Consider the following 223,350-nt stretch of genomic DNA (forward strand, 5'->3'; position numbering starts at 1 on the left):
CCTTCGCGAGGCAGGAGCCGCCATAGCCCACGCCGGCCTGCAGGAAGTCGGGCCCGATGCGCCGGTCGGCACCGATGCCGCGCCGAACCGCCTCGATGTCGGCGCCCGCCTGCTCGGCCACGCGCGCCATCTCGTTCATGAAGCTGATGCGGGTGGCGAGCATCGCGTTGGCCGCGTACTTGGCGAGCTCGGCCGAGCGGCGGTCCATCACGAGCAACTGCCTTTGCGGGTCTTGAATGAAAGGCGCGTAGAGCCTGGTCAGCAGCCCGATGGCCCATGGATCTTCGCTGCCGATCACCACGCGGTCGGGCTGCCGGCAATCGCGCACGGCCGAGCCTTCGCGCAGGAACTCGGGGTTCACCGCCACCGCGATGCGGTGCCGCGCGCCGCGCTGCGCGAGTTCGCCGCCCAGCACGGCCTCGACCTGCGCGGCCGTGCCCACGGGCGCGGTCGACTTGCAGACCACCAGCGCGTCGCGGTCGCGGTGCCGCCCGATGGCGGCGGCCACCGCGATGACGTGCCGCAGGTCGACCCGCCCCTGCGCATCGGCCGGCGTGTTCACCACGATGAAGAGCAGGTCGCCATGCTCGCAGGCCGCGCACTCGTCGGCGGTGAAGCGCAGCGTGCCCGCCGCGACGCCCGAGGCCACCAGCGCTTCCAGGCCGGGCTCGTGCAGCGGCATCCGGCCGCCCTGCAGGCCCTCGATGCGCGCCGGGTCGGCGTCCGCGCAGAGCACCTCATGGCCCGCCTCGGCCAGGCAGGCGGCGAAGCTCAGGCCCACGTAGCCCGCGCCGAAGATGGTCACCTTCATGGACGGCCCCATGGCGTGCGGCACTGGTGGCGGGCGCGGTTGTGCGATAAAAGCAGGATGCAAGCCTTCAAAACGATGTCCGGACAGGAAAATTCGATGATGCCCGATCAAGTTGCCGCGCGTTGCGCGCTGGTCCTGGAGACCAACAACCTGCGCGGCGGCGCCGATGCAGAGGCCAGGGCGGGCGAAAGCCTGCAGCGCCTCGTCGCCCTGCTGGCGAAACAGAAGCTGCCGCTGAGCGCGCTCGCGCAGGTGGTCATCACGCACGACGGATTGAGCCCTGCCACCTGTGAGGCCGTGAGCGCGCTCGCCGGCCGCCCCATCGACTTCGTGCGCATCGACACGAGCACCGGCTATTACGACGCCAAGAACGCCGGCTTCGCGGCCACCGATGCGCAGCGCTGCACGCACGTGGTGTTCGCCGATGCCGACTGCCTGCCCGACGACGACTGGCTGCTGCAGATGCTGCTGCCGTTCACCAAGGGTGCCGATGCCCCCGCCGTGGTGGCCGGCCGCACCAGCTATGCGGCCAATGTGGTGGGCACGGCCCTCACCACCATCGACTTCATGTACTTCCCCAACGCCGACCATGCGGGGGCCACGAGCAACTTCTACGCGAACAACGTGGCCTTTCGCCGCGACGTGTTCGAGCAGCACAGCTACCAGGCGCTCGACGGCGTCTACCGCGCGCACTGCCAAGTGCTCGGCATGCGGCTGAAGGCGGCGGGCGTGCCCATCCACTACGCGGCCGCGGCCCACACCGAGCACCGCCTGCCCGACACACGCGCCGAGGCGCTGAAACTGCGCTGGATGCGCGGGCAGGACACCTATTCGCTCACGCCGCACCTGCTGCGCAGCTATGTGTCGCCGCGCTGGCAATGGCTCGCGAAGAGCGGCCCGATCGGGCCACTGGCGGTGCTCTTCACGCGGCTGGGCTTCAGCATGAAGGCACTGAACCATCAGGACCTGCCGCCGCTGCGCGGGCTGCGCTGGCTCGCGGGCCTGGCGCTCATCCTCGGTTTCTCGGCCGTCGACATGCTGGGCGCGTTCGCGCGCGGCATCGGCTGGCACACGACCGGGCGCACCAATGCCGATGCGCAGGCGCTGTCTTATCACCGGCCCTGATCGAGCCCCGCCTTTTTTCCTTTCCGCAGCAGAAGAACAACCAAAGACCATGCGCAACTTCTCTTCACTTTCCGTCCGCCGCACGGCACTGGGCCTCGCGCTCGCAGGCGCGTTCACGCTGGCTGGTGCCGCCGACTTCGCGGGCCGCGGCGTCTTCAACTTCAAGTCCGACGCCGGCTGCCCCTTCGCGGCGCTCGCGGGTGGCGGCAGCGAGTGCAACCGCCTCGCGCTGGACGACGCCGACACCCACGCCGCGCTCGACGCCGCGGCGCACACCATCCGCTTCGCCAGCACCCGCAGCTATCCCGAGAAAACCATCGTCGGCGACGTGCTGCTGCAGGGCTCGGGCCGCGCGCGCGACGGCCAGCGCGTGCCGCTGACCTTCCATGCGCTGCTGAGCCGTTCGGGCACCGAGTGGTCGGTGAGCAGCCATGCGCACTCGCCCGTAAGCGGCGAGTTCGACGACATCCGCATCGATCCGTACAAGGTGACGGTGAACGAGCCCGGCACCGAACGCGTGATGCTCACCCCCGAGCAGATCGTCGAGGCGCTGGCCAGGCCATCGCTGGCCGCGCGGCTGGCCAACGTCTTCGTGCAGGTGGACGACAACCGCGCCGACGGCGCCAGGGACGCCGACATCACCATCGGCCTGGGCCTGAGCCGCGCCTCGAAGTCGGTGGCGCGCGCGCGTTTCCGCGCGCCAGGCGCCAAGGGCCGCGACCTGGCGGAGGCCATGCAGCAGGGCAACTGGACGCTGGAGCTGCAGGCACTGAGCGGCCAGATCCCACGCCAGGTGGTGCAGCGCGACCTGTTCCTGTACGGGCTCGAATCGCAGTCGCTGCTGCAGCCCCTGCTGCAGCGCGGCTTCCGCAAGAACGAGAAGCTGCTTCTAGGCGCCGCCAACGGCAAGGGCTACATCCGCTACGACGGCCAGCAGCGCGAGTTCGCGGGTGCCGACGCGGCCGCGCGCGCCTTCCTGCAGGACAGCTTCATCGGGCTGGTGCTGGGCTGGCAGCAGCAACAGCCGCAGACGGCGAAGACAAAGGCCGATGGCCGCTGAACCCGCATCCGGCACCACGCCCGGCTTCGACTGCCTCTCGCCGCCGCGGCTGCGCGGCTGGCCCGCGCTGCAAGCCTGGCTGGTGCATCACGTCAAGCGCGCCGCGCTGCGCCAGCTGCATGCGAGCAACGAGGGCGAGATGCTGCTGCTGCGCTTCTACCTGGTGGGCGAGGAATCGTCCGAGCAGGCGCTGCAGCGCGAACTGCGCATCGCGCCGCCCGAGTGGCTGGCGCGCCAGCTCGACCAGCACCTGGCCGACGAGCAGCTGCACGCGCGCCTCTTCGCGCAGGCCATCGTCGAGCGCGGCGGCAATGCGCAGGCCGCTGCGTCGCCGGAAGAAGCGCCACAGCCCGACTGGTTCAGCCGCCGCAAGCTCGCGCGCTGGCAGGCGCTGATCCGCCGCCACGCGCCGCACTTTGCACACGGTGGCCTGGTGCCGGCCTACGCCATCGGCCTCGCGGCCGAGCAGATGGCCTCGCGCATCCTGCAGCGCCACTGCGCGCTGATCGGCCCGCAGCACGCGCTGCATCCGCTGCTCGCGCGCGTGATGGCCGACGAGGACCGCCACATCCGCCTGTGCAGCCACACGCTGCAGCGATGCGTGGCGCCGCACGAGCAGCGGCGGCTCGCGCGGGTGATGCGCGAGGTGCGCGACACCGAGCGCGGCTTCGGCGTGACCGGCGCGCTCGGCATGTGGCTGGCCGGCGTGGCGCTGCGCCTGCGCCCCGGCTCGGCACCGCCGGTGCGGCACCACGCCTGAGCGATGCCGCCGCGCATCCTCTACCTCGCGACCGCGGACGCGCGCGGCCACCTCATGCGCGCGCAGCTGCTCACGCATGCGTTGCGCGAGGCCGGCGCGCAGGTGCGCGTGCTCACCACCTCCGACGAAGGCGCGCGCTTCCTCGCCGGCTTCGGCATCGACGCGCCGGTGCTCTCGCGCCACTACGCGGTGCAGTTCGACACGCAGCAGAACATGCTGCGCCACGAGACCGACCGCAACGTGGCGCTGTACATGTTCAGGCCCGAACGCATGCTGCGCGACATGTGGAAGCTGCGCGCACACTTGCGCGATGCCGACCTGGTGGTGAACGACTCCTTCCACCCCGCGCTGCTGCTGATGGGCTGGCTGCCCTTGTGGCGGCGCAAGGTGGTGCACGTGTACGGCGCGAGCCTGCGGCATGCGCTGGAGACCAACTTCAGCGGACGCATGCCGGGCTTGGTCGCCCGGGTGTTCGGCCGCATCGTGGCCTGGCAGATCGACCGCAGCCTCGCGCGCATCGAGCACGACTTCGCCTACGGCGAACCGCAGCACGACGGCCACGGCCGCCACCGGCTGGCCACGCCGGTGGCGGTGGTCGATGCGGTGGACAGGGGCGATGCAACGCGGCAGCGCGTGGCGGCCGTCTACCTCAACCCGCACTTCCAGGAACCGGCGCTGGCCGACGGGCTCGAGCAAGGCCTCGCCGACGCCGGCGTGCCCGCGCACCTCGTCGGCGAGGGCTATGCGCATCGCCCGCACTGGCATGCGCGCGACGAGCACTGGATCGAGGCCGCCGCGCACAGCGCCTTCATCGTCTCGGCGCCGGGCATGGCGGCGCTGTCGATCGCGGCGGTCTACCGCAAGCCGATCCTGCTGCTGCTCACCGACCAGCCCGAACAGGCGATCAACGCGGGCCGCGCGGCACAGCTGGGGCTGGCGCACCGGGTGGTGGTGTGGCGCGGCGATGCGCGGAAGTTCGCGCGGGCCGTGGCGACCGCGGCCGATGAGCTGCTTGTCATCGCGGCCGAGTCTGGGGACGCCACCGAAGGCCGCCAGGCCGCCCTCGACCGGCTCGGGCACTGGACCGCGCTGCTGGCGACTCTTGCTGTGAAGGCCCCGGCTAGCCGCTGATCAACCCGCGCGCCGAATCGACCAGCGCGCGGAACACCCGCGTCATGGCGCGCACCGGCGAGATCTCGGACCAGCGCGCCGCTACGTTGGCCTTCGGCGGCGCCGAGATCACGCCCCGGCTCATGCGCAGCGACACCTGCAGCTTCTTCAGCGTGAAGCCCGGGCGCACCGCGCGCCTACGCATCACCGCGCCACGCCCGGTATCGGCCACCACGAACTGCAGCACCAGGCACTTGCGCCCCGCCGCCGGCTCGACCTCAAACACCAGGCTGCGCCGCCGCGCACCGGTCACGCGCTGGCCGGGCAGCACCATGCCGTCGAACATCGCATGGACGCTCGTGGACTTGGCGTTGCTCCGGTAATCGACGCGTACCTCCACGCGATACGGCTGCTGGTGCGACAGCGACTGCGCGTAGGCCTGCGATGGCGCCGACAGCGTGGGCAGCGGCACCACGAGGCAGGCCAGTTCGCCCTCGCTACGCGCGCCCTCGCCGTCGCAGCCCGACCAGCCGTGGCTCAGCCAGCCCGTCGCGGGGCTGCCGGGGTGGAACAGGTAGGGGCGGCCCAGCTGCAGCTCGGCCACCTCGGGCAGGCCGGCGGTCCGGTCGTCGAGGCCCCAGCGCGTGAGAAAGGCTCGGTCGATGGCCGTGGCTGGCCAGGCCGCAAAGCTGTGCGCGGCATCGGCGACAGCGCTTTCGTCCTCCATGCCGCAGACAGCGGCCATGAAGTCCTTCGACCCCAGTTCCGCACCCACCGGTATCCAGCCCGAGCAGGTGGAAGGCAGCAGCTCGCCCGCGTTGCGGTCGGCGCGGATCAGCGCGTGGGCGGGCTTGCGAAAGTAGCGCGCCTCGGTCAGCACGCTGGACGACAGGCTGGCCGCGAAATGCACGTTGCCGGCCGACAGCAGCGCGTAGGTGTTCTCGCGCGTCCACGCCACGTTGGGAATGGCACGCGCGATGGGCGCTAGGTCGTGCAGCGCAGGCTCGTAGGGATGCGGCTTGACGACCAGCAGGTCGACGCTCTTGGCCAGCTCGCGCAGCGGTGCGATCACGCTGGCCGGGTGCATGGTGCGGCCGCCGCTGATGAGCGACAGGTCCACCAGGCTCTGGCCGAAGAAGAGGCCTACGCGCAGCCTCGGGTCGAACAGCGAGCCCGTGCCATGCCGCGCGAAGCGGCCCTTGAGGGCGCTCGCGTGGTTCCAGAACAGCTCCTCGTCCACGCGGTGCGCCAGCAGGGCGGCCTCGATGGCGGGGTCGTTGGTGCGCGCGCAGAAATGCAGGTGCTCGGTGAAGCGGCGCGGGTCGATCTCGATGTCGAGGTAGCTGGCGCCGCAGCGGTCGATGCACTGCTGCTGCGCGGGCGTGAGGCCCCAGCCGATCACAAGGCAGCCGGGACCGAAGGCCGGCATGCCGTCGCGCCCGGCCAGCGGCGAGAGGTCGGCGATGCAGGCGCGCGCCCAGCCAGCGGGCGTGCAGGGCAGCTCCAGCCGGTCCATGAGGCGGGCGACGTCGATGCGGCCGCCCTCGGACATCGGCGCGACCTCGCTCACCGGAAGACCCAGGCGCCCGAGCGCGGAATCGAAGAAGCCCCGGAGGAATCGCCGGTTGGCGACGTGGTACTGAAGCCCGTTGGCGGGAGATCGGAAGAAATCGTCGGCGAAGACGACGTAATGGAACCGGCGGGTGGTCATGGGCACCGCCAATCTAGGCAGAGCGTCTTAGGCCGGCGTGAGCAAGGGGGTGGCGCTTCGGCAAAGTTGCCGTAAAGGATGGGCTCCGGTTGTCGGTCTTGTCGAGGGCCTGCCCCTCTTCCTCTCGGGCCTTCGCCTGCAGGTCCGCCAGCTGGCGCTTCGCGTCCGCGGCTCTACGTGTCGCGCTGCTGGCGTGCCTGGTCCGGGTGGCTGAAGTCGATGGTGTGCTTGCCGTCCCTCGCCAGGACCACGGTGTTGTCCGCGGTCTGCTGGTCTTCCGGGATAGGTTGGGCGCCATCGGCCTTGCCCTTCGTCTCGTCGGTTTGCTCGTTGCCCTTCGTAGGCTCAGCCGCACCGGGCTTGTCGTCGGTTGCAGTGGTGGTCGCGGGCGCGCCACCGTCGTCCGGCTTGCCACCGATATCGCCCTTCTCTTCCAAGCTCAATGCCTGGAGAGCCTGCTCCGGCGTCAGTGCGCCGTTGATGCTGTCAAAGAAGTTGTCGGTTGTTGCCGTCATGCTCGTCCGCCACATGTCGCCGTGGCCGCTAGGGACATCCGCATTCGGAGCACCGGGCGGGGCCGAAGCCCCACCCCGTACACCTCCAGCTGGGGGAGTTACCTCGCGCTCTTTCGAGGGAGGTGCCGGCTCTCACGAGCGGGCTGCTTCACGCATAGCTTTTTACGTCGCGCTTGGACGAACTTTGCCGCTGGCACCTTCTCAACGGAAACCCTACAGGGGGTGCCACTTTCGAGGCACGAAAATCGGGGCATGGACAAAAACCAACTCAATCAGTTCCTGCTGAAGGCCCAGCAGGACCCCGAAACTGCAAAGCAGCTCGCGGAGATCATGAAGCGAGTTGTGGAGGCGTACGACAGGGCGCGACCCGCTGTTCAGCTTGTGGCCGAACGCTTTGCGGCGATGCTCGAAAAGATTCGGCCTGCTTTGCAGGAGCTGCAAAAATGGTGGATCGAGTTTCATCCAAACCTTGTGCGGCTTGTCGAGGCCGCCAAGGCGATGCCGCCCGCATATCGAAAGGCCTTGATGGAACTGGGGCAGCGAGGCTGGTATCTCGATGGAGAGATGGCCTTGTCCACTCCGTTCGAGTTCGCGCGCGCGATTTCTGAAGGACGGATCGAAGAGACTGAGGTCGCGCTGGAGGATCATTTCACGACGCGCCTTGACGCTATCGAGTCAGAAATTGCGACCGCTTTTCCCAGTCGGGCACGAATTTTGGCAGCGGCGTTTCGCGCCCACAAAGACGGTCTTTACGCCTGCTCCATCCCGGTTTTTCTTACGCAGATGGACGGAATCTGCATGGAAGTGGGCAACAAGTACTTCTTCATCAAGGAGAACAAGCGACCTGGCATCGCCGGGCATGTTGACCAGCTTTCCGACAACCCCCTGACTGCTGCAATGCTTGCTCCGCTGACGGAGATCCTCCCCATCAGCGCAGGACCTGAAGCACGCGGGCCCGGCTTTTGGCAGTTGAACCGACACACGGTGATCCATGGAGAGTCGGTCGACTACGACACCAGGCGAAATAGCCTTAGAGCTATCTCCCTGATCAACTACGTCTCGCAGATGCTGTCGCAGCCCAAACTCGCATTGATTCAAGCGCCGCCAAGCAGCCCGTAACAGTCCGCGCGGGCCTTCGGACCTATACCAGCGGCAGAATGCGCCCAACTCTCAATCCCAACTCCGCCATGTACCCCATCGTCGAAGTCCAAAGCAATGCGCCTGCTGGCCATTTCATCGAGTCGTTCGAAGCGAAGGTCGCAAGGGTGTGCAGGGAACATCTCGCCACCGGCCGAGCCAAAGCGTTCGCGTTTGTATTCTCGGACTTCACAGACGGCATAACCCAAAGCATCCTCACCGACCACGCATGCAACCGAGATCTGCACCGACTGTCAGGGTCTGAGCTCACCATATTTTTTCTGTGGTCCAAAATGTACCGGGCCACGGCCGACAACTTCAACGAAGTGATGATGGGCAAGCTCGGACTTCCTGTCGACCAGAAGCTCCCTTGCATCGTTTTCTTTCGAGTCGAAGACGGCAAGGCGTGCAGCATCGAGGCTGTCTCACTGGTCGAGGACTGGCTGCGCGGCTACCAGGTACTGCGGCAGACCGTCGAGCGCTTCCTGGCCGGAGAGCAACAGGCTGCCTACCTGGAAGCTGTTGAGTTCACGGATATTCCCGTGAAGGATCTGACGCAAAAGCTGCTCGAGACCTTCTCGGCAGCCCGTTAGAGGGCGCAGCTCAGGCCGGCAGGTTGTCGATAGCTTGCGCCGGCCCGTTTGATAGGCTCCGCCACATGACCGACGCCAACAACACTAGCGCCTTCGAAATGAACGCAGACCTGAAGTACGCGCGCCTCGTGGCGCTCTTCGGGGGCCCGGAAGGACTGGTGCACCACATGCAGCAGCGGCACAAAGATTTCTCGGCCATCTGGGAACAAGACTCAGCCGAGCTCGGCCAAGTGCTACACGCGCATCTCGTCGTGGAGTTCTTTCTTACCGAATACCTCAAGCACCTTTTCCCATCCATTGGCTTGGACAAGTTGGGCTTGCGGTACGCCCAAAAAGTCCGCATGTTGCCGGCAAACGGGCCGTCCTTGACATCACTCGTGCCCGGCCTCAACGCCCTGGGGGCTGTTCGAAACAAGGTCGCGCACGTGAGACGAGCGCAGATTTCGAAGGACGACGTGCAGCCGATGCTCAACGTGGCGACATACCGGATGCTCGTCGGCGTCACCGGCACCATCGACTTCTCCACGGCTACCCCTCTGGAAATCGTGCTCAGCTTCGCCCAGTTCACCGCGGGCACGTTGCATTCCGCTTCCGACAAATCACACGAGAAATGGGCCATCGCGCTCGACCCAACAAAGCCCGTCCCCGGCTTTGAGCACTTTCTACCTGACGGACCGAAAGACGGTGTGCCGGGTGTTGGCCGGCGCCACGGGATGTTCGGCTGACAGTTCAGGCTGGCACGTTGTAGGTAGTGCGGGCCGTCTCGATGCCGTCCATGCCGGTCGCCCCTTCTGCCGCGCGGGCTGGGAACGTCGGGCTGGTGTTCTCGCGCACTGGCGCTGCAGCTGCAGCCTCCCCTTCTGCCGCCAGCGCGGCCGGGGCCTGTCCCTGGATGTAGGGGTCTTTGATGTTCATGGCGGCTGTCTGCGCGGGCGTCGGGAAGTTCGGGTCGTCGCCGCCCGGCGTGGGCCGCTGGTAGCCCGCGCCCTGCGTGATGGCGTCGGCAATGGGCGCGATCATCGGCATCTGCGCCACCTGTGCGCCGCCCTGCATCGCCGCGAAGGCTGCCTGCACGCCGGTCTGCACCGCCTGGGCCATGATCTGCTTGATCTGAGCCTCGGTCAGCCGCTCCTTCATGTCGAGCTCGCGGGCCTTGAGGTCGTTGCCGGCCTTCGCCAGCGCGTCCTGCACCGCCTCCTGGATGCGCTTCTCCACCTGCTCGGGCGTCTCCTGCGCCGAAGCTGCGCGCAGAGCGTCCACGAGCGCCCGCTTGAACGGTACGTCCCATGAGGCTGGCGAGGAACGGCATGGCGGCGGCCTGGTACTGCGCCGGCAGGCTCTTGATCGCTTCGGACAGCGCGTTGAGCTGCTGCCCGCGGTAGGTCGGCAGCTGGGCACATCTTCCAACCCGACCTGCAGCATGGTGCGCTGCAGATCGTTGGAGAGGTGGGGAACGCCGGTGAGCGGGTCCGCCTCAGGCTTGTTGAGCACCACGGTGCGCGCTGGCGTCACATCGTCGCCCTCGATGACGACAGCATACTGACTTGAGCCGATGTCCTGCACGATCATCGCCACCAGCATCTCGTCCACCTGCGTGCGCGCCCGTTTCTGGTTGCCCATCATGTGCGCGAGCGACTGGTTGGCCTCGGCGAACACGATGTTCCAGGCTTCCACCACCACGCGATCAGCCTCGATGTGCGTGCGCGCCTGCTGGGCCTTTCGAGCTTCAGCGATGGCAATTTGGATGTACGGTTTTGACAGGTTCTCCGATGCCATCTGCCGGGCGGTGTCCAGGCTGTATCCGGCGCGGATGGCAGCCTGCGTGCCGTTCAGGTCCACGAGGTACTCGTCGACGAAGCGCTGCTGCAGGTCGGTCAGGCCGAGCTGTGCGGGTTCAGCGGCTGGTGCTGGTGCAGCTGGCCGGGCCGGTCGGGCTGGTTTCTTCGGTTCTGCCGGCGGTGCGGCCTTTTTGCGCGCAGGTGCGCTCGCGGCCTTCTTGGGAGCTGCGGGCTTGGTGGTGGTCTTCTTCGGTGCTGGTGCCTGCTTCTTGGCGGACTTGCGTGTTGCCATGCGCGCGAGTCTTCCCGCCCTTGCGCCGCGGGTCGAACCCCATAGGGGGCCGTAATGTCAGAATCCGCTCCCATGAAAGCGCCCTGGAAACAACGCCTCGTTGAAACGCAAGCAAAGCGGTCATCCGTGGCGAAGGAACTGCTGGATCACTCCCGCATTTTTCTAAAACTCGATCTCGCGTACTTAGTTGCTGCGGGAGCAATCTTTACGGGGCTGAAGCTCGAGATCGACGACGTACTGATCAACTTCGGAACCTACTGGTTTGTCCCTTGGTTTTTCGTAGCACTGGTCAGCGTCGATGCCCTCGCCTATCAAGGGCTCTACAACGCTTGGACACGCCATCTCGCGCCAACACCGGCAGCACAGCCAGGGGGACGAGCACTCTTCGTGCTCACGCAAATGCAGGTGCCTTTGCACCTGTTTTTTTTCACAACCCTAGTTGTCTATCTCACTGGGTTTGCGCAAGGCTCGTTCGATGCCATGAGGGAATATGAAGCGAAGGCTAGGATACAGCGGTCGATTGATCTCTCAATCGCAGAGACTGGGAAGGTTCCCGAAGACATCGCAGCGTTGGCACAAACCTCATACCTTAGGAAAGCGTTGGAAAAGATCCGGCGGGGAGATGTTCGAATCAAGGCGACAGGCGGTACTTCATACACGCTGACCTTTGCCGGGAAAGATCATGAGTTCGGTACCCCCGACGATGATGAGTATTCCAACCAAATCTCGGCAGCAAAAATCTACGACCAGCTCTACGGTGACAAGAAACACTCGAAAGACGCATCGAAAGACGGACGCTGAAGTCGCGCTACCCAGAAAAACCTATCGGGGCAAACAGGTGGGAGGATCACCCGCAAGATAGCAAGCGAGGAGACAACTTGCCGGCGAAAGCGCCGGGTTCGGTCCATCCGACTGCGCACGCAATATGCGCTGGACCGCGCGGCTCTCATCTCGCCCTTAAGCCCCGGGGAAGCGCAAGTGATAACCACAGAGTGGCTTGCCCTCGCGCCAGTGCCAACTCAGCCCACCAAGCCGAGTTCCCGAAGCCGAATCGCCATCGCCTTAGGCGAGACACTGAACAAATTTGCCAGTGATTTGAAGTACTGCCCGTTGAAAGATTCAGCGCCCGCAACCGCAACTGCGAACTCCAACGACCCTGCAGGCAATCCTTCCAGATACTGTGCATTTCGCATCGAAAGATTGAAGCAGACGGCCCCTGTGTTGGTGATCGGCTCCCGCACAGGAAAGCGTGCGGCAAATGCGAGGCGAACCAGCTTGGGAGGGGCCAAGAAACAGGCGGCAAAAAAGTCTGCCTCTTGCTCCACTCTTGGACGACCCGGCCCACCATGGCTGGTCAGCGCTCGATCGCGGAACAAGTTCCCTTGACCGGGATGCAGTAACCAGTGTCCGATCTCGTGCGCAGCAGTGAACCGCTGCGATTCAAAGCTTTGTTTTGAGGAAATTAGCACCGCGCGGTTGTCGCAGTCGAGCATCCCAGCTGTTGCAGTACCACCGTAGATGCCCAGGTGGCTATCTGGAAGGTATTGCAACCCCAGATAGCGACACGCTGCCTGGGGATCACACATGAAATGGCGTGCCGGGCGAGTGTTAGGCCAAATGCGCGACGCATCCTGCTCCATCGCAGCGAGGAGCTTGCGCGCTTCCAATTCGATTTCGTCAAACGACATCATGGGCACCTCAGGCAAACTGGGCGCAAACACTATATCTAGTGCCAGCCTATTGGTCAACCCACTACCTATAGCGCCTATAACATCCTTTCACTACGCCCCGCGGCCACAGGCTCCCATGCGAGGAAATCTATCAAACGGCAAGGGAACTACGCGCTAGTCAAGACTACCTTGCGCAGCCATATGGTGGCAGTAGCATCGTGCAGATCATCACTGGAGGCTTCAATGATCCTGACCCTCGACATCCAAAAGGAAGTGCCCGGCATCTACACCGCTCGGCTGTTGAACGCCGGTGCGCTGGTCACCGAGCCGCGCGAGTACAACTCAATCGGGGCGGCCATCGCTGGAGAGGCAAGTGATGTACCCGACGGCTTCGCGCACTTCTTGGAGGTTCGCTACTACGGGTTCTCTAGCGGGACGGAGCTGATCGAGACGGTTGCAGGCAAAGCCACCTCGATTGCAGATCGCTTGGTTGCGTTGGTTGCTGAGGGACATCGCCTGGGGCTGCAATAGCTCCTGGGATCGCAGTGCCTGTTTGAAAGACCGAGCCAGTGGCGGTCAGGAGTGCGTTGGTGCGGCTGTCTTGCTGGTCTTTTCGTCGCGGGTCCTGGCTTCTTGGCCGGCTTGCGAGTTGCCATGCGCACGAGTCTTTCTCAGTCACATTCCAGGGGCGAACCCTATAGGGGAAGCAGGCACGCATGGCGAATGCGCTCTCAAGGACACGTGTCAATGGGTGAAGGCCCGTTCCGATAGAAACCGGGGGTACCGCAAGATAGGAGAATCCGCGCGGCCCCTATTTCGCTGAAAACTTCTCGCCACTCGAAGCCGACAGATGGATTACTTTCCGGTCTTGCGTGGAAATAACGTCCGTTGTTTCGGTCGACCTGTCGTATTGGAGTGCCATGGACCTGCTACTGGGTTTTGTTTTTGGGATTGTTTCCGGCCTTGTTGCCAACTTTTTTTCGCCTGCATTTTCAGAATGGGTTGTTCGCAGCATGAGCCGACTTCTCCATTGGGCGGACAAGGAGCGCTTTGATCTGACGGGCATTTGGGAGCAGACGTGTTTGGAGCCCACCCCTGGCGAACCTACCGTGCTGCGAGAGGTCAAGGAGCGCGTCGAGCTGCGGCAGCTGGGCGTGACTGTGAAGGGTGAAGGCGCGACCACCATCGATCCAAGAAATTTCACGTACACCATGCGTGTGACTCGGTCGATGGTCTTTGGCTCCTACAACAAGCGAGGGCAACGCGGCAATATCACTGGCTCCGGGATGATCCAATTGATATTGAACGGAGGGTCCACGCAAATGGATGGATACGCAACATGGTTCGACTCCGACACGGACAAAATTGAGTCCTCGAAAGTGACTTGGCGGCGCTTGTAAGTTCAGGAGATCCGGGGCCTGTCCACACTTCTGTCATCCAATTGGCTTCCGGCGCGTGTCAGAAATAAAGCCCGCCAGAGTGTCCTGGCGGGCGAACGTTCGGCCGAGGCCGCACCATGAAAGCAATCAGGGGGATTGGCTTTCCCAACAAACACATGCGATCTCAAAAAATTCAACTCGGCCTCGCATGCATGCTGGTGGTTTGCGCTGCACCGGCGATGGCCTGCTCTCCTTCCAGCGATCCAACCGAACGCTCAAAGTACGAGGAATACCTCAAGGGCAAGTACCGGTTTTGGGGTGTAGTAGTCGCACAGGAACCTGTGCCGATCCCGCCCGCTCCGCTGCGGGGCGCCTCGACGGTTAAAGGGCTTCGCATTCGAATCGTAGAGAGTCCATATCCGGAGCTGCCGGTGTCGAAAGAGTTTCGGTTTGTGCAAGCGTCGACTGGAGGAGCATGCCAAACCGAGTATCAAGACCTGTCTATTGCTGAATATCCAGTCGGAACAGAGTTGCTGCTGGGTTCCGATGACCTGCTGGGCATCAGGGTTCGGGGCTTCTCCCGATCTGCCGCGCACCAGTGCCCCGATGCAGTTCCGGCGGGAGAACCGAAGCCGACCTCGCTGGGCGAGATTGAAACGCTGAATATCCCAAGCGTGGTACCCACCGGCTACAGCGGCTGTCACTACCATTGGTATCGCTACGTCAGCAGCCGTGAACATATGACGTTGGTCGCCACGAGCTTCTTCGAAGATGGACATATGCGCTGGCATAGCACCAGGGAGCACTTTTGCGCCTACGAAAGCGGCACCCTTACAAAAGGGCAATTAGTCGCACATCGCTGTCCAGAATCAGAGGCGGAGCTCCGTAAACGCTGGTCTCTAAACTGACAGAGAAAGATCACGCTATGTGATCCTGAGGGGAACAAACGCGTGGCATCCAGTCAATTCCCGCTACGCACGCGGTGTGCGCTGGCTCGTGCGGTTCTCGTCCACCCCTGTGGTCCGCTTTGGACAAGCAAGGAGCCTAGCTAGTCCAACGACAGATTCAGATCGCGGATCAGCGGATGCCACCGCGCCGATTCGCCCTGCAGCAGCGCCGCGAAGCGCGAGGGCGTGTCGCCCGCGGGCTCCACGCCGAACTCGGCCAGCCTGCGCAGCACTGCGGGGTTGTGGATGGCGCTGGCCACCGACTGCTGCAGCCGCGAGACGATCTCGCCCGGCGTGTTGGCTGGCACCACCAGGCCCAGGAGCGCGGCGGCCTCCACGCGCGGCAGGCCGATCTCGGCGAAGGTGGGCACGCGCGGCAGCTGCGCCAGGCGCACGGGGTTCGCCACCGCCAGCGGGCGCAGCCTGCCGCCGGGGATGAAGCGGCGCGAGGCGGCCAGGTCGCACATGATCACCGGCAGCTGGCCGCCGGCCACGTCGGCCACCGCGGCTGCGGCGCTGCGATACGGCACGTGCACCATTTCCAGGCCAGCCTCTCGTTCGAGCAGCTCCATCGACAGGTGCTGCGGGCTGCCGGTGCCGGCCGAGGCGTAGCTGACCTTGCCGGGGAAGGCGCGCGCGTCGTCGATGAAGGCCCGCGCATCCTTCACGCCGCTGGCCGGCCCCACCAGCAGCACCATCGGCAACCGCCCGAGCAGGGTGACGGGCGCGAAGTCGCGCGACGGGTTGTAGCTGAGGTTTCGGTACAGCGCCGGGTTGAACACCAGCGTGCCGCTGTCGGCCGACAGCAGCGTGTAGCCGTCGGCCGGGGCGCGCGCCGCCTCGATGGCGCCGAGCGCGGTGTTGCCACCGCCGCGGTTCTCGATGGTCACCGACTGGCCCGAGTCGATGGCCAGCTGGGCGCCGATGGTGCGCGCGACGATGTCGGTGCCCGCGCCGGCCTGGTAGGGCACGATCCAGCGGATGGGCTTGGAGGGGTAGGCGAACTGCGCCTTCGCCGCTCGCGGCAGCCACGGCGCGGCCGCGAGCGTGGTCGTGGCCAGCAGTTGCTGCAGAAGCGGTCGGCGGCGTGTCATGGGGCGGAGGAAGGGTCCTGCGCCATGGTAGTGGCATCGCCCGATGCCGGGCGGCTCGGGGCGCACGAGGCCACAAGGGCCGAGCGGGATCAGGAAGAGATCAGGGCGCGACCGGATTGCCAGGCGTGCCGGCCTCCCGGGCCGATGCCGCGGCGGCGGCCACGGCCGGCGTGCGGTAAGTGACGTTCACGGCGGGCGCCGCTGCGGCGACGGGCGCCACGGGAGTGATGGGCTCGGGCGGCGGGCGCGTGATCTTGACCAGCGGCGCCCTCCTGACTGGCGCAGGCGCCGCGGCCACCGGAGCCGGCGGAACGACAGGCGCCACGGGCGTGAACGGCGCCTCTGGCGTCGAGTAGTACTGCACGGGGGTGCCGGGCGCAGCGGCGGCCACCCCGCTGGTCGCCGCGGCTGGCGCAACGGGTGCGCCAGGTGCGGCGGGTGCGCCAGGTGCGGCGGGCGCCGCCACCGGCTGGCCCTTCGGGTCGTAGAGCATCGCGCTCTTGCTCACGCCGGTGCGCACCGGCCCCACGCCGACGCCCACGCCGGCCGACCCCGACACCTGCCCGCCGTTGTTCACCGCCACGCCCGCGCCGAGCGGGCCGAAGCCGGTGTTCAGTCCGACGGAGAAATTGCCGTCCTTCGTGGCGCCGAGCCCCAGCGAGAGCCCGGGCACCAGTGGAATGCCGACGTGGTAGTGGGAACAGCCGCCCGCCAGGAGCAGCAGCGCCGCCGCCGGAACGGCGGCCGCTGCCCGGATGACGCGCGGCCGGCCGTTCACACCAGCAGCGCGTTGACGCGCCTCACGTAGGCCGCCGGGTCCGCCGGCAGGCCGCCTTCGGCCAGCAGGGCCTGGTCGAACAGGATGTTGGCCAGGTCGTCGAAGTGCGAGGAGCCCTCGAGCTTCTTCACCAGCGGATGCTCGGCGTTGACCTCGAGCACCGGCTTGAGCTCGGGCGCGGGCTGGCCGGCCTGCTTGAGCATGCGCGCGAGCTGCGTGCTCATACCGCCGTCCTGCACCACCAGGCAGGCGGGCGAGTCGACCAGGCGCGTGGTCACGCGCACGTCTTCCGCCTTGTCCTTCAGCGCCTCCTTGAGCTTCTCGAGCATGGGCTTGAACGACTCGGCGGCTTCCTCGGCGGCCTTCTTCTCGGCCTCGTCCTGCAGCTTGCCGAGGTCGACCGCGCCCTTGGCGACGCTCTGCAGCGGCGTGCCGTCGAACTCGTTGAGGTAGTTCAGCGCCCACTCGTCGACACGGTCGGTCATGAGCAGCACCTCGATGCCCTTCTTCTTGAAGACTTCGAGCTGCGGACTGTTCTTCGCGGCTGCGAGCGTGTCGGCCGTGATGTAGTAGATGGCGTCCTGGCCTTCCTTCATGCGGGCCTTGTAGTCCGCGAAGCTCACGCTCACCGAGTCGGTGGTGGTGGAGGCATAGCGCAGCAGCTTGGCGATGCGATCGCGGTTGGCGAAGTCCTCGCCCAGGCCTTCCTTGAGCACCGCGCCGAACTCGGCGTAGAACCTGGCGTACTTGCCCGATTCGTCGGCTGCGGCTGCGGCGGTTTCAGCGGCGGTGGGGGCGTTCTTGTCGACAACATCGGTCACGCCTTCGGTGGGGTCCGGTGCCGGCACCGACTCGCCCGAGCCCACGTCGATCTTGCCCTCGCCGCTCTCGGGCGCGGTCTTCTGCTTCTTCGCCAGGTCTTCCAGCATGCCGAGCACGCGCTTGGTGCTGCCCTCGCGGATCGCCTTCACGTCGCGGCTTTCCTGCAGCAGCTCGCGGCTCACGTTCAGCGGCAGGTCGGCCGAGTCGATCACGCCCTTGACGAAGCGCAGGTAGCTGGGCATCAGCGCCTCGGCGTCGTCCATGATGAAGACGCGCTTCACGTAGAGCTTCACGCCCGCGCTCTTGTCGCGATTCCAGAGGTCGAAGGGGGCCTTGGCCGGGATGTACAGCAGTTGCGTGTACTCGGTGCTGCCTTCCACTCGGTTGTGGCTCCAGGCGAGCGGGGCCTCGTAGTCGTGGCTGATGCTCTTGTAGAACTCCTCGTACTGCTCGGGGGTGATGTCCTTCTTGGGGCGGCTCCACAGGGCGTTGGCCTTGTTGACGGTTTCCCACTCGCCGGTCTTCACCATGTCGCCGGGCTGGTCGTTCTCGCCGTCCTTCCACTCTTCCTTCTCCATGAGGATGGGCAGGGAGATGTGGTCGGAGTACTTGCCGACGATCTGCTTGAGCTTCCAGGCGTTGAGGTATTCGTCTGCATCTTCGCGCAGGTGCAGCGTGATGCTGGTGCCGCGCTCGGCACGCGTGATGTCGGCCACCTCGAAGTCGCCGGCGCCGCCGCTCGCCCAGCGCACGCCCTGGTCGGCCGGAAGGCCCGCGCGGCGCGACTCGACCGTGATCCTGTCGGCCACGATGAAGCCCGAGTAGAAGCCCACGCCGAACTGGCCGATGAGCTGCGCGTCGGCCTTCTGGTCGCCGCTGAGCTTGCTCATGAAGTCCTTGGTGCCGCTCTTGGCGATGGTGCCGAGGTTGTCGATCGCCTCCTGGCGCGACAGGCCGATGCCCTTGTCGGTGATGGTGATGGTGCGCGCGGCCTTGTCGAAGCTCAGGCGCACGTCGAGGTCGGACTGGCCTTCGTAGAGCTCGGGATGGTCGAGGGCCTCGAAGCGCAGCTTGTCGCAGGCGTCCGATGCATTCGAGATCAGTTCGCGCAGGAAGATTTCCTTGTTGGAGTACAGCGCATGCGTGACGAGGTGCAGCAGTTGCGCGACTTCAGCCTGGAACGGGAGTTTGGTTTTGGAGGAATCAGCCATGGAAATTGAAATGTCGAAACCGGAAAAATTCTAAGTCGGGCGCGGCGCTGCAGGGCGCCGCCGCGCCAACGTCTTCAATTGGGCCGTCTTTTGTTCTCATCAAGAGCAAATGAAATCCAACGTTCCATTTTTGGCCTTCCTGAAGGCCCGAGGCCCGCGTCCTCCTCTGGGGAAAACCCTCCGCCCCCCGAAAAATTGACTCTTGTTAATAGTTCTGAAATATCCTGACGACTGCCAAGAAGTGACACGAACAGGGGTGCAGCCCCGGGGAACGAGACAAGGGATGACTTCTGATGACTTGCACGTCGCCAGGGGCCGTTTCCGGCCCGCCCGGAGCCGCGAGGCGCCCGGTGGCCGCCCTTGCATGGCTCGAGTGCACGACCGCCCTCGCCTGGCTGTCCTGTGCGCAGGCACAGGCGGAACCCCAGCAGCAGCCGCAGGCGAGCGCCCCGGCCGCCCATGCCGTGGCTGACGCGCGCATCGAAACCCTCGACCGTGCGCAGGCGGAGCAGGCGCGGTTGAAGGCGCTCATGGAATCCGCGCCCAAGGCCTACGAAGACCGCTTCATGACGCCCGACACCGCCCCGCCGGACCGGGCTTCGGCCGAGCAAGAACCCGAAGCCGCGCAGCCCGAGGGCTACCGCGCCTGGCTGGTGGAAAGCCGCATCGGCTTCGGCGAGGCCACCACCACCGGCTACGGCCGCCAGCGCGCGACCGAACTGGGCCAGCGCTTCGAGTACCGCCGCGAGACCCTCAACTACGGCGAATTCGTGCTGCAGGCCGACGGCCGCCACCTCGGCGGCGACAACACCACGGGCAGCGGCTTCGGCATCGGCTCGCTGGGCTATGCACGCGAGAACACCAGCGGCCGCTTCACGCTGCGCAACCTCGGCTTTCCGCTGACCACCCGGACCTTCGCCGACACCACCGTGGGCGACACCTACAGCGAGCTCACCGACGGCCTCTCGCGCAACTACCGCCTTTCGCTGGGCTCGACCACCGTGCGCGGCGCCTCCGCCCGCGTCTTCAACAGCGGCCTCGACCTGCGCGCCGGCTTCGGCCAGCGCGGCAACCTCACGGGCGGGCCCTATCCGGGCTTCGAGAAGAGCCAGGGCACACTGGGCTGGCTCGGCGCCACGCTGCGGCTGGACGACAAGTGGTTCACCGCGTTCCAGCTCGACCAGGCGCGCAATGTGCCCGCTTACTACTACGACCCGCTGACGGCCCAGGGCTTCGGCCGCAAGGACGTCACCAGCTGGGCCACCTCGCTGGGCTACGGCCGCGAGGTGCTGCGCGACGGCGACCTCAAGGCGCGCGCCACGCTGGTGGGCAGCCGCGTGAGCTCGCCCACGCCAGGCGTGGCCACCGGCGATTCGCACGGCCTCTTCGTCGAGGCGAGCGCGCGCACCGGCCTTTACCGCCACGAGTTCGGCGCCTATGCCGCGCGGCCCAACCTGTACTTCGGCGACTACGCGCTGGCCACCGGCACACGCGGCGCCTATTGGCGGGTGGATCGCAACACCAGCCGCATGAGCTGGGGCGCCGGGCTGGACTACGAGCGCGCGGCGACCGACGCGAGCTTCCGCCTCTCGGGCTACCGGCGCGCGGGCGCGAACGGCAACTTCCAGTACCTCTTCGACCGCTACAACTCCATCGGCGGCAGCGTGAGCGCCTACCGCACGCGCTACGAAGCGAGCCCCGCCGGCAGCCTGCCGGGCACGTCCACCGGCGCCGGCGACGGCCGCAGCCTCTACGCGAGCGCTTTCTACCAGACCCGCTTCTTCGACTGGCCACGCAGCCGCTTCACGCTGACGGTGCGACGCAACGAACTGATCGTGCTGGGCGACACCGCCGCCACGGGCCAGGAAGTGCAGTGGGAGCAGGACTGGATCGGCGGGCGCTACGAGACCATGCGCCCCGAGCTCACCACCACCATCGGCCACGCGCGCGACCGCAGCGGCGGCACCGCCCGCAGCTATCCGACGGCGGGCCTGCAGTTCCGCTACTGGTTCGACGGCGGCTTCAACGTGGGCGGCAACCTGCGCTACACCTCGCAAAGCGGCGGCCTCTACACCAGCCGGGGCCTGTCGGGCTCGCTCACGGCCGAGAAGGACCTGGGCTCGGGCTGGCGGCTGGGCTTCATGACCAACTTCAACCAGGCGCGGGCCTCGCTGCTGCCGACATCGTGGTCGGGCCCCAGCCTCTACCGCAGCAATGAGAAGACGGCCTATGTCTACCTGCGCTGGGAGGGCAGCGCCGGCACCGGCTACCGGGCCGCCGGCATGCGCACCGAGGGGCCGGGCGGCGGCAGCGTGTCGGGCCGCGTGTTCTACGACGTCAACCGCGACGGCGAGGAGCAATCGGGCGAGGGCGGCGTCTCGGGCGTCGAGGTGCTGCTCGACGGCCGCTACCGCGCCGTCACCGACCGCGACGGTCGCTTCGAATTTCCGATGGTGACCACCGGCCGCCACCAGCTGACGCTCCGGCTCGAGAGCGTGCCGCTGCCATGGGGCGCGGCCGGCGAGAACGGGGTGAGCGTGAACGTTCCGCTGCGCGGCCATGCCGGCGCGGCGATCCCCGTCGTGAAGGTGGGCGAGTGAACGAACGAACCGAGCTGCCTGCCGCCTCTTTCCCCCTCATGCATTCAACCCAAGGAGAGTCCATGACCAGAGCACCCATCTCCCGCAATCTGCAGGCGCTGTGCCTCGCGGGCCTCGCGCTCGCCGGCGCCAATGCCATGGCCGAGAGCCAGTACGGCTCCGGCACGGGCACGATCACGGCGCAGGCCAGGGTGAACCTGAGCGTGACGGTGCCCAAGCTGATCCTGCTGCGCGTGGGCTCGACCGACACCACCATAGACACGGTGACCTGGGCCTCCACCCTCAGCATCCCGCCGGTGCCGACCACGCCGGTCACGGGCAACAACACCAGCGTCGACTGGAACGGCGCGGCGCCCACCGTCGCGCCCGCGTCGACCACGAACACGCTCAACGTGTACGCCTGGACCAACGCGGGCGCAGGCACCATCAATTGCGCCATGGGCACCTGGGCGCCCGCGGCCGGCGGTCCGGCGAACGCGGACTTCACCGTCGCGACCACGGGCACGCTGCCACACCCCGGAGCCAACCTCGGCGCCTGCGCCTCGACCTCGTTCCCCTCGAACGCGGTGGCATCCGGCACCTGGGCCTACACGCTGGGCGGCACGCCTGCCGGCTGGGTCGCGGGCACCTACACGAACACCATCACGTACACCGCCCAGGGCATCTGATGCCCGCGCGTGCGGCAACGGCAACGGCAATGGCGACGGCGCTTACGGCTGCGGCCATGCTTGCCGCAATGCCCGCGCGCGCCGTCATCACCACGGTCACCGACACCGGAAGCACCTACAGCCTGACGCTGCGCGTGGGCTCGGCCGGCGCGACCGTCGACACGGTGGCCTTCAGCGTGACCGGCGCCAACGCGGGGCTGACACCCACGGCCGTGACCGGCACGCCGGCCATCAGCGTCTGGGTGATGCCGGTGCGGCCGGTGGCCAACACCACCGTGGCGCGGCCGGTGACGCTGCGCGTCGATTCATCCGCTGCTCTGACCTGCCAGTCGGGCGGCTGCGGCAGCACTGCCATTCCGTTCAGCAGCATCAGCTGGGTGGCCACGAACAACAGCAGCGCGGCCTCGGGCGACATCCAGAGCGGCCGCTTCACCGCCACGGCCAACCAGACGATCGCAAGCTACAACGCCAACGCCACCTTCTGCGTCGGCCCGCTCGGCCTGCCCTGCGTGCTGGGCGTCGGCACCTGGACCTACCTGTCGAACAACATCACGGCCACGCAGCTGCAGTTCTCCTACGACAACAACGTCGTGTATCCGGGCGGCAGCTACAAGGGAACCGTGCGCTTCACGGCGTCGATGGAATGAAGCGCCCGCGTCTCCGCACGGTCCTCGCGGCAGGAGCGGCTGCTGCGCCACTGCTGTGCGTGCCGGCGCGGGCGGCGATCGAGCGGCTGGACGACTCGGCCTCGCCGCGCGCACAGGTGCGCAGCGACTTCGCCAACGCCCAGGGCATGGACGGCCCCATGCTGGTGCTGCCGCTCGGGCGGGTCGAGTACCGGCTGGCCACCGCGCCGCACGTGGGCCGCCGCGCGCGCATCTTCTACGTGATCCCGGCGATGGTGGCGGGCCTGCGCTCTCCCGCCGGCATGCTGGTGCAGTGGCGCGGCAACGGCGCCTTCGCCGGCGGCAGCGGCCGCCCCGGCGACCGGGTGCAGGTGTGGAACGGCGTGGTCCAGTCGCCATGGATGAACGAGACCTTCGAGCTGACGCTGCGCGTCGATCCGCGCGAACTGCGCATGCCGTCGGGCTCGGCGCTGAGCTTCGAGTCGTTCTTCGAAATCGAGACACTGCCATGAACGCACCAGCCTTTCTCGCACCCCTCTTCCTCGTGCTGCTCGCCGCTGCCGGGACGGCGACGGCCGCGCCCTTCGAGCTGGCCGTCACCCCGTCGCGCTTCGAGCTCGCGGGCAAGGCCGGCGCGCGGCTCGGCCAGTCGCTGGACATCCACAACCTGGCCTCGACCGCCTCCGAGGTGACGATGCGCACCATCGACTGGAGCTATTCGCCCGAAGGCAACATCGGCTATCACGACGAGCTGCTGCCCGGCAGCTGCAGGCCGTGGGTGGTGCTGGAGCGGCGCAACGTGACGGTGCCCGCGCGCGGCAAGCGCTCGTTCCGCTTCCAGGTCGAACCGCCGGCCGATGCGCCGCGCGGCGAGTGCCGATTCATGATCGCCATCGAGGGCACGGAGCCGGCGCAGCAGACCGTCATCCGCGGCGGCGGCGCCAGCCTGAGCCTGCCGGTCACCGGCCGCATCGCGGTGGCGGTGTACGTCATGCTCGACGGCGCGGAGCCCAGGCTGGAGATCAGGCAGATCGCCAGCGGAGAAGCCGGCGGCGCGCGGCGCGCAGTCGTGACGGTGGCCAACACAGGCGACGCCCACGGCCGGCTCGAAGGCAGCCTGGACGCCACCGACAGCAAGGGCCTCGCGTTCGAGCTGGTGCCCGAGGGCACGCCGATCCTGCCGGGCCAGACGCGCACGCTGGCGCTGGTGCCCAAGGGCGAGGGCGGGCAGCCCCCGCCGCAGCCCGTCTATCCGGTGAAGGCCAGCGGCAGGCTGGACTGGGAGAAGGGCAGCTTCAAGGTCGACGTGGAGCTGAAATGACGCTTCGCGCGACGCACGCCGGACTGCTGGCCCTTGCGCTGGGCACGGGCCTGGTGACCGCCGCGCGGGCCGCCTCCAGCACCGCCGGCCCCAGCGCGACCGTGCCGCTGAGCACGGGCGTGAACCTGGATTTCACCATCGCCATCGACAAGTTCATCTTCTTCCGCATCGGCGACGGTGCCTGGCCCACGCCGGGCGGCACCGTGAGCACGGTGAGCTTCGCGCTCACGCCGTCGATCCCGGCCGTGCCCACCACGCCGGTCGCGGGCAACAACACACCGGTGAACTGGAGCGGCGCGGCGCCCGGATTCGGCGTCACGCCCTCGGGCAACGCGTTGCCGGTGGAAGTGCGCAGCAACGCGGGGCAGGTCACGCTGCGGGCCACCTCGACGACGCCGCTGGCCAGCGGCGCCAACACGATCCCGCTGTCGGAGATCACCATCGCCAGCAGCGACGCCAACCTGCCCGCGCCGCAGATTCCGAACACGGGCACCGGTGCCGCCGTGAATGTGGTCGGCACGGCCTTCGCCAACCTCGTCACCCAGCGCACCGCGACCTGGACCTTTTCCTACGCCAACCTCGCCAGCCGCACCGCCGGCACCTATACCGGCCAGGTCACCTTCACCGCCAGTTCGCCCTGAAGCGGCGCGGTGAATCGTTCACGGTGCCGGGGCGAGCCCTATCTAGGCAACGACTCCACCTCGCGCGTCCAGCGGTCGATGAGGCGCTTGCGCTCGGCCGCCTTGCCGTACTTCTCGAAGTCGTACCTGATGAGCTTCACGTCGGCCATCGACGGGATGCGCGGATCGGGCTTGAAGGTCTTGTTGGCCGGCGACTGCAGGCTGCCCGCCTTGCCGCCGATGGCCTGCCCCGCGGGGCTCATCAGCCAGTCGTAGTAGCGCCTGGCGTTCTCCTTGTTGCGCGCGCCCTTCACGAGGGCGATGCCGCCGATCTCGTAGCCGGTGCCCTCGCAGGGCGCGGCGGTCTTCACCGGAAATTTGTCATACCGCCAGCGCTCGAAGCCGAAGATGAAGCTCACGCCGATGGCCACCTCGCCCTTGGCCACGTTGGGCGCCTGCGCCTGGCCGCTGCGGGTGTAGCTGGTCACGTTCCTGTGCAGCTTCTTCAGGTAGTCGAAGGCCTCCTCCTCGCCCATCTGCTGCACCAGCCCCGCGATGATGGTGTAGGCCGTGCCACTGGTGGCGGGGTGCGAGATCTCGATCTCGCCCTTGTATTCGGGCTTGATCAGGTCGGCCCAGCACCTGGGCTCGTGCAGCTTTTTCTTCTTGAGCACGTCGGTGTTGAAACCGAAGCCGATGGCGCTGGTGTAGAAGCCGCCCACCATGTTCTGCGACAGCGCGTACTGCCGCACCGCCCAGTCGTGCAGGTCGTTGATGTAGGCCGGGCGGTAGGGTTCCAGCAGGCCCTGCTCGGCCGCCTGCAGGAACGGATCGCCGGTGCCGCCCCACCAGATGTCCGTCTTGGGATTGGCGGCCTCGGCGCGCAGCTGGGCGCCGATCTCGCCGGTGCCCTTGTGGGCCTGCTGCACCTTGATGCCGGTCTCGCGCGTGAAGGCCGTGGCGGCCGCCTCGCACCAGCCGGCATCGGTGCTGCACAGCGCGTTGACCGTGCCCTGCGCGGCGGCGTTCGACGCTCCAAGAAGGGCTGCCGTGGCGAAGCCTGCGGCGACGGCGATGTGACGGATGGCGGCTGGGCGCATGCGCGGATCTCCTCGTTGTCTTTGTTGGAAGGCGCAGGATAGCGCCCAACAGGCGTTCAGCGCGCGGCCAGCAACGGCGGCAGGTGCTCGGCCAGCCAGTCGGTCACCACGCGCGTCTTCAGCGGCAGGTAGCGGCTGCGCGAGCGGATCACGTTCAGCGCGAAGCCGAAGGGCCGGGGCTCGTCGAACACGCGCACCAGCGCACCCGCCGCGAGTGCGTCGGCCGCGAGCCATGCCGGCAGCCGCGCGAGGCCCATGCCGCCGACGGCCGCCTCCAGCAGCACCTCGGCGCTGTCGCAGCGCAGCCGCGAGGGCGGCGTCACTTCGACGAGGCGCCCCTCGGCGTCATGGAAGCGCCAGGACGAGACCTGCCCGTCGCGCGCGTAGAGCACGGCCCCGTGCCCTTTCAGCTCGTCGATGCCGGCGGGATGCCCATGCGCAGCCAGGTAGGCGGGCGAGGCGCACAGCACCATCCACTGCATGCCGACCGGCCGCGCGACCAGCTCCGCGCTGTCGGCGAGCTCGCCGCTGCGGATGGCGAGATCGAGTCCCTCCTCGACAAGGTCGACGCGCCGGTCGTTGAACGAGAGCTCCAGCGACAGCTGCGGATGGTGCCGCGCCAGCGCCAGCAGCAGCGGCCCGACCTTCAGCCGGCCCAGCATCGCCGGCATGCTCAGTCGCACGAGGCCCGAGGCGGTGCTGCGCGCCACGTCGGCGATGGCCTCGGCCGCATCGAGCTCGGCGAGCGCGCGGCGGCAGCGCTCGTAGTAGCCGTGGCCCTCCTGCGTGAGGCTCTGGCTGCGCGTGGTGCGCAGGAAGAGCCGCGTGTCCAGCCGCGATTCGAGCCGCGCGATGCTCTTGGCGACTGCCGAGCGCGTGACGTGCAGGCGCTGCGCGGCCAGCGCGAAGCTGCCCGCCTCCACCGCCGCGACGAACTCTTCTATGCCTTGCAGACGCTGGCTCATTGGATACTTTCAGGCGCCATTGATCGGAAAATTATCCACCACCGGATATCTTTGATCGTCAATAGCATGAAGGCTTCTTGTCTTTCTTCCCCTGGAGCCCCTTCATGCAAGAACCCCGAACGCTGCGCCGCTGGCAGCTTCCCGAATTCGGCCGCGCCCATCTCGAACAGGGCGAGGCGCCGCTGCCCACGCCGAGTGCGAACCAGATCCTCGTGAAGGTAGGCGCGGTATCCCTCAACTACCGCGACCTGCTGATGATCCGCGACGGCATGGGCATGGCGATCGGCATGCCCTTCGTGCCCGGCTCCGACATGGCCGGCACCGTGGTGGCCATCGGTGCTGGCGTGACGCGCTTCGCGGTTGGCGACCGCGTCGTCAACACCTTCTGGGGCGGCTGGATCGACAGCCACTGGCATGCCGACACCACGCTGCTCGGCGGGCCCGGCCCCGGCATGCTGGCCTCGCACGTGTTGTTCGATGCCGCATGGGCGGTGGCCGCGCCCGGGACGCTGAGCCTGGCCGAAGCCAGCACACTGCCCTGCGCGGGCCTCACCGCATGGTTCGCGCTGGCCGAGACCGGTGCGCTGCGTGCGGGCGAGACGGTGCTGATCCACGGCACCGGCGGCGTTGCGCTCTTCGGCCTGCAGATCGCGCGGCTGCACGGTGCGCGGGCCATCGTGGTGACGGGCGGCGACGAAGCCAAGCACGCGCAGGCCCTCGCGCTCGGCGCCACGCACGTGCTCGCGCGCGACGGCGACTGGCCCGCAGAAGTGCGCCGCCTCACGCAGGGGCGCGGCGCCGACCACGTGCTCGAACTCGCGAGCGGCCCGAACCTCGACCGCTCGCTGCAGGCCGTGAAGCAGGGTGGGCGCGTGTCGATCATCGGCATGCTCGGCGGCGAGACGCTCAGCGCATCGTTCTACGCGATGGTGCTGGGCCGCGTGACGGTGCAGGGCATCGGCGTGGGCCATCGCCGCGCGCTCGAGGACCTGGTGCGCGCCGTCGATGCGAACGCGCTCAAGCCGGTGATCGCGGCGAGCTACGGCTTCGACGCATTGCCCGAAGCGCTCGACCATCTGGAGCGCGGCGCCTTCGGAAAGATCGTCGTGACGCTGTAAAAGATCACGAAACCCATTAGTGCCGCAGATGCAACGAAGTTGCGGCAATGCACAAAGCCGCGGCATCCGTGAACAGGTTCCGTTAGCGCCAACGACTTGCTCGACGCTCCCTGTTTGCGTTCCTAGAATCCGCCCGCGCATCGCCCCGGCGGCATGCGCGCCTTCTCAACTTCAGGATGGAGCGGTATGGAACACAGTACCTATAAAAAATGGTCTGCCGAGTTCATTGGTACTTTCTGGCTCACGCTCGGAGGCTGCGGAAGCGCAGTTCTGGCGGCTGCCTTTCCAAACGTCGGCATCGGCCTGCTTGGCGTCTCGCTGGCCTTCGGCCTCACGGTGGTGACGGGGGCCTACGCACTGGGCCCGATCTCGGGCGGGCACTTCAATCCGGCGGTGTCCATCGGCCTCGCCGCCGCGGGCCGCTTCAAGGCCTCGCAGCTCGCGGGCTACATCGTGGCGCAGGTGCTCGGCGCCATCGCGGCGGCGGGCATTCTCTATCTCATCGCCACCGGCAAGCCTGGCGCGGACATCGGCGGCTTCGCCACCAACGGCTATGGCGAACACTCGCCCGGCAAGTACGGCATGACGGCCGCATTGCTGTGCGAAGTGGTGATGACGGCCGTGTTCCTGATCGTGATCCTCGGTGCCACTGCCAGGCGCGCGGCCGGCGGCTTCGCGGGGCTGGCCATCGGCCTGTGCCTCACGCTCATCCACCTGATCTCGATTCCCGTGACCAACACCTCGGCCAACCCGGCGCGCAGCACGGGCCCGGCCCTCTTCGGGCCGTCCTATGCGGTGTCGGAACTGTGGCTCTTCTGGGCAGCGCCCATCGCGGGCGCCATCATCGGCGCGGTGATCTACCGCGCACTGCTCAGCAACGGCAACGACGACTGATCGCCGTCGTCACCGGCGGCGGCTGGCCTTCCGGATCAGCTGCCGCTGCCCGACTTCACCATCGGCAGTGAAGTCGATTGCCCGATCGGCTCGGTGCCCGTCGGGTGCGATGCGGCATAGGCGCCGGCCTGGATGTCGGCCACCGGCATCGTCGAACTCATCGCGGGTGCGCTGGTCGACTGGCCGATGGGCTCGGTACCGGTCGGACGCGCGGCGGCCATGGCGCCGGCCTGGACCTCGGGCTTCTCGGGCGAATTCATCTGCAGCGGATGGAAGTCCGAACCGTCGGTGGTTTCGGCCGATGCGTTGATGGTGCCCACCGCTGCCAGCGCAGCAAGGGAACCGATGGCGAGAAGCTTGAAGGAAGTGCGCATGGTGTGTTCTCCTGATTGATTGAAGCAGGTTGTCTCCGGTCACATGCCATCGCGCGAACTGCGCGTGGCAGGACCTGAACGCACTCTAGGCACGCCGACTGAGTTGGATGTGAGCGAAGAGTTAGGCGCGCGTGAGCGCCGCTCTTTTTTCTAAAGCTTTGGACCGCACCGTCTGCCAGTGCGCAGCAGTACTCAAGGCAGATGCACCCGCGCCATCAGCCCCGGCCCATCGGTGCGGTTGCGCAGTTCGATGCGCAGTCCATGGCGCTCCGCCGCCGTGCGGGCAATCGCCAGCCCCAATCCGCTGCCGCCCGCCGCCGCACCCGGCACGCGGAAGAAGCGGTCGAACACGCGCCCCATGGCGGCCTGCGGAATGCCGGGGCCGTTGTCGAGCACGTCGACCACCGCGTGGCCTTCGACCTGGTGCAGCTTCACGTCGACCACGCCGCCTTCGGGCGCGTAGCGCAGCGCGTTGTCGATCAGGTTGTCGAACACGCTGCGCAGTTCGGCCACCGGCGCGACCACCACGGCGGCGATGCCTCCCTCGAAGCCGATGTCCACGCGCCGCGCGTCGGCCAGCACCATCAGCTGGCTCACGCTGTCGCGCAGCAGCACCTCGATGTCGACGCGCTCGTTCGCTCCGCCCACGCGCGGCGCGTCCTGCCGCGAGAGATGCAGCAGCTGCTCGATCAGATGCTGCGCGCGCGTGACGCCCGCCTCCAGCTGATTGAAGCGCTCGGTGGCCTCGCCGGCCGGCACGTGCGCGCGCAGGTTCTCGATCTGCAGGCCGATGGCGGCCATCGGCGTGCGCAGCTCGTGCGCCGCGTCCTGCACGAAGCGCCGCTGCGTGGCGAAGGCACTGCGCACGCGCGACAGCAGGTTGTTGAAGGCGCTCACCAGCGGCGCGATCTCGTCGGGCACGCGCGCGAGCGACAGCTCGGTGGGGCTGCGCTCGTCCTGCGAGGCGACGTCGCGCGCCACCGCGCGCAGCGAACGCGACGCGGCCGACACGATGATCCAGAGGATCAGCAGCGCCAGCGGCAGCAGCAGCGTGATCGGCAGGCCTTCCAGCAGCGCGCGGCGCAATGCGCGGCGGCGGCGGTAGTCCTCGTTCTGAAGCACCTGCACGCGCGGCTGGTCGGCGCGCGAGCCGGGCTCGGCGGTGAACACGCGCCATGCGGAGCCCGAGTGCGTGCCGGTGTTCACGTCGCTGAAGCCGGGGCGCGCCTGCAGCGGCACCGTGAGCACCGGCCACGAGGTGGCGCGCAGCGTGCTGCCATCGGCGCTCCAGATCTGCACGATGAACGCGCCGCGCGAGAAGGCGGCCTCGCCGTCCATCGGGCGCGGCAGCTTCTGCGGGTCGCTGCCCGCGTACGACTCGGCCACGAGGCGCATCTGGTCGTCCAGCGCGTTGTGCACGAGGTTGCCGTAGGCCACGAAGGAGAACCACGCCGTGAGCACGGCCGCGCCCAGGTGCAGCGTGATGAGCCACAGCAGCAGTTGCGTGCGCAGCGATCGCGGCCGCCACCAGCGGCCCGGGCCGCGCGAGGTTGCGCTCATCGGCAGGCCAGCCCGGCAGCCCGGCCCCGAAGTGCGTGGAGCCTGCGGGCGAGCATCATCATGCGGCCACGCGCCAGCCCAGTCCGCGCACGTTGCGGATCGCATCGGCGCCGAGCTTGCGGCGCATGCCATGGATCAGCACGTCGATCGCGTTGCTGGTCACTTCTTCGCCCCAGCCGTAGATGCGGTTCTCCAGCTGCTCGCGCGAAAGAATGGCGCCGGGCCGCTCCAGCAGTGCATGCAGCAGCGCGAACTCGCGCGCGGTGAGCGCCTCTCGTGCACCGTTGACCACGACTTCACGCGTGGTGAGGTCCAGCTGCAGCGCGCCGCTGCCTACCAGCGAATGCGCGGCCCCGTCGCGGCGGCGCACCACGGCGCGCATGCGCGCGAGCAGTTCGCGGAATTCGAAGGGCTTGAGCAGGTAGTCGTCGGCGCCGAGGTCGAGGCTGTGGATGCGGTCGTCCAGGCCGTCGCGCGCGGTGAGCACCAGCACCGGCGTGGCGTCGCCGCGTTCACGGGCGCGGCGCAGCACCTCGGTGCCGTCCTGCCTGGGCAGGCCCAGGTCGAGCAGCACGCAGGTGTAGCCGCCGTCGCCCAGCGCGCTCTGCGCCAGCTCGCCGTCGCGCACCCAGTCCGCGGACCAGCCCGCGCCCTCGAGCGCCTGCTTCAGGCTGCGCCCGATCATTTCATCGTCTTCCACCAACAGCACGCGCATCGCGGCGACTCCTTCGGCCGCAAGGTAGCACGCGACCGGGATGATCGGAAGAGCCTGCGCCGTGGCGCAGAGTAGGCACGAATACTTAGAGCACGCTTAGGCGGCGGGCGCGGCGCGGGGGCAATGGCCGGGACCACGGCCGGGTCAGGCCAGGCGCACGGCGTGGCGCTCGCCCTCGCCGTCCGAGGCGAAGGCCAGCAGGTCGAGAGCTTCCTTCTCCACCCCGGCGCGGTCGGCCTTCGACCAGCGGCCGAAGGGCTCCAGCAGCACGGTGGCGGTGTTCCCGTCCTTCAGCTTCCCTCGCTCGATCTTCCAGGTGCCCGCCACAAAGCCGTCGAGCAGCACCGTGCCGCGCACGATGCCATTGAGTGTGAACACGCGGGCGCGATGCGCCTTGCTGAGGATGCGGCTGCGGTCGGCATGCGAGAGCAGCAGGTTGTCCCACTCGGCCACCAGGCGCGGCGGCGCGGGCGTGTCGGGGTCGGGGCGCGGCGCGCGGGGCAGGTCGAAGAGCTCCTGGCCGTCTTCGCCCGCGAACACGCGCAACTGCGGCCGCAGGCGTTCGGCAACCGCCTTCCATCCCGTGAGGCCCGACCATGCGCCGGCATCGGCCAGCGTGGCGGGGCCTAAGGCGGCGAGGTAGCGCAGCAGCATGTCGTCCTGCGTGGCAGGGGCGGCTTCCACAGCCTCTCCGAGCCAGTCGCCCAGGGGCTGCAGCACCGCGTTCTGGTGCGAGTTCCAGGTGCCGGCCGGGGGCAGGTGCACGAGCGGCAGGTTGTTGCGGATCAGCGCGGCGAGCGAAGCGGCTTCGCGGCCGGTCCACCGAAGGCCCAGCGCCTGGCCGAGCTCGGCGCCGGTGCGCGGCTGTTCGCCGAGCAGTGCGCGCCCCGCCGCGATCACCGCCGCGCGATCGAGCCCTTCGAGTTCCTTCTTGTGCGTGCTGCCCAGCAGGCCACGCTGGTGCACGGGCTCCAGCAGCGGACGCCATGCCAGCGCGTCCTGCGCGGTCATCAGGTGCAGCGTCGCGCGCAAGGTCGACATGCGAACGATGCGGCGCTTGCGCAGCGCCTCGGTGAGCTGGTCGCGCCGGAAGCCTTCGATGCGGCTCCAGAGGCCGATATAGGGCGGATTCGGTGCCTGCGCCTGCAGCCCGGCCAGCCGCTCGATGGCCTGAGGCACCGACAGCTTGCGCCGCTCCAGCAGCACCTGCCGCGCCAGCGTGGAGCGGTTCAGCGCGCGCAGGCTCAGAACTTCTCGTGCGGCGCGAGGTATCGCCATTGCCCCAGCGGCAGGTTGCCGAGCATCACCCGGCCGATGCGCACGCGCTTCAGGCCGACCACCTTCAGGCCGACCAGCTCGCACATGCGGCGGATCTGCCGCTTCTTGCCTTCGGTGAGCACGAAGCGCAGCTGCTCGGGGTTCTGCCAGTCGACTCGCGCGGGCTTCAGGGCCTGGCCGTCGAGGCTCAGGCCGTGGCGCAGCTTCGCGAGCATGGCCTTCGGAAAGACCGCCTGCACGTTGGTGGTGACAGGGTCGTCGTCGTCCAGCCGCACCAACTGGCCGGTGGGCGCGGGCTGGCCCAGGCCGTGGTAGGCCACGCGCACGAGGTACTCCTTTTCCATCGTCGAGTCCTCGCCGATGAGCTGGCGCGCGATGCGGCCGTCCTGCGTCATCACCAGCAGGCCAGTGGAATCGATGTCGAGCCGGCCGCAGGGCGCGAGGCCGCGCAGCTGCTTGGGGCTGAAGAAGAAGCGCGCGTTGTCGTCGGCCCAGCGGTTCTGCGGCGTGAAGAGCTTGACCGCAGGGTCGTGCCCGTCCTCGGCCTGCCCGCTCACGTAGCCGATGGGCTTGTTGATGAGGATGGTGACCTGGTTCGCCTGCTGCCCCTTGGCAGCCTTGTCGACCTCGATGCGGTCGGCCGGCGTGACCTTCACGCCCATCTCGGCCGGCCTGCCGTTGACCTTCACCCAGCCGTTGGCGATCCATTCGTCGGCTTCGCGGCGCGAGCACAGCTTGAGATCGGCCATGCGCTTGTTCAGGCGCACGGCATCGGCGGGAGAAGTGGAAGGCTCGGTCATCTCAGGCTTGATCAATGGGCGGCACCGATGCTATCCTGAACCCGGACGCGAGTTGATCGCGTCATTTTTGGGGGATTCCCAAGTGAGCACACGCAAGTACCAATACGCCATCGTCATCGGGCGTTTCCAGCCCGTTCATTTCGGACATCAACGACTCATCGAGGAAGGCCTTCGCGCCGCCGAGCGGGTCATCGTGGTGGTCGGCTCCGACCGGCAGCCGCGCAGCGTCAAGAACCCCTTCACCTTCGACGAACGCGAACGCATGGTGCGCGCCTGCCTTCGCGGCACCGAGCAGATGCGCGTGAGCGTGGTCGGCGTGGGCGACTCGCCCTACAACGACCAGCTCTGGATCGCGTCGATCCAGTCGGCTGTCGAGCGGCTCATCGCGCAGGACGGCCATGCGCCCGCGAAGGCCAAGGTGGCGCTGGTGGGGCACCTGAAGGACGCGTCGAGCTACTATCTCAAGCTCTTCCCGCACTGGGAATTCGTCGGCCAGAACAGCGTGGAGAGCCTCAACGCCACCGACGTGCGCAGCCTCTACTTCGACCCCGAGAACCGCGGCCAGCTCGCCCGTGCCGACCTGCCCGACGGCACCGCGGCCTTTCTCGACCAGTTCACCCGCACGGTCGACTACGCAGAGCTCTGCGAGGAGCGCGCCTTCCTCGCCGACTACCGCGACAAGTACCGCTATGCGGGCAGCGAATTCCCGCCGATCTACACCACGGTCGATGCGGTGGTGGTCGAGGCCGGCCACATCCTGCTGGTGCAGCGCAAGTTCCATCCCGGCAAGGGCACCTGGGCGCTGCCCGGCGGCTTCGTCGGCCAGCACGAGCGGCTGCAGGACGCCGCCATCCGCGAGCTGAAGGAGGAAACGCGCCTGAAGGTGCCGGTGCCCGTGCTCAACGGCAGCATGAAGGCCAGCCATGTGTTCGACGCGCCCGACCGCTCGCAGCGCGGCCGAACCATCACGCACGGCTTCTTCTTCGAGCTGGCGCACAACCAGTGGACGGGCCTTTCGGAAGTGCGCGCCGACGACGACGCGGCCGAGGTGCGCTGGGTGCCCATCGCCGAGTTCCTCGACATGCAGGAGCGCATCTACGAAGACCACTTCTTCATCGCGAATCATTTTTTGGGTGGGCTGGGCAAGAACTGAATGCCCCGGCCTTGTCAGCAAGAACGGCCCCGGTTGACGGGGCCAGCGTGAAAGGAGCTTTCACATGAACCGCAATCTCAATTCCACGCCCCTGGGCAACAACCTGCTGCTGCGCACCGACTCGTACAAGGTCTCGCACTGGATGCAGTACCCGCCCGGCACGCAGACCGTGTACAGCTACATCGAGTCTCGCGGCGGCATCTTCAGCCACTCGCTGTTCTTCGGGCTGCAGGCCTACCTGCGCGAATACCTGCAGACGCCGGTGACGCGCGACGACGTCGAGGAAGCCGCAGCGCTCATGGCCGTGCACGGCGAGCCCTTCAACCGCGAGGGCTGGCTGCGGCTGATCGAGAAGCACGGCGGACTGATGCCGGTGCGCATCCGCGCCGTGCCCGAAGGCAGCGTGATGCCGGTGCACAACGTGCTCGCCACCATCGAGAACACCGACCCCGAGTTCTTCTGGGTCACGAGCTTCCTCGAGACCGAGCTGCTTCGCGCCATCTGGTACCCCACCACGGTCGCCACGCTCTCGGCCGCCGCGCGCACCACGCTGCTGCGCTACCTGGAAGCGACCTGCGACGACCCGCAGGGGCAGATCGCCTTCAGGCTGCACGACTTCGGCGCGCGCGGCGTGTCGAGCCTCGAATCGGCCGCGCTCGGCGGCATGGCGCACCTGGTGAACTTCATGGGCACCGACACGCTGGCCGCGCTGGTCGCCGCGCGCCGCTACTACGACTGCGACGTGGCGGGCTTCTCGATTCCCGCAGCCGAGCACAGCACCATCACCGGCTGGGGCCGGGAGCATGAATCGGACGCGTACAGCAACATGGTCGATCAGTTCGGCAAGCCCGGTGCGACCTTCGCGGTGGTGAGCGACAGCTACGACATCTTCAACGCCTGCGCCCGCATCTGGGGCGAGGAGCTGAAGGCGAAGGTGGTGACCTCGGGCGCGACGCTGGTGGTGCGGCCCGACTCGGGCGACCCGGCCGAGACCACGTTGCAGGTTGCGCGCATCCTGGCCGACCGCTTCGGCACCACGACCAACGCCAAGGGCTTTCGCGTGCTGAACAACGTGCGCATCATCCAGGGCGACGGCGTGACGCTCGACTCGCTACGGCTGTGCCTGTCGAACTTCTATCACAACGGTTTCTCGGCGGAGAACATCGCCTTCGGCATGGGCGGCGGGCTGCTGCAGCAGGTCAACCGCGACACCATGCAGTGGGCGATGAAGTGCTCGGCGATGCAGGTGAACGGCGAGTGGCGCGACGTGTACAAGTCGCCTGTTGGAGACGTGGGCAAGGCTTCGAAGAAGGGGCGGCTTGCGCTGGTGCGCGGCGAAGGTGGCGAGGTGCGTACCCTGCGCGAGGAAACGCTCGGACCTGACCAGGCCGATCTGCTGCAGACCGTGTTCGAGAACGGGCGCATCGTGGAGAGCACCAGCTTCGAGGCTGTGCGTGAGCGGGCTGCTGCCGGCGTCGGCCAGCTGATCACCTCGCGCGCGCCGCTTTGAGCCTGCGGGGTCGTGCCCCGGGAGTGCGCGGAATCGGCTGCCACACGGCATCGCCATAATCCGCGCAACTCCCGGATTCCATGACCAAACTCCTGATCCTCAGCGTGAGTGCCGGCAACGGCCACGTGCGTGCAGCACAGGCGCTCGCCGCCACCGCGCAGTCCCTCGCTCCGCCCTGCACGGCGGTCCACATCGACGCGATGGCCCACGTGGCCGCGGGGTTCCGCAAGGTCTACACCGACTGGTACATCCAGCTCGTGAATCGCGCGCCCGAGCTGTGGTCGTACCTGCACCAGCGCACCGACGTCACGCCGCACCATGCGCCCTCGCAGCGCCTGCGCCGAGGCATCGAGCGGCTGAGCACCGGCGCGCTGGTACGCGAGATCCGCCGCGAGAAGCCTGACGCGGTGATCTGCACGCACTTCCTGCCCGCCGAGCTGCTGATGCGCGAGCGCAACCGGGGTCGCATCGACTACCCCGTGTGGCTTCAGATCACCGACTACGACCTGCACAACATGTGGCTGGTACCGGGCATGACGGGCTACCTGGCCGCGACGGAGGAAGTGGCTTTCCGCCTGCGAGCGCGCGGCATTCCGGCCGAGCGCATCCACGTCACGGGCATTCCGGTGATGCCCGCCTTCTCCGAACCCGATGCGCCCGCGCTGGCGCGTGACGCCTGCGTGGCCGGACTTGGCCTCGACCCTTCGCGGCCGGTGCTGCTCATGGTGTCGGGCGGCGCCGGCGTCGGCGACCTGCCGAGCATGGTCGAGCGCGTGCTCGGCATGGGCGGGCCCGACGGGAAGCCGAACGACTTCCAGGTGATCGCCGTGGCGGGCCGCAACGCGGAGGCGCACGGCAGGCTCGAAGCGCTGGCCAGGCGCCACCCGGGCCGCGTGGCGGCCATCGGCTTCACCAACGAGATGCACAGGATGATGGCAGCGTCCGACCTGGTGGTGACAAAGCCCGGCGGCCTCACGGTGTCGGAATGCCTGGCGCTGGGCAAGCCGATGCTGCTGATCTCGCCGATTCCGGGGCAGGAAGAACACAACGCCGGCTTCCTCATGGAGGAAGGCGCCGCATGGCTCGCCTACGACGCCATCGGCCTCGACTACAAGGTGGCGCGCCTCATGGCTGATGCCGCCAAGCTCGCGAGCATGGCGACTCGCAGCCGAGCGCTGGGCAAGCCGCAGGCCGCGCGATCGGTGCTGCATCACGTTCTCGGGACGCCCGCATGAGCCCCGCCACCGAAAAGACGAGCGTGGCCCGCACGCTCGGCTACCTCGTCTGGGTCATCGTCATGGCCTTCTTCTTCGCCAATGCCGAGATCCAGATCGAAGGCGGCGCCGGCTGGGCCACCTCGCTTCCCACATGGCGCATCGAGAACAGCATCTGGCTCGACATCTTCTGGGGCGGCCGCGCGATGACGGGCTACCACGCCTGGGTCTTCACCTTCATGGCGCTGGTGTTCTTCTCGCCGCTGGCCTTCAACGGCCGATGGACCTGGCGCGACGTGGGGTTGGCGGTGGCGGGCCTGATCGTGTTCTGGGTCTGCGAGGACTTCACCTGGTTCCTCATCAACCCGGCCTTCGGCTGGGAGCGCTTCAACCCGGTGGACGCTTTCTGGCACAAGCACTGGCTGTGGGGCGCGCCCGTGGACTACTGGGGCGGGCTCGCGGTGGCGGCGATCATCCTGGCGACGCGGCACTGGCCGCGCAAGGGCAGCCGATGAGCAGCAGCAGAAGAAAACGCAGGGAACGCGGGCAGGAGCCCATCGCCGAGGCGCCGCGCCCCGGCCATTGGGCCGATCCGCTGGACGCGCTGGGCGTGGAGAACCTGCACCGCATCACGCCCACGCTGTACCGCAGCGCGCAGCCGAAGCGCTCGAATCTCGCCGCGCTGCAGTCGCTGGGCATCCGCACCGTAGTGAGCCTGCGTTCATTCAACGACGACCGCAAGGTGTTCGCCGGCAGCGGCATCCGGCTGGTGCGCGTGCCGATCAACACCTGGTCCATCGACGACGCCAAGGTTCTGCGCGCGCTGCAGGCCATCCGCGCGGCCGAGAAGCAGGGCCCGGTGCTCATCCACTGCATGCACGGCGCCGACCGCACCGGCGTGGTCGCGGCGGTCTACCGCATGGCGCTGCAGGACTGGGACAAGGACAGCGCCCGCCACGAGATGCTGCGCGGCGGCTACGGCTACCACACGCTGTGGCGCAACATCCCGCGCTACATCGAGCGGCTCGATCCGGCCGCCATGCGCGACGCGCTGGCCCAGGCGCCTGCGATTGCGGTGGTGTCCTGAAGGCGCCAGCAGGCCGCGGAACCCGCTCCTATACTGGCCGCCCCGTGGCCGAAGGCCATCCGCGAACCTGACCAGAAGGGACCTCCCATGGCACTGCAAATCCGCTCCCTCATTCGTTCCAGCGGCGAACTCGAACTCTCGCTGCACGACGACCCCATCCCCGAGCCGCAGGCCCACGAAGTGGTGATCCGCGTCGAGGCATCGCCGCTCAATCCGTCCGACCTGGGCCTGCTTTTCGGCGCGGCCGACATGAGCACCGCCAAGGCCTCCGGCACCGCCGATCGCCCCGTCGTCACCGCCACCGTGCCCGAGCGCGTGCTGCCCGCCATGAAGGCGCGGCTCGACGAATCGATGCCCGTCGGCAACGAAGGCGCGGGCGTGGTGGTGAAGGCAGGCTCCTCGCCGCAGGCGCAGGCGCTGCTCGGCAAGACGGTGGCCGCCATCGGCGGCGCGATGTATTCGCAGTACCGCTGCCTAGCCGCCGCCCAGTGCATGGAGCTGCCGGCGGGCACCACGCCGGCCGAAGGCGCCTCGTGCTTCGTCAACCCCCTCACCTCGCTGAGCATGGTCGAAACCATGCGCATGGAAGGCCACAAGGCGCTGGTGCACACCGCCGCCGCGTCCAACCTGGGCCAGATGCTCAACAAGATCTGCCAGAAGGACGGCATCGCGCTCGTCAACATCGTGCGCAAGCAGGACCAGGAAGACCTGCTGCGCAGCCTCGGCGCCAAGTACGTGTGCAATTCGAGCTCGCCCACCTTCATCGAGGACCTGACCCAGGCCCTCGCCGAGACCGGCGCCACCCTGGCCTTCGACGCCATCGGCGGCGGCAAGCTCGCCGGCCAGATCCTCGGCTGCATGGAAGCCGCCATCAACCGCACCGCCAAGGAATACAGCCGCTACGGCTCCAACACCCACAAGCAGGTCTACATCTACGGCGGCCTCGACCGCAGCCCGACCGAGGTCGTGCGCAACTTCGGCATGACCTGGGGCATGGGCGGCTGGCTGCTGTTCCCCTTCCTGCAGCGCCTTGGCGACGCCGGCACGCAGCGCCTGAAGGCCCGCGTGGTTGCCGAACTGAAGACCACGTTCGCGAGCCACTACACGCGCGAGGTGTCGCTGGTGGAGATGCTGCAGCTCGATGCCATCGGCGTGTATGGCAAGCAGGCTACGGGGGAGAAGTTCCTGCTGAATCCGAACAAGGGCATCACGGTCTGACGGTCTCGTCCTGAAGAAAAAAAGGGCGGTCCCGAGGGACCGCCCTTCCAGGGCCATCAGCTCTTCACGAGCGTGGCCATCTCGTTCGCAGGCGCCACTGCGTAGTGGTCGAACTGCATCGTGTACTGCGCACGGCCCGAAGACAGCGCGCGCAGGTTGCCGATGTAGCCGAACATCTCCTTCAGCGGCACATGTGCCTCGACGACGGCGGCGTTGCCGCGCATAGCCTGGCCGCGAACCATGCCGCGCCGACGGGTCAGATCGCCGATGCAGTCGCCCAGGTAGTCGGCTGGCGTGATGACTTCCACCGACATCACCGGCTCCAGCACCAGCGGCTCGGCTTGCGCGGCCGCTTCGCGGAACGCGGCGCCTGCGGCCAGTTCGAACGCCATCGCCGACGAATCGCGCTCATGGTGGCTGCCGTCCACCAGCGTGGCAATGAAGTCCACGCAAGGGAAGCCGGCCACCACGCCCGATTGCGCGGCGCGGCGGATGCCGGCCTCGACCGCGGGAATGAACTCGCGCGGAATGACGCCGCCCACCACCTGGCTATCGAACACGATGCCTTCGCCTCGCGCCAGCGGCGCAATGCGCAGCCTCAGCTCGGCGAACTGACCGGGGCCGCCGGTCTGCTTCTTGTGCACATGGTGCACCTCCGTTTCTCTAACTATCGTTTCCCGATAGGCGACCTGGGGCCGTCCCACCGACACTTCGACGCCGTACTTCGCGCGCAGTTTCTCGATGGACACATCGAGCTGCAGCTCGCCCATGCCCGACAGGATCGTCTGGCCCGATTCGGCGTCCTGCCTCAGCTGCAGGCTGGGGTCTTCCCGCAGCATGGCCTGCAGCGCCTTCGACAGCGACTGCTGGTCGGCCTGCGCCTTCGGCTCGATCGCGACGTGGATCACGGGCTCGGGCACGGTGATCTCCTCCAGATGCACCGGATGATTCCGGTCACACAACGTGTGACCGGTCAGCGTGTCCTTCAGCCCGACGATGGCGGCGATGTCGCCGGCCACGAGCTCGTCGCGTTCGATGCGGTCGTCCGCATGCACTTCGTACAGCCGCGCCGCGCGTTCCATGCGGCCCGTCGCGGCATTCAGCACCGTGTCGCCACGCCTGAGCCTGCCGCTGTAGACACGCACGAACGTCATCGCGCCGTGGTCGTCGCTGGCGATCTTGAACGCGAGCGCCGCGAACGGCGCCTGCGAATCGCTGGCCGAGCCCACTTCACCCGGCTTCGGCAGCCAGTCGACGACAGCATCGAGCAGCGGTTCGACGCCGCGATTGCGATACGCCGAACCCGCAAGCACCGGCACGAAGGCACCGGCCAGCACGCCCTTTCGGATGCATGCGCGCAGCACCTCGGCCGATGGCTCTTCGCCGTACAGGTAGGCGACCATCGCCGCTTCATCCTGCTCGACGGCGAGCTCCACGAGCGCCGCGCGGTGGCGCTGCGCCGCAGCCAGCATTTCGGCAGGCACGTCGGCCACGCTATACGGCTGGCTCGCATCGTCCTTGTCCCACACGAGCGCGCGCATGCCGACGACGTCGACCACGCCACGGAAGTCGCCTTCTGCGCCTATGGGCAGCTGCACCGCCAAGGCCTTCACGCCCAGGCGCTCTTCCATCATCGCGACGACGCGCAGGAAGTCGGCACCGAGGCGGTCGAGCTTGTTGACGAAGGCGATGCGCGGCACGCGGTACCTGTCCGCGAGGCGCCAGTTCGTCTCGGACTGGGGCTCCACGCCCGCCACGCCGTCGAACACCACGACGGCACCGTCGAGCACGCGCAGCGAACGGTTCACTTCGATGTTGAAGTCGATGTGGCCGGGCGTGTCGATCAGGTTGATCTGCGCCCCGTTCCAGTGCACCGTGATGGCCGCGCTGCTGATGGTGATGCCGCGTGTCTGTTCCTGCGGCTCGAAGTCCATGCGCGCGGTGCCGCGGCTCACGTCGCCGATGCGATGGCTCTCGCCCGCATGGAACAGGATGCGCTCGGTGGTCGTGGTCTTGCCCGCGTCGACGTGGGCAATGATGCCGATGTTGCGGAGGTTTCTGGGTTTCGGGTTCATGACGAATCTTTCTTTTCATTGATTCGAAGCACGCGTCGAGCCGCCTTGCTTCGAAAGCCTGGTTGGCACGCGCCGGCCCCAGGCATGAAAAATTCGCCTGAAGGGCTAGCGACGAACGGCGTCGTGCTGGTTAGCGATGCGGCGGCCGGAGCCCGGGCGCACGGTGTCCACGCTCCGGCGGAGGCGAATCGTGGCGATCAGCTTGTCGTAGGTACGCATGGCGTTGTGAGGATGAGGATCAGAAAAAACAAAACCCCGGAAGGACGAACCTGCCGGGGTCTTTCAATACCGGAAGGCGCGCAACGCCTTCAGGACGCGATCGAAGGCGATGTCAGGTGGCGATGAACGCCTCGATGGCTTGAGTGAATTTCATGGTGGACGGGATTGTGGAGATGTCGGTTAACAAACGCAAGCACCGCGATGCGCAGTGTTGGCCCGAAGTCACGGGGGCGGCCCCTAGACTACCAGCCGATACCCCACCGCCGTCTCCGTCAGCAGATGCTTCGGCTGCGCCGGATCGGCCTCCAGCTTCTGCCGCAGGTGCCCCATGTAGATCCGCAGGTAGTGGCTCTGGTCGGTGTACGACGGGCCCCACACTTCGCGCAGCAGCTGGCGCTGCGTCAGCACGCGTCCCGCGTTCGCGACGAGCACCGACAGCAGGCGGTATTCAGTCGGCGTGAGGTGCACTTCGGCGCCGGCGCGGCGCACGAGGCGCGCGGAGCGGTCGAGTTCGATCTCGCCGAAGCGGAACAGCGCCTCGGGTGCCGCTTCTTCCGTGCTGCTGGCGGCACGCGGGCGGCGCAGGTTGGCGCGCACGCGGGCCAGGAGCTCGCCGGTGCCGAAGGGCTTGGTGAGATAGTCGTCGGCGCCGGCGTCGAGGGCGGCGATCTTGTCGGCTTCGTCGGTGCGTGCCGACAGCACGATGATCGGCACGGCCGACCAGCCGCGCACGTCGCGGATCAGCGAGACGCCGTCGCCGTCGGGCAGGCCGAGGTCGAGCACGAGCAGGTCGGGCTGGCGCGTGCCTGCCGCGGCGAGGCCGTCGCGCAGGGTGCCGGCCTCGTGCACCACCCAGCCTTCGGCTTCCAGGGCGCCGCGCACGAACCGGCGGATCTGCGGCTCGTCTTCGATAACGATGGCGGTGGGAGAAGGCATGGGTTCAGAGTTGGGCTTCGGCAGGCTCGGGTGGCTCACGCCGTGGGATCGTGACGGTGAATTCTGCACCGCCATCGCGCGCATTCTCGGCGGCGATCTCGCCCCCATGCGCGCTCACCACCGCCTTGCAGATCGCCAGGCCCAGGCCCACGCCCGGCGTGGCGGATTCGGCCTCGCCGCGCGTGAACTTGTCGAAGAGCTTCTGTTCATGGCCCAGCAGCGCGGCCGGCAGGCCGGGGCCGTGGTCGCGCACGGTCAGCACCAGCGCGCCGGGCTCGGCACGCGCGCCGACCACGATGGGCGGCGCGCCGTACTTGGTGGCGTTCTCCAGCAGGTTGACCAGCACGCGCTCGATGAGCACCGCGTCGAACTCGACCAGCGGCAGCCCGGGGTCGAGCGCGGTCTGCACCACGATGCCGCCCAGCGAGGTGCGGGCCGCACGGATGGCCGAGCCCACCACCTCCTCCACCGACTGCCAGTCGCGCCGCAGGTTCACCGCTCCGCCGGCGATGCCGCTTTCGAGCCGCGCCATGTCGAGCAGGTTGCTCACCAGCGCATGCAGCTCATGCGCCTGCGCGACGATGGCGCGCGCGGCGTTGGCGTGCTCCTCGGGCGGCAATGTCTGCAGGGACTCGGCCAGCGCGATGAGCGCGGTGAGCGGCGTGCGCACGTCGTGCGAGATGGCGCCCAGCAGCGCGTTGCGTAGCCGCTCCGACTCCATTTCGACCACGGCCTGCTGCGCCACCTCGACGTAGTGCACGCGTTCCAGCGCGATGGCGATCTGCCGCGCCAGCGTGTCGAGCTGCTGCGCCTGTTCGGGAATGAGCAGCCAGCGCGGCTGCGCGGGCGAGAGCGCGAGCACGCCGCGAACGCGCATCGGCGCGCGCAGCGGCACGTAGTGCCAGGGCTGGGCCGCGAGGGTGGCGGTGGCGAGGCCCGCGCTCTGGCCATGGCGGAAGGCCCAGTCGGCCACCTGCGCATCGAAGCCGTCGGGCGCGTCGGCGGGCATCACGAGCTGGTCGGCCGCGTCGGTCACCAGCACCAGCGCATCGCCGCCGAAATGGCCCCGCACGGCGGCCGTGCCGAGCGCGACCACCTGCGAGCTCTCCAGCGCCGCCGAGAGCTCGCGCGTGAGCTCGAACAGCGATCGCGCGCGCCGCTCGCGGCTGGTCGACACGCCCGCCGCGAAACGCAGCCCGGCCGTGAGCTGCCCCACCAGCAGGCCCACGCCGAGCATGATCGCGAAGGTCAGCACGTACTGCACGTCGCTCACCGCGAACGACAGGCGCGGCGGCACGAAGAAGTAGTCGAAGGCCGCGACGTTGAGCAATGCCGCCAGCGCCGACGGCCCGCGCCCGAAGCGCATCGCCACGCCCACCACGCCGAGCAGGAACAGCATGACGATGTTCGACAGCTCCAGCACGTTGGCCAGCGGCGTGCAGACCAGCGTGAGCGCGACGCTTGTGGCCGTCGCCCATGCATAGCCGGGCCAGTGGATGGGCGCCTTCTCGTGGTCGTCGCTGTCGATGCTCGCGCCCTGCAGCGGCGCGCGAGAGAGCCGGCGCGAGCTTTCGGCGGGCGCGACTTCCATGATGTCGAGCGCCGGTGCGCGCTGCGCCAGCGTGCGCGCGAGCGGCACCGTCTTCCCGGGCCGCCAGCGCCGCCAGCCGGCCTCGGGCTGCGGGCGGCCCAGCACCAGCGTGGCGCAGTTCAGGCGCCTCGCCTGTTCGGCCAGCTGCTCGGCCACGTCGGAGCCGGTGAGCACCGCCGTGGCCGCGCCCAGTTCTTCGGCGAGCTTGAGCACCGCAAGGATGCGGTCGCGCTCGGTGGCGGCCAGCCGCTGCAATCGAGGTGTCTCGACATACGCCGCATGCCAGCGCACGTTGAGCTGCCCCGCGAGCCGCGCCGCCGTGCGCACCGTCTGCGCCGCGCCTTCGTGCGGGCCGACGCACGCGAGGATCGCACCCGATGTGTTCCAGGCCTGCAGGTCGCGCCCGCTTCCGACCGCCCCCGATTGCTCCACACGCCAGCCGCGCACGTCGTCTTCCACGTGTTCGGCGGTGCGCCGCAGCGCGATCTCGCGCAGGGCGATGAGGTTGCCCTTGCGGAAGAAGTTCTGCGCCGCACGCTCGGCCTGCTGCGGCAGGTAGACCTTGCCGGCCGCGAGCCGCGCGGTGAGCTCGTCGGGCGTGACGTCGACCAGCACCACCTCGTCGGCCTCGTCGAGCACGGTGTCGGGCACGGTCTCGTGCACGCGCACGCCGGTGATGGCGCCGACCGTGCCGTTGAGGCTCTCGAGGTGCTGCACGTTCAGCGCCGACCACACTTCGATGCCGGCGGACAGCAGCTCCTGCACGTCCTGCCAGCGCTTGGCGTGGCGCGAGCCGGGGGCGTTGGTGTGGGCCAGCTCGTCGACCAGCAGCACGGCGGGCTTGCGCGCGAGCGCTGCATCGAGGTCGAACTCGGCGAGCGTGCGCCCGCGGTAGTCCAGCTCGCGCAGCGGCAGCGCCTCCAACCCCGAGAGCAGCGCGGCGGTCTCGCTGCGGCCATGGGTCTCGACCACGCCGATCAGCACATCGCGCCCCGCAGCCCGCTCGCGCTGCGCCGCGCTGAGCATGGCCCATGTCTTGCCGACGCCCGCGCTGGCGCCGAAGTAGATGCGCAGCTTGCCGCGCTGGGCGCGCGCCTCGTCGCTGCGCAGCTGCGCGAGCAGCGCGTCGGGGTCGGGGCGGAGCACGTCGTTCATCGGCGGCACAGGTTAGCGCATCGGGCCGTCCTTGCGGCGCGAACGCTGGTGGCGCCGCGCGGTGCGCGACAACACCCACCACGCGAAGCCCAGCGGCACGAAGAGCGCCGCCATGGCCAGCAGCGCCATCAGGAGGTCAGTGACCATGACGCAGGCCGCAGCGCGCGAGGTGCTCGCGCCAGCTCACGAGCCGGCCGATCTCGCCCGAGGGGACGCATTCGATCAGCCGGTGCAGCACGTCGGCATAGCGGGCGAGCGGCAGGCGGATCATCAGGCGCACGCAGGGCGCATCGCTTTCCTGCGAGCTGCAGGCATGCAGCAGCGGCTCGCAGCGCACCACGCCCGCCTCGGGGCAGCCGGCGATGCTGCGGCGCACGCGCAGGGCGTCGGCGCAGCAGACCGTGACGTCGAGCACGTAGAACGGGCTGCCGTTGCCCTTGTCGGTGTTCATGGAAGCGCGCGTTCTCGGCGCACCGGGATGTTCTCGATAGGCGGCATAGGCCATGGCTTGTTTCTCCTCAACGCGGTGTCGAAGGACTGAATGAACCGGAGGCGGCGTCCAGCGCGATGTTCAGCGCCAGCACGTTGACGCGCGGCTCGCCCAGGAAGCCCAGCAGGGGCTGCTGCGTGTTCCTGTCGATCAGCGACTGCACCTGCGCGAGCGGCATGCCGCGCACGCGCGCCAGGCGCGCCGCCTGGTACTGCGCGGCGGCGGGGCTGATGTCGGGATCGAGCCCGCTGGCCGAGGCCGTGACGAGGTCGACCGGCACCGGCGCAACGTTGTCCGGATCGGCTGCGCGCAGCGCTTCCACGCGCGCCTTCACCGCATCGGTCAGCGCGGGGTTGAGCGGACCCTGGTTGGATCCGCCCGAGGCGCTCGCGTTGTAGGGCTGCGGCGCGGTGGCCGACGGCCGGCCCCAGAAATGCTTCGGATCGCTGAAGTTCTGGCCGATGAGCTTCGAGCCGACGGTGGTGCCGTCGAGCACGATCAGGCTGCCCGCCGCCTGATCGGGAAACGCCGCCTTCGCGACGCCGGTGACGGCCATCGGGTAGATCAGGCCGGTGAGCGCGCTCAGCAGCACGAAGAGCACGAGCGCGGGGCGGACGATGCCGCCCTCGCAGCCATTGCCGTTGATGGTGTTGTTGTTCATCACGGAATACTCCTCAGACGAGATGGACGGCCACGAGCAGCCAGTCGATCAGCTTGATGCCGATGAAGGGCACGAGCAGGCCGCCCAGGCCGTAGATGGCCAGGTTGCGGCGCAGCAGCGCAGCGGCACCCACCGGCCGGTAGCGCACGCCCTTGAGCGCCAGCGGGATCAGGAACACGATCACCAGCGCGTTGAAGATCACCGCGCTCAGGATGGCCGACGACGGGCTCGCGAGCCGCATCACGTTGAGCGCGCCCAGCTGCGGGTAGGTCGAGATGAAGATCGCCGGGATGATGGCGAAGTACTTCGCCACGTCGTTCGCGATCGAGAAGGTGGTGAGCGAGCCGCGTGTCATCAGGAGCGCCTTGCCGGTCTCCACCACTTCCAGCAGCTTGGTCGGGTTGGAGTCGAGGTCGACCATGTTGCCGGCCTCCTTGGCGGCCTGCGTGCCGCTGCCCATGGCCACGGCCACGTCGGCCTGCGCGAGCGCGGGGGCGTCGTTGGTGCCGTCGCCGGTCATGGCCACGAGGCGGCCTTCGGACTGGTACTGGCGGATCAGCGCGAGCTTGTCCTCGGGCGTGGCTTCGGCCAGGAAGTCGTCCACGCCGGCCTCGGCGGCGATGGCCGCGGCCGTGAGCTTGTTGTCGCCGGTGATCATCACCGTCTTGATGCCCATGCGGCGCAGCTCGGCGAAGCGCTCCTTGATGTCGGTCTTGACGATGTCCTTGAGCTCGACGATGCCGAGCACGCGGTTGCCCTCGGCCACCGCCAGCGGCGTGCTGCCACGGCGCGCAGCTTCCTCGGCTGCGCGCAGCACCTCGGGCGCGGCCGTGCCGCCGATGGCCTCGACGTGGCGGCGCACCGCGTCGACCGCGCCCTTGCGCAGCAGCACGGGGTCGGTGTCCAGGCTGTTGGGGGCGGCCGGCAGGTCGGCGCCGCTCATGCGCGTCTGCGCGGTGAAGGCGACGAAGCGGGCGCCCTCCACCGGCGTCGGCTCCAGGCCTTCGCGGCGCGCGAGCTCGACGATGCTGCGGCCCTCGGGGGTCTCGTCGGCCAGCGAGGCGATCATCGCGGCGCGAGCGAGCCGCGCCTTGGTCACGCCCGGCGCAGGCAGGAAGGCGCTGGCCTGGCGGTTGCCGTGCGTGATGGTGCCGGTCTTGTCGAGCAGCAGCACGTCGACGTCGCCGGCGGCTTCCACCGCGCGGCCCGAAGTGGCGATCACGTTGGCCTGCATCATGCGGCTCATGCCGGCCACGCCCACGGCCGACAACAGGCCGCCGATGGTGGTCGGGATCAGGCACACCAGCAGCGCGACCAGCGCGGTGAGCGACACCACCGTGCCCGCACCCGCGGCCTCCACGCTGAAGATGGAGAAAGGCAGCAGCGTGACCGTGACCACCAGGAACACGATGGTCAGCGCCACCAGCAGGATGGTCAGCGCGATCTCGTTCGGCGTCTTCTGGCGCTTGGCGGCCTCGACCATGCCGATCATGCGATCGAGGAACGACTCGCCCGGGTTCACCGAGATGCGCACCACCAGCCAGTCGGACAGCACGCGGGTGCCGCCGGTCACGGCCGAGAAGTCGCCGCCCGATTCGCGCACCACGGGTGCCGATTCGCCGGTGATGGCGCTCTCGTCGACCGAGGCCACGCCTTCGATCACTTCGCCGTCGAGCGGAATCACGTCGCCGGTCTCGACCAGCACCACGTCGCCCTTGCGCAGGTTGGGCGCCTGTTCGGGTAGCCACTGCGCGCCATGGTGCGGCTCCTGCAGCTTCTTGGCCCAGGTGTCCTTGCGCAGGCCGCGCAGCGATGCGGCCTGCGCCTTGCTGCGGCCTTCGGCCAGCGCCTCGGCGAAGTTGGCGAACAGCACGGTGAACCACAGCCAGATGGTCACGGCCAGCACGAAGGCGGGCTTCATGCCGGTGTCGCCCGGGAAGCTCAGCGCATGCACCCAGAGCACCGTCGTGAGGATGCTCCCGATGTAGACGATGAACATCACCGGGTTGCGCCACTGCGTGCGCGGGTTGAGCTTGGCGAAGGCAGCCCACAGCGCGGGCCTGACCAGCGCCGCGTCGAAGAGCGAGAGAGAGGTTTTTGTATTGGCGGTCATGGCGGGCTCCTTACTTCCAGAGCACCAGGTGCTCGACGATGGGCCCCAGGGCCAATGCCGGCACATAGTTGAGCAGGCCGACCAGCAGCACCGTGCCGATCAGCAGCGAGACGAACAGCGGGCCGTGCGTGGGCAGCGTGCCGCTGGTGACGGGCAGGCGCTTCTTGGCGGCCAGCGCGCCCGCCACGGCGAGCACCGGCACGATCATCGCGAAGCGGCCGAGCCACATGGCCAGCGCGAGCAGGCCGTTGTAGAAGGGCGTGTTGGCCGACAGGCCCGCGAAGGCGCTGCCGTTGTTGTTGGCGGCGGAAGTCAGTGCGTACAGGATTTCGGAGAAACCATGCGCGCCGGGGTTCGCGATGCCGGCCTTGCCAGCGCCCGCGATCACCGCCACCGCGGTGCCGGCCAGCACCAGGATCGGCGTGACCAGGATGGCGATGGAGATCAGCTTCATCTCGCGCACCTCGATCTTCTTGCCGAGGTACTCGGGCGTGCGGCCGATCATCAGGCCGGCGATGAAGACAGCGAGCATCGCGAAGATCAGCATGCCGTACAGGCCCGAGCCCACGCCGCCGAAGACCACTTCGCCGAGCTGCATCAGCACCAGCGGCACCATGCCGCCCATCGGGGTGAGCGAGTCGTGCATGCCGTTCACCGCGCCGCAGGAAGCAGCCGTGGTGATGGCCGCGAAGAGCGAGGAGGCGTCGATGCCGAAGCGCACTTCCTTGCCTTCCATGTTGCCGCCGGCCTGCAGCGCGCCGTGCATCTGGTCGACGCCCAGCGGGGTCAGCAGCGGGTTGCCGGCCTGCTCGGCGGGCGTGATGACGATGACGGCGACGACGAACATCACCGTCATTGCCGCGAGCACCGCCCAGCCCTGGCGCATGTCGCCCACCACGTGGCCGAAGGTGAAGCACAGCGCCGCCGGAATCAGGAAGATCGCGATCATCTGCAGCAGGTTCACCAGCGCCGTCGGGTTCTCGTAGGGATGTGCCGAGTTGGCGTTGAAGAAGCCGCCGCCGTTGGTGCCCAGCATCTTGATCGCCTCCTGCGAGGCGACCGGGCCCATGGCGAGCGTCTGCGTCTTGGTGGTGGCGTCTTCCATCACCGGCTGGCCCTTGTCATCCTTCAGCGGCTGGCCGTCGGCGCCGTTCTTCGGCTGCTGGAAGGCGGTGGTCTCGAGCGTGCTCACTTCCTTGTAGGCGTCGAAGTTCTGGATCACGCCCTGGCCCGCGAAGACCACGGCGAGCACGAAGGAGATCGGCACCAGCACCCACAGTGTGACGCGCGTGATGTCGGCCCAGAAGTTGCCCACCAGCCCCTTGCCGTCGCCCCGGCGCGCGAAGCCGCGCACCAGCGCGAAGGCCACCGCGATGCCGGTGGCGGCGGAGAAGAAGTTCTGCACCGCGAGCCCGAGCATCTGCGTGAGATAGCTCATGGTCGACTCGCCGGCATAGCCTTGCCAGTTGGTGTTGGCCACGAAGCTCACCGCGGTGTTGAAGGCCGAGTCGGGCGACACGGCCGCCATGCCCGCGGGGTTGAGCGGCAGCCATGCCTGCAGGCGCTGCAGTGCATAGACGAAGATCGCGCCGATGGCATTGAAGGCCAGCAGCGCGAAGGCATAGCGCAGCCAGTGCATCGACTGCTCGGGCTTCGTGCCCGCGAGCTTGTAGAGCGGCGCCTCGATGCGCTGCATCCAGCGCGGCACGCGCTCGTTGCACAGCGCGGCAAGGAACTTGCCGACCGGCCATGCGAGCACGCCCAGCAGGACGAGGAAAAGGGCCAGCAGGCCCCAGGCGGAGGAGGTCATTTCAGAATTCCTCCGCGCAGATCAGCGCGAACACCAGGTACGCGAAAAGAACCACGGCGATCAGCGCGCCGAAGCCGTAAAGAACTTCGAGGCTGATCACGATGAGGCTCCATCGGCGGCGTTCGACGCCTTGTTCGACGGGTTCTTCGGCGCATCGAGCCTTTTCAGCCCGACCACCATGGCCCCCACCATGGCCCACAGCGCCAGCAAGGCGCCCATCCAGACGATGTCCATGCATCACTCCTGCATACGAGAAAAGATGGGAGTCAGTCTCGGCAGTCGGGCGTCAAAACGGGGGAAAGAGTGATGGGGTGGGCGTAAAGAAAGCGTAAAAACGCGGCCGCCGCGCTCGTGAGGCGGGGCTGGGAACAGCCCGAGCGCCTTTGCCGGGCTGTACTCCCGGCAGGGGCACGACGCACAAGACGATCAGTACTTGAAGCCAGGTATCGGGACCAGACTGCAGTCCGGCGCATTCACCGGGTTCAGCTGGACAACGGCATAGTTTCCGTTTGATCGGATGAGGTCCGGCGGATAGACATTCGCGCTGGAATGGATGGGCAAGCCCCCCAGCAGGTTTTTCAAAGCGCTGGCCGCTGCATCGGCTCGGCGCCTTGCGAGTTCCTTTCGGTCCTTCTTGGCCTCATTGCCAGCGGCCACGCCCTCGACATCGGCATCGCCGTACTGGAACAAGCCACGAACTTCAACCAGCCAGCTAGCCAACCGCACAATCTGCTTCGATTCGAGTTGCGCAGAGTCTTCCTGAAAATCCAGTGTGATCTGGATCACCCGTGAACATCCCTGCGCGTTGGCGGAGGCCAACGTCAGCGCCAGGACCAGAGACATCAACCTAGTCGACATAGAGCACGTAGCCAGTGATGCTGTCCGCGTTGAAACGCGCTTCCTCGGGGTTCGAGGCCAGAGGGAGGCTTTTCCGCATAGTTCCGACGGTGTCCTTCGAGGAAAAGGTGTCATCGAAGTGAGTCACCTCGTGGATGAGCGTGCTGAGCCGTGAGTCGATCGAAAAGGCGGCATCAGGAATGCTGCAGAACCCCGGGGGCGATGCCGATGGTATGCGTCCTGGTGGATCACCCACCACGATCACCTTTCGCATCATTGCAATGAATCTCCGAGTTGAGGACGTCGACTTGTAGAGAGACCGGGCGGCATCGCTCGCCAAGCACCGCAGACAAAGCTCTGCGCCGCGACTTACTTCACGCGACGCATTCGGCCTGACAGAAGAGCCCGACTGTCACAACAAGCCCGGCCGGCACGTCTCAGGTCTGCGGCATTTCCCGCTCGACTCCCGGAGACCAGACATGCACTGCCTTGCGCGAATAGCCCCGGCCTATGACGGCCATTGCGATGCCTTCATCGACAGGCAAACGACATCAACAAATAATCAAAGTACTTTCTTTGATTAATAATGGACGTCGTATGAACAAGCAATCAAGGGCCTGGCTGGGTGCCGGCCTTGCGACACTGGTATTGGGAGGCGCCGGCTTCGGGCTCGCCACCAAGCTGCGGCCCGCGCATGCGGAGGGTGGAGGCGGCATGCCGCCGGCCAAGGTGGCAGTCGCCGCTGCGCAGAAGACGGAAGTGGCGCGCTTCCTCGGCGGCATCGGCACGCTGGAGGCCAACCGGCAGGTGGAGGTGCCGGCCGAGGTGGAGGGGCGCATCGCGAAGATCCTCTTCACGCCCGGCGCCGAGGTGCGCGCGGGGCAGGTGCTGGTGCAGCTCAACGACGCGCCCGAGCAGGGCGACCTGGAGCGGCTGAAGGCCCAGCGCGCCAATGCGAGGGCGCTGCTGGAGCGCACGCGCCGGCTGGTGCCGCAGCAGGCGGCGACGCAGGAGCAGCTCGAACAGGCGCAGGCCGCCTTCGACCAGGCCAGCGGCGAGCTGCGGCGCGTGCAGGCGCTGCTGGAGCAGAAGCGCATCAAGGCGCCGTTCGACGGCGTGCTCGGCATCCGCCGCGTCAACCTCGGGCAGTTCGTGCGCGCGGGCGATGCGCTGGTGTCGCTCACCGACAGCCGCACGCTCTTCGCCAACATCACGCTGCCCGAGACCGCCCTGCCCGCGCTCAAGCGCAACCAGCAGGTGGCGCTGTCGGTCGACGCGTATCCGGGACGCGTGTTCCAGGGCAGGCTCAGCACCATCGAGCCACAGATCGGCAGCGACACGCGCACGGTGCGCCTGCAGGCCACGGTCGACAACGCCGACGGCGCGCTCGCGCCGGGCATGTTCGTCAACGGCCGGGTCGCGCTGCCGGCACGCACCGACGCCATCACCGTGCCCGAGACGGCCATCACCTACAGCACGCACGGCGACTCGGTGTTCATCGTGGTTCCCGCTGAAAAAGGCGGCGGCTTCTCCGCGCAGCAGGTCTTCGTGAAGGCCGGCGAGCGGCAGGACGGGCTGGTGGTGATCGAGAAGGGCCTCTCGCCCGGCGACAAGGTCGTCACCTCGGGCCAGTTGCGCCTTTACACCGGCGCGGCCGTCGCGCTCGGCGACAAGGACACGCTGTCGCTCACGCAGGAATCGAAGTCATGAAGTTCACCGACCTCTTCGTGCGCCGGCCCGTGCTGGCGCTGGTGGTGAGCACCCTCATCCTGCTGCTGGGCGCGCGCGCCCTGGGCGACCTGCCGGTGCGGCAGTACCCGCTGACCGAGAGCACCACGCTCACCATCACCACGCAGTACCCCGGCGCCTCGCCGGAGCTGATGCAGGGCTTCGTCACGCAGCCGATCGCACAGGCGGTGGCGACCATCGAGAACGTCGACTACCTTTCCTCCTCGTCCACGCTGGGCCGCAGCGTGATCAGCGTGCGCATGAAGCTCAACGCCGACGCCAACCAGGCGCTCACGCAGGCGATGGCGCAGGTCAGCCAGGTGAAATACCGGCTGCCGGCCGAGGCCTTCGACCCTGTGATCCTGAAGTCGTCGGGCGAGGCCACCGCCGTGGCGTACGTGGGCTTCTCCAGCAAGACGATGCCGATGCCCGCGCTCACCGACTACCTCTCGCGCGTGGTGCAGCCGCAGTTCGCCTCCATCACCGGCGTCTCGGGCGTGGAGGTGTCGGGCGGGCAGACGCTGGCGATGCGCGTATGGCTCGACCCCAACCGCATGGCGGCGCGCGGCATCTCGGCCGGCGAGCTGGCCGACGCCCTGCGCCAGAACAACGTGCAGGCCGCGCCGGGGCAAGTGAAGGGCCTGTACGTGGTGTCGAACATCCGCGTGAACACCGACCTGGTGAACGTGGCCGAGTTCCGCGACATGGTCGTCAAGCGCGAGGGCGATGCCATCGTGCGACTGGGCGACGTGGCCACCGTGGAGCTGGGCGCGGCCAGCGCTGACAGCAGCGCGACCATGGACGGCGTGCCCGCCATATACCTCGGCCTGCAGGCCGCGCCCAACGGCAATCCGCTGGTGATCGTCAAGCGCATCCGCGAGCTGCTGCCCGGCATCAAGCAGAACCTGCCACCAGGCGTGGAGGTGCAGCTGCCCTTCGAGCTGGCGCGCTTCATCGAGGCGTCCATCGACGAGGTGCGCCACACGCTGCTGGAGGCCATCGCCATCGTGGTGATCGTGATCTTCCTGTGCCTGGGCTCGGTGCGCGCGGTGCTGATTCCGGTGGTGACCATTCCGCTGTCGATGCTGGGCGCGGCCGCGCTGATGCTGCTGTTCGGCTTCAGCATCAACCTGCTGACCTTGCTGGCGATGGTGCTGGCCATCGGGCTGGTGGTGGACGACGCCATCGTGGTGGTGGAGAACGTGCACCGGCACATCGAGGAAGGCAAGTCGCGGGTGCAGGCCGCATTGATCGGCGCACGCGAAGTGGCCGGCCCGGTGATTGCCATGACGCTCACGCTGGCAGCGGTGTACGCGCCCATCGGCCTCATGGGCGGTCTCACCGGCTCGCTCTTCAAGGAATTCGCCTTCACGCTGGCGGGCGCGGTGGTGGTGTCGGGCGTGATCGCGCTCACGCTGTCGCCGGTGATGAGCTCCTTCCTGCTTCCGCAGGACGCCACCGGCAGCCGCATGGCGCGCGCGGCCGAGAGCTTCTTCCACCGGCTCGCCACGGGCTACGGCAGGCTGCTCGACGTGTCGCTGCACCATCGCTGGGCCACCGGCATCTTCGCGGCGCTGGTGCTGGCGAGCCTGCCCTTCCTCTACAACGCGGCGCAGCGCGAGCTCGCACCCGGTGAAGACCAGGCCATGGTGCTGACGGCCATCAAGTCGCCGCAGCACGCCAACATCGACTACGTCGAGAAGTTCGGCAAGAAGTGGGACGACGTGTTCGCCTCGCTGCCCGAGAACACCGGCCGCTGGCTCATCAACGGCTCGGACGGCGTCTCCAACAGCATCGGCGGCGTGCAGCTTTCCGACTGGAAGGACCGCAAGCGCAACGCCGACCAGATCCAGGGAGACACGCAGGGCCGCATGAACGAGGTGGAAGGCAGCAGCGTCTTCGCTTTCCAGCTGCCCTCGCTGCCGGGCTCCACCGGCGGGCTGCCGGTGCAGATGGTGATCCGCAGCGCGGGCGACCACCGCACCGTGTTCGAGGCGATGGAGGCGCTGAAGAAGTCGGCGCGCGACAGCGGCAAATTCATCGTGGTCGACAGCGACCTGGAGTTCAACAACCCCACGGTCGAGATCCGCGTGGACCGCGCCAAGGCCAACAGCATGGGCGTGACGATGAAGTCCATCGGCGACACGCTCGCGGTGCTGGTGGGCGAGAACTACGTCAACCGCTTCGGCATGGACGGCCGCTCGTACGACGTGATTCCGCAGTCGCCGCGCGAGCAGCGGCTGACGGCCGAGGCACTCTCTCGCTACTTCGTGAAGAGCGCGAGCGGCCAGCCGGTGCCACTGGCCAACCTGGTGCAGCTGTCGACCAGCGTGGGGCCGAACAAGCTCACGCAGTTCAACCAGCTCAACGCCGCCACCTTCCAGGCCATTCCGGCACCGGGCGTGACCATGGGCGACGCGGTGGCCTTCCTGAGCGAGGAGGCGAAGAAGCTGCCGGCCGGCTTCAGCTACGACTGGCAGTCGGACGCGCGGCAGTTCACGCAGGAAGGCTCGGCGCTGGTGATGGCCTTCGTGTTCGCCATCGTCGTGATCTACCTGGTGCTGGCGGCGCAGTACGAGAGCCTGCGCGACCCATTGATCATCCTGATCAGCGTGCCGATGTCGATCTGCGGCGCGCTGGTGCCGCTGGCGCTGGGCTTCGGCACCATCAACATCTACACGCAGATCGGGCTGGTGACGCTGATCGGGCTCATCAGCAAGCACGGCATCCTGATGGTGGAGTTCGCCAACGAGATTCAGATGCACAAGGGCCTGGACCGGCGCTCGTCCATCGAAGAGGCCGCGCGCATCCGGCTGCGCCCCATCCTGATGACCACCGCCGCGATGGTGGTGGGCCTGGTGCCGCTGCTCTTCGCGAGCGGGGCCGGCGCCAACAGCCGCTTCAGCATCGGGCTGGTGATCGTGGTCGGCATGCTGGTGGGAACACTCTTCACGCTCTTCGTGCTGCCCACCATGTACACGCTGCTGGCGCGCGACCACCGCGCCGAAGGCCGCTCGCAGCGCGCGGCCGAACTCGAAGCGCTGGCCGAAGGAGCATGACCATGAACCGACTCTTTTCCTACGCGGCTCCCTTCGCGCTGGGCATGCTGGTACTCGCCGGCTGCGCCGTCGGGCCCGACTACAGGGCTCCGGCGGATGCGCCGGTGGTCATCCGCGCACCGGAGAGTTCGCTCTTCGCCAACGACGCGGTGCAGCGCGACTGGTGGAGCCAGCTCGACGATCCGCAGTTCGACGCGCTCGTCGACCGTGCGCTGGCCGAGAACCACGACATCCGCATCGCGCAGGCCCGCCTGCTCGAAGCCCGAGCGGTGCAGACCGGGGCGGAGCTAGACCGGCTGCCGGTGGTGACCGCCAGCGCGAGCAAGACGCGCGGCATCGCCCAGGGCAACAACGGCGCGCAGCCCGATGTGCGCTCGCTGGCACAGAGCAGCCGCGCGGGTTTCGACGCCTCGTGGGAGATCGACCTGTTCGGCCGCCTGAAGCGCCTGGACGAGGCCGCGACCGCGCGCGCCGAGGCCAGCGCGGCCGACCTGGAGCAGGTGCGCATCGTCGCGGTGGCCGAGCTGGCGCGCAACTACTACGAGATGCGCGGCGCCGAGCAGCGAATCGCGGTGACGCGCCGTACGCTGGACAGCCTTCGCCAGAGCCTGCGCGTGACCGAGGCGCAAGTGCAGACCGGCCGCGCCCTCGAAGGCGACCTGGCGAGCGCGCAGGCCAACCTCGCGACCACCGAGAGCCAGCTGCCCGCGCTGGAAACCACGCGCCGCCAGTCGGCCTACCGCGTCGCGGTGCTGGCCGGCCTGCGCCCGGGCGAGCTGGAGCCGATGCTGCAGCCGCGCCAGCTGCGCGCGATCGACAAGCGCCTGCCCGTGGGCGACCTGAGCGATCTGCTGCGCCGCCGGCCCGACGTGCTGCGCGCCGAGCGCGGGCTTGCCGCGAGCACGGCCGACGTGGGCGCGGTCACGGCCGAGCTGTATCCGCGCTTCGAAATCGGCGGCTTCCTCGGCTTCATCGCGTTGCGGGGTTCGGACCTCGGCAGCTCGTCGAGCCGGGCCTTCAGCGTGACGCCGGGCGCGAGCTGGCCTGCCCTGCGGCTGGGCTCGGTGAAGGCCCGCGTGCGCGGCGCCGAAGCCCGCGCCGAGGGCGACCGCGCACTCTACGAGCAGACGGTGCTGCGCGCCATCGAGGACGTGGAAGGCGCGCTCACCGGCTATGGCCAGAACCAGCTGCGCCTGCAGCGGCTGGTGGAAGCATCGGCCCGCAGCAGCCGCGCCGCCGAACTGGCCGAGGTGCGCTACCGCGAAGGCGCCGCGCCCTACCTGAGCGTGCTCGATGCCCAGCGCAGCCTGCTGCGCGCGCAGGACGCCGTGGCCGAGGCCGAAACCGCCTCCTACACCAGCCTCGTCGCGCTCTACAAGGCGCTGGGCGGTGGCTGGCAAGCACCCGCGGTGGCGAAGGGAGCGCCAACCACCTGACAATGGTGCTGTTTTCCATGCCAGAAGCCGCCGCCATGTCCGCCCCCGATCCAAAGCCAACCTGGATGCCGCACCAGCCGGCAGACCGCATCCTCTCGACGCTCAAGACCCGCGGCGCGCTCGGCATACCCGACATCGCCAAGGTTCTCAACGTCACGGTGGAGGCGGTGCGCCAGCAGATGTCCAAGCTGGAGGCCGAGGGACTGGTCGACTCCGAGAGCCGCTCCAGCGGCCGGGGCAGGCCCACGCAGATCTGGCGGCTCACCGGGGAAGGCCACAAGCGCTTTCCCGACACGCACGCCGAGATGACGGTGCAGATGATCAGCGCCGTCATCAGCGTGTTCGGGCAGAAGGGCATGGACCAGCTCATCAACGCGCGCGAAGCCACGATGCGCACCAACTACGCCGAGGCCATGCGCGGCGCGCGCAGCCTGAAGACGCGGCTGGAGCGGCTGGCCGAGATCCGCAGCCGCGAGGGCTACATGGCCGAGTTCCGGCCCGACGAGGAGGGCCGGGGCGACGGCTTTCTCTTCATCGAGAACCACTGCCCCATCTGTACCGCGGCGCAGGCCTGCACGGGCTTCTGCCGCAGCGAACTGCAGCTCTTCAACGAGGTGCTGGGCCCCAACGTGAACGTCAGCCGCGTCGAGCACGTGCTGGCGGGCGCGCGGCGCTGCGCCTACCGGGTCGAGCCCAAGGCGGCCGCCTGAAATTTCTTTCTCCCTGCTCTTTCACCAACCCAAAGGAACCACGATGGAACACAAGCTCCCACCCCTGCCCTACGCGCTGGACGCACTGGCGCCCGAGTACTCGCAGGAAACCCTCGAGTACCACTACGGCAAGCACCACAACGCCTACGTGGTGAACCTCAACAACCTGCAGAAGGGCACCGAATTCGAGTCGATGACGCTCGAGGAGATCGTCAAGAAGTCCAGCGGCGGCATCTACAACAACGCCGCCCAGATCTGGAACCACACCTTCTTCTGGAACTGCATGAAGCCGCAAGGCGGCGGTGCTCCCACCGGCGCGCTGGCCAAGGCCATCGAAGCCAAGTGGGGCAGCTACGACGCCTTCAAGGAAGCCTTCGTGAAGTCGGCCGTGGGCAACTTCGGCTCGGGCTGGACCTGGCTGGTGAAGAAGGCCGACGGCTCGGTCGACATCGTGAACACGGGCGCAGCCGGTACGCCGCTGACCACCGCCGACACCGCGCTGCTGACGGTGGACGTCTGGGAGCACGCCTACTACATCGATTACCGCAACCTGCGCCCGAAGTTCGTCGAGACCTTCCTGGCCAAGCTGGTCAACTGGGACTTCGCAGCCAGGAACTTCGGCTGATCGATCGTTCGATCAGTCGTTGATCAGGTTCAGGATGTTCCCGTCCGGGTCCTTGAACCACGCGACCTTCATGTCGCCCATGACATGGAGGTCGCCGATCAGCTGCGTGTCGGGCATGTCGTAGTGCTCGAAGCGCACGCCCCGCGACTTCAGCGCGTCCACGACGCGTTCGATGTCGCCGTCGACCGACCACGTCACGGCCGTCGCCTGGTTGGTGCCCGCGAATTGCGAGCGGTACACATTGATGCGCGTGTTGCCGCTGCGATAGACGATGACCTCGTCCCCTTCCGCATCGACCTGGTTCAGGCCCAGCGTGTCTTCGTAGAAGCGACGGGCCACGGCGAGATCCTTCACCGCGAGATTGGCCACTGCGTTGATGTTTCCGAGCATGCGAGTCTCCTTCCAGGCCCCGCGCGCCATCGAAAATGAAGGGCGCCGAGCTTGCCAAAATTACTCAACCATGCGGTGCAGTATTTGCGTCGGACAGGGCCCTGTCAAGGCATCGGAAAATGGGGCCCCGCAAGTCGATACGTGCCCCATCGCGAATGAAGAAATCCTTCTTACGCGGCTTCCGGCACACTGCACCCCCGGTGCAGTGACCGCAGGCGACGGCTGCAACCCCCGATCCATTCCGACGAAGAGACAACCCATGATCCGCAGACATCTCGGCAAGCTGGCCACCTCGCTGGCGTTCTCGCTGGCACTCCCGCTGGCCCTTACCGCCACCGCCCACGCACAGGCCACCGCCTACCCCGCCAAGCCCGTGCGCCTGATCGTGCCCTTCCCGCCCGGCGGCGGCACCGACATCCTGGCCCGCCTGGTGGCCCAGAAGCTCACCGAGGCCAAGCACTGGACCATGGTGCCCGACAACCGCGCGGGCGCCGGCGGCACCATCGGCATCGCCGAGGCCGCGCGCGCGGCGCCCACGGGCTACGACATCGTGATGGGCCAGAAGGACAACATGGTCGTGGCGCCCTGGCTCTACAAGAACCTGAGCTACAACCCGGTGAAGGACCTGACCGCGGTAGCCCATGTGGCCTACACGCCGGTGGTGATCGTCACGCAGGCCAACTCCAAGTTCAAGACGCTCGACGACGTGGTGAAGGCCGCGCGCGCCGCGCCCGACACCGTCACCTACGGCTCGCCCGGCAACGGCACCACCATCCATCTGGCCGGCGAGATCTTCAACGGCGCCGCCAGGATCAAGATGCGCCACGTGCCCTACAAGGGCTCCAACGCGGCCATGATGGACGTGCTCGCGGGCAACGTCGACCTGATGGTGTCGTCGGTGCCCTCGGCCATGGCGCAGATCAAGGCCGGCAAGCTGCGTCCGCTGGCCGTCACCTCGGCCAAGCGCAGCACCTCGCTGCCCGAGACGCCCACCGTGGCCGAGCTCGGCTACAAGGACTTCGACGTGAGCACCTGGTACGGCATCTTCGTGCCGGCCGGCACGCCCAAGGACGTGGTGACCACGCTCAATGCCGAGATCAACAAGCTGCTGGCCACGCCCGACATGAAGGCGGCCATCATCGCGCAGGGCGCCGAGCCGCAAAGCATGACGCCCGAGCAGTTCGGTGCGCTGCTGAAGACCGACTACGAGAAGTGGAAGGGCATCGTGCAAGCCTCGGGCGCGACAATCGAATAAGACTTCGCGTCGCAGAATGGTGTCTCCAGAACAGGCCGCAACGACGGCATGGAGACACCGATGGTTCCTTCGCTTCCATTGAAGACGGCTGCCCTCGCGGCGGCCGTCGTCCTTTTCCAGGGCTGCGCGCAGACACCCGCCGCGCAGAAGCCTTCAGACGCCACCGTCGCCGCCCACGTCGCGGCAGCCACGAAGGCCGCGGGCACCGACCTCGGGCCGCTGCTGTCGCTGTGCAAGCCCGCCCCCGCCACGCGCCCGCCGCAGGAAGAGCTCGACAAGGGCCTGCCGCTGCTCATCAACAAGCCGGCACCGCCGCCCGCCAAGGCCTTCGACAACCTCTACTTCGTGGGCGCCGACTGGGTCAGCGCCTGGGCCATCAAGACCTCGGACGGCATCATCCTCATCGACGCGCTCAACAACCAGGTGGAAGCCGCAGCGCTGATCGAGGGCGGCATGCGCAAGCTGGGCCTGGACCCGGCGCAGATCAAGTACGTGATCGTCACGCACGGACACGGCGACCACTACGGCGGCGCGCCGTATCTCGCGCAGAAGTACCGCGCGCGCGTGGTGATGAGCGAGCCCGACTGGACGATGACCGAAACCAAGCTCGAATTCGCCACGCCGATCTGGGGCGCGCCTCCGAAGCGGGACATCTCGGTGAAGGACGGTGACCGCGTCACGCTGGGCGACACCACCGTCACGCTCTACCTCACCCCGGGCCACACCATGGGCACGCTCTCGCCGGTGTTCGACGTCAGCGAGAACGGCAGGAAGCACCGCGCCATGCTCTGGGGCGGCACGGGCTTCAACTTCGGCAAGGACATTCCGCGGCTGGACAACTACATCGCCTCCACGAAGCGCATGGATTCGATCGTGAAGGCGCAGAACATCGACGTGATGCTGTCGAACCACTCGAACGTCGACAGTTCGCAGGCCAAGATGGCCGCGCTGCGCCAGCAGCCTGCGGGTGCGGCGAACCCGTTCGTGATGGGCACGCCGACGGTGGAGCGTGCGCTGAACGTGATGGGCGAATGCGCGCAGGCGCAGCGCGACAGGTTCGCGATGCAGTAGCAAACAGCAGCGCCTCCCCGATGGTTTCACTCCCTCTCCCCTCGGGGAGAGGGCTGGGGTGAGGGGGTAACGGCGGTAGCGAAGGTCCCGCATCTTCCTGAGCCGCGGCCCTCACCCTAACCCTCTCCCCAAGGGGAGAGGGAACAACGCCCGAACTCAGTCAGGCACGAACTTCCTGTTGAAGACGTCCACATCCGCCGCGTCCTCGAACGTCGCCACCTGCCCCATCTTCCCGTCGCTCATGCGGCAGGCCGAGAACAGGCTGTAGCGCCCCTTGAAGCCGAATTCGTTCATCACGATCAGCGCATAGGGGTGCGGCACGAACACCTGGTGCTCGAACACGATGCGGTGCACGTTGCGCGGCGAGGGAAAGAGCTTGTACTCGCCGGTGTCGATGGCCTGGGCCGTTGCCATGGGGTCGCTCGCCTTCCGCTCAGTCGGGGTCGCGCACGTCGGCCACGGGCTTGGCGCCGAAGTCCGCGCGCGAGAGGTACTTCAGCACCTTGGCCGCGGCCGTGGCGGGGCTGTCGAGCATGCCTTCGTTCTTCATCTTCTCGAAGCGCGTGCGGTCCGGAAACTTCTCGGCCGAGGCGCCGCGCAGCTGCACCTGCATGTCGGTGTCGATCACGCCCGGCGCCAGCGAGACGATGCGCGCGCCGTTCGGCGCATTCGCCTCCTCCAGCGCCACGGCGCGCGAGAAGTGGTCCATGCCGGCCTTCGCAGCGCAGTACGGCGCCTGGCTGCCCATGGCGTTGCGGCCCAGACCCGAGGAAATGTTGAGCACCTTGCGCACGCCCCGCCATTCGCGCGTGGCACCGAGGAAGGCCGCCGTCAGCAGCATCGGCGCTTCGAGGCCGATGCGCAGGGCCAGCGACAGTTCCGACTCCACGGCGCGCGACAGCGGCGCGGGGTTACCCACGGTGCCGGCATTGTTGATGAGCGTGACGCTGTCGAAGCGCTGCGCGTCGACGGTCCTGAGCCAGGCCGAGAGGCGCTCGGCCGCGGCCACCGGGTCGGACAGGTCCTGCTCCCATTGCGTGAGCTCGGCACCGCCAGCCTTGGCCGCCTCGGCCAGCGCGGACGACTGCTTGCGCGAAATGCCGACGACCGTGTGGCCGGCCTGCAGCAGCTGCTCGGCCATGGCCTGGCCCAGGCCGCGCGAGGCGCCGGTGATGAGAGTGAGGTGGGAAGCGGTCATCTGTATGAGAACTCTTGGTTTGTGGAACGAAAGGAAAGCGCGAAGGTTAAAGGGAATCGCTTGTCCCTACTTGAACTGCTTTCTCAGGAAGTTGCGATGGCGGGCGATGTGCTGCATCTGTGCCGGCGCAACGGTGCCGCCCAGATCGACCTCGTCCGCGCCGTTGAGCACAGCATTGGCATTGGCCATGGCGCGCGCCACGACTTCTTCCTCGCTCACGCCGAGCTGCGCCGCGAGGTCGAGGGCAACGCGGCGCATGGCGCGCTGCGAGAGCATCCACATCGCGCCGAAGCGATCCCAGGCGAGCGCGGCTTCCTCGGCCTTCTCGCGGTCGGCCAGGATCTCGGCGAGCGGCTTGGCCAGCACCGCGTCGAGCGCTTCTACCTTTTCGGTGAGCGCCTCGTTGCGCTCGATGACTTCTTCCAGCGAGGGGCCGGCGCTTTCGGGCTTGGCCTTGGGTGGTTCCGGAGGCGGGATGAATGCGGCCTCGGCATTCGCGGGCACGATCTGGAGCTTGTCGGAGAGATTGGTCATGATTTTTCCGCCTGGGTTGGCGCCGGCTGGTTCTTCTTGTTCGACATCGCGGTCGCGCGCAGGCCCGGCAGGTCGAGCACGCGCAGGCCGCCGTACTCCACGCGGATCAGCCCCTGCGCCGAGAGCGCGTTCAAGGCTTCGTTCACGCGCTGGCGCGAGAGGCCGACGAGGTAGGCCAGTTCCTGCTGGGTGATTCGCAGGACTTCGCCCACGCCCGGATACAGCACCGGATTGAACAGCGACACGAGGTTGCGCGCCACGCGCGCGTCGGGGTTGTTGAGCCGGTCGATCTCGAGCGCAGCGATGAACTGGCCCAGCCGCTCGTTGAGCTGGTTCATCACGAAGCGGTTGAAGCCGATGGAATGGTCGAGCAGCCAGTGGAAGCTGTCGGTGGGCAGGCCGGCGATGAGGCTGCGCCGCAGCGCCTGGATGTTGTAGCGGTAGGGCTCGCGCTTCATCACCGTGCCTTCGCCGAACCAGCCGCCGGGCGGCACGCCGGTGTAGGTGACGGAGCCGCCGTCGGCGTTGTCGTTGCTCATCTTCAGGAGCCCCTCGACCACGCCGAACCAGTAGGTGGGCGAGCGCCCGACGCGGCAGACGAGGTCGCCGGGCTCGGCCTCGCCGACCACCAGCGCGGCCTCGGCGCGGCGCCGCTCGGCGGGCGTGAGCGTGGGCAGCCACGGAATACTTTCCAGTTCCTGCGCATTGGCTGCGCGCACCCGGTCCCTGATGGTCGAACCGCCGAGCGCGCTGTGGGTGGGATGGCCGTGAGGCATCGGGAAACTCCGGGGAGTAGTGTCCCTAGGATTGTCGTTGGAACGACAAGCGGGCGTCAAAGTGAGTCCTACGATCCGGCCACTGTGCAAACACCCGCCCCCACCTTTCCCCGTCTGCTGCTCGCGCACGCCGAGGCCCAGCCCGAAGCCCCCGCCATGCGCGAGAAGGACCTCGGCATCTGGCAAACCTGGAGCTGGAGCGCCGTGGCGCAGGAAGTGCGCGAGACCGCCTGCGGCCTCGCGAGCCTGGGCTTCAGGCCCTTCGACAACCTGGCCATCGTCGGCGCCAACCGGCCCCACCTGTACATGGCGGCGGTCGCGGCGCAGAGCCTGCGCGGCGTGCCGGTGCCGCTGTACCAGGACGCGGTAGCCGGCGAGATGGTCTTCATGCTGCAGGACGCCGGCATCGAGTTCGTGATCGTCGAAGACCAGGAGCAGGTCGACAAGCTGCTCGAATGCCGCGAGATGCAGCAGGGCAAGCAGCCCGGCATCCGCTACATCGTCTACGACGACCCCAAGGGCCTGCGCCACTACGACCAGCCCGGGCTCATGAGCCACGAGCAGCTGCGCGCGCTGGGCCGCGAGTTCGACAAGGCCAACGTCGGCTACTACGACCGCGCGGTGGCCAGCGGCGAAGCGACGGACGTGGGCGTGATCCTCTACACCTCCGGCACCACCGGCCGCCCCAAGGGCGTGTGCCAGACGCACGCGAGCTTCATCGCGGCGGGCCGTGGCGGCGTGGAAACCGACAGGCTCGGCCCCGGCGACAACATCATGAGCTACCTGCCGATGGCGTGGGTGGGCGACCACCTGTTCTCGGTGGCGCAGTGGCTGGTGGGCGGCTTCACGCTCAACTGCCCCGAGTCGTCGGAAACGGTGATGAACGACATGCGCGAGATCGGCCCGAGCTACTACTTCGGTCCGCCGCGCACCTTCGAGGGGCTGCTGACAGCCGTGTCGATCCGCATGGAAGACGCGGCGGCTCCGAAGCGCTGGCTGTACGCGAAGTTCATGGCGCTGGCGCAGCGCGTGGGCGCCGACATTCTCAACGGCGCGCCGGTGAGCATGGGCGACCGCCTGATGTACCGCCTGGGCGACCTGCTGATCTACGGCCCGCTGCGCAACGTGCTGGGCATGAGCCGCATCCGCGTGGCATACACCGCGGGCGCGGCCATCGGGCCCGACCTGTTCCGCTTCTACCGCTCCATCGGCGTCAACCTGAAGCAGTTCTACGGCCAGACCGAGACCTGCGCCTACGTGTGCCTGCAGCAGGACGGCAAGGTCAAGCTGCAGACCGTGGGCACGGCCGCGCCCGGCATCGAGCTGAAGATCGCCGAAGACGGCGAGGTGCTGGTGCGCGGCGTGTCGGTGCTCAAGGAGTACTACAAGCGCCCCGACGCCACCGCCGAGGTGCTGGACGCGAACGGCTACTTCCACACCGGCGACGCTGGCGTGCTCGACAGCGAGGGCCACCTGCGCATCATCGACCGCGCCAAGGACGTGGGCCGCCTCGTGGGCGGCGCGATGTTCGCGCCCAACTACATCGAGAACAAGCTCAAGTTCTTCCCGCAGATCAAGGAAGCCGTGTGCTTCGGCAACGGCCGCGACGAGGTCTGCGCCGCCATCAACATCGACTACGAGGCCGTGGGCAACTGGGCCGAGCGCCGAGGCCTGGCCTACGGTGGCTACGTCGACCTGGCCGGCAAGCCCGACGTGCTCGCGCTGGTGGCCGAGTGCATCGCCAAGGTGAACGCCGACCTCGCCGCCGAGGACGGCATGGGCGAGACGCAGATCGCGCGCTTCCTCGTGCTGCACAAGGAACTCGACCCCGACGACGACGAGCTCACCCGCACGCGCAAGGTGCGCCGGGGCTTCATCGCCGACAAGTACGCGGTGCTGGTCGACGCGCTCTACGGCGGCAGGAAGGAGCAGTTCATCGAGACCCAGGTCAAGTTCGAGGACGGACGCACGGGCGTGGTGAGCGCGACGCTGAAGATCGTCGAGGCGAAGCGGTTCGCGCCGTTGGGAAAGGCGGCGTGAGATGAATGCACTCGAATTCGGACAGCCGAACGCAGAAGAAATACAAAAACTACGCAGAAGTCGCAGAGGGAATCGGATGAACTTTTCATGGTCTTCTTTCGCGACTTCTGCGAAACCTTCGCGACTTCTGCGTTCGGCTGTCCGCGTCCAGGAGCCCGTCCATGGCTAGAAAAACCGGCGACGTCATCCTGGACGTGCAGAACATCTCGCTGAGCTTCGGCGGCGTGAAGGCGCTCACCGACATCAGCTTCAACGTGCGCGAGCACGAGGTGCGGGCCATCATCGGGCCGAACGGCGCGGGCAAGAGCTCGATGCTGAACTGCATCAACGGCGTGTACTGGCCGCAGCAGGGCTCCATCACCTTCCGGGGCCAGACCTTCAAGCACATGAACTCGCGCCAGGTGGCCGAGATGGGCGTGGCGCGCACCTTCCAGAACCTGGCCCTCTTCAAGGGCATGAGCGTGCTCGACAACATCATGACGGGCCGCAACCTCAAGATGAAGAGCGGCCTGTTCGCGCAGGCGCTGCGCTGGGGACCGGCCGAGCGCGAGGAGCTCGCGCACCGCGAGTTCGTCGAGCACATCATCGACTTCCTCGAAATCCAGGCGCACCGCAAGACGCCGGTGGGCCGCCTGCCCTACGGCCTGCAGAAGCGCGTGGACCTGGGCCGCGCGCTCGCGATGGAGCCGCAGGTGCTGCTGCTGGACGAGCCCATGGCCGGCATGAACGTGGAGGAGAAGCAGGACATGAGCCGCTTCATCCTCGACGTGAACGACGAGTTCGGAGCCACCATCGTGCTGATCGAGCACGACATGGGCGTGGTGATGGATATCTCCGACCGCGTGGTGGTGCTGGACTACGGCAAGAAGATCGGCGACGGCACGCCGGATGAAGTCCGGAACAACGAAGACGTGATCCGGGCCTATCTGGGTGTGGAGCACTGATGGCCGCGCACGACCGCTTCCTGTCTTGCCCCCTCTCCCGCCTGCGGGAGAGGGTTGGGGTGAGGGTCGACGGCCTCATCACAAACGGCAGCATCTCCAACGCCGCTTGCCCTCACCCCTGCCCTCTCCCGCAAGCGGGAGAGGGAGAAAGAAACTGACCATGGGCTTTTTCCTCGAAACCCTCTTCGGCGGCCTCATGGTCGGCATGCTCTATTCGCTGATCGCCATCGGCTTCGTGCTGATCTACAAGGCCTCGGGCGTCTTCAACTTCGCGCAGGGCGCGATGGTGCTGTTCGCGGCGCTGGCAATGGCGCGCTTCGCCGAGTGGTTCCCGCAGTGGTTCGGCTTCGAAAGCCAGATCCTCGCGAACATCCTGGCCTTCGTGGCGGCCATGGCGGTGATGGTTCTCGTGGCCTGGCTCATCGAGCGGCTCGCACTGAGCAAGCTGGTGAACCAGGAAGGCATCACGCTGCTGATGGCCACGCTGGGTATCGCCTACTTCCTCGACGGCGTGGGCCAGACCATCTTCGGCAACGACATCTACAAGATCGACGTGGGCATGCCCAAGGAACCGCTGATGGTGCTGGAGAACACCTTCCAGGGCGGCCTGCTGCTGAGCCAGGAAGACCTGATCGCCGCACTCGTGGCCGCGGGCCTGGTGGTGGTGCTGGCCATCTTCTTCCAGAAGACCGCCACCGGCCGCGCCCTTCGCGCGGTGGCCGACGACCACCAGGCCGCGCAGTCCATCGGCATTCCGCTCAAGCGCATCTGGGTGATCGTGTGGTCGGTGGCCGGCTTCTCGGCGCTGGTGGCCGGGATCATCTGGGGATCGAAGCTGGGCGTGCAGTTCTCGCTCTCGCTGGTGGCGCTGAAGGCGCTGCCGGTGGTGATCCTGGGCGGGCTCACTTCCATTCCGGGCGCCATCATCGGCGGCCTCTTGATCGGCGTGGGCGAGAAGCTCTCCGAGATCTATCTGGGCCCGATGTTCGGCGGCGGCATCGAGATCTGGTTCGCCTATGTGCTGGCGCTGGTGTTCCTGCTGGTGCGTCCACAGGGCCTCTTCGGCGAAAAGATCATCGATCGGGTGTGAGATGAAGAACTTCGAATACGGACAACCGAACGCGGAAGAAATACAAAAGTTGCGCAGAGGTCGCAGAAGAAAACCTCAAGATTTTCTGCATTCCTTCCGCGACCTCTGCGAGACCTTCGCGACCTCTGCGTTCGGCTGTCCGATCCCGCTTTCGACCTACTGACATGTTCTACAGAGAAAACGGCCAATTCAAGTCGAGCTACCGCGCCGACCAGCAGATCTTCCCGATCGCGCAGGACCGCCTGGCCATCCTCGTTCTGCTGCTCGTGGCCTTCGTGGTGGTGCCGCTGGGCGTGTCGGACTACTGGATGCGCGCCATCCTCACGCCCTTCCTCATTCTTTCGCTCGCCGCACTGGGGCTGAACATCCTCGTGGGCTACTGCGGCCAGATTTCGCTGGGCACCGGCGCCTTCATGGCGGTGGGCGCATACGCGGCCTACAACTTCCAGGTGCGCATCGACGGCATGCCGCTCATCGCATCGCTGCTGCTGGGCGGACTGTGCGCCACGGTGATCGGCGTGCTCTTCGGCATTCCGAGCCTGCGCATCAAGGGGCTGTACCTGGCCGTGGCCACGCTGGCGGCGCAGTTCTTCACCGACTGGGCCTTCCTGCGCATCCAGTGGTTCACCAACAATTCTTCCTCCGGCTCGGTGAGCGTGGCGGGGCTCAACGTGTTCGGCGTGCCCATCGAGTCGCCGGCGCAGAAGTATCTTTTCTGCCTGATCTTCGTCTCGGTGTTCGCGCTGCTGGCCAAGAACCTGGTGCGCAGCGCCATCGGCCGCGAATGGATGGCGATGCGCGACATGGACGTGGCCGCCGCGGTGATCGGCATCCGCCCCGTCTACGCCAAGCTCACGGCCTTCGCGGTGAGCAGCTTCATCGTCGGCGTGGCCGGCGCGCTGTGGGGCTTCGTGCACCTGGGCGCGTGGGAGCCGGCGGCCTTCAGCATCGACCGCTCGTTCCAGCTGCTGTTCATGGTGATCATCGGCGGGCTGGGCTCGATCATGGGCAGCTTCTTCGGCGCCGCCTTCATCGTGCTGCTGCCGCTCCTGCTCAACCAGCTGCCGGGCTGGCTGGGCTTCTCGATTTCCACCGCGCTGGCCTCGCACCTGGAGACCATGATCTTCGGCGCGCTGATCGTGTTCTTCCTGATCGTCGAGCCGCACGGCCTCGCGCGGCTGTGGTCCACGGCCAAGGAGAAGCTGCGGCTGTGGCCCTTCCCGCATTGACATCCAAAGGTTCCCGTTAGTCAAAACCCGGCACCGAGGTGCCCACAAAGGAGACAGGCATGAAACTGAAATCGCTCGCTCTGACCGCCGCCCTGGTGGCCGGCACCCTCGGCGCCGCGCTTGCGCCATCGATGGTCAACGCGCAGGCCAAGGAGCAGTTCTTCCCGCTGCTGGTGTACCGCACCGGCCCCTACGCACCCAACGGCACGCCCTGGGCCAACGGCAAGCAGGACTACATCAAGCTGGTCAACGCCACCGGCGGCATCAACGGCGTGAAGATCGCTTACGAGGAGTGCGAGACCGGCTACGCCACCGACAAGGGCGTGGAGTGCTACGAGCGCCTGAAGGGCCGCCCCGGTGTCGCGCTCTTCGACCCGCAGGCCACCGGCATCACCTTCGCGCTGACCGACAAGGTGCCCACCGACAAGATCCCGCTGATCACGCTGGGCTACGGCCTGGCCGCCTCGCAGGACGGCGGCGTCTTCAAGTGGAACTTCCCGCTGATGGGCTCCTACTGGACCGCGGCCGACATCCTGATCCAGCACATCGGGAAGAAGGAAGGCGGCATGGACAAGCTCAAGGGCAAGAAGATCGCCCTCGTGTATCACGACTCGCCCTTCGGCAAGGAGCCGATCCCGCTGCTGCAGGAGCGCGCCAAGCAGAACGGCTTCGAGCTCTCGCTGATTCCGGTGACCGCGCCCGGCGTGGAGCAGAAGTCGGCCTGGCTGCAGGTCCGCCAGCAGCGCCCCGACTTCGTGCTGCTGTGGGGCTGGGGCGTGATGAACTCCACCGCCCTGAAGGAGGCCGTGGCCACCGGCTACCCGCGCGAGAAGATGTACGGCGTGTGGTGGGCCGGCGCCGAGCCCGACGTGAAGGACGTGGGCGCCAACGCCAAGGGCTACCATGCGCTGGCGCTGAACACCTCGGGCACGCAACCCAAGGTGATCCAGGACATCCTCAAGCAGGTGCACGACAAGGGCCAGGGCACAGGTCCGAAGGACGAAGTGGGCTCGGTGCTCTACACGCGCGGCGTGATCATCCAGATGCTGACCATCGAGGCCGTGAAGCGCGCGCAGGAGCGCTTCGGCAAGGGCAAGGTCATGACCGGCGAGCAGGTTCGCTGGGGCATGGAAAACCTCGCGCTCGACCAGAAGAAGCTGGACGCGCTGGGCTTCTCGGGCGTGATGCGCCCGGTGAGCACCTCGTGCCAGGACCACATGGGCTCGACCTGGGCGCGCGTGCACACCTGGGACGGCGCGAAGTGGGGCGACATGTCCGACTGGTACCAGGCCGACGAGCAGATCATCAAGCCGATGGTGAAGGCCGCGGCCGACAAGTACGCGGGCGAGAAGAAGCTGACGCGCCGCGAAGCAGCCGACTGTCAGTCCTGATGCGCTGAGCGAGCGTTCCGTGGCGGCTCGCGAGAGCCGCCATTCGCAAGAGCGGCGGGCGCCACGCGCGCCGCTCTTGCGAATGCTTCGGACCACACCATGAGCGAATCAAACATCCTCCTCAACGTCAACGGCATCGAGGTCATCTACAACCACGTGATCCTGGTGCTCAAGGGCGTGTCGCTCACCGTGCCCGAAGGCGGCATCGTGGCGCTGCTCGGCGGCAACGGCGCGGGCAAGACGACCACGCTGCGCGCGGTGAGCAACCTGCTCGCGGGCGAGCGCGGCGCGGTCACCAAGGGCACCATCGAGCTGCGCGGCGAGCGCATCGAGGCGCTGTCGCCGGCCGAGCTGGTCAAGCGCGGCCTGATCCAGGTGATGGAAGGCCGCCACTGCTTCGCGCACCTGACCATCGAGGAGAACCTGATGACCGGCGCCTACACGCGCACCGACGGCAAGGCCGCGGTGCAGCAGACGCTGGAGAAGGTCTACGCATACTTCCCGCGCCTGAAGACGCGCCGCACCTCGCAGGCGGCCTACACCTCCGGCGGCGAGCAGCAGATGTGCGCCATCGGCCGCGCGCTGATGGCCAACCCGACCATGGTGCTGCTCGACGAGCCCTCGATGGGCCTCGCGCCGCAGATCGTGGAGGAAGTGTTCGAGATCGTGAAGGACCTCAACGCCAAGGAGCGCGTGACCTTCCTGCTGGCCGAGCAGAACACCAACATGGCGCTGCGCTACGCCGACTATGGCTACATCCTGGAGAACGGCCGCATCGTGATGGACGGCGAGGCCAAGAGCCTGCGCGAGAACGAGGACGTGAAGGAGTTCTACCTCGGCGTCGGCGGCGCGGACCGCAAGAGCTTCCGCGACGTCAAGAGCTACAAGCGGCGCAAGAGGTGGCTGGCCTGACTCTCCCCCAGTCTTCGCGCACTTCGTGTCGCTTCGCCAACCCCCTCGCCGGGGGCAATACCAGCGGCCCGGCAAAGCCGGTTCCGCGGTATTCCTGAAAGAGCATGTTGAGCGCCTTGAACCGAACTGAAAAATGAAGGGTACGGACATGACCGACCACTACGACAAACTCGAGATCCGAGACCCCGCCGAACGCGAGCGCGACCTGCTGGCCGCGCTGCCGAAGCAGATCGCGCAGGCGCAAACAGCCGCGCCCGCCTTCGCGAAGATCCTCGACGGCGTGAAGCCCACCGACATCACCACGCGCGAGGCGCTCGCGAAACTACCGGTCACGCGCAAATCGGAATTGCTCGAATTGCAGAAGGCACGGCGCGCGGACGACCCCTTCGGCGGTTTCTCGACGATCGTGCGCGGCCCGCGCATGCCGCGCGTGTTCGCGAGCCCCGGCACCATCTACGAGCCCGAGGGCGAGGCGCGCGACTACTGGCGCACCGCGCGCGCATTGCATGCGGCGGGTTTTCGCGGCGGCGAGCTCATCCACAACAGCTTCAGCTATCACATGACGCCCGCGGGCTCGATCATGGAAAGCGGCGCGCGCGCCATGGGCTGCACCGTTTTCGCGGGCGGCACCGGCCAGACCGAGCAGCAGCTCGAGGCCATGGTCGACCTCAAGCCCGAGGGCTACGCGGGCACGCCCAGCTTCCTGAAGATATTGCTGGAGAAGGCCGAGGAGAAGAGCGTCAAGCTGCCATCGCTCACCAAGGCGCTGGTGTCTGGCGAGGCCTTCCCACCGAGCCTGCACGACTGGATCGCCGCGCGCGGCGTGAAGGGTACGCAGTGCTACGCCACCGCCGACCTGGGCCTCATCGCGTACGAGACCAGCGCGCGCGAAGGGCTGGTGCTCGACGAGGGCGTGCTGGTGGAGATCGTGCGCCCCGGCACCGGCGACCCGGTGCCCGACGGCGAAGTCGGCGAGATCGTCGTCACCACCTTCAACTCCGACTACCCGCTGGTGCGCTTCGGCACCGGCGACCTCTCGGCGGTGCTCGCGGGCACCTGCCCCACGGGCCGCACCAACAAGCGCATCAAGGGCTGGATGGGCCGCGCCGACCAGACCACCAAGGTGCGCGGCATGTTCGTGCACCCGTCGCAGGTGGCCGAGATCGCGCGGCGCTTTCCCGAAGTGCAGCGCGCGCGCCTCGTCGTCTCGGGCGAGATGGGCGACGACAGGATGACGCTGCAGCTCGAATGCGCGGGCGCCGCGCCCGAGGGGCTGGAAGCGCGCGTGAGCGCGGTGATCCGCGAGGTGACCAAGCTGCGCGGCGAGGTCGTCGTCGTGGGCGCGGGCTCGCTGCCCAACGACGGCAAGGTGATCGAGGACGCGCGCAGCTACAAGTAGCGGCGGTAGAAGCCGCGCGTCGCGGCGCGCGTGAGCAGCACCGCGAGCAGCGTGTAGACCAGCACGAGCGCCAGCGCGAAGCCGACGAGGCTGCCCGCGCTGTTGAAGCCGTGCAGCCAGACCGCCAGCGCCAGCCAGGCCAGCGCAATGGCGATGCAGCCGATCTGCACCAGGGCGAAAGCCAGCACCGACGCCGCCACGGCCCTGAAGGGCCGCACCCTCGAAAGGCCCGCCGTCGCGCCCAGCCAGCCGCCCCAGAAAGCCAGCGCGAAGGCGGCCAGCGGCGGCACTACCCATGCCACCAGCAGCCCGGCGCCGTCCAGGCCTTGCGACACGGAACTCCAGCGGCTCAGCGCCGCGCCGCTCCACATCTGCAGCGACGCGAACACCGACGCCCCCACCAGCGCCACCGCGCGGCGCGGCGAAGAGGCCGCGGGTACGTCATCGCTCCGCATACCCGAGGCATCGGCACGGCCGGCCCTCAGCGCGAACCATGCCGCGCCCCACACGCCGAGCACCAGCACGATCAGCTGGGCCACGGACTGCAGGAACATGAACACCGGCATCGCCGCGCGCATCGAGGTGTCGCCCAGCGATTCGTGCAAGCGCCCGCCCGGCATGAAAAGCAGCTGCAGGTCGTAGAGCAGCGGGCTCAGCGCGTAGAAGTTCAGCAGCAGCACCACGACGTATGCCGCGCCGTAGCGCACGCGCGGCTGGGGCAGCCGTGCCACGCTGTCCACGCCGCGCTTTTCGAGCGCATTGCGCCCGTGGCTCCAGGCCAGCGCGGCCGCCAGCACCCAGGCCATGCCGATGCTGAACACCATCGGGACCCACACGCCCGGCAGCGCATAGGCGCTGCGCAGCTGCTCGGCGTTGGGCGAGTCGGGCCAGAGCTGCAGGGTCATGTTGACCAGCACCATCACGGCGTCGATGGCCACGGTGATGAGCGCGAAGTCGCACGGCAGGCGCAGTGCCTGCCGTGCTTGCGGATGGGAAGAAGTCGCCGTCATGGAAGAGATACTTTCGCCTTTCACGACGCATGGCGCGGCCGGCGCGGCCGCGTCATGCGGAAAAGGCGAGCGTATCGGATGACGGCGGGTGCGCCCTGTAGGCTCAGTGCGCGAGTGCGGCCTCGCCCGATTCCTCCGGTGCAGGCCCGACGTAGACCGACTGCGGACGGATCAGCCGCCCCTTCTTCACCTGCTCGCGCGCATGCGCCACCCAGCCGCTCACTCGGCCCGCCGCGAACACGCAGGTGAAGCTCTCGCGGCCGAAGCCCAGCGCTTCGAGCAGCAGCGCGGTGTAGAACTCCACGTTGGTCTCCAGCGCACGGCCCGGCTTCTTCTCGCGCAGGATGGCGAGCGCGGCCTGCTCGGCGGCTTCGGCCAGCGCGAAGCGCGCGGCGTTCACGCTGCCTTCCTCGCCGAGCCTGCCGAGCGCGCCCTTGAGCGCATCGGCGCGCGGATCGCGCACGCGGTAGATGCGATGGCCGAAGCCCATCAGCCGCTGGCCGTCGGCCACGGCCTGCTCCAGCCATGCGCGCGCGTTGGCGGCAGTGCCGATGGCATCGAGCGCATCCAGCACCGGGCCGGGCGCGCCGCCGTGCAACGGCCCTTTGAGCGCGCTGACGCCCGCGAGCACCGCCGATGCGAGACCCGCGCCTGTCGATGCGACCACGCGCGCCGCGAAGGTCGATGCGTTGAGGCCGTGGTCGCACACGGTGACGAGGTAGGTGTCGAGCGCGGCGCTTTGCGCGGGCGTGGGCGCACGGCCATGCAGCATGCGCAGCATGTCGGCGGCGTGCGGCAGCGCCTCGTCCGGCGCGAGCGCCGGCACGCCCAGGCGCCAGCGCATCACGGCGGCGGTGTAGACGGCCGGCGCGGCCACCAGGCGCAGCGCGGTCGGCAGGTCGTCGCCATCGGGAAGCCGAGCCATCAGCGCGCGCACGGCCTCGATGGGCGGCATGCGGCGCAGCTGCGCATCGTCGTTCGGCTGCAGCAGCTCGAAGGCCTCGCGGCGCGCGCGGCCGAGGGCGCGGCGCAGGGCCGAGGCGACGGGCAGCGTGTCGAAGAAGCCTTCGAACAGCAGGCCCACCACGTCTTCATAGCGCCAGCGCTGCGCGATCTCGTCGAGCTCGTGGCCACGGATCACCAGCCGGCCGGCCTCGCCGTCCACCTCGGACAGCACGGTATGCGCTGCCACCACGCCTTCGAGGCTGCCGTCATCGTTGTTCATCGCTCTTTGCTCCTGGGTTGTCACGATGACGTCGATTCTGGTCCGATGGATATTGACGTCAATCTTGATCTATTCTGTCAACATGACCATGAAGAGAAGCACGCCCCTGTGGCTGCCGGCCACCGAGGCGCTGGAGCTGATGCAGGTGCGTCCGCAGACGCTCTACGCGAGCGTGAGCCGCGGCCGCATCCGCGCCAAGCCCGATGCGGCGGATCCGCGCCGCAGCCTCTATCACCGCGACGACGTGCAGCGCATCGCGGCGCGCGCGAGGGGCCGGCGCAGTGTCGAGACGGTGGCGACCGAGGCGATCCAGTGGGGCGAGCCGGTGCTGGCCTCTGCCGTATCGACGGTGGCCGAAGGGCGGCTGCTGTATCGCGGGCAAGATGCCTGCGTGCTGGCGGAGCAGGCCGCGCTGGAGGATGTGGCAGGGCTGCTGTGGGAAAGCACGCCACCGCGCTTTCCTGCTTCGGCCGCATCCGCTGCTTCAGGCAACGCACCGCTGCAGGCCGGCCTGCTCGCGCTCGCGGCGCGCGCCGCCACAGACCTGCCATCGCGCGGCCGCTCGCGCAGCGTGCTGCAGGCCGAGGCGGCGGGCGCGATCGGCGCGCTGGCCGATGCGATGCTGGGCACCACGCCTGCCGCGCGCGAGATGCCGCTGCACATGCGGCTCGCCACGGCGTGGCGCCGGCCGCGCGCCGCCGACGACCTGCGCCGCGCCCTGGTGCTGCTGGCCGACCACGAACTCAACGCTTCGACCTTTGCCGCGCGCGTGACGGCATCGACCGGCGCGTCGATGGCGGCCTGCCTGCTCACCGGCCTCTCGACGCTGACCGGGCCGCTGCATGGCGGCGCCTCGGCAGCGGTGCAGGCGCTGATGCACCGTGCGTCGGACATCGGCGCCGAGGCCGCGGTGCGCGAGTGGCTCGCGCACGACCGGCCGCTGGCGGCCTTCGGCCATCCGCTCTACCCGGGCGGCGACGTGCGCTGCGGCGCCCTGCTCGCGAACATCGAGCTGCCGCCCGCCTTCGAGGAATTGCGTGGCATCGGCGAGAGACTGCTGGGCGAGGCCGCGAACATCGATTTCGCGCTGGCCGCCCTCGCTGCCGTGCACAGGCTGCCGCCGGGCGCGGCGCTCACGCTCTTCGCGCTCTCGCGTACCGTCGGCTGGACCGCGCACGTGCTGGAGCAGCAGGCCACGGGGCAGCTGATCCGTCCGCGAGCCCGCTACACGGGGCCGATGCCCGGCGCGGCCGAAGAGATCAGTGAGCCGCGGTTTCCCGCGCGAGCGCGAAGGCCTTCGTCATCTCGCGGTTGAAGGCGGGGAGGTCGTCCGGCTTGCGGCTGGTGACGAGGCTGCGGTCGACCACGACTTCCTCGTCGGTCCACTTCGCGCCGGCGTTCTTCAGATCGGCATGCAGCGAGGGCCACGAAGTCATCTTGCGGCCCTTGACGCCGCCGGCATCGATCAGCGTCCAGGGTCCGTGGCAGATCGCCGCGATGGGCTTGCCGGCCTCGACGAAGGCACGCACGAAAGCGACGGCCTTCTCGTCGATGCGCAGCGCGTCCGGGTTCACGACGCCGCCGGGCAGCAGCAGTGCGTCGAAGTCGTCGGGCCTCGCATTCTTCAGCGGCACGTCGACGGGGAAGCTGTCCGCCGGGTCGTGATGGTTCCAGCCGCGCACGCGCCCGACGGGCGAGACGATCCGCGTCTGCGCGCCGGCGAGATCGAGCGCCTTGCGCGGCTCGGTCATCTCGACCTGCTCGAAGCCGTCGGACACGAGGATGGCAACCTTCATTCCGTCCAGCGAGGATGACGATGTGGTGGTGTTGGGCATGGGTTGAATCTCCTTCAAAAGCCCTTCACCCTAGGTCCGGCATGCGCCGGCCGCATCGTCCGGCGCCGGCTCCGCCTGTCGGACAGTTCGACGGCCGGCAAACTTCCTTTACGAAGAATGTGCAGCCGCTTGCTGCTACTTGTCGATCCCCGCGAGGCAGACGTACTTCACCTCGAGGAAATCGTCGAGCCCGTACTTCGAGCCCTCGCGGCCGAGCCCCGACTGCTTCACGCCGCCGAAGGGCGCTTCGGCCGTGGACACGAGCCCCGTGTTCACGCCCACGATGCCCGACTCCAGTGCCTCGGCCACGCGCATGATGCGGCCGATGTCGCGCGCGTAGAAATACGAGGCCAGGCCGAACTCGGTGTCGTTCGCGGCGGCGATGGCTTCCTCCTCGGTGTCGAAGGCGAAGATCGGTGCGAGCGGCCCGAAGGTTTCTTCGCGCGCGAACAGCATGCCGGCGGTGGCGCCGCCAATCACCGTGGGCTCGTAGAAGAGGCCGCCCAGCGCGTGGCGCTTGCCGCCGGTGAGCACCTTGCCGCCCTTGGCCACGGCGTCGGCCACGTGCTCCTCGATCTTCTCGACGGCCTTGGCGTCGATCAGCGGCCCCTGCGTGACGCCGGGCGCGGTGCCGTCGCCCACCTTCATCGCCTCGACCTTCGCCACCAGCTTGCGCGTGAAGTCGTCGAGCACGCCGCGCTGCACGTAGATGCGGTTGGCGCACACGCAGGTCTGGCCGGTGTTGCGGTACTTGGAGACCATCGCGCCCTCGACGGCCGCATCCACATCCGCATCGTCGAACACGATGAAGGGCGCGTTGCCGCCCAACTCGAGCGAGAGCTTCTTGATGGTGTCGGCCGACTGCTTCATCAGCGTGCGGCCCACCTCGGTCGAGCCCGTGAAGGTGAGCTTGCGCACGACGGGGTTGCGCGTCATCTCGCCGCCGATCTTGCTGGCCGAGCCGGTGAGCACCGACAGCAGCCCCTTGGGCACGCCCGCGCGCTCGGCCAGTTCGGCGAAGGCCAGCGCGGAGAACGGCGTCTGCGTGGCGGGCTTCACCACCATCGCGCAGCCGGCAGCGAGCGCGGGGCCGGCCTTGCGCGTGAGCATGGCGGCGGGAAAGTTCCACGGCGTGATGGCGGCCGTCACGCCCACGGGCTGCTTGAGCGCGAGGATGCGGCGGTCGGCCTGCGGCGCGGGAATGGTGTCTCCGTACACGCGGCGCGCCTCCTCGGCGAACCATTCGATGAACGAGGCTGCGTAGGCGATCTCGCCGCGGCTCTCGGCCATGGGCTTGCCCTGCTCGGTGGTCATGACGAGCGCGAGGTCGTCCACATTGGCCAGCATCAGGTCGTTGAGCCTGCGCAGCACGGCGCAGCGCTCCTTGGCCGGCACCTTCGCCCACGCACGCTGGGCAATCTCGGCGGCGGCGATGGCGCGCGCGGTCTCTTCGGCGCCGCACATCGGCACGGTGCCGATCTGCTGGCCGTTGGCCGGGTTGGTGACGGCCACGGTCTCGCCGCCGTCGGCGTCGGCCCATGCGCCTGCGATGTAGGCCTGCTGGCGCAGCAGGGTCGGGTCTTTGAGCTGGATGGTCTGCATCGGTGGTGGTCTCCTGGTGTCGGGATGGATGAGGGGGCCTGCAGGACGAGAGGACCACGCCGGCGGCACCGCCGCAAGCGGCCCACCGCAAAACCCGTTCGCGAGGCCCGGGTTTGCGAGCCCCGCCATGCGCCCCGCCGAGGTGCGCAAGACGGCCTTTGGCTAAGGGCTATTCGCTATAGGTCAGGCCCTGGTCAGCCCTTAAGATCGCGGCGTTTTTATTCCCCCCTTTCGGAGACGACATGAAGAAACTGTTCGCCCTCGCGGCGATTGCCGCCGCGGCCGTCGGTGCACACGCCCAGGACTTCCCCGCGGGCAAGACCGTGACGCTGGTGGTGCCTTTCGCCGCCGGCGGCCCGACCGACCGTGTCGCGCGCGATCTGGCCGAAGCCATGCAGAAGACGCTGGGCACCACCATCGTGGTGGACAACACCGCCGGCGCTGGCAGTTCCATCGGCACCGCCAAGGTGGCGCGCGCCAACCCCGACGGCTATACCCTGCTGCTGAACCACATCGGCATGTCGACGATGCCGGCGCTCTACCGCAAGCTGCCCTTCAACGTCGAGAACGACTTCGAGTACCTGGGCATGGTCAACGAAGTACCGATGACGCTGATCGGCAAGCCCGGCCTGCCGGCCAACAACTACAAGGAGCTGACGAGCTGGATCGCGGCCAACAAGGGCAAGATCAACCTCGGCAACGCCGGCCTGGGCGCCGCCTCGCACCTGTGCGGCCTGCTGTTCCAGAGCGCACTGAAGGTCGAGATGACGCCGGTTCCCTACAAGGGCACCGCACCGGCCATCGCCGACCTGCTGGGCGGCCAGATCGACCTGCTGTGCGACCAGACCACCAACACCACGTCGCAGATCGAGGCCAAGAAGGTCAAGGCCTACGCCGTGACCACCAGCAAGCGCCTGACCACCCCCGCGCTGAAGGACCTGCCGACGCTGGACGAGTCGGGCCTCAAGGGCTTCGAAGTGACGATCTGGCACGGCGTGTACGCGCCCAAGGGCACGCCCGCGCCGGTGCTGAAGAAGCTCAACGAAGCCATCAAGGCCGCGATGAAGGACCCCGGCTTCATCAAGCGTGAAGAGGCGCTGGGCGCGGTGATCACCACCGACAAGCGCACCGAGCCGGCGGAACACAAGAAGTTCGTCTCGGCCGAGATCGCGAAGTGGGGGCCGATCATCAAGGCCGCCGGCGTCTACGCCGATTGACCTGGTTCGCCCCCAGGCTGCGCGCACTTCGTGTCGCTACGCCAACCCCCTTCCGGGGGCAACACCTGAGGCCCGGCGAAGCCGGTTCCTCGGTGTTCCTGGAATTGACAGATTGAAGCCGCTGTCCTTTGGGACGGCGGCTTTCTTTTTTGTTGGTGCTGCTGCGTCCTCTACTTCGGGCGGATGGCGTCGGCGGTTCCCTGGATGAAGGCCTTGATGCTCTCGATGTCGTCGTTCGAGAGCTTGCCCGTGAAGTCGGGCATGCCGCGCGACATGGCCGGGCCCTTGAGCACGAACTTGTCGAGGTTCTCGATGTAGGCCGCGTCCATGTAGCCGAGGTTGGGGATGTTGCCGCCGCGGTCCACGCCCGGCACGCCGTGGCAGAACACGCAGTTGCTCACGTAGAGCATGGTGCCGGCCTGGACCTTGGCGGGGTCGTACTTCACGCCCTGCACCAGCTTGTCCATGCGGTACTGCACGAACTCGGGCATCTTGGCGGTACCGCCCACCGCGAAGGTGTAGACCGTGCCCGGCCCCTGCCGCTCGGTGGCGCGCTGCGCGAGGCCGTAGACGCCGCCCCAGCCCACCGCGACCGACACGTACTGCTTGCCGTCGACCATGTAGGTCGATGGCGCGGCAACCACACCGGTGCCGGTGGGCGTTTCCCAGAGCTTCTCGCCGGTCTTCGCGTTGTAGGCCAGCAAGCGGCCATCGGCCGTGCCCTGGAACACGAGATTGCCGGCGGTGGTGAGGGTGCCGCCGTTCCAGGGCGATGCGTAGTCCACGCCCCAGGCTTCCTTCTGCGCCACCGGGTCCCAGGCCACGAGGCGGCCGAAGGGCTTGCTCTTGGGAGGCTCGGCGTTGGCGAACTTGCCCAGGTTCCAGCCCAGGCCCGAATGCGGACGGCCGGGCACGTTCTCGTCGAACTTCCAGTCCTTGTCGTCCATGAGGTTGATCGGCACATGCTGCGCGGGCAGGTAGGCGAAGCCGGTCTGCGGGTTGAACGACATCGGATGCCAGTTGTGCGCGCCGAAGGGCCCGGGGATGCTGTCGCCGGGCTTGGTGGCGTCGCGCGCGGCGGCGATCTCGATGGGGCGGCCGTTCCTGTCGTAGCCGGTGGCCCAGTTGACCTCGACGAAGTTCTTCGCCGAAATGAACTTGCCGTTGGTGCGGTCGATGACGAAGAAGAAGCCGTTCTTCGGCGCATGCAGCAGCACCTTGCGCTGCTTGCCGCCGATCTTCACGTTGGCGAGGATCATCGACTGCGTGGAGGTGTAGTCCCAGTTGTCGCCGGGCGTCTCCTGGTAGTGCCACTTGTACTTGCCGGTGTCGGGGTCGAGCGCCACCACCGAGCCCAGGTAGAGGTTGTCGCCGCCCTTGGGGCTGCGCGCCTTGTGCGACCAGGGCGAGCCGTTGCCGGTGCCCACGTACATCAGGTTGAGCTCGGGGTCGAAGGCGAAGCTGTCCCAGGCGGTGCCGCCGCCGCCGGCCTCCCAGTACTTGCCACTGGGGTCCCAGGTCTTGGCGGCGCGCGCCATCGACTCGTCCTCGAAGGGCTTGCCCGGGTCGCCCGGCACCACGAACCAGCGCCACTTCTGGTCGCCCGTCTTCGCGTCGTAGGCGGTGACGAAGCCGCGCACGCCGTATTCGGCCCCGCCGTTGCCGATGATGACCTTGCCCTTGAACACGCGCGGCGCGCCGGTGATGGTGTAGCTGCCCTTCTGGCCCTCGATGGTGTTCTTCTCCCAGACCTTCTGGCCGGTGGCGGCATCGAGCGCGATCAGGCGCCCGTCGTAGGCCGCCACGTAGACCTTGCCCTCGTAGATCGCGACGCCTCTGTTCACCACGTCGCAGCAGCCCCTGAAGCCCTTGGACCTGTCGACCTGCGGATCGAAGGTCCACAGCCGCTGGCCGGTGCGCGTGTCGATGGCGTGCACCACGCTCCAGGAGGCGGTGATGTACATGATGCCGTCCACCACCAGCGGCGTGGCTTCGACGCCGCGCGTGGACTCGAGGTTGTACGACCAGACCAGCCCCAGGTCCTTCACGTTGCCGGCGTTCACCTGGTCGAGCTGGCTGAACCGCGATTCCGAATAGTCCAGGCCCACGCTGGGCCAGTCCGGCGTCTTCTTCTGCGCGGCGTTGGCGCGGATGAAGCCGCCGTCGACGCGTTTCGTGGCGGCTGCCGCGCGGTCCTGTGCGTTCTGGGCCGTGGCTGCGGTGGTGGCGCCCAGGCACAGCAATGCGCCGGCGAGCACGAGCAGCCCGGAGTGTGTTTTTTTCATCGCAGGTCTCCTTTGTGCGCCAAGAATCGTCGGGACGGGCCGCGCGTTCATCTTCGGGATTTCCCCAGTCCGGCGCTGTTCCATTGCGGAACACATTCGACGCTGGTCCTGAACCGGGAGGCAGCTCACCCATGGCCCTCGACAGAAGCCTTGTCGGAAGAATCGGTACACCCGATGCCCCGCGCCAGCTCTTCGCCAGCACGCCCGCGCAGCGCGTGGCGCTCGCGCGGCGGCAGTTCTTCGAGGAAGGCGTGCGCCCCTCGGGGCTGGTGGGCGAGGCGGTGATCCAGTCGTGGATGCGCTGCAGCCGCACCCACGCCGACCGCCAGCGCATCGTGCCCTTCGACCCGGTCACGCCCAGCCGGCTGCACGCCACGCTCGCGCGCAACCGCCAGCTGCTCGAAGCGGCGCGGCAGGAGCTGGTGCAGATGGAGCACGCGCTCGCGGGCACCGACTGCCGCGTGATCCTCACCGACCGCGAGGGCGTGGTGGTGCACGTCACGCAGCATCCCGCCGCCGCGCACCAGCCGGTGCTGCGCAAGACCGCGCGCGTGGGCGTGAACATTGCCGAGCACATCGTCGGCACCACCGCGCCGGGCATCGTGGCGAGCACCGGGCAGGCCTGCACCGTCGACGGCGCCGAGCACTACTTCGACCTGCTGTGCCACATGCAGTGCGCGGCCGCGCCGATACGCGATGTGACAGGGCAGCTCGCCGGCGTGCTCGACCTCACGGTGGAGGCGCGGCGTTTCGGCTTCGACGCGGCGTCGATGGTGTCGCTGTACGCCACCACCATCGAGAACCGGCTGCTGCAGGCGCAGTCGCGCGACCACCTGATCCTGCGCTTCCAGGCCAGCCCCACGCTGCTGGGCACGCCGCTCGAAGCGCTGGCCGGCATCGCGCCCGACGGCACCATCGCCTGGCTCAACAACGCGGGCGCGCGGCTGCTGGGTCGGCTGCCCGAGGCGGCGGACGAGCGCGACGTGGAGTTCCTGCTCGGGCACGATCTTGCGAGCCTGCTGCGCTTGGGCCGACGCGAGGCTGCGCAGCCGTTGCGGCTGGCAAGCGGCCTTGGCGTGTGGATGCAGGCACAGTTGAAGGGCGGCGCGGATGGCGCGGACTTCCGGCACGCAGTGGCGATGCCGGGCGAGGCTGCCCCACTGGCCATCGAGCGGCACGATGCGATGCCGGCCGCACAGGCCAGCGAGCACGCAGATGGTGACGAGGCAGCGCCCCACGAGCAGACCACGCTGCGCGAGCACAGCCGCAAGCTGATCGAGGAGACGCTCGCCGCGCATGGCGGCAACGTGTCGCAGGCGGCGCGGCAGCTGCGCGTGTCGCGCGGCACGCTCTACCGGCGGCTGCGGGGCTGGCGCGACGAAGCCGCGGCCGTGGCCGACGCACGCGACTGAAGGCCGTTCAGCGCCTGGGCAGCGCGTAGGCGATCACATGGTCGCCGGTGCGCGTACCGAGCGAGCCGTGGCCGCCGGCCACCACCAGCAGGTACTGGCGCCCGTCGGCGCCGCGGTAGGTCATTGGCGTGGCCTGTCCGCCGGCCGGCAGGCGGCTGCGCCAGAGCTCCCTGCCGTCGTTGACGTCGTAGCCGCGCACGAACTGGTCGAGCGTCCCCGAGAGAAAGGCCACGCCCCCTGCCGTCATGATGGGCCCGCCGAGATTGGGCACGCCCATCGCAAAGGGCAGCGGCAGCGGCGAGCTGTCGCGCACCGTACCGTTCTTGTGCATCCAGGCGACCCGGCCGGTGCGCAGGTCGGCCGCGGCGACGTAGCCCCAGGGCGGCGCCTGGCACGGCAGGCCGAGCACCGAGGTGAAGGCGCTGAGCTTCACCGCGAAGGGCGCGCCGAAGTTCTCGTTGAGCGCGGGCAGACTGTCGTTGGGGCGTTCCTTGCCCTGCACGTAGAGCGAGGTGGCGTCCGCGCGCGGCACGAGCCTGGAGACGAAGGCCAGCGACGCGGGCGTGGCGAAGACGATCTGCCGGCGCGGATCGACCGCCACGCCGCCCCAGTTGAAGACGCCGAAGTTGCCCGGATGGATCAGCGAGCCCTCGGTCGACGGCGGGGTGAACCGGCCCTCGTAGCGCAGCCGGTGGAAGGCGATGCGGCAGGCCAGCTGGTCGAAGACGGTGGCGCCCCACATGTCCGAGGGCTTGAGCGCCGGCGGATCGAAGGACAGGGCCGATGACGGCTGCGTCGGCGCGGTGACGTCGCCCGCGGCGGCGCCCTGCGGCGCGGCGCGCTCGTTCACCGGAAGGATCGGCTTGCCGTTGCGGCGGTCGAGCACGAAGAGCTCGCCCTGCTTGGTCGGCTGCACCAGCGCGGGCACGGTCTCGCTGCCCACGCGCAGGTCGACCAGGCTGGGCTGCGCGGGCACGTCGTAGTCCCACAGGTCGTGGTGCACGGTCTGGAAGCTCCAGCGCACGCGGCCGCTGGCCAGGTCGAGCGCCACCACCGCCGATGAATACTTCTTCGCGCCTTCGCTGCGCGCGCCGCCCCACTGGTCGGGCGGCTGGTTGCCCATGGGCACGTAGACAAGGCCCAGCGCCTCGTCCACGCTGGAGATCGACCAGCTGTTGGGCGAATTGGCGGTGTAGGTGCGGTCGGCCGCGATGGGGGCGGTGTCCTCGGGGTTGCCGGAGTCCCAGTTCCACACCAGCGCGCCGGTGTTCGCGTCGAAGGCGCGGATCACGCCGGAGGTTTCCTTCGTCGAGACGTTGTCCAGCACGGTACCGCCCACGATGAGGAGCGAGCGCGTCACGACCGGAGGCGAGGTCGAGTAGTAGGAGCCTGCCTTCACGTTCGGCATGTTCTTCCAGAGATCGATCTGGCCGGTGCCGCCGCCGAAGGCCGGGCAGGGCTGGCCGCTGGCGGGATCGAGCGCGATGACGCGGCCATCGGCTGTGGGCATGAACAGCTTCGCGTCGCAGGCGGCCGGCGACCCGGATGCGGATGCGGGCGCGGATCCGGCAGATGGCGCCGCCGCAGCACCCGGGTAGTACGAAAGCCCCCGGCAGGTCAGGTGCTGCAGCGCGAGCGGCCGCGCGATCTGGGGCGTGTAGTGCCAGACCTGCTGGCCGGTGGTGGCGTCGAGCGCGATCACCGACTGGTGCGGCGTGCACAGGAACAGCCTGCTGCCGATCTTCAGCGGCGTGACCTCGAAGGTCGTCTCCTCGGGGTCGCCCGGCTGGCCTCGCACGTCGCCGGTACGGAAGTGCCAGGCCTCCTCGAGCTGGCTCACGTTCTGCGGCGTGATCTGGTCGAGCGCCGAATAGCGCTGGCCGAAGCCGGTGCCGCCGTAGGCCGTCCACTCGTCCGCCGCGGCCGTGGGGCCCACGGGCGCGCTCGCCGTCGCGGCCGTGGCATCGGCCGGGGGCGAGATGCCTTCGATGCGGCGGGGATCGCGCATCCACGAGAACACCGCCGCCACCAGGAAGGCCACGAGCGCCACGCCGAGCACGGCGCGCGCGCTTCCAACGCCCGCGGCATTGCGCAGGGCGAGCGCACGCGCCACCCACGGCGTGAGCAGCAGCAGGCCGATCACAAAGAACACGTCGCCACGCGCGGCCATCGGCCACCAGTCGAGCCCCACCTCCCACAGTGCCCAGGCCAGCGTGAGCAGGACCACCGCCGCGTACACCATCAACCCGGCACCGCCGCCGCGCCGCAACAGCAGCGCCGCCGCCGCCAGCCCCAGTCCCGCGACGAGGTAGTACCACGAGCCGCCGAGCGCGATCAGCCATGCACCGGCCACGGCGAGCGCCACGCCTGCAAGCCCGATCAGCACGGCCATCGCGGCCAGCAACACGGAAGCGGAACGGGCGGGCTCGGCGGACGGGCGCGGATTCATGGCGGGAACTCCAGGGACGGAGTCCGAACGCTAGACCGCTGCGGGCAGCCCGCGCGTAGGCCGAAGGCTCAGGTGGCGGCGAGAACCTGCGCGGCGCGCGCCCTGCGTGCCTTCGCATCGGGCTGCAGCGGCCTTAAGTATTCGTGCAGCGCGAGCGCCGCCGCGCCCACCGCGGGCGCCAGCTCGCCGTAGCGCGCTGTGCGCAGGTCCGGGGCCGGCATGCCGGCGTCGTCCGCGTGCCGCTTCATGCATTCGAAGGCAGCCTGCGCGAAGCCCTTGTGGTCGGCGCAGGCCTTGCCGCCGAGCACGATGGCGCGCGGATTGAAGGTGACCCACAGGTTCTGCAGCAGCACGCCGAAGAATGCGGCGGCGCGCGGCAGATCGGCGCCCTCGCGCTCCAGCACGCGCGAGCCGAAGAAGGCTTCGGCGCAGCCGCGCCGCCCGCACGAGCACAGCGGGCCGTCGAGCTGGAGGATGGTGTGGCCGATCTCGCCGGCCATGCCCTGCGCGCCGGTGAAGAGCCGGTCGTTGAGCACCACGCCCGCGCCAACGCCCACGTCGCAGTTGACGAAGATCAGCGGGTCTTCGCCCTCCTGGCCGACGCTGGAGGCGAACTCGTATTCGCCCAGCGCGGCGGCATCGGCGTCGTTCTGCAGCTGCACCGTCACCCCGGGTAGCCCGACGGCGGCGAAGGCTTTCTCGAGCGCCGGCAGCAGGCTCACGTTGCGCCAGCCGAGGTTGGGCGCGAAGCGGACGACGCCGGTGCAGTCGTCCACCGCGCCGGGCACGCACACGCCGATGCTCGACAGCTGCAGGCCGAGCTGCTGCAGCTTCGCGTGCGCGGCCGCCGCCATGCGCGCGACCTGCGCGCACACTCCGGCGGGCGAACCGTCGGTCAGGTCGTGGCTCTGCGAATGCAGCACCTCGCCCTGCAGCGACATGCACACAAGGCGCACGGTCTCCACAGCGATCTCCACGCCCATGAGCGCGCGCACGCCCACGTCGATCTGCAGCGGCGTGGAGGGGCGGCCCAGCCCGTCGGCCACGGTCGCGCCGGCCTCGCTGAGCCAGCCCTCGTCGATCAGCTCGCGCACCAGCAGGCTCACGGTCGACTTGGTGAGGCCGCTCTCGCCGGCCAGCCGTGCGCGCGAAAGGCCGGGCTGCGCGCGCAGCAGCCGCAGCAGCACGCTGCGGTTCATGCGCTTCACCAGTTGCAGGTCGGCCGTGGTGGTCACGTCGGGTCTGTCTCCGTCTACCCGTGCGTCAGGCGGGTGCCGCCGCGGTATCGGCGTGATGGGCCTGCTCCTTGCCCTCGGGCCGCTTGCCGGCAATGATCATCCCGAGCACCTCGTCCTCGGTCACATCGGCGGTGCGGTAGGTGCCCACGAGCCTGCCGTTCTTCATCACCGCGAGGCGGTCGCTCAGCGAGAACACGTCGGGCATGTCGTGCGTGATGAGGAAGATGCCCACGCCGTCGGCCTTGAGCTGCTTCACCAGGCCGCCGACCATCGCCGTTTCTTCGGGGCCCAGCGCGGCGCAGGGCTCGTCCATGATGAGGATGCGCGCATTGAAGTACAGCGCGCGCGAAATGGCCACCACCTGCCGCTGCCCGCCCGAGAGCCGGCGCACCGGCACGCGGATGTTGGTGAAGTTCCTGTTCAGGCGCTGGAACACCTTGCGCGCCTGCACTTCCATGAAGTGGTCGTCGAGCGTGTTCCACGGCGTCATCTTCTCGCGGCCGAGGAAGAGATTGGCCACCGAGTCGAGGTTGTCGGCGAGCGCGAGCGTCTGGTAGATGGTCTCGATGCCTTGCGCCTGCGCCTCGGCCGGCGTGCGGATGTTGACCTTCTCGCCCGCGATCAGCGTGTCTCCCGAGTCGATGGGGTAGGCACCCGCGAGCATCTTCATCAGCGTGGACTTGCCCGCGCCGTTGTGGCCCAGCAGCGCGACCACCTCGCCGGGGTAGAGGTTCACGCTCACGCCGTCCACGGCCTTCACGCCGCCGAAGGCCTTGCGGATCTCGCGCAGTTCGACGAGGGGTCTGGAGGTGTCGATATCTGCCATTTCAGTTTTCCCCAAACTTGCGGCGGTAGAGCACATCGAACACCACCGCCACGATCAGCACCTGGCCGATGATGACCATGCGCTTGCCGATGGGCACGTCCAGCAGCAGCATGCCGCTGTCGAGCGACTGCATGATGAGCGCGCCCAGCACCGAGCCGAAGATCGAGCCGCTGCCGCCCGCGAGCGCCGTGCCGCCGATGACGGCCGCGGCGATCACGTACAGCTCCATGCCCGTGCCCAGCGAATTGGTGCCGGCGTTCAGGCGCGCGATCGACACGATGGCCGCGACGGTGACCAGCACCGCCAGCAGCGCGAACAGCATCAGCGTGACGCGCTTGACCGGAATGCCCACCAGCGCCGCGGCGTCGGGGTTGCCGCCCATCGCGAACACGTAGCGCCCGAAGCGCGTGCGGTGCACGATGAACGACAGCACGATGGCCACCACCGCCCAGATCAGCACCGGGATCGGAATGCCCTGCGGCTCGCTCTTGGACGAGATCTGGTAGCTGTTCATCACCCAGGCGAAGCCGAACACCACCGCCACCGGCACGGCCGTGATGAGCACGTCCAGCCACAGCGCCTCGGTTGGCATGTCGTAGCGCTGGCGCGCGCGGCGCTTCTGCACCATGCGCGCGAACAGCACCACCGCCACGAACGCCGCGAGCACCCAGCTCGCGGTGACGCCGATGCCGCCGTCGTAGCCACCGCCCAGGCGCTGGAAGAATTCGTCGTTCACCGGCTGCGTCTTGCCGTCGGCCACCAGGAAGGCCGCGCCGCGGAAGGACATGAGGCCGCCCAGCGTGACCACGAAGGAAGGCACGCCCAGCACCGCAGTGAGCCAGCCCTGGTAGATGGACACCAAGAGCGCCACCGCGAGCCCCGCGAGGCAGGCCGTGGGCCACGACCAGCCCGAGGTGTATTGCAGGTAGGCGATGAGAACACCGACGAAGCCCATCACCGAGCCCACCGACAGGTCGATGTGCCGCGCCACGATGATCAGCACCATCACGGTGGACACGATGCCCACCACCGCCGTCTGCTGCGCGACGTTGTAGAGGTTCTCGGGCGAGAGGAACACGCCGCCGGACATGACGCTGAACGCCACGGCCATGATGACCAGCAGCACGCACATCAGGATGAGCCGCAGGTCGACGCCGGTGCGGCGCCACCAGCCCGGTGTTGATGACGATGGGTTGCTCATGTTTCGGATCCTTTTTCTGGACTGCGCGGACTACGAAGAGATGCGCAGGCCCTGCCGGCCGGCCCCGTGGGCGCCGGCAGCTGGTGCGTTGCATGGGAAAGGGAAAAAGCCGGCGCGCTTTCCGCGGATGGCGCCGGTGCGTCGCTCGCCTGTCGTGCGGCGTTACTTGCAGGCCGCGGGCGCGCTCGCGCCCGACACGCCCTTGCAGAGCTCGTCCTTCTTGATCCAGCCGGCCTTGACCACGAGGTCGAGGTTGTCGCGCGTCACCGCCACCGGCGTCAGCAGGCGCGACTGCAGCGCGACCTTCTTCGGGCCCGAGTTCCACGGCGCGGCCTTGTCGACCGGCTTGCCCTGCGACAGCGCGATGGCCGCGGCGGCGGCTTCGCGGCCGAGCTCGCGCGAGTCCTTGAAGATGGTGGCGGTCTGCGTGCCCAGCGCGATGCGGTTGAGCGCCGCGAAGTCGGCGTCCTGGCCCGACACCGGAATGCCGCGGATGCCCTTGGCCGTGAGCGCCGCCACCGCGCCGCCGGCCGTGCCGTCGTTGGCGGCCACCACGGCATCCACCTTGTTGCCGTTCTTGGTGAGGATCTGCTCCATGTTCTTCTGCGCGACCTCGGGCTTCCAGCCTTCGGTGTATTCGTCGCCGACGATCTTGATGTCGCCCTTCTTGATGGCGGCGTCCAGCACTTCCTGCTGGCCCGCGCGCAGGAAGTCGGCGTTCGGGTCGCTGGGCGAGCCCTTGATGATCACGTAGTTGCCCTTGGGCTTGACCTTGAAGACCTCGCGCGCCTCCATGCGGCCGACCTCGACGTTGTCGAAGGTGATGTAGAAGACGCCCGGCGCCTCGATGAGGCGGTCGTAGGCGACCACGGGCACCTTCTGGCGCGTGGCCTTGGTGACGGCCGGCAGGATGGCGTCCTTGTCCATCGCCAGCACGATGAGCGCCTTCGCGCCCTTCGACATCAGGCCCTCGATGTCGCCCAGCTGCTTCTCGGGCGAGCCGCCCGCATCGGCACTGATGTACTTGGCGCCGAGCTTCTCCAGCTCTGCCTTGATGGCGGCCTCGTCGGTCTTCCAGCGCTCTTCCTGGAAGTTGGACCAGCTCACGCCGACCACGGTCTGCGCCATCGCGCCCACGGCCGTGGAACCGAGTGCCGTGGCGAAGGCCATGGCGGCCAGGGTTTGTTTCAGTCGCATCGATGTCTCTCCTGAGTTGAGTCGCCCGCAGGCGCCAGCCGTGTAAGAAATTAGTTAGTTTGAAGGGCGAACTAACTATCCCATCGAGGTGCGATCGTGGGCATCCGGGAATTCCCGGAGCGGCTTGCAAGGGTTTGTTCGTTCAGCCGATGCGCCAGGCCTGCGTCCACACGGCGATGCCGTCGAGCAGCTCGTCGAGCGCTTCGGCATCCGTGCGACCGCTGCGCCGCAGGACGCTGAAGGAGTGGTCGGCGCCGTCTATCTCGAGCACGCTGGCCATCGGGCCGAGCGAACGGGTGGTTTCGTCGAACTCGCGCGGCTCGGCCAGCGTGTCGCGCGGACCGTGCGCGAAGAGCATGGGGACGTCGACATCGTGCAGATGCTCCGCGCGCGTGGTCGATGGCGCGCCCGAAGGGTGCAGCGGAAAACCGAGGAAGACCAGCCCCTTCACGCCCGGCAGCGGCTCCAGTGCCTGGGCCTGCGAGGTCATGCGGCCGCCAAAAGATTTGCCGCCAGCGAAGAGGCGTAGTCCGCCGAAGTGCGCAGCCGCGCAATCGACCGCCGCGCGCACAGTGGCATGCGCGAGGGCCGGCGCGTCGGTGCGCTTGCTGCCTCGCTCCATGTAGGGAAACTGGTAGCGCAGCGTGGCGATGCGCCGCTGCGCGAGCCCGTCGGCCACAGCCTCCATGAACGGATGCGTCATGCCGGCACCGGCGCCATGCGCCAGCACGCAGCAGGCCTCGGGCGAAGGCGGCGACACCGCGAGCGCGGACACGGCGACCTCATCGGCCACCGGAATGCGCAGTTGCCTTGTCGTTGCGGTCGTCGCCTCGGGGTTCGTCAATCGATGAGCTGTGTCTTGATGGCGTAGTAGGTCAGGTCGCTGTTGGTGGAAAGGTTCATCTTCTCCATCAGTCGCGTGCGGTAAGTACTGATGGTCTTCACCGAGAGCGACAGCGCCTCGCCGATGGCGCCCACCGATTCTCCCTTGGCCAGCTTCAGGAACACCTGGAATTCGCGCTCCGACAGGTGCTCGTGCGGCGGCGCGTTGTCCTTGCGTTCCAACTGGCCCGCGAGCAGCTCTGCCACCGAGGGCGAGATGTAGCGCCGGCCCAGCGCGATCGTGCGGATGGCCTTGGCGATCTCCTCGGGCTCGCATTCCTTGTTGAGGTAGCCGGATGCGCCCTGGCGGATGAGGTTCACCGCGTAGTGCTCCTCGGGATAGCCGCTGAGGATGAGCACGCCGAGGTCGGGCGCCTTGGCGCGCACCATCGCGAGCGCGTCGATACCGCTCTGGCCTGGCATGGAAAGGTCCATCACCAGCACGTCGAGATCGGCCGTGCGCACCAGGTCGATGGCCTCCCGGCCGGTGCCGGCCTCGCCGACCACGCGGAAGTCGACGAAAGTGGAGAAGAACGACTTCAGGCCTGTGCGGACGACCGCGTGGTCGTCGACGATGCCGATCTTGATCATGGTGATGTGCCTCCTGCGCTGTGTTTGGTGGATGGCCGCGAGCCGGCACGCGAGCCGGCAGACGGAATGAGTAGGTGAAGATGCCACAGGCCCTTGCGCCGCGGGGCCTCGCCAGGCGGGTCGGGCATTTGTCCTGCACGCGTTCGCAGAAACGTCTCGCAACGATGTAGGAGGGCAGGCAGGTGCCCGCTGCGCCGAGGGATGCGAAGGCTTGCTCACTCCTCTGGATTTCTTGCCCGATCCTTCGGGGACACGGCTCTTTTGTGGATGACGAAGCGCCCCGCGGGTAGAGTCCTGCGCAAAGTCTCGAAGCAAGCAAGATGGCCCCCAGACAGGACGCGGACGAGGACGCCGCAGCGCGGTGCAGGGCGCTGCAGCAGGCGATGGCGCGGGTCATCGATGCCCGCACGCCGCTGCCGGGCGACTACGGCACGCCCATCGCCAACCTCGGCTTCTTCAGGCGCGAATCTCCCGCGCCACCGGCCGTCTGCATGGTCGAGCCGAGCATCGTGCTCGTCGCGCAGGGCGCCAAGCAGATGTGGGTGGGCGGCGAGGCCTATCCGTACGACACATCGCGGTTCCTCATCACCTCGCTGGACATGCCCGCCAATTCCGAAGTGAAGACGGCGAGCCCGCGGCAGCCCTGCCTGGGCCTGATGCTCAAGCTCGACGTGCGCGTGCTGGCCGAGCTCATCGCGCAGGGCGGCCTGCCGCCGCATCGCGAGCGGCCCATCGGCATCGGCGTGGGACTCGGCGAGGCGACGCCCACGCTGCTGGCGCCGATCGCCCGGCTGGTGGAACTGCTGGACGAGCCCGAGGCCATTCCCGTTCTCGCGCCGATGATCCATCGCGAGATCCACTACCGGTTGCTGATGAGCGACCAGGCCGCGAGGCTGCGGCAGATCGCCTCGGTCGACGGGCAGGGCCACCGGATCGCCAGGGCCATCGACTGGCTGAAGCTGAACTACGCCTCGCCCTTTCGCATCGACGAGCTTGCGGCCCGCGTGCAGATGAGCGCGCCGACCTTCCACCACCACTTCCGCCAGCTGACGGCGATGAGTCCGCTGCAGTACCAGAAGTGGCTGCGGCTGAACGAGGCGAAGCGGCTGATGCTCAACGAGCACTTCGATGCGGCGAGCGCGGCCTTCCAGGTCGGCTACGAAAGCCCGTCGCAGTTCAGCCGCGAGTACAGCCGTCTGTTCGGCGCACCGCCCAGGCGGGACATCGAAGTGCTGCGCGGCGGTGCGCGCGCGGGTGGCAGGGGAATCGACGCAGCGGGAGCCGGGCAAGGCCAGGCCAGTGGGGCCTGAGGCAGGGCCGCTGCCGCCGCGCCTCATCGGATCGGGCAAGAAATGAAGAGGATTGCGCTATCGATCCTCGCGCGGCTTCAGAAGAATGGGAATCGGCGGGTCTGCCCCCGCGGCTTCCCAAGGTGAGAACCATTTTCGGAAGCGGGGAGCCCCACGGGCCGAGGGCAGGGATCAACAGCAGCCGTTTTCCTACCGCCACCGCCCATGGCACGCGCTATCAGCAGTACTCGCCATCCCCACGAACCTCGAACAGCAGGAGCTGACATGGACAGTCCCACGACACAACTGATCTCGCGGCGCGACGCGCTCATCGTCGGCGCCGCGACCGCCGCGGCGGTCTCGGCAGCCACCGCGCCGCCCGCGTCGGCGCAGACCGCGGCCCCGGCAGCGGCCGCCGGCGGCTCGCGCATGAAGCTGACGCTGAACGTCAATGGCACGGCGCAGGCACTCGACCTGGACACGCGCACCACCCTGCTCGACGCACTGCGCGAGCACCTGCACCTGACGGGCACCAAGAAGGGCTGCGACCACGGCCAGTGCGGCGCCTGCACGGTCATCGTCGACGGAAGGCGGATCAACTCCTGCCTGACGCTCGCCGTGATGCACGAGGGCGCGCAGGTCACGACCATCGAAGGGCTGGGCACGCCGCAAGGCATGCATCCGCTGCAGGCCGCCTTCGTCAGGCACGACGGCTACCAGTGCGGCTACTGCACGCCCGGCCAGATCTGCTCGGCGGTGGCGGTGATCGACGAGATCAAGCGCGGCGTGCCGAGCCATGTGAGCGCCGACCTCACGTCCCGCCCCATGTTCTCGGCCGAAGAGCTGCGCGAGCGCATGAGCGGCAACATCTGCCGCTGCGGCGCCTACTCCAACATCGTCGATGCCATCACGGAAGTGGCGGGGAGCAAGGCATGAAGGCTTTCACCTACGAGCGCGCCGCGACCCCGGCGCAGGCGGCGTCCGCCGTCGCGGGCAGGCCCGGCGCGAAGTTCATCGCCGGCGGCACCAACCTGCTCGACCTCATGAAGCTGCAGATCGAGGCGCCGGTGCACCTGGTCGACGTGAACGGCCTGGCGCTGGACCGCATCGAGCCGACGCCCGAGGGTGGCCTGCGCATCGGCGCCCTGGTGCGCAACACCGACCTGGCGGCCGACGAGCGCGTGCGACGCGACTACGGCGTGCTCTCCCGCGCGCTGCTGGCCGGCGCATCGGGCCAGCTGCGCAACAAGGCGACCACCGCGGGCAACCTGCTGCAGCGCACGCGCTGCCCCTATTTCTACGACACCGACCAGCCGTGCAACAAGCGCCGCCCCGGCAGCGGCTGCGGCGCCATCGGCGGCGTGACGCGGCAGCTCGCGGTGATCGGGGGCAGCAAGTCCTGCATCGCGACGAATCCGGGCGACATGGCCGTGGCGATGCGCGTGCTGGATGCGTCCGTCGAGACCGTGCGGCCCGACGGACGCACCCGCGTGATTCCGATCGCCGACTTCCATCGCCTGCCAGGCGACACGCCGCACGTCGAGACGACGCTGGAGCGCGACGAGCTCATCACCGGCGTCACGCTGCCCAGGCCCGTGGGCGGCACGCACGTCTACCGCAAGATCCGCGATCGCGCCTCCTATGCCTTCGCGCTGGTGTCGGTCGCGGCCATCGTGCAGCGCGACGGCTCCGGCCGGGTGGCGCTCGGCGGTGTCGCGCACAAGCCGTGGCGCGTGGAGGCTGCAGAGACCGCCATGCCGCAAGGCGCCAGGGCCGTGACCGCGCGGCTGCTCGCCGACGCGCAGCCCACCCACGAGAACGCGTTCAAGCTGCAGCTCGCCGAGCGCGCGCTGGCCGCCGCCATCACGCAAGCGAGGAGCTGACCATGAGGTTCGACACACCCGCCACGACAAACCCCATCGACCAGCTGAAGATCATCGGCAGGGCCACGGACCGCATCGACGGCCCGATGAAGACCACCGGCGCCGCGCGCTACGCCTACGAGCGCAACACCGAGATGCCCGGCGCAGCCTACGGCTACGTGGTGGGCGCGGGCATCGCGAAGGGCCGCATCGCGTCGATGGACCTGGCCGCTGCCCGGGCGGCGCCGGGCGTGCTGGCGATCGTCACCGCGCGCAACGCGGGCAAGCTCGGCAAGGGCGACTTCAATACGGCGAAGCTCCTGGGCGGGCCGGAGATCGACCACTACCACCAGGCGGTGGCGCTGGTCGTGGCCGACACCTTCGAGCAGGCGCGCGCGGCCGCGCAGCTGGTGCGCGTCGAGTACGAGCGCACGCCGGGCCGCTTCGACCTGTCCGCCGAGAAGGACGCGGCGAAACTGCCCGCGCCCAACCCCTTCGCGGGCGAGCCGCAGACGAAGACGGGCGATTTCGCGGGCGCCTACGCGGCGGCCCCCGTGCAGCTCGACGCGACCTACACCACGCCCGACGAGTCGCACGCGATGATGGAGCCGCACGCCTCCATCGCGCAGTGGCAGGGCGACAAGCTCACCATCTGGACCTCGAACCAGATGATCGCCTGGGGCGCCGGCGACGTCGCCAAGACGCTCGGCATCCCGAAGGCGAACGTGCGGCTGATCTCGCCCTTCGTCGGCGGCGGCTTCGGCGGCAAGCTGTTCGTGCGGGCCGATGCGCTGCTCGCGGCGCTGGGTGCGCGGGCGGCGCGGCGGCCGGTGAAGGTGGCGCTGCCGCGGCCGCTGATGGCGAACAACACCACGCACCGGCCCGCGACCATCCAGCGCATCCGCCTGGGCGCCGGCCGCGACGGCAGGCTCACCGCCATCGCCCACGAGGGCTGGTCGGGCGACCTGCCCGGCGGCCAGCCGGAGACGGCCGTGAACCAGACCCGCCTGCTGTACGCCGGTGCGAACCGCCTCACGACCACGCGCCTGGCCGTGCTCGACCTGCCCGAGGGCAACGCGATGCGCGCACCCGGCGAGGCGCCCGGCATGATGGCGCTGGAGATCGCCATGGACGAGATGGCCGAGAAGCTGGGCATCGACCCGATCGAGTTCCGCGTGCTCAACGACACGCAGGTCGACCCCGAGAAGCCGCAGCGTCCCTATTCGCAGCGCAAGCTGATCGAATGCCTGCGCACAGGCGCCGAGCGCTTCGGCTGGAACAGGCGCAACCCGGCGCCGGGGCAGCAGCGCGACGGCCGCTGGCTCGTCGGCATGGGCGTGGCGGCCGCGTTCCGCAACAACCTGGTGATGAAGTCGGGCGCGCGCGTGCGTCTGGACAACCGGGGCATGGTCACGGTGGAGACCGACATGACGGACATCGGCACCGGGACCTACACCATCATCGCGCAGACCGCCGCCGAGACCATGGGCGTGACGCTCGACAAGGTGCAGGTGCGCCTGGGCGACTCGGCGCACCCGGTTTCGGCCGGCTCGGGCGGCCAGTGGGGCGCCAACAGCTCGACCTCCGGCGTCTTCGCGGCATGCATGAAGCTGCGCGAAGCCGTGGCGTCGAAGCTGGGCATTCCGGTAGCCGAGGCGGAGTTCTCCGAAGGCATGGTGCGCGCCGGCTCGCGCGCAGTGCCGCTGGCCGAGGCGGCGGGAGCGCAGGAGCTGGTGGTGGAGGACAGCATCGAATTCGGCGACCTCGACAAGAAGTACCAGCAGTCGACCTTCGGCGCGCATTTCGTGGAGGTCGGCGTCGACGCGGCCACCGGCGAGATCCGCGTGCGGCGCATGCTCGCGGTGTGCGCGGCGGGGCGCATCCTGAATCCGAAGTCCGCGCGCAGCCAGGTGATCGGCGCGATGACGATGGGCGTCGGCGGCGCGCTGATGGAAGAGCTGGCGCTCGACAAGCGGCACGGCTTCTTCGTCAACCACGACCTTGCGGGCTACGAGGTGCCGGTGCACGCCGACATTCCGCACCAGGACGTCGTCTTCCTCGACGAGACCGACCCGATCTCCTCGCCGATGAAGGCCAAGGGCGTCGGGGAGCTCGGCATGTGCGGCGTGGCCGCGGCGGTGGCGAACGCCGTCTACAACGCAACGGGCGTGCGGGTGCGCGACTACCCGATCACGCTCGACAAGCTGCTGGATCGCCTGCCGCCGGTGGCCTGAATTTGCCGGCACGTGGCGGGTAAGCCCGGTGCCGCGAGTCCGTATCGCTTGATACGATTTTTTCCGGAACGCCCGCCCCAAGGGCGTCGGAGACAAGATGGACTCGAGCATTTCCGGCAGCGCCGTCCATGGCGCGCACGGCGTGGGTGAGGCCCTGTACCGCGTCATGGTGCGGATACGGGCTTTCGAGAACGCGGCGGAGACCGCCAGCCAGGGCGGCGTGAGCGCATATGGCCAGCAGGCGGCGGGCGCCGCCAAGGTGCGCGGGCCGCTGCACCTCTCCACCGGGCAGGAGGCGGTACCGGCCGGCGTCTGCGCCCACCTGCGCGCCGCCGACTACCTCACTTCCACCCACCGCGGCCACGGCCACACGCTGGCCAAGGGCGCCGACCTCGCGCGGATGATGTGCGAGCTGTTCGGCAAGGCCACCGGATTCAACGGCGGCAAGGGCGGCTCGATGCACATCGCGGATTTCTCGGTCGGCATGCTGGGCGCCAACGGCGTGGTGGCGGCGGGGCTGCCGATCGCGGTGGGCGCGGCGCACGCGCAGAAGCTGCTGAACAAGGCTGACGACATCACCGTCTGCTTCTTCGGCGACGGCGCGATCAACCGCGGGCCCTTCCTGGAGGCGCTGAACTGGGCGCGCGTGTACGAGCTGCCGGTGCTCTTCGTCTGCGAGGACAACCGCTGGAGCGCGACCACAGCGAGCGGCCCGATGACGGCCGGGGAAGGCGCCTCGGCGCGCGCCGAGTCGCTCGGCATCGCGTCCACGCAGGTCGATGGCAACGACGTGTTCGCGGTGCATGCGGCCGCCGCGAAGCTGGTGGCGCAGGTGCGCAGCGGCGGCGGGCCGCGCCTGCTGCATGCGCTGACCTACCGCGTGAAGGGGCATGTGTCGGTGGACGTGGCGGCTTACCGCGATCCGGCCGAACTGGCGGCCGCGCTCGCGACCGACCCGATCGCACGGGCCCGCGCATATCTGCTTTCGGCCGGCGTCGCGGCTTCCGCGCTCGACGCCATCGAGAACGCCGCGCGCGACGAGGTCGACACCGCCCTCGCCATCGCCGACGCGGCCCCCTGGCCCGAGCCGGCCGCCGCCTTCACCGACGTGCAGACCGTCGGGGAGGGCCAGTGGCGATGAAGCACGAACTGAGCTATTCGGAAGCCGCCCTGCTCGCCCTGCAGCGCGAGATGGAAGCCGACCCGCGCGTGGTGGTGCTCGGCGAGGACGTGGGCCGCGGCGGCATCTTCGGGCAGTACAAGGGGCTGCAGCAGAGCTTCGGCCCGGGACGCGTGATCGACACGCCGATCAGCGAGGCCGCGATCATGGGCGCCGGCGTGGGCATGGCGCTCGCAGGGCTGCGGCCGGTGGTCGAGATGCGCGTGGTCGACTTCGCGCTGTGCGGCATGGACGAGCTGGTGAACCAGGCCGCCAAGAACCGGTTCATGTTCGGCGGCCAGGGCCGCGTGCCGCTGGTGGCGCGCATGCCCGGCGGCATCTGGGACGCCTCGGCCGCGCAGCATTCGCAGTCGCTCGAAGCCTGGTTCGCGCACCTGCCGGGCGTGGTGGTGGTGAGCCCCTCGACGCCGCAGGACAACCACGGGCTGCTGCGCTCTGCCCTGCAGTGCGGCGACCCCGTGGTCTACATCGAGCACAAGACGCTGTGGGGCGCGCGCGGCGAGGTCGACGAAAGCGTCGCCGTGCCGCTGGGCAAGGCGGCACGCGTGCGCGCGGGCGATGCGCTCACTCTCGTGAGCTGGAGCCGGCAGATGCAGGCCAGCGCGGCGGCGTGCGATGCGCTGGCGGCCGAGGGCATCGCGGTGGACCTGATCGACCTGCGCACGCTGTGGCCCTGGGATCGCGAGACGGTGCTGTCGTCGTGCGCGCGCACCGGCCGGCTGCTGGTGGTCCACGAGGCGGTGCAGGCGGCGGGCTTCGGTGCGGAGATCGCGGCCAGCGCTGCGGAGGCCACCGGCTGCCGCGTGGCACGGCTGGGCGCGCCGCGCATTCCGGTCGGCTATGCGCCGGTGCTGGAGGCGCAGTCGCGCGTCGGCACCGAGGCCATCGTGGCGGCGGCGAAAAGGCTCGCCGGCTGAACGCGCCCCGCCATGGACCCGCTCTTCTTCAAGCTGGTGCGGGTCGTGAATCTCACGGCGCGGCCTTTCCACGAGCGCGTGGGCCGCGAGCACCGGATCACGCTGAACGAGTGGCGCACGATGGCGGTTCTGGCAGCGCAACCCGGCCTCAACGCCACGCAGGTGGCCGACCAGACCGGCCTCGACAAGATGGCAGTGAGCCGCGCTCTCTCCGGCCTGCGCCGTCACAAGCGCGTGCAGCGCCACGACGACCCGACCGACCGACGCCGCAGCCGGCTCTATCTCACGGCCGTCGGCAAGGCGCTGCACGAAACGGTGGGCGCGCTCGGCCGCGAGCGCGAGGTCGCGCTGTTCGGCGGCATCGGTGCCGTCGAACTGGCCCAGCTCGACGCCACGCTCGACAAGCTCATCGAGGCCGTGCAGCGCGGCCTCCCCTGACCTCCCGAGCAAGGCACGCCCCTTTCCAGAAACACCACGGAACCGGCTCTGCCGGGCCGTAGGTGTTGCCCCCGGAAGGGGGTTGGCGAAGCGACACGAAGTGCGCGCAGCCTGGGGGCGAACCAAGTTATGCCGCGAAGCCACCGTCGATGTTGAGGCTCGCACCCGTCACGAAGCCGGCTTCGGGGCTGGCGAGGTAGCCGACCATGGCGGCGATTTCATCAGGATGGCCGTGGCGGGCCAGCGCCATCAGGCCGTGCATCGAGGCGGCATTGGGGCCGTCGACGGGGTTCATGTCGGTGTTGACCGGGCCGGGCTGCACGTTGTTGACCGTGATGCCGCGCGGGCCGAGGTCGCGCGACAGGCCCTGCACCAGGCCGACCAGCGCCGACTTGCTCATCGCGTAGGCGCTGCCGCCGGGCCAGGGCATGCGCTCGGCATTGGTGCTGCCGATGTTGATGATGCGGCCGCCCTCGCCCATGTGGCGCGAGGCCGCCTTGGCAGCGACGAAGACGGCGCGCACGTTGATGGCCAGCGTCTTGTCGAAGTCTTCGAGCGAGAACTCGTCGAGGGTGCCGCCGAGGAACACGCCGGCGTTGTTCACGAGGATGTCGATCCTGCCGAAGGTGCGGGCGGCCTCGTCGATGCCGGCGGTGAGGGCCGCGGCGTCGGCGCTGTCGATCTTCAGCGCGAGGGCGCGGCCGCCTTCGGACTGGATGCTGCGCACCAGTTCGTCGGCGGGAGCTGCCGAGGCCGCGTAGCTGAAGGCCACGGCGGCGCCGTCGCGCGCCAGGCGGCGCACGATGGCCGCGCCGATGCCGCGCGAGCCGCCGGTGACGAAGGCGACCTTGCCGGCCAGGACGGAGGAAGAAGAAGCAGAAGAAGAAGCGGTGCTGGAGGCCATGATTTTTTCCTGTGCGATGGTGAAGAAGAAGGCCTCAGTTTGGGCGCTTCATTCCCTCTCCGGTAGCCGTCAATCGGGTCAATCAGATTCAACCGATGGTTGAAGATGGGCGCCACAATGCGGCCATGGAACCGCTCAATCACCTCGAATCCTTCGTGCAGAGCGCGGAAGGCGGCAGCTTCTCCGAGGCCGCGCGGCGCCTTGGCCTGACGCCGGCCGCCGTCAGCAAGAACGTGGCAAGGCTGGAAGCGCGGCTGGGGCTGCGGCTGTTCCAGCGCAGCACGCGCAGCCTGACGCTGACGGAGGGCGGCGAGCGCTTCCTGGCGCAGATCGGCGGCGCACTGGCCACGCTGCGCGAGGCGGTGGCCGGCATCGACACCGACGACGGCCAGCCCTCGGGCACGCTGAAGGTGAGCATGGGCCAAGCCTTCGGGCGCGAGCACGTGCTGCCGCTGATGGGCGGGTTCCTCGCGCGCTACCCGGCCATCGTGCCCGACTGGCATTTCGACAACCAGCAGGTCGACCTGGTGGGCGAGGGCTTCGACGCGGCCATCGGCGGCGGCATCGAGCTGCCGGCCGGGCTGGTGGCGCGCGAGCTGGCGCGCATCCATGTGGTGGCGGTGGCCTCGCCCGCGTACATGGAGGGGCGCAAGCCGCCCCGGCATCCGTCGGACCTGGCGGCGCTCGACACGCTGATGCGCCGCTCGTCGCCCACCGGGCGCGTGCGCAGCTGGACGCTGCGGCGCGTGCGCGGCGGCGCCAAAGAAGGCGAAGGCGAGGTCAGCGTCGAGCTGCCCCGGCCGCGCGCCATCTTCAACGACCCCGAGGCGATCGCGCATGCCGCGCTGATGGGGCTGGGCGTGGCGATGCTGCCCATGCCCTTCGTGGAGCGCGGGCTGCGCAGCGGGGAGCTGCTGCGGCTGCTGCCCGACTGGTACCAGGACGCCGGTGCGGTGTGGCTGTACTACCCGAGCAAGAAGCTGCTGCCGCCGAAGACGCGGGTGTTCATCGATTTCGTGCTGGAGCGCTTCCGCGAGGAGCGGTTCGCGCAGCGGATGCAGGTGGCCTGAGGCGCCCCAGACCGCGCGCTGTCAACTCCCTCACGCGGCCACGGGGTTTTCACCCGCGACGGCCGGAGCGCGCACCTGTACAAACGCGCGCATGACCCATCAGACTTTCTCTTCCTCCCCGAATCGCCGCGCCGCGCTGGCCGCATCCGTCGCCGCCGCGCTGACCCTCATCACCGCTCCCTCGTGGGCACAGGGCACCTGGCCGACCAAGCCGGTGCGCATCGTCGTGCCCTTCGCGGCCGGCGGCACCACCGACATCCTGGCGCGCGCCGTGGCGCCCGAGCTTTCCAAGGCCTTCGGCCAGCAGTTCATCGTCGACAACCGCGCGGGCGCCGGCGGCAACGTGGGCGCCGAGATCGTGGCGCGCGCGCCGAACGACGGCTACACGCTGCTGATGGGCACCGTGGGCACGCACGGCATCAACCGCGCGCTGTATCCCAAGCTGCCCTTCGACCCGATCAAGGACTTCGCGCCGATCACGCTGGTGGCCGCCGTGCCGAACGTGATGGAGATGAACGCCGACAAGGCGAAGTCGCTGAACATCCACAACGTGCAGGACTTCATCAAGTACGCCAAGGCCAACCCGGGCAAGCTGAACATGGCTTCCAGCGGCAGCGGCACCTCGATCCACCTGGCGGGTGAACTCTTCAAGAGCATGACGGGCACCTTCATGGCCCACATCCCATACAAGGGCTCGGGCCCGGCGCTGCTGGACATGGTGGGCGGGAACGCCGACGTGATGTTCGACAACCTGCCTTCGTCGATGGCGCAGATCAAGGCCGGCAAACTCACCGCGCTGGCGGTGACGAGCGCGCAGCGTTCACCGGCTCTGCCGGACATTCCTACGGTGGCTGAAGTGGGCGGCCCCTCGCTCAAGGGCTACGAGGCGAGTTCGTGGTTCGGGCTGCTGGCGCCGGCGGGCACGTCGCCGGAGATCGTGAACCGCATTCAGCAGGAAGTGGCCAAGGCGCTGGGCACGCCGGCCATGAAGGAGAAGATGCTGGCTCAGGGCGCGATCCCGAGCGGGAATTCGCCGGCCGACTTCACGAAGCTCATCGCGAGCGAGCATGTGAAGTGGGCGAAGGTGGTCAAGGACTCCGGCGCGAAAGTTGACTAACCCCCAGGCTGCGCGCACTTCGTGTCGCTTCGCCAACCCCCTTGCAGGGGGCAACACCTACGGACCGGCAGAGCCGGATCCGTGGTGTTTCACGCAAAGACCGGTGGCTGATCTTTGGTGATCAGGTCTTCCAGGTCACGTCCTTCTTTTCGGCAAGCGAGTCCTTGAGCATGTGCAGCAGCGGGATCGCACGCTGGTGCAGGCCCACGTGCTGCTTCTCGGCCTCGTTGGCGTGGCCTTCGACGGCGTAGTCGTCGTTGTTGTGGGTGTTGGAAGCCTCGCGTGCCAGCGCGGCTTCGAGGGCCGCGATGGCGCCGGGGATCTGCTCGACGGTGATGATGCCCTGCGGGGCGATCGACTTGCCGACGATCTCCAGCAACTGGCGGGCATGCACTTCGAGCATCACGAAATCGGGAGAGGCGCGGGACTGGAATCGATAGAGCATGGTGTTCTCACTCACTTGTTGTAGATGTAGTCACGTGCAAAAGGGTACACGGATTGCGCGCCGCGAAGGACGCCGTGTTCGACGTTGCCGTCGGGTTTGGTGGAAAGCATCTGGTGCAGCGAGATCCAGCCCTGCTCGAAGCTCATGGCGGAGCCCGCGAGGTACAGGCGGTAGGCGCGCAGCACGCGCTCGGCGTTCTCGGCCTGCCGGCCGCCGCTGCGCTGGAGCACTTCGCGCGCGGCGTCGAGCTGCGCTTCCAGCGCGTCGGACCATGCCCAGAGCGTGCGCGCGTAGTGCGGGCGCAGGCTCTCGGTGTCGACCATCTCCAGGCCGGCCGCGGCCGTCTCGCGCAGCACGTGCGTCACGTGCAGCAGTTCGCCGCCGGGGAAGATGTATTTCTCGATGAAGTCGCCCATGCCCGCGCCGAGCTGGCGGTAGTTGAGTTCGCCCGAGGTGATTCCGTGGTTCATCACCAAGCCGCCGGGCTTCAGCAGCGCATGGATCTTGCGGAAGTAGGTCGGCATGTTGGCCGCGCCCACGTGCTCGAACATGCCGACGGAGGAGATCTTGTCGAAGGGCTTGTCGGTGGGCACTTCGCGATAGTCGCGCAACTCGACGCGCACCCGGCCCTGCAGGCCCTTCTCCTCGATGAGCCGCTGCACGTGCGCATGCTGGTTCTTCGACAGCGTGATGCCGGTCGCGTCCACGCCGTAGTGCTCGGCCGCCCACAGCAGCAGCGCGCCCCAGCCGGAGCCGATGTCGAGGTAGCGCTCGCCGGGCTGCAGCATCAGCTTGCGGCAGATGTGGTCGAGCTTGGCTTCCTGCGCCTGCGCCAGCGTGAGGTCGGGCGTGCGGAAGTAGGCGCATGAATACACGCGGCGCGGGTCCAGCCACAGCGCGTAGAAGTCGTCGGAAACGTCGTAGTGGAACTCGATCTGCGCCGCGTCCTTGCGCAGCGAGTGCGAGCCGTGCGACTTGGCCCGGCGCTGCAGGCGGCTCCACCAGCCGGTGTCGGTCTCCGCCGGGTTGCCGGGGAGCATGCCGACCGTGGCATCGATCAGGTCGCGCATGGCGCCTTCGATCTGCACCTTGCCCTCGACGTAGGCCTCGCCGATGGCGCCCACCTGCCGTGCCGCCAGCTTGGCCAGCACCGCCCATTCCTTGAAGGCCAGCGTGACGCGGGCTCCGGCCTGTGCGACGCGCCGGCCATCGGGCAGCTCGAGCGCGATGGGGACAGGCAGCGAAGCCAGCTGCGACTCGATCTTGGGTATCAAGTGTTGCATGGGGCCATGGTATTGATTTTTCCAAGCTTTTGCATGACTTCCCGTGTCGGCGCAAGCCGCGATCTGAGGCGGCTTCGGGCCTGCGCGAACCCGGATTGACATTGGATTATTTATGTCTAAACTATTTAGCCATGAACAGTCTCGACCCGTCCAAGTCCGCTCCCGCCTCGGACCTCCAACGCATCCTGTGCATCGGCGGCGGGCCGGCGGGCCTGTACTTCGCCCTGTTGATGAAGGCGCGCAACCCGGCGCTGCAGATCACCGTGGTGGAGCGCAACCGCCCCTTCGACACCTTCGGCTGGGGCGTGGTACTCAGCGACCAGACGCTCGCCAACCTGCGCGCGGCCGACGCGCCGACCGCAGCGCTCATCGGCAACGAGTTCCACCACTGGGACGACATCCAGGTCTTCTTCAAGGGCCGCCAGGTGCGCTCGGGCGGCCACGGCTTCTGCGGCATCGGCCGCAAGCGGCTGCTCAACATCCTGCAGGAGCGCTGCCTCGAGCTGGGCGTCGAGCTGGTGTTCGAGACCGACGTCGCCGACGACCAGGCGATGGCCGCCAAATACAAGGCCGACCTGGTGATCGCCAGCGACGGCCTCAACAGCCGCATCCGCCAGCGCTACGCCGAGGTGTTCAGGCCCGACATCGACCTGCGCAACTGCCGCTTCGTGTGGCTGGGCACGCACCAGACCTTCGACGCCTTCACCTTCGCCTTCGAACAGACCGAGCACGGCTGGTTCCAGGCGCACGCCTACCAGTTCGACGACAAGACCTCGACCTTCATCGTCGAGACGCCCGAGGCCGTCTGGAAGGCCCACGGCCTCGACCAGATGGAACAGCCCGAGGCCATCGCCTTCTGCGAGAAGCTCTTCGCCAAGTACCTCGGCGGCCATTCGCTGATCAGCAATGCCACGCACCTGCGCGGCTCTGCCAACTGGATCCGCTTTCCGCGCGTGGTGTGCGAGCGCTGGACGCACCGCATCGACGTAGAGGGCCGCTCGGTGCCCGTGGTGCTGATGGGCGACGCGGCGCACACGGCGCACTTCTCCATCGGCTCGGGCACCAAGCTGGCGCTGGAAGACGCGATCGACCTGGCCAACGAGTTCGCGCAGGGCGGCACTGTCGACCATGTGCTCGAAGGCTACGAGGCACGCCGCAGCGTCGAGGTGCTGAAGATCCAGAACGCCGCGCGCAACTCCACGGAGTGGTTCGAGAACGTGCCGCGCTACACCGGCATGCAGATCGAGCAGTTCGCCTACTCGCTGCTCACCCGCTCGCAGCGTATCAGCCACGAGAACCTGCGCCTGCGCGACACGCAGTGGCTCAGCGGCTACGAGCAGTGGCTGGCTGGCGGCAAGGCGCTGCCGCCGATGCTCATGCCCTACAAGGTGCGCGGGCTCACGCTGAAGAACCGCATCCTGGTGTCGCCGATGGCCACCTACAGCGCGGTCGACGGCGTGCCGCAGGATTTCCTGCTGGTGCACCTGGGCGCACGCGCGCTCGGCGGCGCCGCGATGGTGTTCGTCGAGATGACCAGCCCGACGCCCGAAGGCCGCATCACACCCGGCTGCACAGGCCTCTACAACGACGAGCAGCAGGCCGCCTTCAAGCGCATCGTCGACTTCGTGCACACGCAGTCCAGCGCGAAGATCGCGATGCAGCTCGGCCACAGCGGCCCCAAGGGCTCGACCCGCGTGGGCTGGGAAGGCACCGACGAGCCGCTCGAAAGCGGCAACTGGCCGCTGCTGGCCGCGAGCGCGCTGTCCTACGGCGAGCAGAACCAGCTGCCCGCGGCCATCACGCGCGCCGAGATGGACACGCTGCGCGACCAGTTCGTCGATTCGACCCGCCGCGCCGCCGAATGCGGCTTCGACTGGCTCGAGCTGCACTGCGCGCACGGCTATCTGCTGTCGGCCTTCATCAGCCCGCTCACCAACCTGCGCACCGACGAGTACGGCGGCGACATCGAGGCGCGCTGCCGCTACCCGCTCGAAGTGTTCCGTGCCATGCGCGCCGCGTGGCCGGCCGACAAGCCGATGAGCGTGCGCATCTCGGCGCACGACTGGGCGCCCGGCGGCAACACCGATGCCGACGCCATCGTGGTCGCGCGCCTCTTCAAGGAGGCCGGCGCCGACTTCATCGACGTGTCGTCCGGCCAGACCACGCGCGCCGCGAAGCCGGTGTACGGGCGCATGTACCAGACGCCGTTCTCCGACCGCATCCGCAACGAGGTCGGCATCTCGACCATCGCCGTGGGCGCCATCACCGATGCCGACCAGGCCAACAGCATCATCGCCGCCGGCCGCGCCGACCTGTGCGCCATCGCGCGTCCGCATCTGGCCGACCCGGCATGGACGCTGCACGAGGCCGCCAAGCTGCAAAGCCGCGACGTCGAATGGCCCGTGCAGTACCTGAGCGGGCGCGACCAGATGTACCGCGAGATCGCCAAGCAGCAGCAGCTCGCCGCGGCCGCCAATGCAGCGATGGCCGCGCAGAACAGCGAGGAGACGCACTGAGATGGACCTCGAAGCGCGCGCGCACAGCGAACACCCGGAGGCGCTGCGGCTTTGGCTGCGGCTGCTCACCTGCACCCAGCTGATCGAGAAGCAGGTGCGCAACGAGCTGCGCTCGCAGTTCGCCACCACGCTGCCGCGCTTCGACCTGATGTCCCAGCTCGAGCGCTCGCCCGAGGGGCTGAAGATGAACGAGCTCTCGCGCCGCATGATGGTGACGGGCGGCAATGTGACCGGCATCACCGACCAGCTCGTGTCCGAAGGGTTGGTGGAGCGCATCAACGTCGAGGGCGACCGCCGTGCATGGCGCGTGCGCCTCACGCCGCGCGGGCGCAAGCTCTTCAACGACATGGCGCAGCAGCACGAGGACTGGATCGTCGAGGCCTTCGCGGGCCTCAGCGCCAAGGAGATCGCGCAACTGCACAAGCTGCTCGGCAAGGTCAAGCAGCACTCGCACAACCAACTACTGATGGCGGAGACCGAATGAAGCACTACATCGGCGCGGGCAATCCCATGCGCGCCCAATTCGAACCCAAGGCAGCCTACAAGGCCGAGCACTTCGCATGGAGCTATGAGGCCGGCGTGGGCACCATCACGCTGAACCGGCCCGACCGCAAGAACCCGCTGACCTTCGACTCGTACGGCGAGCTGCGCGACCTGTTCCGCGCGCTGGTCTACGCCACCGACGTGAAGACGATCGTCGTGACCGGCGCGGGCGGCAACTTCTGCTCCGGCGGCGACGTGCACGAGATCATCGGCCCGCTGACCGGCATGCGCATGCCCGAGCTGCTGGAGTTCACGCGCATGACGGGCGACCTGGTGAAGGCGATGCGTGCCTGTCCGCAGCCCATCATCGGCGCGATCGACGGCGTGTGCGCCGGTGCCGGCGCGATGATCGCGCTGGCCTGCGACCTGCGCTACGGCTCGCCTGCCACGCGCACCGCGTTCCTCTTCACGCGCGTGGGCCTCGCCGGTGCCGACATGGGCGCCTGCGCGCTGCTGCCGCGCGTGATCGGCCAGGGCCGTGCGTCCGAACTGCTCTTCACCGGCCGCGCGATGACGGCGCAGGAAGGCCATTCGTGGGGTTTCTTCAACGCGCTGCACGAAAGCGATGCGCTGCTCGAAGCCGCCACCAAGGTCGCTCGCGACCTGGCCGAAGGCCCGACCTTCGCGCACGGCATGACCAAGACCATGCTGTCGCAGGAATGGTCGATGACCATCGACCAAGCCATCGAAGCCGAGGCGCAGGCACAGGCCATCTGCATGCAGACCGAAGATTTCAAGCGCGCCTACGAGGCCTTCGCTGCCAAGCGCAAGCCGGTGTTCGGCGGGGACTGACGCGATGATGACCAAGGCTCCCGCACCACCCTCGACGGCGCACCTTGCGCTGCCCTTCTTCGACGACGCGCACCGCACGCTGGCCGACGGCCTGCTGCCCTGGGCCGACGCGCAGCAGGTCGACGAGCACGACGACCGCGCGGCCTGCCGCGACTGGGTACAGCGGCTAGGTGCCGGCGGCTGGCTGCGCTATTGCGTGCCGGGCAGCTCCGGCGGCGCGCTGGAGCGGCTCGATTCGCGCGCCCTGGTACTGCTGCGCGAGACGCTCGCCTACCACTCGCCGCTCGCCGACTTCGCCTTCGCGATGCAGGGCCTGGGCAGCGGCGCGATCACGCTCGCGGGCACACCGCAGCAGCACGCCGACTACCTGACGGCAGTGGCCAAGGGCACCAAGATCGCGGCCTTCGCGCTCAGCGAGCCCGAGGCCGGCTCCGACGTGGGCGCGATGGCGATGCGCGCCGAGGCGACCACCGACGGCTGGAAGCTGAACGGCGAGAAGACCTGGATCAGCAACGGCGGCATCGCCGACTTCTACTGCGTGTTCGCGAAGACCGACCCGGCGGGCGGCACGCGCGGCATCACCGCATTCATCGTCGACGCGACGACGCCCGGCCTCGACACCTCCGCCCACATCGACGTGATGGCGCCGCACCCGCTGGCCACGCTGCGCTTCGAGAATTGTGTCGTGCCGCGTGCTACGCAACTGGGCGAGCTCAACGGCGGCTTCAAGCTCGCGATGCGCACGCTCGACATCTTCCGCGCCTCGGTGGCCGGTGCGGCGCTCGGCATGGGACGCCGCGCACTGGCCGAAGCCATCGCCTATTCGAAGAAGCGCCGCATGTTCGGCCAGACCCTGGCGGACTTCCAGCTCACGCAGGCCAAGCTCGGCGAGATGGCCGCGCTGATCGACAGCGCTGCTCTGCTCACCTACCGCGCCGCATGGATGCGCGACGACGCCGAGCGGCGCGGCGCACCGGCAGTGGGCGACGTGTCGGCCGCCGCCGCGATGGCCAAGATGTGCGCAACCGAGAACGCGAGCCGCGTGATCGACATGGCGCTGCAGATGCATGGCGGCCTCGGCGTGAAGGTTGGCACGAAGGTTGAAAGCCTCTACCGCGACATCCGCTCGCTGCGCATCTACGAAGGCGCGACGGAAGTCCAACAACTGATCATCGGCAAATCCGTTCTACGGGGATAAACACCGTGTCTGCCCAAGTCGACCGCTTCGTTCACGACCGCTTGCCGCCCGCGGCACAGCTGCCCGTCTTTCGCTACGACCTGCCCGAGCTGCAGCTGCCCGACCAGCTCAACCTGGTCGAGGAGCTGCTCGACAAGGCCGCAGCGAAGGGTTTCGGCGACAAGCCGATGCTGCGCTCGCCGCAGGGCACGCTGACCTATGCGCAGGCGGCCGTCGAGGTCAATCGCATCGCGCAGGTGCTGGTGGAAGATCTCAAGCTGGTGCCGGGCAACCGGGTGCTGCTGCGCGGCGGCAATTCGGTGGCGATGGCGCTGGCATGGCTGGCGGTGGTGAAGGCCGGGCTGATCGCGGTGGCCACGATGCCGCTGCTGCGCGCGAAGGAGCTGGGCGACATCATCGAGAAATCGCAGCCAGTGGCCGCGCTGTGCGATGGTCGTCTGCTCGATGAGTTGCTGCTGGCGCAGCAGGCGCATCCGGTGCTTGCCACGGTGGTTGCATTCAACAAGCCCGATGCGGAAGATTCGCTTTCGGCACGCGCGGCGAAGAAGAACGGTGTGTTTAAGGCATGCCCCACGGCATCCGATGACATCGCGCTGCTGGCTTTCACCTCGGGCACCACGGGCAAGCCGAAAGCGCCCGTCACCACGCACCGCGATGTGCTCGCGATGTGCGAGACCTGGCCACGCCACGTGCTGCGCGCGCGCAGCGACGACATCGTGGTGGGCTCGCCGCCGCTGGCCTTCACCTTCGGGCTCGGAGGACTGCTGGTGTTTCCGATGTGGGCCGGCGCCTCCATCTACTTCCCCGATGCGCCGTTCACGCCCGAGGGGCTGGTGAAGCTCATCAACGAGGTCGGCGCGACCATCTGCTACACGGCACCCACGTTCTACCGGCAGATGGCACCGTTCGTGAGGCAGCACGGCATGCCCAGCCTGCGCATCAGCGTGAGCGCGGGCGAGGCCCTGCCCGATGCCACACGGCAGCTGTGGAAGGAAGCTTCCGGCATCGAGATGCTGGATGGCATCGGCGGAACCGAGGTGTTCCACATCTACATCTCTGCCGCGGGCAACGACGTGCGCCGCGGGGCAGTTGGCAAGGCAGTGCCCGGTTTCACCGCGAAGGTGGTGGATGGCGAAGGCAACGAGGTGCCCCATGGCACGGTCGGCAAGCTTGCGCTGCAGGGGCCGGTGGGCTGCCGCTACCTCGACGATCCGCGCCAGACAGACTACGTGAAGAACGGCTGGAACTATCCGGGAGATTCGTTCGTGCAGGACGACGACGGCTACTTCTTCTACCAGGCACGCGCGGACGACATGATCATCACGGCCGGCTACAACGTCGGCGGGCCGGAAGTGGAGGATGCGCTGCTCAAGCATCCTGCCGTGGCCGAGTGCGGCGTGATCGGCAAGCCCGATGCCGAGCGGGGCATGATCGTGAAGGCGTTCTGCGTTCTCAAGCCCGGCAACGAGGGCAACGCAGCCCTTGTGAAGGCGCTGCAGGACCACGTGAAGGCGACCATCGCGCCATTCAAATACCCAAGGGAGATCGAGTTCGTGCCGGCGCTGCCGCGCACGGAAACCGGCAAGCTCCAACGATTCAAACTGAGACAACTCAACACGACATCATGATCAACAAACTCCTGCAACCCGAAGGCTGGCTGCCTCCCAAGGGCTATGCGAACGGCGTCGCCGCTCGCGGAACGATGCTGTTCGTCGGTGGCCAGATCGGCTGGAATGCGCAGCAGCAATTCGAGTCGGACGACTTCATCGACCAGTGCGGCCTGGCGCTGCGCAACATCGTCGAGGTGCTGCGCGCAGGTGGTGCGGGCCCCGAGCACATGGTGCGCATGACCTGGTATGTGACGGACCGTGACGAATACAGCCGCCGCCTCAGCGAGCTCGGGCCTGTCTATCGCGAAGCGATGGGACGCAACTTCCCGGCCATGACCTGTGTGCAGGTGGCGGCGCTTGTGGAGCACCGGGCGAAGGTGGAGATCGAAGTGACGGCGGTCATCCCGGACTGATCTCTTGCGCCGACCGAAATAAAAATGCCCTCATTGCCAGTCTGTGTAAATAGTCAACTGGCCGCTTAAATCGAGAAGCCCCGCGAGAGCGGGGCATTTTTCATTGGGCGAGCGATTGCCCCAGGGGCCTCAGCCCCGCAGCGCCTGATGCATCCAGGGCGCGCCCTTCATGTTGAACACCCGCTTCAGGTTGTAGGCCATCACCGCCAGAGCGAACTCGGCGCGCGCGCCGCTCGTGTGCCTCATCAGCAGCCTGGCATTGCCCAGGATCAGGTGCTTGATGCTGGCGAAGGGGTGCTCCACCGTCTGGCGCCTGAGTGCCATCATCCAGGGCTTGGCTGCCAGCCGGCTCGCATTGGCCTCAAGCGCCTCTTCGTACAGGTGGCGCGTCACGAAGCGCTGCCTGGCCGTGGTGCATTCGGGCTTGCGCGCGCATCGAGCGCAGTCGCCAGGCTGTGCAGCGTAGATCACCGTCTTGTCCTTGCGCGAGAGCTGCTTGCGCCTCAAGGCGTTGCCCGCCGGGCAGGTGAAGCTGTCGCTGGCCGCTTCGTAGGTAAAGGCGCTGCGCTCGTACAGGCTGCCGTCGCCTTGGTTGTTCACGGCCCGGTTGGGCGCCACGTAGCTCGTGATGCCTTGAGCCTGCAAGGCCGCGATTTGCTCCCCATTGGCATAGCCCGCATCGGCCACCACCGTGCACGGCTGCTGCAGCGCCCGGCTGGCCGCCTCGGCCATGGGCTGCAACTGACGCTGATCGTTCACCTCGCACACCACCTCGTGCGCCACGATCAGGTGGCTTTGTGTCTCCACTGCCGTTTGCAGGTTGTAGCCCGGCTGGCTGTTCAGGCTGCGCATCGGGCGTGCCTCGGGCTCGCCGTTGACGATGGCATTGGCACCGCTGCGCATGAGTTGCTGGGCTTGGTTGGCAATGGCACGGCCTTGCGTCTTCAGGCGTTCCAAGGCGCCGCGTACTTCATCTGACGTGCCTGTTGCACCCCCAGGCCCTTGGCGGCCTTGCTCGTCGTCACTGTCCTGGCTGTCCAGCAGCCGTAGATAGGCGGCGATCTCCTGCGCGTTGCGCTGCGCCTGCGCGGCCAGCTCACGCTGGCCCACCACCGCCTTGCGCGAGGCCACCGCCTGCACCTTCGAGCCATCGATGGCCACTGTCGAGCCGCGGATCAACCGGCTGGCCCGCGCGAACTGCACAAAAGCTGCACAACTGGCCACCAGGGCCGCCGTGTTCTGGCGCCTGAACTCCGCAATGGTCTTGTGATCCGGCGCCAGGCGCCCCAGCAGCCACATGCACTCCACGTTGTGCCGGCACTCCCGCTCCAGAGCCCGCGAGGAGCGGATCGCGCTCAGATACCCCCAGATGTACAGCCCCAGCAGATCGCCCGGGTCGTAGGGCGGCGCGCCCAACCGCTGCGCCTGCGCCTTGGCAAAGCCCAGCTCCTTCAGATCCAGCGCCTGCACCCAGGCGTCCACCACCCGTACCAGTGCGTCCTGGCTCACCAGCTCATCGAGCATCAGGGGGAATAACGTCGCCTGCCCTCGCGCCTGCCCGTGTCGATGTCCCATTGGCCTGCCTCCAATGAAAAATGCCCCTCAGACAAACGCCTGAGGGGCATATCTCGCAGACTCAGCGCAGACTATTTACACAGACTGATTGCGAGGGCATTTCTTTTTGTCATTCACCGGCAATTGATAAACAAAGATCGGCAAAGAAAAAGGCCCTTTGATTACTCAAAGGGCCTTTTTAATTTGGTTGCGCGAGCAAGATTTGAACTTGCGACCTTTGGGTTATGAGCCCAACGAGCTACCAGGCTGCTCCATCGCGCGGCAGACTTAGATTATAGCTTATTCAGCGGCGTTTTGCTCGGCTGCGTCTTCTTTAATTTCAGGACGGTCAACCAGTTCGACGAGCGCCATCGGGGCATTGTCACCCACGCGGAAGCCCATCTTCAGGATGCGGGTGTAGCCGCCCGGACGCGTTGCGAAACGCGGGCCGAGGTCGCCGAAGAGCTTCACGACGGCGTCGCGGTTGCGCAGGCGGTCGAAGGCCAGGCGCTTGTTGGCGACGGTGGGCTTCTTGGCGAGCGTGATCATCGGCTCGATGACGCGGCGCAGTTCCTTGGCCTTGGGGACCGTGGTCTTGATGACTTCGTGCTCGATGAGCGAATTCATCATGTTCTGCAGCATCGCGAGGCGGTGCGAGCTGGTGCGGTTGAGTTTGCGGAGTCCGTGTCCGTGACGCATGGTGCTTTCCTTTACTTTATAAAAACAGGCAGCCGTGTCAGGTACTGCCCGGTGCACTGGCCCTTTTCAGGGGGCCTCTTTCAAAAAATTCAAATGATCAACGCTTGTCGAGGCCGGCCGGCGGCCAGCTTTCGAGCTTCATGCCCAAGGTCAGGCCGCGCGAGGCAAGCACTTCCTTAATTTCGTTGAGCGACTTGCGACCCAGGTTCGGGGTCTTGAGCAGCTCGTTCTCGGTGCGCTGGATCAGGTCACCGATGTAGTAGATGTTTTCGGCCTTCAGGCAGTTGGCCGAACGCACCGTCAGTTCGAGTTCGTCGACAGGGCGCAGCAGGATCGGATCGAACTGCTGTGCGCTGCGCGGAGCCGGAGCGTCGAACGCAGCGAGTTCGCCGCCTTCGAGCTGCGCGAACACGGCGAGCTGCTCGACCAGGATTTTAGCCGATGCGCGCACTGCGTCTTCGGCCGTGATCGCACCGTTGGTCTCGATTTCGACCAGCAGCTTGTCCAGGTCGGTGCGCTGCTCGACGCGGGCGCTTTCGACCGTGTAGCTCACGCGCTTGACGGGCGAGAACGAGGCGTCGAGGACGATGCGGCCGATCGACTTGGTCGGCTCGTCCGCGTAGCGGCGCATCGTGCCGGGCACGTAGCCGCGGCCCTTCTCGACCTTGATCTGCATGTCGAGCTTGCCGCCTTGCGACAGGTGGGCGATCACATGGTCGGGGTTGATGATCTCGACGTCGTGCGGGGTCTGGATGTCCGAGGCCAGGACCGGGCCTTCGCCGTCCTTGCGCAGGCTCAGCGTGACTTCGTCGCGGTTGTGGAGCTTGAACACCACGCCCTTGAGGTTCAGCAGGATGTTGACGACATCTTCCTGCACGCCGTCGATCGACGAGTACTCATGCAGAACGCCAGCGATCGTGACTTCGGTGGCCGAGTAGCCCACCATGGACGACAGCAGAACGCGACGCAGCGCGTTGCCGAGCGTGTGGCCATAGCCGCGCTCGAAAGGCTCGAGCGTCACCTTGGCCTTGTTGGCGGCAAGTTGCTCGACCTGGATGGTCTTGGGTTTCAGCAGGGTGGTTTGCATGCAGACTTCCTCTCAATACCCCCGGCTCGTTACACCGGTAAGGCTGGTGAAGCACCTGAGCCGCGACGAAGCGCGGAACAGGAACGTGAACAACAAAAACAATCTCCCGCCGGCGCGTGGAAGCGCAGGCGGGTAGAAAAAATCAACGCGAATACAGTTCGACGATCAGCGATTCGTTGATGTCGGCTGCGAATTCGTCGCGATCGGGCACCTTCTTGAACGTGCCTTCGGCCTTGTCGGCATTCACGTCGACCCATGCCGGGATACCGACTTGCTGGGCGAGTTGCAGCGCTTCGACAACGCGGGTCTGCTTCTTCGACTTCTCCCGCACGGCGATCACGTCGCCGGTCTTGACCAGGTACGACGGGATGTTGACCGACTGGCCGTTCACCGTGATCGCCTTGTGCGACACGAGCTGGCGCGCTTCGGCGCGGGTCGAGCCGAAGCCCATGCGGTAGACGACGTTGTCCAGGCGCGATTCGAGAATGAACAGCAGGTTGGCACCGGTGTTGCCACGGCGGCGATCGGCTTCTTCGAAGTAGCGGCGGAACTGCTTCTCGAGCACGCCGTACATGCGCTTGACCTTCTGCTTCTCGCGCAGCTGCAGGCCGTAGTCGGAGGTACGCTGACCCGAGGTGCGGCCGTGCTGGCCGGGCTTGGAGTCGAACTTGGCCTTGTCCTGGATCGAACGACGAGCGCTCTTCAGGAACAGGTCGGTGCCTTCACGGCGGGAAAGTTTGGCCTTGGGGCCGAGGTAACGTGCCACGATTTTTCCTTTGTGTCATCTGCCGCAGTTGCCTGCGGGAGCCATCAGCGGAATGCCGATGGCGGTGGGCTTAGTAAAAAAACAAACGCGCAGCCGCTATTCAAAGCCGGCTGCGCCTTGCGGACTGGCGATCAGATGCGGCGACGCTTCTGGGGACGGCAGCCGTTGTGCGGAACGGGCGTCACGTCGGCGATCGAGTTGATCCGGATGCCGAGCGCAGCCAGTGCGCGCACCGACGATTCGCGACCGGGGCCGGGGCCCTTGATCTCGACGTCGAGGTTCTTGATGCCTTGTTCGACAGCAGCACGGCCGGCCACTTCGGAAGCGACCTGCGCAGCGAACGGCGTCGACTTGCGCGAGCCCTTGAAGCCCTGGCCACCCGACGAAGCCCACGACAGAGCGTTGCCCTGGCGGTCGGTGATCGTGATGATGGTGTTGTTGAACGAAGCGTGCACGTGAGCGATACCGTCCGCGACGTTCTTGCGAACCTTCTTGCGAACGCGCTGTGCGGCGTTGTTTGCAGGTGCTTTAGCCATGCTGTTCTATCCTTATTTCTTCAGGGACTGCGCAGCCTTGCGCGGACCCTTGCGGGTGCGGGCGTTGGTGCGCGTGCGCTGGCCGCGCATCGGCAGGCCGCGACGGTGACGGAAGCCGCGGTAGCAGCCGATGTCCATCAGGCGCTTGATGTTCATCGTCGTCTCGCGACGCAGGTCGCCTTCGATCGTGAACAGGGCGATCTGGTCGCGGATCTTCTCGAGATCGGCGTCGGTCAGATCCTTGATCTTCTTCGAATACTCGATACCGCTCGCTTCGCAGATCTGGCGGGCGCGGGTGCGACCGATGCCGAAGATGGCGGTCAGGCCGATTTCAGCGTGCTTGTGCGGCGGGATGTTGATGCCAGCAATACGTGCCATGTGCGTCCTCTAATACTCTTCAATCAACCCTGGCGCTGCTTGTGGCGCGGGTCGGTGCAGATCACGCGCACCACACCCTTGCGGCGGATGACCTTGCAATTACGGCAGATGGTTTTGACCGAAGCCGAAACTCTCATTTCACTCTCCTAAAACTGTTTAACGTGGCGGTCTACCGCCCGGACTCAATACTGAAACACAGCCCTACGATGTCTTGAAGTTCGCCTTCTTCAGCAGCGATTCGTACTGCTGGGACATCATGTAGTTTTGCACCTGGGCCATGAAGTCCATCGTGACGACCACGATGATCAGCAGGGAGGTACCACCGAAGTAGAACGGCACGTTGTACTTCAGGATCAGGAACTCCGGCAGCAGGCAGACGAAGGTGATGTACACCGCGCCAGCCAGCGTCAGTCGAACCAGGATCTTGTCGATGTAGCGAGCGGTCTGGTCACCCGGGCGGATACCCGGGATGAATGCACCACTCTTCTTCAGGTTGTCGGCCGTTTCCTTGCTGTTGAACACGAGTGCCGTGTAGAAGAAGCAGAAGAAAACGATCGCAGCGGCATACAGCAGCACGTAGATCGGCTCGCCGGGACGCAGCGCGCTGGCGACGTCCTTGATCCAGCGGAAACCGCCGTCACCGGTGCTGAACCAGCCGACCACCGTCGCCGGCAGCAGGATGATCGACGAGGCGAAGATCGGCGGGATCACGCCAGCCATGTTCAGCTTCAGCGGCAGGTGCGACGACTGGCCGCCATACACCTTGTTGCCGACCTGGCGCCGCGCATAGTTCACGAGGATCTTGCGCTGGCCGCGTTCCACGAACACCACGAAGTAGGTGACCAGCACCACCACGGCGACGATGAAGAGCGCGACGATCACGTTCATGGCGCCGGTACGCACCAGCTCCAGCAGGCCGCCGATGGCATTGGGCAGGCCGGCCGCGATACCCGCGAAGATCAGGATCGAGATGCCGTTGCCCAGGCCGCGTTCGGTGATCTGCTCGCCGAGCCACATCAGGAACATGGAACCTGCCGTCAGGCTCACCATGGCGGTGATGCGGAAGCCGAAGCCGGGCGAAATCACCAGGCCTGCCGACGACTCGAGAGCCACCGCGATGCTGAACGACTGGAACAGGGCCAGGCCCAGCGCGCCATAGCGCGTGTACTGCGTGATCTTGCGGCGGCCGGCCTCGCCTTCCTTCTTCAATTGCTCGAAGGTCGGAAGCACGTAGGTCATCAGCTGCATGATGATCGACGCCGAGATGTACGGCATGATCCCCAACGCGAACACGGTGAAGCGCGACAGCGCGCCGCCCGAGAACATGTTGAACAGGCTCAGAATGCCGCCCTGCTGGCCCTGGAACAGCGCAGCCAGCTGGTCCGGGTTGATACCCGGCACAGGAATGTGCGCGCCAATCCGGTAGACCACGAGCGCGAGCAGCAAAAAGACGAGCCGACGACGGAGGTCGCCGAACTTGCCTGTTTTTGCGATCGTTGCCGCGTTAGTTGCCACGAAGAACTTCTTTCAGTCCGATGGTGATCAGGCGATGCTGCCGCCGGCCGCTTCGATCGCAGCCTTGGCGCCAGCCGTTGCACCCACGCCCGTCAGCTTGACGGCCTTGGTGAGCTCACCGGTCTTCACGACCTTGACGACCTTGGCGAGCTGGCCCACGAGGCCGGCTTGCTTCAGCGCCAGGATGTCCACTTCGGCCAGGCCGAGCTGCTCGAGAGCGGTCAGCGTGACTTCGGCGTTGAACTTCAGCAGGTGCGACTTGAAACCACGCTTCGGCAGGCGACGCTGCAGCGGCATTTGACCGCCTTCGAAGCCGACCTTGTGGAAACCGCCTGCGCGCGACTTCTGGCCCTTGTGGCCGCGACCCGAGGTCTTGCCCAGGCCGGAACCGATACCGCGGCCGACACGGCGCTTGGCGTGCTTGGCGCCATCCGCCGGCTTGATGCCATTGAGTTCCATATCAGTCTCTCTTACAGGACTTTGACCAGATAACTGATCTTGTTGATCATGCCGCGCACCGCGGGCGTGTCTTGCAGCTCGCTCACGCTGTTGAGCTTGCGCAGGCCGAGGCCGCGCACGGTCGCGCGATGCGATTCCTTGGTGCCGATCGGGCTCTTGACCAGTTGCACCTTGAGGGTCTGTTGTTGCGTCATTTGAATGCTTCCTTGAGGCTTGCGACGGCCTGCGCTCAGGCGAAGATTTCTTCGACGGTCAGGCCGCGCTTGGCAGCCACTTCGCTGGCGGTCGTCGAGTTCTTCAACCCGTCGAGCGTGGCGCGAACCATGTTGTAGGGGTTCGACGAACCATGGCTCTTGGCCACGATGTCGGTGATACCCATCACTTCGAACACGGCGCGCATCGGGCCGCCGGCGATGATGCCGGTACCCTTGGGAGCCGGGTACATCACGACCGTCGAAGCGCCGTGGTGGCCTTGCACCTGGTGGTGCAGCGTGCCGTTCTTGATCGAAACCTTCAGCAGGTTGCGACGCGCTTCTTCCATTGCCTTCTGCACTGCAGCGGGCACTTCCTTCGACTTGCCCTTGCCCATGCCGACGCGGCCATCGCCGTCACCGACCACGGTGAGTGCTGCGAAACCGAGGATACGACCACCCTTCACCACCTTGGTGACGCGGTTGATCGCGATCATCTTCTCGCGCAAACCGTCCTCAGGGCCTTCGTTCTGAGCTCTTGCCTGAATCTTTGCCATTTTGAATCTCGTGTCCGGTTAGAACTGCAGGCCGGCTTCGCGGGCGGCTTCGGCCAGCGCCTTGACGCGGCCGTGGTAGGCGAAACCTGCGCGGTCGAAAGCGACCTTCTCGATGCCGGCTGCCTTCGCCTTTTCAGCGATGCGCTTGCCGACGGCGGTGGCGGCGGCAGCGTTGCCGCCCTTGCCCGAACCGCCGAGCGAGGTACGCACTTCGGCTTCTGCCGTCGATGCGGTTGCAATCACCTTGGCGCCGTCGCCGGAGATGACGGTGGCGTAGATGTGCAGGTTGGTGCGATTCACCGTCAGACGGGCCACGCCCTGCGTCGCGATGCGGATGCGGGTCTGGCGCGAGCGGCGGAGACGCTGTGCTTTTTTGGTCAACATCATTTTGCTGCCCCTTACTTCTTCTTGGTCTCTTTGATCACGATCTTCTCGTCCGCATAGCGGATGCCCTTGCCCTTGTAGGGCTCTGGCGGACGAACGGCACGGATCTCAGCGGCCACCTGGCCGACGCGCTGGCGGTCTGCGCCCTTGACCACGACTTCGGTCGGGGTGGGCGTCGCCACCGTGATGCCTTGCGGCATGTCGATGTTGACGGGGTGCGAGTAGCCGACCTGGAGGTTCAGCTTGGCGCCCTGGGCGGCGGCCTTGTAGCCCACGCCGATCAGGCTGAGCTTCTTCTCGAAGCCCTTGGTCACACCGACCACCATGTTGTTCACGAGCTGGCGAACCGTGCCGCTCATCGCGTTGGCTTCACGCGATTCGTTGGCGGGCTCGAAGCTCAGCTTGCCGTCCTTGCTGACGACGTTGACCAGCGCGTTGCGCGCGAGGTTGAGCGTGCCGCCCGTACCCTTGACGCTGATCTGGTCTTCCTTGATCGACACATCCACGCCTGCGGGGATGGCGACCGGCGATTTTCCTACTCGGGACATTTCAGTTACTCCTCGATGTCTCGGTTAGGCGACGTAGCACAGAACTTCGCCGCCGACACCGGAGGCGCGAGCCTTGCGGTCGGTCATCACGCCCTTGGGGGTCGTGACGATGGCGACGCCGAGGCCGTTCTGGACTTGCGGAATGGAAGCGCTGGCCTTGTAGACACGCAGGCCGGGGCGGCTCACACGCTCGATACGCTCGATGACCGGACGGCCAGCGTAGTACTTCAGCGAGATTTCCAGCTCGCTCTTGCCGGCTTCGGTCTTGACCTGGAAGCCGTCGATGTAGCCCTCGTCCTTCAGGACTTGTGCGATCGCGATCTTCACCTTGGAAGACGGGACCGACACGGTGGGCTTCGCCACCATCTGCGCGTTGCGGATACGCGTCAGCAGGTCGGCAATGGGATCACTCATGCTCATGTTGTTTGCTCCTGCCTGGCTTACCAGCTGGCCTTGGTGACACCGGGGATGTCGCCGTTGAAAGCCAGTTCACGGATCTTGGCGCGGGCCAGACCGAATTGACGGAAGGTGCCACGGGGACGACCGGTGATTTCGCAACGGTTGCGCTGGCGCGTGGGGTTCGCGTTGCGCGGCAGCTTCTGCAGCGCCAGGCGAGCAGCGGCGCGCTCTTCCTCGGTCTTCTTCAGGTCGTTGGAAGCCGCCTTCAGTTCGGCGTGCTTCGCTGCGAACTTGGCAACCAGCTTGTCGCGCTTGAGTTCGCGCTGGATCAAAGATGCTTTAGCCACAGGTCACCTCAGTTCTTGAACGGGAAACGGAAGCCGGCGAGAAGAGCCTTGGCTTCTTCGTCGGTCTTGGCCGTCGTCGTGATGCTGATATTGAGACCGCGCAGGGCATCGACCTTGTCGTACTCGATCTCGGGGAAAATGATCTGTTCCTTGACGCCGATGTTGTAGTTGCCACGGCCGTCGAAAGCACGGCCGGAGATACCACGGAAGTCGCGAACGCGCGGCAGCGCGATGGTCACGAAGCGATCCAGGAATTCGTACATGTGCACGCCACGCAGCGTGACCATGCAGCCGATCGGCTGGTTTTCGCGGATCTTGAAGCCGGCGATGGCCTTCTTCGACTTGGTGACCACGGGCTTCTGGCCGGCGATCTTGGTCAGGTCGGCGACGGCGTTGTCGAGGACCTTCTTGTCGGCGACTGCTTCACCCACGCCCATGTTCAGGGTGATCTTGGTGAGGCGCGGAACCTGCATCGGCGACGTGTAGCCGAACTTTTCCGTCAGGTCTTTCGCGATCTTTTCGCGATAGTGTTGTTGGAGACGTGCCATGTGAGTACCTCTTAGGCGAACTTGATTTCTTCGCCGCTCGACTTGAACACGCGAACAGCCACGCGCTTGCCGTCAGCATCCTGGGTGACCTTGACGCCCACGCGATCGGCCTTGCCGGTCGCGGCGTTGAAGATCGCCACGTTGGACTGGTGGATCGGCATGGCCTTCTCGACGATGCCACCGGTCGTACCCTTCAGGGGGTTCGGCTTGGTGTGCTTCTTGACGAGGTTGATGCCTTCGACGACCACATGCGAGTCGTCCTTGCGCAGCGAGACGGTGCCCCGCTTGCCCTTGTCGCGGCCGGCCAACACGATGACCTGGTCGCCCTTGCGAATCTTGTTCATGGCGTTGTGTCCTTAGAGAACTTCGGGGGCCAGCGACACGATCTTCATGAACTTCTCGGTGCGCAGTTCGCGCGTGACCGGTCCGAAGATGCGGGTGCCGATGGGCTCCAGCTTGGCGTTGAGCAACACTGCTGCGTTGCCGTCGAACTTGACGAGCGAACCGTCGGCGCGACGGATGCCCTTGGCGGTGCGGACCACCACTGCGCTGTAGATCTCGCCCTTCTTGACGCGACCACGCGGAGCGGCTTCCTTGATGCTGACCTTGATGACGTCGCCCACGCTGGCATAACGCCGCTTGGAGCCACCGAGCACCTTGATACACAGGACGGATTTCGCGCCCGTGTTGTCGGCCACTTCGAGCCGGGATTCAGTTTGGATCATTTCTTGATATTCCCAACTTGTACCGATGTGCATCCAGGAGGGAGGCAAATCAGTCAGTCTTGGGCCCGTCGTCCATGCCCCGAACCACTCGAGACACTTTCGCTTTGGGCTGAAAGCTTCGCCTTTTGAAAGCGAAGCCCGCGATTGTTGCACGCGAGAAGCCGGAAGTCAACAACCCTGCTTGCTGTCGAGCACTGCCACTAGACTCCGGGGCGTGCAAGCGCCCGAAAACCCCGTTCTTTCGACCTCGTCAATACAGCGCCGGCGCCTGCTGGCCGCCGGGGTCGGCTTCGCGGGGCTGGCACTGGCCGGTTGCAAAGGTGGCGCGACACCGAACCCGGACCCCGGCCAGCTGCGCCTCGTCGCCGAAGCGCGTTGGCCGCACCGCCTTCATATAGAGGGAACCACGGCCGGAGGCCTCTCGGGCATCGACTACGACCCAATCCGAGGTGAGTACCTGCTCATCAGCGACGACCGATCGGATCTCGCCCCCGTCCGCTACTACACCGCCCGTTGGCCCTCCCCGCAGGCCGCGCCGCCGGAGTCGACCGGCGTGGTGCAGCTGCAACGCCCGGGCGGCGGTCCCTGGCCCAACCGCCGCAACGCGGTCGACGGCCTGCCTGTGCCCGATCCTGAAGCCCTTCGGCTGCGCCCCGCCACCAACACCCTGCTGTGGACCAGCGAGGGGGACGTCGCACGTGGCTTCGGCCCGGCCTTGTACGAATCGGCCCGCGACGGCCGTTTTCTGCGCGAATTCCGGATGCCGGCGATGTTCCAGCCCGATCCGGCAAAGCGCCGCGGCCCGCGCGACAACCTGACCTTCGAGGGCGTCAGCCTCACGCCCGACGGCCGCTTCGCCTGGCTGGCGATGGAAAACGCCCTGATCCAGGACGGCCCCGAACCCGCCGTGGGCGCCGCCGGCGGTCCCTGCCGCTTCACGCGGATCGACCTGGAGACCGGCCAGCCCGACCGCCAGATCGCCTACGTTCCCGACGCCATCCCGCTGCGCCCGCTCGTTCCCGGAAGCTACGCCGACAACGGCGTGAGCGAGATCCTGACGCTCGACGCCGACCGCATGCTGGTGCTGGAGCGCGCCTACGCCACCGGCCGCGGCAATTCGCTGCGCCTGTATGAAATAGACACCCGCGCCGCCAGCGACGTGCTTGCGGTCGATGCGCTGGCGCCCGACAACCACCGGCCGGCGGCCAAGACCCTGGTGGCCGACTTCGCCGCGCTGGGCCTCTCCCGGCTCGACAACACCGAAGGCATGTGCTGGGGCCCGCCGCTGCCCGGCGGCAGGCGCATGCTGGTAGTCGTGAGCGACGACAATTTCAATCCGCTTCAAATCACCCAGTTCGCCGCCTTCGAATACGCCGACCGACCATGACCATCGCCGTGACCTTCCTGCCCCGCACCGGCCCTGCGCCGCTGCCTCCCGTCGCCTTCATCGGGGGCGGCAACATGGCCAGCGCCATCATCGGCGGCCTGATCCAGCAAGGCACCCCGGCGGATGCCTTCGAGGTGGTCGAGCCCTTCGAGGAGGCCCGGAAGAAGCTGGCCCAGTCCTTCGGCATCGTCGCCAGGGCCGAGGCGAGCGAGGCGCTGTCGCGCTGCGGCGTGGTGGTGTGGGCGGTCAAGCCCCAGACCTTCGCCGAAGCCGCCAGGCCGGTGCGCGCCTTCGCCGCCGATGCCCTGCACCTGAGCGTGGCCGCGGGCATTCCGTCCGACAGCATCGCCCGCTGGCTCGGCACCGAGCGCGTGGTGCGCGCCATGCCCAACACGCCCGCGCTGGTGGGCAAGGGCATGACCGGCCTGTATGCCCGCCCCGGCGTCGAAGGCACCGACCGCTCGATGGTCGGCCAGTTGCTGGCGCCTACCGGCGAACTGCTCTGGGTGGACACCGAACCGGCCCTCGATGCAGTCACCGCCATGTCCGGCTCCGGCCCGGCCTACGTGTTCTATTTCATCGAGGCAATGACCGAGGCCGGCGTCGAGATGGGCCTCTCGCCCGAGCAGGCCCAGCGGCTGGCCATCGGCACCTTCACCGGCGCCTCGGCGCTGGCGCACAGCGCGACCGAGCCGCCGTCGGTGCTGCGCGAGCGCGTGACCTCCAAGGGCGGCACCACCTACGCGGCCATCACCTCGCTGCAGGCGGCGGACGTGAAGTCGCAGTTCAAGACCGCGATCCGCGCGGCACAGAAGCGCGCTGCCGAACTGGGCGAAGAATTCGGCCGCGACTGAACAACTCGTTGGATAGAGCCACGAAGCCCGCCGGGCAGCGTGGCGTGCTCAACGCAGCGCGTAGCCGGCCACGACACCGGCGAACACGGTGAAGCCCAGCCAGTGGTTCAGCCGGAATGCCTTGAAGCAGCCTTCGCGCGTGCGGTCGTGGATCAGCCGCCAGTGCCACAGAGCCTGCGCCGCAGCCACGGCGATGCCCACATAAAACAGCACGCCCAGCGAACGGCTGGCGCCTGCCCAGGTCCAGACCGCGAGGAAGATCGCGTAGCTCGCCATTACCGCCGCGACATCGAAGCGGCCGAAGGTGATGGCCGATGTCTTCATGCCGATCTTCAGGTCGTCGTCGCGGTCGACCATCGCATATTCGGTGTCGTAGGCCAGCACCCAGAACAGGTTGCCCGCGAGCAGCACTGCCGCAAAGAGCGGCACGGTCGACTGCACCGCCGCGAACGCCATCGGAATGCCGAAGCTGAAGGCGATGCCCAGCACCGCCTGCGGCACCGAGACGAAGCGCTTGGCGAAGGGATAAACCAGCGTGATGGCCAGCGCCGCGAACGACCACAGTACCGTCGTGCGGTTGGTCGTGAGCACCAGCCCGAAGGACACCAGCGCCAGCACCACGCCCAGCCCCAGCGCCTCCTTGACCGACAGCTCGCCGCTGGTGACGGGCCGCTGCGCCGTGCGCTTCACGTGACGGTCGAAGTCGCGATCGGCCACGTCGTTCACGCAGCAGCCGGCGCTGCGCATGAGGAAGGTGCCGAGCGTGAACACGATGAGCAAGTGCCAGCCCGGCCAGCCGCCCGCCGCGAACCACAGCGCGCCCAGCGTGGGCCACAGCAGCAGCAGCCAGCCCGCCGGGCGGTTCCAGCGGATCAGGTCGAGATACAACGCAAAACGCCCGCGGCGAGCCGCGGGCGCGATGACGGGGGGAGCGGAATCAGTCTTCAAGGAGGGAACGCAGCATCCAGGCCGTCTGATCGTGCACCGTGCAGCGCGCGGTCAGCATGTCGGCCGTCGGGTCGTCGCCGGCTTCTTCGGCGACAGGAATGAATTCGCGCGCGATGCGCGACACGGTCTCGTGGCCCTTCACCAGGATGCGCACCATCTCCATCGCCTTGGGCGGGTTCTGCGGCACGTCGGGCACGGTGGCGATCTTGCTGAACTCGGCGTACGAGCCAGGGGCGTAGTGGCCCAGTGCGCGGATCCGCTCGGCGATCACATCGGTCGCGCCCCACAGCTCGGTGTACTGCTGCATGAACATGGCGTGCAGCGAGTTGAAGTGCGGGCCCGTCACGTTCCAGTGGAAGTTGTGCGTGGTGAGGTACAGCGTGTAGGTGTCGGCCAGCACGCGACTCAGGCCTTCGGCGATGGCGGCGCGGTCCTGGCGCTCGATGCCGATGTTGATGATGGGCGCATTGCGGCTGCCCGACTCCTGCGCGACCTGCTTGCCGCCCTTCTTGGGCACCTTGCCGGCGGAAGCTGCTGACGATGGTTTCTTGGAGTCTTTGGCCATGGCGGGAGATCCTTTTCTTCAGTCGATTTCTTGGAGGGGGTGTTCGCTTCGATTCTGGAAGCCGGCACGCGGCTTCGCAACAGTGCCACTCTATCTCAGCGATCAACGATTCAAAACAGCCCTCGCGTAGGCCAAGTTCTCGACATTCGATCCGCTACGAAAGGCGCTTCACGCCCGGCAGCTCGCACGCATAGATCGCGTTGCGCAGCGCGGCGATGGCCTCGTAGCGCGTGAAGGTGCGCCGCCATGCGAGCACCACGCGGCGCGTGGGCGGGTCGCGGTCCTGCGCGTCGCGCACCGGCAGGTAGCGCACCATCTGCTCAGCCTCCTTGCGGCCCTTGACCTTGGGCTTGAGCGCATCGGCCGGCACCGACAGGCGCGGCACCAGCGTCACGCCCATGCCCGAGGCCACCATGTGCTTGATGGTCTCGAGCGACGAGCCCTCGAAGCTCTTGCGGATGCCCTCGGCGTTGCTCGAGAAGCGCGCGAACTCCGGGCACACCTCCAGCACGTGGTCGCGGAAGCAATGGCCGGTGCCCAGCAGCAGCATGGTCTCGCTCTGCAGTTCTTCGGACGTGATGGATTCGCGGTCGGCGAACTTGTGCTTGTTGGGCAGCGCCGCCATGAAGGGCTCGTCGTACAGCGGCGCCATCGCGAGGCCGGTGTCGGGAAAGGGCTCGGCCATGATGGCGCAGTCGATCTCGCCGGCGCGCAGCATCTCCAGCAGCTTGGCGGTGAAGTTCTCCTGCAGCACCAGCGGCATCTGCGGCGTGCGCGCGATCACCTGGCGCACGAGGTCGGGCAGCAGGTACGGGCCGATGGTGTAGATCACGCCCAGGTTCAGCGGGCCGGCCAGCGGGTCCTTGCCGCGCTTGGCGATCTCCTTGATGCTGGCTGCCTGGTCGAGCACGCTCTGGGCCTGCTGCACGATCTGCTCGCCTAGCGGCGTGACGGTCACTTCGCCGGCACTGCGCTCAAAGAGCTTGACCTCGAGTTCGTCCTCGAGCTTCTTGATCGCAACCGAGAGGGTCGGCTGTGAAACGTAGCAGGCCTCGGCCGCCTTGCCGAAGTGCCTTTCGCGGGCCACTGCGACGATGTATTTGAGTTCGGTGAGAGTCATAGCTTGCGTCAATTATGCGCAAGGGTGTGTGACGAGGATGGCCTGGGGTCTTCAGGACCACGGCCATCCCCCGTTCAAGGCCCCGCCGCCTGCGCCGCGGGCATCCCGCGCGGCCCGGCCCGCAGGCGCCGGCCCCGCGCGATTCCCGGCTTCTCGACCAGCCGGTAGCTGACCACCGAGGCCGCCACCAGCAGCAGCGCGCAGGCGGTGCCCACCAGCCAGTACTGCATCGCCCCGGCCATCGCGAACTCTCTCACCGGCCGCAGGCCGAACACCAGCGTCAGCACCAGCCCCTGCAGCAGGTAGATGCTGTAGCTCGCCGTGCTCATGCGCCGGGCCGCGCGCGTGGCCAGCAGGCCGAAGAGGGTGCTGCCGGTGCACACCAGGTGGAAGAACACCCAGAGCAGCAGCACCTGCACTGGACCGACCATGTGCTCGAAGCCCAGGAAGACGCCTCCAAGGCAGGCCAGCGCGAGCAGTGAAGCCGATCGCTGCGGCAGCTTCGGCCCGCCGCGCCGAACCAGCCAGGCCGACAGCATGCCCATGAGAAACGATGCCAGCACCCAGGCCAGTGCCCCGATCACCAGCGCGAGCGTAGGCCGCGAGGGCGTGGCGCCCGGCGACAGCGCCGCGAAGCACAGCAAGGGCAGGCACAGCAGCAGCATGAGACCGAGCACGAACCGGGGTGTGCGATCGCCCCGTGCGAGCGGCGCCATCGGCCGCAGCGCCCCGTAGAACAGCCACTCCACGAAGACCGTCCACGTCACGCCAGCGAGGATCAGCGTCGTGCCGGCATAGCCGTTGATGTCCGGCTGCAGCGGCCAGATGCCGAGGGCCAGCCACTGCAGCACTGCGCCGAGCAGGGACCACACCGGCTCCCTGAGCTCGAAGCCGGTGCGCCATGCGACCGCAAGAAACATCAAGCCCACCGCCAGCAGATAAGTCGGGCCGATGCGCCAGAGCCGGCCGGCATACAGGCCGCGCCAGTCCGGCCGCCCCTTCGCGTCGAGCAGCTTTCCCCAGAACAGGAAGCCGGTGATCATGAAGAAGACGCCCACGCCCGCCTGCCCCAGCAGCGTGTGGAAGCCCGAGGGCGGAAAAGTCCACTCGCCATGCTCGATGTAGCCATGGGTCACCATCAGGTGATGCACGAACACGCTCAGCGCGAGAAAGCCGCGCAGCCCGTCGAGCGTGGCGGTGCGGTGGTCGCGTGAACTGTGCCGCGGCTCGTCGGCCGCGCGGAACACCGGGAGCGCCATCGCGCCGAGCACCACCAGCACGAGCACGAAGTACGGCCAGGCAGAGAAGACGCTCATCGCCGGCTCGGCCCGCCCCGCTGCCGCGGCTTTTCCCGCCTCCCTTCGGCCGAGCCGGCGCGTTCCTTCCGCTCGCCGGAGGCGGCGCTCACATCACCGGCCGCGGACGAGCGCAGGCGCGCCGCATATGCCCATGCGGCGCCGCGCCGGTGCAGGGCGAACACCCTCATGCGCCCGCAGCATCGAGATCCTTCGCCGCAAGGGAGCGCGGGCGCATGTCCGTCCAGTTCGCCTCGATGTAGGCGCCGCACGTGGCGCGGTCGGTGGCGGGCAGCGCCACCTTCCAGCCGGCGGGCACGTCGATGAAGGCGGGCCACAGCGAGTGCTGGCCTTCGTCGTTCACCAGCACCTGGAAGGTGCCGTTCGTGTCGTCAAACGGGTTGCTCATCTTCTCTGCTTCCTTTGGGGGTCTTCGATCAGGCGATGGCCAGGCAGCCGGGCGCCGCGGTCTCGCGCAGCGCCTCGAGTGCTGCCGATATCTCGGTGAGCGCGTGGTGGCGCGCGAAGTCGTCGCGCAGCGCGCCCGCACGCTGGCGATAGGCGGGCTCCTTCAGCAGCCTGCGCACCGCGTCGCCGATCTGGCGCGCGGTGGGCTGCCCGCTGCCCAGGTTGATGCCGGCGCCCGACCAGGCCACGCGTGCGGCGATCTCCGGCTTCTCCTCGGTGGCGCCCGCTACCACCAGCGGCACGCCGAGGCTCAGCGCATGGTTGACGGAGCCGTAGCCGCCATTGGTGACCATCGCGTGCACCTTGGGCAGCAGGCGGTCGTAGGGCAGGAAGGGCAGCACGCGCGCATTCGCGGGCAGCGCCATGTTCAGCGCCTCGGGCTGCGGGCCGCCCGTGGTCGCGATGACCTGGATGTCGCCCGCACCGGCCAGCGCCTGCAGCGTCGGGCCGATCAGCTGCGCCGGGTTCTGGTTGGCCAGCGTGCCCTGCGTCACCAGCACCACGGCGCGGCCGTCGTCCAGCTCGTGCCACCAGTCGGGCTCCGCGAAGTCGCGGCTGGCCGGCGCGAGCAGCGGGCCGACGAAGCGCACCGAGGCAGGCAGGTCGCTGCGCGGGTACTCGAAGGATTCGGAGGTGAGCTGCAGGTAGACGTCCGGCAGCTTGACCATCGCGTCGATGAAGAACTCGGGCAGTGCCGGCAGGCCCGCGCAAGTCAGCAGCGCGTCGAAGTAGCGCTGCACCTCGCCGAACATCGCCTGCCTGAGGTTGGCGTTCATCGCCCGGTTGCGCACGCGCCCTTCCGGCGTGGACGACGGCGGCAGCGCGGTGCCGAAGAAGGCGGTGTCGCAGCTCGACAGCGGCAGCGCCGAGATGCCGACGGCCACGATGGCCGGGCGCTGCTCGCGCGGCCCCAGCAGCAGCGGGAAGGTGCCGCAGAACATGGTGTCGACCACGATCGCGTCGGCCGCGAAGTCGCGCAGGATGGCCTCCAGCCCGGCCCGCTGCGCCGCCATGGCGTCGGCGAAGAAGTGCTTGAGCCCGAAGCACAGCTGCGCATGCGCCGACGGCAGCCGCTGGCGCTGCGGAAAGCGCTGGTCGAGTTCGTGGTGATCGAAGTCGATGGAGGCGTCGAAGGGCGTGAAGCCCGCGCCGGTGGCCTCGGCCTGCGCGCGGAAGCGGCTCGCCGTGTGCACCCGCACCTCGTGCCCGAGGCCCACCAGATGCTGCGCGATGGCGAGCATCGGCAGCACATGCCCGGGCAGCGCGGTTGCCGCGATGAGGTAGCGCGCCATCTCAGGCCACCTGCGACGCGCTGGTCTCGACCGGAGGGCGCGCCTTGGTGTCGATGCCGAGGTCGACGAAGTAGCGCTGCAGCAGGTCGCGGTCCACCGGGCGGATCGCCGCGCCGATGGCCTGCAGCTGCGCGTGCGTGGCCTCGCCGCTCACCTTCGGCGGCGTGGCCGAGGTGTCGTAGCGGTCGAGAATCGCCAGCACCGCTGCGAGGTCGCGGTCCTGCCCCACGGCGAGCCGCGCATGCGCGCGCTGCAGCCACGGTTCGAGCCCGACGGGTTCGAGCCGCATGCCGAGCCGCTCGAACACGGCCGGAATGTCGCGCACCCGCAGCGCCTCCTGGCTCGTCAGGTGGAACACCTGGCCCCACGAGGACTGCAGTGCCGCGAGGCCGAGGATGGCGCGCGCAACGTCGTCCACCGGCGTGAGGTTCAGTGGCAGGTCCATGTCGGGAATGGCTTCGAGGTCGGCATAGAGATGCGCCACGCGCCAGATCAGGTCGTCGGCGTTGCAGATCGCGTGCGTGTGGTCGCCCGTGACCGCGCCCAGCCGGTAGATCGCCACCGGCATGCCGCGCGACTGCGCCTCGCGCGCCAGCGCGTCGCCCACCCACTTGCTCTGGCTGTAGCCGTCGACCAGCCCGCGCCAGGAGGCCAGGGCCGACTGCTCGGTGACGGTGGCGCCTTCCTTGCCGTTGTTCTGGTCGATCACCGCCAGCGTCGACACGTAGTGCATGCTCTTCGGCCGGCCCTGCGCGGTCCATTCGAGCAGCGTGACCACGCTGTCGACATTGGCCGGCTTCAGGCTCGCGTAGGGATGCAGGAAGTCCACCTGCGCCGCGCAGTGGTAGATGGCGTCGCAGCCCTCGCGCACCAGCTGCACCGCGCTGTCGTCCAGCCCCAGGCGCGGCTTGCCGAGATCGCCGGTCACGACCTCGATGCGCGCGTCGTCCCAGATCGCGCCGAGCTGCCGCTGCGCCAGCGTGAGCTGCAGGCGGCGCCGGCCGGCCTCCTCGTCGGCGGCGCGCACGTGGCAGACCACGCAGGCCGAGGTGTCGCGCAGCAGCGCGGCCAGCAGGTGGCTGCCGACGAAGCCGCTGGCGCCGGTCAGGAACACGCGCTTTGCGATCAACGGCGGCAGGGCCACATGGGGCTGGATGTACGCCGGCAGGTCGAGCTCGCGCGACAGGTCCAGCGCCTGGGCGCCTTCCGTGTTGTCGTCCAGCCATGCGGCCAGCGCCGCGACGGTCGGCCGGTTGTAGACCTCGGCATGCGGAAAGTCCGCGCGCACCTGCTGACGGATGCGCATGCCGAGCTGAATGGCCATCAGCGAATGCCCGCCGAGTTCGAAGAAGTTGTCGTGGATGCCCACGCGCTCCAGGTGCAGCGTCTCGGCCCACAGCGCGGCGAGCTGCCTTTCGGTGGCGGTGCGCGGCTCGACATATGCCGAGGCGGCCTGCTGGCCCGGCGCGGGCAGCGCCCTGCGGTCGAGCTTGCCGCTCTGGGTGAGCGGCAGGAACGGCAGGTGCACGAAGGCCGAAGGCACCATGTAGTCGGGCAGCGACTGCGCCATGTGGGCGCGCAGCTCGGCGGGCTGCGGATCGGACGACGCCACCACGTAGGCCACCAGGCGCTTCTCGCCCGGCATGTCCTCGCGCGCGATGACGGCCGCCTGCGTCACCTGCGGATGGCGCAGCAGCACCGATTCGATCTCGCCCGGCTCGATGCGGTAGCCGCGGATCTTCACCTGCTGGTCGGCGCGGCCGAGGAAGTCGAGGCTGCCGTCGTTGCGCCAGCGCACCAGGTCGCCGCTGCGGTACATGCGGCTGCCGGGCTCGCCGAAGGGATCGGCGACGAAGCGCTCGGCGCTCAGCAGCGCGCGGTTCAGGTAGCCGCGCGCGACGCCGCTCCCCGCGATGTAGAGCTCGCCCGCCACGCCTGGCGGCACCGGCTGCAGCGCGTCGTCGAGCACGTACACGCGCGTGTTCCACACCGGCGTGCCGATGGTGGGCGGCTCATCGCCGTTCATCGGCGCGCTGGTGCTCGCACAGATGGTGATCTCGGTCGGGCCGTAGGCGTTGACCATGCGGCGGCCCCTGGACCAGCGCGCGGCCAGTTCGGCGGAGCAGGCATCGCCGCCCACCACCACCGTCCGCAGGTACGGGTACTCGCCCTCGGGCAGCGTCGCGAGCGCGGCCGGCGGAATCAGCGCGTGGCTCACGGCCAGCCTGTCGATCAGCGCGGCCAGTTCCGCGCCCAGCACCTGCTGCGCCGAGGGCACCACCAGCGCGGCGCCGGCGTGGAAGGCCATGAGCAGATCCATCACCGAAGCGTCGAAGCCGCTGGAAGAGAACTGCAGCACGCGCGAGCCGTGGTCGATGGCGAAGCGCTGCGCCATCGAGGCGCCGAGGCTGCTCAACCCTTGGTGCGGCACCACCACGCCCTTGGGCTTGCCGGTGGAGCCGGAGGTGTAGATGACGTAGGCAGCATCGCGCGGGTCGGCCGCGCGCGGCTGCGCCACGGGCCCGTCCGACTGGATGGCCAGCGCTGCGACGGTCTCGTCGCTGTCGAGCGCGAGGCAGTGCGCAATGCCGGCCAGTTCCGGCAGCAGCGACGTGTGCGTCAGCACCGCGGCAGGCGCCGCCTCCTCGAACACGAAGGCGCTGCGCCCAGCCATGTGGTTCGGGTCGATCGGCAGGTAGGCCGCGCCGGCCTTCACGATGGCGAGGTGCGCCACCACGAGGTCGAGCGAACGCGGCAGCACGGTCGCGACGATGTGGCCCGCGCTCACGCCCCGCCCGCGCAGCAGGTGAGCGAGCCTGTTGGCGCGCAGGTCGAGCGATGCATAGCTCACGACGGAAGCGTCGTCGAGCACCACGGCCGCCGCATGCGGGCGCGAGGCGGCGTGCGCCTCGATCATGGCCGCGAGCGAGAGCGGCGCGATGTCGTCTCGCGTGCCGCCGCTGCGGCCGCTCCAGTCGTGCAGCAGCCGATGGCGCTCTTCTTCGCCGAGGATGTCCAGGCCGTTCAGCGCGGCGTCGGGCGCATCGCAGGCCTGCTCCAGCAGGCGCACGAGCCGCTGGCCGATGGCCTCGACGGTCGCGCGGTCGAAGATGTCGATGCTGAACTGGATGCCGCCCGCGATGCCGCCAGGCAGCCCGTCGGCGCCGCGCTGCTCGTCGAGGATGAAGGACAGGTCGAACTTGGCCGTGTCCACCTCTACCGGCTGCGGCGTGATCGACAGGCCCGGCAGCCCGAAGGAGAGCCGGTTGCTGCCGCTCTGGAAGCCCAGCATCACCTGGAACAGCGGCAGGTTCGCGCCGCCGCGCTGCGGGCGCAGCAGCTCCACGATGCGGTCGTACGGGAACTCCTGGTTCGCATAGGCCGCGAGGTTGGTGGCGCGCACCCGCGCGACCAGCTCGCGCAGGCTGGGCTGGCCCGCGAGGTCGGTGCGCAGCACCAGCGCGTTGACGAAGCAGCCGATGAGCTCGTCCAGCGCGTGATCGCTGCGGCCTGCCACCGGCGTTCCGATGACGATGTCGTCCCCCGCGCCCAGACGGTTGAGCAGCCCCGCGAGCGCCGCCTGCAGCACCATGAAGACGCTGGCCTGGCCGTCGCGCGCCAGCTGCAGCATGCGCTCGTGCACCTGCGGCGGAATCTGCAGCGGCACCACGTCGCCGCGGTAGCTGGGCACGGCCGGATGCGGGCGGTCGACCGGCAGGCTCAGCCGCTCGGGCAGGTCGCGCAGGGTCTCGCGCCAGAACTCGCGCTGGCGCCCGGCCATGCTCTCGGGGTCGTCTTCGCTGCCCAGCAGCTCCTGCTGCCACAGCGCGTAGTCGGCGTACTGCAGCGGCAGCGGCGCCCAGCCCGGTGCCTTGCCTTCGCTGCGTGCGGCGTAGGCCACGCTCAAGTCGCGCGCCAGCGGCAGCAGCGAGGCGCCGTCGCCCACGATGTGGTGGGTGAGCAGCAGCAGCACGTGCTCGTCGTCGGCCAGCCTGAAGAGCTGCGGCCGCAGCGGCGCGGTGGTGCCGAGGTCGAAGCCGGTGCGGGCGGCGGCATGCAGCTGCGCGGCGATCCCGTCCTCGCTGCTGTCGGCCTCGACCAGCAGCGCGCGGGCCTGTTCGCCTTCGAGGATGTGCTGGTAGGGCAGCCCGTCCTCGCTCGGGTAGATGGTGCGCAGGCTCTCGTGGCGCTGCACCAGGTCGTCGAGCGCCGACTGCAGCGCGGCGCGGTCGAGCGTGCCCGACAGGCGCAGCGCCAGCGGCATGTTGTAGGCGGGGTTGGCGTTCTCCAGCTGGTTCATCAGCCAAAGGCGGCGCTGCGCGAACGACAGCGGAATGCGCGCCGGACGCGGCATCGGCACCAGGCTCGGGCGCGCCTGCGAGGCCTGGTCGAGCAGCTCGGCGAGGCCGGCGATGGTGGAGACCTGGAACAGCGTGTCCAGCGGCAGGTCGATCATGAACTGCTGGCGGATCATCGAGATCAGCTGCACGATCATCAGCGAGTGCCCGCCGAGCTCGAAGAAGTTGTCCTCGATGCCCACGCGCGGCAGGTGCAGGGTCTCGGCCCAGAGGCGCGCGAGGATCTTCTCGGTGTGCGTGCGCGGCGCCACGTAGGGCGTGGCCGCCTGCAGCTCGGGCGCGGGCAGCGCGCGGCGGTCGAGCTTGCCGCTGGGGCCCAGCGGCAGCGCCGGCACGTTGACGAAGGCCGAGGGCACCATGTACTCGGGCAGCGACTGCGCGAGATGGGTGCGCAGGTCGGCCGCCTGCGGATCGGCTCCCTCGGCGGCAACCACGTAGGCCACGAGGCGCTTCTCGCCCGGCACGTCTTCCCGCGCGACCACCGCCGCCTGCGCGACCTGCGCGTGCTGCAGCAGCGCCGATTCGATCTCGCCGGGCTCGATGCGCAGGCCGCGGATCTTCACCTGCTGGTCGGCGCGGCCCAGGAAGTCGAGGCTGCCGTTCTTGCGCCAGCGCGCGAGGTCGCCGGTGCGGTACATGCGGCTGCCGGGCTCGCCGTAAGGGTTGGCCACGAAGCGCTCGGCGCTCAGCAGCGGACGCTCGAGATAGCCTCGCGCAAGGCCGACGCCCGCGATGTACAGCTCGCCCGTGGTGCCGGGCGGCACGGGCTGCAGGCCGCTGTCGAGCACATGCATCTGCGTGTTCCAGATCGGCCGGCCGATGGGCACGCTGCTGAGCGAAGACGGCGCGTCCTCAGCCTCGCGCGGGCACTCCCACGAAGTGACGTCGACCGCGGCCTCGGTCGGTCCGTAGAGGTTGTGCAGCTCGCAGGGCAGCTGCCGCTGGAACTGCGACACCAGCGCGGGCGACAGTGCCTCGCCGCTGCAGATCACGCGCCGCAGCGAGGCGCACTCGCGCGCCTTCGGCTCGAGCAGGAACACTTCCAGCATCGACGGCACGAAATGCGCGGTGGTGATGCCTTCATCGGCGATCAGCTTCGCGAGGTAGGCCGCGTCCTTGTGGCCGCCGGGCTTCGCGAGCACCAGCGTGGCGCCGTCGATCAGCGGCCAGAAGAATTCCCACACCGACACGTCGAAGCTCGACGGCGTCTTCTGCAGCACGCGGTCATCGGCCTTCAGGCGGTAGCGGTCCTGCATCCAGCGCAGGCGGTTGACGATGGCGCGGTGCGACACCACCGCGCCCTTGGGCTTGCCGGTGGAGCCGGAGGTGTAGATCACGTAGGCCGGATGCGCGGGGTCGATGGCCGCGCCGGGCGCGGCATCGTCGCCGTTCGCCGTATTCGCCAATGCGGCAAACGTTTGCGCTACATCGAGCAAGAGCTTCGGCGTATCCGCCGGCAACGACTCCGCGAGCGCTTCGGTGGTGACGAGGCAGGCGGGCCGCGCGTCGCCAAGCATGAAGGCGATGCGGTCCTGCGGGAAGTCTGGGTCCACCGGCAGATAGGCGGCGCCGGTCTTCAGCGTGGCGAGCAGCGCCACCATCAGGTCGAAGGAACGCGGAATGGCCAGCGCCACGGTGCGCTCGGGGCCTGCGCCATGCGCGCGCAGCAGGTGCGCGAGGCGGTTGGCGCGGCGGTCGAGTTCCTCGTTGCTCATCGCCTCGCCCTCGAAGCGCAGTGCGATGCCTTGCGGGTTGGCGGCGAGCTGCGCTTCGATGAGCGCGACGAGGTTCGTCCCGGGCACTGCGTGCACCGTGTCGTTCCACGTCACCAGCAGCTGCTCGCGCTCGGCGGCATCGAGCAGGTCGACGTGGCCGATGGCCTGCGCGGGCTGGCGGATCACCGCCGTCATGAAGGCCAGCAGCCGGCGCTGGTGGTCGGCCAGCGATTGCGCGGTGTGGATCGCGGGGTTGGCGTCGAAGTCGATCTGCAGGTCCTGCCCGTTGCCGCGCTCGTACAAAAAGATGCCCAGGTCCTCGGCCGTGCCGTTGGACAGGTTGCGCGGCCATGCGGCGTGGCCGGCGAAACGGAAGTCGTAGTCGAAGGGCTCGACGTTGACCACCGTGGTGAAGAGCTGCCGGTTGTTCACCAGCATGTTGAGGTCGCTGCGCAGATGCTCGTAGCGGTAGGACTGGTGCCGCAGGATCTGCCGCATCTGCCGCCCCACTTCGGCGATCAGCTCTGCCACCGGCAGGTCGGGGCGCATCGCCAGGCGCAGCGGCAGCGCGTTGGCCACCATCGCGGGCACGCGGCGCATGCGGTCGTTGTGCCGCGCGGTGACAGGGATGCCGATCACCATGTCCTCGACGCCGGTGGCGCGGTACAGGTAGGCGGCGGTGGTCGCGATCAGGATCTGCGGCAGCGTGGCGCCGAGCTGCTGCGCGATGTCGGCCAGGGCGCGCACGCTTTCGGCCGGCAGGTAGGCGGTCTGGCGCAACAGGCCGCCGACGTTCACCGAGCGCTGCGAGGCCAGGCTCAGCGGATCGGGCGCGTCGGCGAAGCGCTCCGTCCAGTACTGCCTGTCGCGCGGGTAGCGTCCCGATTCGCGATAGGCCTTGTCTTCCTCCATCAACTGCGAAATGGGCGCGAGGCGCGAGGCCTCGGGCACCTCCGTGCCGGCGATGCGTGCGCTGTAGACGTCGGCGAAGCGGCGCGCGATGAGCCCGCCGCCGAAGCCGTCGAGCACGATGTGGTGGCTGCGGTGGTACCAGACGTGGTGGTCGTCCGCGAGGCGGATCAGCGCGGACATCCAGAGCTGGTCGCGCGCGAGGTCGTCCTTGCGCGTGAAGTCGGCCTGCATCCAGGCTTGCGCGGCGGCGGCCGGATCGTGCTCGCCGCTGAAGTCCAGGAAGGGCATCTCGCGGTTGAAGACGGGCGCCACCACCTGCCGCGGGCCCTGCGCGGTGTCGACGAAGCTCAGGCGCGTGGCCTCGGCCTCTTCGGTCACCTGCCGCATTGCGGCCATGAAGACGTCCGCGTCGATCCAGCCCTCGATCTCGACGGCTTCGGCGAGGTTGAAGTTGGTGTCCGGCGAGGCGAACTTCGCGCCGAGCCACATCGCCATCTGGCCCGTAGTGAGGACCGATGCGGCACCCAGGGGATCGACCGTGCTCATGAATTTCTCCACGTCTTGAATTGAATCGGCGAGCGATCGTTTCCCGCAGGAAACATTCGCAAACTCCGAATCAATGTACAAGCTGTTTCAATAATTTCAGCGACAGCTTCCCGGGTGAAAACATTTCACGTGAGGCGTTGAGAGAGAAAGATTTCATCGGGAAGTGGTCACCCGATTCGCGGCCGGAAAATCCGATGGCTTTCGTCGTAACCGCAAGCGCAAGCGCAGGAAATGGAATGTTGCAACGCAGCAACTTCATCTGCTGGGCGTAGGGTTTTCGCTCCGCCCGCGGTCTTCAGCGCTTCTCGAAATACGGAATGAAGATGCCGTTGGCGGCCGTGCCCACCTGCTTGACCCAATTCAGCGAAAAGTTCTCGCCGAGGCGCTGCAGGTCGCGCCCCAGCAGGAAAGGCACCGGCTCGATCTTCACGCCGTTGCGCCGCAGTTCGTCCGTCGAGCGGGCGGCGGCCTCGGCGCTGCGGGCCCATCCGCGCGTCTCGGCGAGCGCGCACGCGGCGGCCAGCGAGCTGCGCGACGACGGGTCGAGCCCGTCCCACGCCCTGGCGTTGACGAACACGAGGTTCTTCGGGAACCACGCGTTGATCTCGTAGAAGTAGCGCATCGACTGCCACGCCTGGTTCTCCACGCCGGTCACGGCGGAGGTCAGCATGCAATCGATGCGGCCTTCGGCCAGCGCCTTGCCCAGGCCGGTGGCCGGAACGTCGACGGGCACCGCGCCCATCAGCGTCGCGATGCGCGCGGTGGTGTCGTTGTAGGCGCGCATGCGCATGCCGCGCAGGTCGCCCACGCCGCCGAGCGGCCGCGTCGAGAAGAGGCCCTGCGGCGGCCATGCCACCGCGTAGAGCACGCGCAGGCCGCGCTGCGCGAAGTCCTGCTCGATCAGCGGGCGCTGGATGCGCCACAGCAATTGCGCATCGGCATAGCTGCGCGTGATGAAGGGAACGGAGTCGGCGCCCGCCAGCGGCACGTCGGCCGCGAGGCTGCTCATGATGGCTTCGCCGGCCTCGACCTTGCCTTCCTGCACCGCCGCGCGGATCGCGTTCAGCGCGAACAGCGTGTTGCCCGGATGCACCTCGATGCGAAGCTGCCCGCCGGTCGCGGCCTCCACCTCCTTCGCCATCGCCAGCAGGTTGGCGGTGTGGAAGTTCTCCGCCGGATAGCCGGTGGCCAGCCGCCACACGGCGGCCTGCGCCGACCACGCGGCCGGCGGCAGAAGGCCGGCCCCGCACGCCAGCCATGCGAAGCCGCGCCGCGTGATGCTGCCGCTGGTCATGCCGCTGCCTTTCAGGCGATGGTCGCGATGGCGGCGCCGACCGCCACGTAGCCGCCCGCGGCCACCGAGATGGCGATGCGACCCGCGCGATGCGCGAGCACCTGCATCTCCATCTTCATAGCCTCCATCACCGCGATGACGGCGCCCTCGGCGACCTCGTCACCGTCGGCCACCTTCCATGCCTGCACCGTGCCCGAGACGGGCGCGGCCACCGCGGCTGCATCCGCCGCGGGTGCCTGCGACGCGGGAGCGGTCACGGCCCCCCCGGCCGCCGACGAGAGCCCGCTCAGCAGCACCGCCGGCAGGCCCACCGCCATGCGCCGCCCATCGACTTCGATCGCCGTGCGCAGCAGCGCGGCGTCGGGCAGCGGATCGGGGCGCAGGGCCGGCGTCTCGCCGTTGGCGAAGTCGGTCTCGATCCAGCGCGTGTGCACCTTGAAGGCGTCGCCCGAGACGAAGTCCGGGTGCGCCATCACCGCGCGATGGAAGGGCAGCACCGTCGGCAGGCCCTCGATGCGGAACTCCTTCAGCGCGCGCCGCGCACGCGCGATGGCCTGCTCGCGCGTGGCGCCGGTGACGATGAGCTTGGCCATCAGCGAATCGAAGGTGCCCGGCACCTGCGAGCCCGACTCCACGCCGGCATCCACGCGCACGCCGGGCCCCGAGGGCGCGTCGAACACCTTGACCGGCCCGGGCGAGGGCAGGAACCCGCGCCCCACGTCCTCGGCGTTGATGCGGAACTCGAAGGCATGGCCGCGCGGCGCGGGCGTCTGCCTGATCTGCAGCGGCAGGCCTTCGGCGATGCGCAGCTGCTCGATCACGAGGTCGATGCCCGTGGTTTCCTCCGTCACCGGATGCTCCACCTGAAGCCGCGTGTTCACTTCGAGAAAGGAGATCGCGCCGCTCGCGCTCAGCATGAACTCGACCGTGCCCGCGCCGGTGTAGCCGGCCTCCGCGCAGATGTCGCGCGCGGCCTGATGGATGCGCTCGCGCTGCGCGTCGCTCAGGAAGGGCGCGGGCGCTTCTTCCACCAGCTTCTGGTTGCGCCGCTGCAGCGAGCAGTCGCGCGTGCCGAGCACGACCACGTTTCCGTGCGTGTCGGCCAGCACCTGCGCCTCGACATGGCGGGGGCGGTCGAGGAACTGCTCGACATAGCACTCGCCGCGCCCGAAGGCCGTCACCGCCTCGCGCACCGCAGATTCATAGAGGCCCTCGACCTCGTCGAGCCGCCACGCCACCTTGATGCCGCGCCCGCCGCCGCCGAACGCGGCCTTGATCGCGACCGGCAGGCCGTGCTTCTCGGCGAAAGCCAGCACCTCGCTTGCGTCCTTCACCGGATCGGCCGTGCCCGCCACCAGCGGCGCGCCGACCTTCATCGCGAGCTTGCGGGCCTGCACCTTGTCGCCCAGCATCGCGATGGCGGCCGGCGGTGGGCCGATCCAGGTGAGCCCGGCGTCGATGACGGCCTGCGCGAAGGCCGCGCTCTCCGAGAGGAAGCCGTAGCCCGGATGCACCGCGTCGGCACCGCTGCGCGCGGCCACCTCGAGCAGCTTGGCAATGTTGAGGTAAGTGTCGGCGGGCTTGTTGCCGTCGAGCCCGTAGGCCTCGTCGGCCATGCGCGCATGCAGCGCATTCAGGTCGGCGTCGGCATACACCGCGACGGATTTCACGCCGTGGTCGGCACAGGCGCGCGCAATGCGCACGGCGATTTCGCCCCGGTTGGCGATCAGTACTTTCTTCATGGGGAGGCTTTCACTGGGCCATGGGCCTGAATCGGACGCGCGCGTTCACGGGGATCTGCCCCGCGCGGTCGAGGTGATGGATGGCGACGGAGGCGATCACGGGATAGCCGCCCGTCAGCGGATGGTCGGCCAGGAACAGCACGGGCTGGCCGCTCGCCGGCACCTGGATCGAGCCGCGCGCGGTGCCCTCGCTGGGCAGCTCGGCGTGGTTGGCGCGCTGCAGAGCCTGCTCGCCGGCCAGGCGGATGCCGACGCGGTTCGACTGCGGCGTGACGGTCCATGCCTGGCCGCAGAGAAGCTCGGCCGCGTCGGGCGTGAACCAGTCGGTGCGCGGGCCGAGCACGATGTCGAGCACGACTTCTTCCCGCGCGGTGGGCAGGTCCGTGGGCGGAGCTTCCGGCTCGCCGACCAGCGCACCGGCGGACACCGCGCGCACGGGCAGCACGTCACCCGCGGCGAGGGCGGCGGGGCCGACGCGCGCGAGCGTGTCGGTCGAGAGGCTGCCGAGCACGGGCGCGATGTCGAAGCCGCCGCGCACCGCGATGTAGCTGCGGATGCCGGCCGTCGGCTCGCCGAGCGCGAGCACGTCGCCGTCGGTCAGCGCGATGGGCTGGTAGCGTGGCAGCTGCCACCGGGCGCCATCCGTGCGGGTCAGCGTGACCGGAGCTACGGCGCCGGTGACCGCCACCACCGCATCGCCACGGCAGGCGAGCTGGAAGCCGCCGTAGGCGACCTCGATGCACGCGGCGTCGGAGGCATTGCCGACGAGCCGGTTGGCCGCCTGCAGCGAGCGCCGGTCCATCGCGCCGGAAGCCGACACGCCCTGCTTCGCCTGCCCGTGGCGGCCGCCGTCCTGCAGCAGCGACTGCAGGCCCGGGGCGCGGATCTCGAGCGCGCAGCCGCTCTTCGACACGGCCGGTTGCGCAGGCGCGGCGGCGGCCCGCACCTCCGCGCGCGGCTGGCCGGTCACGTCGACGAAGCGCACTGCATCGCCGGGTTGCAGCAGCGCGGGCGTATCGCGCGACAGGTCCCACATCGGCGTGTCGGTCACGCCGATGATCTGCCAGCCGCCAGGGCTGGCCTGCGGGTACACGCCGCTGAAGCTGCCCGCGAGCCCGACGGCACCGGCGGGAATGCGCGTGCGCGGCACCTTGCGGCGCGGCACGTTCAGGCTCGGGTGCCCGCCCGAGAGGTACGCGAAACCGGGTGCGAAACCGGTGAAGGCCACGGTGTAGTCGCTGCCGGTGTGGCGGCGCACGACTTCATCGGGTGTGATGCCGAGCAGCCCGGCCACCTCGGCCAGGTCCTCGCCGTCGTAGCGCACCGGAATCTCGATGCGCCTTTCGCTGCGCGCCTCGCTCGCGTCGAGGCTGCGCGCGCCGACCTGCCGCGCAAGCTCGTCGGCTGAAATTGCGGCCGGCCGGAAGGTGATGAGCAGCGTGCGCGCCGCGGGCACCAGCTCCTCGATGCCCGCGATGGGCTCGGCGCGCAGCGAGGCCAGCAGCGCGAGCGTCTGCGCCAGGTCTTCGAGCTCGACCAGCACCGCATTCAGGTTGACCGGCAGGAAGCGCATCGTCGTCATGCGGCGTCCACGAAGGAGCGGATCGCCACGCCCGACTGCTCCAGCAGCGCGCGCACCCGGCGCGCCATCTCCACCGCGCCGGGGCTGTCGCCGTGCACGCAGACCGACTCGGCCTCGATGCGCACGCTGCTGCCGTCGATGGCCGTGACCACGCCTTCGGAAGCCAGCCGCAGCATGCGCGCGGCCACCTCTTCGGCGTCGTGCAGCACCGCGCCGGGTTCGCGGCGCGACACCAGCGTGCCATTGGGCGTGTAGGCACGGTCGGCGAAGGCCTCGGCCACCACGCGCAGGCCAGCGTCGCGCGCCCAGCCCAACAGCGGCGAGCCCGCGAGCGCCACCAGCACCAGGCTGGCGTCGATCTCGCGGATGGCGGCGATCACGTCGCGCGCCTGGCGCTCGTCGTGGGCGATGGTGTTGTAGAGCGCGCCGTGCGGCTTCACGTAGCGCACCGTGGTGCCGGCCGCGGCGGCCAGGCCTTTGAGCGCACCGATCTGGTAGATCACGTCGGCGCGCAGGTCGGCGCTTTCCACGTCCATGTTGCGGCGCCCGAAGCCCACGAGGTCGCGGTAGGCCACGTGCGCGCCGATGGCGACGCCGCGCTCCTTCGCCTGCCGCAGCGTGCGCAGGATGCCGGCCGGGTCGCCCGCGTGGAAGCCGCAGGCCACGTTGGCGCTGCTCACGAGGGAAAGCATGGCGGCGTCGTCGCCCATGCGCCATGCGCCGAGGCTCTCGCCGAGGTCGCTGTTCAAGTCGATGTTCATCGTTCGGTCTTCAGTGAGTCGGTCAGTGCAGGCGGCCGGCGGTCTCGCGCACGTCGTCGCGCACGAGCAGCGCGGTGCGGATCGCCACGCGGAAGGCTTCCACCTGCGCCTGCAGCGCCATGCTCGCCACGCCGGGCCTGGAGGCGGCCTGCTCGGGCAGGTAGGGCACATGCACGAAGCCGCCGCGCGTGTGCTCCAGCATCGGCCAGCTCGCGAGGCGGTGCATCAACGCATAGAAGATGTGGTTGCACACGAAGGTGCCGGCGCTGTTGGACACCGCCGCGGGCAGCCCGGCGGCGCGCATGTCGCGCACCATGGCCTTGATCGGCAGCGTCGAGAAGTAGGCGGCGGGGCCGCCCGCCTCCACCTCGATGTCGATGGGCTGGTAGCCAGCATTGTCTGGAATGCGCGCGTCGTCGATGTTCAGCGCGGCGCGCTCCAGCGAGATCTCTGTGCGCCCGCCCGCGGCGCCGATGCACAGCACCAGCGGCAGCGGCCTGCCGCTCTCCGCGATGCCCGCCATGGCGGCGTCGAGCACGTGGATCGAGCGGCCGAACACGCAGGGCAGCTGCAGCGCCTGCACCACGGTGCCTTCGCAGCGCCAGCCCTCGAGCACCCGGGCGATCTCCCACGCGGGGTTGACGGGATCGTTCTCGAACGGCTCGAAGCCCGCGACCAGCACCCGGGGCGCCTTGTCATCGGTGGTCATGAAGGGGCCTCAGCGGAACATCAGGAAGTACATCAGGAAGATGTTGACCACCAGCAGCGTGGCCGCGGTCGGTATCTGCACGCGGATCACCGCGTTCTTGTCGGGCAGCTCCAGCAGCGCTGCCGGCACGATGTTGAAGTTGGCCGCCATCGGCGTCATCAGCGTCCCGCAGTAGCCCGAGAACATGCCGATGGCCGCCATCACCGCCGGGTCGCCGTGGTACACGCCCACCAGCACCGGCACGCCCACGCCGCCCGTCATCACCGGGAAGGCTGCGAAGCCGTTGCCCATGATGATGGTGAAGAGCGCCATGCCCAGCACGTAGACCGCAACGGCAACGAAGCGGATGTCCATGTTTATGTAGCTGGTGGTGACGTACGCCACCGCCTTGCCCACGCCCGCGTCGGAGAACACCAGCCCCAGCATGCCCAGCATCTGCGGCAGCACCACGGCCCAGCCCAGCGCGTCGGTGAGGCGGCGCGACTCGCGCATGCCCTGCACCGGCGTCTCGCGCGTCAGCCAGCAGGCCAGCGCCAGCGCCGCCACGCAGCCCACGCCCAGGCTCACCAGCGTGGTGTTCTTGGGGTCGAGCAGGAAGGCGTCGCCGATCTTGACCTTGCTCACGAGCACGGTGCCGATCACGGTGACCAGGGGGATCGCCAGCGCCGGCATGAAGAGCTTGTTGCCCAGGCGCTTCGCACTGGCCTCGTACTGGGCGGGCGTCGGCTCGTCGTGCTTGCCCGCGCCCACGCCGCGCATGCCGGCGATGACGGCCATGGCGATGGCGCCCACGCCCACCAGCGCGGGCGGCAGCTTGTCGCCGACCAGGAAGACCAGCGAATACAGGCCCCAGAAAAGCGCGCTGGTGTAGCGCTTGGGATGCTGGCGGTCGGCCAGCGTCATCACCGCCGTGATCGCAAGGATCAGGCCGACCAGGATGTAGAGGTGCTGAATCGAGAGGATCATGATCAGCGGCCCTCTTGCGTTGCGGGCACCGAGGGAACCGTGGGCACTTCAGGCTTGCCGTCGAGTTCGCGCGCCAGCGCCTGGTCGAGCCGGCGCAGGCGCCAGGCGTGGATCACGAAGGCGGCGATGGCCGTCGGGATGCCCCACATCGCGACGTGCAGCGGTTCCACGTCGATGCCGGCCTCGTGCAGGAAGGTGGTCATCAGCACGATGGCGCCGAAGGCCACGAAGATGTCCTCGCCGAAGAACAGGCCCACGTTGTCGGTGGCCGCCGCATAGGCGCGCAGCTTGTGGCGGATGCGGTCGGGCAGCTTGCCGTAGCGCGTCTCGGTGGCGCCCTCGGCCATCGGCGCGAGCAGCGGACGCACCATCTGCGGATGGCCGCCCAGGCTGGTCAGGCCCATGGCCGCGGTCAGCTCGCGCGCGGCCAGGTAGACGATCAGCAGGCGCCCGGCGGTGGCCGACTTGATGCGGCTGATCCAGTTCTGCGCGTGCTGGCGCAGGCCGTGGCGCTCGAGCAGGCCGATCACCGCCAGCGGCAGAAGAATGATCAGCGGCAGGTTGCGCGTCTTGATGAAGCCGTTGCCGATGGCCGTGAGGATCGCCATCGGGCCGAAGCCCGCGGCCGCCGCGGTGGCGATGGCGGTGACGATCACCACCAGCATCGGATTGAAGCGCAGGACGAAGCCCGCAATGATCACGGCGACGCCGATCAGCGGCCAGAGGTGAGGGATGTCAGGAGTCATGTTGGTCTTTCGTTTGGTGATTCGGAGACACCTTGCGCCGGGGTTCCGGCTGGCCTCTTCTTGCAAGCTGCGTGCCAATGAATGAGCAATTCATTTCTCCTGAACCACTCATTTCCAATAAATTGTTGAACAATTTATTAGAGTGTGCCCAACAACAGTGCCTGCATGACCCCATGAAAACCCTGAGCGCGCCACCGTCTGGTGCATCCGGCGGGGCCCGTCTTTTGCCGGTCCAGCGGGGAAAACCTGCTAAAAACGCCCGGGTTCACGGACCCTCCCCTAGCTGCCTTCCCCTTTCGGCATGACCCTTCCGGCCTCCACGACCCCATCCGCCCCGCCTGCCGCAGCCGGCGCACAGACGCTCAACGACCGGGTCGCGGAGCTGATCCGCCAGAAGATCGTGAAGGGCGAGTTCTCGCCGGGGCAGCGGCTGTCGGAAGCCGCGCTGGCCGACAGCTTCGAGATCTCGCGCAACACCCTGCGCGAGGTGTTTCGCACGCTGACCAAGGAGGGGCTCCTCAAGCACGCGCCCAACCGCGGCGTGTTCGTGGCGGTGCCGAGCATCGCGTCGATCATCGACATCTACCGCGTGCGACGGCTCATCGAATGCCAGGCGCTGGCGCAGGCCTACCCGCGGCACCCCGCCAAGAAGCACATGCGCGAGGCGGTGGAGATGGCGCTGAAGTGCCGCGATGCCGGCGACTGGCTGGGCGTGGGCACGGCCAACATGGAGTTCCACAAGGGCATCGTGGAGCTGGCCGACAGCGAGCGGCTGAACAACCTGTTCGCCCACATCCTGGTCGAGCTGCGGCTGGCCTTCGGCCTGCTGAAGGACCCGGAGTTCCTGCACGCGCCCTACGTCGACATGAACATGAAGCTGCTCGAACTCATCGAGGCCGGCAAGTTCGCCGAGGGCTCGGCCGCGCTCAACGACTACCTGGTGCACTCCGAGCGCATCGTGCTGGCGGTCTATGCGCGCAGCATGCCCGAGGGCGGCATCGACAGCTAGGGCCTGCGGATAATGGCTGTCCGCCCCTGAAGGACACCCGCCATGACCCTGTCTGCCTACCTGCTCTTCCTGCCGGCCTGCTTCGCCATCAACATGGCCTTCGGGCCCAACAACCTGCTGTCCGTGACCAACGGCGCCAGGCACGGCGTGTCTCCCGCGGTCATCGCGGCCAGCGGCCGGCTCGTGGCCTTCGCGATCATGATCGCCATCGCCGGGCTGGGCATGGGCGCGGTGCTGGTGGCCTCGGAGCTGGCCTTCGACGTCATCAAGTACATCGGCGCGGCCTACCTGGTGTGGATCGGCGTGCGCCTGCTGCGCGCGCCGGCGCCCACGGCCGAGGTGCAGGCGCGCGACGCCGTATCCGCGCCGCCCTCGATGCGCGCACTGGTGCGGCAGGAGTTCACCGTGGCGGCGGGCAACCCGAAGGCCATCCTGGTGTTCACCGCCTTCTTCCCGCAGTTCGTGGTGCCGGGCGCCTATGCCTCCAGCTACCTGCTGCTGGGCCTGACCTTCCTGGTGTTCGAGCTGGTGGCGATCGCGCTCTACGCGCTGCTCGGCGCGCGCATGCGCCGGCTGGCCAACGGCAGCCGTGCGATGCGCTGGTTCAACCGCATCAGCGGCAGCATGATGGTCGGCTTCGGGGTGATCCTGGCCTTCACGCGCCGCCCCGCATAGGAAGCGCTCCCCCAGGGCTTCGCGCACTTCGTGTCGCTGCGCCCCCTCGCCGGGGGCAGCATCTGCGGCCCGGCAAAGCCGGTTCCGCGGTGTTCCGCGAAAGAATCTTCAGGCTTTGAGGTATTCGGCCTTGGTGCCCAGCCAGCGGTCGATGTGCCGCTGCGCCAGGTCGGGGTGCTTGCGCAGCATGACCGGCGCGAGTTCGCGGGCCCAGTCGAGCAGCAGCGTATCTGTCGTGAGGTCGGCAAAGCGCAGCAGCGGCGCGCCCGACTGGCGCGCACCGAGGAACTCGCCGGGGCCGCGGATCTCGAGGTCGCGCCGCGCGATCTCGAAGCCGTCGCTGGTCTCGGCCATCGCCTTGAGCCGCGCGCGTGCCGCCTCGCCGACGCGGCCGCTGTCGCCCGGCGCATAGAGCAGCACGCAGGCCGAGGCCGCCGCGCCGCGCCCCACGCGGCCGCGCAGCTGGTGCAGCTGCGAGAGGCCGAAGCGCTCCGCATGCTCGATGACCATGAGCGAGGCATTCGGCACGTCCACGCCCACTTCGATCACGGTGGTGCTCACCAGCACCTGGATCTCGTTGGCGGTGAAGGCCGCCATCACCGCCTGCTTCTCGGCCGTGGGCATGCGCGAATGCAGCAGGCCCACCTGGATGGGCTCGCCCAATGTTTCGGCCAGCTCGTCGCGCGTCTCGGTGGCGTTGCGCAGGTCGACGGCCTCGCTCTCCTCGATCAGCGGACAGACCCAGTAGACCTGCCGGCCCTGCGCGATCTGCGAGTGGATGCGGTCGATGACCTCGTCGCGCCGGTGGTCGGCCACCAGCCTGGTGATGATGGGCGTGCGGCCCGGCGGCAGCTCGTCGAGGGTGGAGACATCGAGGTCGGCGTAGTAGCTCATCGCCAGCGTGCGCGGGATGGGCGTGGCGCTCATCATCAGCAGGTGGGGTTCCAGGTGCCCTTGCGCCTTGCCGCGCAACGCAAGGCGCTGCGCGACGCCGAAGCGATGCTGCTCGTCGATGATCGCCAGCGCGAGGCTCCTGAAGCGCACCTTCTCCGAGATGACCGCGTGCGTGCCGATGACGAGCGCGGCCTGGCCGCTTTCCACCGCCGCCGACATCTCGTCGCGCTCCTTCTTCTTCTGGCTGCCCGTGAGCCACGCCACGCGCTGGCCGCGCGCCGCGAGCAGCGGATCGAGCCAGCCGACGAGCTTGCCGAAGTGCTGGGCCGCGAGGATCTCGGTGGGCGCCATCAGCGCGCACTGGAAGCCCGCGTCGATGCAGCGTGCCGCAGCGAGCGCCGCCACCACCGTCTTGCCCGAGCCCACGTCGCCCTGCAGCAGGCGGTGCATCGGGATCTCGCGGCCCAGGTCGCGCGTGATCTCCTCGCCGACGCGCTGCTGCGCCCCAGTGAGGCCGAAAGGCAGCACGGCGAGCAGCTGCGCATGCAGCGAGGCCGCGTCGGGCTCGGGCGGTGCAGGCGGCAGCACCGGCGCGCGCTGCGCCGCGCGCTCCAGCCGCGCCTGCAGCTGCGAGAGCTGCTGCGCGAGCAGCTCCTCGGCCTTGATGCGCTGCCAGGCGGGATGGCTGTGGTCTTCGAGCGTGGCGATCGCCACGTCGGGCGTCGGGTAGTGCAGGAAAGTCAGCGAGTCGCGCAGGTTCCATGCGCCGCGAAAACCGATCTGCACGGGAACGGTCTCGTCGAGCACCGCACGCGCCAGCCCTGAGCGCACCTCGCGCCGCAGCACCGGCTGCGGGAGACCGGCAACCGTCGAATACACCGGCGTGAGCGCATTCGGCAGCGCGGTACCGGCCGCCTTCACGGTCGGATGCATGATCTGCCGCCCCACGAAGCCGCCGCGCACCTCGCCGCGCACCCGCACTTTCGCGCCCACCGCGAGCTGCTTCTGCTGCGAGGGGTAGAAGTTGAAGAAGCGCAGCTGGCAGGTGTCGCTGCCGTCGTCGATGGTCGCGATGAGCTGGCGGCGCGGCCGGTAGACCACCTCGCATTCGGTGACCACGCCCTCGACCTGCGCCACGTCGCCGTCGCGCGTGTCGGCGATGCGCACGATGCGCGTCTCGTCCTCGTAGCGCATCGGCAGGTAGAGCGCGAAATCGATGTCGCGCACGAGGCCGAGCTTGCGCAGCGCGCGCTGGACCTGGCTCAGGCCGGAGCCCGGCGGCGACGGCTTCTCCGGCGCGGCGGCGGCCGCTTCGGCGGTGGGAGTCGGGGCTTTCTTGGCGGGCACGGAAGAGTCTTCTAGCGCGGCCGGCAAAGGTCCGTCAAGGCGCTGCGGGCGTCGGGGAACATGAAGCCGAAGCCCGACTGCAGCAGCCGCGCCGGCACCACGCGCTGGCCTTCGAGCAGCAGGTCGGCCTGCTCGCCGAGCAGCAGCTTGACGGGCGCGGCGGGCGTCGGCATCCAGCAGGGCCGGTGCAGCACGCTCGCGGCGACGCGGGCGAATTCCTCCTGGCTCAGCGCGCCGGGCGCGGTGAAGTTGAACGCCTGCGCGGCCGGGGGCGCCGCAGCGTTCTCGGTCAGGGTCCACACATGCGCCATCGCGCGGATCAGGTCGTGCACATGCACCCACGACAGCCACTGCCGCCCGCGGCCCAGCCGTCCGCCGATGCCCAGCGAGATCGGCAGCAGCAGCTGCGGCAGCGAGCCCTGGTGGCCCAGCACGAAGCCGAAGCGCATGCAGGCCACGTGCACGCCGTGCGCCACCGCGGCTTGCGCCGCCTGCTCCCAGCGCTGGCACAGCTGCGACATGAAGATCGGCTGCGGCGGCGCGTCTTCCGCGAGTGCGCTCGCGTCGCCCTGCGGCTGCACACCGTAATAGCCGATGGCGGAGCCGGACAGCAGCAGCCATGGCTTGCGCGGCCGTTGCGCGATCCAGGCGATCAGCTGCTGGGTGAGCCCTTCCCGGCTTCTCAGCAGCTGCGCCTTGCGCCGCTCGCTCCAGCGCATGCCCAGGATGCGCGCACCCGCGAGGTTGACGACCACGTCGATGTCGTCGGCCGCCGGCACGTCGTCGAGCGACTGCACGCAGCGCACCGCGCCGCCGAAGTTCCAGGCGGCCGATCGCGCATCACGCGTCCAGACCGTCACGGCATGGCCGTCGGCCACCAGATGACGCACGAGCAGCTGGCCGATGAAGCCCGTGCCGCCCGTCACCAGCACGCGCTGCGGCTTCGATCCGAAGCGCACCGGCGCCTGGGCATCGCGCGCCCGCTCCTGCGCGCCGCGCCTGAAGAGCGCGCGCGCCGCGAAGGCATCGCGCAGGCCCGACAGGCCCACGCCCGCGCCGCACAGCGCGAGGAAGGCGCCGAGCCAGCCCTGCGGCTGCCACACCATCGCGGTCGGCTGCGCGGCCCATTCCGTGGCGCTCATCGCCAGCAGCGCGATGAAGGCGCCCGCGTTGATGGCCAGCACCGTGTGCGTCACGCGCTCGGTGGGCGGCAGCAGGCGGCTGCGGTCTTCGACCACGAAGTCCCACAGCGTGAGCACGATCTCGACGCCGAACACCGCGAGCAGCACCCACGCCCATGCGCCGTGCCAGGCCCAGGACGACAGCCCGATGAAGAGCGCGCAGTAGATCGACGAGCGCGTGGCGTGGATCGCCAGCTCGCGCCCGGCCGTGCCGCGCCGCGGCAGCGCCTCGGTGCCCTCGTGGTGATAGAGCGTGTCGAAGGCGCCGAGCGCGCCCTGCGCCGCCATGAGCTGCAGCGCAAGCAGGTGCGTGTCGATCATGCGGCCACCGCCTTCGGCTCCGGGATTTCCTCGAACACGCCGACCTGGGTGAAGGTCGTGCCCATCAGGCAGTGGCGGATCTCGATGCGGATGTTGAAGCGCTCCGGCGTCTCGTTGTGGTGCCAGAGGAAGGTCTTGCCGGGCGTGAGCACGCCGGGCAGCGGAATGCGCCAGCCGAAGACGTCCCAGAAGTAGCCGTCGCTCTGGAAGTGCAGGCTGCCGTTCTCCACGCTGAGCACCAGCTTCATGCCCAGCCCCATGCCCACGTACTCCAGCACCTCGCCGCGCTCGCTCCCGCGCATGAAGCTGGTGAACTGGATCGGCTTGCGATTGCGCAGGCGGTAGATGCGCTGCTTGTAGATGGCCGGGTCCCGCGGCTTGGCGTAGACCTGGATCTCCACGGGGAAGTCGGCGTCGCTGTAGGGAATGAGTGCGCCCTGGATCATCGGCTGCGTGATGTGCCCCAGCAGCTTGCCGAAGCGCGAGCAGCGCAGCTCGCTCAGCGAGCCCAGGTAGTGCAGCGCCTTGCCCGGCGACGGGTTCTTGTCGAAGCGGCGGCGGATGTCGGGATGCAGGCCCTGCCAGGCGCTGCCGAGGATCTTCTTGAAGAGCTCGCCTTCGGAGGGGCCGGACGACGAGCCCGAGGGAACACGCGCAGCTTGTGAATCGACCATCCGCCGATTCTGCCTCGACAACCCTGCGCGAACGGGCGGCTTTCGCGGCATGGGACAATCCGGGCCTTCCCCGCGTCTCACCGCTTCCCCGTCTCTCTTGGAACGGGCCCGTCCGGCCCTCAAGCACATGCGCGCTTTCACGCTCTCCGATTTCGATTTCGCCCTGCCGCCCGAGCTGGTGGCGCAACACCCGGCCCCCGAACGAACCTCCTCACGCCTGCTCGACGGCACGGGGCCCGCGCCGGTCGACCGCATCTTCAGGAACCTGCCCTCGCTGCTGCGCCCGGGCGACCTGCTCGTCTTCAACGACACCCGCGTGGTGAAGGCCCGCCTCTTCGGCGAGAAGCCCACCGGCGGCAAGCTCGAGCTGCTGGTCGAGCGTGTGCTGCAGGGCCAGGAGGTCGTGGCGCACATGAAGGTCAGCAAGAAGCCGACCGTGGGCACCACGCTGGAGATGGTCGGCGGCTTCCGCGCCACGCTGCTGGGCCGCTGGCCCGACGAGAACGGCGCCCTCTTCCGCTTCGCCTTCGAGAGCGACACCGGCGAGAACCCCTACATGCTGATGGAGCGCTGCGGCCACGTGCCGCTGCCGCCCTACATCACCCACACCGATTCGGCCGAGGACGAGAGCCGCTACCAGACCGTGTTCGCGCGCGTGCCCGGCGCGGTGGCGGCACCCACCGCCGCCCTGCACTTCGACGAAGGCCTGCTGGCCGAGCTGGAGGCCAACGGCGTGCAACGCGCCAACGTCACGCTGCACGTGGGCGCCGGCACCTTCCAGCCGGTGAAGACCGAGAACATTTCGGAACACACGATGCACGCCGAGCGCTACGAAGTGCCCGAGGCCACGCAGCGCGCGATTGCAGAATGCAAGGCGCGCGGCGGCCGCATCGTGGCCGTGGGCACGACCACCGTGCGCACGCTCGAATCGTGGGCCAGGAGCGGCGAGGCCGCGGGCGACACGCGCATCTTCATCACGCCGGGCTTCGTCTTCGAGCACGTCGACCTGCTGGTGACCAACTTCCACCTGCCCAAGAGCACGCTGATGATGCTGGTCTCGGCCTTCGCGGGCTACGAGCGGGTGATGGGGCTGTACGCCCACGCCATCGCCGAACGCTATCGCTTCTTCAGCTATGGCGACTCCATGCTGCTCGCACGCACCCAGGACTGAACGACATGCTGAACTTCGAACTCCTCAAGACCGACCCCGACAGCCACGCGCGCCGCGCCACGCTCACGCTCAACCACGGCAAGGTGCAGACGCCGATCTTCATGCCCGTGGGCACCTACGGCACGGTCAAGGGCGTGATGCCGCGCAGCCTGGAGGAGATGGGCGCGCAGATCATCCTGGGCAACACCTTCCACCTGTGGATGCGCCCGGGCCTCGACGTGATGGCCAGCTTCGGCGGGCTGCACCAGTTCGAGAAGTGGGACAAGCCCATCCTCACCGACTCGGGCGGCTTCCAGGTGTGGTCGCTGGGCGCGATGCGCAAGATCAGCGAGGAGGGCGTGAAGTTCGCGTCGCCCGTCAACGGCGACAAGCTGTTCCTCACGCCGGAGGTCTCGATGCAGATCCAGACCATCCTGAACAGCGACATCGTGATGCAGTTCGACGAGTGCACGCCCTACGACACCAAGGGCCACATCACGACCGAGGCCGAGGCGCGCGTCTCGATGGAGCTGAGCCTGCGCTGGGCGAAGCGCTGCCAGGCGGAATTCACCCGCCTGCAGAACCCGAACGCGCTCTTCGGCATCGTGCAGGGCGGCATGTACGAGAACCTGCGCGAGGAGTCGCTCGCGGCATTGGTCGACATGGATTTCCCCGGCTACGCCATCGGCGGCGTGAGCGTGGGCGAGCCCAAGGAAGAGATGCTGCACATCATGGGCCACACGCCGCACCGGCTGCCCGCCAACAAGCCGCGCTACCTGATGGGCGTGGGCACGCCCGAGGACCTGGTGCAGGGCGTGGCCGACGGAGTGGACATGTTCGACTGCGTGATGCCCACGCGCAATGCGCGCAACGGCACGCTCTTCACCCGCTTCGGCGACCTGAAGATGCGCAACGCGCGCCACAAGAGCGACCCGCAGCCCATCGACCCGAGCTGCACCTGCCACGCCTGTGCGGGCACCTCGGGCGTGAGCTGGAACGACGGCGGGCGCGAAGGCTTCAGCCGCGCCTACCTGCATCACCTGGACCGCTGCGGCGAGATGCTGGGGCCGATGCTCACCACCATCCACAACCTGCACTACTACCTGAACCTGATGCGCGAGATCCGCGAGGCGCTCGACGCGGGCACGTTCACGGAGTTCCGCGCGCGCTTCAAGTCTGACCGGGCGCGGGGCGTCTGAAGAACCCCGGCCGCTACTTCAGCGGCTGGATCGGCAGCGGCGTGGCGTAGGGCTCGATGCGCAGCGCATCGTTCCTGAACACCACGATCTGCCTGAGCGGCGCCTGCACCAGCGCGCCGCCCGCGTCCTTGCTCGAGGCGTACTGCCACAGGGTGAGTTGGCCCTTGGCGGCGAGCTGGGTCGCCAGCCGCTCGACCGCGGGGCCGGCGCCTGCCCCGAGCATCGCGGCGTCGGCGCCGACGATCACCTCGTCGCGCGCAGAGACCACCTTGAAGAGCTGCACGCCGGATGCTGCGGCCTGCGCCCGCACGGAGCGCACCGCCAGCGCGGCGGGAACGAGCATCGCGAACGCAATGAGGGTGCGGCGGCGGGGAAGTGCTTGGGTCTTCATGGGAGCAAGCGTAGCCACGCCCGCGCGCGCCGCCCATTCGCCGGAAGCCATACACCGGATACACCGGCCGGCCGCTATCCGCTACGCTTGCCGTCCGTCTCCACGCTGCCGCAGCCACCATGACCGACGCATCACCACCACTTTCGCCCTACACCGCCCGCTATCCCTCGCTGGCCGGACGCACCGTGTTCATCTCGGGCGGCGCCAGCGGCATCGGCGAATCGCTTGTGCGGGCCTTCCATGCGCAGGGCGCGAAGGTCGGCTTCTGCGATCTCGACACCGCCGCCGGCAACGCGCTCGCGGCGCAGCTGCAGGGCGAGCACCCCGCGCTATTCATGGCCTGCGACGTGACCGACACGGCCGCCCTCGCCGCTGCCATCGATGCGGTGCGCCAGCGCTTCGGGCCGGTGTCGGTACTGCTGAACAACGCCGCCAATGATCGCCGCCACGAGATGGCCGACGTGACCGACGAGGACTTCGACCGCCTCGTGGCCGTCAACTTCAAGCACCAGTTCTTCGCCGCGCAGGCGGTGGCCGACGACATGCGCGCGCTGGGCGGCGGCTCGATCGTCAACTTCGGCTCGATCAGCTGGATGATCAAGGGCAAGGGCTACCCGGTGTACCAGGCCTGCAAGGCGGCGGCGCGCGGCCTCACGCGCTCGCTGGCGCGCGACCTGGGCAAGCAGAACATCCGCGTGAACTCGATCGTGCCGGGCTGGGTGATGACCGAGCGGCAGATCAAGCTGTGGGTCAAGCCCGAGTCGGGCGCGGAAATCGATGCGGCGCAATGCCTGCCGGGGCGCGTGATGGCGGAGGACATCGCTGCGATGGCGCTCTTCCTGGCCGCCGACGATTCGCGCATGTGCACCGCGCAGGACTACGTCGTCGACGCCGGCTGGACCTGAAAAAAAGCCTCGCGCATCGCGCGAGGCTTTTTCCTTTCGAGAACACCGAGGAACCGGCGTTGCCGGGCCGCCGGTGTAGCGCTCAATCCCGCAGTTCTGCGGGCACCGTGCCGCCGTTGGCGGCCAGCTTGGTCATGACCTGGCGGTGCAGCCAGATGTTCATCTTGGCGCTGTCGCTGGTGTCTTCGCCGTAGCTCAGCTCGGCGGCCAGCTGCTTGCGGGCTTCGAGGCTGCTGTCCAGGCCCAGCAGCTTCATCAGGTCGACGATGGAGGTGCGCCAGTTCAGGTTCTTCGAGCCCGGCATCGCGTCGAGCACGGCGGCCACGTCGCCCAGCGGAATGGCGGGCGGCGGCGCTGCCACGGCGGGCGCTGGTGCATCGGCTGGCGCCGCGGGGGCAGGCGCGGGGGCCTCGGCGGCTTTGGCGCCCGGGAAGATCTTGGAAAGGATGCTGCCAAAAATGCTCATGCTTTTGCTCCGTCGAAGGGGTGGCTGGAAGTCTGCGGCAACACTTGTGTCGCAGCCGGGGGTTGTAGCACGGCCCCGCGGCATGTCCGCTACATGACGTGTCGAAGCTTCCTCAGGCCGTGACCGAATTCGCAGACTACGCCTCGGCCGTCCCGAGGGCCGGCAACACGCGATTCGCGGCCGAGGTGCCGCACGCGTGGCAGAACTTCGAGAACGCGCTCTTGCGGGTTTCGCAGTTGCCGCAGTGGTCGAACAGGCCGATGCCGCAGTGCGGGCAGAAGTCGATCTCGTTGTTCTTCAGGTCCACCGGCCGCTCGCAGCCGGGGCACACGCTCTTGGCCAGGCGTGCGAGCGCGGTGTCGTAGCTCAATTCCTCGCGGCGCACCTGGTCGGGCTGCTGCTCGGCCAGCTTCTGCCGCGCGAGGTAGCGGTTGAGCGCGACGATGGCGTAGCGCCCCACCAGCACCGTCAGCACGATGCCCACCACGTATCGAACATAGCCGCCGTAGCTCGGCAGGTAGGGCACCAGCTCGACGAAGAAGGCGAACAGCGCGAAGAAGATGAAGCCCCACACGAAGGGCCAGTAGGTGCTCTTGCGCTTCTTCGCGAAGAGCCAGCCGGCCACCACCAGCAGCGGCAGCGTGAGCGCCAGCCGGTAGGCGAACACGCGCAGTTCGATGCGGCGGTACTCGGCGTCGAGCTTGCGTTGCGCCTCGTACTCGAGCACCGACAGCGCCGTGCGCGCGCCCTGCTCGGCCTGGCGTGCGTCGAGCGCAATCTGCTGCTGCGCGTTGACCTTGCGCTGCAGCTCCTCTTCCTTCTGCTTGAAGGCGTCGAGTGCCTTGGTGCGCGCGATGAGCTCGGTGTCCTGGTCGGGCTGCGCGGTGGCGCGCCGCGTGGCGAGCCAGTTGGAGAAGGTCTCGCGCGCGTTGGTGCTGGCCTGCTGCGCGGCATTGAGCTGCAGGCGGATCTGGTCGAGGTCGCGCGCGGCCTGCAACTCGGCGGCCTCCGAGGCCTTGATGGTGGCGCGCAGCGGCTCGGCCCTGGGCTTGTCGATGAAGTCGTCGAGCTGGCGCACCCGCTCGACCTGCGGCAGGTCGCTCACCACCGTGCTGCCGAGTCCGATGAGGAAGCTCGCGAACACCAGCGCCACCAGCCAGAGGCCGCGGCGGAACCATTTTTCTGAAAGTCTCAAAGACTTGCTCATGTTGTTTTCTCCTCGTTCTTTCTCATTGCAGCTTCAGCGTCACCGGCGCCGCGCCCAGGCCGGCGCGCGGCATCCAGGCGAAAACCGAGTCGACCGTCACCGTCTCGATGCGGTCTGAAAAGCGCTTGTCGTTCGGATGATCGTCGAAGGCCACGTTGGCCGAACCCACGCGCCCGCCCAGCCGCGTGAGCGGGCCCAGCTTCAGCGTGGTGGGCTCATAGCCCTTGGACTGCATCCATGCCTGCGCCTGCGCGCGGTTGGCGACGGTGGCGGGCTCCATGGCAGCGGCCAGCGTCTCCATGGCCCACTGGTTCGACTGCTGGTACTTGCGGCCCCACGCGTAGCTCACGATGCTGTAGGGCTCGGCGTGCAGCCGCACGATGCGCGCGGGCGATTCGTTCAGCGCGGCCAGCAGGCGCGCCTGCACCTCGGGCGTGGGCACCACCCAGGCGGCCTCGTAGCGCCACGGGTCGTCGAGGAAGAACTCGCCGAGCCCCTGCCGGTAGACCTCGGCGATGGCGGTGCCGCACTGGTTGAGCTTGTGCACCACGCGCCACGGCCCGGCCTCGGTCTTGTAGGCGAAGCCGAGATGCGAATAGCGCAGGCCGTACTTGCTCAGGTCCTGCCCGGCGCGCGCCAGGAGCACGACGCGCGCGCCGCTGGTGTCGAGCGCCTGCGAGGTGCGCTCGGCCATCCGCATCCCCTTGACGATCACGTCGGGCGTGGGCCTGACCTGCTCGCAGGAGCGGCCGGCCTGCGCCTGCATGGGCAACAAGGCCGCCGCGACCGCCAGCGCGAGCAGCGGCACCAGCGCGCGGCTCACGACAACCTCTCGTTGTGCAGCAGCGCGCGTCCGATGGCGTTGGGCACGAAGGCCAGCACCTCGCCGGCCGCCGACAGCACAACACCCGAGCCGATCACGGTGACGAGCACGCTGGTACCCACGGCCTTCGAGGCGCCATCGGCCGCGCGGCCCGCGACCTTGATGCTGGCGCGCGCGCCGTCGGAGGCGCGTTCGAGCACGTACACCGTGCCGTCCACCGAGGCCTCGACCGCGACCACGGCGAGGGTCGAGCCGCCCACCGACAGCGCGGCGGGCAGCGCGACCGCCGTGGTGGCCGAGGCCCCGACGGCGGAGCCCGCGACCACCACCGATGCCACCGGCATCAGCGAAAGGGCGAGCGAGGCGTCGCTCTGGGCCTGGGCCTGAATGGGAACCGCGACACCGGCGAAGACAGTGCTGGCGGCGACGAGGGCGGCGGCAATCGACTTCCTGATCATGATGAGTCTCCGTTCTTGGGGTGCGTGGGTCATTCGGTGGCGGCTGCGGCAGCGGCTTCGGCGCGCGCCATGCGGCGGCCCTGCATGCGGGCTTCGGCGATGTCGGCCTCGTGGCGGTCGCGCAGCGTCTTGGCCAGCGTGAAGGCCGAGCTGATGAGGAAGAGCCAGCTCACGCCCAGGAAGGCCTTGTAGGCCTCGTTGATCTCCATGCGCACGAGGCCCCAGCCGGTCAGTCCCATCGCGGTGAAGAAGCTGCCCCAGACGACCAGCTTCCACATCGGCACGTCGCGCGCCGCTTCGGAGCCGCGCTCGGCAGCCTGCTGGCTGTCGCGCACGAACTTGGACAGCATGAAGGCGGTGCTCAGGCAGAACACGTAGCCCATCACCATGAACGCCCGGTCCAGCGCCTCGCCCGGTAGCCAGCTCAGGCCGGTGGCGCACAGGAAGACGGCGATCGCGAACGAAGCCCAGGCCTGGAACTGCCAGGCCCGCGTGTCGCGCTGGATGAAGACGGTCGTGGTCGATGAGAGGGGTTGCATGTGTGCCTCGCGGCGTAGTGAAGGTGAGCGAATGATGGTTCGCTCCCGCACCGCGAGGCTTGAATGCTTGCACCGGTGGCGGTTTCCAGCGCCTCCGGTATCCGCAATCGATACTTTTTGGGGTATTTCAGCTGGCCAGCAGGGCGCTCACGCGCTGGCGCAGCGCGTCGGGCTGCACCTCGGCCGGCGGCACGGGGGCGCCGACGTTCAGGCCCACGCGGCTGAAGAAGCCGCGGCGGAAGGGCCTGGCCATGGCCACGCGCTCGCCGCCGCGCAGCTCGATGCGGCTGAAGTACGAGCCCCACAGGTTGGTGAGCGCCATCGGAATCACCGGCGGCTCGATGCCCTGGGCGCGCGCGCCCTCGAGGATCTTCATCACGCCGCCCTTGAAGGGCTGCAGTTCGCCGTCGCGCGTGATCGCACCCTCGGGGAAGATGGCGAGCAGGTCGCCCTCGCGCAGCACCTCCTGCGCCTTCGCGAACGCCGCCTCGTAGGCCGCCGGGTCGTCCTTCTGCGGCGCGATCGGAATCGCCTTGGCCAGCTTGAACAGCCAGCCCAGCACCGGCACCCTGAAGATGCGGTGGTCCATGATGAATCGGATCGGCCGCGGGCTCGCCGCCATCAGCAGCACCGCGTCGATGAAGCTCACGTGGTTGCACACCAGCACGGCCGCGCCCTCGGTGGGAATGTGCGTCTCGCCCTTGATGTCGAAGCGGTAGACGAAGCGCGACAGCACCCAGGCCACGAAGCGCAGCAAATACTCGGGCACCAGCATGAAGATGTAGAACGCCACCACCGCGTTGGCGATGCCGGTGAACAGAAAGATCTGCGGAATGGTGAAGCCCGCGCCCAGCAGCGCACCCGCGATGACCGAGCTGCCGATCATGAAGAGCGCGTTGAGAATGTTGTTCGCCGCGATGATGCGCGCGCGGTGCGTCGGCTGGCTGCGCAGCTGGATCAGCGCGTACATCGGCACGCTGTAGAGCCCCGCGAACAGCGACAGCAGCGCGAGGTCGGCCATCACGCGCCAATGCGCGGCCTGGTGCACGAAGGCGCCGATGCCCATGTCGTGCGTGGCGGGCGCGAGGCCGCGCGAGGCGAAGTACAGGTCGATCGCGAACACGCTCATGCCGATAGCGCCCAGCGGCACCAGGCCGATCTCCACCTGCCGGCGGCTGAGCGTCTCGCACAGCAGCGAGCCGACGCCGATGCCCACCGAGAACACCACCAGCAGCAGCGAGGCCACCTGCTCGTCGCCGTGCAGCACTTCCTTGGCGAAGCTGGGAAACTGGCTCAGGAACACCGCGCCGAAGAACCACATCCACGAGATGCCCAGCAGCGAGCGGAACACCACCACGTTCTGGTTCGCGAGCTTGAGGTTGCGCCAGGTCTCGCTGATCGGATTCCAGTTGATGACCAGCCCCGGGTCGGTGGCCGGCGCCCGTGGAATGGCCTGCGCCACGCCCCGGCCCACCAGCGCCAGCAGCACGCAGCCCACGGCCACGCTCGTGTGGCCGACGTTCGGCAGGGCCACCAGCAACCCGCCCGCCACCTGCCCGAGCAGGATCGCGACGAAGGTGCCCATCTCGACCATGCCGTTGCCGCCGGTGAGCTCGCGCGCGTCGAGCACCTGCGGCAGGTAGGCGAACTTCACCGGCCCGAACAGCGTGGAATGCAGCCCCATGAGGAACACGCAGCCCAGCAGCACCACCGCGTTGGCCGTGACGAAGCCCCAGGCGGCGATCAGCATGATCACGATCTCGAGGTCCTTGACGAAGCGGATCATCTTCGTCTTGTCGAACTTGTCGGTGAGCTGGCCGGAGGTAGCCGAGAACAGCAGGAAGGGCAGGATGAAGAGCGCGCCGATCACAAGGCCCGCCATCGACGGCGGCATCCAGCTCAGCTGGAGCTGGTAGGTCACCATGACGGTGAAGGCGAACTTGAAGAGGTTGTCGTTCGCGGCGCCCGCGAACTGGGTCCAGAAGAAGGGCGCGAAGCGCCGCTGCCCGAGGAGCGCGAACTGGTTGGCGTGGGCGTTCTCCTCGTGAACCACTGGCGTGGCTGTTGCTGCGGCGGAGGGATTTGTCATTCGAAGAGTGCTCCTCATGCGGCCACGGCGGCGGCGCCCGGATTGTGCCGCAGCGCGGCTTCCCAGCGCATCTCCAGCTTGCGCAGCGCGAACACCACGGGCAGCCCGGCGAGCGAGGCCGTCAGGTGCTTGAGCGTGTGGCCCGACACCGTCTGCTGCGTGAATTCGTAGATCTGGTGGTCGGCCATCTCGAAGCCCTTGGCCAGCACGTAGAAGAAGATCACCCAGCCCAGCTTCAGCCCCACCGACTTGCGCATCGGCGTAGCCAGCGCCAGCGTCAGCACCAGCGCCATGCCGCCGAACTGCACCAGCGCCCAGGGCATGACGTTGCCTGTCTCCTGGAACACCTCGGCCGACAGCAGCCCGGCCGTCAGCACGAACCAGGCGGCGGGCCAGCCGGCGCGCTGGCTCACCCGCTCGCACACCGCCACGCCGATCAGCCCGGCGAAGGCCACCGCCATGCCGGCGCGGTCGGCGGCGAGCCGGGGGCCGTCGGGCATGAGGTGGTAGAAGGCCGAGCCGGCGGCGGTGGCGATCAGGCCGGCAAAGAAGAGCCAGGCGCAGTCGAGCGTGTTGTCCGGCGGGTCGCTGGCCGGCGGGGCCAGCGGGAACTGCGACAGCGCCTCCTGGTGCGAGCGGTCGATGCGGTTGAGCCGGTACAGGCCCCACAGGCCGATCACCACGAAGGGGATGTTGCTCAGCACGTCCATGGCGTTGGGCAGCCCGTGCCAGCCGCGGGTGTCGGCGAACACCGATGCGATGGCGACGTCGGCGGCCGGCAGCTCGGGGCCGAAGAAGCCGATCAGCGCGAGCAGCGCGAAGGTGAAAAGCAGCCCGCGTTCGCGGCGGCTGAGGGAGGGCAGAAGCATGGCGGTCCTCGGTGGTGGTCTGAACTGGCGCGGAATTTAGGGTCCGGACCCTTCCAGAGGCATCGAGAATCGATACGAGGTACTAATTCACACCCGGTGGTATCTCCAATTGATACTCCCTGGCGCCCGTGTACGCTTCCGGCCCATGAGTACCACCGTCGATCTCGTCCAGGCCCTGAAGAACGAACTCAAGAACGCCCGCATGACATACGCCGACCTGGCGCGGTCGCTCGACATGGCCGAATCCAGCGTCAAGCGGATGCTGGCCAAGAGCGACATGCCGCTGTCCCGCGTGGACGCCATCTGCCGGGCGCTGAAGATCGATTTCGCCGAACTGGCGCGCCGGGTGGCCGACGCCCAGCCGCTCCTGAAGGAGCTGACGCACGAGCAGGAGAAGGCCGTGGTCAAGGACAAGAAGCTGCTGCTGGTGGCCATCAGCGTGCTGAGCCAGTGGACGCTGGAGCAAATCGTGGCGGCCTACCGCGTGAGCGAGGCCGAGTGCATCGGCTTCCTGGCGCAGCTCGACCGCATCGGCATCATCGAGCTGCGCCCGCTCAACCGGTATCGCCTGAAGCTCGCCAAGACCTTCCGCTGGCGCCCGCACGGCCCTGTGATGGAGTTCTTCCGCGAGAACGTGGTGCTCGACTACTACAAGGGCGGCTTCGACGGCCCCGCCGAGGGCCTGCTGCTGGTGCACGGCCAGATCAGCCGCTCGCTGGCGCCCGCCTTCCTGGAACGCCTGCAGCGCGTGGCGCAGGACTTCGCCCAGCAGCACCAGACCGACCAGAAACTGGCCGCCAAGGACCGCGAGGGCTATACGCTGCTGCTGGGGATGCGGAACTGGGAGTTCGAAGCTTTCACGCGGCTCCGTAGAGCATGAGGCTCAATCCAGGAACACCGAGGAACCGGCTCCGCCGGGCCTCTGGTGTTGCCCCCGGTAGGGGGTTGGCGAAGCGACACGAAGTGCGCGCAGCCTGGGGGCGAGCCCTATTTGGCGGATTCGAGGGTGTCGCGCATGGTGCGCGCGGCAGTCTTGGCCGCCTCGGCGAAATCGTCGCCCGACGAGGCGTAGATGATCGCGCGCGACGAGTTCACGACGATCGGCGCATCGGGGCGCCAGCCGGCTCGCACCGTGGCGACGGCATCGCCGCCCTGGGCGCCGACGCCGGGGATCAGCAACGGCACCGTGGGCGCGAGTTCGCGCACGCGCTCGATCTCGGCGGGGTAGGTCGCGCCCACCACCAGGCCGAGCTGGCCGTTGAGGTTCCACGGCCCCTGCGCCAGCCTGGCCACGTGTTCGTAGAGGAAGGGCTGCCCTTCGACGTCCGCCAGCCGCTGGCCCTGCAGGTCGGAGCCGCCGGGGTTGCTGGTGCGGCACAGCAGGAAAGCGCCCTTGCCTTCGTGCTTGAGGTACGGAGCGACCGAGTCGAAGCCCATGAAGGGCGACAGCGTCACCGCGTCGGCGCCGTAGCGCTCGAAGGCTTCCAGGGCGTACTGCTCGGCGGTGGAGCCGATGTCGCCGCGCTTGGCGTCGAGGATCACCGGCACGTCGGGCGTGTTCCTGCGCATGTGCTCCATCAGCTTTTCGAGCTGGGCCTCGGCGCGATGCGCGGCGAAGTAGGCGATCTGCGGCTTGAAGGCGATGACCAGGTCGGCCGTGGCGTCGACGATGCGGGCGCAGAAGTCGTAGATGCGGCTGGCGTCACCCTTGAACTGTCCCGGGAACCTGGCGGGCTCGGGATCGAGCCCCACGCAAAGCAAAGAACCGTTTTTTTGCTGTGCGGCGGCCAGCTTGTCGAGGAAAGTCATGGGCCGTGATTTTAATTGGCCCGTCGCCTGGGCTCAGTTCGGGCCGGGCGAGTGCTGCTCAGCGGCCAGGCAGAGGTCGGCCCAGGCGCGGGCCTTGTCCGCCGGATTGCGCAGCAGGTAGGCCGGGTGGTAGGTGGCGACCACGCAGGCTCCTTCGATGGAATCCAGCGGCACGACGCGTCCGCGCAGCTTGCCGAGCGGCTCGCCGCTGCGCATCAGGCTCTGCGCGGCCAGCGGCCCCATGGCCAGCACGACGCGCGGGGCGATCGCCGCCGCATGCTCGCCGAAGGCTTCGTCCATGGCGCGCGGGCTGCCGGGCTGACCGGAGGCCACGCCGCGGTGGGTGCGCATGAGGTGCACGGGCGTGCTGCCGTCGTGCAGCTTCAGGGCGCGCAGCATGTTGTCGAGCAGGCGGCCGGCATCGCCCGCGAAGGCATCGCCGTGGCGGCCGTCGGCTTCGGGCGGCATGTCGGCGACGACCAGCCAGCCGCCCTGCACGGCATCGGCGGCGCCGGCATCGGCATAGAGGCGGCAGGGAGCTTCGACCAGCACGGCCGCGCCCTGCGTGACTGGCGCGGCGGCACGGGGAGCTGGCGCGGGGGCCTGCACCGGAGGGGCGACAGGCCGGGCAACGGGCGGCGGCGGTGCGGCCACCGGCATTTCGGCCTCCTGGCGCTCGTCGACGGTGGGCATGTCCTCCTCGACCGGCGCTGGAGCTTGCGGCGCTGCCGCCACCTCGACCGCCTCGGGAACGGGCCACCAGACCTTCACCCTCATCTCGTCGAGCATGGCGCGCTGGCGGGCGTCCAGCCTCAGCGTCTGCACGGCGGCGCTCATCGCAGGCCTCCCCAGGCCGTCGGGCTTTCGTTCAGGCGCAGGCTCATGACGACAGCGTCCTCGCGCTTGCCGCCGTGCGCCGGGTAGTAGCCCTTGCGCACGCCGACGCTGCGGAAGCCCTGGCGCAGGTAGATGTCGAGCGCGCGCTGGTTGCTCTGGCGCACTTCGAGCCACAGCCACTGCGCCCCCTCGGCCCGCGACCAGCCGCCCAGCGCCTCGAGCATGAGCGGCGCCCAGCCCTGGCGCTGGAAGGCCGGCGCCACGGTGATGTTCAGCAGGTGCACCTCGTCGACGCCCTTCATGGCGACGAAGTAGCCGATCAGCGTCTCGCCCAGCTGCGTGACCGGCGAATCCACGCCCGGCGCCGTGCCGGGGGCCAGCAGGCACTGGCAGTGGTAGCCCACGGCCATGGAATCGGTGAAGTTGGCGCGCGTCCAGGGGTGGCTGTAGGCCGTCTGCTCGACCGCGCAGACGGCATCGATCCGCTCGACGGTGAGCGGTTCGAGGCGGGCTTCGACGGGCTGGAGGACGGCGCTCATGCGAGGGTGGCTAGCGTTGTGCTGCGGCAGCCTTGATGGCGGCGCGCTCTTCTGTGGTTTGCGCCACTTTATCGCGAACATAGAGCGGCCAGGCCTGCGCGGCCGGCACGGTGCGCCCGGCGGCGAGCAGCGCGGGCGCCAGCCGCAGCATGGCCGCGGCCATCGGCAGCGCCTCGTGGCGGGCGGCGGCCGGGGCCAGTCGCGAACCGTAGGCGGCGAAGGCATTGCCGGCGAGCGCCCAGCCGGCAGGCACTTCGAGCTCCTCGGGCGCCAGCAGCAGCGGCTCTTCGCCGCCCTCGGGCTGACCCAGCGGGCCGTGCGCCGCGAAGTCGTAGCGCGCGGCGTAGACCTGCTCCATGCGCGCGTCCAGCGCCGCCACCACCTGCTGCGCGCCGAAGGCATGGCGCGCTTCCTCGGCCACCGCGAGCAGCGTATCGACCGGCAGCAGCGGCACCTTGGCGCCGTAGGCCAGGCCCTGCGCCACCGAGCAGGCGGTGCGCAGCCCCGTGAAGGAGCCCGGGCCGCGGCCGAAGGCGATGGCGTCGAGCTCGGCCAGCGCGAGCCCGGCTTCGCCCAGCAGTCGACGGATCAGCGGAAGAAGGGTGCTGGAGGCCTGCGCGCCGCCGGCGCCCTCGTGCGCCAGCAGCCTGTCGCCATGCAGCACGGCCACGGACAGGTGTTCGGTGCTGGTGTCGAAGGCGAGCAGCTTGGGCGAGACGGGAGACATCCCTGCGATTATCGAGCGCCGGACAATTCCGAAGCCCCGCCTGCGGTATCGGCAGCTTTCCCGCCGTCGGCATCGTCGCTGCGCAGGATCGCCAGCCCCGCCCGGCGCAGCGGCACCAGCGCCGCTGCCGGCGCCTGCGGCGAAACCAGCAGCGTGCCGGCCGACGCCACCGGGTTGACCACCCAGGCCGAGGCAGCGCCGATCTTTTCCGAGGACGCCATCACCACCGTCTCGGCCGCCGAGCCCATCAGCGCGCGCTTGATCTCGGCCTCCTCCAGGTCGCCGGTGGTCAGCCCGGCCTCGGCGTGCACGCCGGTGACGCCCATGAAGTAGGTGTCGGCGTGGATGCGCGAGATGGCCGCCATCGCCGCCGAGCCCACCGCCACCATCGAGTGGCGGAAGAGCCGCCCGCCGACCAGCACCACCTCGATGCCCGCATGCGAGGCCAGCTCCATCGCCACCGGCGGGCTGTGCGTGACCACCGTGGCGCGCAGGTTCGCCGGCAGGTGGCGCGCGAGTTGCACGGCGGTGGTGCCGCCGTCGATGAACACCACCTGCCCCGGCTTCACCAGGCGCGCGGCGGCGCGGCCGATGGCCACCTTTTCGTCGGGCGCGAGCTGCTGGCGGCCGGCGAAGTCGGCCTCGGCCGCCGCCAGCGGCAGCGCGCCGCCGTGCACGCGCAGCAGGAGGCCCTCGCCCGCCAGCTCGCGCAGGTCGCGGCGGATGGTGTCTTCCGACAGGCCCAGTTCTTCGCTGAGCGACTTGGCGACGACATTGCCGTCGCGCCGCAGGACCGAGAGGATGTGTTGCTTGCGCTGGCTGGTGAGCATCGGGCGATGGTATCGGCTCGCGCCGCTTTCTGCACGATTTTTCTTGTTATTGCACGAACATGCACATATGCTCGGCGCATGACCATCCACGACCGCGTCCGGGTGCACGAAGTCACCCTGCTCTCCGACAACTGGTACACGCTGCGCACCACCGCCTTCGACTGGCGCCGCAACGACGGCCAGTGGCAGCGCATGCACCGCGAGACCTACGACCGCGGCAACGGCGCCACCCTGCTGCCCTACAACCTGCAGCGGCGCACGGTGCTGCTCACGCGCCAGTTCCGCTACCCGGCTTTCGTCAACGGCCATGACGACCTGCTGATCGAGGCCGCCGCCGGCCTGCTCGACGACGCGGCGCCCGAGGAGCGCATCCGCGCCGAGGTCGAGGAAGAGCTCGGCTACCGGCTCGGCGAGGTGCGCAAGGTGTTCGAGTGCTTCATGAGCCCGGGCTCGGTCACCGAGAAGCTGCATTTCTTCATTGCGCCCTACGAATCCTCGATGCGCGTCGGCGAAGGCGGCGGGCTGGCCGAGGAAGGCGAGGACATCGAGGTGCTCGAGACCGGCATCGACGAGGCACTGGCGATGGTGGCGGACGGCCGCATCGCGGACGCCAAGACGGTGATGCTGCTGTATCACGCGAAGCTGCATGTTTTCCCGCCGGGATAATGGGCGGATGCCTTCTGCCTTTCGCCGCGCGGCCTGCGCACTGACTCTCGCAACGCTGTCGTCCGCCGGCGCGTTCGCCCAGCAAGCCCTTCCCACCCAGGTCGACGCCGCCCTCGCCCGCGCCAAGGTGCCGCGCGAGTCGGTGACCATGCTGGTCGCCGAGGCCGACGGCACGCGCCAGCCGCGCCTGGCGTGGCGCACGCAGGCGCAGGTGAACCCGGCGTCGATCATGAAGCTGGTGACCACCTACGCCGCGCTCGACCTGCTCGGCGCCGCCTACAGCTGGACCACGCCGGTCTACGTCGACGGCACGGTGAACAACGGCGTGCTCAACGGCAACCTCTACATCAAGGGCCAGGGCGATCCGAAGCTGGTGCTGGAGCGCGTGTGGCTGCTGCTGCGCCACGTGCAGGGGCTGGGAATCACCACGGTGAGCGGCGACATCGTCCTGGACCGCGGCGCCTTCGAGACCACGGTGGAGGGCGACCCCGCCGCCTTCGACGGTGAGCCGCTGCGCCCCTACAACGCCTCGCCCGACGCGCTGCTGGTGAACTTCAAGTCGGTCAACATGACCTTCGCACCCGACCGCGCCGGCCAGGTCGCGCGCGTGAGCTACGAGCCCCCGCTGGCCAGCGTAGCCATGCCGCAGACCGTGGCGCTGGTGCCCGGCGAATGCGGCGACTGGCGCGGCACGCTGCGCGCCGACTTCTCCGACGTGAACCGCATCCGCTTCAACGGCGGTTTTCCCAGCGGCTGCGGCGAGAAGAGCTGGGCCGTGGCCTATGGCGACCCGCGCACCTATGCCATGCGCGCCATCGGAGGCATGTGGGCCGAGATGGGCGGGCGCGTCGGCGGGCAGATGCGCGAGGGGCGCGTGCCGGCGGGGCTGAAGCCGGCGTTCGAGTTCGAGTCGCCGCCGCTGGCGGAGGTGATCCGCGACGTCAACAAGTACAGCAACAACGTGATGGCGCAGCAGCTGTTCCTCACCATCGGGCTGGCGCAGAAGAACCGCGGCACCTTCGAGGCCTCGCGCGCGGCCATGGGCCAGTGGTGGCGCGACCGCATCGGCACGGGCGAGGCGCAGCCGGTGTTCGAGAACGGCTCGGGCCTGTCGCGCGACGAGCGCATCAGCGCCGCCGCGCTCGGCAGGATGCTGCAGGTGGCATGGCGCTCGCCGGTGATGCCGGAGCTGATGTCCTCGCTGCCGGCCATGGGCGTGGACGGCACGCTGAAGAGGCGCTCGCTGCGCTCCGGCGGCTCGGCGCACCTGAAGACCGGCACGCTGCGCGATTCCTCCGGCGTGGCCGGCTACGTGGACGGCGCGAGCGGCCGGCGCTACGTGCTCGTGGCCATCGCCAACGGCGAGAACGCCGGGGCCGCGCGCGCGGCCTTCGACGCGCTGGTCGACTGGGCCTCGCAGGACAACTGAAGGCTTCCCGCTGGCCTGTAGCGCTGAGTACTGAAAACTTCTGAGGGCAAACGCCCGGTTGCGCGCGGCCTTGCCGCTGCACAGAATCGGACGGTCGTTCGATTCCACGCAAGCCAGGCGCCGACCGGCGCAGGAGACATCACTTGAACCAGCCTCAAACCCAGCCCTCCCGCCCCCTGCGCAAGACCGCCGCCTTCACGGCCGTCGCAAGCGCCGCGACATTGCTGCTGCTCGCCGCCTGCGGCGGGGGTGGCGGAGGCGGGGGAGGCATCGGCATCGGCGTGGGCGTCCCCCCGCCGGCGGCAGACAATGGCCGGGGCTCGGTGGTCACCGACCCGCCCGAGAAGACAGCCGCGCTGACGGCCACGCAGTTCACCGCCAGCCTGCAGGCCAGCGACCAGGGCAAGGCCCTGCTGCAGGTGGCGGGCACGCCCAAGTGCGGCGTGGACCTGCGCTACCTCGAATACCGCACCGTCGGCGCGAAGAACGAGGCCACCAACGCCACCGCCGCCATCATGGTGCCCACCGGCTCCGACGTGGCCTGCAGCGGCCAGCGCCCGGTGGTGCTTTATGCCCACGGCACCACCGCCGCCAAGGCCTACAACCTCGCCAGGTGGACCGACAGCACGCAGGCGGCCGCCGGCGAGGGCCTGATGATCGCCGCCATGTTCGCGGCGCAGGGCTACATCGTGGTGGCGCCCAATTACGCGGGCTACGACAAGTCGACGCTGCCCTACCACCCGTACCTCGACGGCGACCAGCAGGGCAAGGACATGGTCGACGCGCTCACCGCGGCGCGCAAGACCTTCTCGGGCATCGGCGCGAACGACGCCGGCTCGCTCTTCATCACCGGCTACTCGCAGGGCGGCTACGTGGCGATGGCGGCGCACCGCGAGATGCAGGCCACGGGCAAGGCTGTGACGGCATCGGCGCCGCTGTCGGCGCCCTCGGCCATCAGCCTGCTGACCGACTACACCTACCTGGGCTGGCCGGCGCTGGGCGCCACGCTGTTCGTGCCGCTGCTGTCGACCAGCTGGCAGCAGCAGTTCGGCAACGTCTACGGCTCCACCAGCGACGTGTACGAGGCGCAGTACGCCAGCGGCATCGACACGCTGCTGCCCAGCACCTCGCCCGGCACCTTGTTCAGCAGCGGCAAGCTGCCCCAGCTCGCGCTGTTCCCGGCGAACGCCACGCCGGGGCCGGTGAGCCCGGAGCTGTCGATCTTCTACGGCGCCAACAACCTCATCAAGCAGAGCTTCCTGACGCAGGCGGCGGGCGACATCCAGGGCAACCCCTGCCCCGGCAACGCGCTGCCGGCCACGGCCGCTTCGCTGAGCACCACATCGCCGCTGGACTGCAAGCCCTCCACGGGCTTCCGCAAGGCCGCCATCGCCAACGACCTGCGCAACTGGGTGCCGACCCGGCCGATGCTGATGTGCGGCGGCGCCAACGACCCGACGGTGAACTTCGTGAGCACCCGCGCCACCTCGGGCTACTTCCGCGCCAAGGGCATGCCGTCGAACCTGCTCTCCGTGGTCGACCTGGAGGACTCGGCGGCCATCGACGCCTACTCCACCGCCCGCGCCGGCTTCGCGCAGGCCAAGGCACTGCTCGCGCAGAACACCTCGGGCAGCGCATCGGACAAGGCTCAGGCCGTCACGCTGGCATACCACGGCACGCTGGCACCGCCGTTCTGCCTGGCGTCGGCCCGTGGCTTCTTCCAGGGCGTGCTCGCAGCCGGAGGCTGAACGAAGAGCCCATTCCAGGAACACCGCGGAACCGGCTTTGCCGGGCCGCTGGTGTTGCCCCCTGCAAGGGGGTGGGCGGCCACACGAAGTGGGCAAGCCTGGGGGTTAGCCAGGTTTAAGCGGCCGATGCGCGCTGCAAGCGGTCTTTCACGCCTTCCCATTCGTGCGTGTCGGGCGGCGTCTCGACCCAGATCAGCTTGACGCCTTGCGCGTCGAACTCGCGCAGCACTGCGAACAGCAGTTGCGCACTCGCCGCGGCGTCGTCGGGCATGCGCCGCAGCAGCACGCGCTGCGAGCGGCTGCGCACCGCGACGCGCGACCAGACTGCGATGTGGGCGGCGTTCGCGCCGAGCACGTCGAGGCCGGTCTGGATCGACTTGGCGTCCATCAGCCGCACCTTGGCGTTCGGGGCGTAGTGCGCTTCGAGCGTGCCCGATGCGCGCGGATCGGGCGTCTCGAGCACCTCGCGGTCGGCGAGCTTCTCGCCGCAGGCGGCTTCGATCTGGGCACGCGTGATGAGGCCGGGGCGCAGCAGCACGGGCGCGCCGCGGCTGCAGTCGACGATGGTCGACTCGATGCCCACGTCGCAGGGGCCGCCGTCGATCACCAGCAGTTCGTCGCCGAACTCGTCGTGCACGTGCTGGGCGGTGGTCGGGCTGACGCGGCCGAAGCGGTTGGCACTCGGCCCCGCGAGGCCGGGCACGCCCTGCTCGGCGCAGGCTTCGAGCAGCGCCTGCGCCACCGGATGCGAGGGGCAGCGCAGGCCGATGGTGTCCTGCCCTCCGGCGGCCGCGGCACCCACGCCGGGCTGGCGCGTGACGATCAGCGTGAGCGGCCCCGGCCAGAAGGCCTGCACCAGCTTCTGCGCGAAGGGCGGCAGCGGCTGCGCGAAGCGCGAGAGCGACTCCGTGCCCTTGGTGCCGGCCGCCACGTGGACGATCAGCGGATGGTCCGACGGCCGGCCCTTGGCCTCGAAGATGCCGGCGACGGCGGTGTCGCTGCTCGCGTCCGCGCCCAGGCCGTAGACGGTCTCGGTCGGGAAGGCCACCAGCCCGCCGGCGCGCAGCACGCGCGCGGCCTCGGCGATGGCTTCGGGAGAGCGGCCGTCGAGGATCATGCGAGATCGGCGGTGGCCACCGCCGGCAGGCCCAGCAGCAGCGCCGCCTGCGAAGCCGTGGCGCGCACCGCCTCCAGCGTGGCGCCGGTCAGCGTGAGGTGGCCCATCTTGCGGCCGCGGCGGGGTTCGATCTTTCCGTAGAGATGCAGATGCGCGCCGGGCAGCGCGAGCACCTCGCTCCAGCGCGGCGCGACAGGCTTGTCGGCCTTGTTGTCGGCGCCGCCGGGGAACCACAGGTCGCCCAGCAGGTTGAGCATGATGGCCGGGCTGTGCTGGCGCGGCGCGGCCAGCGGCAGGCCCGCGAGGGTGCGCACCTGCAGTTCGAACTGCGACACGTCGCAGGCTTCCATGGTGTAGTGGCCGCTGTTGTGCGGGCGCGGTGCCATCTCGTTGACGACCAGCGAGCCGTCGGCCAGCGCGAAGAACTCGACGCACAGCACGCCGACGTAGCCCAGGCCATTGGCGATGCTCTTGGCCGAGTTGATGGCGCCCTGCGCCACCGTCTTGGGCATGTTCTGGGCATGCACCTCGGTCACGGCCAGGATGCCGTCGCGGTGCAGGTTTCGCTGCGGCGGGAAGTGCACGATCTGCCCGTCGCGCCCGCGCGCGAGGATGACGGAGCACTCGAATTCGAGCGGCAGCATTTTTTCGAGCACGCAGGGCACGCAGCCCGCGGCCTGCCAGGCGTCGACCAGTTCGGCGCGCGTCTTCACGCGCTGCTGGCCCTTGCCGTCGTAGCCCAGTCGCGCGGTCTTGAGGATGCCGGGCAGCAGGTTGTCGTCGATGGCGGCGAGCTGCGCGGCGGTTTCGATGACGGCGTAGGGCGCGCAGGGCACGCCGCAGCGGGTGAAGTGCGCCTTCTCGGCGATGCGGTCCTGCGCGATGGCGATGGCCGGCGCGGCCGGCGACACCGGGCGCGCCACCGCGAGATGCTCCAGCGAGGGCGCGGGCACGTTCTCGAACTCGGTGGTCACCGCGTCGGCCAGGCCGGCCAGGCGGGCGAGGCCGTCGACGTCGTCGTAGTCGGTGTGGATGTGGTGGTGGCTCACGCGGCCGGCGGGGCTGTCGGTGTCGGGATCGAGCACCGCGGTGAAGTAGCCCATGCGCTGGGCGGCGTGGGCGAACATGCGCCCCAGTTGCCCGCCGCCGAGCACGCCGAGCGTGGCGCCCGGGAGGATGGGCAGGTCGCCGTTCTTGCCGCTCACAGGGCACCTCCGCCTTGCGGCGAGAAGGGGGATACGGGCGCTGCCTCGCCGGCGGGCGGCGGGGGCAGGGTCATGGCCTCGGCGGCCGCCGTCTGCGCGGTGCGGAAGGCGTCGAGCTTCGCGCGCAAGGCCGGGTTGTTCACCGCCAGCATCGACACGGCGAACAGCGCCGCGTTGGCCGCTCCCGCATTGCCGATGGCGAAGGTGGCGACCGGCACGCCCTTGGGCATCTGCACGATGCTGTAGAGCGAATCGACGCCCTGCAGGTGGCGGCTGGCCACCGGCACGCCGAGCACCGGCACCGTGGTTTTCGACGCCAGCATGCCCGGCAGGTGGGCCGCGCCGCCCGCGCCGGCGATGATCGCGGCAAGGCCGCGCCCGGCGGCGCTTTCGGCATATTCGAAGAGCGTGTCGGGCATCCGGTGGGCCGAGACCACCCTGGCTTCGTGCCCGATTCCGAATTGCTGGAGAATCTCGACCGCGTTGCGCATCGTCTCCCAATCGGAGTTCGAGCCCATCACTACACCGACCTGAATGGTTTCGTTCATGGTTTCAATTTTACGTTTCACCCCCAGCTGGTTCCGATGATCGACATCACTCTCGAAAATTTCCAGGCCGAACTGATCGAAGCCTCGGTCGCCACGCCGGTGCTGCTGGACATCTGGGCCGAATGGTGCGGCCCCTGCAAGCAGCTCGGCCCGGTGCTCGAAAAGCTCGAAGTCGAGTACGGCGGTCGCTTCACGCTGGCCAAGCTCGACGCCGACAAGGTGCCGCAGATTTCCTCGCAGCTGTCCGAGATGTTCGGCGTGCGCAGCATCCCCTTCTGCGTGATGTTCAAGGACGGCCAGCCGGTGGACGGCTTCGTCGGCGCCATCCCGGCCGAGAAGATCCGCGAATTCCTCGACAAGCACGTGCCCGGCGCCGACGAAGCCGAAGCCGCCTCCGAGGAAGCGGCTGCTCAGGAAGCGCTGGCCGGTGGCGACACCCAGGGCGCGCTCGAGAAGCTGCAGCACGCGGTGGCCACCGACCCGGCCAACGACGACGCCCGCTTCGACTACGTGAAGCTGCTGCTGCAGGAGGGCCGCATCGACGACGCCAAGGTCGCCTTCGCCCCGGTGATCGCCAAGACCTCGCTGGTGCGCCGCTTCGATGCGCTGCAGCGCTGGATGGATGCTATCGATTTCGCAGCACCGCCCACCGGCGCCGCGCCGGCCATCGCCGATTTCGACGCGAAGATCGCCGCCAACAAGCGCGACTTCGATGCCCGCTTCGGCCGCGCCCGCCTGCTGATGGCCGCGCAGCGCTGGACCGACGCGATGGACGAGCTGCTCGACATCCTGATGCGCGACAAGGCCTGGAGCGAAGACCTGGCGCGCAAGACCTACATCGCGATCCTCGACATCATCGAGCCGCCGAAGGTGAAGGTGGCCGACGGGCAGATCCCGCCGGACGACCCGGTGGTGGCCTCGTACCGCCGCCGGCTCAGCAGCATCGTGCTGAGCTGACCGTTCTCCCCTCGGGAAGAAAGCGACCTCCGGGTCGCTTTTTTCATGGTCCGGCGGCAGGGGGCACGGCATTGGCGGGCCAGGCGCCGTCGCATACGATCACGCCCGATTCAACTTGTTGCAGATCGAAAAAGGAACACTGGCCATGCGCTCCTTCGCCCGCCGCACCGCGCTCTTCCCCGTCCTTGCCGCCACGGCCCTGCTGGCCACGCTGGCCGGTTGCGGCAGCGGCATCAGCCTCGACGAGCCGATCGAGGGCCCGGCCTGGCAGCTGGTGCAGCTGGGCGAGGAGCCGGTCGCGCCGGGCAACGGCGCCCAGGTGCAGTTCGACCGCAGCAGCGGACGCGTCAGCGGCTCGGGCGGCTGCAACCGCATCTCGGGCACCTTCACGCGCACCGGCGTCGCCCTGAGGATCGGCCAGATGGCCTCGACCCGCATGGCCTGCACCGATCCGACGCGCGGCGCCAACGAGGCGCAGTTCATCTCGGCGCTGCAGAACACCGCGAGCTACCGGCTGGCGGGGCCGAACCGGCTGGCCCTGCTCGATGCCAACGGGCGGACGGCGGCGCTGCTGAGCAGCGGCGGGGGGCGCTGAGGGATAGCGCCCCTTCCTTCTTTTACTTGGCGGCTGGCGAACTGACGGTCAGCTGGACTTCCTCGGTCGCCAGGCCGCGGTCGGAAATGGTGACCTCCACCGTGCCCTTGGCGTCGGCCGCGACCTTGATGCGCACCACGTACTGGTTCGTCCCCTGGCCGCCGGCCAGGATCTCGAAGCTCGCCGAGCCCTTGACCGACACCTGCGGTATGGCGGTTACGCCACTTACCGTGATCTCGTAGGCATCGCCCTGGGCGACCTTCGCGTCGTCGGCCGGCGAGATGCTCATGGCGCTGACACCGCCCACGCAACTGCCGTTGCGTTCGACGGACTTGCGCTGCTCGGCGAAGCTGAGCAGGCGCATGCTCAGGGGGCGGCGCGCTGCATAGAGGTCGGCGGTTTCGGCTGCCAGCTTGCGGGCGGTGCTTGCCTCGGATGCGTTCGCCGACTTCTTCTTCGCGTCCGCCTCGAGCTTGTCTTCGCGCGTCCTCAGCGCCTTTTCTTCAGCGGCCGCGATCTGTTGTTTCTGCAGGGTGGCGACCTGCGCGAGCAGCTCCTGCATGCTGGCGCTTCCGAGCGACTTCGATCCGGCAGCGACAGCCGTCTTCTTGGCTGCGGCACCACCGCTGTCACCACCCGCCGGCGTGGTTGGCGAGGCCCCGCCTCCGCCAGCGCCGCTTCCATTGCTTTCGCTGGGGACGTCGATCTTCACCGACCGGAAGCTGCCGATGATTCCCGCTGCCTGGCTGACCATGGCATCCGGCGAGGTGATGGGCTTGTTTGCGGCGTTGATCCGCGCGGCCACGCGAGCAAAGACCAGATCGCCCTCGCGCATCAGGGTGACACCGCTGTTGTTGAGCTGGTCGGCCAGTTGCTCGCTGGAGGCCAGGGTCTTGCGGGCACGCACCAGCGCACTTCTCGCCTCCACCCGGACCTGCGCCCAGGCAAGCTTGCTGTCGCGGGGGTAGCGCTCGGTGGCTTCGGCCCCGAGCAGGCTCTTGTCGAGCTTGTTGATGGCTTCCGCGAGAGCGTCCCGCTCCAGCTTCATCTGAGCGAAGTTCACGGCGCTCATGCGCAACGGCTCGATGTTCATCATCGCGCAGGTCAGCTCGCGGATGCCCTCGACATACGCCTGCTCCTGGGCGGGATTGACGAACCAGGTGCTGCCCGAATACGCCGCGAAGCCGACCGCGCCGGCCAGGGCCAGGCGCCTCTTGTCGTGGTCGCTGGTCACGCCGGATTTCAGTCCGCTGTAGAGCGCCGCCGCCGTGACGCCGAGCAGGCCGATCTGCGTGACGGCGCGAACGCGCGCCTGCGTCGAGAGCGATTCGTACCACTCGCGGCGCTGGTCCTTCAGCACGCCGAGCGCGCCGTGCAGGTTGCCGGCCAGCCTTTCGGCATGGGCGTAGCGGACCTCCTCCCGGCCGAGTTGGCTGATCGGCTTGTCGACCCGCGCGCTGCGCTGGTAAGGATTGGTGCTGCTGCACCCCGTGATCGCAACGGCAAGCCCCGCCGCCACGCAGCGCTGCCACCCACGAACGCTTCTTCCGGTTTCCATCTTCCCCACTCCCTCATGTTCTGGACGCACATGATGGCGGGGTGGGGATGTCCGGACATCCCCTGTTCCCGTGGCGACAAGGCGCCCGGGATGGACTACTCAACCAGCCTGTCAGCCCGTGAGGCGCTCCAGCGCCTCGCGGTACTTGGCCGCCGTCTTCTCGATGACCTCGGCCGGCAGGCGCGGCGCCGGGGGCGTCTTGTCCCAGGGCTTGCCGTTGATCTTGGTGCCTTCGAGCCAGTCGCGCACGAACTGCTTGTCGTAGCTCGGTGGGTTGGCGCCGGCGGCCAGCGCGGCCTGATAGCCCTCGACCGGCCAGTAGCGCGAGCTGTCGGGCGTGAGCACCTCGTCCATCAGCACCAGCGTGCCGTTCTCGTCGAGGCCGAATTCGAACTTGGTGTCGGCAATGATCATTCCCTTGGCCAGGGCGATCTGCGCGGCGGTCTCGTAGATGGCGATGCTGGTGTCGCGGATCTGCTGGGCCAGCTTGGGGCCGACGATCTCGACCACGCGCTCGTAGCTGATGTTCTCGTCATGCTCGCCGGCGGCGGCCTTGGCGGCGGGCGTGAAGATGGGGCGCGGCAGCTTGCTCGCGTTGGTCAGGCCCTCGGGCAGCGGCACGCCGCAGACCGACCGGCTTTCCTGGTATTCCTTCCAGCCGCTGCCGGCCAGGTAGCCGCGCACCACGGCCTCGACCGGGATCGGCTTCAGGCGCTTGACCAGCATCGATCGGCCCGTGACCTGCGGCACCTCGTCGGCCGTGACGGCGCTCTCGGGCGCGTCGCCGGTCAGGTGGTTGGGGCAGATCTGGCCGAGGCGGTCGAACCACCACAGCGCCATCTTCGTGAGGATCTCGCCCTTGCCCGGAATGGGCTCGCCCATGATCACGTCGAAGGCGCTGAGCCGGTCGCTCGCGACCATCAGGATGCGGTCTTCGCCGACGGCGTAGTTGTCGCGCACCTTGCCGCGCGCAAGAAGGGGCAGGCTCTGGATGGAGGAGGTGTGGACGGTGGTCATGGGGCTGGTGCGGTGGGGAAACGGATGGCTGACGGGAAAAGCGGATTGTGCGCGCAGAAAAAAGCCACCGCGAACGGTGGCCGTCTGATCGCGGGAAGTGCCTAGATGACTTCCTGGGCCAGTTCGCCCTTGGCGTACTTGCCGGCAACGACCTGCAGGCTGTCGCCCTTGATCTTCGCGCCCTGCCCCTCGCAGCCGAATTCGATGTAGCGCTGCTTGCAGATCTGCTTGGCGGCTTCGCGCGCGGGCTTGAGCCACTCGCGGGCGTCGAACTTCTCGGGGTTCTCTGCCATGAACTTGCGCACGGCGCCGGTCATCGCCAGGCGGATGTCGGTGTCGATGTTGATCTTGCGCACGCCGTACTTGATGGCTTCCTGGATTTCCTCGACGGGCACGCCGTAGGTTTCCTTCATGTTGCCGCCGTACTTGCGGATGATTTCGAGCAGGTCCTGCGGCACCGACGACGAGCCGTGCATCACCAGGTGGGTGTTGGGCAGGCGGGCGTGGATTTCCTTCACGCGCTTGATCGACAGGATGTCGCCGGTGGGCTTGCGGGTGAACTTGTAGGCGCCGTGGCTGGTGCCGATGGCGATGGCCAGCGCATCGAGCTGCGTGGCCTTGACGAACTGGGCGGCTTCCTCGGGGTCGGTCAGCAGGGCGGAGTGGTCGAGCACGCCTTCGGCGCCGATGCCGTCTTCCTCGCCGGCCATGCCGGTCTCGAGCGAGCCCAGGCAGCCCAGCTCGCCCTCGACGGTCACGCCGACCTTGTGCGCCAGCTGCACGACCTTGCGGGTCACGTCGACGTTGTAGTCGAAGGAGGCGGGCGTCTTGCCGTCTTCGTGCAGCGAGCCGTCCATCATGACGGAGGAAAAGCCGAGGTCGATGGCGCCCTGGCAGATGGCCGGGCTCTGGCCGTGGTCCTGGTGCATGACCAGCGGGATGTTCGGGTACTGCTCGATGGCGGCCTGGATCAGGTGCTTGATGAAGGCTTCGCCGGCGTACTTGCGGGCGCCTGCGCTGGCCTGCAGGATGACGGGAGCGCCGGTTTCCTTGGCGGCCTCCATGACGGCCTGGACCTGTTCGAGGTTGTTGACGTTGAAGGCCGGAATGCCGTAGCCATTGGCTGCGGCATGGTCGAGCAGTTCGCGCATCGAGACGAGTGCCATGGGAAATACCTCGCGGGAATTAGGAAAAGAAGAAGACGGAAAGACGAGAAAAACTGCCCTAATTCTACCGAGCCCCCTTGTGGGACAGGACCGACGCCAGCCCGAGGAAATCCATGACAGGCGGCAGCACCGGCCCGCCCAGCCACCGCACCGGCCTGGCGAAGGCGCCGACCAGCGTCGCATGGTTCAGATCGTCGAAGAGCCTGACCTGGACCGGCACGCCCGCCTCGCGCAGCGCCGCGGCCATCCGCAGGGTGTTGCGGTCGGGGTAGACCAGGTCGTCCTTCGAGGCCGCCATGAGCAGGGCTCGCGGCGAAGCAGGCGTGACGTGCGCCAGCGGCTGCGAGTCGCGCGGCGTGCCGGGCCAGTTGAAGGCGACCTTCACCTGCGGATCGCCGATGGGCAGGAAGTCGTAGGGTCCCGCCAGGCCGATCCAGCCCGCGAGCTGCCTCGGGCTGGCGCCCAGCTCGCCGAGCCAGCGCGCGTCGAGCGCCACCATGGCGGCGTTGTAGGCGCCCGAGCTGTGGCCCATCACGTACACCTGCCTGGGGTCGGCACCCAGCCGCGCCGCGTTGTCCAGCGCCCACTTGACGGCCAGCGCGCTGTCGCGCACGAAGGCCGGATAGGTGAATGCCGGCGACAGCCCGTAGTCGGGCACCAGCACCACGGCGCCCTGGGCGGCCAGGGCCTCGCCCATGAACCTGTAGCTGGCGCGGTCGCCGGTCGTCCAGGTGCCGCCATAGAAGAACACGACCAGCGGCCGCGCGCCGCGCTCCGGCGGGGTGGACGGCAGCGGCCGGTACGCGTCGAGCAGCTGGCGCGGCGCCGGCCCGTAGGGGACGCCACCCTCGAACCGGTAGGTGTCGGTGGGCACCAGGCCGTTGAGCACCTTGACCGGCGAGCAGGCCGAAAGCAATGCGGCGGCGATGCCAGAGCCTGCGAGGGCGAAGGCGCCGCGGCGCCGCAGGAATGACGCGGGGGTGGTGGGGAAGATCATCCCCTGCTGTACGCAGGCAGCCGGGCGGCGGTTTCGTCAAACAGGCAGCTGCGTGGTCGAAAGCACCTGCTTGAGCACGACGAAGGTGCGGATCTGCCGCACCCCCGGAAGATACAGCAGCTGCTCGGCGTGCAGGCGGTTGAAGCTGTCGTTGTCGCGGGTGCGCACGAGCATGAAGTAGTCGAATTCGCCCGAGACCACGTGGCATTCGAGACAACCCGAGACCTTCTGGGCGGCTTTCTCGAAGTCGGAGAAGGAGTCGGGCGTGGAGCGGTCGAGCACCACGCCGATCATCACGAGCATGCCCACTTCGAGCGCGTCGGGGTCCAGCAGCGCGACGATGCCCTTGATGAGGCCCGCCGCCTTGAGCCGCTCCACGCGGCGCAGGCAGGCGGCCGGGCTCAGGTTGACCTTGGCGGCCAGCGCCACGTTCGACAGCGAGGCGTCGCGCTGCATGGTGCGCAGGATGGCGCGGTCAGTGCGATCGAGCTCCGGCGTGTCACGCAATTTTGTTGTGCTCATCGGATTTTTATCGGAATGAAAGTTTTACTTTTTTCGATAATGCATATTTTTCTCTGACGAATCCACAAAACTTCGCAAGCACGTTGCGCGGCATTGTTTCTACGATGAGGGCCTTCACCACCTCCCACCACCTCCTTCCTGGAACCGCTGCGATGAACCTCAAGAAGTTTCCCCGTCACCCGCTGACCTTCGGCCCCACGCCGATCCAGCCGCTGAAGCGGCTGAGCGCGCACCTGGGCGGCAAGGTCGATCTCTATGCCAAGCGCGAGGACTGCAACAGCGGCCTGGCCTTCGGCGGCAACAAGACGCGCAAGCTCGAGTACCTGATTCCCGAGGCGATCGAGGGCGGCTACGACACGCTGGTGTCCATCGGCGGCATCCAGTCGAACCAGACGCGCCAGGTGGCGGCGGTGGCGGCGCACCTCGGCATGAAGTGCGTGCTGGTGCAGGAGAACTGGGTCAACTATTCCGACGCGGTGTACGACCGGGTCGGCAACATCGAGATGTCACGCATCATGGGCGCCGACGTGCGCCTGGACGCAGCCGGCTTCGACATCGGCATCCGCAAGAGCTGGGAGGACGCCATGGAGAGCGTTCGCAAGGCTGGCGGCAAGCCGTTTCCGATTCCGGCGGGCTGCTCCGAGCATCCGCGCGGCGGCCTGGGCTTCGTCGGCTTCGCCGAGGAAGTGCGCCAGCAGGAGGCCGAGCTGGGCTTCAAGTTCGACTACATCGTGGTGTGCTCGGTGACGGGCAGTACCCAGGCCGGCATGGTGGTGGGCTTCGCGGCCGACGGCCGCGCCGACCGCGTGATCGGCATCGACGCCTCGGCCAAGCCGCAGCAGACCTTCGACCAGATCCTGCGCATCGCGAAGAACACGGCCGAACTGGTGGAGCTGGGCCGCGACATCACCGAGAAGGACATCGTGCTCGACCGCCGCTTCGGCGGCCCCGAGTACGGCCTGCCCAACGAGGGCACGCTCGAAGCCATCCGCCTGAGCGCGCGTTTCGAAGCCATGCTGACCGACCCCGTGTACGAGGGCAAGTCGATGCACGGGATGATCGAGAAGGTGCGCCTGGGCGAATTCCCGGCGGGCTCGAAGGTGCTGTATGCGCACCTGGGCGGCGTGCCGGCGCTGAACGCCTACAGCTTCCTCTTCAGGAACGGTTGAGTCCCAGGAACACCGCGGAACCGGCTCTGCCGGGCCGCAGGTGTTGCCCCCGGCGAGGGGGTTGGCGCAGCGACACGAAGTGCGCGAAGCCTGGGGGAGTGCCTAGCTCGCCCTGCAGATCTTGAGCATGTTGGTGCCGCCGGGGGCACCCATCGGCTCGCCGCAGGTGATGGCGTAGACGTCGCCGCTTTGCACGATGCCGCGCTTCTTCAGGTGGTTCTCGGCCTGCAGCAGCGCGGTGTCGCGGTCGCTTTCCGAGTCCATGAGCAGCGGGCGCACGTTGCGGTAGAGCGCCATCTTGCGCTGCGTGGCCAGGCGCGAGGTCAGCGCGTACATGGGTATGTGCGCGCGGTGGCGGCTCATCCACAGCGGCGTGGAGCCCGACTCGGTGAGCGCCACGATGGCCTTGGCGCCCAGGTGGTGGGCGGTGAAGAGCGCGCCCATGGCGATCGACTGGTCGATGCGGCTGTAGTTCTGGCCGCTGAAGTCGGCGTCGAGCTGCTTGTCTTCGGCGGCTTCGGCGGCCTCGCAGATGCGGCTCATCTCCTGCACGGTCTCGAGCGGGTAGCGGCCCGAGGCAGTCTCGGCCGAGAGCATGACGGCATCGGTGCCGTCGAGCACGGCGTTGGCCACGTCGCTCACCTCGGCGCGGGTGGGCACGGGGTTGGTGATCATCGACTCCATCATCTGGGTCGCGGTGATGACCACCTTGTCCATCTCACGCGCCATGCGGATCATCTTCTTCTGCAGCGCGGGCACCGCCGCGTTGCCCACCTCGACCGCGAGGTCGCCGCGCGCGACCATGATGCCGTCGCTGGCGCGCAGGATCTCTTCGAGCTTCGGAATGGCCTCGGCGCGCTCGATCTTGGCGATCATGCCGGGCTTGTGGCCGTATTCGGCGGCGGCCACGTTGCACAGCTGGCGGGCCATTTCCATGTCGGTGGCGTTCTTGGGGAAGCTCACGGCCACGTAGTCGGCCTGGAAGCTCATCGCGGTCTTGATGTCTTCCATGTCCTTGGCCGTCAGCGCGGGCGCGGTGAGGCCGCCGCCCTGCTTGTTGATGCCCTTGTTGTTCGACAGCTCGCCACCGAGCTTCACGGTGGTGTGCACCGCCTCGCCCTTGACGGCGTCGACGGTCAGCACGATGAGGCCGTCGTTCAGCAGCAGCCTGTCGCCGGGCTTCACGTCGCGCGGCAGGTCCTTGTAGTCGAGGCCCACGGCATCGGCGTCGCCGGGCTCGGTACGCGAGGCGTCGAGCACGAACTTGGCGCCCTGCTCGAGCCAGACCTTGCCCTGCGCGAACTTGCCCACGCGGATCTTGGGGCCCTGCAGGTCGGCCATGATGGCCACCTCGCGGCCGGCCTTGCGGGCGGCTTCGCGCACCATGGCGGCGCGGTCGATGTGGTCCTGCGCCGTACCGTGGCTGAAGTTCAGCCGCACCACGCTGACCTTGGCCTGGATCATCTTCTCCAGCAGGTCGGGCGAACTGGACGCCGGACCGAGGGTGGCGACGATCTTGGTGGCGTGGCGGGGAATGCGGTCCGTGCTCATGAGGGTAGTCTCCGTTTTGTATTCGCTACTGTATACAGTTTGTGTGTCGGACGGAAGTCACCCATGGGTTTTTCCTCGATGAGCTCCGGCCACCGGCCCGAGCCGGTTCAGCCGGCAGCCCGCTTCGACAGGATCTCGAAGGCCGGCAGGGTCTTGCCTTCCAGCACTTCCAGGAAGGCACCGCCCCCGGTGGAGATGTAGCCGACCTGCTTCTCGATGCCGTACTTGGCGATGGCCGCCAGCGTGTCGCCGCCCCCGGCGATCGAGAACGCGCTGCTCTCGGCGATGGCCTGCGCGATGGCCTTGGTGCCGCCCGCGAAGGCGTCGAACTCGAACACGCCCACCGGGCCGTTCCAGACGATGGTGCCGGCCTCGCGCAGCTGCGCGGCGAGCTGGGCAGCCGTCTTCGGGCCGATGTCGAGGATCAGGTCGTCCTCGGCCACGTCGCTCGCGTCCTTGACGGTGGCGGCTGCGTCGGCCGCGAAGGTCTTGGCCGTGACCACGTCCACCGGAATGGGCACGTCGGCGCCGCGCGCGCGCATGGCATCGATCACCGCCTTGGCTTCGTCGACCAAATCGGGCTCGGCCAGCGACTTGCCGATCTTCAGGCCCGCGGCCAGCATGAAGGTGTTGGCGATGCCGCCGCCCACGATGAGCTGGTCGACCTTGGCCGACAGGCTCTTCAGGATGGTCAGCTTGGTGCTCACCTTCGAGCCCGCCACGATGGCCACCAGCGGGCGCTTGGGCTGCGCCAGCGCCTTGGTGATGGCGTCGATCTCGGCCGCCAGCAGCGGGCCGGCGGCGGCCACCTTGGCGAACTGCGCGATGCCGTAGGTGGTGGCCTCGGCGCGGTGCGCGGTGCCGAAGGCGTCGTTCACGTAGATGTCGGTGAGCGCGGCCAGCTTGCGGGCCAGGCCTTCGTCGTTCTTCTTCTCGCCCTTGTTGACGCGGCAGTTCTCAAGCAGCACCACCTGGCCGGGCTTCACGTCGACGCCGTCGACCCAGTTGGAGACGAGCGGCACTTCGCGGCCGAGCAGCTCGCCCAGGCGCCTGGCGACGGGCGCCAGCGAGTCTTCCGGCTTGAACTCGCCCTCGGTCGGGCGGCCCAGGTGCGAGGTGACCATCACGGCCGCGCCGGCGTCCAGCGCCAGCTTGATGCAGGGCACCGAGGCGCGGATGCGGGTGTCTTCGGTGATGTTGCCGGCGTCGTCCTGCGGCACGTTGAGGTCGGCACGGATGAAGACGCGCTGGCCGGCGGCCTTGCCCTGCGCGCAGAGGTCGGTGAATCGAATGACGTTCATTGGGAAAACCTGGAGAAGATTGGAAGACGGGGATCGGTTGCATTGTAGTTTTGGCCCCATCGCCGGCTCTACGCGCCTCTTGCCGCGCGCTGATGCTTTTCCTCAGTCTTTCTGCTGCTGTTCGCGCGCGAAACTTTCCAGAACCTCCACGAAGCTCGCGGCCGCAGGCGACAGCGACCGCCGCGCCGCGCTGTAGACGCACACCTCGCGATGGAAGTCGGGCGACTCCAGCCGCACCATCTGCAGCCCGTGGGCGCGCACCAGCGGCGCCGAGTAGGTGGGGCACACGGTCAGCCCCAGCCCCGAGGCGACCATGCCCAGCGCGGTGGTCATATACGACACCTCCTGCGTGCCGGGGCGCAGCATGTACTCGCGCTCGGCGGGGGCCAGCTCGGGCAGCACGCGCTGGCGGAAGTCGCGCGTGGGCGCGATGAAGGTGTAGGGGCCGAGCTCGTGCCAGCGCACCTTGCGGCGGCCGGCGAAGGCATGACCGGGCGGGCAGATCAGCCAGTGCCGGTCGCGCAGCAGCGTGCGGCGCTCGACGGCGTCGTCGACGGCCACGTCCTGTCCCACGGCCAGTTCCACGTCGCCGGCCGTCACGCCCGCGAGCAGGTGCTCGGGCAGGGTGTCGGCCAGGCGCACGTCCACGTCGGGGTACTGCTCGCGGTAGAGGGCGATCACGCGCGGCATCAAGGTGCAGGCCATGAGCTGCGGCGCGGCAAGCCGTAGCAAGCCTTTCTTCTTGTCACGCAAATCCGTGACGCCGGCCACCGCGCCGGCCAAGTCGCCCAGCAGCCGGTGCACCGAGGGCAGGAACTCGCGCCCCGCTTCCGACAGCTGAACCCGTCGCGTGTTGCGGTCGAGCAGCTGCACGCCCATCTCGCGCTCCAGCTCGCGCACCAGCACGCTCAAGGCCGACTGCGTGAGGTGCAGCTGCTGCGCCGCGGCGGTGAAGCTGCCGCTCTCGGCCACGGCGGCGAAGGCGCGCAGCTGGCGCAGGGTGAGGTTCATATATACGTTTATTTCATCAATCGATGAATTAATTTCGATTGCATCATAAGACGCGGCATCGCCCAATACCGGCTCACCGGAGACACACGAGCCATGCCTACCCCACCGCCGCCCGTGCGCGGTCTGCACCACTTCGCCTGGCGCTGCCGCGACAGCGAGGAAACCCGCCGTTTCTACGAAGACCTGCTGGGCCTGCCGCTGGCCCACGTCATCAAGAGCGACCACGTGCCGAGCACCGGCGAGTACTGCCCCTACGTGCACATCTTCTTCCAGATGCGCGACGGCTCGTACATCGCCTTCTTCGACCTCGGCGACGACGTCGCCGCGCTGCCCTCGCCCAACACGCCCTCGTGGGTGAACCACATCGCGCTGCGCGTGGATTCGGTGGCCGACCTGCTGGCCGCCAAGGCGCGGCTCGAAGGCGCGGGCGTGCAGGTGCTGGGCGTGACCGACCACCACATCATCGAATCGATCTACTTCTTCGACCCCAACGGCATCCGCGTGGAGCTGACCACGCCGACCGTGCCGCAGTCGGAGATGGACGCACACGCTCTGCGCGCGCGCGCCGAGCTCGACGCATGGACCGAGCGCAAGGCCGGCCTGCGCGCCGCCGCGACGAAAGGCTCGTCGAATGCCTGAGCTGCAACTCGCCGTCATCGACGTGAAGCCCGGCGCAGCCATGGAGAGCCAGTCGGGCCTGCAGCTGCTGCGCCCGCGCATCTATGGCGCCTACCGCGCGCCACAGGGCCCGAAGAAGATCGCCGCCATCGTGATGCACCCTACGAGCAACTTCATGGGCCACTACCTCATCGGCCCGCTGGCCGAGCGCGGCATCTGCTGCATGGGCCTGAACTCGCGCTTCGTGGGCAACGACACGGTGCTGCTGATGGAGCGCGCCATTCAAGACCTGGGCGCGGGCGTGCAGTACCTGCGCGCCGCCGGCTACGAAAAGGTGTTTCTCGTCGGCAACTCCGGCGGCGCGGCACTTTCGGCCTTCTACCAGGCGCAGGCCGAGAAGCTCACCGCCACGCACCTGCCCGACGGCGACCTCACGCACCTGCACCCCGACGACCTGCCGCCCGTGGACGGCATCGCCCTGTGCGCCGCGCACCTGGGCCGCACGCGGCTGATGCGCGACTGGATCGACCCCTCGGTCACCGACGAGCACGACCCGCTCTCGGTCGACCCCGAACTCGACATGTACGACGCGCGCCACCGCGTGCCCTACGACCGCGACTTTCTCGCGCGCTTCAGCGCCGCCCAGAAGGCGCGGCTCGATCGCATCGAGCAGTGGTGCCTCGACCGACTCGCGCTGCTGCGCGGCACATCCGGCGCGCCGCGCGACCAGACCTTCATCGTCTACCGCACGCATGCCGATCCGCGCTGCGTGGACCTCTCGCTCGACCCCAACGACCGCCTGCCCGGCAGCGTGTGGGGCGACGCGCGGCAGGTGAACTACTCGGCCAATGCGATGGGGCGCACCACCTCGCTCACGGCCTTTCTCTCGCAGTGGTCGTCGCGCTCGCAGGCCGACGGTCCGACCAACCTCGCGCGCACCACGGTGCCGAAGCTGCTGCTGACCTACACCGGCGACCAGTCGACCTTCCCGAGCACGCGCGACGCGTGGATGGCGGCGGGCGGATCGCGCATCCGCAACGTCGACATCGTCGGCGGCAACCACTATCTGGCGGGGCAGCCGGAGCTGATTCCGAAGGCGGCGGACGCCATCGCCGAGTTCGCGCACGCGCTGTAGCCGCAGAGCCACCATGGAAAACTTCGCTTTCGCCCCGGCCTACGAGCTGCCGGTCTGGCCCTTCACGCCACCGCCCGAGCTGGGCAGCAAGGCCATCACGCGCCACCCCATCGTGATCGTCGGCGCCGGCCCCTCGGGCCTCACGCTGGCCTGCGACCTCGCGCAGCGCGGCGTGCGCGCCGTGCTGCTGGACGAGGACGACACCGTCGGCGTGCGCGGCGCGTCGTCGCGCGGCATCTGCTACGCGCAGAAGAGCCTGGAGATCTTCGAGCGCCTGGGCATCTACGAGCGCATCGCTGCCAAGGGCATCACCTGGTCGTTCGGACGCACCTTCTCGGGCGAGCACGAGGTCTACAACTTCAACCTGCAGGCCAACAGCGTTTCGAAGCAGCCGCCCTTCATCAACCTGCAGCAGTTCTACGTCGAGTGGTTCCTGGTCGACCGCATCGTCGAGCTGGGGCTGACCGACCTGCGCTGGAAGAATCGCGTCACGCGCGTGGAGCAGTTGGCCGACGGCGTGCGGCTGGAAGTCGAGACGCCCGCAGGCAGCTACACCATCGAGGCCGACCGGCTGATCGACGCCACCGGCGCCAACAGCGCGATCCGCACGCAGATGGGCATCGACGCGCACTCCTCGCGCAGCACCGACCGCTGGTGCATCAGCGACGTGCGCTTCAGCAAGCCGCTGCCCACCGAGCGCTGGACCTGGGTGGACGCGCCCTTCAACGAAGGCCGCGGCGTGTGGCAGCACCTGATGGCCGACGGCGTGTGGCGCATCGACTACCAGATGCCCGAGGACTGCGACACCGCCTACATCAGCAAACCCGAAGTGGCGGGCGCGCGGCTGCGCGAGCAACTCGGGCCGGACGTGGAGTTCGAGTTCGTCTGGATCGGCCCCTATGGCTACCGAGACCACCTGCTCGACAGCTTCCGCCACGGCCGCGTGTTCTTCATCGGCGACGCGGCGCACGTGGTGAGCCCCTTCGGCGCGCGCGGCGGCAACAGCGGCATCCAGGACGCGGCCAACCTGGGCTGGAAGCTCGCGCTCGTCACGCAGGGCAGGGCCGGCGACGCGCTGCTCGACAGCTACGACGCCGAGCGCCAGCCCGCCGCGAAGCAGAACCTGCAGGTCACGAGCCGCTCGGCGCGCTTCCTCGCGCCGCGCTCGCCGGCCGAGCACACGCTGCGCCGCGCGGTGGTGGCGCTGGCGGCGCGCCACCCGTTCGCGCGGGCGCTGGTGAACACCGGCCGCATGTCGGTCGCCAACGACTATCCGCCCGCACCGCTGCTGCCAGAGGGCGCGCGCTCGGTGCAGAACCTGCCACTGCGCTGGGCCGATGGCTGCGAGACCACGCTGATGCAGCTGCTGGCCGAAGGCACCGAGTGCATCGGCCTGTGGTTCGCGCCGACACGCCAGCAGGCAGGAGCGGCGCTCGATGCCATCGCGTCGCTGCCGCTGCGCCTGCTGGCGGTAGGTGGCGACAGCAGTCTGCCCACGCTGCAGGCCGACGAGAAGCTCGCGAACCATCTCGGCGCAGGCGACGCAGGCAGCTTCGTCCTCGTGCGCCCCGACGCCTACCGGGCCGCCGTGCTGCCGGGCGCCACGCCCGAAGCCATCGCCACCGCCGTGCGCACCGCACTGGCCGCCAACGAGCGCAACCCATGATCACCGAGCCCCGCATCCCCGACCCCGACGGCTTCTACGCCGCACTGCTCGCCGCCCACGAGGGCCGCAGCGAGGCGCAGAGCGCCGACCTCAACGCCCGCCTCGTGCTGCTGCTGGCCAACCAGTGCGCCGACCAGGACGTGCTGCTCGCCTGCATCCGTGCGGCGGCCGAAGAAGAACCCACGACGACGGACCACGACACCCCATGACCACGAGCGTTTCCTTCGCCTCCGCCTCCGACACCCGCGAGCAGAAGCCCCGGCTGCAGGAGCTCGGCCCCGGCGCCTACGGCTACATCAGCGACTTCGATCCCAATTGCGGCTTCGTCGTCGGCGACGACCACGTGGTGCTGATCGACACCCGCCCCACGCCGCGCATGGCGCGCGACTTCCTGGCCGCCATCCGCACGGTGACCGACAAGCCCATCCGCACCATCGTGCTCACGCACTACCACGCGGTGCGGGTGATGGGCGCGAGCGCGTTCGACGAGGTGCGCGACATCGTCGCGAGCAGCGGCACGCTCTACTGGATCCGCACGCGCGGGCAGGCCGACTTCGACTCGGAGGTCGGCCGCTTTCCGCGCCTGTTCGCGGGCGTGGAAGAGATACCGGGCCTGACCATGCCCACGAAGGTCTTCGACCGCGAGATGACGCTGCCGCTGGGCGGCGGCCGCGAGCTGCGGCTGATGTCGCTGGGCCGCGGCCATTCGGGCGGCGACGCGGTCGCGTGGCTGGCCGACTGCGGCGTGCTCTTTTCCGGCGACGTGGTCGAGAACCGCTGCGGCGTGTATGCGGGCGACGCCTACATCGGCGACTGGGCCGGCACGCTCGATGCAGTGGCGGCACTCAAGCCGCGCGTGCTGGTGCCCGGCCGCGGCGCGGTGCTGCAGGACGAGGCCGCGTGCGCCGAGGCCATCGGCCTCACCAAGGCATTCCTCTCGACGCTGCTGGAAAGCGTGAAGGCCGGCATCGCGGCCGGCGAAACGCTCAAGGGCTGCTTCGCGCGCGCCGAGGCGGCGATGACGCCGCGCTTCGGCGACTGGCCCGTGTTCCAGCACGTGCTGCCCTTCGATGTCTCGCGCGCCTACGACGAGCTGCGCGGCGTCGAGCACCCGGTGGTGTGGACCGCCGAGCGCGACCGCGAGCTGTGGCAGGTCCTGCGCGGCGAGTGAGCTGAAGCTATTTCAAAACAAGCAACGGAGACAAGAGACGATGAAGCGATTCCTTCTTCCCCTGCTGGCCTCGGCCTTCGCGCTGGCCACCGCAGCCACTGCCTCGGCACAACCGGCGGCCTACCCCACCCAGCCGATCAAGTGGATCGTGCCCTACGTGGCCGGCGGCGGCACCGACAACCTCGCGCGCACGCTGGCCGAGGCGATGCAGCCGTCGCTGGGGCAGCCGCTCATCATCGACAACCGGCCGGGCGCCTCCACCAACATCGGCGTGGGCGTGATGATGCAGGCCAGGCCCGACGGCTACACCATCATGCAGGCGGAGAACGCCGCGCTGCTCTTCAACGAGCACATGTTCGCCAGGCTGCCCTACAAGCCCGCGAGCGACTTCACCTACATCGGCACCATCGGCCGCTTCCCGGTGGCGCTGGTGGTGCACCCGGACTTCCCCGCGAAGAACGTGGCGGAGTTCGTGCGCTACGTGAAGGCCAACCCCGACAAGGTGAGCTACGCCTCGCCCGGCAACGGATCGCCGCACCACATGGCGATGGAGCTCTTCAAGCAGAAGGCCGGGCTGACGATCACGCACGTGCCGTACAAGGGCGCCGCGCCGGCCATGACCGACGTGATGGGCGGCCAGGTGCCGACGATGATGCTGGACCTGGCCTCGGGCCTGCCGATCATCAAGTCGGGCAAGGTGCGGGTGCTGGCCATTGCGCTGCCGCAGCGCGCGGGCGCCCTGCCCGAGGTGCCGACCTTCGTCGAGGCCGGCTTCCCCGACGTCAACGCCTACGCCTTCCACGGCCTGATCGGCCCGGCCGGCATGCCGCCGGAAGCGGTGGCGCGGCTCAACGCCGAACTGCACAAGGCGATGAAGGCGCCGAAGGTGGTCAAGCTGTTCGCGGACTTCGGCTTCGAGGCGCTGCCCGGAACGCCGCAGGACTTCTACAGGCTGTCTCGCGCGGAGAGCGAGCGCTGGGGCAACATCATCAAGACGGCCGGCGTCAAACTCGATTGATCGCCTACCAGCCCAGCCCCAGGTGCAGCGGCAGGTACACCGCCATGCCCGCGAGCATCGTGCCCAGCACGCCGCGCCGCCAGTAGAAGTACGCGGCGCCGACCACCGCCGCGTACAGGCGAGCGTCGTGCAGCGTGGTGATGAGGTGGCCCTGCGTCATGACGATCTCGGGCGCGATCACGCCCGCGAGCGCGGCGGCCGGCGCGTAGTGCAGCGCGCGGTGCGCCCACTCGGGCAGGCCCCAGGGCCGGTCGAGGATGAAGAAGAAGCAGCGCGTGAGCACGGTGACCAGGGCCAGGCCGACGATCACGGCCATGGTCCACCAGTCGGTGGTTGCGGCCGCGGCGCTCACTTGTCGTCCTCCGCGTTCGGGTCGAGCCCGAGCTGCTTCTCGAGCCAGAAGCACAGCAGCACCGCCACGCCGATGGCGACCACGATGTTGAGCTTGAGCGGCAGCGCGTAGGCAGCGACCGCCGTGGCGCCCGCGATCAGCGCGGCCAGCACGCGCAGGCGCGTCGTGGCCATCGAGCACACGATGGCGACCAGGCTCAGCACGCCCGCGAAGCTCAGGCCCCACGTCTGGGGAATGAAGTTGGCCAGCGCGATGCCCACCAGGCTCATGCCCATCCAGGCGCACCAGGTGACGAAGTAGTTGCCGGTGAGGTAGGCCTCCTGCGCCTGCTGCTCGGCCACGGTCAGCGGCGGCTTGGGGTACTTCTTGGTGAAGAGCGCGTAGCTCATGTCGGCCGTGAGGTAGCCGTGCACCATGCGGCGCCAGCGCGGCATGTGCATGAGGTAGGGCCGCAGGTGCAGGCTGAACACCACGAAGCGCAGGTTGACGCAGAAGCCGGTGGCCAGGATCACCCAGGCCGGCGCCCCGGCGAAGAGCAGCGGAATGGCCGCCAGCTGCGAACTACCCGCGTAGACCAAGAGCGTCATCGCCACCGCCTCGATCAGGCTCATGTTCGACTTGACCATGGCCACCCCGGTCATGAGCCCCCAGGCGCCGATGCCCAGCGCCACAGGGGTCATATCGCGCACGCCGACCCGGAATTCGGGGCGGCCGCGGATGCTTTGCGAGAGGAACATCAGCCGAACGCCTGCCCGGGCTTCAGGTCGAAGCCGTGCAGGAAGGCGGTCACAGGCAGGCGCTTGCCGCCGGGCCGCTGCAGTTCAGTGAGGACGACGGCCGATCCGTCGGCCGCTGCCACCTTGACGCCGGCCGGGTCGACGGCCAGGATGGTGCCCGGCGCGGCCGAAGAACCCGCCGGGGCCTTTTCGGCGCGGGCCGCCCAGAGCTTGATGGTCTCGCCGTCGAGCGGGCTGTTGGCGCCCGGGAACGGGTCGAAGGCCAGCACGCGGCGCACGATGGCGTCGGCGGGCTGGCTCCAGTCGACCTGCGCCTCGTGCTTCTCGACCTTGCTGGCGTAGGTGACGCCTTCGGCCGGCTGCGGCGTGCGGGTGAGCGTGCCGATGCGCGCGAGCGCCTCGACGATCATCTTTCCGCCGAGCTCGGCCAGGCGATCGTGCAGGCGGGCGGTGTTGTCGCCCGTGCCGATGTCGACGGCCTCGCGCAGCAGCATGTCGCCGGTGTCGAGGCCGGCGTCCATCTGCATGATGGTGATGCCGGTCTGTGCGTCGCCCGCCTCGATGGCGCGGTGGATCGGCGCCGCGCCGCGCCAGCGCGGCAGCAGGCTCGCATGGATGTTCAGGCAGCCGTGCGCCGGCAGGTCGAGCACCCACTGCGGCAGGATCAGGCCGTAGGCGGCGACCACCATCACGTCCGGCTTCAGCGCGAGCAGGGTGTCGCGCGCGGCGGAGGCCTCGTCGGGGTACTTGCCGTCCAGGCGCAGGCTGCGCGGCTGGGCCACGGGCCAGCCGTTGGCGACTGCGCACTGCTTGACGGGAGAAGCCTGCAGCTTCATGCCGCGGCCGGCGGGGCGGTCGGGCTGGCTCATCACCAGCACGACCTCATGGCCGACGGCGGCGATGGCCTCCAGCGCGACGCGCGCGAACTCGGGCGTGCCCGCGAAGACGACTCTGAGGCGGCTCAATCCCGGATCCGATCGAACTCGAGATCGTCCCCCGTGTGGTAGCGCCGGACCACGCCGGTCGGGTCGATGTAGATGTACAGCATGCGGCGCTCGTTCACGGCCTTGTAGCGCCAGGTCCAGACGGCGCCATCGAAGGAGCTGACGCGGGTGATCTCATAGGGCCGGCCGTAGAAGGCCATCACGTCGTTCTGGCGCCACTGGTTGACCTTGATGTCCTGGCCGAAGCGCGCCTCGCTGAGCACCTGCGTCACCGAGACCACCTTGCCCGAAGAATCGACGTCGATATCGACCACCTCGAAGCCGGCCGGCATGCGCGAGTACTGCAGCCGCTCGCCGCCGCCCGTGAGCGGATAGCGGCCAGTGGGCGCGCCCAGTCGCTGAAGGGTGTCGGCGGCGGTGGTGCCGGGCTGGATGCGGGTGGGTTCGCTGGCGCAGCCGGCAAGAAACCCCAGGCTCGCGGCCGCGAGAAGTGCCAGCGCCGCGAGGGAGCCGGAGCGCCGGCCTGCGTTCATGGGGTTCAAGCCCGCTCCCGCATTTCTTCGCGCTGCTGCTTCAGCAGCTTGCTCTTGATGCGGTTGCGCTTCAGGGGGGAGAGGTATTCGACGAACACCTTGCCCAGCAGGTGGTCGAGTTCGTGCTGGATGCACACGGCCAGCAGGCCTTCGGCTTCGATGGTGCGCGTCTCGCCGTTCTCGTCGAGCGCCTGCACCTTCACCGAGGTGGAGCGCAGCACGCCGTCGTAGATGCCGGGCACCGAGAGGCAGCCCTCCTCGTTCACGACCTTTTCTTCGCTGGCCCAGGTGATTTCGGGGTTGATCAGCACGATGGGCTGGTTACGCTCTTCGGACACGTCGATGACGACGAGGCGCTCGTGCACGTCGATCTGGGTCGCGGCAAGGCCGATGCCGTTGGCGTCGTACATGGTCTCCAGCATGTCGGCGACCAGCGTCTTGATGCGCGCGTCGACGCCCTGCACCGGCTTGGCCACGGTGTGCAGGCGCTTGTCCGGGTAACTCAGAATGTTTCGTTTGGCCATGAAATCGGGGGAAAGTTGTGGCTATTTTCGCCAATTCCGCGACGACACGCGGCTCCGGAGCCCGAAAACGTTGCCCTCCCAAGGGCTTCAGCGCAGAATTCGTAGCAAATTGTGAGATTCGTATGCGCAGCGATACGTCGCGCGCTCACCCATCAGACATGAAAAAGCTCAGACTCACCGACCGCCAGCGCCCCTCCTTCCTTGCCACGCTGACAGCCCTGGCGGTGATCGGCAGTTGCGGCGCCACGACGGCCTGGGCTCAGAACTACCCCATCACGCCGCAGCAGCGCGCCACCGCCCAGCAGACCGCCCAGGCCGGCGTGCCGCTGAGCGAACTGTCGCCCAAGGCGCCCGACGAATACACCGTGAAGTCGGGCGACACGCTCTGGGCCATCTCCCGCCTCTACCTGCTGCGCCCCTGGCGCTGGCCGGAACTGTGGGGCATGAACATCAATGAAATCGCCAATCCGCACCGGATCTACCCCGGCCAGGTGCTCTACCTGGACAAGAGCGGCGGCCGCGCCCGCCTGACCACCCGCCGCGGCGGCGTCAGCGGCGACGGCGGAACCATCAAGCTGTCACCCCGCACCCGTTTCGACTCGCTGGCCGGCATGGCGCTGCCCACGCTCAACCCGAGCATCATCGAGCCCTTCCTGAGCGAGCCCATCGTGGTGGACGCCGGCACGCTCGATGCCGCACCGCGCATCGTGGCCGGCAACGACAGCCGCGTGCTGCTGTCGCGCGGCGACCGGGCCTATGCCCGCGGCACCGCCGAGGCGCCGCTGGTCGAGGTGCCGGGCCCCGTGCAGAACTTCCGCATCTTCCGCAATGCCACGCCGCTGAAGGACCCGGGCACGGGCGAGATCCTCGGCTACGAGGCGCAGTACCTGGGCAAGGCCCGCCTGCAGCGCGGCGAATCGACCACCGTCGAGACGGTCGAGGACAAGGACGTCATCACCGTCGTGCCCGCCAGCATCGACATCATCGCCTCGCGCGAGGAAATGCGCGCCGGCGACCGCCTGCTGCCCGAGCCCCCGCGCCAGCTGCTGAGCTACGTGCCTCGCGCGCCGTCCACGCAGGTCGAGGGACGCATCATCTCGGTCTACGGCAACGCGGTGCAGTTCGCGGCGCAGAACCAGGTGGTGGCCATCAACAAGGGCACGCGCGACGGCGTCGACAACGGGCACGTGCTGGCCATCCTGAAGAACGGCGAGACCATCCTCGACCGCACCGGCGCGCGCAAGGAAACCATCAAGCTGCCCAACGAGCGAATCGGCCTGCTGATGGTCTTCCGCACCTTCGAGAAGGTCTCCTACGCGCTGGTGCTCGAAATCAACGACACTCCGCGCGCCGGCGACTTCCTCGTCAATCCCTGACCCGCGACCCCGGCCTTTCTTCTCTCACACTCGATTGGAACGCGCAGAACTCGCAGGCTGGCTGCGGCTTTCGCTGACGCCCGGCATCGGCGATGGTGCCGCGCGCCGCCTGCTCGCGGCCTTCGGGCTGCCCGAGCGAATCTTCAGCCAGCCAGACGCCGCCTTGCGCGAGGTCGTCTCGCACGCACAGGCCGAGGCGCTCGCGCAGCCGCCCAACGGCCTGCAGGCGCAGATCGATCTCACCTGGCAATGGCTGCAGGCGGGCGACGACAAGGTCTCGCGCCGCGTCGTCACGCTCGGCGACGCCGGCTACCCGGCCTCCCTGCTCGAAATGGCCGACCCGCCGCTGATGCTCTACGTGCTCGGCGCCATCGGCTTCGACCTCACGCAGCTCGGCCACAGCATCGCCGTCGTGGGCAGCCGCAACCCGACGCCGCAGGGCGCGACCAATGCGCGCAGCTTCGGGCGCGCGCTCGGCGAAGCGGGGCTTCCCGTGGTGTCGGGGCTGGCGCTGGGCGTGGACGGCGCGGCGCACCAGGGAGCGCTCGATGCGGCAGGCGACGCGCCCGTGCTCGCGACAGTGGCCGTGGTGGGCACCGGGCTCGATCGCGTCTACCCCGCGCGGCATCGCGACCTTGCGCACCGCATCACGCTGCAGGGGCTGATCGTGAGCGAGCTGCCGCTGGGCACGCCGCCGCTCACGCAGAATTTTCCGAAGCGCAACCGCCTGATCGCCGGGCTGGCGCGCGGCACGCTGGTGGTCGAGGCCGCGCTGCAGTCGGGCTCGCTGATCACCGCGCGGCTCACCTCGGAGCAGGGCAAGGAAGTGTTCGCGATCCCCGGCTCGATCCACTCTCCGCAATCGCGCGGCTGCCATGCGCTGATCCGCCAGGGCGCGAAGCTCGTGGAATCGGTGAACGACATCCTCGAAGAGCTGCCGCCGCTCCACGCACCTCGCACTGCCTCGGCCTCGCCCCTCTACGGCAACGCGACGGGCGTGGCCGCTGCATCTTCTTCATCGCCGGAAGACCCGCTGCTGGAGGTCCTCGGTTTCGAACCGGCGAGCCTCGACGCGCTCAGCGCACGCACCGGCTGGGGCGCCGCCGAGCTGCAGGCGAAGATGCTCGAGCTCGAACTGGACGGGCATGTGTCCCGGTTGCCCGGCGGTCTCTTCCAGCGCGTGGCTTCCACCTAGTTGGCATTGCATGAACGTCGGCTATATTGGGCCCATGTTCGAAGTGCTTGTTTTTGTCTACGAAAACTACTGGCGCGGCGACGCCTGCCCCGAACCCGAGCAACTGGGCCGCAAGCTCAGCGCCCATGGATTCGAGGCAGAAGAGATCCGCGAAGCCCTTCACTGGCTCGACGGCCTCAGCCTTGCGACGCAAGGCCTGCAGATCGAACGCAGCCCCGACGACGAGGCCATCGCCACCGTCGTGATCGGGGGCAGGCCCGAAGCGGCGCTGCCGCAATCGGGCAACGCGATGCGCATCTACTCCCAGGCCGAGCAGGACCACCTCGGCGCCGAGTGCCTCGGCTTCATCCGCTTTCTCGAATCGTCGGACGTGCTGCCCTGCGGGCTGCGCGAGATCGTCGTCGAGCGCGCGATGGCTGCGCCGGGCGATCCGGTCGCGCTCGACGAGCTGAAGATCATCGTGCTGATGGTGCACTGGAGCACCGGCATCGAGCCCGATGCACTGGTGCTCGACGAGCTGTGCGAAAGCCGCGAAGGCCGCACCGCGCATTAGGCTCGCCCCCAGGCTGCGCGGCACTTCGTGTCCGCTACGCCCCCCTACCAGGGGCAGCACCTGAGGCCCGGCAGAGCCGGTTCCTCGGTGTTCCGCGAAAACAGCCGCGCATCAGTTAGTTCAGAAGGCGCTCCGGATTTGCATCGAGCTTCGCCAGCGCCTCGCGCGTGGCGCGCACCGTGAGCGTTTCTTCTTCCGCCGGCACCAGCAGGCCGGCCTGCAGATAGGCCGCAAGACGCCCGGCCTGGATCAGGAAGCTGCGGCCGTCGCCCGAAGCGAACAGGTGCAACTGCTTGCGGTCGCTGCGCCAGACGAACTGCACCTGGCTCACGCGGTCGTTGTGGTCGAGCATGAACCAGTTGCCCACCTGCAGTTCGTGCGCCCAGGCGATCATGTCCTCGGGCACCTTGGCGCCTGCGGTGTCGGGAATGACCTCGATGGACGCGGCATCCACGCCCAGCAGCAGCTCGATGCTGTGCGCGTCCAGCGGCAGGTCGGCGGTGCCGCCGACGTCGCTCACGAAGTCTTCCAGATGCGCCAGCCGCTCGGCCATGGCCTCGATCTTGGCCTGCGGGATCGCCTCGGTCTTCGACATGAAGGCATCCGACAGCGTGGCGCCGATGGTCTTGATGTGCGCTTCCTGCGGCTCGTCGACGATGCCCAGCAGCGCCATGCCCTGGCGCAGGCGCTGCAGCAGCTGCGGCAGGTCCTGGATCACGCGGGCGCGGTCGGTGCGGTTGGGCTTGGCGCTCGCGGCCCACACCAGCTCGGAGGCCACTCGCTTGAGCATCACGGTCTGCTCGCCCTGCGCGCCGTAGCGCAGCGCGGCGATGGCCAGCACCTCGGCCCAGATCTTGAAGAGAAACTCCCGGATCTCGTCGCGCACCGGCATGTCGTTCAACATCTTGCGCAGCTCGATGGTGTACTGGATCGCCATCGTCTCCTTCTGCTCGACCTGCTGCGCCACGCTCATCACGCGCTGCGTGGTGTCGCTCTGCGTCAGGTAGCGGTTGAGGAAGGCGACGAATTCGTCGAACACCAGCTTGAACACGCGCTGGCCGGTCTCGGGGTACTGCTCGATGACCTGCACCACGCGGCGGATCTCGCCTTCGAGCGCACTGCCGGTGATGGCGGCAGCATCGAAGCCCATGACGCACGAGCCCATGCGGTCGATCAGCATGCGCGCGGGGTGCTGCAGGGTGCCGAAGAACTCGGGCTCGGCGATGGCCACGCGCAGCACCGGCATCTGCAGGCGCGCGAACCACACGCGCGCCGAGAACGGAATGCGCTCCTCGGCCAGGATGGCCTGGAACATCAGCGCGACGATCTCGACGGTGGCCTTGTCGGCTGTGGTCGGCGCGCGCTTCTTGAGCTCCGCCGTGCGCCGGCGAAGGTCGACGGCCGTCTGCTGCATCAGCGTGGCCTGCTCGGCCGCGCCTTCCATGTACTGCGTGGCGGCCATCCGGTAGGCGGCTTCGGCCTCGGCGATGGCGCCGGCGAATGTCCGGGAGAAGGCACGCGGCGCCGGGCTGACGCCGCCGCCGACCTGGTTGCCCGGCTGGCTGCCGGGACTCATGGTGCGGCCTTCCGCGCCGACGGCCTGGAACGCGCCACCGGCGGCGCCCGGGTCGCCGCCGATGCGGGCGGTGACGAAACGCTTGAGGCTCAGCAGCGCGGTCTGCGCACGCTGCCGCGCGATCATCAAAGGCGAACCGCCGGTGGTTGTCGTGGTGGTGGTAGTGGGAGCCCCGCCCGGCACGGAGAACTGTTGCTGCTGGCCTTCGAATCCGAAGCCGGGCCGCTGCACGGCCTGGGGTTGGGCCTGGGATTGGGCCTGGTGTACGGCCGGCACGCCGCCGTCCATCGGTGCGGCACCCGATCCGCCGCCGGTGCCGCCCGTGCCCGCGGCATTGCCCGTGCGCCGGACAAAGCTCTTGAGGTCGATCTCCGGCATCACGCCGTTGGCGATCAGATAGGCGTTGGCGCTCTCGTAGGCCTTGACGATCACGTCGACCAGGCCCTGCTGCACCGTGTCCTGCACGCGAGTCCAGAGGCCCCGGCTCAGGCCGGCCGCGAGCCATTGCTCGACCAGCAGCTTGGCCAGCGTCTCGGGCTTGAGCACGTCCTTGGAGTCGAGCTCGGTGGTGCCTTCGAGATGCTGGATGCGCAGGCGCAGGTCGCTGAGTTCGAAGCTGGCCTTGTCGTGGATGAGCTGCGCGAGGCGCGAGGAGAGGATGTTGCTTTCCACCACCTCGTCGCCGATCAGCTCCAGGCGCAGCGCCGAGGGCAGGGTGCCCGTGCCGCCGGAGCTGGCGGCCAGCGCCTTGCGCCAGCCAGCCTGGCTGAGGGTCACCCACTGGGTGGCCTGCCCCTGGAAGGCGACGAAGTCGTCGCGGTTGTCCTGCATGGAGCGGGCGGTGCCGGCCTCGGTGGATAGCGTGGTCAGCCGGTCCCGGATCGCGCGCGCCAGCGGGGCGATGGCGCCTTCCGTGGCCGAGACGAAACGCTCACGCGTCTCGCGTGCGAGCTGCAGGGAAGAAGCGGACCGCGCAATGCTCATTGAAAGGTCGGAAGGGCCAGGGTAGTCGATTCGTTGGCGACAACCGGAGCTTGCATCGGGACGGGCCGCCGCACAAGTGTGGAGATTGCCCGGCGTTGCATGCGAACCGCGGCGGTTGCCGCCGCGGTCGCCCTGGGTTGTCGAACCCTGGAGTATCCGTCAGACGACGGCGCCGGCGTTCGGGTCGTCCTCGGAGCCGCCGTCGCGCTTGGTCGGGCCGCCCTTGACCAGGTCCTCGCGCTTCACGCCGAGCCACATGGCGATGGCCGCCGCCACGAAGGCCGACGAGTAGATGCCGAAGCAGATGCCGATGGTCAGCGCCAGGGCGAAGTAGTGCAGCGTCGGGCCGCCGAAGAAGAACATCGACAGCACCACCAGCTGCGTGGAGCCGTGGGTGATGATGGTCCGGCTGATGGTCGAGGTGATCGCGTTGTCGATGATCTCGGTGGTCGACATCTTGCGGTAGCGGCGGAAGTTCTCGCGGATGCGGTCGAAGATCACGACCGACTCGTTCACCGAGTAGCCCAGCACCGCCAGCACCGCCGCCAGCACCGCCAGCGAGAACTCCCACTGGAAGAAGGCGAAGAAGCCCAGGATGATCACCACGTCGTGCAGGTTGGCCAGCACGGTAGCCAGCGCGAACTTCCACTCGAAGCGGAACGCCAGGTAGATCATGATGCCGACGACCACCATGCCCAGCGCCTTCAGGCCGTTGGTGGTGAGCTCGTCGCCGACCTGCGGGCCGACGAATTCGTTGCTGCGCAGCTCCACCGAGGGGTCGGCCGCCTTCAGCGAGTCCATCACCTCGGCGCTCTGCTGGGCGGAGGTCACGCCCTTCTTCACCGGCAGGCGGATCTGCACCGACTTGCCGAAGCTCTGCACCTGCACTTCGGTGTAGCCCAGCTTGCCGACGATGTCGCGTACCTTGCCGACGTCGGCCGACTGGTTGTAGGCGACTTCCATCACCGTGCCGCCGGTGAACTCCACCGACAGGTGCAGCCCGCGGTGGAACAGGAAGAACACCGCCAGCGCGAACGTGACGACGGAGACGATGTTCAGCACCAGCGCGTGGCGCATGAACGGAATGGTCTTGTGGATGCGGAAGAATTCCATGGCTGTGCGTCCTTCTTCTGCCGCTTACTTGGTTTCGGCCGCGGCCGTGCCGTCGGTCGAGGGGCGCCACACCGTACCGATGGACACCGACTTGAGCTTCTTCTTCTGGCCGTACCAGAAGTTCACGAGGCCGCGCGAGAAGAACACGGCCGAGAACATCGAGGTGACGATGCCGATGCAGTGCACCACCGCGAAGCCGCGCACCGGGCCCGAGCCGAAGGCCAGCAGTGCGATACCCGCGATCAGCGTGGTCACGTTGGAGTCCAGGATGGTGCCCCAGGCGCGTTCGTAGCCCGCGTGGATCGCCGCCTGCGGCGACGCCCCGTTGCGCAGTTCCTCGCGCACGCGCTCATTGATCAGCACGTTGGAGTCGATCGCCACGCCGATGGCCAGCGCCATGGCCGCGATGCCCGGCAGCGTGAGCGTGGCCTGCAGGATCGAGAGGATGGCCACCAGCAGCAGCAGGTTGACGGCCAGCGCGATCGACGAGAACAGGCCGAACAGCGCGTAGTAGATGCACATGAACACCATGATCGCGGCGAAGCCGTACATCACGCTGTCGAAGCCCTTCTTGATGTTCTCTGCGCCCTGCGTCGGGCCGATGGTGCGTTCCTGGATGATTTCCATGGGCGCGGCCAGCGAGCCGGCGCGCAGCAGCAGCGCGAGGTCGTTGGCCTCGGCCACGCTCATCGAGCCCGAGACCTGGAAGCGGTTGCCCAGTTCGCCGTTGATCGAGGGAGCCGTGAGCACTTCGCCCTTGCCCTTCTCGAAGATCAGCATGGCCATGCGCTTCTTGTAGTTCTCGCGGCTGACGTCACGCATGATGGTGCCGCCCTTGGAGTCCATGGTCAGGTCGACCTTGGGCTGGTTGCTCTGCTGGTCGAAGCCGGGCTGGGCGTCGGTGAGGTTCTCGCCGGTGACCAGCACCTGCTTCTTCACGATCACAGGGCGACCCGAGCGGTCGAGGAACTTCTCGGAGCCGAAGGGCACCGGGCCGCCGCTCAGTTCGGCGGCGCGGCCTTCGGCGCTTTCGTCCACCAGGCGCATCTCGAGCGTGGCGGTGCGGCCGATGATTCGCTTGGCCTGGGCCGGGTCCTGCATGCCGGGCAGCTGCACCACGATGCGGTCGATGCCCTGCTGCTGGATCACGGGTTCGGCCACGCCGAGTTCGTTGATCCGGTTGTGCAGCGTGGTCACGTTCTGCTTGAGCGCCGCGTCCTGGAAGCGGCGGGCCGCCTCGGGCTTGATGCTCGCCACGATGCGCCATTCGCTGCCCTGCTGGGTCTCGACGGTGCTCAGGTCGGGCATCTGGTCCTGGATCAGGCGCCGGGCGATCTCGACGCTGTCGGCGTCGCGCAGCGTGATCTCCACGCTCTGGCCGTTGCGGTTCACGGCGCTGCCGCGCACCTTCTTCTCGCGCAGGCCCATGCGGATGTCGCCGGCGAAGGACTCGGCCTTCTTGTCGAGCACGCCGCGCATGTCGACCTGCAGCAGGAAGTCGACGCCGCCGCGCAGGTCGAGGCCCAGGTACATCGGGAAGGCGTGCAGCGCTGTCAGCCACGAGGGCGAGCGCGACACGAGGTTGAGCGCCACCGTGTATGAAGCGTCGTCGGCGTCGGGCACCAGCGCCTGCTGGAGCGTGTCGCGCGCCTTGATCTGGTCGTCGGTGGTCGCGAAGCGGGCGCGCACCGCGGTGGGTTCGAGGGTCAGCAGGTCGGGCGTGAGGCCCGCCGTCTTGAGCAGCCCCTCCACCTTGGCCTGGGTCGACGCGTCGATCTTGACGGTCGACTTGGCTGCCGACACCTGCACCGCAGGCGCCTCACCGAAGAAATTGGGGAGGGCGTAGATGAGCCCCACGAGCAGCACGACCACGATGATCGCGTACTTCCAGACCGGGTAACGGTTCATGAGAAAGCGCTTTTTCTGAAACGGAACACGGCGTGAATTGGGGCCCCGCGCCCGAAGGCGCAAGGTCAGCTCACGCCTTTATTTGACGGTGCCCTTGGGCAGGACCTGCACCACCGCGCTGCGCTGGATCTTGATCTCGACGCCGTTGGCGATCTCGAGGCCCAGGTACTGGTCGTTCAGCGAGGTGATCTTGCCGAGCAGGCCGCCGGCGGTGGCGACTTCGTCGCCCTTGGCGAGCGCCTCGATCATGGCGCGGGCTTCCTTCTGGCGCTTCATCTGGGGCCGGATCATGACGAAGTACAGCACCACGAACATCAGCACCAGCGGCAGCATGCTGCCGAGCGAGGACATCATGTCGCCGCCGCCTGCAGCGGGCGCGGTCTGGGCGAAAGCAGAGGAAATGAACAAGAGAGTCTCCAGCAGAGGGAAGAGAAAGAAAACGTGTGGGAGCGCGGGCCACGCCCGCGGTTCCTTGGGGTTCGCGGCCACGCGGGATGCGGGTGCGCCAAGTCAAAGCGCGGCGGGGCCTGGCCGCGCACAGCACCGGGCATTGTATTCGGCGCGGATGGCCGCCCGGAGCGCTTATCCGGCGCGGCGGGGAGGGCTTTCACTCAGCTTCCGGGCGCCGCAATTGCTACATATTCGATAGCAACTGCCGCGAATATCACCGGCTTTCGTATCTTTTCCGGACTCCGCCGCATTGCGCGGGGAAGCCGGGATCTTCAGCGCCGGACAATTCCCGCCGCACCACCCGAAAAGCAAGGAGCCTTCATGAGCAAGCGCAACAGCTTGACGACAGCCAGCGCCACACCGGCGCTTCACAAGGAGCCACGCGCCCTCCTCGCGGACCTGCGGCAATTGATCGAGCAGGCCCGGCAGGCGGCCATCGCCTCCGTGAACGCGGGGATGACGCTCATGTACTGGCGCATCGGCCAGCGCATTCGCACCGAAGTGCTGGGAGGCCGGCGCGCCGGCTACGGAGAAGAAATTGTCGCAACGCTGTCACGACAATTGGCGAGCGACTACGGCCGCGGCTTCGAAGAGAAAAACCTCCGGCGCATGGTGCAGTTCGCCGAGGTGTTCCCGTCCGAGCAAATTGTCGTACCGCTGGTGCGACATTTGAGCTGGACGCACTTTCTGGCCCTGCTGCCGGTCAAGGACCCGCTCGCGCGGGACTTCTATGCACAGATGTGCCAGCTGGAAAGCTGGAGCGTTCGTACGCTGCGTGAGCGCATCGGCTCGCTGCTCTACGAGCGCACTGCGGTGTCGCGCCAGCCCGACGTGCTGATCCGCCAGGAAATCGACGAGCTTCAGCGCCAGAACTCCACCGAGCCGGCACTGCTGCTGAAAGATCCTTATGTGCTCGACTTCCTGGGCCTGCAGGACCGCCACCTGGAGAAGGATCTCGAGGACGCCATCTTGCGCGAGTTGGAAAGCTTTCTGCTCGAGCTCGGGGCAGGCTTCAGCTTTGTCGCCCGGCAACGGCGCATCCAGCTCGACAACGACGATTTCTACATCGACCTGCTCTTCTACAACCGCAAGCTGCGCCGGCTGGTGGCGATCGAGCTGAAGCTGGGCGAATTCCGCGCCGAGTACAAGGGGCAGATGGAGCTCTACCTGCGCTGGCTGGCCCGTCACGACCAGGAGCCGGGCGACGCGCCTCCGCTCGGCATCATTCTTTGCACCGGCAAGAAGCAGGAACAGATCGAACTGCTCGAGCTGGACAAGTCAGGCATCCACGTGGCGGAATACCTCACCGTCCTGCCGCCTCGCGAAGTGTTCGAACAGAAGATCCACGGCGCCCTGGTGGCCGCACGCGCCCGGCTGGACGGCCGGCTCGCCGACAACCAGTCCGACTGAGCCGGCCTCCTGCGATCCTGGCTCAGGCCGCCGCGCGCTGCCCCCGCGGGTTGCGCCACTTGGCCATCAGCTCGCTCCAGCGGGTGCGGGCGGCCGCGAGGTTGCGGTCCTTCACGTGGCCGTATCCGCGGATCTGCTCCGGCAGGCTCGCGATCTCCAGCGCCAGCGCGTGGTTGTCGGCACGCAGGGCGCCGATGACTTCCTCGATGGCGGCGCGGTATTCGCCGATCAGTGCGCGCTCGGTCTTGCGCTCTTCCGTGCGGCCGAAGATGTCGAGCCCCGTGCCGCGCAGGCCCTTGAGCTTGGCCAGCAGCCTGAAGCCAGTCAGCATCCAGGGGCCGAACTTCTGCTTCTGCAGCTGCCCCTTGGAGTTCTTCTTCGCGATGATCGGCGGCGCCAGGTGGTAGTTGAGCTTGTAGTCACCTTCGAACATGCCCTCGATGCGATCGAGGAAAGTGCGGTCGGTATGCAGGCGGGCGACTTCGTACTCGTCCTTGTACGCCATCAGCTTGAACAGATAGCGCGCGACCGCCTCGGTCAGCGCGGTGCTCTTGCCCACGGCCGACTCGGCCTGGCGCACCTTGCCCACGAAGCGCTTGTATTCGTCGGCATAGGCGGCGTTCTGGTAGCCGGTGAGGAACTCCGCGCGGCGCTCGACGATGCTCTCCACCGACTCGCGCTTCTTGAACTCGATGACCTGCCCCGGGCGCACGCGCTTGACCAGCTCTTCCGGCCGCACGGCTGCCTGGCGGCCCCATTCGAAAGCCGCCTTGTTGTTCTCGACGGCCACGGCGTTCAGCTCGATGGCGCGCATCAGCGACTCGTGCGCCAGCGGGATCCAGCCCTTCTGCCAGGCGTAGCCCAGGATCATCGGGTTGACGTAGATGGTGTCGCCCATCAGCGCGGTCGCGGTGGCATCGGCGTCGAAGCTGCCTACGCCGTCCACGCCCACGGCACGCGCGATCTCGGCGGCGCAGGCTTCCTCGGGGTTCTTCCAGTTGGCATTGCGCACGAAGGCGGCCGTCGGAGAACTGTGGCTGTTGAGCGCGACGTGCGTGCGCCCTTCGCGCATGCGCGCCATGGTCTCGGCGTTCACCGTGACCAGCGGGTCGCAGGCCAGGATCAGGTCGGCCGCCGCCGTACCCACGCGGGTGGTGCGGATGTCGTCCTGCGTGTCGCCGATGAGCACGTGGCTCCAGGTGGCGCCGCCCTTCTGCGCGAGGCCGGCCGCGTCCTGCGTGACGATGCCCTTGGCCTCGATGTGCGCCGCCATGCCCAGCAGCTGGCCGATGGTGATGACGCCGGTGCCGCCGACGCCCGCCACCACTACGCCCCAGACCCTGCCGCCGGCCAGCGACGGAATCGAGGGTTCGGGCAGCAGGCCGAACTCGGCCGGCGTGGCCGCCTTGTTCTTGCCCTTCTTCTTCAGCTGGCCGCCCTCGACGGTCACGAAGCTCGGGCAGAAGCCCTTGAGACAGCTCATGTCCTTGTTGCAGCTGCTCTGGTTGATGGTGCGCTTGCGGCCGAACTCGGTCTCCAGCGGCTCCACGCTCAGGCAGTTGCTCTGCACGCTGCAGTCGCCGCAGCCTTCGCAGACCAGTTCGTTGATGACCACGCGCTTGGCCGGATCGACCGCCGTGCCGCGCTTGCGGCGGCGGCGCTTCTCGGTGGCGCAGGTCTGGTCGTAGATGATGGCCGTGGTGCCGGGGATGGCGCGGAACTCGCGCTGCACGTCGTCGAGCAGGTCGCGGTGCTTCACCTGCACGTGGTCGCCGGGGATGCTCACGCCCTCGTACTTCTCGGGCTCGTCGGTGACGATCACCACCTTCTTCGCGCCCTCGGCATGCAGGCTCTCGGCGATCTGCAGCACCGAGTGCCCTTCGGGCCGCTCGCCGACCTGCTGGCCGCCGGTCATGGCGACCGCGTCGTTGTAGAGGATCTTGTAGGTGATGTTCACGCCCGCCGCGATGCTCTGGCGGATGGCCAGCAGGCCGCTGTGGAAGTAGGTGCCGTCGCCCAGGTTCGCGAAGATGTGCTGGTCGGTGGTGAAGGGCTGCTGGCCCACCCACGGCACGCCCTCGCCGCCCATCTGCGTGAAGCCGATGGTGGAGCGGTCCATCCAGGTCGCCATGAAGTGGCAGCCGATGCCGCCCATCGCACGCGAGCCCTCGGGCACCACGGTGCTGGTGTTGTGCGGGCAGCCCGAGCAGAACCACGGCTGGCGCGTGGCGTCGGCCACGCCGGTGGAGGCCTGCTGCAGCGCCATCGAGCGCTCCTTGGCTTCCAGGATGGCGAGCTGCGCGTCGATGCGCGCGGCCATGTCGGCGCCGGCCGCGGCCAGGAGGCCGGTCTTCTTCAGGCGCGAGGCGATGGCCTTGGCGATGAGCGCCGGGTTCAGGTCGGCGTTGGCGCGCAGCAGCGTGTGCGAGGTCGGGTTGGGCATCGACCATTCGCCGCCCGAGTAGCCCTCGGCCGCATGCACCTCGCCCTCGTCGAACTTGCCGACCACGTTGGGCCGCACGTCGGGGCGCCAGTTGTAGAGCTCTTCCTTGAGCTGGTATTCGATGACCTGGCGCTTCTCTTCCACCACCAGGATCTCCTGCAGGCCGGTGGCGAACTGGCGCGTGAGCTGCGCCTCCAGCGGCCACACCACGCCCACCTTGTGCAGGCGGATGCCGAGCTGGCGACAGGCCGCGTCGTCCAGGCCCAGGTCGATGAGCGCCTGGCGGGTGTCGTTGTAGGCCTTGCCGCTGGCCATGATGCCGAAGCGGTCGTTGGGGCCCTCGATCACGTTGTGGTTGAGCCGGTTGGCGCGGATGTAGGCCAGCGCGGCGTACCACTTGTAGTGCATGAGCCGGGCTTCCTGCTCCAGCGCGTGGTCGGGCCAGCGGATGTGCAGGCCGCCGGGCGGCATCTCGAAGTCGGTGGGAATGACGATCTCGACGCGGTCGGGGTCGATCATCGCCGTGGCGCTCGACTCGACGATCTCCTGGATCGTCTTCATGCCCGACCACACGCCCGCGAAGCGGCTCATGGCGAAGGCGTGGATGCCCAGGTCCAGGATTTCCTGCACGTTCGCCGGGAAGAACACCGGCGTGCCGCAGGCCTTGAAGATGTGGTCGCTCTGGTGCGCGGCGGTGGAGCTCTTGGAGATGTGGTCGTCGCCCGCCACCGCGATCACGCCGCCGTACTCGGTGGTGCCGGCCATGTTGGCGTGCTTGAAGACGTCGGAGCAGCGGTCCACGCCCGGGCCCTTGCCGTACCAGATGCCGAAGACGCCGTCGAACTTGTTGGTGCCCTGCGGGGAGAAGCCCAGCTGCTGGGTGCCCCAGAGCGCGGTGGCCGCGAGCTCTTCATTGACGCCGGGCTGGAAGACAATGTTCTGCTCTTTGAGGAACTTGCTGGCTTTCCACAGCGCCTGGTCGTAGCCGCCGAGCGGGGAGCCGCGGTAGCCGCTGATGAAGCCGGCGGTGTTCTTGCCGGCCTGCTGGTCGCGCAGCCGCTGCAGCATGGGCAGCTTCACCAGGGCCTGCACGCCGCTCATGAATGCGCGGCCGTAGTCGAGGGAGTACTTGTCGTCGAGCGTGACGGTTTCTAGGGCCTTGCGAATGTGCGCGGGTAGCGGTGCATTCATGTCGTCTGTCTCCGTTTGGCAGGGCCTCGTGGGCCTGGCTGTTTCTGGGTCTGTGCCCGGGTAGGGCACGAGCCCATGATCACGCAAAGTGTATGCCGGGGTCCGCGACAGGTGTTTGCGTTCTTTGCCTGAAAAAACGAGCTTCCAGAAAGAACCTTGCTTAACATCGGCATCCATGGAAAGCATCGACAAGTTCGACCTTGCAATCCTGCAAGAACTGCAGGCCGACGGACGCCTTACCAACGCCGAGCTTGCGCAGCGCGTGGGCCTGTCGGCCGCGCCCTGCTGGCGCCGGGTGCGCGCGCTGGAGGAAGCGGGCTTCATCAAGGGCTACCACGCCGAGATCGACCGCCACAAGATCGGCCTGGGGGTGCTCGCCTTCGTGCGGGTCGACACGGAGCGCGTCACCCACGAGGCCACGCGCCGCCTGGAGGACGCGATCCGCAAGCTGCCCGACGTGATCGCCTGCCACTACATCAGCGGCACCGGCACCTTCGAGCTGCAGGTGGTGGCGCAGGACCTCGACAGCTTCTCGGCCTTCGCGCGCCAGCACCTGATGAACCTGCCGAACGTGAAGGACCTGCACACCAGCTTCTCGCTGGGCGAGGTGAAGGCCAGCAGCGCGCTGCCGCTGGCGCACCTGGGCGGCGGCGCCGGCCGGCCGCGCGCGGCCTAGGACGGATCAGCGCCGCTCGGCCCTGCTCGCCTCGCGCACCGCGCGGAATTCCGAAGACTGCCCCCACTCCGGCCAGCGCCGGCTGTTCGCCAGCGTCTCGCCCACACGGTAGAGCAGCGGCAGGTCGTGCGCCATGCCGGTGAAGGACCAGTCCGCGCGCCATTCGTCGGCCGGCTGGTGGTAGCGCTCGGCGTTGTAGGCCTTGCTCGCCGCCTCGCCGGCAGCGAGGCCGCCGTCCACCAGGTCGTTGCCCGAGGCGAACGAAAGTGCCGGCACGCCGCGCTTGGCAAAGGAGAAGTGGTCGGAGCGGAAGAAGTAGCCGGCCTCTGGATGCGGATCGGGTGCGTAAGCCAGGCCGAAGCCGCGCGCCTGCTCGACCAGCAGATCCTGCAGCTGCGAGACCGCGCTGCCCGAGGTGCTGAAGTTGCGCGCCGGGCCTTCTGGGCTGAGCGCGTCCATGTTGATGACGGCCACCGTCTTCGCCAGCGGGTACAGCGGCTTCGCGCCATAGAACTCCGAGCCGAGCAGGCCGCGCTCCTCCGCCGTCACCGCGAGGAACACGACCGAACGCTCGGGCCTGTGGCGCGCGCTCGCGAAGGCGCGGCCCATCTCGATGAGCGCGGCCAGGCCGGTGCCGTTGTCGACGGCGCCGTTGTAGATGCGGTCGCCCTTCGCATCGGGCGCGCCCACGCCGAGGTGGTCCCAGTGGGCGCTGTAGATCACCGTCTCGTCCGGTCGCTTGCGGCCTTCGATGCGGCCGACCACGTTCTTCGAGACGATCACCTGCCGGTCGATCGCGTACTCCGCCGACAGGCTCGCGCCCTTCAGCAGCTGCGGCTGGAACTCGCGCGTCTGCGCGAGCTTCTTCTGCGCCTCGAAGTCCAGGCCCGCGCGGCGCAGCAGCTCGACCGCCACGTCGCGCTGTATCCAGCCCTCCAGCTTCGGATGCACCGACGCGGGCTGTTCGCGCTCGATGTCGAGCATGGTCGCGGCGTTGGAGTTCCTGACCGTGGCCCAGCCGTACGAGGCCGGCGCGGTCTCGTGGACGATCAGCACACCCAGCGCGCCGCGGCGCGCGGCCTCCTCGAACTTGTAGGTCCAGCGGCCGTAGTAGGTCATGGCCTTGCCGCCGAAGTCGCCGCTGCCGCTTCCACTCGCTTCGAAGTCGGGGTCGTTCACCAGCACCACCGCGATCTTGCCCTTCAGGTCGACGCCCTTGTAGTCGTCCCAGCGCCGCTCGGGCGCGCTCACGCCGTAGCCCACGAAGACCAGCGGCGCCTGCTGGATCGACACCGCGGTCGAGCCGTCGAGCGCCGCGCGCACCGCGATCTGCTCGCCCTGCGCCAGCGCATCGCGCTGCGCGCCCACCTGCAGCGTGATCTGCGGCGTGCCGCGGAACTCGGTCTTCACCAGCGGCACCGACTGCGTCCAGCCGCGCCGGCCGCCTTCGAGATCGCCGCCGGGCGCGAGGCCGGCGGCCTTGAACTGCGCGACAAGGTAGTCGAGCGTCTTCGCTTCCGCCGGCGTGGCGGGCGCGCGGCCCTCGAAATCGTCGCCCGAGACCGTCTTCACGATCTGCGAGAGTCGCTGCGGATCGAAGGGCGGCGTTGCGGGATCGGCCGCCAGCGCGACCGCGGCGCCCGACGCAAGGCCGATGCCGCAGAGAAGATGGGAAGCAAGCCGCTGGATCGTCGTCATGCAAGGCTCCTGAACCGCAAAGCCCCGGATGCTAGCCAGCGGGCCGCGCCCCTTCGCCGATGTCCTTCGTCCTGCGCCGAGAACCTTGGTTGTCCCGTCGCCGCGCGACAAGCCGGGTGGAATGAAAAAGGCCGGCTCCGTGAGGAAGCCGGCCTGGCGCTGCGCCCGCGGTTGGGCGAACAGTGCCTGCTCAGAAGCTCATTTCCTTCTCGACGTCCTGCAGCTTGCGGCGGGCCAGCGCGAGGTTCGACTTGGCCTTGTCCAGCACGAAGTAGATGAACACGCCTTCCTTCTGCGCCATCGGGCGCAGCAGGTGGTACTGCTTGCCGAGGGTGATCAGGATGTCCTCGATGCTGTCGTTCAGGCCGAGCGCGCGCATCGTCTTGAGCTTGGCGCGCACCACCTCGGTGTTGCCGGCGGCCGCCACTTCGAGGTCGACGCCGGTGCCGATGGCGCCCAGCATCATGCCGCTGCCGGAGTCGACCACGGCTGCGCACAGGGCGCCGTCGGCGGTCAGGAGGTTTTCGAGGCTGTTCTGGATCGAGGCCATTTCAATGATTTCCTGTGGTTCGGTTCGATTCATGCGACTGAGGGATGAAGCGGGGGCGTCGCATGCAACCCGTCCCCGCCCGATGTTTTTTCTTTCTGCAGGCTGCTCAGGGCGCCTCGAGCAGCCGCACGCAGGCGGCGCTCCGGTACATCACCTGCGCCAGCACCGCATTGGCGTCGGCGATGACGTTCACCACCAGTTCGGTCTCGCCGTTGCGCACCGGGCTGACGAGCGCGAAGCCCTTGTCGGTGGCCACCGTGATGCAGGTGCAGCGGCCCAGCCGCGCCTCCTGCGACACGACGGCGCCGATGGCGGAGATGGAGCTGGCCATCGCGGCGATGCGCGCGGGCTCGAAGTGGCGCTGGCTGGCGCTGGCGATCTCGAAGCCGTCGGGCGTGGCGATCACCACGGAGGCGATGCCGTTCACGTCTTCCAGCACGCGCAGCACCTCGGCCGCGGCGCGCAGCTTGATCTCGTGGGGAATCCTCATGGCGCGATCTCTTCGTCGAGCGCCTCGATCTGCATCAGCAGCGTCTCGATCAGCGCGACCACGTCGTCCCTGTTGCGCGGATCGGTCGCCATCACCGGCAGCACCAGGCCACGCCCCGCCAGGGCGCGCGCGTAGTCGTCGAGCGTGGGAAAGGGATGGCTGGGCAGCCGGCTCACGCCGATCGCGCAGGGCATCTGCAGGAGCGCGCCCGCGAAGCCGTCGAGGTAGGCAGCGAGGTCGGCGAGCGGGTCGGGCCGGCTGTTGTCGATGAGGATGGCGAAGCCCAGCGCGTCGCGCACCAGGATCTTCCACATGAAGTCGAAACGGGCCTGCCCCGGCGTGCCGTACAGGCGCAGGCGGTCGCCGTTGTCCAGCGTGACTTGGCCGAAGTCGAGCCCGACGGTGGTGGTGGCCTTGGCGATCGAGGCGTCGGCATTGGCGACCTCGGTGCTGACCGGCGGTGTTTCGCTGATGGCGGCGATGGCCGTGGTCTTGCCCACGCCCATCGGGCCCGTGAAGACGAGCTTGTAGTCCCTCATGGCCGCGCTCCGCTCAGGCCAGCCCGAGGCGCTGCCGGATGCGCGAAAGCAGGCCCTTCTTGCGCCGCGCGGCCTCGCCGCCGGCGTGCGCACGGGACGCGGAAGATGCGGAAGGCGCTGGCGCCTGCTCGGCCCAGGCCAGTGCGCCTTCGCCGTCGAGCAGGCCGAGAAATGTGCTGCACACCTCGACGTCGACGCGGCCGAGCACGCTGAGGCTCTCCGCCGATTGCATGCTCCTGGCAAGCGCGGCCGCCAGCCGCACGAAGGCCGGATGGCGCCGCAGCGTCGCCTGCGAGGGCCAGCGCAACAGCGAGGCACGCATGCCGGGCGTGCGCACCGCGGCACGCGCGGCTTCGGCGGGCGCGTTGCCCGGAGCGACTTCGTTGAGCAGCTCCACCAGTTCCTCGGCGTAGATGGGCCGTGCGAGCGCGCGGCTCGCGCTCCTGGCGGTGGTATCGCCGCGGGTCACCATGGGCACGACGAAGCGCGCCCTGAGCGCCTGCCATTCGGAAGCGGGGAAATCGCCGTCCATCAGCAGCAGGTCGCACGAGCGCGATTCGCTGACTGTCCAGCGCGAGCGGAGATTGGAGCTGAGGCGCACGATGATTCTCAGGAGCTCGACCTCAACCTGAGGGAGCCCCATGACGCCCAGTACGAGAGACATACCTTCTTCTTCCCTGATTACTTGTTTTCAAAGCTTCGCCATTGTTGGTGTTGTTAACTATTGGCGTATTCAAAAACGGGCCGTTGCCCGAAATTGGGGCATGCATCGAGAAGAAATCCACAGCATTTGTTACCAGCGAAGGCTTCGGCGCCACACCCATGCAGGGCGGAACGCGGCGGGGGGCCCCGCGGCCGGGGGCCTAAAATCCCGCACCTTTGCCCTTTTGGACGGCCATGGCCGCCCAAAGCCTCATTTCCCCGGAGATACCCCATGAACCGCATCCGGCGCGCCCTGTCGCTCGTTCTTCTTTCCGCCAGCGCGGCCTTCTCGCTGGGCGCCCAGGCCCAGAACCGCGAGCTGATCGTGGCCTCCAGCGCCACCTACGCGCCCTTCGCCTTCGAGAACAAGGACAAGCAGATCGTCGGCTTCGACATCGACATCATCAACGCCATCGCCAAGCAGCAGGGCCTGAAGATCAAGATCGTCAACACGCCCTTCACCGGCATCTTCGGCGCGCTGAACAACGGCGACGTCGACCTCGTGATCTCCGGCGTCACCATCAACGAGAAGCGCAAGCAGAGCTACGACTTCACGCCGCCGTACTTCGCGGCCCGCCAGCTGATCGCGCTGCCGAAGAACAGCAAGGTCGCCTCGCTGAAGGACCTGGCCGGCAAGAAGATCGCCGTGGTCAGCGCCTCCACGGCCGACGACATCGCCTCGCGCGAGTTCGGCAAGACCAGCCCCGACATCCGCCGCTTCGAGAGCACGCCGCTCATCATTTCCGAGCTGGCCGGCGGCGGCGTCGATGCCGCCATGGGCGACAACGGCGTGATCGCCTACCGCGTGGCGCAGAACCCCGAGCTGAAGACGCTGGACGACAAGTCCTTTCCCGAAGAGGGCTTCGGCATCGTCGTGAAGAAGGGCGACAAGGCCCTGCTGGACAAGCTCACGGCCGGCCTCGCCGCCATCCGCGCCGACGGCAGCTACGTGACGATCTACAAGAAGTGGTTCAACAAGGACCCGAACGTCCGATGAACCCCCACGGCATAGGCCAGGAATACCGCGGAACCGGCTCCGCCGGGCCGCTGGTATTGCCCCCGGTAGGGGGTGGGAGAAGCGACACGAAGTGCGCGCAGCCTGGGGGGGAGCAATAGATGGAACAACCAGTGCTGCTTTTTGGATGGTTCCGATGGGACATCCTCGTGGAATACAAGGACCTGTTCTGGCAGGGCGCATGGATGACGCTGCGCATGACGGTGGTCTGCGTGCTGCTGGGCGCGAGCTGGGGGCTGTGCCTCGCGCTCGCGCGGCTGGCGCACCCGCGCCACGCGCCGTGGACCTGGGTGGCGCGCTTCTTCCTGCGCTGGCCGGCCACGGTGTACGTGAGCTTCTTCCGGGGCACGCCGCTGTTCGTGCAGATCCTCCTGATCCACTTCGCGGTGATGCCGGTGTTCATCCACCCGACCTCGGGCATCCTGATCGACGGCGAGCTCGCGCGCACGCTCAAGCAGGAGCACGGCGCGCTCATCTCGGGCGTGGTGGCGCTCACGCTCAACTCGGCCGCCTACATCTCCGAAGTGTTCCGCGCGGGCATCCAGTCGATCTCGCGCGGCCAGTTCGACGCGGGCCGTTCGCTGGGCTTCTCGCCCGCGCAGGTGATGCGCTACGTGGTGCTGCCGCAGGCCTTCCGCCGCATGCTGCCGCCGCTGGGCAACAACGCGATCGCGCTGCTGAAAGATACGTCGCTGGTCTCCGCCATCGGCCTGGCCGAACTGGCGTATGCCGCGCGCACCGTGGCCGGTGCGTATGCGCGCTACTGGGAGCCTTACCTCGCGATCTCGGTCATCTACTGGGTGATGACGCTGATCCTCACCACCCTGCTGCGCCGCCTCGAGCACCGCCTGGCCCGAAGCGACAGGGGCTGACGACGGCGGCCGCGCCAAAATAGCGCCACATGCCGCCCATATCCCCCGAAGAGACGCCCATCCCGCCCGCGAGGCCGCAGCCGACGAAGTTCGCGGCCCTCGTGCCCCTCCAGCTCCCCGTGTTCCGCATGCTGTGGAGCACCTGGCTCGTCGCGAACATCTGCATGTGGATGAACGACGTGGCGGCAGCGTGGATGATGACCACGCTCACTTCCTCGCCCATCTGGGTGGCGCTGGTGCAGTCGGCCTCCACGCTGCCGGTGTTCCTGCTGGGCCTGCCCAGCGGCGCGCTGGCAGACATCCTCGACCGCAGGCGCTGGCTGGTCGCCACGCAGTTCTGGCTGGCCGGCACCGCCATCGTGCTGTGCGCCGCGCTGGCGCTCGACCTGATGACCGCGCCGCTGCTGCTGGCGCTGACTTTCGCCAACGGCATCGGGCTGGCGCTGCGCTGGCCGGTGTTCGCGGCCATCGTGCCCGAGCTGGTGCCGCGCACGCAGCTGCCGGCCGCGCTGGGGCTGAACGGCATCGCGATGAACGCTTCGCGCATCGTGGGCCCGCTCACCGCCGGCATGCTGATCGCGAGCGCGGGCAGCATCTGGGTGTTCGCGCTGAACGCGGTGCTGTCGGTGGCCTCTGGCTTCGTGGTGCTGCGCTGGCGGCGCGAGCACACGCCCAACCCGCTGGGCCGCGAAAAGCTGGTGAGCGCGATGCGCGTGGGCGTGCAGTTCGTGCGGCAGTCGCAGCGCATGCGCGCGGTGCTCACGCGCATCTCGATCTTTTTCTTCCACTCGACCGCGCTGCTGGCGCTGCTGCCGCTGCTGGCGCGAAACCTCCAGGGCGGCGGCGCGGGCACCTTCACGCTGCTGCTGGCGGCCATGGGGGCGGGCGCGATCGTCGCGGTGCTGTTCCTGCCCCGGCTGCGCCAGGCGATGGGACGCGACCAGCTGGTGCTGCGCGGCACGCTGCTGCAGTCGGGCGCCACCGCGGTGATGGCCTTCGCGCCCAACGCATGGGTCGCGGTGCCGGCGATGTTCTTCGGCGGCATGGCGTGGATCACGGTGGCCAACTCGCTGTCGGTATCGGCCCAGCTCGCGCTGCCCGACTGGGTGCGCGCGCGCGGCATGTCGATGTACCAGATGGCGATCATGGGCGCGAGCGCGATCGGCGCGGCCATCTGGGGGCAGGTGGCCACCGTCAGCTCGCTGGTCGCGAGCCTGTGCGTGGCGGCCGCGAGCGGCACGCTGCTGATGCTCGCGGCGCTGCGATGGGTGACCGACCTGAGCGGCGAGGACGACACCAGCCCCGCGCAGGCCGGCTGGGCCGTCGGTCCGCCCGCGGAAGCGCCCGAGGAAAGCGGCCGCGTGGTGATCACCGTCGAGTACCTGATCGATCCGACGCGCGCCGCCGCCTTCCACCTCGTGATGCAGCAGACGCGCCGCGCGCGCCTGAGCCAGGGCGCCATCGGCTGGGAGCTGCTGCACGACATCGCGCAGCCCGAGCGCTACGTAGAGCAGATCGTCGACGAATCGTGGACCGACCACCTGCGCCGCTTCAACCGTGCGACGGCCAGCGACATGGCGCTGCGCGAACGCAGGCTCGCCTTCCACATCGGCGAGTCGGGGCCGGTCGTCACGCGCTACATCGTGCGGCGCTGAGCCGGCGCCGCGGCGTGGGCGGGGCCGTGCGGACGGCTATTTCATACCATATGGGCAAATTTGATGGCACGACGCTTGCATGGCGAAATTTGCCGGGTATCCACCGATAGCCCTCTTTTTTTGACCGCATGGATAATTTAAGCCACCGCCACACCAGGCGCCACGAGGTACACCCGCGATGAATCCGCCTCCCCTGCGCAGCCGCTTCTGGTCCGACCTGACCAGCGAAGAGTTCTCCCGCCTCGACCGCGAACGGCTCATCGCCGTGCTGCCGGTGGGCGCCACCGAGCAGCACGGTCCGCATCTGCCGATGTCGACCGACACCGCCACCATCGACGGCATGGTGCGCGCCACGCTGCCGCACCTGCCCGCCGACCTGCCGGTGCTGTTCCTGCCCACCGTGCCCTACGGCAAGAGCAACGAGCACTCGCGCTACCCCGGCACGCTCACCGTGTCGGCGAACACGCTGATCTCGATGTGGAAGGACATCGGCGCCTGTGTCGCGAAGGCCGGCGTGCGCAAGCTGGTGCTCTACAACAGCCACGGCGGCCAGATGAGCGTGATGGACATCGTCGCGCGCGACCTGCGCGAAGAGCACGACATGATGGTCGTGGCCGCCAACTGGTACACGCTGGGCCTGCCCGAGGGCCTGTTCACGGCGCATGAAGGCAGGCACGGCATCCATGCCGGCGACCTCGAAAGCTCGGTGATGCTGCACCTCACGCCCGACTACGTGCGCCGCGACCAGTTCCGGAACTTCAGCTCGATGACCGAGCAGCTGGCCGCGGAGAACAGGTTCCTCTCGATCACGCCCAGCGGCAAGCTCGGCTGGCAGATGCACGACATCAACCCCGCAGGCGCCGCCGGCGACGCCACGCGCGCCACCGCCGAGAAGGGCGCGGCCGTGCTCGACCACGTGGGCCGCCGCTTCGTCGAGCTGCTGCAGGAGGTAGACCGCTTCCCGCTCTCGCGCCTCGCCAACGAGCCGGCCTGGAAATGAGCACGGAAGCCACCACCGCCGCCGCCGGCGCGCCGCTGGTCAGCCTGCGCAACGTCAGCAAGCGCTTCGCCAACGGCACGCTCGCGCTGCAGGGCATGTCGCTCGACATCGGCGAGCACGACTTCATCAGCTTCCTCGGCCCTTCGGGCTGCGGCAAGAGCACGGCGCTGCGCCTCATCGCGGGGCTCACGCGCATCAGTTCGGGCGACATGCACTGGGGCGGTGCCGCCGCCGGCAACAGCAAGAACGGCAAGACCGACCGCGACCTGGGCTTCGTGTTCCAGGAGCCCACGCTCATGCCCTGGGCCAAGGTGTTCGACAACGTCTGGCTGCCGCTGAAGCTGGCCGGCACCAGCCGCGACGCGGCGGCGCCGGTGGTGAAGCAGGCGCTGGAGATGGTCGGCCTCTCGCGCTTCGCCGACGTGTACCCGCGCGAGCTCTCCGGCGGCATGAAGATGCGCGTGTCGATCGCCCGCGCGCTGGTCACCCACCCGCGCCTGCTGCTGATGGACGAGCCCTTCGCCGCGCTCGACGAGATGACGCGCATCAAGCTCAACAACGACCTGCTGGCCATCTGGCGCGAGCACCGCTTCTCGGTGGTGTTCGTCACGCACAGCGTGTACGAGTCGGTGTATCTGTCGAACCGCATCGTGGTGATGGCAGCGAGGCCCGGCCGCGTGATCGACGAGATCCGCATCGACGAGCCGTATCCGCGCGGCGAAGACTTCCGCACCTCGACCCGCTACAACGCGCACTGCACCGCGGTGTCGCAATCGCTGCATGGAGCCCTGCATGGCCTCGACATCGATCACTGAGACCCACGCGGCCGCCCCTCTCGCGGAAGCCGACGCCGCGCCTTCCGAGGCCTCGCTGCGCGCGCACGAGGACCGGCTGCGCCGGCGCGAGTCGATGCTGCGCATCGCGGTGCCCGCGGCCATCGTCGCGCTGCTGCTGCTGGCGTGGGAATGGACCGTGCGCGCCAACAACATCCCGCACTACATCCTGCCCGCGCCCTCGCTCATCATCCGCACGTTGTTCGACAACTGGGAATCGCTGTCCAGCGCGCTGTGGTTCACGGTGAAGCTCACGCTGCTGGCGCTGGTCGCTGCCATCGTGGGCGGCGTGCTGCTGGCGATCGCCTTCGCGCTCTTCAAGTGGGTGGAGATCGGCCTGTTCCCCATCGCGGTGATCCTGCAGGTCACGCCGATCATCGCGATCGCGCCGCTGATCCTGATCTACGTGTCGAGCACCACGGCGGCGCTCCTGCTGTGCGCGTGGATCGTGGCCTTCTTCCCGATCCTTTCGAACACCGTCATCGGGCTGAAGAGCGCCGACAGCAACCTGCGCGACCTGTTCCAGCTCTACAAGGCCTCGCCCTGGCAGACCTTCCGCTACCTGCTGGCGCCGAGCGCGCTGCCCTACTTCATGGCGGGCCTGAAGATCGCGGGCGGCCTGAGCCTGATCGGCGCGGTGGTGGCCGAATTCACGGCCGGCACGGCGGGCAAGGAGACGGGGCTGGCCTCGCGCATCCTCGAATCGAGCTTCCGCACCGAGATCCCGATGATGTTCGCGGCGCTGCTGCTGGTTTCGTTGCTGGGCATCGTGATCTTCATCGTGTTCGCGGCACTGTCGCGCCTGGTTCTTGGCCACTGGCACGAAAGCGAGATGCGCCGTGAACGCTAGGACTCCAACACCTGCGCCGGCCGTCGACTGGGACGCCGTGCGCGAGGACCTGCGCGGCCTCAACGTGATCACCGCGCCCGGCCAGCGCAAGCAGCTGTCGAAGGACTTCTACTGGTACAGCCCCATCCTCACCGAGCAGCTCGCGGGCTGCGTGGCCGACCTGGTGGTGAAGGTCGGCACCGAGGACGACGTGCGCCAGGCCGCGGCCGTGGCCGCGAAGTGGAAGCTGCCGCTCACGGTGCGCGCGGGCGGCACCGGCAACTACGGCCAGTGCGTGCCGCTGGAAGGCGGCATCGTGCTGGACGTGACGCAGATGTGCCGCGTGCTCGACATCCGCGAAGGCAGCATCCGCGTGGAGGCCGGCGCGCGCATGCACGACATCGACCTCGCCGCGCGCGAGACCGGGCAGGCGCTGCGCATGTGGCCCTCGACCTGGCACGTGGCCTCCATCGGCGGCTTCATCGCGGGCGGCTTCGGTGGCATCGGCTCGTTCCGCCACGGCATCCTGCGCGACCCCGGCAACCTGCTGCGCGCGCGCGTGATGACGGTGGAGCGCGAGCCGCGCGTCATCGAGCTGCACGGCGACGAGATCCAGCAGGTGCACCACGCCTACGGCACCAACGGCGTGATCCTCGACGTGGAAGTGGCGCTGAGCCCTGCCGTCGACTGGGTGCACTGCACGGTGCTCTTCGGCACCTACCGCGGCGCGCTCGACTTCGGCATCGCCGCGCAGGCGCCTTCGCTCGACATCTTCCTGCTGTCGACGGTGGAGGCGCGCTTCTCGCCCTACTACACGGCCATGCGCGACCGCTTCCCGGCCGACCGGCACGCGGTGTTCGCGATGGTCTCGCCCGAATCGATGGCCGAGTTCCGCGCGCTCGCCGATGCGCAGGGCGGCACCATCTCGGTGGCGGGCACCGAGGCCGAGCTGCTCGCCGACGGGCTGCCTCCCGCCTACGAGTGCGCCTTCAACCACACGACGCTGCAGGCGCTGAAGGCCGACCGCGGCTGGACCTACCTGCAGGTGGCCTACGCGCAACCCTTCGACCCGCCCGTGGTCGAGCGGCACCTTGAGATCTTCGGCGACGACGTGCTGCAGCACCAGGACTTCGCGCGCGCCAACGGCGAATGCGGCACCTTCGGCATCCTGCTGGTGCGCTGGAAGGGAAAGGCCCACCAGTACGAGGTGATTCGAGAGATCGAGTCGCAGGGCGGCTGCGTGATCTTCAACCCGCACGTCGTCACCATCGAGGACGGCGGCATGAAGACCATCGACACGCAGCAGATCGAGTTCAAGAAGCGCAGCGACCCGATGGGCCTGATGAACCCCGGAAAAACACGCGGGTGGCGCGCCGACATGGCCATCGAACGCTGAAAAGCCTTAGTCTGCGCATCCCTTTCTTTTCAACGAAACCTCCACAGGAGCACGTTCCCATGCGCATCCCCGCATTCACCCTCCGCCCGCTCGTTCTGGGTCTGGCCCTCGCGGGCGCCGCCTTCGCCGTGCAGGCGCAGGAAAAAGTGGTGTTCGCCACCAACTGGAAGGCGCAGGCCGGCCACGGCGGCTTCTACCAGGCGCTGGTGGACGGCACCTACAAGAAGTACGGCCTCGACGTCGACATCCAGCAGGGCGGCCCGATGGTCAACAACCGGCCGATGCTGCCGGCCGGCAAGGTCGACTTCCTGATGACCGGCAACCTGCTGCAGTCCTTCGACAACGTGAAGAACGGCGTGCCCACCGTGGTGGTGGCGGCCTTCTTCCAGAAGGACCCGCAGGCCATGTTCGCCCACCCGGGCCAGGGCTTCGACACCTTCAAGGACATGACCAAGGCGCCGGTGGCCTTCATCGGCAAGGACGGCCAGTTCAGCTTCTGGCAGTGGATGAAGTCGGAGCACGGCTTCAAGGACTCTCAGCTCAAGCCCTACACCTTCAACGTCGGCCCCTTCCTGGCCGACAAGAAGTCCATCCAGCAGGGCTACGCCATCTCGGAGCCGCTGTCGATCAAGGCGCAGGCCGGCTTCGACCCGGTGGTGCAGCTGCTGGCCGACAACGGCTTCTCGACCTACTCGACCACCATCGAGACGCGCGCCGACATGGTCAAGACCAAGCCCGAGACGGTGCGCAAGTTCATCGAGGCCTCGATCATCGGCTGGAACAACTACCTCTACGGCGACAACAAGGCCGCCAACGAGATGATCGCCAAGATCAACCCCGACTCGCCCGTGGCGTCCTCGCAGGGCTCCATCGAGCTGATGAAGAAGATGGGCATCGTCGACAGCGGCGAATCGCTCACCAAGGGCATCGGCGCGATGGACGAGGCCCGCGTGAAGGACTTCTACGACAAGATGGTCAAGGCCGGCCTGTACAAGCCCGGCGAGGTCGACCTGTCGAAGGTGGTCACCACGCAGTTCGTGAACAAGGGCGTCGGCATCGACGTTCGCAAGAAGCTCACGGGCAAGTAAGGCCCCTGCGAAGAACGCATTTTTCCCGCGGGCCGCGCGGGGCTTGCGCCGGGGTCAGATGCCGGCGCCTGGGTTGCCATAAGGCACCGCGCGGCCTTTCACCCCCTGGGCTCTGACCCCGTCTCGCCGGCGGCCGACAACCGCCGAGCGAACCGGCCCTCAACCATGAAAACGCTCGTCGTCCATTGCCATCCGAACCCTGACAGCTTCAACCACGCGCTCTACCGCACCGCCCTCGAGGCGCTCTCGCCGCGACATCCCGTCAAGGCCATCGACCTCTATGCCGAGGGCTTCGACCCCACGCTGACATGCGAAGAGCGCATCGCCTACCTCGACAACCCCGACCTGATCCGCGAACGTGTGAAACCCCACGTCGAAGCGCTGCTGTGGGCCGAGCACCTGGTGTTCGTGTTTCCCACCTGGTTCCACGGGCCGCCGTCGATGCTCAAGGGCTGGCTGGAGCGGGTCTGGCTGCCTGGCGTGGCCTTCCTGCCGGCGGAACGCAAGGGACAGCTCGCGAAGTCGGGCATGCGCCACATCAGGCGGCTCACGGTGGTGACCACCGGCGGCTCGCCGCGCTGGTTCGTGATGGTCATCGGCGATCCGGGCCGGCGCCTCTTCACGCGGGCGCTGCGCGCACTCTTCGCGTGGCGCTGCAAGGTGACCTGGCTGCAGCTGCACGACATGAACGCCGTCACCGCGAACGACCGCACCCATTTCATCGAACGCGTCTCGCGCAAGCTGAGCAGCATCTAGCAGAAGAGCCACAGACTCCAGAGGGAGACACGAAACCATGAGCCTCGAACGCACGCTCACCGTCCGCGTCGAACGCATCTCGCGCCAGACGCCGGAAATCCTGGCCTTCGAGCTGGCCCACCCGTGGGGCCGGCCGCTGCCCTCGTACGAGGCCGGCGCGCACATCGACGTGCACATGCCCGGCGGCTTCTCGCGCCAGTATTCGCTGGCGCGGGCGCCGTCGTCGGCCAGCGCGGGGCGCTACGTGATCGGCGTGAAGCGCGAGCTTTCAAGCCGCGGCGGCTCGGCCTCGATGCACGAGCGCGTGCGCGAGGGCGACCTGCTGCCGATCAGCGCGCCGCGCAACACCTTCCCGCTGCGCGAGGAGGCCGCGCACCACCTGCTGCTGGCCGGCGGCATCGGCATGACGCCGCTGCTGGCGATGGCGCAGGCGCTGGCCGGGCGCGGCGCCGCCTTCACTCTGTGCGTTTTCGCGCGCAGCGAGGAGCACCTGGCCTTCGCCGATGCGGTGCGCGCGCCGTCGCTCGCACCGCACCTGCGGCTGCACCTCGACCAGGGCGACGCATCGCAGCGCATCGACCTGCGTTCGCTGCTGGGCGAGCGCGCACCCGGCACGCACCTGTACGTGTGCGGCCCCGGCGGCTTCATGCAGGCGGTGCGCGACGCCGCCGCGCACTGGCCGGAAGACGCATTGCACGCCGAATACTTCGCCGCGCCCACCGATGCCGGCGCGGCCGCCGGCCTGCCCTTCACGCTGAAGCTCGCCAAGCGCGGCATCACGGTGCCGGTGGCGGCGGACCAGACCGCCGTCGACGCGCTGCACGAGGTCGGCATCG

The 223,350-nt window shown here is 68.4% G+C and carries 213 protein-coding genes and 1 tRNA gene (2 of these 214 cut by a window edge); 92 read left to right on the top strand and 122 right to left on the bottom strand.

From position 1 onward, the window contains the following. Window positions 1–811, bottom strand: partial view of a UDP-glucose dehydrogenase family protein gene (locus ABL843_RS29300; protein ID WP_418118279.1) — the 5' portion only. 536 nt of this gene lie to the left of the window's left edge; the window shows 811 of its 1,347 coding nt (coding positions 1–811); its start codon is at window positions 809–811; its stop codon lies off the left edge, out of view. Between the two features lie 96 nt (window positions 812–907). On the opposite strand from ABL843_RS29300, the gene ABL843_RS29305 reads away from it, so the two are divergent. Genes ABL843_RS29305 through ABL843_RS29320 form a run of 4 tightly spaced genes read left to right on the top strand, consistent with a single transcriptional unit; the run spans window position 908 to window position 4,887 of the window. Next, window positions 908–1,936, top strand: coding sequence for a glycosyltransferase (locus tag ABL843_RS29305; RefSeq protein ID WP_418118280.1), 1,029 nt, complete (start codon window positions 908–910; stop codon window positions 1,934–1,936). A 49-nt stretch (window positions 1,937–1,985) separates the two neighbouring features. Beyond that, window positions 1,986–2,996 (top strand): hypothetical protein, encoded by a 1,011-nt coding sequence (locus tag ABL843_RS29310; protein WP_418118281.1) that lies wholly within the window; start codon window positions 1,986–1,988, stop codon window positions 2,994–2,996. Next, a complete protein-coding gene (locus ABL843_RS29315; protein WP_418118282.1) occupies window positions 2,986–3,756 on the top strand; it encodes a hypothetical protein in 771 nt (256 codons plus the stop codon). Before ABL843_RS29310 ends, ABL843_RS29315 begins: the two co-directional genes overlap by 11 nt. Before the next feature lie 3 nt (window positions 3,757–3,759). Beyond that, window positions 3,760–4,887, top strand: coding sequence for a hypothetical protein (locus ABL843_RS29320; protein ID WP_418118284.1), 1,128 nt, complete (start codon window positions 3,760–3,762; stop codon window positions 4,885–4,887). Here the strand turns inward: ABL843_RS29320 and ABL843_RS29325 are convergent. Beyond that, entirely contained in the window at window positions 4,877–6,577 is a 1,701-nt protein-coding gene (locus ABL843_RS29325) for a hypothetical protein (RefSeq protein WP_418118285.1), read from the bottom strand. The two genes, ABL843_RS29320 and ABL843_RS29325, sit on opposite strands and share 11 nt — an antisense overlap. A 173-nt stretch (window positions 6,578–6,750) precedes the next feature. After that, entirely contained in the window at window positions 6,751–7,092 is a 342-nt protein-coding gene (locus ABL843_RS29330; RefSeq protein ID WP_418118286.1) for a hypothetical protein, read from the bottom strand. A gap of 252 nt (window positions 7,093–7,344) precedes the next feature. On the opposite strand from ABL843_RS29330, the gene ABL843_RS29335 reads away from it, so the two are divergent. The 3 genes from ABL843_RS29335 (at window position 7,345) to ABL843_RS29345 (ending at window position 9,547) form a co-directional block, all read left to right on the top strand. Continuing rightward, a complete protein-coding gene (locus ABL843_RS29335; RefSeq protein ID WP_418118288.1) occupies window positions 7,345–8,211 on the top strand; it encodes a hypothetical protein in 867 nt (288 codons plus the stop codon). A gap of 68 nt (window positions 8,212–8,279) precedes the next feature. Then, a complete protein-coding gene (locus ABL843_RS29340; protein ID WP_418118289.1) occupies window positions 8,280–8,822 on the top strand; it encodes a hypothetical protein in 543 nt (180 codons plus the stop codon). A gap of 65 nt (window positions 8,823–8,887) precedes the next feature. Continuing rightward, window positions 8,888–9,547, top strand: coding sequence for a hypothetical protein (locus ABL843_RS29345; RefSeq protein WP_418118291.1), 660 nt, complete (start codon window positions 8,888–8,890; stop codon window positions 9,545–9,547). A gap of 4 nt (window positions 9,548–9,551) precedes the next feature. Here ABL843_RS29345 and ABL843_RS29350 read toward each other — a convergent pair whose 3' ends face one another. Continuing rightward, entirely contained in the window at window positions 9,552–10,892 is a 1,341-nt protein-coding gene (locus ABL843_RS29350; protein WP_418118292.1) for a terminase small subunit, read from the bottom strand. Window positions 10,893–10,964: 72 nt separating this feature from the next. Between ABL843_RS29350 and ABL843_RS29355 the strand changes: the two genes are divergently transcribed. Then, on the top strand, window positions 10,965–11,693 hold the full coding sequence (locus ABL843_RS29355; RefSeq protein WP_418118294.1) for a hypothetical protein: 729 nt from the start codon (window positions 10,965–10,967) through the stop codon (window positions 11,691–11,693). 218 nt (window positions 11,694–11,911) lie between these two features. Here ABL843_RS29355 and ABL843_RS29360 read toward each other — a convergent pair whose 3' ends face one another. After that, on the bottom strand, window positions 11,912–12,583 hold the full coding sequence (locus tag ABL843_RS29360; protein ID WP_418118295.1) for an ImmA/IrrE family metallo-endopeptidase: 672 nt from the start codon (window positions 12,581–12,583) through the stop codon (window positions 11,912–11,914). A 222-nt stretch (window positions 12,584–12,805) separates the two neighbouring features. Between ABL843_RS29360 and ABL843_RS29365 the strand changes: the two genes are divergently transcribed. The 3 genes from ABL843_RS29365 (at window position 12,806) to ABL843_RS29375 (ending at window position 14,849) form a co-directional block, all read left to right on the top strand. Then, window positions 12,806–13,093, top strand: a complete 288-nt coding sequence (locus ABL843_RS29365; protein ID WP_418118296.1) for a hypothetical protein — start codon at window positions 12,806–12,808, stop codon at window positions 13,091–13,093. 389 nt (window positions 13,094–13,482) lie between these two features. Further along, complete coding sequence (locus ABL843_RS29370) at window positions 13,483–13,962, top strand: hypothetical protein (protein WP_418118297.1); 480 nt, start codon at window positions 13,483–13,485, stop codon at window positions 13,960–13,962. A 116-nt stretch (window positions 13,963–14,078) separates the two neighbouring features. Continuing rightward, on the top strand, window positions 14,079–14,849 hold the full coding sequence (locus ABL843_RS29375; RefSeq protein ID WP_418118299.1) for a hypothetical protein: 771 nt from the start codon (window positions 14,079–14,081) through the stop codon (window positions 14,847–14,849). A gap of 140 nt (window positions 14,850–14,989) precedes the next feature. Here ABL843_RS29375 and ABL843_RS29380 read toward each other — a convergent pair whose 3' ends face one another. The 3 genes from ABL843_RS29380 to htpG all read right to left on the bottom strand — a co-directional run bounded on the left by ABL843_RS29380 (window position 14,990) and on the right by htpG (window position 18,793). Further along, a complete protein-coding gene (locus ABL843_RS29380) occupies window positions 14,990–15,982 on the bottom strand; it encodes a Bug family tripartite tricarboxylate transporter substrate binding protein (protein ID WP_184639677.1) in 993 nt (330 codons plus the stop codon). A 100-nt stretch (window positions 15,983–16,082) separates the two neighbouring features. After that, window positions 16,083–16,760: a hypothetical protein gene (locus ABL843_RS29385; protein WP_418118300.1), complete on the bottom strand. Its 678-nt coding sequence runs from the start codon at window positions 16,758–16,760 to the stop codon at window positions 16,083–16,085. After that, entirely contained in the window at window positions 16,757–18,793 is a 2,037-nt protein-coding gene (htpG, locus tag ABL843_RS29390) for a molecular chaperone HtpG (protein WP_126025447.1), read from the bottom strand. The genes ABL843_RS29385 and htpG overlap by 4 nt, the downstream gene beginning before the upstream one ends. Before the next feature lie 350 nt (window positions 18,794–19,143). Here htpG and ABL843_RS29395 point away from each other — a divergent pair, with 350 nt between their 5' ends. The 6 genes from ABL843_RS29395 to ABL843_RS29420 all read left to right on the top strand — a co-directional run bounded on the left by ABL843_RS29395 (window position 19,144) and on the right by ABL843_RS29420 (window position 24,649). Further along, on the top strand, window positions 19,144–21,393 hold the full coding sequence (locus tag ABL843_RS29395) for a hypothetical protein (protein ID WP_418118301.1): 2,250 nt from the start codon (window positions 19,144–19,146) through the stop codon (window positions 21,391–21,393). A gap of 62 nt (window positions 21,394–21,455) precedes the next feature. After that, entirely contained in the window at window positions 21,456–22,061 is a 606-nt protein-coding gene (locus tag ABL843_RS29400) for a hypothetical protein (RefSeq protein ID WP_184639669.1), read from the top strand. 56 nt (window positions 22,062–22,117) lie between these two features. Beyond that, complete coding sequence (locus tag ABL843_RS29405) at window positions 22,118–22,708, top strand: hypothetical protein (RefSeq protein WP_418118303.1); 591 nt, start codon at window positions 22,118–22,120, stop codon at window positions 22,706–22,708. Continuing rightward, window positions 22,705–23,199, top strand: a complete 495-nt coding sequence (locus ABL843_RS29410) for a hypothetical protein (RefSeq protein WP_418118305.1) — start codon at window positions 22,705–22,707, stop codon at window positions 23,197–23,199. Before ABL843_RS29405 ends, ABL843_RS29410 begins: the two co-directional genes overlap by 4 nt. After that, entirely contained in the window at window positions 23,196–24,008 is an 813-nt protein-coding gene (locus ABL843_RS29415; protein ID WP_418118307.1) for a hypothetical protein, read from the top strand. The genes ABL843_RS29410 and ABL843_RS29415 overlap by 4 nt, the downstream gene beginning before the upstream one ends. Further along, entirely contained in the window at window positions 24,005–24,649 is a 645-nt protein-coding gene (locus tag ABL843_RS29420) for a hypothetical protein (RefSeq protein WP_418118308.1), read from the top strand. Before ABL843_RS29415 ends, ABL843_RS29420 begins: the two co-directional genes overlap by 4 nt. Before the next feature lie 38 nt (window positions 24,650–24,687). Here ABL843_RS29420 and ABL843_RS29425 read toward each other — a convergent pair whose 3' ends face one another. Together ABL843_RS29425 and ABL843_RS29430 are read right to left on the bottom strand one after the other, a co-directional pair. Continuing rightward, a complete protein-coding gene (locus tag ABL843_RS29425) occupies window positions 24,688–25,728 on the bottom strand; it encodes an ABC transporter substrate-binding protein (protein WP_418118309.1) in 1,041 nt (346 codons plus the stop codon). Between the two features lie 56 nt (window positions 25,729–25,784). Continuing rightward, complete coding sequence (locus ABL843_RS29430; RefSeq protein ID WP_418118310.1) at window positions 25,785–26,693, bottom strand: LysR family transcriptional regulator; 909 nt, start codon at window positions 26,691–26,693, stop codon at window positions 25,785–25,787. 104 nt (window positions 26,694–26,797) lie between these two features. Between ABL843_RS29430 and ABL843_RS29435 the strand changes: the two genes are divergently transcribed. After that, window positions 26,798–27,811 carry a zinc-dependent alcohol dehydrogenase family protein gene (locus ABL843_RS29435; RefSeq protein WP_418118311.1) on the top strand — a complete coding sequence of 338 codons (1,014 nt, stop codon included), beginning with the start codon at window positions 26,798–26,800 and terminating at the stop codon, window positions 27,809–27,811. A 186-nt stretch (window positions 27,812–27,997) separates the two neighbouring features. Next, the gene (gene aqpZ / locus ABL843_RS29440; protein WP_418118313.1) at window positions 27,998–28,705 is read left to right on the top strand and encodes an aquaporin Z; all 708 of its coding nucleotides are present in this window, start codon (window positions 27,998–28,000) and stop codon (window positions 28,703–28,705) included. 35 nt (window positions 28,706–28,740) lie between these two features. Here aqpZ and ABL843_RS29445 read toward each other — a convergent pair whose 3' ends face one another. The 5 genes from ABL843_RS29445 to ABL843_RS29465 form a co-directional block, all read right to left on the bottom strand. Further along, on the bottom strand, window positions 28,741–29,079 hold the full coding sequence (locus ABL843_RS29445; RefSeq protein ID WP_126025442.1) for a hypothetical protein: 339 nt from the start codon (window positions 29,077–29,079) through the stop codon (window positions 28,741–28,743). 192 nt (window positions 29,080–29,271) lie between these two features. After that, window positions 29,272–30,639 carry a sensor histidine kinase gene (locus ABL843_RS29450; RefSeq protein WP_418118315.1) on the bottom strand — a complete coding sequence of 456 codons (1,368 nt, stop codon included), beginning with the start codon at window positions 30,637–30,639 and terminating at the stop codon, window positions 29,272–29,274. A 58-nt stretch (window positions 30,640–30,697) separates the two neighbouring features. Beyond that, a complete protein-coding gene (locus ABL843_RS29455; RefSeq protein WP_176665079.1) occupies window positions 30,698–31,354 on the bottom strand; it encodes a response regulator transcription factor in 657 nt (218 codons plus the stop codon). 144 nt (window positions 31,355–31,498) lie between these two features. After that, window positions 31,499–32,632, bottom strand: a complete 1,134-nt coding sequence (locus ABL843_RS29460) for a winged helix DNA-binding domain-containing protein (RefSeq protein ID WP_418118316.1) — start codon at window positions 32,630–32,632, stop codon at window positions 31,499–31,501. Further along, the gene (locus ABL843_RS29465; protein WP_418118317.1) at window positions 32,599–33,432 is read right to left on the bottom strand and encodes a pseudouridine synthase; all 834 of its coding nucleotides are present in this window, start codon (window positions 33,430–33,432) and stop codon (window positions 32,599–32,601) included. The genes ABL843_RS29460 and ABL843_RS29465 overlap by 34 nt, the downstream gene beginning before the upstream one ends. 82 nt (window positions 33,433–33,514) lie before the next feature. On the opposite strand from ABL843_RS29465, the gene ABL843_RS29470 reads away from it, so the two are divergent. The 6 genes from ABL843_RS29470 (at window position 33,515) to ABL843_RS29495 (ending at window position 39,614) form a co-directional block, all read left to right on the top strand. Next, complete coding sequence (locus ABL843_RS29470) at window positions 33,515–34,585, top strand: bifunctional nicotinamide-nucleotide adenylyltransferase/Nudix hydroxylase (protein WP_418118319.1); 1,071 nt, start codon at window positions 33,515–33,517, stop codon at window positions 34,583–34,585. A gap of 64 nt (window positions 34,586–34,649) precedes the next feature. Next, the gene (locus tag ABL843_RS29475) at window positions 34,650–36,095 is read left to right on the top strand and encodes a nicotinate phosphoribosyltransferase (RefSeq protein ID WP_418118320.1); all 1,446 of its coding nucleotides are present in this window, start codon (window positions 34,650–34,652) and stop codon (window positions 36,093–36,095) included. Between the two features lie 80 nt (window positions 36,096–36,175). After that, on the top strand, window positions 36,176–37,330 hold the full coding sequence (locus ABL843_RS29480) for an MGDG synthase family glycosyltransferase (protein WP_418118321.1): 1,155 nt from the start codon (window positions 36,176–36,178) through the stop codon (window positions 37,328–37,330). Further along, window positions 37,327–37,824 carry a hypothetical protein gene (locus ABL843_RS29485; RefSeq protein ID WP_418118322.1) on the top strand — a complete coding sequence of 166 codons (498 nt, stop codon included), beginning with the start codon at window positions 37,327–37,329 and terminating at the stop codon, window positions 37,822–37,824. The genes ABL843_RS29480 and ABL843_RS29485 overlap by 4 nt, the downstream gene beginning before the upstream one ends. Further along, window positions 37,821–38,396, top strand: coding sequence for a dual specificity protein phosphatase family protein (locus tag ABL843_RS29490; RefSeq protein ID WP_418118323.1), 576 nt, complete (start codon window positions 37,821–37,823; stop codon window positions 38,394–38,396). The genes ABL843_RS29485 and ABL843_RS29490 overlap by 4 nt, the downstream gene beginning before the upstream one ends. Window positions 38,397–38,483: 87 nt before the next feature. Beyond that, window positions 38,484–39,614, top strand: a complete 1,131-nt coding sequence (locus ABL843_RS29495) for a zinc-binding dehydrogenase (protein ID WP_418118324.1) — start codon at window positions 38,484–38,486, stop codon at window positions 39,612–39,614. Window positions 39,615–39,670: 56 nt separating this feature from the next. Here the strand turns inward: ABL843_RS29495 and fusA are convergent, their stop codons facing one another. From fusA to ABL843_RS29550, 11 genes are all read right to left on the bottom strand, one after another. Then, window positions 39,671–41,689, bottom strand: coding sequence for an elongation factor G (fusA, locus tag ABL843_RS29500; protein WP_418118325.1), 2,019 nt, complete (start codon window positions 41,687–41,689; stop codon window positions 39,671–39,673). Window positions 41,690–42,145: 456 nt separating this feature from the next. After that, window positions 42,146–42,844, bottom strand: coding sequence for a two-component system response regulator KdpE (gene kdpE, locus ABL843_RS29505; RefSeq protein ID WP_395317883.1), 699 nt, complete (start codon window positions 42,842–42,844; stop codon window positions 42,146–42,148). Between the two features lie 4 nt (window positions 42,845–42,848). After that, window positions 42,849–45,590, bottom strand: coding sequence for a DUF4118 domain-containing protein (locus tag ABL843_RS29510; RefSeq protein WP_418118326.1), 2,742 nt, complete (start codon window positions 45,588–45,590; stop codon window positions 42,849–42,851). Window positions 45,591–45,602: 12 nt separating this feature from the next. Further along, window positions 45,603–45,737 (bottom strand): hypothetical protein, encoded by a 135-nt coding sequence (locus ABL843_RS29515; RefSeq protein ID WP_019657716.1) that lies wholly within the window; start codon window positions 45,735–45,737, stop codon window positions 45,603–45,605. Next, window positions 45,727–46,041, bottom strand: a complete 315-nt coding sequence (locus ABL843_RS29520) for a hypothetical protein (RefSeq protein ID WP_418118328.1) — start codon at window positions 46,039–46,041, stop codon at window positions 45,727–45,729. Before ABL843_RS29520 ends, ABL843_RS29515 begins: the two co-directional genes overlap by 11 nt. Before the next feature lie 67 nt (window positions 46,042–46,108). After that, window positions 46,109–46,741 carry a potassium-transporting ATPase subunit KdpC gene (gene kdpC, locus ABL843_RS29525; RefSeq protein ID WP_418118329.1) on the bottom strand — a complete coding sequence of 211 codons (633 nt, stop codon included), beginning with the start codon at window positions 46,739–46,741 and terminating at the stop codon, window positions 46,109–46,111. Window positions 46,742–46,754: 13 nt separating this feature from the next. Next, a complete protein-coding gene (gene kdpB / locus ABL843_RS29530) occupies window positions 46,755–48,854 on the bottom strand; it encodes a potassium-transporting ATPase subunit KdpB (protein ID WP_418118331.1) in 2,100 nt (699 codons plus the stop codon). A 10-nt stretch (window positions 48,855–48,864) separates the two neighbouring features. Continuing rightward, window positions 48,865–50,664 carry a potassium-transporting ATPase subunit KdpA gene (gene kdpA, locus ABL843_RS29535; protein WP_418118332.1) on the bottom strand — a complete coding sequence of 600 codons (1,800 nt, stop codon included), beginning with the start codon at window positions 50,662–50,664 and terminating at the stop codon, window positions 48,865–48,867. A 1-nt stretch (window position 50,665) separates the two neighbouring features. Continuing rightward, window positions 50,666–50,764: a K(+)-transporting ATPase subunit F gene (kdpF, locus tag ABL843_RS29540; RefSeq protein ID WP_019657711.1), complete on the bottom strand. Its 99-nt coding sequence runs from the start codon at window positions 50,762–50,764 to the stop codon at window positions 50,666–50,668. Then, window positions 50,761–50,898, bottom strand: coding sequence for a hypothetical protein (locus ABL843_RS29545; RefSeq protein WP_418118334.1), 138 nt, complete (start codon window positions 50,896–50,898; stop codon window positions 50,761–50,763). The genes kdpF and ABL843_RS29545 overlap by 4 nt, the downstream gene beginning before the upstream one ends. A 192-nt stretch (window positions 50,899–51,090) precedes the next feature. Next, window positions 51,091–51,507, bottom strand: a complete 417-nt coding sequence (locus tag ABL843_RS29550) for a hypothetical protein (RefSeq protein WP_418118336.1) — start codon at window positions 51,505–51,507, stop codon at window positions 51,091–51,093. Between the two features lie 591 nt (window positions 51,508–52,098). Here ABL843_RS29550 and ABL843_RS29555 point away from each other — a divergent pair. Genes ABL843_RS29555 through ABL843_RS29575 form a run of 5 tightly spaced genes read left to right on the top strand, consistent with a single transcriptional unit; the run spans window position 52,099 to window position 59,059 of the window. Beyond that, window positions 52,099–53,211 (top strand): efflux RND transporter periplasmic adaptor subunit, encoded by a 1,113-nt coding sequence (locus ABL843_RS29555; protein ID WP_418118337.1) that lies wholly within the window; start codon window positions 52,099–52,101, stop codon window positions 53,209–53,211. After that, window positions 53,208–56,288, top strand: coding sequence for a MexW/MexI family multidrug efflux RND transporter permease subunit (locus ABL843_RS29560; RefSeq protein ID WP_369660483.1), 3,081 nt, complete (start codon window positions 53,208–53,210; stop codon window positions 56,286–56,288). Before ABL843_RS29555 ends, ABL843_RS29560 begins: the two co-directional genes overlap by 4 nt. After that, on the top strand, window positions 56,285–57,724 hold the full coding sequence (locus tag ABL843_RS29565; RefSeq protein WP_418118338.1) for an efflux transporter outer membrane subunit: 1,440 nt from the start codon (window positions 56,285–56,287) through the stop codon (window positions 57,722–57,724). Before ABL843_RS29560 ends, ABL843_RS29565 begins: the two co-directional genes overlap by 4 nt. Window positions 57,725–57,759: 35 nt before the next feature. Next, window positions 57,760–58,434: a helix-turn-helix transcriptional regulator gene (locus ABL843_RS29570; protein WP_418118340.1), complete on the top strand. Its 675-nt coding sequence runs from the start codon at window positions 57,760–57,762 to the stop codon at window positions 58,432–58,434. A gap of 43 nt (window positions 58,435–58,477) precedes the next feature. Then, window positions 58,478–59,059, top strand: coding sequence for a superoxide dismutase (locus ABL843_RS29575; RefSeq protein ID WP_184639618.1), 582 nt, complete (start codon window positions 58,478–58,480; stop codon window positions 59,057–59,059). 12 nt (window positions 59,060–59,071) lie between these two features. Here the strand turns inward: ABL843_RS29575 and ABL843_RS29580 are convergent, their stop codons facing one another. Then, on the bottom strand, window positions 59,072–59,449 hold the full coding sequence (locus ABL843_RS29580; protein ID WP_418118341.1) for a VOC family protein: 378 nt from the start codon (window positions 59,447–59,449) through the stop codon (window positions 59,072–59,074). A 259-nt stretch (window positions 59,450–59,708) separates the two neighbouring features. On the opposite strand from ABL843_RS29580, the gene ABL843_RS29585 reads away from it, so the two are divergent. Continuing rightward, complete coding sequence (locus tag ABL843_RS29585; protein ID WP_184639614.1) at window positions 59,709–60,704, top strand: Bug family tripartite tricarboxylate transporter substrate binding protein; 996 nt, start codon at window positions 59,709–59,711, stop codon at window positions 60,702–60,704. Between the two features lie 60 nt (window positions 60,705–60,764). Then, complete coding sequence (locus ABL843_RS29590; RefSeq protein WP_418118342.1) at window positions 60,765–61,775, top strand: MBL fold metallo-hydrolase; 1,011 nt, start codon at window positions 60,765–60,767, stop codon at window positions 61,773–61,775. A gap of 156 nt (window positions 61,776–61,931) precedes the next feature. Here the strand turns inward: ABL843_RS29590 and ABL843_RS29595 are convergent, their stop codons facing one another. The 4 genes from ABL843_RS29595 to ABL843_RS29610 form a co-directional block, all read right to left on the bottom strand. Continuing rightward, window positions 61,932–62,189: a hypothetical protein gene (locus ABL843_RS29595; RefSeq protein WP_126021248.1), complete on the bottom strand. Its 258-nt coding sequence runs from the start codon at window positions 62,187–62,189 to the stop codon at window positions 61,932–61,934. A gap of 19 nt (window positions 62,190–62,208) precedes the next feature. Then, entirely contained in the window at window positions 62,209–62,973 is a 765-nt protein-coding gene (locus ABL843_RS29600; RefSeq protein ID WP_418118343.1) for an SDR family NAD(P)-dependent oxidoreductase, read from the bottom strand. A gap of 66 nt (window positions 62,974–63,039) precedes the next feature. After that, the gene (locus tag ABL843_RS29605) at window positions 63,040–63,507 is read right to left on the bottom strand and encodes a hypothetical protein (protein WP_418118344.1); all 468 of its coding nucleotides are present in this window, start codon (window positions 63,505–63,507) and stop codon (window positions 63,040–63,042) included. Further along, a complete protein-coding gene (locus tag ABL843_RS29610; protein WP_418118345.1) occupies window positions 63,504–64,283 on the bottom strand; it encodes a Crp/Fnr family transcriptional regulator in 780 nt (259 codons plus the stop codon). The genes ABL843_RS29605 and ABL843_RS29610 overlap by 4 nt, the downstream gene beginning before the upstream one ends. 84 nt (window positions 64,284–64,367) lie before the next feature. Between ABL843_RS29610 and ABL843_RS29615 the strand changes: the two genes are divergently transcribed. From ABL843_RS29615 to ABL843_RS29645, 7 genes are all read left to right on the top strand, one after another. Beyond that, on the top strand, window positions 64,368–66,323 hold the full coding sequence (locus ABL843_RS29615; RefSeq protein WP_126021242.1) for an AMP-dependent synthetase/ligase: 1,956 nt from the start codon (window positions 64,368–64,370) through the stop codon (window positions 66,321–66,323). 161 nt (window positions 66,324–66,484) lie between these two features. Next, window positions 66,485–67,267, top strand: coding sequence for an ABC transporter ATP-binding protein (locus ABL843_RS29620; RefSeq protein ID WP_184639600.1), 783 nt, complete (start codon window positions 66,485–66,487; stop codon window positions 67,265–67,267). Window positions 67,268–67,427: 160 nt separating this feature from the next. Beyond that, window positions 67,428–68,357, top strand: coding sequence for a branched-chain amino acid ABC transporter permease (locus tag ABL843_RS29625; protein ID WP_126021240.1), 930 nt, complete (start codon window positions 67,428–67,430; stop codon window positions 68,355–68,357). A 164-nt stretch (window positions 68,358–68,521) separates the two neighbouring features. After that, entirely contained in the window at window positions 68,522–69,586 is a 1,065-nt protein-coding gene (locus ABL843_RS29630) for a branched-chain amino acid ABC transporter permease (protein WP_125950549.1), read from the top strand. A 59-nt stretch (window positions 69,587–69,645) separates the two neighbouring features. Further along, a complete protein-coding gene (locus ABL843_RS29635; RefSeq protein WP_418118347.1) occupies window positions 69,646–70,977 on the top strand; it encodes an ABC transporter substrate-binding protein in 1,332 nt (443 codons plus the stop codon). Window positions 70,978–71,076: 99 nt separating this feature from the next. Continuing rightward, window positions 71,077–71,889, top strand: a complete 813-nt coding sequence (locus tag ABL843_RS29640) for an ABC transporter ATP-binding protein (protein WP_418118348.1) — start codon at window positions 71,077–71,079, stop codon at window positions 71,887–71,889. Between the two features lie 148 nt (window positions 71,890–72,037). After that, window positions 72,038–73,288 carry a phenylacetate--CoA ligase family protein gene (locus ABL843_RS29645; protein WP_418118350.1) on the top strand — a complete coding sequence of 417 codons (1,251 nt, stop codon included), beginning with the start codon at window positions 72,038–72,040 and terminating at the stop codon, window positions 73,286–73,288. Here ABL843_RS29645 and ABL843_RS29650 read toward each other — a convergent pair. Further along, window positions 73,279–74,298, bottom strand: coding sequence for a hypothetical protein (locus ABL843_RS29650; protein ID WP_418118351.1), 1,020 nt, complete (start codon window positions 74,296–74,298; stop codon window positions 73,279–73,281). The two genes, ABL843_RS29645 and ABL843_RS29650, sit on opposite strands and share 10 nt — an antisense overlap. 103 nt (window positions 74,299–74,401) lie before the next feature. Further along, complete coding sequence (locus tag ABL843_RS29655; RefSeq protein ID WP_418118353.1) at window positions 74,402–75,523, bottom strand: citrate synthase/methylcitrate synthase; 1,122 nt, start codon at window positions 75,521–75,523, stop codon at window positions 74,402–74,404. 88 nt (window positions 75,524–75,611) lie between these two features. On the opposite strand from ABL843_RS29655, the gene ABL843_RS29660 reads away from it, so the two are divergent. Then, a complete protein-coding gene (locus tag ABL843_RS29660) occupies window positions 75,612–76,838 on the top strand; it encodes a citrate synthase (protein ID WP_418118354.1) in 1,227 nt (408 codons plus the stop codon). On the opposite strand, the gene ABL843_RS29665 is transcribed toward ABL843_RS29660, so the two are convergent. After that, window positions 76,783–77,358 carry a type 1 glutamine amidotransferase domain-containing protein gene (locus ABL843_RS29665; RefSeq protein WP_126021234.1) on the bottom strand — a complete coding sequence of 192 codons (576 nt, stop codon included), beginning with the start codon at window positions 77,356–77,358 and terminating at the stop codon, window positions 76,783–76,785. The genes ABL843_RS29660 and ABL843_RS29665 overlap by 56 nt on opposite strands. A gap of 135 nt (window positions 77,359–77,493) precedes the next feature. After that, complete coding sequence (locus ABL843_RS29670) at window positions 77,494–78,960, bottom strand: NAD-dependent succinate-semialdehyde dehydrogenase (RefSeq protein WP_418118356.1); 1,467 nt, start codon at window positions 78,958–78,960, stop codon at window positions 77,494–77,496. Window positions 78,961–79,202: 242 nt separating this feature from the next. Here ABL843_RS29670 and ABL843_RS29675 point away from each other — a divergent pair, with 242 nt between their 5' ends. Next, a complete protein-coding gene (locus ABL843_RS29675; RefSeq protein ID WP_418118357.1) occupies window positions 79,203–80,177 on the top strand; it encodes a tripartite tricarboxylate transporter substrate-binding protein in 975 nt (324 codons plus the stop codon). 170 nt (window positions 80,178–80,347) lie between these two features. On the opposite strand, the gene ABL843_RS29680 is transcribed toward ABL843_RS29675, so the two are convergent. Further along, window positions 80,348–82,462 (bottom strand): PQQ-dependent dehydrogenase, methanol/ethanol family, encoded by a 2,115-nt coding sequence (locus ABL843_RS29680; protein WP_418118358.1) that lies wholly within the window; start codon window positions 82,460–82,462, stop codon window positions 80,348–80,350. Window positions 82,463–82,593: 131 nt separating this feature from the next. Between ABL843_RS29680 and ABL843_RS29685 the strand changes: the two genes are divergently transcribed. Further along, the gene (locus tag ABL843_RS29685) at window positions 82,594–83,874 is read left to right on the top strand and encodes a helix-turn-helix domain-containing protein (protein ID WP_418118359.1); all 1,281 of its coding nucleotides are present in this window, start codon (window positions 82,594–82,596) and stop codon (window positions 83,872–83,874) included. Between the two features lie 7 nt (window positions 83,875–83,881). Here the strand turns inward: ABL843_RS29685 and ABL843_RS29690 are convergent, their stop codons facing one another. The 7 genes from ABL843_RS29690 to ABL843_RS29720 form a co-directional block, all read right to left on the bottom strand. Beyond that, window positions 83,882–86,323, bottom strand: a complete 2,442-nt coding sequence (locus ABL843_RS29690; protein WP_418118360.1) for a membrane-bound PQQ-dependent dehydrogenase, glucose/quinate/shikimate family — start codon at window positions 86,321–86,323, stop codon at window positions 83,882–83,884. Between the two features lie 68 nt (window positions 86,324–86,391). Then, on the bottom strand, window positions 86,392–87,558 hold the full coding sequence (locus tag ABL843_RS29695; RefSeq protein ID WP_184639581.1) for an ROK family transcriptional regulator: 1,167 nt from the start codon (window positions 87,556–87,558) through the stop codon (window positions 86,392–86,394). Window positions 87,559–87,586: 28 nt separating this feature from the next. Then, window positions 87,587–88,387: an ATP-binding cassette domain-containing protein gene (locus ABL843_RS29700; RefSeq protein WP_184639579.1), complete on the bottom strand. Its 801-nt coding sequence runs from the start codon at window positions 88,385–88,387 to the stop codon at window positions 87,587–87,589. A 1-nt stretch (window position 88,388) separates the two neighbouring features. Continuing rightward, window positions 88,389–89,588 (bottom strand): sugar ABC transporter permease, encoded by a 1,200-nt coding sequence (locus ABL843_RS29705; RefSeq protein WP_418118363.1) that lies wholly within the window; start codon window positions 89,586–89,588, stop codon window positions 88,389–88,391. A 162-nt stretch (window positions 89,589–89,750) separates the two neighbouring features. Continuing rightward, window positions 89,751–90,785, bottom strand: coding sequence for a D-xylose ABC transporter substrate-binding protein (gene xylF / locus ABL843_RS29710; protein WP_418118365.1), 1,035 nt, complete (start codon window positions 90,783–90,785; stop codon window positions 89,751–89,753). A gap of 142 nt (window positions 90,786–90,927) precedes the next feature. Next, complete coding sequence (locus ABL843_RS29715; RefSeq protein WP_418118367.1) at window positions 90,928–91,629, bottom strand: alpha/beta family hydrolase; 702 nt, start codon at window positions 91,627–91,629, stop codon at window positions 90,928–90,930. Further along, window positions 91,626–92,258, bottom strand: a complete 633-nt coding sequence (locus ABL843_RS29720; RefSeq protein WP_126021223.1) for a response regulator transcription factor — start codon at window positions 92,256–92,258, stop codon at window positions 91,626–91,628. Before ABL843_RS29720 ends, ABL843_RS29715 begins: the two co-directional genes overlap by 4 nt. A gap of 320 nt (window positions 92,259–92,578) precedes the next feature. Here ABL843_RS29720 and ABL843_RS29725 point away from each other — a divergent pair, with 320 nt between their 5' ends. The 7 genes from ABL843_RS29725 (at window position 92,579) to ABL843_RS29755 (ending at window position 100,178) form a co-directional block, all read left to right on the top strand. Then, window positions 92,579–93,568: an AraC family transcriptional regulator N-terminal domain-containing protein gene (locus ABL843_RS29725; RefSeq protein ID WP_418118369.1), complete on the top strand. Its 990-nt coding sequence runs from the start codon at window positions 92,579–92,581 to the stop codon at window positions 93,566–93,568. A 264-nt stretch (window positions 93,569–93,832) separates the two neighbouring features. Further along, window positions 93,833–94,483, top strand: coding sequence for an aldehyde dehydrogenase iron-sulfur subunit PaoA (gene paoA / locus ABL843_RS29730; RefSeq protein WP_418118370.1), 651 nt, complete (start codon window positions 93,833–93,835; stop codon window positions 94,481–94,483). Then, the gene (locus tag ABL843_RS29735) at window positions 94,480–95,430 is read left to right on the top strand and encodes an FAD binding domain-containing protein (protein ID WP_369660457.1); all 951 of its coding nucleotides are present in this window, start codon (window positions 94,480–94,482) and stop codon (window positions 95,428–95,430) included. The genes paoA and ABL843_RS29735 overlap by 4 nt, the downstream gene beginning before the upstream one ends. Window positions 95,431–95,432: 2 nt before the next feature. After that, window positions 95,433–97,643: an aldehyde oxidoreductase molybdenum-binding subunit PaoC gene (paoC, locus tag ABL843_RS29740; protein ID WP_369660456.1), complete on the top strand. Its 2,211-nt coding sequence runs from the start codon at window positions 95,433–95,435 to the stop codon at window positions 97,641–97,643. Between the two features lie 97 nt (window positions 97,644–97,740). Then, window positions 97,741–98,784 carry a thiamine pyrophosphate-dependent dehydrogenase E1 component subunit alpha gene (locus ABL843_RS29745; protein WP_418118373.1) on the top strand — a complete coding sequence of 348 codons (1,044 nt, stop codon included), beginning with the start codon at window positions 97,741–97,743 and terminating at the stop codon, window positions 98,782–98,784. Next, complete coding sequence (locus ABL843_RS29750) at window positions 98,781–99,740, top strand: alpha-ketoacid dehydrogenase subunit beta (RefSeq protein ID WP_418118375.1); 960 nt, start codon at window positions 98,781–98,783, stop codon at window positions 99,738–99,740. The genes ABL843_RS29745 and ABL843_RS29750 overlap by 4 nt, the downstream gene beginning before the upstream one ends. A gap of 12 nt (window positions 99,741–99,752) precedes the next feature. Then, window positions 99,753–100,178, top strand: a complete 426-nt coding sequence (locus ABL843_RS29755) for a MarR family winged helix-turn-helix transcriptional regulator (protein ID WP_418118377.1) — start codon at window positions 99,753–99,755, stop codon at window positions 100,176–100,178. Between the two features lie 127 nt (window positions 100,179–100,305). Here ABL843_RS29755 and ABL843_RS29760 read toward each other — a convergent pair whose 3' ends face one another. After that, window positions 100,306–101,082, bottom strand: a complete 777-nt coding sequence (locus ABL843_RS29760; RefSeq protein ID WP_418118378.1) for an SDR family oxidoreductase — start codon at window positions 101,080–101,082, stop codon at window positions 100,306–100,308. A 125-nt stretch (window positions 101,083–101,207) separates the two neighbouring features. Between ABL843_RS29760 and ABL843_RS29765 the strand changes: the two genes are divergently transcribed. Beyond that, a complete protein-coding gene (locus tag ABL843_RS29765; RefSeq protein ID WP_418118379.1) occupies window positions 101,208–102,152 on the top strand; it encodes a LysR family transcriptional regulator in 945 nt (314 codons plus the stop codon). A 91-nt stretch (window positions 102,153–102,243) separates the two neighbouring features. Beyond that, window positions 102,244–103,269, top strand: coding sequence for a Bug family tripartite tricarboxylate transporter substrate binding protein (locus ABL843_RS29770; RefSeq protein ID WP_418118380.1), 1,026 nt, complete (start codon window positions 102,244–102,246; stop codon window positions 103,267–103,269). 121 nt (window positions 103,270–103,390) lie between these two features. Here the strand turns inward: ABL843_RS29770 and ABL843_RS29775 are convergent, their stop codons facing one another. Together ABL843_RS29775 and ABL843_RS29780 are read right to left on the bottom strand one after the other, a co-directional pair. Then, window positions 103,391–103,714: a DUF1840 domain-containing protein gene (locus ABL843_RS29775; protein ID WP_126021212.1), complete on the bottom strand. Its 324-nt coding sequence runs from the start codon at window positions 103,712–103,714 to the stop codon at window positions 103,391–103,393. Between the two features lie 11 nt (window positions 103,715–103,725). After that, entirely contained in the window at window positions 103,726–104,997 is a 1,272-nt protein-coding gene (locus ABL843_RS29780; protein ID WP_369660450.1) for a class I SAM-dependent methyltransferase, read from the bottom strand. A gap of 131 nt (window positions 104,998–105,128) precedes the next feature. On the opposite strand from ABL843_RS29780, the gene ABL843_RS29785 reads away from it, so the two are divergent. From ABL843_RS29785 to ABL843_RS29810, 6 genes are read left to right on the top strand one after another with little or no spacing between them, the layout of a single operon-like run. Then, window positions 105,129–107,513: a bifunctional salicylyl-CoA 5-hydroxylase/oxidoreductase gene (locus ABL843_RS29785; RefSeq protein WP_126021210.1), complete on the top strand. Its 2,385-nt coding sequence runs from the start codon at window positions 105,129–105,131 to the stop codon at window positions 107,511–107,513. Between the two features lies 1 nt (window position 107,514). Next, window positions 107,515–107,997: a MarR family winged helix-turn-helix transcriptional regulator gene (locus ABL843_RS29790; protein WP_184639551.1), complete on the top strand. Its 483-nt coding sequence runs from the start codon at window positions 107,515–107,517 to the stop codon at window positions 107,995–107,997. Then, the gene (locus ABL843_RS29795; RefSeq protein WP_418118381.1) at window positions 107,994–108,848 is read left to right on the top strand and encodes an enoyl-CoA hydratase family protein; all 855 of its coding nucleotides are present in this window, start codon (window positions 107,994–107,996) and stop codon (window positions 108,846–108,848) included. The genes ABL843_RS29790 and ABL843_RS29795 overlap by 4 nt, the downstream gene beginning before the upstream one ends. Before the next feature lie 4 nt (window positions 108,849–108,852). Next, window positions 108,853–110,046: an acyl-CoA dehydrogenase family protein gene (locus tag ABL843_RS29800; RefSeq protein ID WP_418118382.1), complete on the top strand. Its 1,194-nt coding sequence runs from the start codon at window positions 108,853–108,855 to the stop codon at window positions 110,044–110,046. A 5-nt stretch (window positions 110,047–110,051) separates the two neighbouring features. Further along, a complete protein-coding gene (locus ABL843_RS29805) occupies window positions 110,052–111,674 on the top strand; it encodes an AMP-binding protein (RefSeq protein ID WP_418118383.1) in 1,623 nt (540 codons plus the stop codon). Then, window positions 111,671–112,069: a RidA family protein gene (locus ABL843_RS29810; RefSeq protein WP_184639544.1), complete on the top strand. Its 399-nt coding sequence runs from the start codon at window positions 111,671–111,673 to the stop codon at window positions 112,067–112,069. The genes ABL843_RS29805 and ABL843_RS29810 overlap by 4 nt, the downstream gene beginning before the upstream one ends. Before the next feature lie 129 nt (window positions 112,070–112,198). Here the strand turns inward: ABL843_RS29810 and ABL843_RS29815 are convergent, their stop codons facing one another. From ABL843_RS29815 to rplN, 19 genes are all read right to left on the bottom strand, one after another. After that, on the bottom strand, window positions 112,199–113,644 hold the full coding sequence (locus ABL843_RS29815; RefSeq protein WP_418118384.1) for an IS1182 family transposase: 1,446 nt from the start codon (window positions 113,642–113,644) through the stop codon (window positions 112,199–112,201). Between the two features lie 184 nt (window positions 113,645–113,828). After that, window positions 113,829–113,905: transfer RNA gene (locus ABL843_RS29820), tRNA-Met, on the bottom strand. Between the two features lie 18 nt (window positions 113,906–113,923). Continuing rightward, entirely contained in the window at window positions 113,924–114,322 is a 399-nt protein-coding gene (gene rplQ / locus ABL843_RS29825; RefSeq protein ID WP_126021204.1) for a 50S ribosomal protein L17, read from the bottom strand. Between the two features lie 97 nt (window positions 114,323–114,419). Next, entirely contained in the window at window positions 114,420–115,409 is a 990-nt protein-coding gene (locus tag ABL843_RS29830; RefSeq protein WP_009124827.1) for a DNA-directed RNA polymerase subunit alpha, read from the bottom strand. 142 nt (window positions 115,410–115,551) lie between these two features. Then, window positions 115,552–116,175, bottom strand: coding sequence for a 30S ribosomal protein S4 (rpsD, locus tag ABL843_RS29835; protein ID WP_126021203.1), 624 nt, complete (start codon window positions 116,173–116,175; stop codon window positions 115,552–115,554). A gap of 131 nt (window positions 116,176–116,306) precedes the next feature. Continuing rightward, a complete protein-coding gene (rpsK, locus tag ABL843_RS29840) occupies window positions 116,307–116,711 on the bottom strand; it encodes a 30S ribosomal protein S11 (protein ID WP_009124825.1) in 405 nt (134 codons plus the stop codon). Between the two features lie 12 nt (window positions 116,712–116,723). Next, window positions 116,724–117,089 carry a 30S ribosomal protein S13 gene (gene rpsM / locus ABL843_RS29845; protein WP_013544105.1) on the bottom strand — a complete coding sequence of 122 codons (366 nt, stop codon included), beginning with the start codon at window positions 117,087–117,089 and terminating at the stop codon, window positions 116,724–116,726. 23 nt (window positions 117,090–117,112) lie between these two features. Next, on the bottom strand, window positions 117,113–117,226 hold the full coding sequence (rpmJ, locus tag ABL843_RS29850) for a 50S ribosomal protein L36 (protein WP_013544106.1): 114 nt from the start codon (window positions 117,224–117,226) through the stop codon (window positions 117,113–117,115). A gap of 64 nt (window positions 117,227–117,290) precedes the next feature. Continuing rightward, complete coding sequence (gene secY, locus ABL843_RS29855) at window positions 117,291–118,604, bottom strand: preprotein translocase subunit SecY (RefSeq protein WP_019653976.1); 1,314 nt, start codon at window positions 118,602–118,604, stop codon at window positions 117,291–117,293. Between the two features lie 27 nt (window positions 118,605–118,631). Next, entirely contained in the window at window positions 118,632–119,063 is a 432-nt protein-coding gene (gene rplO, locus ABL843_RS29860; RefSeq protein WP_019653975.1) for a 50S ribosomal protein L15, read from the bottom strand. Between the two features lie 11 nt (window positions 119,064–119,074). After that, window positions 119,075–119,257 carry a 50S ribosomal protein L30 gene (gene rpmD / locus ABL843_RS29865; RefSeq protein WP_019653974.1) on the bottom strand — a complete coding sequence of 61 codons (183 nt, stop codon included), beginning with the start codon at window positions 119,255–119,257 and terminating at the stop codon, window positions 119,075–119,077. Between the two features lie 35 nt (window positions 119,258–119,292). Next, window positions 119,293–119,811, bottom strand: a complete 519-nt coding sequence (gene rpsE / locus ABL843_RS29870) for a 30S ribosomal protein S5 (RefSeq protein ID WP_125950502.1) — start codon at window positions 119,809–119,811, stop codon at window positions 119,293–119,295. A gap of 18 nt (window positions 119,812–119,829) precedes the next feature. Then, entirely contained in the window at window positions 119,830–120,195 is a 366-nt protein-coding gene (gene rplR / locus ABL843_RS29875; protein ID WP_026346312.1) for a 50S ribosomal protein L18, read from the bottom strand. 14 nt (window positions 120,196–120,209) lie between these two features. Further along, on the bottom strand, window positions 120,210–120,743 hold the full coding sequence (gene rplF / locus ABL843_RS29880) for a 50S ribosomal protein L6 (RefSeq protein WP_126021202.1): 534 nt from the start codon (window positions 120,741–120,743) through the stop codon (window positions 120,210–120,212). 24 nt (window positions 120,744–120,767) lie between these two features. Beyond that, window positions 120,768–121,163, bottom strand: coding sequence for a 30S ribosomal protein S8 (gene rpsH / locus ABL843_RS29885; protein ID WP_081267428.1), 396 nt, complete (start codon window positions 121,161–121,163; stop codon window positions 120,768–120,770). Window positions 121,164–121,183: 20 nt separating this feature from the next. Next, complete coding sequence (rpsN, locus tag ABL843_RS29890) at window positions 121,184–121,489, bottom strand: 30S ribosomal protein S14 (RefSeq protein WP_019653969.1); 306 nt, start codon at window positions 121,487–121,489, stop codon at window positions 121,184–121,186. Between the two features lie 8 nt (window positions 121,490–121,497). After that, window positions 121,498–122,037: a 50S ribosomal protein L5 gene (rplE, locus tag ABL843_RS29895; protein ID WP_093196100.1), complete on the bottom strand. Its 540-nt coding sequence runs from the start codon at window positions 122,035–122,037 to the stop codon at window positions 121,498–121,500. Between the two features lie 11 nt (window positions 122,038–122,048). After that, on the bottom strand, window positions 122,049–122,381 hold the full coding sequence (rplX, locus tag ABL843_RS29900; protein ID WP_019653967.1) for a 50S ribosomal protein L24: 333 nt from the start codon (window positions 122,379–122,381) through the stop codon (window positions 122,049–122,051). 12 nt (window positions 122,382–122,393) lie between these two features. Next, window positions 122,394–122,762, bottom strand: a complete 369-nt coding sequence (gene rplN, locus ABL843_RS29905; RefSeq protein ID WP_009124801.1) for a 50S ribosomal protein L14 — start codon at window positions 122,760–122,762, stop codon at window positions 122,394–122,396. A gap of 214 nt (window positions 122,763–122,976) precedes the next feature. Here rplN and ABL843_RS29910 point away from each other — a divergent pair, with 214 nt between their 5' ends. Both ABL843_RS29910 and proC read left to right on the top strand, forming a co-directional pair. Continuing rightward, complete coding sequence (locus ABL843_RS29910) at window positions 122,977–124,149, top strand: esterase-like activity of phytase family protein (protein ID WP_418118385.1); 1,173 nt, start codon at window positions 122,977–122,979, stop codon at window positions 124,147–124,149. Then, entirely contained in the window at window positions 124,146–125,003 is an 858-nt protein-coding gene (gene proC / locus ABL843_RS29915; RefSeq protein WP_418118386.1) for a pyrroline-5-carboxylate reductase, read from the top strand. Before ABL843_RS29910 ends, proC begins: the two co-directional genes overlap by 4 nt. A gap of 48 nt (window positions 125,004–125,051) precedes the next feature. Here proC and ubiA read toward each other — a convergent pair whose 3' ends face one another. The 15 genes from ubiA to ABL843_RS29990 all read right to left on the bottom strand — a co-directional run bounded on the left by ubiA (window position 125,052) and on the right by ABL843_RS29990 (window position 146,022). After that, window positions 125,052–125,951 (bottom strand): 4-hydroxybenzoate octaprenyltransferase, encoded by a 900-nt coding sequence (gene ubiA, locus ABL843_RS29920; RefSeq protein ID WP_418118387.1) that lies wholly within the window; start codon window positions 125,949–125,951, stop codon window positions 125,052–125,054. Next, complete coding sequence (locus tag ABL843_RS29925; RefSeq protein ID WP_126021199.1) at window positions 125,941–126,516, bottom strand: Dps family protein; 576 nt, start codon at window positions 126,514–126,516, stop codon at window positions 125,941–125,943. Before ABL843_RS29925 ends, ubiA begins: the two co-directional genes overlap by 11 nt. A gap of 154 nt (window positions 126,517–126,670) precedes the next feature. After that, complete coding sequence (locus ABL843_RS29930) at window positions 126,671–127,636, bottom strand: LysR substrate-binding domain-containing protein (protein WP_126021198.1); 966 nt, start codon at window positions 127,634–127,636, stop codon at window positions 126,671–126,673. Between the two features lie 74 nt (window positions 127,637–127,710). Beyond that, window positions 127,711–128,952 (bottom strand): acyltransferase family protein, encoded by a 1,242-nt coding sequence (locus ABL843_RS29935; protein ID WP_418118388.1) that lies wholly within the window; start codon window positions 128,950–128,952, stop codon window positions 127,711–127,713. 166 nt (window positions 128,953–129,118) lie between these two features. After that, complete coding sequence (locus ABL843_RS29940) at window positions 129,119–129,340, bottom strand: MbtH family protein (RefSeq protein WP_418118389.1); 222 nt, start codon at window positions 129,338–129,340, stop codon at window positions 129,119–129,121. Between the two features lie 28 nt (window positions 129,341–129,368). Continuing rightward, complete coding sequence (locus ABL843_RS29945) at window positions 129,369–130,691, bottom strand: glycosyltransferase (protein ID WP_418118390.1); 1,323 nt, start codon at window positions 130,689–130,691, stop codon at window positions 129,369–129,371. A 1-nt stretch (window position 130,692) separates the two neighbouring features. Beyond that, window positions 130,693–138,222, bottom strand: a complete 7,530-nt coding sequence (locus ABL843_RS29950) for an amino acid adenylation domain-containing protein (protein WP_418118391.1) — start codon at window positions 138,220–138,222, stop codon at window positions 130,693–130,695. A 70-nt stretch (window positions 138,223–138,292) separates the two neighbouring features. Then, window positions 138,293–138,481, bottom strand: a complete 189-nt coding sequence (locus ABL843_RS29955) for a hypothetical protein (RefSeq protein ID WP_418118392.1) — start codon at window positions 138,479–138,481, stop codon at window positions 138,293–138,295. 36 nt (window positions 138,482–138,517) lie between these two features. After that, window positions 138,518–139,516, bottom strand: a complete 999-nt coding sequence (locus tag ABL843_RS29960; protein WP_418118393.1) for a TRAP transporter substrate-binding protein — start codon at window positions 139,514–139,516, stop codon at window positions 138,518–138,520. Between the two features lie 11 nt (window positions 139,517–139,527). Then, window positions 139,528–141,258, bottom strand: coding sequence for an acetyl/propionyl/methylcrotonyl-CoA carboxylase subunit alpha (locus tag ABL843_RS29965; RefSeq protein ID WP_418118394.1), 1,731 nt, complete (start codon window positions 141,256–141,258; stop codon window positions 139,528–139,530). A 10-nt stretch (window positions 141,259–141,268) separates the two neighbouring features. Continuing rightward, complete coding sequence (locus tag ABL843_RS29970) at window positions 141,269–142,831, bottom strand: 5-oxoprolinase/urea amidolyase family protein (RefSeq protein ID WP_418120537.1); 1,563 nt, start codon at window positions 142,829–142,831, stop codon at window positions 141,269–141,271. Window positions 142,832–142,836: 5 nt separating this feature from the next. Beyond that, window positions 142,837–143,601 (bottom strand): LamB/YcsF family protein, encoded by a 765-nt coding sequence (locus ABL843_RS29975; RefSeq protein ID WP_418118395.1) that lies wholly within the window; start codon window positions 143,599–143,601, stop codon window positions 142,837–142,839. Between the two features lie 22 nt (window positions 143,602–143,623). Next, window positions 143,624–144,310, bottom strand: a complete 687-nt coding sequence (gene pcp / locus ABL843_RS29980; RefSeq protein WP_418118396.1) for a pyroglutamyl-peptidase I — start codon at window positions 144,308–144,310, stop codon at window positions 143,624–143,626. Between the two features lie 9 nt (window positions 144,311–144,319). Next, window positions 144,320–145,276, bottom strand: a complete 957-nt coding sequence (locus ABL843_RS29985; protein ID WP_126021188.1) for a DUF979 domain-containing protein — start codon at window positions 145,274–145,276, stop codon at window positions 144,320–144,322. Window positions 145,277–145,278: 2 nt separating this feature from the next. Then, window positions 145,279–146,022 (bottom strand): DUF969 domain-containing protein, encoded by a 744-nt coding sequence (locus tag ABL843_RS29990; RefSeq protein WP_184639522.1) that lies wholly within the window; start codon window positions 146,020–146,022, stop codon window positions 145,279–145,281. A gap of 301 nt (window positions 146,023–146,323) precedes the next feature. On the opposite strand from ABL843_RS29990, the gene ABL843_RS29995 reads away from it, so the two are divergent. Beyond that, complete coding sequence (locus ABL843_RS29995) at window positions 146,324–147,031, top strand: GntR family transcriptional regulator (RefSeq protein WP_418118397.1); 708 nt, start codon at window positions 146,324–146,326, stop codon at window positions 147,029–147,031. A 42-nt stretch (window positions 147,032–147,073) separates the two neighbouring features. Continuing rightward, window positions 147,074–147,706, top strand: a complete 633-nt coding sequence (locus ABL843_RS30000) for a LysE family translocator (RefSeq protein ID WP_418118398.1) — start codon at window positions 147,074–147,076, stop codon at window positions 147,704–147,706. Window positions 147,707–147,814: 108 nt separating this feature from the next. On the opposite strand, the gene recG is transcribed toward ABL843_RS30000, so the two are convergent. The 3 genes from recG to ABL843_RS30015 are packed head-to-tail and all read right to left on the bottom strand — an operon-like array spanning window position 147,815 to window position 152,123. Next, complete coding sequence (gene recG / locus ABL843_RS30005; RefSeq protein ID WP_418118399.1) at window positions 147,815–149,947, bottom strand: ATP-dependent DNA helicase RecG; 2,133 nt, start codon at window positions 149,945–149,947, stop codon at window positions 147,815–147,817. Between the two features lie 11 nt (window positions 149,948–149,958). After that, a complete protein-coding gene (locus ABL843_RS30010) occupies window positions 149,959–151,449 on the bottom strand; it encodes a TIGR01777 family oxidoreductase (protein ID WP_418118400.1) in 1,491 nt (496 codons plus the stop codon). Next, on the bottom strand, window positions 151,446–152,123 hold the full coding sequence (locus ABL843_RS30015) for a DUF4166 domain-containing protein (protein ID WP_418118401.1): 678 nt from the start codon (window positions 152,121–152,123) through the stop codon (window positions 151,446–151,448). The genes ABL843_RS30010 and ABL843_RS30015 overlap by 4 nt, the downstream gene beginning before the upstream one ends. A 127-nt stretch (window positions 152,124–152,250) precedes the next feature. Here ABL843_RS30015 and queA point away from each other — a divergent pair, with 127 nt between their 5' ends. Both queA and tgt read left to right on the top strand, forming a co-directional pair. Continuing rightward, a complete protein-coding gene (gene queA / locus ABL843_RS30020) occupies window positions 152,251–153,294 on the top strand; it encodes a tRNA preQ1(34) S-adenosylmethionine ribosyltransferase-isomerase QueA (RefSeq protein WP_418118402.1) in 1,044 nt (347 codons plus the stop codon). 5 nt (window positions 153,295–153,299) lie between these two features. Further along, window positions 153,300–154,472: a tRNA guanosine(34) transglycosylase Tgt gene (tgt, locus tag ABL843_RS30025; RefSeq protein WP_418118403.1), complete on the top strand. Its 1,173-nt coding sequence runs from the start codon at window positions 153,300–153,302 to the stop codon at window positions 154,470–154,472. Window positions 154,473–154,485: 13 nt separating this feature from the next. On the opposite strand, the gene ABL843_RS30030 is transcribed toward tgt, so the two are convergent. Continuing rightward, the gene (locus tag ABL843_RS30030) at window positions 154,486–154,863 is read right to left on the bottom strand and encodes a hypothetical protein (RefSeq protein WP_369660430.1); all 378 of its coding nucleotides are present in this window, start codon (window positions 154,861–154,863) and stop codon (window positions 154,486–154,488) included. Window positions 154,864–154,982: 119 nt separating this feature from the next. On the opposite strand from ABL843_RS30030, the gene ABL843_RS30035 reads away from it, so the two are divergent. Continuing rightward, on the top strand, window positions 154,983–155,768 hold the full coding sequence (locus ABL843_RS30035; RefSeq protein ID WP_418118404.1) for an SDR family NAD(P)-dependent oxidoreductase: 786 nt from the start codon (window positions 154,983–154,985) through the stop codon (window positions 155,766–155,768). An 82-nt stretch (window positions 155,769–155,850) separates the two neighbouring features. Here the strand turns inward: ABL843_RS30035 and ABL843_RS30040 are convergent, their stop codons facing one another. From ABL843_RS30040 to ABL843_RS30070, 7 genes are all read right to left on the bottom strand, one after another. After that, complete coding sequence (locus tag ABL843_RS30040) at window positions 155,851–156,234, bottom strand: DUF3597 domain-containing protein (protein ID WP_019653942.1); 384 nt, start codon at window positions 156,232–156,234, stop codon at window positions 155,851–155,853. Between the two features lie 136 nt (window positions 156,235–156,370). Then, window positions 156,371–157,441, bottom strand: coding sequence for a serine endopeptidase (locus ABL843_RS30045; RefSeq protein WP_418118405.1), 1,071 nt, complete (start codon window positions 157,439–157,441; stop codon window positions 156,371–156,373). A gap of 22 nt (window positions 157,442–157,463) precedes the next feature. Beyond that, the gene (locus tag ABL843_RS30050; RefSeq protein WP_418118406.1) at window positions 157,464–158,264 is read right to left on the bottom strand and encodes a DUF2145 domain-containing protein; all 801 of its coding nucleotides are present in this window, start codon (window positions 158,262–158,264) and stop codon (window positions 157,464–157,466) included. Then, the gene (locus tag ABL843_RS30055; protein ID WP_418118407.1) at window positions 158,261–158,722 is read right to left on the bottom strand and encodes a hypothetical protein; all 462 of its coding nucleotides are present in this window, start codon (window positions 158,720–158,722) and stop codon (window positions 158,261–158,263) included. The genes ABL843_RS30050 and ABL843_RS30055 overlap by 4 nt, the downstream gene beginning before the upstream one ends. Window positions 158,723–158,751: 29 nt before the next feature. Then, the gene (locus ABL843_RS30060; protein ID WP_126021170.1) at window positions 158,752–159,261 is read right to left on the bottom strand and encodes a YiaA/YiaB family inner membrane protein; all 510 of its coding nucleotides are present in this window, start codon (window positions 159,259–159,261) and stop codon (window positions 158,752–158,754) included. 127 nt (window positions 159,262–159,388) lie between these two features. Next, window positions 159,389–161,350: an MFS transporter gene (locus ABL843_RS30065; protein ID WP_418118408.1), complete on the bottom strand. Its 1,962-nt coding sequence runs from the start codon at window positions 161,348–161,350 to the stop codon at window positions 159,389–159,391. A gap of 14 nt (window positions 161,351–161,364) precedes the next feature. Beyond that, window positions 161,365–162,219 carry a hypothetical protein gene (locus tag ABL843_RS30070; RefSeq protein ID WP_418118409.1) on the bottom strand — a complete coding sequence of 285 codons (855 nt, stop codon included), beginning with the start codon at window positions 162,217–162,219 and terminating at the stop codon, window positions 161,365–161,367. Window positions 162,220–162,364: 145 nt separating this feature from the next. Between ABL843_RS30070 and ABL843_RS30075 the strand changes: the two genes are divergently transcribed. Then, on the top strand, window positions 162,365–163,099 hold the full coding sequence (locus ABL843_RS30075; RefSeq protein WP_019653935.1) for a helix-turn-helix domain-containing protein: 735 nt from the start codon (window positions 162,365–162,367) through the stop codon (window positions 163,097–163,099). Between the two features lie 107 nt (window positions 163,100–163,206). Here the strand turns inward: ABL843_RS30075 and pyrF are convergent, their stop codons facing one another. Genes pyrF through ABL843_RS30100 form a run of 5 tightly spaced genes read right to left on the bottom strand, consistent with a single transcriptional unit; the run spans window position 163,207 to window position 166,961 of the window. Next, on the bottom strand, window positions 163,207–164,028 hold the full coding sequence (gene pyrF, locus ABL843_RS30080) for an orotidine-5'-phosphate decarboxylase (RefSeq protein WP_184639496.1): 822 nt from the start codon (window positions 164,026–164,028) through the stop codon (window positions 163,207–163,209). Between the two features lie 33 nt (window positions 164,029–164,061). Then, window positions 164,062–164,865, bottom strand: coding sequence for a uracil-DNA glycosylase family protein (locus ABL843_RS30085; protein ID WP_418118410.1), 804 nt, complete (start codon window positions 164,863–164,865; stop codon window positions 164,062–164,064). Beyond that, entirely contained in the window at window positions 164,862–165,404 is a 543-nt protein-coding gene (rimI, locus tag ABL843_RS30090; protein WP_126021165.1) for a ribosomal protein S18-alanine N-acetyltransferase, read from the bottom strand. The genes ABL843_RS30085 and rimI overlap by 4 nt, the downstream gene beginning before the upstream one ends. A 10-nt stretch (window positions 165,405–165,414) precedes the next feature. Continuing rightward, window positions 165,415–166,131: a tRNA (adenosine(37)-N6)-threonylcarbamoyltransferase complex dimerization subunit type 1 TsaB gene (gene tsaB, locus ABL843_RS30095; RefSeq protein ID WP_418118411.1), complete on the bottom strand. Its 717-nt coding sequence runs from the start codon at window positions 166,129–166,131 to the stop codon at window positions 165,415–165,417. A gap of 8 nt (window positions 166,132–166,139) precedes the next feature. Beyond that, window positions 166,140–166,961, bottom strand: a complete 822-nt coding sequence (locus ABL843_RS30100; RefSeq protein ID WP_418118412.1) for a DeoR/GlpR family DNA-binding transcription regulator — start codon at window positions 166,959–166,961, stop codon at window positions 166,140–166,142. Between the two features lie 78 nt (window positions 166,962–167,039). On the opposite strand from ABL843_RS30100, the gene ABL843_RS30105 reads away from it, so the two are divergent. From ABL843_RS30105 to ABL843_RS30115, 3 genes are all read left to right on the top strand, one after another. Then, complete coding sequence (locus ABL843_RS30105) at window positions 167,040–167,627, top strand: GDP-mannose pyrophosphatase (RefSeq protein ID WP_418118414.1); 588 nt, start codon at window positions 167,040–167,042, stop codon at window positions 167,625–167,627. Window positions 167,628–167,634: 7 nt separating this feature from the next. After that, window positions 167,635–169,056: a D-alanyl-D-alanine carboxypeptidase/D-alanyl-D-alanine-endopeptidase gene (gene dacB, locus ABL843_RS30110; protein ID WP_418118415.1), complete on the top strand. Its 1,422-nt coding sequence runs from the start codon at window positions 167,635–167,637 to the stop codon at window positions 169,054–169,056. A gap of 143 nt (window positions 169,057–169,199) precedes the next feature. Continuing rightward, entirely contained in the window at window positions 169,200–170,804 is a 1,605-nt protein-coding gene (locus ABL843_RS30115) for an alpha/beta hydrolase family protein (RefSeq protein WP_418118416.1), read from the top strand. A gap of 115 nt (window positions 170,805–170,919) precedes the next feature. Here the strand turns inward: ABL843_RS30115 and ABL843_RS30120 are convergent, their stop codons facing one another. Genes ABL843_RS30120 through purE form a run of 3 tightly spaced genes read right to left on the bottom strand, consistent with a single transcriptional unit; the run spans window position 170,920 to window position 173,674 of the window. Continuing rightward, window positions 170,920–171,921 carry an L-threonylcarbamoyladenylate synthase gene (locus ABL843_RS30120; RefSeq protein ID WP_418118417.1) on the bottom strand — a complete coding sequence of 334 codons (1,002 nt, stop codon included), beginning with the start codon at window positions 171,919–171,921 and terminating at the stop codon, window positions 170,920–170,922. Beyond that, entirely contained in the window at window positions 171,918–173,126 is a 1,209-nt protein-coding gene (locus ABL843_RS30125; protein WP_418118418.1) for a 5-(carboxyamino)imidazole ribonucleotide synthase, read from the bottom strand. Before ABL843_RS30125 ends, ABL843_RS30120 begins: the two co-directional genes overlap by 4 nt. Continuing rightward, complete coding sequence (gene purE / locus ABL843_RS30130; protein ID WP_418118419.1) at window positions 173,123–173,674, bottom strand: 5-(carboxyamino)imidazole ribonucleotide mutase; 552 nt, start codon at window positions 173,672–173,674, stop codon at window positions 173,123–173,125. The genes ABL843_RS30125 and purE overlap by 4 nt, the downstream gene beginning before the upstream one ends. A gap of 36 nt (window positions 173,675–173,710) precedes the next feature. On the opposite strand from purE, the gene ABL843_RS30135 reads away from it, so the two are divergent. Together ABL843_RS30135 and ABL843_RS30140 are read left to right on the top strand one after the other, a co-directional pair. Further along, window positions 173,711–174,631, top strand: coding sequence for a tetratricopeptide repeat protein (locus tag ABL843_RS30135; RefSeq protein ID WP_418118420.1), 921 nt, complete (start codon window positions 173,711–173,713; stop codon window positions 174,629–174,631). 145 nt (window positions 174,632–174,776) lie between these two features. Then, entirely contained in the window at window positions 174,777–175,226 is a 450-nt protein-coding gene (locus ABL843_RS30140) for an META domain-containing protein (RefSeq protein ID WP_418118421.1), read from the top strand. A gap of 22 nt (window positions 175,227–175,248) precedes the next feature. Here the strand turns inward: ABL843_RS30140 and ABL843_RS30145 are convergent, their stop codons facing one another. The 5 genes from ABL843_RS30145 to ABL843_RS30165 all read right to left on the bottom strand — a co-directional run bounded on the left by ABL843_RS30145 (window position 175,249) and on the right by ABL843_RS30165 (window position 180,486). Then, window positions 175,249–176,745, bottom strand: coding sequence for a hypothetical protein (locus ABL843_RS30145; protein ID WP_418118422.1), 1,497 nt, complete (start codon window positions 176,743–176,745; stop codon window positions 175,249–175,251). A 150-nt stretch (window positions 176,746–176,895) separates the two neighbouring features. Further along, window positions 176,896–177,801, bottom strand: coding sequence for a phosphoribosylaminoimidazolesuccinocarboxamide synthase (locus tag ABL843_RS30150; RefSeq protein WP_126021143.1), 906 nt, complete (start codon window positions 177,799–177,801; stop codon window positions 176,896–176,898). Between the two features lie 101 nt (window positions 177,802–177,902). Then, on the bottom strand, window positions 177,903–178,967 hold the full coding sequence (fba, locus tag ABL843_RS30155; RefSeq protein ID WP_126021141.1) for a class II fructose-bisphosphate aldolase: 1,065 nt from the start codon (window positions 178,965–178,967) through the stop codon (window positions 177,903–177,905). Between the two features lie 64 nt (window positions 178,968–179,031). Further along, complete coding sequence (locus ABL843_RS30160) at window positions 179,032–179,964, bottom strand: alpha/beta hydrolase (RefSeq protein WP_418118423.1); 933 nt, start codon at window positions 179,962–179,964, stop codon at window positions 179,032–179,034. 36 nt (window positions 179,965–180,000) lie between these two features. Next, window positions 180,001–180,486, bottom strand: coding sequence for an Lrp/AsnC family transcriptional regulator (locus tag ABL843_RS30165; protein ID WP_418118424.1), 486 nt, complete (start codon window positions 180,484–180,486; stop codon window positions 180,001–180,003). Between the two features lie 152 nt (window positions 180,487–180,638). Between ABL843_RS30165 and ABL843_RS30170 the strand changes: the two genes are divergently transcribed. After that, window positions 180,639–181,655 (top strand): 1-aminocyclopropane-1-carboxylate deaminase, encoded by a 1,017-nt coding sequence (locus ABL843_RS30170; protein WP_126021135.1) that lies wholly within the window; start codon window positions 180,639–180,641, stop codon window positions 181,653–181,655. A 102-nt stretch (window positions 181,656–181,757) separates the two neighbouring features. Here ABL843_RS30170 and pyk read toward each other — a convergent pair whose 3' ends face one another. The 3 genes from pyk to ABL843_RS30185 form a co-directional block, all read right to left on the bottom strand. Further along, complete coding sequence (gene pyk / locus ABL843_RS30175; protein ID WP_126021133.1) at window positions 181,758–183,206, bottom strand: pyruvate kinase; 1,449 nt, start codon at window positions 183,204–183,206, stop codon at window positions 181,758–181,760. 107 nt (window positions 183,207–183,313) lie between these two features. Further along, window positions 183,314–184,507 (bottom strand): phosphoglycerate kinase, encoded by a 1,194-nt coding sequence (locus tag ABL843_RS30180; RefSeq protein WP_418118425.1) that lies wholly within the window; start codon window positions 184,505–184,507, stop codon window positions 183,314–183,316. 102 nt (window positions 184,508–184,609) lie between these two features. Then, window positions 184,610–185,518, bottom strand: coding sequence for a LysR family transcriptional regulator (locus ABL843_RS30185; protein WP_184639463.1), 909 nt, complete (start codon window positions 185,516–185,518; stop codon window positions 184,610–184,612). A gap of 93 nt (window positions 185,519–185,611) precedes the next feature. On the opposite strand from ABL843_RS30185, the gene ABL843_RS30190 reads away from it, so the two are divergent. The 6 genes from ABL843_RS30190 to ABL843_RS30215 are packed head-to-tail and all read left to right on the top strand — an operon-like array spanning window position 185,612 to window position 191,126. Further along, entirely contained in the window at window positions 185,612–186,157 is a 546-nt protein-coding gene (locus ABL843_RS30190) for a VOC family protein (RefSeq protein ID WP_418118426.1), read from the top strand. Further along, window positions 186,150–187,271 (top strand): alpha/beta hydrolase family protein, encoded by a 1,122-nt coding sequence (locus tag ABL843_RS30195; RefSeq protein WP_418118427.1) that lies wholly within the window; start codon window positions 186,150–186,152, stop codon window positions 187,269–187,271. The genes ABL843_RS30190 and ABL843_RS30195 overlap by 8 nt, the downstream gene beginning before the upstream one ends. A gap of 13 nt (window positions 187,272–187,284) precedes the next feature. Next, on the top strand, window positions 187,285–188,937 hold the full coding sequence (locus ABL843_RS30200; protein WP_418118428.1) for an FAD-dependent oxidoreductase: 1,653 nt from the start codon (window positions 187,285–187,287) through the stop codon (window positions 188,935–188,937). After that, window positions 188,934–189,146: a DUF2783 domain-containing protein gene (locus ABL843_RS30205; RefSeq protein ID WP_019653909.1), complete on the top strand. Its 213-nt coding sequence runs from the start codon at window positions 188,934–188,936 to the stop codon at window positions 189,144–189,146. Before ABL843_RS30200 ends, ABL843_RS30205 begins: the two co-directional genes overlap by 4 nt. After that, complete coding sequence (locus ABL843_RS30210; protein ID WP_184639453.1) at window positions 189,143–190,108, top strand: MBL fold metallo-hydrolase; 966 nt, start codon at window positions 189,143–189,145, stop codon at window positions 190,106–190,108. Before ABL843_RS30205 ends, ABL843_RS30210 begins: the two co-directional genes overlap by 4 nt. A 40-nt stretch (window positions 190,109–190,148) precedes the next feature. Next, window positions 190,149–191,126, top strand: a complete 978-nt coding sequence (locus tag ABL843_RS30215; RefSeq protein WP_418118429.1) for a Bug family tripartite tricarboxylate transporter substrate binding protein — start codon at window positions 190,149–190,151, stop codon at window positions 191,124–191,126. Window positions 191,127–191,130: 4 nt separating this feature from the next. Here ABL843_RS30215 and ABL843_RS30220 read toward each other — a convergent pair whose 3' ends face one another. From ABL843_RS30220 to def, 5 genes are read right to left on the bottom strand one after another with little or no spacing between them, the layout of a single operon-like run. Then, window positions 191,131–191,442, bottom strand: coding sequence for an AzlD domain-containing protein (locus ABL843_RS30220; RefSeq protein WP_126021278.1), 312 nt, complete (start codon window positions 191,440–191,442; stop codon window positions 191,131–191,133). Between the two features lie 32 nt (window positions 191,443–191,474). Beyond that, complete coding sequence (locus ABL843_RS30225) at window positions 191,475–192,215, bottom strand: AzlC family ABC transporter permease (protein WP_184639450.1); 741 nt, start codon at window positions 192,213–192,215, stop codon at window positions 191,475–191,477. Further along, on the bottom strand, window positions 192,215–193,180 hold the full coding sequence (gene fmt, locus ABL843_RS30230) for a methionyl-tRNA formyltransferase (RefSeq protein ID WP_418118430.1): 966 nt from the start codon (window positions 193,178–193,180) through the stop codon (window positions 192,215–192,217). The genes ABL843_RS30225 and fmt overlap by 1 nt, the downstream gene beginning before the upstream one ends. Further along, complete coding sequence (locus ABL843_RS30235; RefSeq protein WP_369662506.1) at window positions 193,177–193,692, bottom strand: hypothetical protein; 516 nt, start codon at window positions 193,690–193,692, stop codon at window positions 193,177–193,179. Before ABL843_RS30235 ends, fmt begins: the two co-directional genes overlap by 4 nt. A gap of 5 nt (window positions 193,693–193,697) precedes the next feature. Continuing rightward, complete coding sequence (def, locus tag ABL843_RS30240) at window positions 193,698–194,216, bottom strand: peptide deformylase (protein WP_126021118.1); 519 nt, start codon at window positions 194,214–194,216, stop codon at window positions 193,698–193,700. 158 nt (window positions 194,217–194,374) lie between these two features. On the opposite strand from def, the gene ABL843_RS30245 reads away from it, so the two are divergent. From ABL843_RS30245 to ABL843_RS30255, 3 genes are read left to right on the top strand one after another with little or no spacing between them, the layout of a single operon-like run. Continuing rightward, window positions 194,375–195,592 carry a LysM peptidoglycan-binding domain-containing protein gene (locus ABL843_RS30245; protein WP_184639442.1) on the top strand — a complete coding sequence of 406 codons (1,218 nt, stop codon included), beginning with the start codon at window positions 194,375–194,377 and terminating at the stop codon, window positions 195,590–195,592. A gap of 34 nt (window positions 195,593–195,626) precedes the next feature. Beyond that, on the top strand, window positions 195,627–196,787 hold the full coding sequence (gene dprA / locus ABL843_RS30250) for a DNA-processing protein DprA (RefSeq protein ID WP_418118431.1): 1,161 nt from the start codon (window positions 195,627–195,629) through the stop codon (window positions 196,785–196,787). A gap of 34 nt (window positions 196,788–196,821) precedes the next feature. Then, window positions 196,822–197,340, top strand: a complete 519-nt coding sequence (locus ABL843_RS30255; RefSeq protein ID WP_126021113.1) for a DUF494 family protein — start codon at window positions 196,822–196,824, stop codon at window positions 197,338–197,340. A 115-nt stretch (window positions 197,341–197,455) separates the two neighbouring features. Here the strand turns inward: ABL843_RS30255 and ABL843_RS30260 are convergent, their stop codons facing one another. From ABL843_RS30260 to yajC, 4 genes are all read right to left on the bottom strand, one after another. Further along, a complete protein-coding gene (locus ABL843_RS30260) occupies window positions 197,456–199,900 on the bottom strand; it encodes a DUF1631 family protein (protein ID WP_418118432.1) in 2,445 nt (814 codons plus the stop codon). A gap of 159 nt (window positions 199,901–200,059) precedes the next feature. After that, window positions 200,060–201,013, bottom strand: coding sequence for a protein translocase subunit SecF (gene secF / locus ABL843_RS30265; protein ID WP_126021111.1), 954 nt, complete (start codon window positions 201,011–201,013; stop codon window positions 200,060–200,062). A 24-nt stretch (window positions 201,014–201,037) separates the two neighbouring features. After that, window positions 201,038–202,921: a protein translocase subunit SecD gene (gene secD, locus ABL843_RS30270; RefSeq protein ID WP_418118433.1), complete on the bottom strand. Its 1,884-nt coding sequence runs from the start codon at window positions 202,919–202,921 to the stop codon at window positions 201,038–201,040. A gap of 78 nt (window positions 202,922–202,999) precedes the next feature. Further along, window positions 203,000–203,329: a preprotein translocase subunit YajC gene (gene yajC / locus ABL843_RS30275; protein WP_093196024.1), complete on the bottom strand. Its 330-nt coding sequence runs from the start codon at window positions 203,327–203,329 to the stop codon at window positions 203,000–203,002. A gap of 363 nt (window positions 203,330–203,692) precedes the next feature. On the opposite strand from yajC, the gene ABL843_RS30280 reads away from it, so the two are divergent. Further along, on the top strand, window positions 203,693–204,781 hold the full coding sequence (locus ABL843_RS30280; protein ID WP_418118434.1) for a PDDEXK nuclease domain-containing protein: 1,089 nt from the start codon (window positions 203,693–203,695) through the stop codon (window positions 204,779–204,781). A 22-nt stretch (window positions 204,782–204,803) separates the two neighbouring features. Here the strand turns inward: ABL843_RS30280 and ABL843_RS30285 are convergent, their stop codons facing one another. After that, window positions 204,804–208,415 (bottom strand): indolepyruvate ferredoxin oxidoreductase family protein, encoded by a 3,612-nt coding sequence (locus ABL843_RS30285; protein ID WP_418118435.1) that lies wholly within the window; start codon window positions 208,413–208,415, stop codon window positions 204,804–204,806. Between the two features lie 175 nt (window positions 208,416–208,590). On the opposite strand from ABL843_RS30285, the gene ABL843_RS30290 reads away from it, so the two are divergent. After that, window positions 208,591–209,091 carry an Lrp/AsnC family transcriptional regulator gene (locus ABL843_RS30290; RefSeq protein ID WP_184639432.1) on the top strand — a complete coding sequence of 167 codons (501 nt, stop codon included), beginning with the start codon at window positions 208,591–208,593 and terminating at the stop codon, window positions 209,089–209,091. 6 nt (window positions 209,092–209,097) lie between these two features. Here the strand turns inward: ABL843_RS30290 and ABL843_RS30295 are convergent, their stop codons facing one another. From ABL843_RS30295 to ABL843_RS30315, 5 genes are all read right to left on the bottom strand, one after another. After that, window positions 209,098–210,789, bottom strand: coding sequence for a M28 family metallopeptidase (locus ABL843_RS30295; RefSeq protein ID WP_418118436.1), 1,692 nt, complete (start codon window positions 210,787–210,789; stop codon window positions 209,098–209,100). Window positions 210,790–210,979: 190 nt separating this feature from the next. After that, window positions 210,980–211,339 (bottom strand): hypothetical protein, encoded by a 360-nt coding sequence (locus tag ABL843_RS30300; RefSeq protein ID WP_184639429.1) that lies wholly within the window; start codon window positions 211,337–211,339, stop codon window positions 210,980–210,982. A gap of 106 nt (window positions 211,340–211,445) precedes the next feature. Further along, a complete protein-coding gene (locus ABL843_RS30305; protein ID WP_126021100.1) occupies window positions 211,446–211,829 on the bottom strand; it encodes a roadblock/LC7 domain-containing protein in 384 nt (127 codons plus the stop codon). Beyond that, window positions 211,826–212,368, bottom strand: coding sequence for a GTP-binding protein (locus ABL843_RS30310; RefSeq protein ID WP_418118437.1), 543 nt, complete (start codon window positions 212,366–212,368; stop codon window positions 211,826–211,828). Before ABL843_RS30310 ends, ABL843_RS30305 begins: the two co-directional genes overlap by 4 nt. 13 nt (window positions 212,369–212,381) lie before the next feature. Further along, a complete protein-coding gene (locus ABL843_RS30315) occupies window positions 212,382–213,032 on the bottom strand; it encodes a hypothetical protein (protein WP_418118438.1) in 651 nt (216 codons plus the stop codon). 270 nt (window positions 213,033–213,302) lie between these two features. Between ABL843_RS30315 and ABL843_RS30320 the strand changes: the two genes are divergently transcribed. The 10 genes from ABL843_RS30320 to ABL843_RS30365 form a co-directional block, all read left to right on the top strand. Beyond that, complete coding sequence (locus tag ABL843_RS30320; protein WP_418118439.1) at window positions 213,303–214,067, top strand: basic amino acid ABC transporter substrate-binding protein; 765 nt, start codon at window positions 213,303–213,305, stop codon at window positions 214,065–214,067. Between the two features lie 119 nt (window positions 214,068–214,186). Then, complete coding sequence (locus ABL843_RS30325; protein WP_126021096.1) at window positions 214,187–214,957, top strand: amino acid ABC transporter permease; 771 nt, start codon at window positions 214,187–214,189, stop codon at window positions 214,955–214,957. Between the two features lie 29 nt (window positions 214,958–214,986). Beyond that, a complete protein-coding gene (locus ABL843_RS30330; RefSeq protein ID WP_418118440.1) occupies window positions 214,987–216,612 on the top strand; it encodes an MFS transporter in 1,626 nt (541 codons plus the stop codon). Between the two features lie 178 nt (window positions 216,613–216,790). Beyond that, window positions 216,791–217,612, top strand: a complete 822-nt coding sequence (locus tag ABL843_RS30335) for a creatininase family protein (RefSeq protein WP_418118441.1) — start codon at window positions 216,791–216,793, stop codon at window positions 217,610–217,612. Continuing rightward, complete coding sequence (locus ABL843_RS30340) at window positions 217,609–218,427, top strand: ABC transporter ATP-binding protein (RefSeq protein ID WP_184606114.1); 819 nt, start codon at window positions 217,609–217,611, stop codon at window positions 218,425–218,427. The genes ABL843_RS30335 and ABL843_RS30340 overlap by 4 nt, the downstream gene beginning before the upstream one ends. Continuing rightward, window positions 218,405–219,295, top strand: coding sequence for an ABC transporter permease (locus ABL843_RS30345; protein ID WP_020723021.1), 891 nt, complete (start codon window positions 218,405–218,407; stop codon window positions 219,293–219,295). Before ABL843_RS30340 ends, ABL843_RS30345 begins: the two co-directional genes overlap by 23 nt. After that, window positions 219,285–220,670: an FAD-binding oxidoreductase gene (locus ABL843_RS30350; protein WP_418118442.1), complete on the top strand. Its 1,386-nt coding sequence runs from the start codon at window positions 219,285–219,287 to the stop codon at window positions 220,668–220,670. Before ABL843_RS30345 ends, ABL843_RS30350 begins: the two co-directional genes overlap by 11 nt. Before the next feature lie 59 nt (window positions 220,671–220,729). Then, a complete protein-coding gene (locus ABL843_RS30355; RefSeq protein ID WP_019653881.1) occupies window positions 220,730–221,758 on the top strand; it encodes an ABC transporter substrate-binding protein in 1,029 nt (342 codons plus the stop codon). A gap of 165 nt (window positions 221,759–221,923) precedes the next feature. Continuing rightward, a complete protein-coding gene (locus tag ABL843_RS30360; protein WP_019653880.1) occupies window positions 221,924–222,514 on the top strand; it encodes an NAD(P)H-dependent oxidoreductase in 591 nt (196 codons plus the stop codon). 37 nt (window positions 222,515–222,551) lie between these two features. Further along, window positions 222,552–223,350: the 5' portion of a PDR/VanB family oxidoreductase gene (locus ABL843_RS30365; protein WP_418118443.1), read on the top strand. It continues 167 nt past the right edge of the window; only the first 799 of its 966 coding nucleotides appear in the window; its start codon is at window positions 222,552–222,554; its stop codon lies beyond the right edge, outside the window.

It is taken from the genome of Variovorax sp. 350MFTsu5.1, assembly GCF_048302515.1.
In the GTDB taxonomy this organism is placed as follows: Bacteria; Pseudomonadota; Gammaproteobacteria; order Burkholderiales; family Burkholderiaceae_C; genus Variovorax; species Variovorax guangxiensis.

Bases quoted from the DNA above. Each gene is read 5' to 3' on its own strand.
- ABL843_RS29770 (WP_418118380.1), top strand. From the start codon at position 102,244: ATGACCCATCAGACTTTCTCTTCCTCCCCGAATCGCCGCGCCGCGCTG.
- ABL843_RS30015 (WP_418118401.1), bottom strand. From the start codon at position 152,123: ATGGTCGATTCACAAGCTGCGCGTGTTCCCTCGGGCTCGTCGTCCGGC.
- ABL843_RS29950 (WP_418118391.1), bottom strand. From the start codon at position 138,222: ATGAGCACGGTCGATCCCCTGGGTGCCGCATCGGTCCTCACTACGGGC.
- ABL843_RS29325 (WP_418118285.1), bottom strand. From the start codon at position 6,577: ATGACCACCCGCCGGTTCCATTACGTCGTCTTCGCCGACGATTTCTTC.
- ABL843_RS30220 (WP_126021278.1), bottom strand. From the start codon at position 191,442: ATGGCCGTGATCGTCGGCCTGGCCCTGGTCACCGTGCTCACGCGCTGC.
- ABL843_RS29700 (WP_184639579.1), bottom strand. From the start codon at position 88,387: ATGGCAGATATCGACACCTCCAGACCCCTCGTCGAACTGCGCGAGATC.
- ABL843_RS29515 (WP_019657716.1), bottom strand. From the start codon at position 45,737: ATGGTCACTGACCTCCTGATGGCGCTGCTGGCCATGGCGGCGCTCTTC.
- ABL843_RS30200 (WP_418118428.1), top strand. From the start codon at position 187,285: ATGGAAAACTTCGCTTTCGCCCCGGCCTACGAGCTGCCGGTCTGGCCC.
- rpmJ (WP_013544106.1), bottom strand. From the start codon at position 117,226: ATGAGAGTTTCGGCTTCGGTCAAAACCATCTGCCGTAATTGCAAGGTC.
- ABL843_RS29775 (WP_126021212.1), bottom strand. From the start codon at position 103,714: ATGCTCTATCGATTCCAGTCCCGCGCCTCTCCCGATTTCGTGATGCTC.
- ABL843_RS30245 (WP_184639442.1), top strand. From the start codon at position 194,375: ATGAAAAAGCTCAGACTCACCGACCGCCAGCGCCCCTCCTTCCTTGCC.
- secD (WP_418118433.1), bottom strand. From the start codon at position 202,921: ATGAACCGTTACCCGGTCTGGAAGTACGCGATCATCGTGGTCGTGCTG.
- tsaB (WP_418118411.1), bottom strand. From the start codon at position 166,131: ATGTCTCCCGTCTCGCCCAAGCTGCTCGCCTTCGACACCAGCACCGAA.
- rimI (WP_126021165.1), bottom strand. From the start codon at position 165,404: ATGAGCGCCGTCCTCCAGCCCGTCGAAGCCCGCCTCGAACCGCTCACC.
- ABL843_RS29675 (WP_418118357.1), top strand. From the start codon at position 79,203: ATGAAGAAACTGTTCGCCCTCGCGGCGATTGCCGCCGCGGCCGTCGGT.
- kdpB (WP_418118331.1), bottom strand. From the start codon at position 48,854: ATGACCGCCAATACAAAAACCTCTCTCTCGCTCTTCGACGCGGCGCTG.
- pyrF (WP_184639496.1), bottom strand. From the start codon at position 164,028: ATGACTTTCCTCGACAAGCTGGCCGCCGCACAGCAAAAAAACGGTTCT.
- ABL843_RS29785 (WP_126021210.1), top strand. From the start codon at position 105,129: ATGAACAGTCTCGACCCGTCCAAGTCCGCTCCCGCCTCGGACCTCCAA.
- ABL843_RS30185 (WP_184639463.1), bottom strand. From the start codon at position 185,518: ATGAACCTCACCCTGCGCCAGCTGCGCGCCTTCGCCGCCGTGGCCGAG.
- queA (WP_418118402.1), top strand. From the start codon at position 152,251: ATGCGCGCTTTCACGCTCTCCGATTTCGATTTCGCCCTGCCGCCCGAG.
- ABL843_RS29685 (WP_418118359.1), top strand. From the start codon at position 82,594: ATGGCCCTCGACAGAAGCCTTGTCGGAAGAATCGGTACACCCGATGCC.
- ABL843_RS29830 (WP_009124827.1), bottom strand. From the start codon at position 115,409: ATGCAAACCACCCTGCTGAAACCCAAGACCATCCAGGTCGAGCAACTT.
- ABL843_RS30320 (WP_418118439.1), top strand. From the start codon at position 213,303: ATGAACCGCATCCGGCGCGCCCTGTCGCTCGTTCTTCTTTCCGCCAGC.
- ABL843_RS29305 (WP_418118280.1), top strand. From the start codon at position 908: ATGATGCCCGATCAAGTTGCCGCGCGTTGCGCGCTGGTCCTGGAGACC.
- ABL843_RS29735 (WP_369660457.1), top strand. From the start codon at position 94,480: ATGAAGGCTTTCACCTACGAGCGCGCCGCGACCCCGGCGCAGGCGGCG.
- ABL843_RS29995 (WP_418118397.1), top strand. From the start codon at position 146,324: ATGACCCTTCCGGCCTCCACGACCCCATCCGCCCCGCCTGCCGCAGCC.
- ABL843_RS29990 (WP_184639522.1), bottom strand. From the start codon at position 146,022: ATGACTCCTGACATCCCTCACCTCTGGCCGCTGATCGGCGTCGCCGTG.
- rpsH (WP_081267428.1), bottom strand. From the start codon at position 121,163: ATGAGCATGAGTGATCCCATTGCCGACCTGCTGACGCGTATCCGCAAC.
- ABL843_RS30160 (WP_418118423.1), bottom strand. From the start codon at position 179,964: ATGATCTTCCCCACCACCCCCGCGTCATTCCTGCGGCGCCGCGGCGCC.
- ABL843_RS29625 (WP_126021240.1), top strand. From the start codon at position 67,428: ATGGGCTTTTTCCTCGAAACCCTCTTCGGCGGCCTCATGGTCGGCATG.
- ABL843_RS30345 (WP_020723021.1), top strand. From the start codon at position 218,405: ATGGCCTCGACATCGATCACTGAGACCCACGCGGCCGCCCCTCTCGCG.
- ABL843_RS29665 (WP_126021234.1), bottom strand. From the start codon at position 77,358: ATGCCCAACACCACCACATCGTCATCCTCGCTGGACGGAATGAAGGTT.
- kdpA (WP_418118332.1), bottom strand. From the start codon at position 50,664: ATGACCTCCTCCGCCTGGGGCCTGCTGGCCCTTTTCCTCGTCCTGCTG.
- ABL843_RS29460 (WP_418118316.1), bottom strand. From the start codon at position 32,632: ATGGCGATACCTCGCGCCGCACGAGAAGTTCTGAGCCTGCGCGCGCTG.
- ABL843_RS30010 (WP_418118400.1), bottom strand. From the start codon at position 151,449: ATGATCGACACGCACCTGCTTGCGCTGCAGCTCATGGCGGCGCAGGGC.
- ABL843_RS29465 (WP_418118317.1), bottom strand. From the start codon at position 33,432: ATGACCGAGCCTTCCACTTCTCCCGCCGATGCCGTGCGCCTGAACAAG.
- rpsM (WP_013544105.1), bottom strand. From the start codon at position 117,089: ATGGCACGTATTGCTGGCATCAACATCCCGCCGCACAAGCACGCTGAA.
- ABL843_RS29580 (WP_418118341.1), bottom strand. From the start codon at position 59,449: ATGCTCGGAAACATCAACGCAGTGGCCAATCTCGCGGTGAAGGATCTC.
- fba (WP_126021141.1), bottom strand. From the start codon at position 178,967: ATGGCACTCGTCTCGATGCGCGAACTGCTCGACCATGCCGCAGCCAAT.
- ABL843_RS29455 (WP_176665079.1), bottom strand. From the start codon at position 31,354: ATGCGCGTGCTGTTGGTGGAAGACGATGAAATGATCGGGCGCAGCCTG.
- ABL843_RS29345 (WP_418118291.1), top strand. From the start codon at position 8,888: ATGACCGACGCCAACAACACTAGCGCCTTCGAAATGAACGCAGACCTG.
- ABL843_RS29705 (WP_418118363.1), bottom strand. From the start codon at position 89,588: ATGAGCAACCCATCGTCATCAACACCGGGCTGGTGGCGCCGCACCGGC.
- ABL843_RS29355 (WP_418118294.1), top strand. From the start codon at position 10,965: ATGAAAGCGCCCTGGAAACAACGCCTCGTTGAAACGCAAGCAAAGCGG.
- ABL843_RS29655 (WP_418118353.1), bottom strand. From the start codon at position 75,523: ATGAACAACGATGACGGCAGCCTCGAAGGCGTGGTGGCAGCGCATACC.
- ABL843_RS30310 (WP_418118437.1), bottom strand. From the start codon at position 212,368: ATGAGGGACTACAAGCTCGTCTTCACGGGCCCGATGGGCGTGGGCAAG.
- ABL843_RS30000 (WP_418118398.1), top strand. From the start codon at position 147,074: ATGACCCTGTCTGCCTACCTGCTCTTCCTGCCGGCCTGCTTCGCCATC.
- ABL843_RS29360 (WP_418118295.1), bottom strand. From the start codon at position 12,583: ATGATGTCGTTTGACGAAATCGAATTGGAAGCGCGCAAGCTCCTCGCT.
- ABL843_RS29795 (WP_418118381.1), top strand. From the start codon at position 107,994: ATGAAGCACTACATCGGCGCGGGCAATCCCATGCGCGCCCAATTCGAA.
- ABL843_RS30045 (WP_418118405.1), bottom strand. From the start codon at position 157,441: ATGAGCAAGTCTTTGAGACTTTCAGAAAAATGGTTCCGCCGCGGCCTC.
- ABL843_RS29480 (WP_418118321.1), top strand. From the start codon at position 36,176: ATGACCAAACTCCTGATCCTCAGCGTGAGTGCCGGCAACGGCCACGTG.
- ABL843_RS30035 (WP_418118404.1), top strand. From the start codon at position 154,983: ATGACCGACGCATCACCACCACTTTCGCCCTACACCGCCCGCTATCCC.
- ABL843_RS29435 (WP_418118311.1), top strand. From the start codon at position 26,798: ATGCAAGAACCCCGAACGCTGCGCCGCTGGCAGCTTCCCGAATTCGGC.
- ABL843_RS29375 (WP_418118299.1), top strand. From the start codon at position 14,079: ATGAAAGCAATCAGGGGGATTGGCTTTCCCAACAAACACATGCGATCT.
- ABL843_RS29430 (WP_418118310.1), bottom strand. From the start codon at position 26,693: ATGAGCCAGCGTCTGCAAGGCATAGAAGAGTTCGTCGCGGCGGTGGAG.
- ABL843_RS29565 (WP_418118338.1), top strand. From the start codon at position 56,285: ATGACCATGAACCGACTCTTTTCCTACGCGGCTCCCTTCGCGCTGGGC.
- ABL843_RS29640 (WP_418118348.1), top strand. From the start codon at position 71,077: ATGAGCGAATCAAACATCCTCCTCAACGTCAACGGCATCGAGGTCATC.
- ABL843_RS29600 (WP_418118343.1), bottom strand. From the start codon at position 62,973: ATGACCGCTTCCCACCTCACTCTCATCACCGGCGCCTCGCGCGGCCTG.
- ABL843_RS30150 (WP_126021143.1), bottom strand. From the start codon at position 177,801: ATGACCACCGTCCACACCTCCTCCATCCAGAGCCTGCCCCTTCTTGCG.
- fusA (WP_418118325.1), bottom strand. From the start codon at position 41,689: ATGAACCCGAAACCCAGAAACCTCCGCAACATCGGCATCATTGCCCAC.
- ABL843_RS30055 (WP_418118407.1), bottom strand. From the start codon at position 158,722: ATGATCAGGAAGTCGATTGCCGCCGCCCTCGTCGCCGCCAGCACTGTC.
- ABL843_RS29335 (WP_418118288.1), top strand. From the start codon at position 7,345: ATGGACAAAAACCAACTCAATCAGTTCCTGCTGAAGGCCCAGCAGGAC.
- ABL843_RS29975 (WP_418118395.1), bottom strand. From the start codon at position 143,601: ATGAACATCGACTTGAACAGCGACCTCGGCGAGAGCCTCGGCGCATGG.
- ABL843_RS29750 (WP_418118375.1), top strand. From the start codon at position 98,781: ATGAAGCACGAACTGAGCTATTCGGAAGCCGCCCTGCTCGCCCTGCAG.
- ABL843_RS30340 (WP_184606114.1), top strand. From the start codon at position 217,609: ATGAGCACGGAAGCCACCACCGCCGCCGCCGGCGCGCCGCTGGTCAGC.
- ABL843_RS29550 (WP_418118336.1), bottom strand. From the start codon at position 51,507: ATGTCTCTGGTCCTGGCGCTGACGTTGGCCTCCGCCAACGCGCAGGGA.
- paoA (WP_418118370.1), top strand. From the start codon at position 93,833: ATGGACAGTCCCACGACACAACTGATCTCGCGGCGCGACGCGCTCATC.
- ABL843_RS29445 (WP_126025442.1), bottom strand. From the start codon at position 29,079: ATGCGCACTTCCTTCAAGCTTCTCGCCATCGGTTCCCTTGCTGCGCTG.
- ABL843_RS29605 (WP_418118344.1), bottom strand. From the start codon at position 63,507: ATGACCAATCTCTCCGACAAGCTCCAGATCGTGCCCGCGAATGCCGAG.
- ABL843_RS30060 (WP_126021170.1), bottom strand. From the start codon at position 159,261: ATGCAACCCCTCTCATCGACCACGACCGTCTTCATCCAGCGCGACACG.
- ABL843_RS30070 (WP_418118409.1), bottom strand. From the start codon at position 162,219: ATGCTTCTGCCCTCCCTCAGCCGCCGCGAACGCGGGCTGCTTTTCACC.
- secF (WP_126021111.1), bottom strand. From the start codon at position 201,013: ATGGAATTCTTCCGCATCCACAAGACCATTCCGTTCATGCGCCACGCG.
- ABL843_RS29940 (WP_418118389.1), bottom strand. From the start codon at position 129,340: ATGAGCAACCCGTTTGACGACACGAACGGCACCTTCCAGGTGCTGGTG.
- rplN (WP_009124801.1), bottom strand. From the start codon at position 122,762: ATGATCCAAACTGAATCCCGGCTCGAAGTGGCCGACAACACGGGCGCG.
- ABL843_RS29610 (WP_418118345.1), bottom strand. From the start codon at position 64,283: ATGCCTCACGGCCATCCCACCCACAGCGCGCTCGGCGGTTCGACCATC.
- ABL843_RS29405 (WP_418118303.1), top strand. From the start codon at position 22,118: ATGCTTGCCGCAATGCCCGCGCGCGCCGTCATCACCACGGTCACCGAC.
- ABL843_RS29350 (WP_418118292.1), bottom strand. From the start codon at position 10,892: ATGGCAACACGCAAGTCCGCCAAGAAGCAGGCACCAGCACCGAAGAAG.
- ABL843_RS30315 (WP_418118438.1), bottom strand. From the start codon at position 213,032: ATGTCTCTCGTACTGGGCGTCATGGGGCTCCCTCAGGTTGAGGTCGAG.
- ABL843_RS30195 (WP_418118427.1), top strand. From the start codon at position 186,150: ATGCCTGAGCTGCAACTCGCCGTCATCGACGTGAAGCCCGGCGCAGCC.
- ABL843_RS29630 (WP_125950549.1), top strand. From the start codon at position 68,522: ATGTTCTACAGAGAAAACGGCCAATTCAAGTCGAGCTACCGCGCCGAC.
- ABL843_RS29670 (WP_418118356.1), bottom strand. From the start codon at position 78,960: ATGCAGACCATCCAGCTCAAAGACCCGACCCTGCTGCGCCAGCAGGCC.
- ABL843_RS29745 (WP_418118373.1), top strand. From the start codon at position 97,741: ATGGACTCGAGCATTTCCGGCAGCGCCGTCCATGGCGCGCACGGCGTG.
- ABL843_RS29650 (WP_418118351.1), bottom strand. From the start codon at position 74,298: ATGACGGCGACTTCTTCCCATCCGCAAGCACGGCAGGCACTGCGCCTG.
- ABL843_RS29410 (WP_418118305.1), top strand. From the start codon at position 22,705: ATGAAGCGCCCGCGTCTCCGCACGGTCCTCGCGGCAGGAGCGGCTGCT.
- rpsE (WP_125950502.1), bottom strand. From the start codon at position 119,811: ATGGCAAAGATTCAGGCAAGAGCTCAGAACGAAGGCCCTGAGGACGGT.
- ABL843_RS29765 (WP_418118379.1), top strand. From the start codon at position 101,208: ATGGAACCGCTCAATCACCTCGAATCCTTCGTGCAGAGCGCGGAAGGC.
- ABL843_RS30335 (WP_418118441.1), top strand. From the start codon at position 216,791: ATGAATCCGCCTCCCCTGCGCAGCCGCTTCTGGTCCGACCTGACCAGC.
- rplE (WP_093196100.1), bottom strand. From the start codon at position 122,037: ATGGCACGTCTCCAACAACACTATCGCGAAAAGATCGCGAAAGACCTG.
- ABL843_RS29645 (WP_418118350.1), top strand. From the start codon at position 72,038: ATGACCGACCACTACGACAAACTCGAGATCCGAGACCCCGCCGAACGC.
- ABL843_RS29590 (WP_418118342.1), top strand. From the start codon at position 60,765: ATGGTTCCTTCGCTTCCATTGAAGACGGCTGCCCTCGCGGCGGCCGTC.
- ABL843_RS29755 (WP_418118377.1), top strand. From the start codon at position 99,753: ATGGACCCGCTCTTCTTCAAGCTGGTGCGGGTCGTGAATCTCACGGCG.
- ABL843_RS29370 (WP_418118297.1), top strand. From the start codon at position 13,483: ATGGACCTGCTACTGGGTTTTGTTTTTGGGATTGTTTCCGGCCTTGTT.
- ABL843_RS30215 (WP_418118429.1), top strand. From the start codon at position 190,149: ATGAAGCGATTCCTTCTTCCCCTGCTGGCCTCGGCCTTCGCGCTGGCC.
- ABL843_RS30360 (WP_019653880.1), top strand. From the start codon at position 221,924: ATGAAAACGCTCGTCGTCCATTGCCATCCGAACCCTGACAGCTTCAAC.
- ABL843_RS30205 (WP_019653909.1), top strand. From the start codon at position 188,934: ATGATCACCGAGCCCCGCATCCCCGACCCCGACGGCTTCTACGCCGCA.
- ABL843_RS30180 (WP_418118425.1), bottom strand. From the start codon at position 184,507: ATGAACGTCATTCGATTCACCGACCTCTGCGCGCAGGGCAAGGCCGCC.
- ABL843_RS30040 (WP_019653942.1), bottom strand. From the start codon at position 156,234: ATGAGCATTTTTGGCAGCATCCTTTCCAAGATCTTCCCGGGCGCCAAA.
- ABL843_RS29760 (WP_418118378.1), bottom strand. From the start codon at position 101,082: ATGGCCTCCAGCACCGCTTCTTCTTCTGCTTCTTCTTCCTCCGTCCTG.
- ABL843_RS29560 (WP_369660483.1), top strand. From the start codon at position 53,208: ATGAAGTTCACCGACCTCTTCGTGCGCCGGCCCGTGCTGGCGCTGGTG.
- rpsK (WP_009124825.1), bottom strand. From the start codon at position 116,711: ATGGCTAAAGCACCTGCAAACAACGCCGCACAGCGCGTTCGCAAGAAG.
- ABL843_RS30030 (WP_369660430.1), bottom strand. From the start codon at position 154,863: ATGAAGACCCAAGCACTTCCCCGCCGCCGCACCCTCATTGCGTTCGCG.
- rplF (WP_126021202.1), bottom strand. From the start codon at position 120,743: ATGTCCCGAGTAGGAAAATCGCCGGTCGCCATCCCCGCAGGCGTGGAT.
- ABL843_RS29510 (WP_418118326.1), bottom strand. From the start codon at position 45,590: ATGAACGACGTGCTCCGCCCCGACCCCGACGCGCTGCTCGCGCAGCTG.
- xylF (WP_418118365.1), bottom strand. From the start codon at position 90,785: ATGCGACTGAAACAAACCCTGGCCGCCATGGCCTTCGCCACGGCACTC.
- ABL843_RS29680 (WP_418118358.1), bottom strand. From the start codon at position 82,462: ATGAAAAAAACACACTCCGGGCTGCTCGTGCTCGCCGGCGCATTGCTG.
- ABL843_RS29475 (WP_418118320.1), top strand. From the start codon at position 34,650: ATGAACCGCAATCTCAATTCCACGCCCCTGGGCAACAACCTGCTGCTG.
- ABL843_RS29585 (WP_184639614.1), top strand. From the start codon at position 59,709: ATGATCCGCAGACATCTCGGCAAGCTGGCCACCTCGCTGGCGTTCTCG.
- ABL843_RS30120 (WP_418118417.1), bottom strand. From the start codon at position 171,921: ATGATCCTCGACGGCCGCTCTCCCGAAGCCATCGCCGAGGCCGCGCGC.
- ABL843_RS29790 (WP_184639551.1), top strand. From the start codon at position 107,515: ATGGACCTCGAAGCGCGCGCGCACAGCGAACACCCGGAGGCGCTGCGG.
- ABL843_RS30295 (WP_418118436.1), bottom strand. From the start codon at position 210,789: ATGACGACGATCCAGCGGCTTGCTTCCCATCTTCTCTGCGGCATCGGC.
- ABL843_RS29810 (WP_184639544.1), top strand. From the start codon at position 111,671: ATGATCAACAAACTCCTGCAACCCGAAGGCTGGCTGCCTCCCAAGGGC.
- ABL843_RS29815 (WP_418118384.1), bottom strand. From the start codon at position 113,644: ATGGGACATCGACACGGGCAGGCGCGAGGGCAGGCGACGTTATTCCCC.
- ABL843_RS30210 (WP_184639453.1), top strand. From the start codon at position 189,143: ATGACCACGAGCGTTTCCTTCGCCTCCGCCTCCGACACCCGCGAGCAG.
- kdpE (WP_395317883.1), bottom strand. From the start codon at position 42,844: ATGCCTTCTCCCACCGCCATCGTTATCGAAGACGAGCCGCAGATCCGC.
- ABL843_RS29930 (WP_126021198.1), bottom strand. From the start codon at position 127,636: ATGACTCTCACCGAACTCAAATACATCGTCGCAGTGGCCCGCGAAAGG.
- ABL843_RS29595 (WP_126021248.1), bottom strand. From the start codon at position 62,189: ATGGCAACGGCCCAGGCCATCGACACCGGCGAGTACAAGCTCTTTCCC.
- rplR (WP_026346312.1), bottom strand. From the start codon at position 120,195: ATGTTGACCAAAAAAGCACAGCGTCTCCGCCGCTCGCGCCAGACCCGC.
- ABL843_RS29425 (WP_418118309.1), bottom strand. From the start codon at position 25,728: ATGCGCCCAGCCGCCATCCGTCACATCGCCGTCGCCGCAGGCTTCGCC.
- ABL843_RS29545 (WP_418118334.1), bottom strand. From the start codon at position 50,898: ATGGACATCGTCTGGATGGGCGCCTTGCTGGCGCTGTGGGCCATGGTG.
- ABL843_RS29690 (WP_418118360.1), bottom strand. From the start codon at position 86,323: ATGAATCCGCGCCCGTCCGCCGAGCCCGCCCGTTCCGCTTCCGTGTTG.
- ABL843_RS29340 (WP_418118289.1), top strand. From the start codon at position 8,280: ATGTACCCCATCGTCGAAGTCCAAAGCAATGCGCCTGCTGGCCATTTC.
- ABL843_RS30285 (WP_418118435.1), bottom strand. From the start codon at position 208,415: ATGAATGCACCGCTACCCGCGCACATTCGCAAGGCCCTAGAAACCGTC.
- ABL843_RS30105 (WP_418118414.1), top strand. From the start codon at position 167,040: ATGACCATCCACGACCGCGTCCGGGTGCACGAAGTCACCCTGCTCTCC.
- ABL843_RS30085 (WP_418118410.1), bottom strand. From the start codon at position 164,865: ATGAGCGCCGCCGTGCAGACGCTGAGGCTGGACGCCCGCCAGCGCGCC.
- ABL843_RS29380 (WP_184639677.1), bottom strand. From the start codon at position 15,982: ATGACACGCCGCCGACCGCTTCTGCAGCAACTGCTGGCCACGACCACG.
- ABL843_RS30305 (WP_126021100.1), bottom strand. From the start codon at position 211,829: ATGAGGATTCCCCACGAGATCAAGCTGCGCGCCGCGGCCGAGGTGCTG.
- ABL843_RS29985 (WP_126021188.1), bottom strand. From the start codon at position 145,276: ATGATCCTCTCGATTCAGCACCTCTACATCCTGGTCGGCCTGATCCTT.
- ABL843_RS29520 (WP_418118328.1), bottom strand. From the start codon at position 46,041: ATGAACACCGACAAGGGCAACGGCAGCCCGTTCTACGTGCTCGACGTC.
- ABL843_RS30065 (WP_418118408.1), bottom strand. From the start codon at position 161,350: ATGACAAATCCCTCCGCCGCAGCAACAGCCACGCCAGTGGTTCACGAG.
- ABL843_RS30165 (WP_418118424.1), bottom strand. From the start codon at position 180,486: ATGAGCACAACAAAATTGCGTGACACGCCGGAGCTCGATCGCACTGAC.
- ABL843_RS30100 (WP_418118412.1), bottom strand. From the start codon at position 166,961: ATGCTCACCAGCCAGCGCAAGCAACACATCCTCTCGGTCCTGCGGCGC.
- ABL843_RS29495 (WP_418118324.1), top strand. From the start codon at position 38,484: ATGGCACTGCAAATCCGCTCCCTCATTCGTTCCAGCGGCGAACTCGAA.
- aqpZ (WP_418118313.1), top strand. From the start codon at position 27,998: ATGGAACACAGTACCTATAAAAAATGGTCTGCCGAGTTCATTGGTACT.
- ABL843_RS29310 (WP_418118281.1), top strand. From the start codon at position 1,986: ATGCGCAACTTCTCTTCACTTTCCGTCCGCCGCACGGCACTGGGCCTC.
- ABL843_RS30140 (WP_418118421.1), top strand. From the start codon at position 174,777: ATGCGCTCCTTCGCCCGCCGCACCGCGCTCTTCCCCGTCCTTGCCGCC.
- purE (WP_418118419.1), bottom strand. From the start codon at position 173,674: ATGAACGAAACCATTCAGGTCGGTGTAGTGATGGGCTCGAACTCCGAT.
- ABL843_RS30225 (WP_184639450.1), bottom strand. From the start codon at position 192,215: ATGTTCCTCTCGCAAAGCATCCGCGGCCGCCCCGAATTCCGGGTCGGC.
- ABL843_RS29320 (WP_418118284.1), top strand. From the start codon at position 3,760: ATGCCGCCGCGCATCCTCTACCTCGCGACCGCGGACGCGCGCGGCCAC.
- ABL843_RS30290 (WP_184639432.1), top strand. From the start codon at position 208,591: ATGGAAAGCATCGACAAGTTCGACCTTGCAATCCTGCAAGAACTGCAG.
- ABL843_RS29570 (WP_418118340.1), top strand. From the start codon at position 57,760: ATGTCCGCCCCCGATCCAAAGCCAACCTGGATGCCGCACCAGCCGGCA.
- ABL843_RS29330 (WP_418118286.1), bottom strand. From the start codon at position 7,092: ATGACGGCAACAACCGACAACTTCTTTGACAGCATCAACGGCGCACTG.
- kdpC (WP_418118329.1), bottom strand. From the start codon at position 46,741: ATGAACAACAACACCATCAACGGCAATGGCTGCGAGGGCGGCATCGTC.
- ABL843_RS30255 (WP_126021113.1), top strand. From the start codon at position 196,822: ATGTTCGAAGTGCTTGTTTTTGTCTACGAAAACTACTGGCGCGGCGAC.
- ABL843_RS29575 (WP_184639618.1), top strand. From the start codon at position 58,478: ATGGAACACAAGCTCCCACCCCTGCCCTACGCGCTGGACGCACTGGCG.
- ABL843_RS29315 (WP_418118282.1), top strand. From the start codon at position 2,986: ATGGCCGCTGAACCCGCATCCGGCACCACGCCCGGCTTCGACTGCCTC.
- ABL843_RS29365 (WP_418118296.1), top strand. From the start codon at position 12,806: ATGATCCTGACCCTCGACATCCAAAAGGAAGTGCCCGGCATCTACACC.
- ABL843_RS29420 (WP_418118308.1), top strand. From the start codon at position 24,005: ATGACGCTTCGCGCGACGCACGCCGGACTGCTGGCCCTTGCGCTGGGC.
- ABL843_RS29635 (WP_418118347.1), top strand. From the start codon at position 69,646: ATGAAACTGAAATCGCTCGCTCTGACCGCCGCCCTGGTGGCCGGCACC.
- proC (WP_418118386.1), top strand. From the start codon at position 124,146: ATGACCATCGCCGTGACCTTCCTGCCCCGCACCGGCCCTGCGCCGCTG.
- ABL843_RS29555 (WP_418118337.1), top strand. From the start codon at position 52,099: ATGAACAAGCAATCAAGGGCCTGGCTGGGTGCCGGCCTTGCGACACTG.
- ABL843_RS29450 (WP_418118315.1), bottom strand. From the start codon at position 30,639: ATGAGCGCAACCTCGCGCGGCCCGGGCCGCTGGTGGCGGCCGCGATCG.
- rplO (WP_019653975.1), bottom strand. From the start codon at position 119,063: ATGGAACTCAATGGCATCAAGCCGGCGGATGGCGCCAAGCACGCCAAG.
- paoC (WP_369660456.1), top strand. From the start codon at position 95,433: ATGAGGTTCGACACACCCGCCACGACAAACCCCATCGACCAGCTGAAG.
- ABL843_RS29935 (WP_418118388.1), bottom strand. From the start codon at position 128,952: ATGAGCGTCTTCTCTGCCTGGCCGTACTTCGTGCTCGTGCTGGTGGTG.
- ABL843_RS30355 (WP_019653881.1), top strand. From the start codon at position 220,730: ATGCGCATCCCCGCATTCACCCTCCGCCCGCTCGTTCTGGGTCTGGCC.
- ABL843_RS29960 (WP_418118393.1), bottom strand. From the start codon at position 139,516: ATGACCAGCGGCAGCATCACGCGGCGCGGCTTCGCATGGCTGGCGTGC.
- ABL843_RS29720 (WP_126021223.1), bottom strand. From the start codon at position 92,258: ATGATCAAGATCGGCATCGTCGACGACCACGCGGTCGTCCGCACAGGC.
- rpmD (WP_019653974.1), bottom strand. From the start codon at position 119,257: ATGACGCAACAACAGACCCTCAAGGTGCAACTGGTCAAGAGCCCGATC.
- ABL843_RS30300 (WP_184639429.1), bottom strand. From the start codon at position 211,339: ATGGCCTCGATCCAGAACAGCCTCGAAAACCTCCTGACCGCCGACGGC.
- ABL843_RS29955 (WP_418118392.1), bottom strand. From the start codon at position 138,481: ATGAAGTTGCTGCGTTGCAACATTCCATTTCCTGCGCTTGCGCTTGCG.
- ABL843_RS29925 (WP_126021199.1), bottom strand. From the start codon at position 126,516: ATGGCCAAAGACTCCAAGAAACCATCGTCAGCAGCTTCCGCCGGCAAG.
- ABL843_RS30170 (WP_126021135.1), top strand. From the start codon at position 180,639: ATGAACCTCAAGAAGTTTCCCCGTCACCCGCTGACCTTCGGCCCCACG.
- ABL843_RS29780 (WP_369660450.1), bottom strand. From the start codon at position 104,997: ATGCAACACTTGATACCCAAGATCGAGTCGCAGCTGGCTTCGCTGCCT.
- htpG (WP_126025447.1), bottom strand. From the start codon at position 18,793: ATGGCTGATTCCTCCAAAACCAAACTCCCGTTCCAGGCTGAAGTCGCG.
- dacB (WP_418118415.1), top strand. From the start codon at position 167,635: ATGCCTTCTGCCTTTCGCCGCGCGGCCTGCGCACTGACTCTCGCAACG.
- ABL843_RS29660 (WP_418118354.1), top strand. From the start codon at position 75,612: ATGAAGAGAAGCACGCCCCTGTGGCTGCCGGCCACCGAGGCGCTGGAG.
- ABL843_RS29490 (WP_418118323.1), top strand. From the start codon at position 37,821: ATGAGCAGCAGCAGAAGAAAACGCAGGGAACGCGGGCAGGAGCCCATC.
- ABL843_RS30135 (WP_418118420.1), top strand. From the start codon at position 173,711: ATGATCGACATCACTCTCGAAAATTTCCAGGCCGAACTGATCGAAGCC.
- rplQ (WP_126021204.1), bottom strand. From the start codon at position 114,322: ATGCGTCACGGACACGGACTCCGCAAACTCAACCGCACCAGCTCGCAC.
- ABL843_RS30260 (WP_418118432.1), bottom strand. From the start codon at position 199,900: ATGAGCATTGCGCGGTCCGCTTCTTCCCTGCAGCTCGCACGCGAGACG.
- ABL843_RS30325 (WP_126021096.1), top strand. From the start codon at position 214,187: ATGGAACAACCAGTGCTGCTTTTTGGATGGTTCCGATGGGACATCCTC.
- ABL843_RS29970 (WP_418120537.1), bottom strand. From the start codon at position 142,831: ATGCGCTTCCTGCCGGTCAACCTGAATGCGGTGCTGGTCGAGCTCGAA.
- ABL843_RS30190 (WP_418118426.1), top strand. From the start codon at position 185,612: ATGCCTACCCCACCGCCGCCCGTGCGCGGTCTGCACCACTTCGCCTGG.
- pcp (WP_418118396.1), bottom strand. From the start codon at position 144,310: ATGACCACCGATGACAAGGCGCCCCGGGTGCTGGTCGCGGGCTTCGAG.
- rplX (WP_019653967.1), bottom strand. From the start codon at position 122,381: ATGAACAAGATTCGCAAGGGCGACCAGGTCATCGTGTTGGCCGGCCGC.
- ABL843_RS30330 (WP_418118440.1), top strand. From the start codon at position 214,987: ATGCCGCCCATATCCCCCGAAGAGACGCCCATCCCGCCCGCGAGGCCG.
- ABL843_RS29725 (WP_418118369.1), top strand. From the start codon at position 92,579: ATGGCCCCCAGACAGGACGCGGACGAGGACGCCGCAGCGCGGTGCAGG.
- ABL843_RS29965 (WP_418118394.1), bottom strand. From the start codon at position 141,258: ATGAAGAAAGTACTGATCGCCAACCGGGGCGAAATCGCCGTGCGCATT.
- pyk (WP_126021133.1), bottom strand. From the start codon at position 183,206: ATGAGCACGGACCGCATTCCCCGCCACGCCACCAAGATCGTCGCCACC.
- ABL843_RS29485 (WP_418118322.1), top strand. From the start codon at position 37,327: ATGAGCCCCGCCACCGAAAAGACGAGCGTGGCCCGCACGCTCGGCTAC.
- ABL843_RS29415 (WP_418118307.1), top strand. From the start codon at position 23,196: ATGAACGCACCAGCCTTTCTCGCACCCCTCTTCCTCGTGCTGCTCGCC.
- ABL843_RS30235 (WP_369662506.1), bottom strand. From the start codon at position 193,692: ATGAACGCAGGCCGGCGCTCCGGCTCCCTCGCGGCGCTGGCACTTCTC.
- tgt (WP_418118403.1), top strand. From the start codon at position 153,300: ATGCTGAACTTCGAACTCCTCAAGACCGACCCCGACAGCCACGCGCGC.
- ABL843_RS29620 (WP_184639600.1), top strand. From the start codon at position 66,485: ATGGCTAGAAAAACCGGCGACGTCATCCTGGACGTGCAGAACATCTCG.
- ABL843_RS29400 (WP_184639669.1), top strand. From the start codon at position 21,456: ATGACCAGAGCACCCATCTCCCGCAATCTGCAGGCGCTGTGCCTCGCG.
- ABL843_RS29800 (WP_418118382.1), top strand. From the start codon at position 108,853: ATGATGACCAAGGCTCCCGCACCACCCTCGACGGCGCACCTTGCGCTG.
- def (WP_126021118.1), bottom strand. From the start codon at position 194,216: ATGGCCAAACGAAACATTCTGAGTTACCCGGACAAGCGCCTGCACACC.
- ABL843_RS29945 (WP_418118390.1), bottom strand. From the start codon at position 130,691: ATGGCGCGCTACCTCATCGCGGCAACCGCGCTGCCCGGGCATGTGCTG.
- ABL843_RS30075 (WP_019653935.1), top strand. From the start codon at position 162,365: ATGAGTACCACCGTCGATCTCGTCCAGGCCCTGAAGAACGAACTCAAG.
- ABL843_RS30280 (WP_418118434.1), top strand. From the start codon at position 203,693: ATGAGCAAGCGCAACAGCTTGACGACAGCCAGCGCCACACCGGCGCTT.